General features: G+C 66.8%; 218 protein-coding genes, 3 tRNA genes and 5 pseudogenes (2 of these 226 cut by a window edge). 97 read left to right on the forward strand and 129 right to left on the reverse strand.

Annotated elements, in window-relative coordinates:
- On the reverse strand, positions 1-606 hold the start of the coding sequence (gene recG, locus G6N18_RS08085; RefSeq protein ID WP_082999786.1) for an ATP-dependent DNA helicase RecG. Its footprint begins 1,608 nt before the window's first position; the window shows 606 of its 2,214 coding nt (coding positions 1-606); it begins with the start codon at positions 604-606; its stop codon lies off the left edge, out of view.
- A gap of 2 nt (positions 607-608) precedes the next feature.
- Positions 609-2,222 carry a fatty acid kinase ATP-binding subunit FakA gene (locus G6N18_RS08090; protein WP_067225106.1) on the reverse strand — a complete coding sequence of 538 codons (1,614 nt, stop codon included), beginning with the start codon at positions 2,220-2,222 and terminating at the stop codon, positions 609-611.
- Positions 2,223-2,485: 263 nt separating this feature from the next.
- Here G6N18_RS08090 and rpmB point away from each other — a divergent pair, with 263 nt between their 5' ends.
- Both rpmB and G6N18_RS08100 read left to right on the forward strand, forming a co-directional pair.
- A complete protein-coding gene (rpmB, locus tag G6N18_RS08095) occupies positions 2,486-2,680 on the forward strand; it encodes a 50S ribosomal protein L28 (protein WP_059164376.1) in 195 nt (64 codons plus the stop codon).
- Between the two features lie 61 nt (positions 2,681-2,741).
- On the forward strand, positions 2,742-3,077 hold the full coding sequence (locus G6N18_RS08100) for a hypothetical protein (RefSeq protein ID WP_131805752.1): 336 nt from the start codon (positions 2,742-2,744) through the stop codon (positions 3,075-3,077).
- Between the two features lie 10 nt (positions 3,078-3,087).
- On the opposite strand, the gene G6N18_RS08105 is transcribed toward G6N18_RS08100, so the two are convergent.
- Entirely contained in the window at positions 3,088-3,771 is a 684-nt protein-coding gene (locus G6N18_RS08105; protein ID WP_067225108.1) for a uracil-DNA glycosylase, read from the reverse strand.
- A 38-nt stretch (positions 3,772-3,809) separates the two neighbouring features.
- On the reverse strand, positions 3,810-4,769 hold the full coding sequence (locus G6N18_RS08110) for a thiamine-phosphate kinase (RefSeq protein WP_082999996.1): 960 nt from the start codon (positions 4,767-4,769) through the stop codon (positions 3,810-3,812).
- A gap of 60 nt (positions 4,770-4,829) precedes the next feature.
- Here G6N18_RS08110 and G6N18_RS08115 point away from each other — a divergent pair, with 60 nt between their 5' ends.
- Positions 4,830-5,396, forward strand: coding sequence for a DUF3515 domain-containing protein (locus G6N18_RS08115; protein WP_067225109.1), 567 nt, complete (start codon positions 4,830-4,832; stop codon positions 5,394-5,396).
- 1 nt (position 5,397) lies between these two features.
- Here the strand turns inward: G6N18_RS08115 and G6N18_RS08120 are convergent, their stop codons facing one another.
- The 3 genes from G6N18_RS08120 to G6N18_RS08130 all read right to left on the reverse strand — a co-directional run bounded on the left by G6N18_RS08120 (position 5,398) and on the right by G6N18_RS08130 (position 8,721).
- On the reverse strand, positions 5,398-6,516 hold the full coding sequence (locus G6N18_RS08120) for a D-alanine--D-alanine ligase family protein (protein ID WP_082999785.1): 1,119 nt from the start codon (positions 6,514-6,516) through the stop codon (positions 5,398-5,400).
- A 99-nt stretch (positions 6,517-6,615) separates the two neighbouring features.
- On the reverse strand, positions 6,616-7,719 hold the full coding sequence (locus G6N18_RS08125; RefSeq protein WP_082999784.1) for a cystathionine gamma-lyase: 1,104 nt from the start codon (positions 7,717-7,719) through the stop codon (positions 6,616-6,618).
- Between the two features lie 3 nt (positions 7,720-7,722).
- Positions 7,723-8,721, reverse strand: a complete 999-nt coding sequence (locus tag G6N18_RS08130) for an NAD(P)H-dependent glycerol-3-phosphate dehydrogenase (RefSeq protein WP_082999783.1) — start codon at positions 8,719-8,721, stop codon at positions 7,723-7,725.
- A gap of 43 nt (positions 8,722-8,764) precedes the next feature.
- Here G6N18_RS08130 and cofC point away from each other — a divergent pair, with 43 nt between their 5' ends.
- The 3 genes from cofC to mutT1 all read left to right on the forward strand — a co-directional run bounded on the left by cofC (position 8,765) and on the right by mutT1 (position 12,645).
- Complete coding sequence (gene cofC / locus G6N18_RS08135) at positions 8,765-9,409, forward strand: 2-phospho-L-lactate guanylyltransferase (RefSeq protein ID WP_067225113.1); 645 nt, start codon at positions 8,765-8,767, stop codon at positions 9,407-9,409.
- A 53-nt stretch (positions 9,410-9,462) separates the two neighbouring features.
- The gene (locus tag G6N18_RS08140; RefSeq protein WP_082999782.1) at positions 9,463-11,652 is read left to right on the forward strand and encodes an RNA degradosome polyphosphate kinase; all 2,190 of its coding nucleotides are present in this window, start codon (positions 9,463-9,465) and stop codon (positions 11,650-11,652) included.
- A gap of 69 nt (positions 11,653-11,721) precedes the next feature.
- A complete protein-coding gene (gene mutT1, locus G6N18_RS08145; protein ID WP_082999781.1) occupies positions 11,722-12,645 on the forward strand; it encodes an 8-oxo-(d)GTP phosphatase MutT1 in 924 nt (307 codons plus the stop codon).
- 132 nt (positions 12,646-12,777) lie between these two features.
- Here the strand turns inward: mutT1 and G6N18_RS08150 are convergent, their stop codons facing one another.
- The 3 genes from G6N18_RS08150 to leuC all read right to left on the reverse strand — a co-directional run bounded on the left by G6N18_RS08150 (position 12,778) and on the right by leuC (position 15,626).
- Positions 12,778-13,422, reverse strand: coding sequence for an HU family DNA-binding protein (locus G6N18_RS08150; protein WP_067225116.1), 645 nt, complete (start codon positions 13,420-13,422; stop codon positions 12,778-12,780).
- A 192-nt stretch (positions 13,423-13,614) separates the two neighbouring features.
- Positions 13,615-14,208: a 3-isopropylmalate dehydratase small subunit gene (leuD, locus tag G6N18_RS08155; RefSeq protein ID WP_067225117.1), complete on the reverse strand. Its 594-nt coding sequence runs from the start codon at positions 14,206-14,208 to the stop codon at positions 13,615-13,617.
- Positions 14,209-14,219: 11 nt separating this feature from the next.
- Positions 14,220-15,626: a 3-isopropylmalate dehydratase large subunit gene (leuC, locus tag G6N18_RS08160; protein ID WP_234783733.1), complete on the reverse strand. Its 1,407-nt coding sequence runs from the start codon at positions 15,624-15,626 to the stop codon at positions 14,220-14,222.
- Positions 15,627-15,716: 90 nt separating this feature from the next.
- Here leuC and G6N18_RS08165 point away from each other — a divergent pair, with 90 nt between their 5' ends.
- Entirely contained in the window at positions 15,717-16,418 is a 702-nt protein-coding gene (locus G6N18_RS08165; protein WP_067225119.1) for an IclR family transcriptional regulator, read from the forward strand.
- A 146-nt stretch (positions 16,419-16,564) separates the two neighbouring features.
- The gene (locus tag G6N18_RS08170; RefSeq protein ID WP_244960078.1) at positions 16,565-17,641 is read left to right on the forward strand and encodes an integrase core domain-containing protein; all 1,077 of its coding nucleotides are present in this window, start codon (positions 16,565-16,567) and stop codon (positions 17,639-17,641) included.
- A 189-nt stretch (positions 17,642-17,830) separates the two neighbouring features.
- Here the strand turns inward: G6N18_RS08170 and G6N18_RS08175 are convergent.
- From G6N18_RS08175 to G6N18_RS08190, 4 genes are all read right to left on the reverse strand, one after another.
- Positions 17,831-17,903, reverse strand: a tRNA-Glu gene (locus G6N18_RS08175).
- A 63-nt stretch (positions 17,904-17,966) separates the two neighbouring features.
- A tRNA-Gln gene (locus tag G6N18_RS08180) sits at positions 17,967-18,041 on the reverse strand.
- A 117-nt stretch (positions 18,042-18,158) separates the two neighbouring features.
- Positions 18,159-19,640: a glutamate--tRNA ligase gene (gltX, locus tag G6N18_RS08185; protein ID WP_067216657.1), complete on the reverse strand. Its 1,482-nt coding sequence runs from the start codon at positions 19,638-19,640 to the stop codon at positions 18,159-18,161.
- Positions 19,637-20,452, reverse strand: coding sequence for a fumarylacetoacetate hydrolase family protein (locus G6N18_RS08190; RefSeq protein ID WP_083006192.1), 816 nt, complete (start codon positions 20,450-20,452; stop codon positions 19,637-19,639). The genes gltX and G6N18_RS08190 overlap by 4 nt, the downstream gene beginning before the upstream one ends.
- 116 nt (positions 20,453-20,568) lie before the next feature.
- Between G6N18_RS08190 and G6N18_RS08195 the strand changes: the two genes are divergently transcribed.
- Complete coding sequence (locus G6N18_RS08195) at positions 20,569-21,774, forward strand: MFS transporter (protein WP_083006191.1); 1,206 nt, start codon at positions 20,569-20,571, stop codon at positions 21,772-21,774.
- A gap of 44 nt (positions 21,775-21,818) precedes the next feature.
- Here G6N18_RS08195 and G6N18_RS08200 read toward each other — a convergent pair whose 3' ends face one another.
- The gene (locus G6N18_RS08200; RefSeq protein ID WP_083006189.1) at positions 21,819-22,829 is read right to left on the reverse strand and encodes a 3-isopropylmalate dehydrogenase; all 1,011 of its coding nucleotides are present in this window, start codon (positions 22,827-22,829) and stop codon (positions 21,819-21,821) included.
- Positions 22,826-24,412: a phosphoglycerate dehydrogenase gene (serA, locus tag G6N18_RS08205; RefSeq protein ID WP_083006188.1), complete on the reverse strand. Its 1,587-nt coding sequence runs from the start codon at positions 24,410-24,412 to the stop codon at positions 22,826-22,828. Before serA ends, G6N18_RS08200 begins: the two co-directional genes overlap by 4 nt.
- Before the next feature lie 54 nt (positions 24,413-24,466).
- Here serA and G6N18_RS08210 point away from each other — a divergent pair, with 54 nt between their 5' ends.
- From G6N18_RS08210 to G6N18_RS08250, 9 genes are all read left to right on the forward strand, one after another.
- Entirely contained in the window at positions 24,467-25,897 is a 1,431-nt protein-coding gene (locus G6N18_RS08210; protein ID WP_179962383.1) for a phytoene desaturase family protein, read from the forward strand.
- 148 nt (positions 25,898-26,045) lie between these two features.
- Positions 26,046-27,164 carry a polyprenyl synthetase family protein gene (locus G6N18_RS08215; RefSeq protein ID WP_083006185.1) on the forward strand — a complete coding sequence of 373 codons (1,119 nt, stop codon included), beginning with the start codon at positions 26,046-26,048 and terminating at the stop codon, positions 27,162-27,164.
- Complete coding sequence (gene crtI / locus G6N18_RS08220) at positions 27,164-28,681, forward strand: phytoene desaturase family protein (RefSeq protein ID WP_083006183.1); 1,518 nt, start codon at positions 27,164-27,166, stop codon at positions 28,679-28,681. The genes G6N18_RS08215 and crtI overlap by 1 nt, the downstream gene beginning before the upstream one ends.
- Complete coding sequence (locus G6N18_RS08225; protein WP_083006181.1) at positions 28,678-29,625, forward strand: phytoene/squalene synthase family protein; 948 nt, start codon at positions 28,678-28,680, stop codon at positions 29,623-29,625. The genes crtI and G6N18_RS08225 overlap by 4 nt, the downstream gene beginning before the upstream one ends.
- A 2-nt stretch (positions 29,626-29,627) precedes the next feature.
- The gene (locus G6N18_RS08230) at positions 29,628-29,972 is read left to right on the forward strand and encodes a lycopene cyclase domain-containing protein (protein WP_083006179.1); all 345 of its coding nucleotides are present in this window, start codon (positions 29,628-29,630) and stop codon (positions 29,970-29,972) included.
- Positions 29,969-30,298 carry a lycopene cyclase domain-containing protein gene (locus tag G6N18_RS08235; RefSeq protein ID WP_083006177.1) on the forward strand — a complete coding sequence of 110 codons (330 nt, stop codon included), beginning with the start codon at positions 29,969-29,971 and terminating at the stop codon, positions 30,296-30,298. Before G6N18_RS08230 ends, G6N18_RS08235 begins: the two co-directional genes overlap by 4 nt.
- Positions 30,295-31,026: a class I SAM-dependent methyltransferase gene (locus tag G6N18_RS08240; RefSeq protein WP_234806245.1), complete on the forward strand. Its 732-nt coding sequence runs from the start codon at positions 30,295-30,297 to the stop codon at positions 31,024-31,026. Before G6N18_RS08235 ends, G6N18_RS08240 begins: the two co-directional genes overlap by 4 nt.
- The gene (locus G6N18_RS08245) at positions 31,023-32,540 is read left to right on the forward strand and encodes an FAD-dependent oxidoreductase (RefSeq protein WP_083006173.1); all 1,518 of its coding nucleotides are present in this window, start codon (positions 31,023-31,025) and stop codon (positions 32,538-32,540) included. Before G6N18_RS08240 ends, G6N18_RS08245 begins: the two co-directional genes overlap by 4 nt.
- Complete coding sequence (locus tag G6N18_RS08250) at positions 32,537-33,544, forward strand: Rieske (2Fe-2S) protein (RefSeq protein WP_083006171.1); 1,008 nt, start codon at positions 32,537-32,539, stop codon at positions 33,542-33,544. The genes G6N18_RS08245 and G6N18_RS08250 overlap by 4 nt, the downstream gene beginning before the upstream one ends.
- 7 nt (positions 33,545-33,551) lie before the next feature.
- Here G6N18_RS08250 and idi read toward each other — a convergent pair whose 3' ends face one another.
- Both idi and G6N18_RS08260 read right to left on the reverse strand, forming a co-directional pair.
- Complete coding sequence (gene idi / locus G6N18_RS08255) at positions 33,552-34,124, reverse strand: isopentenyl-diphosphate Delta-isomerase (RefSeq protein WP_083006169.1); 573 nt, start codon at positions 34,122-34,124, stop codon at positions 33,552-33,554.
- Positions 34,125-34,177: 53 nt separating this feature from the next.
- Positions 34,178-35,014, reverse strand: a complete 837-nt coding sequence (locus G6N18_RS08260; RefSeq protein ID WP_083006167.1) for a MerR family transcriptional regulator — start codon at positions 35,012-35,014, stop codon at positions 34,178-34,180.
- Between the two features lie 124 nt (positions 35,015-35,138).
- Here G6N18_RS08260 and G6N18_RS08265 point away from each other — a divergent pair, with 124 nt between their 5' ends.
- Positions 35,139-35,573, forward strand: a complete 435-nt coding sequence (locus G6N18_RS08265; RefSeq protein ID WP_083006165.1) for a hypothetical protein — start codon at positions 35,139-35,141, stop codon at positions 35,571-35,573.
- 51 nt (positions 35,574-35,624) lie between these two features.
- Here the strand turns inward: G6N18_RS08265 and ilvC are convergent, their stop codons facing one another.
- From ilvC to G6N18_RS08280, 3 genes are read right to left on the reverse strand one after another with little or no spacing between them, the layout of a single operon-like run.
- A complete protein-coding gene (ilvC, locus tag G6N18_RS08270) occupies positions 35,625-36,626 on the reverse strand; it encodes a ketol-acid reductoisomerase (RefSeq protein ID WP_083006163.1) in 1,002 nt (333 codons plus the stop codon).
- Between the two features lie 55 nt (positions 36,627-36,681).
- Positions 36,682-37,188, reverse strand: coding sequence for an acetolactate synthase small subunit (gene ilvN / locus G6N18_RS08275; RefSeq protein WP_059164175.1), 507 nt, complete (start codon positions 37,186-37,188; stop codon positions 36,682-36,684).
- Complete coding sequence (locus tag G6N18_RS08280; protein WP_083006161.1) at positions 37,185-39,053, reverse strand: acetolactate synthase large subunit; 1,869 nt, start codon at positions 39,051-39,053, stop codon at positions 37,185-37,187. Before G6N18_RS08280 ends, ilvN begins: the two co-directional genes overlap by 4 nt.
- Before the next feature lie 339 nt (positions 39,054-39,392).
- Here G6N18_RS08280 and G6N18_RS08285 point away from each other — a divergent pair, with 339 nt between their 5' ends.
- Positions 39,393-39,740: a PH domain-containing protein gene (locus G6N18_RS08285; protein ID WP_067216729.1), complete on the forward strand. Its 348-nt coding sequence runs from the start codon at positions 39,393-39,395 to the stop codon at positions 39,738-39,740.
- On the opposite strand, the gene G6N18_RS08290 is transcribed toward G6N18_RS08285, so the two are convergent.
- Positions 39,737-40,567, reverse strand: coding sequence for a DoxX family protein (locus G6N18_RS08290; protein ID WP_067216733.1), 831 nt, complete (start codon positions 40,565-40,567; stop codon positions 39,737-39,739). The genes G6N18_RS08285 and G6N18_RS08290 overlap by 4 nt on opposite strands.
- A 140-nt stretch (positions 40,568-40,707) precedes the next feature.
- Here G6N18_RS08290 and G6N18_RS08295 point away from each other — a divergent pair, with 140 nt between their 5' ends.
- On the forward strand, positions 40,708-41,829 hold the full coding sequence (locus tag G6N18_RS08295) for a PQQ-dependent sugar dehydrogenase (protein ID WP_083006198.1): 1,122 nt from the start codon (positions 40,708-40,710) through the stop codon (positions 41,827-41,829).
- A gap of 45 nt (positions 41,830-41,874) precedes the next feature.
- Here the strand turns inward: G6N18_RS08295 and G6N18_RS08300 are convergent.
- Positions 41,875-42,650 (reverse strand): annotated as a pseudogene (locus G6N18_RS08300) (SDR family NAD(P)-dependent oxidoreductase).
- A 61-nt stretch (positions 42,651-42,711) separates the two neighbouring features.
- Here G6N18_RS08300 and G6N18_RS08305 point away from each other — a divergent pair.
- Positions 42,712-43,320: a TetR/AcrR family transcriptional regulator gene (locus tag G6N18_RS08305; RefSeq protein ID WP_083006159.1), complete on the forward strand. Its 609-nt coding sequence runs from the start codon at positions 42,712-42,714 to the stop codon at positions 43,318-43,320.
- Positions 43,321-43,380: 60 nt separating this feature from the next.
- On the opposite strand, the gene gatB is transcribed toward G6N18_RS08305, so the two are convergent.
- From gatB to gatC, 4 genes are all read right to left on the reverse strand, one after another.
- Positions 43,381-44,883, reverse strand: coding sequence for an Asp-tRNA(Asn)/Glu-tRNA(Gln) amidotransferase subunit GatB (gene gatB, locus G6N18_RS08310; protein ID WP_083006157.1), 1,503 nt, complete (start codon positions 44,881-44,883; stop codon positions 43,381-43,383).
- A gap of 23 nt (positions 44,884-44,906) precedes the next feature.
- On the reverse strand, positions 44,907-45,938 hold the full coding sequence (locus G6N18_RS08315; protein WP_083006155.1) for an ATP-dependent 6-phosphofructokinase: 1,032 nt from the start codon (positions 45,936-45,938) through the stop codon (positions 44,907-44,909).
- Positions 45,939-45,955: 17 nt separating this feature from the next.
- Positions 45,956-47,395: an Asp-tRNA(Asn)/Glu-tRNA(Gln) amidotransferase subunit GatA gene (gatA, locus tag G6N18_RS08320; RefSeq protein ID WP_276060871.1), complete on the reverse strand. Its 1,440-nt coding sequence runs from the start codon at positions 47,393-47,395 to the stop codon at positions 45,956-45,958.
- A gap of 129 nt (positions 47,396-47,524) precedes the next feature.
- Complete coding sequence (gatC, locus tag G6N18_RS08325; protein ID WP_067216746.1) at positions 47,525-47,824, reverse strand: Asp-tRNA(Asn)/Glu-tRNA(Gln) amidotransferase subunit GatC; 300 nt, start codon at positions 47,822-47,824, stop codon at positions 47,525-47,527.
- Positions 47,825-47,921: 97 nt separating this feature from the next.
- Here gatC and G6N18_RS08330 point away from each other — a divergent pair, with 97 nt between their 5' ends.
- The 6 genes from G6N18_RS08330 to G6N18_RS08355 all read left to right on the forward strand — a co-directional run bounded on the left by G6N18_RS08330 (position 47,922) and on the right by G6N18_RS08355 (position 52,282).
- Positions 47,922-48,578, forward strand: a complete 657-nt coding sequence (locus tag G6N18_RS08330; RefSeq protein ID WP_067216828.1) for an ACT domain-containing protein — start codon at positions 47,922-47,924, stop codon at positions 48,576-48,578.
- A gap of 78 nt (positions 48,579-48,656) precedes the next feature.
- The gene (locus G6N18_RS08335; RefSeq protein WP_067216751.1) at positions 48,657-49,268 is read left to right on the forward strand and encodes a DUF4178 domain-containing protein; all 612 of its coding nucleotides are present in this window, start codon (positions 48,657-48,659) and stop codon (positions 49,266-49,268) included.
- Between the two features lie 8 nt (positions 49,269-49,276).
- A complete protein-coding gene (locus G6N18_RS08340) occupies positions 49,277-49,780 on the forward strand; it encodes a DUF2617 family protein (protein WP_083006151.1) in 504 nt (167 codons plus the stop codon).
- The gene (locus G6N18_RS08345; RefSeq protein WP_067216831.1) at positions 49,777-50,211 is read left to right on the forward strand and encodes a DUF4247 domain-containing protein; all 435 of its coding nucleotides are present in this window, start codon (positions 49,777-49,779) and stop codon (positions 50,209-50,211) included. Before G6N18_RS08340 ends, G6N18_RS08345 begins: the two co-directional genes overlap by 4 nt.
- A 35-nt stretch (positions 50,212-50,246) precedes the next feature.
- Positions 50,247-50,702: a DUF350 domain-containing protein gene (locus G6N18_RS08350; protein ID WP_083006149.1), complete on the forward strand. Its 456-nt coding sequence runs from the start codon at positions 50,247-50,249 to the stop codon at positions 50,700-50,702.
- A complete protein-coding gene (locus tag G6N18_RS08355; protein ID WP_083006148.1) occupies positions 50,699-52,282 on the forward strand; it encodes a polyamine aminopropyltransferase in 1,584 nt (527 codons plus the stop codon). Before G6N18_RS08350 ends, G6N18_RS08355 begins: the two co-directional genes overlap by 4 nt.
- A gap of 2 nt (positions 52,283-52,284) precedes the next feature.
- On the opposite strand, the gene G6N18_RS08360 is transcribed toward G6N18_RS08355, so the two are convergent.
- Both G6N18_RS08360 and ligA read right to left on the reverse strand, forming a co-directional pair.
- On the reverse strand, positions 52,285-52,539 hold the full coding sequence (locus tag G6N18_RS08360) for a metallothionein (RefSeq protein ID WP_083006146.1): 255 nt from the start codon (positions 52,537-52,539) through the stop codon (positions 52,285-52,287).
- 65 nt (positions 52,540-52,604) lie between these two features.
- Complete coding sequence (gene ligA / locus G6N18_RS08365; protein ID WP_083006145.1) at positions 52,605-54,716, reverse strand: NAD-dependent DNA ligase LigA; 2,112 nt, start codon at positions 54,714-54,716, stop codon at positions 52,605-52,607.
- Positions 54,717-54,768: 52 nt separating this feature from the next.
- On the opposite strand from ligA, the gene G6N18_RS08370 reads away from it, so the two are divergent.
- Together G6N18_RS08370 and G6N18_RS08375 are read left to right on the forward strand one after the other, a co-directional pair.
- A complete protein-coding gene (locus G6N18_RS08370) occupies positions 54,769-55,173 on the forward strand; it encodes an MmcQ/YjbR family DNA-binding protein (protein ID WP_083006143.1) in 405 nt (134 codons plus the stop codon).
- Positions 55,174-55,211: 38 nt separating this feature from the next.
- Positions 55,212-56,816 (forward strand): 4-coumarate--CoA ligase family protein, encoded by a 1,605-nt coding sequence (locus G6N18_RS08375; protein ID WP_083006141.1) that lies wholly within the window; start codon positions 55,212-55,214, stop codon positions 56,814-56,816.
- Here the strand turns inward: G6N18_RS08375 and G6N18_RS08380 are convergent, their stop codons facing one another.
- From G6N18_RS08380 to G6N18_RS08395, 4 genes are all read right to left on the reverse strand, one after another.
- A complete protein-coding gene (locus tag G6N18_RS08380) occupies positions 56,817-57,638 on the reverse strand; it encodes a hypothetical protein (protein ID WP_083006139.1) in 822 nt (273 codons plus the stop codon).
- Between the two features lie 154 nt (positions 57,639-57,792).
- Positions 57,793-58,113, reverse strand: a complete 321-nt coding sequence (locus G6N18_RS08385) for an ArsR/SmtB family transcription factor (RefSeq protein ID WP_067216780.1) — start codon at positions 58,111-58,113, stop codon at positions 57,793-57,795.
- Positions 58,110-58,604 (reverse strand): SRPBCC family protein, encoded by a 495-nt coding sequence (locus G6N18_RS08390; RefSeq protein WP_083006137.1) that lies wholly within the window; start codon positions 58,602-58,604, stop codon positions 58,110-58,112. The genes G6N18_RS08385 and G6N18_RS08390 overlap by 4 nt, the downstream gene beginning before the upstream one ends.
- Before the next feature lie 158 nt (positions 58,605-58,762).
- Complete coding sequence (locus G6N18_RS08395) at positions 58,763-59,773, reverse strand: uroporphyrinogen decarboxylase/cobalamine-independent methonine synthase family protein (RefSeq protein ID WP_083006135.1); 1,011 nt, start codon at positions 59,771-59,773, stop codon at positions 58,763-58,765.
- 60 nt (positions 59,774-59,833) lie between these two features.
- Here G6N18_RS08395 and G6N18_RS08400 point away from each other — a divergent pair, with 60 nt between their 5' ends.
- Entirely contained in the window at positions 59,834-60,478 is a 645-nt protein-coding gene (locus G6N18_RS08400; RefSeq protein ID WP_083006134.1) for a sensor domain-containing protein, read from the forward strand.
- A gap of 5 nt (positions 60,479-60,483) precedes the next feature.
- Here the strand turns inward: G6N18_RS08400 and mnmA are convergent, their stop codons facing one another.
- The 7 genes from mnmA to G6N18_RS08435 form a co-directional block, all read right to left on the reverse strand.
- Positions 60,484-61,551 carry a tRNA 2-thiouridine(34) synthase MnmA gene (gene mnmA / locus G6N18_RS08405; protein WP_067216794.1) on the reverse strand — a complete coding sequence of 356 codons (1,068 nt, stop codon included), beginning with the start codon at positions 61,549-61,551 and terminating at the stop codon, positions 60,484-60,486.
- The gene (locus G6N18_RS08410) at positions 61,551-62,747 is read right to left on the reverse strand and encodes a cysteine desulfurase family protein (protein ID WP_067216797.1); all 1,197 of its coding nucleotides are present in this window, start codon (positions 62,745-62,747) and stop codon (positions 61,551-61,553) included. The genes mnmA and G6N18_RS08410 overlap by 1 nt, the downstream gene beginning before the upstream one ends.
- A 44-nt stretch (positions 62,748-62,791) precedes the next feature.
- A complete protein-coding gene (locus G6N18_RS08415; RefSeq protein ID WP_083006132.1) occupies positions 62,792-63,622 on the reverse strand; it encodes a lysophospholipid acyltransferase family protein in 831 nt (276 codons plus the stop codon).
- Positions 63,619-64,461 (reverse strand): GNAT family N-acetyltransferase, encoded by an 843-nt coding sequence (locus G6N18_RS08420; RefSeq protein ID WP_083006196.1) that lies wholly within the window; start codon positions 64,459-64,461, stop codon positions 63,619-63,621. The genes G6N18_RS08415 and G6N18_RS08420 overlap by 4 nt, the downstream gene beginning before the upstream one ends.
- 99 nt (positions 64,462-64,560) lie before the next feature.
- Positions 64,561-65,307: an SDR family oxidoreductase gene (locus G6N18_RS08425; RefSeq protein ID WP_067216803.1), complete on the reverse strand. Its 747-nt coding sequence runs from the start codon at positions 65,305-65,307 to the stop codon at positions 64,561-64,563.
- A gap of 118 nt (positions 65,308-65,425) precedes the next feature.
- Positions 65,426-66,382 carry an electron transfer flavoprotein subunit alpha/FixB family protein gene (locus G6N18_RS08430; RefSeq protein WP_067216806.1) on the reverse strand — a complete coding sequence of 319 codons (957 nt, stop codon included), beginning with the start codon at positions 66,380-66,382 and terminating at the stop codon, positions 65,426-65,428.
- Between the two features lie 43 nt (positions 66,383-66,425).
- Positions 66,426-67,217 (reverse strand): electron transfer flavoprotein subunit beta/FixA family protein, encoded by a 792-nt coding sequence (locus G6N18_RS08435; protein WP_067216809.1) that lies wholly within the window; start codon positions 67,215-67,217, stop codon positions 66,426-66,428.
- A gap of 195 nt (positions 67,218-67,412) precedes the next feature.
- Between G6N18_RS08435 and G6N18_RS08440 the strand changes: the two genes are divergently transcribed.
- From G6N18_RS08440 to G6N18_RS08450, 3 genes are all read left to right on the forward strand, one after another.
- Positions 67,413-68,192 carry a class I SAM-dependent methyltransferase gene (locus G6N18_RS08440; protein WP_067216811.1) on the forward strand — a complete coding sequence of 260 codons (780 nt, stop codon included), beginning with the start codon at positions 67,413-67,415 and terminating at the stop codon, positions 68,190-68,192.
- 23 nt (positions 68,193-68,215) lie between these two features.
- Complete coding sequence (locus G6N18_RS08445; protein ID WP_083006130.1) at positions 68,216-69,721, forward strand: 1,4-alpha-glucan branching protein domain-containing protein; 1,506 nt, start codon at positions 68,216-68,218, stop codon at positions 69,719-69,721.
- Positions 69,722-69,815: 94 nt separating this feature from the next.
- Positions 69,816-71,057, forward strand: a complete 1,242-nt coding sequence (locus tag G6N18_RS08450; RefSeq protein ID WP_083006194.1) for a glycosyltransferase family 4 protein — start codon at positions 69,816-69,818, stop codon at positions 71,055-71,057.
- 96 nt (positions 71,058-71,153) lie between these two features.
- On the opposite strand, the gene G6N18_RS24720 is transcribed toward G6N18_RS08450, so the two are convergent.
- Positions 71,154-72,149 (reverse strand): IniB N-terminal domain-containing protein, encoded by a 996-nt coding sequence (locus tag G6N18_RS24720; RefSeq protein ID WP_163689832.1) that lies wholly within the window; start codon positions 72,147-72,149, stop codon positions 71,154-71,156.
- A gap of 282 nt (positions 72,150-72,431) precedes the next feature.
- Positions 72,432-73,169, reverse strand: coding sequence for an acyltransferase (locus G6N18_RS08460; RefSeq protein ID WP_067214237.1), 738 nt, complete (start codon positions 73,167-73,169; stop codon positions 72,432-72,434).
- An 81-nt stretch (positions 73,170-73,250) separates the two neighbouring features.
- Here G6N18_RS08460 and G6N18_RS08465 point away from each other — a divergent pair, with 81 nt between their 5' ends.
- Positions 73,251-74,555 carry a BamB-related PQQ repeat family beta-propellar protein gene (locus G6N18_RS08465; RefSeq protein ID WP_083001915.1) on the forward strand — a complete coding sequence of 435 codons (1,305 nt, stop codon included), beginning with the start codon at positions 73,251-73,253 and terminating at the stop codon, positions 74,553-74,555.
- A gap of 2 nt (positions 74,556-74,557) precedes the next feature.
- Here the strand turns inward: G6N18_RS08465 and G6N18_RS08470 are convergent, their stop codons facing one another.
- The 7 genes from G6N18_RS08470 to G6N18_RS24230 all read right to left on the reverse strand — a co-directional run bounded on the left by G6N18_RS08470 (position 74,558) and on the right by G6N18_RS24230 (position 80,043).
- A complete protein-coding gene (locus tag G6N18_RS08470; protein WP_067214235.1) occupies positions 74,558-75,250 on the reverse strand; it encodes an esterase in 693 nt (230 codons plus the stop codon).
- A gap of 64 nt (positions 75,251-75,314) precedes the next feature.
- A complete protein-coding gene (locus G6N18_RS08475; protein ID WP_407663559.1) occupies positions 75,315-76,484 on the reverse strand; it encodes a class I SAM-dependent methyltransferase in 1,170 nt (389 codons plus the stop codon).
- Complete coding sequence (locus G6N18_RS08480) at positions 76,481-77,455, reverse strand: class I SAM-dependent methyltransferase (protein WP_067214234.1); 975 nt, start codon at positions 77,453-77,455, stop codon at positions 76,481-76,483. The genes G6N18_RS08475 and G6N18_RS08480 overlap by 4 nt, the downstream gene beginning before the upstream one ends.
- A gap of 11 nt (positions 77,456-77,466) precedes the next feature.
- Positions 77,467-78,114, reverse strand: a complete 648-nt coding sequence (locus G6N18_RS08485; RefSeq protein WP_083001917.1) for an enoyl-CoA hydratase — start codon at positions 78,112-78,114, stop codon at positions 77,467-77,469.
- Positions 78,111-78,956 carry an NUDIX hydrolase gene (locus tag G6N18_RS08490; RefSeq protein WP_083001918.1) on the reverse strand — a complete coding sequence of 282 codons (846 nt, stop codon included), beginning with the start codon at positions 78,954-78,956 and terminating at the stop codon, positions 78,111-78,113. Before G6N18_RS08490 ends, G6N18_RS08485 begins: the two co-directional genes overlap by 4 nt.
- Positions 78,953-79,795 (reverse strand): ABC transporter ATP-binding protein, encoded by an 843-nt coding sequence (locus G6N18_RS08495; RefSeq protein WP_083001920.1) that lies wholly within the window; start codon positions 79,793-79,795, stop codon positions 78,953-78,955. The genes G6N18_RS08490 and G6N18_RS08495 overlap by 4 nt, the downstream gene beginning before the upstream one ends.
- Before the next feature lie 92 nt (positions 79,796-79,887).
- On the reverse strand, positions 79,888-80,043 hold the full coding sequence (locus G6N18_RS24230; RefSeq protein WP_165757342.1) for a hypothetical protein: 156 nt from the start codon (positions 80,041-80,043) through the stop codon (positions 79,888-79,890).
- A 63-nt stretch (positions 80,044-80,106) separates the two neighbouring features.
- On the opposite strand from G6N18_RS24230, the gene yczR reads away from it, so the two are divergent.
- A complete protein-coding gene (gene yczR / locus G6N18_RS08500) occupies positions 80,107-81,549 on the forward strand; it encodes a MocR-like transcription factor YczR (RefSeq protein WP_083001921.1) in 1,443 nt (480 codons plus the stop codon).
- 19 nt (positions 81,550-81,568) lie between these two features.
- Here the strand turns inward: yczR and serB are convergent, their stop codons facing one another.
- Both serB and ctaD read right to left on the reverse strand, forming a co-directional pair.
- On the reverse strand, positions 81,569-82,804 hold the full coding sequence (gene serB, locus G6N18_RS08505; protein WP_067214245.1) for a phosphoserine phosphatase SerB: 1,236 nt from the start codon (positions 82,802-82,804) through the stop codon (positions 81,569-81,571).
- A 25-nt stretch (positions 82,805-82,829) separates the two neighbouring features.
- Positions 82,830-84,560 (reverse strand): aa3-type cytochrome oxidase subunit I, encoded by a 1,731-nt coding sequence (ctaD, locus tag G6N18_RS08510; RefSeq protein WP_067214244.1) that lies wholly within the window; start codon positions 84,558-84,560, stop codon positions 82,830-82,832.
- A 161-nt stretch (positions 84,561-84,721) separates the two neighbouring features.
- Between ctaD and G6N18_RS08515 the strand changes: the two genes are divergently transcribed.
- The 3 genes from G6N18_RS08515 to G6N18_RS08525 all read left to right on the forward strand — a co-directional run bounded on the left by G6N18_RS08515 (position 84,722) and on the right by G6N18_RS08525 (position 87,289).
- Positions 84,722-85,837, forward strand: coding sequence for an iron-siderophore ABC transporter substrate-binding protein (locus G6N18_RS08515; RefSeq protein ID WP_083001923.1), 1,116 nt, complete (start codon positions 84,722-84,724; stop codon positions 85,835-85,837).
- Positions 85,838-85,847: 10 nt separating this feature from the next.
- Entirely contained in the window at positions 85,848-86,123 is a 276-nt protein-coding gene (locus tag G6N18_RS08520; RefSeq protein ID WP_083001925.1) for a YciI family protein, read from the forward strand.
- A gap of 119 nt (positions 86,124-86,242) precedes the next feature.
- Entirely contained in the window at positions 86,243-87,289 is a 1,047-nt protein-coding gene (locus G6N18_RS08525; RefSeq protein WP_083001926.1) for an NAD(P)-dependent alcohol dehydrogenase, read from the forward strand.
- Positions 87,290-87,408: 119 nt separating this feature from the next.
- Here the strand turns inward: G6N18_RS08525 and G6N18_RS08530 are convergent, their stop codons facing one another.
- The 5 genes and pseudogenes from G6N18_RS08530 to G6N18_RS08550 form a co-directional block, all read right to left on the reverse strand.
- Positions 87,409-87,900 (reverse strand): hypothetical protein, encoded by a 492-nt coding sequence (locus tag G6N18_RS08530; RefSeq protein WP_234806156.1) that lies wholly within the window; start codon positions 87,898-87,900, stop codon positions 87,409-87,411.
- A 65-nt stretch (positions 87,901-87,965) separates the two neighbouring features.
- Positions 87,966-88,214: a DUF1918 domain-containing protein gene (locus G6N18_RS08535; RefSeq protein WP_067214227.1), complete on the reverse strand. Its 249-nt coding sequence runs from the start codon at positions 88,212-88,214 to the stop codon at positions 87,966-87,968.
- Positions 88,215-89,234: 1,020 nt separating this feature from the next.
- Positions 89,235-89,318 (reverse strand): annotated as a pseudogene (locus tag G6N18_RS24365) (hypothetical protein); the annotation flags it as partial.
- 124 nt (positions 89,319-89,442) lie between these two features.
- The gene (locus G6N18_RS08545; RefSeq protein WP_083001928.1) at positions 89,443-90,156 is read right to left on the reverse strand and encodes a hypothetical protein; all 714 of its coding nucleotides are present in this window, start codon (positions 90,154-90,156) and stop codon (positions 89,443-89,445) included.
- A gap of 16 nt (positions 90,157-90,172) precedes the next feature.
- The gene (locus G6N18_RS08550; protein WP_163689834.1) at positions 90,173-91,057 is read right to left on the reverse strand and encodes a zinc ribbon domain-containing protein; all 885 of its coding nucleotides are present in this window, start codon (positions 91,055-91,057) and stop codon (positions 90,173-90,175) included.
- Positions 91,058-91,361: 304 nt separating this feature from the next.
- On the opposite strand from G6N18_RS08550, the gene ligD reads away from it, so the two are divergent.
- On the forward strand, positions 91,362-92,297 hold the full coding sequence (ligD, locus tag G6N18_RS08555; RefSeq protein ID WP_163689837.1) for a non-homologous end-joining DNA ligase: 936 nt from the start codon (positions 91,362-91,364) through the stop codon (positions 92,295-92,297).
- Positions 92,298-92,375: 78 nt separating this feature from the next.
- Here ligD and G6N18_RS08560 read toward each other — a convergent pair whose 3' ends face one another.
- Together G6N18_RS08560 and G6N18_RS08565 are read right to left on the reverse strand one after the other, a co-directional pair.
- Complete coding sequence (locus tag G6N18_RS08560; RefSeq protein WP_067214225.1) at positions 92,376-92,648, reverse strand: hypothetical protein; 273 nt, start codon at positions 92,646-92,648, stop codon at positions 92,376-92,378.
- A gap of 11 nt (positions 92,649-92,659) precedes the next feature.
- Positions 92,660-92,887 (reverse strand): hypothetical protein, encoded by a 228-nt coding sequence (locus tag G6N18_RS08565; RefSeq protein WP_067214224.1) that lies wholly within the window; start codon positions 92,885-92,887, stop codon positions 92,660-92,662.
- A 395-nt stretch (positions 92,888-93,282) separates the two neighbouring features.
- On the opposite strand from G6N18_RS08565, the pseudogene G6N18_RS24885 reads away from it, so the two are divergent.
- A pseudogene (locus G6N18_RS24885) lies at positions 93,283-93,396 on the forward strand (site-specific integrase); the annotation flags it as partial.
- 114 nt (positions 93,397-93,510) lie between these two features.
- Here the strand turns inward: G6N18_RS24885 and nrdF are convergent.
- The 3 genes from nrdF to G6N18_RS08580 form a co-directional block, all read right to left on the reverse strand.
- A complete protein-coding gene (gene nrdF, locus G6N18_RS08570) occupies positions 93,511-94,473 on the reverse strand; it encodes a class 1b ribonucleoside-diphosphate reductase subunit beta (protein WP_067214223.1) in 963 nt (320 codons plus the stop codon).
- A gap of 200 nt (positions 94,474-94,673) precedes the next feature.
- Positions 94,674-96,221: a flavin-containing monooxygenase gene (locus G6N18_RS08575; RefSeq protein WP_083001933.1), complete on the reverse strand. Its 1,548-nt coding sequence runs from the start codon at positions 96,219-96,221 to the stop codon at positions 94,674-94,676.
- Positions 96,222-96,343: 122 nt separating this feature from the next.
- The gene (locus G6N18_RS08580; protein ID WP_067214221.1) at positions 96,344-97,084 is read right to left on the reverse strand and encodes a TetR/AcrR family transcriptional regulator; all 741 of its coding nucleotides are present in this window, start codon (positions 97,082-97,084) and stop codon (positions 96,344-96,346) included.
- Positions 97,085-97,235: 151 nt separating this feature from the next.
- Between G6N18_RS08580 and G6N18_RS08585 the strand changes: the two genes are divergently transcribed.
- The gene (locus tag G6N18_RS08585) at positions 97,236-98,417 is read left to right on the forward strand and encodes an NAD(P)/FAD-dependent oxidoreductase (protein ID WP_067214241.1); all 1,182 of its coding nucleotides are present in this window, start codon (positions 97,236-97,238) and stop codon (positions 98,415-98,417) included.
- Positions 98,418-98,459: 42 nt separating this feature from the next.
- Here G6N18_RS08585 and G6N18_RS08590 read toward each other — a convergent pair whose 3' ends face one another.
- From G6N18_RS08590 to G6N18_RS08635, 10 genes are all read right to left on the reverse strand, one after another.
- Positions 98,460-98,798 carry a cupin domain-containing protein gene (locus G6N18_RS08590; RefSeq protein ID WP_083001935.1) on the reverse strand — a complete coding sequence of 113 codons (339 nt, stop codon included), beginning with the start codon at positions 98,796-98,798 and terminating at the stop codon, positions 98,460-98,462.
- A 25-nt stretch (positions 98,799-98,823) separates the two neighbouring features.
- A complete protein-coding gene (locus tag G6N18_RS08595) occupies positions 98,824-99,498 on the reverse strand; it encodes a helix-turn-helix transcriptional regulator (protein ID WP_083001937.1) in 675 nt (224 codons plus the stop codon).
- Between the two features lie 12 nt (positions 99,499-99,510).
- Entirely contained in the window at positions 99,511-100,314 is an 804-nt protein-coding gene (locus G6N18_RS08600; RefSeq protein WP_083001938.1) for a class I SAM-dependent methyltransferase, read from the reverse strand.
- Positions 100,311-101,090, reverse strand: a complete 780-nt coding sequence (locus G6N18_RS08605; RefSeq protein ID WP_083001940.1) for an ABC transporter permease — start codon at positions 101,088-101,090, stop codon at positions 100,311-100,313. The genes G6N18_RS08600 and G6N18_RS08605 overlap by 4 nt, the downstream gene beginning before the upstream one ends.
- Positions 101,090-101,815, reverse strand: coding sequence for an ABC transporter ATP-binding protein (locus G6N18_RS08610; RefSeq protein WP_083001942.1), 726 nt, complete (start codon positions 101,813-101,815; stop codon positions 101,090-101,092). Before G6N18_RS08610 ends, G6N18_RS08605 begins: the two co-directional genes overlap by 1 nt.
- 7 nt (positions 101,816-101,822) lie before the next feature.
- Positions 101,823-102,290 (reverse strand): MTB12 C-terminal domain-containing protein, encoded by a 468-nt coding sequence (locus tag G6N18_RS08615; RefSeq protein ID WP_083002170.1) that lies wholly within the window; start codon positions 102,288-102,290, stop codon positions 101,823-101,825.
- Between the two features lie 265 nt (positions 102,291-102,555).
- Positions 102,556-105,885, reverse strand: a complete 3,330-nt coding sequence (nrdE, locus tag G6N18_RS08620) for a class 1b ribonucleoside-diphosphate reductase subunit alpha (protein WP_083001944.1) — start codon at positions 105,883-105,885, stop codon at positions 102,556-102,558.
- Between the two features lie 44 nt (positions 105,886-105,929).
- On the reverse strand, positions 105,930-106,373 hold the full coding sequence (gene nrdI, locus G6N18_RS08625; protein WP_059100835.1) for a class Ib ribonucleoside-diphosphate reductase assembly flavoprotein NrdI: 444 nt from the start codon (positions 106,371-106,373) through the stop codon (positions 105,930-105,932).
- 31 nt (positions 106,374-106,404) lie between these two features.
- Positions 106,405-106,653, reverse strand: a complete 249-nt coding sequence (locus tag G6N18_RS08630; RefSeq protein WP_067214214.1) for a redoxin NrdH — start codon at positions 106,651-106,653, stop codon at positions 106,405-106,407.
- Between the two features lie 473 nt (positions 106,654-107,126).
- Positions 107,127-107,678 carry an NAD(P)H-dependent oxidoreductase gene (locus G6N18_RS08635; RefSeq protein WP_083001946.1) on the reverse strand — a complete coding sequence of 184 codons (552 nt, stop codon included), beginning with the start codon at positions 107,676-107,678 and terminating at the stop codon, positions 107,127-107,129.
- Between the two features lie 89 nt (positions 107,679-107,767).
- On the opposite strand from G6N18_RS08635, the gene G6N18_RS08640 reads away from it, so the two are divergent.
- The 3 genes from G6N18_RS08640 to G6N18_RS08650 are packed head-to-tail and all read left to right on the forward strand — an operon-like array spanning position 107,768 to position 110,633.
- Positions 107,768-108,376: a TetR/AcrR family transcriptional regulator gene (locus G6N18_RS08640; protein ID WP_067214212.1), complete on the forward strand. Its 609-nt coding sequence runs from the start codon at positions 107,768-107,770 to the stop codon at positions 108,374-108,376.
- Positions 108,373-109,449, forward strand: a complete 1,077-nt coding sequence (locus G6N18_RS08645) for a DNA polymerase IV (RefSeq protein WP_083001948.1) — start codon at positions 108,373-108,375, stop codon at positions 109,447-109,449. Before G6N18_RS08640 ends, G6N18_RS08645 begins: the two co-directional genes overlap by 4 nt.
- 5 nt (positions 109,450-109,454) lie before the next feature.
- A complete protein-coding gene (locus G6N18_RS08650) occupies positions 109,455-110,633 on the forward strand; it encodes an AAA family ATPase (RefSeq protein WP_083001950.1) in 1,179 nt (392 codons plus the stop codon).
- Here the strand turns inward: G6N18_RS08650 and G6N18_RS08655 are convergent.
- Both G6N18_RS08655 and G6N18_RS08660 read right to left on the reverse strand, forming a co-directional pair.
- Positions 110,630-111,487: an SDR family oxidoreductase gene (locus tag G6N18_RS08655; protein WP_083001952.1), complete on the reverse strand. Its 858-nt coding sequence runs from the start codon at positions 111,485-111,487 to the stop codon at positions 110,630-110,632. The genes G6N18_RS08650 and G6N18_RS08655 overlap by 4 nt on opposite strands.
- Before the next feature lie 19 nt (positions 111,488-111,506).
- Complete coding sequence (locus tag G6N18_RS08660; protein ID WP_083001954.1) at positions 111,507-112,148, reverse strand: TetR/AcrR family transcriptional regulator; 642 nt, start codon at positions 112,146-112,148, stop codon at positions 111,507-111,509.
- Between the two features lie 119 nt (positions 112,149-112,267).
- On the opposite strand from G6N18_RS08660, the gene G6N18_RS08665 reads away from it, so the two are divergent.
- A complete protein-coding gene (locus G6N18_RS08665) occupies positions 112,268-113,752 on the forward strand; it encodes a cytochrome P450 (RefSeq protein WP_067214207.1) in 1,485 nt (494 codons plus the stop codon).
- 16 nt (positions 113,753-113,768) lie between these two features.
- Here G6N18_RS08665 and G6N18_RS08670 read toward each other — a convergent pair whose 3' ends face one another.
- On the reverse strand, positions 113,769-114,272 hold the full coding sequence (locus G6N18_RS08670; protein WP_179962385.1) for a 2-isopropylmalate synthase: 504 nt from the start codon (positions 114,270-114,272) through the stop codon (positions 113,769-113,771).
- Positions 114,273-114,517: 245 nt separating this feature from the next.
- Between G6N18_RS08670 and G6N18_RS08675 the strand changes: the two genes are divergently transcribed.
- Positions 114,518-115,303: a sulfite exporter TauE/SafE family protein gene (locus tag G6N18_RS08675; RefSeq protein ID WP_407663560.1), complete on the forward strand. Its 786-nt coding sequence runs from the start codon at positions 114,518-114,520 to the stop codon at positions 115,301-115,303.
- An 11-nt stretch (positions 115,304-115,314) separates the two neighbouring features.
- Here the strand turns inward: G6N18_RS08675 and G6N18_RS08680 are convergent, their stop codons facing one another.
- Together G6N18_RS08680 and G6N18_RS08685 are read right to left on the reverse strand one after the other, a co-directional pair.
- Positions 115,315-116,382, reverse strand: a complete 1,068-nt coding sequence (locus G6N18_RS08680) for a phosphotransferase family protein (RefSeq protein WP_083001956.1) — start codon at positions 116,380-116,382, stop codon at positions 115,315-115,317.
- A 103-nt stretch (positions 116,383-116,485) separates the two neighbouring features.
- Positions 116,486-117,253 carry an SDR family NAD(P)-dependent oxidoreductase gene (locus G6N18_RS08685; protein ID WP_067214203.1) on the reverse strand — a complete coding sequence of 256 codons (768 nt, stop codon included), beginning with the start codon at positions 117,251-117,253 and terminating at the stop codon, positions 116,486-116,488.
- A 102-nt stretch (positions 117,254-117,355) separates the two neighbouring features.
- On the opposite strand from G6N18_RS08685, the gene G6N18_RS08690 reads away from it, so the two are divergent.
- The 4 genes from G6N18_RS08690 to G6N18_RS08705 are packed head-to-tail and all read left to right on the forward strand — an operon-like array spanning position 117,356 to position 122,949.
- Positions 117,356-118,894, forward strand: a complete 1,539-nt coding sequence (locus G6N18_RS08690) for a molybdopterin-dependent oxidoreductase (RefSeq protein ID WP_083001958.1) — start codon at positions 117,356-117,358, stop codon at positions 118,892-118,894.
- 17 nt (positions 118,895-118,911) lie between these two features.
- The gene (locus tag G6N18_RS08695; RefSeq protein WP_083001960.1) at positions 118,912-120,459 is read left to right on the forward strand and encodes an ATP-dependent DNA ligase; all 1,548 of its coding nucleotides are present in this window, start codon (positions 118,912-118,914) and stop codon (positions 120,457-120,459) included.
- 49 nt (positions 120,460-120,508) lie between these two features.
- A complete protein-coding gene (locus tag G6N18_RS08700) occupies positions 120,509-122,800 on the forward strand; it encodes a carbon starvation CstA family protein (protein WP_083001962.1) in 2,292 nt (763 codons plus the stop codon).
- Positions 122,746-122,949: a YbdD/YjiX family protein gene (locus tag G6N18_RS08705; protein ID WP_083001963.1), complete on the forward strand. Its 204-nt coding sequence runs from the start codon at positions 122,746-122,748 to the stop codon at positions 122,947-122,949. The genes G6N18_RS08700 and G6N18_RS08705 overlap by 55 nt, the downstream gene beginning before the upstream one ends.
- A gap of 4 nt (positions 122,950-122,953) precedes the next feature.
- Here G6N18_RS08705 and G6N18_RS08710 read toward each other — a convergent pair whose 3' ends face one another.
- Together G6N18_RS08710 and G6N18_RS08715 are read right to left on the reverse strand one after the other, a co-directional pair.
- The gene (locus tag G6N18_RS08710; RefSeq protein ID WP_083001965.1) at positions 122,954-124,177 is read right to left on the reverse strand and encodes a cytochrome P450; all 1,224 of its coding nucleotides are present in this window, start codon (positions 124,175-124,177) and stop codon (positions 122,954-122,956) included.
- Between the two features lie 37 nt (positions 124,178-124,214).
- Positions 124,215-125,243 carry an LLM class F420-dependent oxidoreductase gene (locus G6N18_RS08715; protein ID WP_083001967.1) on the reverse strand — a complete coding sequence of 343 codons (1,029 nt, stop codon included), beginning with the start codon at positions 125,241-125,243 and terminating at the stop codon, positions 124,215-124,217.
- Positions 125,244-125,328: 85 nt separating this feature from the next.
- Between G6N18_RS08715 and G6N18_RS08720 the strand changes: the two genes are divergently transcribed.
- Positions 125,329-126,819 (forward strand): acyl-CoA carboxylase subunit beta, encoded by a 1,491-nt coding sequence (locus G6N18_RS08720; RefSeq protein WP_083001969.1) that lies wholly within the window; start codon positions 125,329-125,331, stop codon positions 126,817-126,819.
- Positions 126,820-126,873: 54 nt separating this feature from the next.
- On the opposite strand, the gene G6N18_RS08725 is transcribed toward G6N18_RS08720, so the two are convergent.
- From G6N18_RS08725 to G6N18_RS08745, 5 genes are all read right to left on the reverse strand, one after another.
- Positions 126,874-127,950, reverse strand: a complete 1,077-nt coding sequence (locus tag G6N18_RS08725) for a TIGR03857 family LLM class F420-dependent oxidoreductase (RefSeq protein WP_407663561.1) — start codon at positions 127,948-127,950, stop codon at positions 126,874-126,876.
- Complete coding sequence (locus tag G6N18_RS08730) at positions 127,914-128,288, reverse strand: nuclear transport factor 2 family protein (RefSeq protein ID WP_083001973.1); 375 nt, start codon at positions 128,286-128,288, stop codon at positions 127,914-127,916. The genes G6N18_RS08725 and G6N18_RS08730 overlap by 37 nt, the downstream gene beginning before the upstream one ends.
- Positions 128,289-128,394: 106 nt before the next feature.
- Positions 128,395-129,504, reverse strand: a complete 1,110-nt coding sequence (locus G6N18_RS08735; protein WP_083001975.1) for an alpha/beta hydrolase — start codon at positions 129,502-129,504, stop codon at positions 128,395-128,397.
- Entirely contained in the window at positions 129,501-131,126 is a 1,626-nt protein-coding gene (locus tag G6N18_RS08740) for a flavin-containing monooxygenase (RefSeq protein WP_067214194.1), read from the reverse strand. Before G6N18_RS08740 ends, G6N18_RS08735 begins: the two co-directional genes overlap by 4 nt.
- A gap of 106 nt (positions 131,127-131,232) precedes the next feature.
- On the reverse strand, positions 131,233-132,162 hold the full coding sequence (locus G6N18_RS08745; protein WP_067214193.1) for an acyl-ACP desaturase: 930 nt from the start codon (positions 132,160-132,162) through the stop codon (positions 131,233-131,235).
- 213 nt (positions 132,163-132,375) lie between these two features.
- Between G6N18_RS08745 and G6N18_RS08750 the strand changes: the two genes are divergently transcribed.
- The 4 genes from G6N18_RS08750 to G6N18_RS08765 are packed head-to-tail and all read left to right on the forward strand — an operon-like array spanning position 132,376 to position 136,319.
- Positions 132,376-133,398: an aromatic ring-hydroxylating oxygenase subunit alpha gene (locus G6N18_RS08750; protein ID WP_067214192.1), complete on the forward strand. Its 1,023-nt coding sequence runs from the start codon at positions 132,376-132,378 to the stop codon at positions 133,396-133,398.
- The gene (locus tag G6N18_RS08755; protein WP_083001977.1) at positions 133,395-134,009 is read left to right on the forward strand and encodes a cysteine hydrolase family protein; all 615 of its coding nucleotides are present in this window, start codon (positions 133,395-133,397) and stop codon (positions 134,007-134,009) included. Before G6N18_RS08750 ends, G6N18_RS08755 begins: the two co-directional genes overlap by 4 nt.
- 4 nt (positions 134,010-134,013) lie before the next feature.
- Positions 134,014-134,628: a PaaI family thioesterase gene (locus G6N18_RS08760; protein WP_067214190.1), complete on the forward strand. Its 615-nt coding sequence runs from the start codon at positions 134,014-134,016 to the stop codon at positions 134,626-134,628.
- Positions 134,629-134,636: 8 nt separating this feature from the next.
- A complete protein-coding gene (locus G6N18_RS08765) occupies positions 134,637-136,319 on the forward strand; it encodes a medium-chain acyl-CoA ligase Mig (RefSeq protein ID WP_083001979.1) in 1,683 nt (560 codons plus the stop codon).
- On the opposite strand, the gene G6N18_RS08770 is transcribed toward G6N18_RS08765, so the two are convergent.
- Complete coding sequence (locus G6N18_RS08770; protein WP_234806160.1) at positions 136,303-137,742, reverse strand: aldehyde dehydrogenase family protein; 1,440 nt, start codon at positions 137,740-137,742, stop codon at positions 136,303-136,305. The two genes, G6N18_RS08765 and G6N18_RS08770, sit on opposite strands and share 17 nt — an antisense overlap.
- 170 nt (positions 137,743-137,912) lie before the next feature.
- Here G6N18_RS08770 and G6N18_RS08775 point away from each other — a divergent pair, with 170 nt between their 5' ends.
- From G6N18_RS08775 to G6N18_RS08785, 3 genes are read left to right on the forward strand one after another with little or no spacing between them, the layout of a single operon-like run.
- Positions 137,913-138,698 (forward strand): coniferyl-alcohol dehydrogenase, encoded by a 786-nt coding sequence (locus G6N18_RS08775; RefSeq protein ID WP_083001983.1) that lies wholly within the window; start codon positions 137,913-137,915, stop codon positions 138,696-138,698.
- A gap of 58 nt (positions 138,699-138,756) precedes the next feature.
- The gene (locus tag G6N18_RS08780) at positions 138,757-139,968 is read left to right on the forward strand and encodes a cytochrome P450 (RefSeq protein ID WP_083001985.1); all 1,212 of its coding nucleotides are present in this window, start codon (positions 138,757-138,759) and stop codon (positions 139,966-139,968) included.
- 3 nt (positions 139,969-139,971) lie between these two features.
- Positions 139,972-140,613, forward strand: a complete 642-nt coding sequence (locus G6N18_RS08785) for a TetR/AcrR family transcriptional regulator (protein WP_083001987.1) — start codon at positions 139,972-139,974, stop codon at positions 140,611-140,613.
- On the opposite strand, the gene G6N18_RS08790 is transcribed toward G6N18_RS08785, so the two are convergent.
- Positions 140,597-142,075: an aldehyde dehydrogenase family protein gene (locus G6N18_RS08790; RefSeq protein WP_109749456.1), complete on the reverse strand. Its 1,479-nt coding sequence runs from the start codon at positions 142,073-142,075 to the stop codon at positions 140,597-140,599. The two genes, G6N18_RS08785 and G6N18_RS08790, sit on opposite strands and share 17 nt — an antisense overlap.
- Before the next feature lie 194 nt (positions 142,076-142,269).
- On the opposite strand from G6N18_RS08790, the gene G6N18_RS08795 reads away from it, so the two are divergent.
- Entirely contained in the window at positions 142,270-143,484 is a 1,215-nt protein-coding gene (locus G6N18_RS08795) for a CaiB/BaiF CoA transferase family protein (RefSeq protein ID WP_067214184.1), read from the forward strand.
- A 182-nt stretch (positions 143,485-143,666) separates the two neighbouring features.
- Here G6N18_RS08795 and G6N18_RS08800 read toward each other — a convergent pair whose 3' ends face one another.
- Positions 143,667-145,790 carry a molybdopterin-containing oxidoreductase family protein gene (locus tag G6N18_RS08800; protein ID WP_407663577.1) on the reverse strand — a complete coding sequence of 708 codons (2,124 nt, stop codon included), beginning with the start codon at positions 145,788-145,790 and terminating at the stop codon, positions 143,667-143,669.
- Positions 145,791-145,911: 121 nt separating this feature from the next.
- On the opposite strand from G6N18_RS08800, the gene G6N18_RS08805 reads away from it, so the two are divergent.
- Positions 145,912-147,057: a thiolase family protein gene (locus G6N18_RS08805; RefSeq protein WP_083002178.1), complete on the forward strand. Its 1,146-nt coding sequence runs from the start codon at positions 145,912-145,914 to the stop codon at positions 147,055-147,057.
- A 73-nt stretch (positions 147,058-147,130) separates the two neighbouring features.
- Positions 147,131-147,955 (forward strand): alpha/beta fold hydrolase, encoded by an 825-nt coding sequence (locus tag G6N18_RS08810; protein WP_083001991.1) that lies wholly within the window; start codon positions 147,131-147,133, stop codon positions 147,953-147,955.
- A 3-nt stretch (positions 147,956-147,958) separates the two neighbouring features.
- Here the strand turns inward: G6N18_RS08810 and G6N18_RS08815 are convergent, their stop codons facing one another.
- The 10 genes from G6N18_RS08815 to G6N18_RS08860 all read right to left on the reverse strand — a co-directional run bounded on the left by G6N18_RS08815 (position 147,959) and on the right by G6N18_RS08860 (position 158,241).
- The gene (locus tag G6N18_RS08815) at positions 147,959-148,447 is read right to left on the reverse strand and encodes a nuclear transport factor 2 family protein (RefSeq protein WP_067216091.1); all 489 of its coding nucleotides are present in this window, start codon (positions 148,445-148,447) and stop codon (positions 147,959-147,961) included.
- Positions 148,444-149,424: an NAD-dependent epimerase/dehydratase family protein gene (locus tag G6N18_RS08820; protein ID WP_083001993.1), complete on the reverse strand. Its 981-nt coding sequence runs from the start codon at positions 149,422-149,424 to the stop codon at positions 148,444-148,446. The genes G6N18_RS08815 and G6N18_RS08820 overlap by 4 nt, the downstream gene beginning before the upstream one ends.
- A 122-nt stretch (positions 149,425-149,546) precedes the next feature.
- Positions 149,547-150,740, reverse strand: a complete 1,194-nt coding sequence (locus G6N18_RS08825; protein ID WP_083001995.1) for an acyl-CoA dehydrogenase family protein — start codon at positions 150,738-150,740, stop codon at positions 149,547-149,549.
- The gene (locus G6N18_RS08830) at positions 150,741-151,787 is read right to left on the reverse strand and encodes an acyl-CoA dehydrogenase family protein (protein WP_067216081.1); all 1,047 of its coding nucleotides are present in this window, start codon (positions 151,785-151,787) and stop codon (positions 150,741-150,743) included.
- Positions 151,787-152,647, reverse strand: a complete 861-nt coding sequence (locus tag G6N18_RS08835) for an amidohydrolase family protein (protein WP_067216078.1) — start codon at positions 152,645-152,647, stop codon at positions 151,787-151,789. The genes G6N18_RS08830 and G6N18_RS08835 overlap by 1 nt, the downstream gene beginning before the upstream one ends.
- Positions 152,644-154,260 (reverse strand): acyl-CoA synthetase, encoded by a 1,617-nt coding sequence (locus tag G6N18_RS08840; protein ID WP_083001997.1) that lies wholly within the window; start codon positions 154,258-154,260, stop codon positions 152,644-152,646. Before G6N18_RS08840 ends, G6N18_RS08835 begins: the two co-directional genes overlap by 4 nt.
- Positions 154,257-155,483 carry an amidohydrolase family protein gene (locus tag G6N18_RS08845; protein ID WP_067216072.1) on the reverse strand — a complete coding sequence of 409 codons (1,227 nt, stop codon included), beginning with the start codon at positions 155,481-155,483 and terminating at the stop codon, positions 154,257-154,259. The genes G6N18_RS08840 and G6N18_RS08845 overlap by 4 nt, the downstream gene beginning before the upstream one ends.
- The gene (locus G6N18_RS08850; RefSeq protein WP_067216068.1) at positions 155,480-156,334 is read right to left on the reverse strand and encodes an enoyl-CoA hydratase; all 855 of its coding nucleotides are present in this window, start codon (positions 156,332-156,334) and stop codon (positions 155,480-155,482) included. Before G6N18_RS08850 ends, G6N18_RS08845 begins: the two co-directional genes overlap by 4 nt.
- A gap of 85 nt (positions 156,335-156,419) precedes the next feature.
- Entirely contained in the window at positions 156,420-157,427 is a 1,008-nt protein-coding gene (locus G6N18_RS08855; RefSeq protein ID WP_083001998.1) for a dihydrodipicolinate synthase family protein, read from the reverse strand.
- 16 nt (positions 157,428-157,443) lie between these two features.
- Entirely contained in the window at positions 157,444-158,241 is a 798-nt protein-coding gene (locus G6N18_RS08860) for an SDR family NAD(P)-dependent oxidoreductase (protein ID WP_083002000.1), read from the reverse strand.
- 155 nt (positions 158,242-158,396) lie between these two features.
- Between G6N18_RS08860 and G6N18_RS08865 the strand changes: the two genes are divergently transcribed.
- Positions 158,397-159,134 (forward strand): TetR/AcrR family transcriptional regulator, encoded by a 738-nt coding sequence (locus G6N18_RS08865; protein ID WP_083002180.1) that lies wholly within the window; start codon positions 158,397-158,399, stop codon positions 159,132-159,134.
- Positions 159,135-159,221: 87 nt separating this feature from the next.
- Here G6N18_RS08865 and G6N18_RS08870 read toward each other — a convergent pair whose 3' ends face one another.
- The 4 genes from G6N18_RS08870 to G6N18_RS08885 form a co-directional block, all read right to left on the reverse strand.
- Positions 159,222-160,397, reverse strand: a complete 1,176-nt coding sequence (locus tag G6N18_RS08870) for a thiolase family protein (RefSeq protein WP_083002002.1) — start codon at positions 160,395-160,397, stop codon at positions 159,222-159,224.
- Positions 160,398-160,461: 64 nt separating this feature from the next.
- Positions 160,462-161,337 carry an enoyl-CoA hydratase/isomerase family protein gene (locus G6N18_RS08875; protein ID WP_083002003.1) on the reverse strand — a complete coding sequence of 292 codons (876 nt, stop codon included), beginning with the start codon at positions 161,335-161,337 and terminating at the stop codon, positions 160,462-160,464.
- A gap of 9 nt (positions 161,338-161,346) precedes the next feature.
- Positions 161,347-162,114, reverse strand: a complete 768-nt coding sequence (locus G6N18_RS08880; RefSeq protein WP_083002005.1) for a FadR/GntR family transcriptional regulator — start codon at positions 162,112-162,114, stop codon at positions 161,347-161,349.
- Positions 162,111-162,761 carry a hotdog family protein gene (locus tag G6N18_RS08885; protein ID WP_083002007.1) on the reverse strand — a complete coding sequence of 217 codons (651 nt, stop codon included), beginning with the start codon at positions 162,759-162,761 and terminating at the stop codon, positions 162,111-162,113. The genes G6N18_RS08880 and G6N18_RS08885 overlap by 4 nt, the downstream gene beginning before the upstream one ends.
- 84 nt (positions 162,762-162,845) lie before the next feature.
- Between G6N18_RS08885 and G6N18_RS08890 the strand changes: the two genes are divergently transcribed.
- Genes G6N18_RS08890 through G6N18_RS08915 form a run of 6 tightly spaced genes read left to right on the forward strand, consistent with a single transcriptional unit; the run spans position 162,846 to position 169,703 of the window.
- Positions 162,846-163,664 (forward strand): enoyl-CoA hydratase/isomerase family protein, encoded by an 819-nt coding sequence (locus G6N18_RS08890; protein ID WP_083002008.1) that lies wholly within the window; start codon positions 162,846-162,848, stop codon positions 163,662-163,664.
- A 15-nt stretch (positions 163,665-163,679) separates the two neighbouring features.
- Positions 163,680-164,489: an enoyl-CoA hydratase/isomerase family protein gene (locus G6N18_RS08895; protein WP_083002010.1), complete on the forward strand. Its 810-nt coding sequence runs from the start codon at positions 163,680-163,682 to the stop codon at positions 164,487-164,489.
- Positions 164,486-165,283, forward strand: a complete 798-nt coding sequence (locus G6N18_RS08900; RefSeq protein WP_407663562.1) for an enoyl-CoA hydratase/isomerase family protein — start codon at positions 164,486-164,488, stop codon at positions 165,281-165,283. The genes G6N18_RS08895 and G6N18_RS08900 overlap by 4 nt, the downstream gene beginning before the upstream one ends.
- Positions 165,283-166,722: a class I adenylate-forming enzyme family protein gene (locus G6N18_RS08905; RefSeq protein ID WP_083002012.1), complete on the forward strand. Its 1,440-nt coding sequence runs from the start codon at positions 165,283-165,285 to the stop codon at positions 166,720-166,722. The genes G6N18_RS08900 and G6N18_RS08905 overlap by 1 nt, the downstream gene beginning before the upstream one ends.
- Positions 166,715-168,223, forward strand: a complete 1,509-nt coding sequence (locus G6N18_RS08910) for a class I adenylate-forming enzyme family protein (RefSeq protein ID WP_083002013.1) — start codon at positions 166,715-166,717, stop codon at positions 168,221-168,223. Before G6N18_RS08905 ends, G6N18_RS08910 begins: the two co-directional genes overlap by 8 nt.
- Positions 168,216-169,703 (forward strand): class I adenylate-forming enzyme family protein, encoded by a 1,488-nt coding sequence (locus G6N18_RS08915; RefSeq protein ID WP_083002015.1) that lies wholly within the window; start codon positions 168,216-168,218, stop codon positions 169,701-169,703. Before G6N18_RS08910 ends, G6N18_RS08915 begins: the two co-directional genes overlap by 8 nt.
- On the opposite strand, the gene G6N18_RS08920 is transcribed toward G6N18_RS08915, so the two are convergent.
- From G6N18_RS08920 to fabG, 4 genes are read right to left on the reverse strand one after another with little or no spacing between them, the layout of a single operon-like run.
- The gene (locus G6N18_RS08920) at positions 169,696-170,364 is read right to left on the reverse strand and encodes a GntR family transcriptional regulator (RefSeq protein WP_083002186.1); all 669 of its coding nucleotides are present in this window, start codon (positions 170,362-170,364) and stop codon (positions 169,696-169,698) included. The two genes, G6N18_RS08915 and G6N18_RS08920, sit on opposite strands and share 8 nt — an antisense overlap.
- Before the next feature lie 2 nt (positions 170,365-170,366).
- Entirely contained in the window at positions 170,367-171,560 is a 1,194-nt protein-coding gene (locus tag G6N18_RS08925; RefSeq protein ID WP_083002017.1) for an acyl-CoA dehydrogenase family protein, read from the reverse strand.
- Complete coding sequence (locus G6N18_RS08930) at positions 171,557-172,771, reverse strand: acetyl-CoA C-acetyltransferase (protein WP_083002018.1); 1,215 nt, start codon at positions 172,769-172,771, stop codon at positions 171,557-171,559. Before G6N18_RS08930 ends, G6N18_RS08925 begins: the two co-directional genes overlap by 4 nt.
- A complete protein-coding gene (fabG, locus tag G6N18_RS08935; RefSeq protein WP_083002020.1) occupies positions 172,771-173,523 on the reverse strand; it encodes a 3-oxoacyl-ACP reductase FabG in 753 nt (250 codons plus the stop codon). The genes G6N18_RS08930 and fabG overlap by 1 nt, the downstream gene beginning before the upstream one ends.
- 165 nt (positions 173,524-173,688) lie before the next feature.
- On the opposite strand from fabG, the gene G6N18_RS08940 reads away from it, so the two are divergent.
- On the forward strand, positions 173,689-174,861 hold the full coding sequence (locus G6N18_RS08940) for an acyl-CoA dehydrogenase family protein (RefSeq protein WP_083002190.1): 1,173 nt from the start codon (positions 173,689-173,691) through the stop codon (positions 174,859-174,861).
- Entirely contained in the window at positions 174,858-175,682 is an 825-nt protein-coding gene (locus G6N18_RS08945) for a mycofactocin-coupled SDR family oxidoreductase (RefSeq protein WP_083002022.1), read from the forward strand. The genes G6N18_RS08940 and G6N18_RS08945 overlap by 4 nt, the downstream gene beginning before the upstream one ends.
- 11 nt (positions 175,683-175,693) lie before the next feature.
- On the opposite strand, the gene G6N18_RS08950 is transcribed toward G6N18_RS08945, so the two are convergent.
- The gene (locus tag G6N18_RS08950; protein WP_083002024.1) at positions 175,694-176,146 is read right to left on the reverse strand and encodes a MaoC family dehydratase; all 453 of its coding nucleotides are present in this window, start codon (positions 176,144-176,146) and stop codon (positions 175,694-175,696) included.
- A gap of 19 nt (positions 176,147-176,165) precedes the next feature.
- On the reverse strand, positions 176,166-177,062 hold the full coding sequence (gene purU / locus G6N18_RS08955; RefSeq protein WP_083002026.1) for a formyltetrahydrofolate deformylase: 897 nt from the start codon (positions 177,060-177,062) through the stop codon (positions 176,166-176,168).
- Between the two features lie 181 nt (positions 177,063-177,243).
- On the opposite strand from purU, the gene G6N18_RS08960 reads away from it, so the two are divergent.
- From G6N18_RS08960 to G6N18_RS08970, 3 genes are all read left to right on the forward strand, one after another.
- Positions 177,244-178,482: an acyl-CoA dehydrogenase family protein gene (locus tag G6N18_RS08960; RefSeq protein ID WP_083002027.1), complete on the forward strand. Its 1,239-nt coding sequence runs from the start codon at positions 177,244-177,246 to the stop codon at positions 178,480-178,482.
- Positions 178,483-178,494: 12 nt separating this feature from the next.
- Positions 178,495-179,619 (forward strand): acyl-CoA dehydrogenase family protein, encoded by a 1,125-nt coding sequence (locus G6N18_RS08965; RefSeq protein WP_083002029.1) that lies wholly within the window; start codon positions 178,495-178,497, stop codon positions 179,617-179,619.
- Positions 179,620-179,712: 93 nt separating this feature from the next.
- Positions 179,713-180,588: a universal stress protein gene (locus tag G6N18_RS08970; RefSeq protein WP_083002031.1), complete on the forward strand. Its 876-nt coding sequence runs from the start codon at positions 179,713-179,715 to the stop codon at positions 180,586-180,588.
- A gap of 23 nt (positions 180,589-180,611) precedes the next feature.
- On the opposite strand, the gene G6N18_RS08975 is transcribed toward G6N18_RS08970, so the two are convergent.
- From G6N18_RS08975 to G6N18_RS08985, 3 genes are read right to left on the reverse strand one after another with little or no spacing between them, the layout of a single operon-like run.
- The gene (locus tag G6N18_RS08975) at positions 180,612-181,244 is read right to left on the reverse strand and encodes a TetR/AcrR family transcriptional regulator (RefSeq protein WP_083002032.1); all 633 of its coding nucleotides are present in this window, start codon (positions 181,242-181,244) and stop codon (positions 180,612-180,614) included.
- Positions 181,245-181,247: 3 nt separating this feature from the next.
- On the reverse strand, positions 181,248-182,339 hold the full coding sequence (locus tag G6N18_RS08980; RefSeq protein ID WP_083002034.1) for an NAD(P)H-dependent amine dehydrogenase family protein: 1,092 nt from the start codon (positions 182,337-182,339) through the stop codon (positions 181,248-181,250).
- Positions 182,336-183,412, reverse strand: a complete 1,077-nt coding sequence (locus tag G6N18_RS08985; RefSeq protein ID WP_083002036.1) for a Rieske 2Fe-2S domain-containing protein — start codon at positions 183,410-183,412, stop codon at positions 182,336-182,338. Before G6N18_RS08985 ends, G6N18_RS08980 begins: the two co-directional genes overlap by 4 nt.
- A 118-nt stretch (positions 183,413-183,530) precedes the next feature.
- Here G6N18_RS08985 and G6N18_RS08990 point away from each other — a divergent pair, with 118 nt between their 5' ends.
- Positions 183,531-184,445 (forward strand): NAD(P)H-dependent flavin oxidoreductase, encoded by a 915-nt coding sequence (locus tag G6N18_RS08990; protein WP_083002037.1) that lies wholly within the window; start codon positions 183,531-183,533, stop codon positions 184,443-184,445.
- 181 nt (positions 184,446-184,626) lie between these two features.
- Here G6N18_RS08990 and G6N18_RS08995 read toward each other — a convergent pair whose 3' ends face one another.
- Entirely contained in the window at positions 184,627-185,973 is a 1,347-nt protein-coding gene (locus G6N18_RS08995; protein ID WP_109749449.1) for a hypothetical protein, read from the reverse strand.
- A gap of 348 nt (positions 185,974-186,321) precedes the next feature.
- On the opposite strand from G6N18_RS08995, the gene G6N18_RS09000 reads away from it, so the two are divergent.
- The 3 genes and pseudogenes from G6N18_RS09000 to G6N18_RS09010 all read left to right on the forward strand — a co-directional run bounded on the left by G6N18_RS09000 (position 186,322) and on the right by G6N18_RS09010 (position 189,899).
- A complete protein-coding gene (locus G6N18_RS09000) occupies positions 186,322-187,293 on the forward strand; it encodes an enoyl-CoA hydratase/isomerase family protein (protein ID WP_083002193.1) in 972 nt (323 codons plus the stop codon).
- Positions 187,294-187,297: 4 nt separating this feature from the next.
- Positions 187,298-188,571 (forward strand): annotated as a pseudogene (locus G6N18_RS09005) (hypothetical protein).
- A 122-nt stretch (positions 188,572-188,693) separates the two neighbouring features.
- The gene (locus tag G6N18_RS09010; protein WP_083002041.1) at positions 188,694-189,899 is read left to right on the forward strand and encodes an NAD(P)/FAD-dependent oxidoreductase; all 1,206 of its coding nucleotides are present in this window, start codon (positions 188,694-188,696) and stop codon (positions 189,897-189,899) included.
- A 3-nt stretch (positions 189,900-189,902) separates the two neighbouring features.
- Here the strand turns inward: G6N18_RS09010 and G6N18_RS09015 are convergent, their stop codons facing one another.
- Complete coding sequence (locus G6N18_RS09015) at positions 189,903-190,169, reverse strand: YdeI/OmpD-associated family protein (protein WP_083002042.1); 267 nt, start codon at positions 190,167-190,169, stop codon at positions 189,903-189,905.
- Between the two features lie 146 nt (positions 190,170-190,315).
- Here G6N18_RS09015 and G6N18_RS09020 point away from each other — a divergent pair, with 146 nt between their 5' ends.
- A complete protein-coding gene (locus tag G6N18_RS09020) occupies positions 190,316-190,621 on the forward strand; it encodes a DUF732 domain-containing protein (protein WP_083002044.1) in 306 nt (101 codons plus the stop codon).
- 19 nt (positions 190,622-190,640) lie between these two features.
- Here G6N18_RS09020 and G6N18_RS09025 read toward each other — a convergent pair.
- The 3 genes from G6N18_RS09025 to pgm all read right to left on the reverse strand — a co-directional run bounded on the left by G6N18_RS09025 (position 190,641) and on the right by pgm (position 193,668).
- A tRNA-Ala gene (locus G6N18_RS09025) sits at positions 190,641-190,713 on the reverse strand.
- A gap of 55 nt (positions 190,714-190,768) precedes the next feature.
- Positions 190,769-192,025 carry an MFS transporter gene (locus G6N18_RS09030; protein WP_083002046.1) on the reverse strand — a complete coding sequence of 419 codons (1,257 nt, stop codon included), beginning with the start codon at positions 192,023-192,025 and terminating at the stop codon, positions 190,769-190,771.
- Positions 192,022-193,668 (reverse strand): phosphoglucomutase (alpha-D-glucose-1,6-bisphosphate-dependent), encoded by a 1,647-nt coding sequence (pgm, locus tag G6N18_RS09035; RefSeq protein ID WP_083002195.1) that lies wholly within the window; start codon positions 193,666-193,668, stop codon positions 192,022-192,024. The genes G6N18_RS09030 and pgm overlap by 4 nt, the downstream gene beginning before the upstream one ends.
- 75 nt (positions 193,669-193,743) lie before the next feature.
- On the opposite strand from pgm, the gene crcB (G6N18_RS09040) reads away from it, so the two are divergent.
- From crcB (G6N18_RS09040) to mbtN, 5 genes are all read left to right on the forward strand, one after another.
- Complete coding sequence (crcB, locus tag G6N18_RS09040) at positions 193,744-194,115, forward strand: fluoride efflux transporter CrcB (RefSeq protein WP_083002198.1); 372 nt, start codon at positions 193,744-193,746, stop codon at positions 194,113-194,115.
- Entirely contained in the window at positions 194,112-194,477 is a 366-nt protein-coding gene (crcB, locus tag G6N18_RS09045) for a fluoride efflux transporter CrcB (protein ID WP_083002200.1), read from the forward strand. The genes crcB (G6N18_RS09040) and crcB (G6N18_RS09045) overlap by 4 nt, the downstream gene beginning before the upstream one ends.
- 65 nt (positions 194,478-194,542) lie before the next feature.
- The gene (locus G6N18_RS09050) at positions 194,543-194,812 is read left to right on the forward strand and encodes a mycobactin biosynthesis acyl carrier protein MbtL (RefSeq protein WP_082683936.1); all 270 of its coding nucleotides are present in this window, start codon (positions 194,543-194,545) and stop codon (positions 194,810-194,812) included.
- A 5-nt stretch (positions 194,813-194,817) separates the two neighbouring features.
- On the forward strand, positions 194,818-196,389 hold the full coding sequence (gene mbtM, locus G6N18_RS09055; RefSeq protein ID WP_179962420.1) for a long-chain-fatty acid--ACP ligase MbtM: 1,572 nt from the start codon (positions 194,818-194,820) through the stop codon (positions 196,387-196,389).
- Entirely contained in the window at positions 196,386-197,561 is a 1,176-nt protein-coding gene (gene mbtN / locus G6N18_RS09060) for a mycobactin biosynthesis acyl-ACP dehydrogenase MbtN (RefSeq protein WP_083002047.1), read from the forward strand. Before mbtM ends, mbtN begins: the two co-directional genes overlap by 4 nt.
- Positions 197,562-197,627: 66 nt before the next feature.
- Here mbtN and G6N18_RS09065 read toward each other — a convergent pair whose 3' ends face one another.
- From G6N18_RS09065 to G6N18_RS09075, 3 genes are all read right to left on the reverse strand, one after another.
- Entirely contained in the window at positions 197,628-198,239 is a 612-nt protein-coding gene (locus G6N18_RS09065) for a GNAT family N-acetyltransferase (RefSeq protein WP_083002049.1), read from the reverse strand.
- 66 nt (positions 198,240-198,305) lie between these two features.
- A complete protein-coding gene (locus G6N18_RS09070; RefSeq protein WP_083002051.1) occupies positions 198,306-199,001 on the reverse strand; it encodes a proteasome protein in 696 nt (231 codons plus the stop codon).
- Between the two features lie 32 nt (positions 199,002-199,033).
- Complete coding sequence (locus tag G6N18_RS09075; protein ID WP_083002053.1) at positions 199,034-199,399, reverse strand: DUF488 domain-containing protein; 366 nt, start codon at positions 199,397-199,399, stop codon at positions 199,034-199,036.
- 19 nt (positions 199,400-199,418) lie between these two features.
- On the opposite strand from G6N18_RS09075, the gene G6N18_RS09080 reads away from it, so the two are divergent.
- Positions 199,419-199,613 (forward strand): hypothetical protein, encoded by a 195-nt coding sequence (locus G6N18_RS09080; RefSeq protein ID WP_083002054.1) that lies wholly within the window; start codon positions 199,419-199,421, stop codon positions 199,611-199,613.
- Positions 199,614-199,615: 2 nt separating this feature from the next.
- Here G6N18_RS09080 and G6N18_RS09085 read toward each other — a convergent pair whose 3' ends face one another.
- The 3 genes from G6N18_RS09085 to G6N18_RS24800 all read right to left on the reverse strand — a co-directional run bounded on the left by G6N18_RS09085 (position 199,616) and on the right by G6N18_RS24800 (position 201,226).
- Positions 199,616-200,155 carry a TetR/AcrR family transcriptional regulator gene (locus G6N18_RS09085; RefSeq protein ID WP_083002057.1) on the reverse strand — a complete coding sequence of 180 codons (540 nt, stop codon included), beginning with the start codon at positions 200,153-200,155 and terminating at the stop codon, positions 199,616-199,618.
- Positions 200,139-200,585, reverse strand: coding sequence for an SRPBCC family protein (locus G6N18_RS09090; protein WP_083002060.1), 447 nt, complete (start codon positions 200,583-200,585; stop codon positions 200,139-200,141). Before G6N18_RS09090 ends, G6N18_RS09085 begins: the two co-directional genes overlap by 17 nt.
- Positions 200,586-200,695: 110 nt before the next feature.
- The gene (locus tag G6N18_RS24800; protein WP_163689842.1) at positions 200,696-201,226 is read right to left on the reverse strand and encodes a hypothetical protein; all 531 of its coding nucleotides are present in this window, start codon (positions 201,224-201,226) and stop codon (positions 200,696-200,698) included.
- On the opposite strand from G6N18_RS24800, the gene G6N18_RS09100 reads away from it, so the two are divergent.
- Positions 201,185-203,092, forward strand: coding sequence for a DUF1214 domain-containing protein (locus tag G6N18_RS09100; protein ID WP_083002066.1), 1,908 nt, complete (start codon positions 201,185-201,187; stop codon positions 203,090-203,092). The two genes, G6N18_RS24800 and G6N18_RS09100, sit on opposite strands and share 42 nt — an antisense overlap.
- Positions 203,093-203,201: 109 nt before the next feature.
- Positions 203,202-203,921 (forward strand): TVP38/TMEM64 family protein, encoded by a 720-nt coding sequence (locus tag G6N18_RS09105; protein WP_083002069.1) that lies wholly within the window; start codon positions 203,202-203,204, stop codon positions 203,919-203,921.
- Here G6N18_RS09105 and G6N18_RS09110 read toward each other — a convergent pair.
- Genes G6N18_RS09110 through G6N18_RS09130 form a run of 5 tightly spaced genes read right to left on the reverse strand, consistent with a single transcriptional unit; the run spans position 203,918 to position 207,838 of the window.
- Positions 203,918-204,535 carry a carboxymuconolactone decarboxylase family protein gene (locus G6N18_RS09110; RefSeq protein ID WP_083002072.1) on the reverse strand — a complete coding sequence of 206 codons (618 nt, stop codon included), beginning with the start codon at positions 204,533-204,535 and terminating at the stop codon, positions 203,918-203,920. The two genes, G6N18_RS09105 and G6N18_RS09110, sit on opposite strands and share 4 nt — an antisense overlap.
- Positions 204,536-204,537: 2 nt before the next feature.
- The gene (locus tag G6N18_RS09115) at positions 204,538-205,398 is read right to left on the reverse strand and encodes an LLM class F420-dependent oxidoreductase (RefSeq protein WP_083002074.1); all 861 of its coding nucleotides are present in this window, start codon (positions 205,396-205,398) and stop codon (positions 204,538-204,540) included.
- A complete protein-coding gene (locus G6N18_RS09120; RefSeq protein WP_083002077.1) occupies positions 205,395-206,225 on the reverse strand; it encodes a TauD/TfdA dioxygenase family protein in 831 nt (276 codons plus the stop codon). Before G6N18_RS09120 ends, G6N18_RS09115 begins: the two co-directional genes overlap by 4 nt.
- Before the next feature lie 6 nt (positions 206,226-206,231).
- On the reverse strand, positions 206,232-206,555 hold the full coding sequence (locus tag G6N18_RS09125; protein WP_083002080.1) for a hypothetical protein: 324 nt from the start codon (positions 206,553-206,555) through the stop codon (positions 206,232-206,234).
- Positions 206,552-207,838: an aromatic ring-hydroxylating oxygenase subunit alpha gene (locus G6N18_RS09130; protein ID WP_083002083.1), complete on the reverse strand. Its 1,287-nt coding sequence runs from the start codon at positions 207,836-207,838 to the stop codon at positions 206,552-206,554. Before G6N18_RS09130 ends, G6N18_RS09125 begins: the two co-directional genes overlap by 4 nt.
- Before the next feature lie 132 nt (positions 207,839-207,970).
- On the opposite strand from G6N18_RS09130, the gene G6N18_RS09135 reads away from it, so the two are divergent.
- The 4 genes and pseudogenes from G6N18_RS09135 (at position 207,971) to G6N18_RS09150 (ending at position 212,446) form a co-directional block, all read left to right on the forward strand.
- Entirely contained in the window at positions 207,971-208,888 is a 918-nt protein-coding gene (locus G6N18_RS09135) for a LysR family transcriptional regulator (protein WP_083002085.1), read from the forward strand.
- 139 nt (positions 208,889-209,027) lie between these two features.
- Positions 209,028-211,238: pseudogene (locus G6N18_RS09140) on the forward strand (MMPL family transporter).
- 70 nt (positions 211,239-211,308) lie between these two features.
- Positions 211,309-211,479 (forward strand): hypothetical protein, encoded by a 171-nt coding sequence (locus tag G6N18_RS09145; protein WP_163689748.1) that lies wholly within the window; start codon positions 211,309-211,311, stop codon positions 211,477-211,479.
- 169 nt (positions 211,480-211,648) lie between these two features.
- Positions 211,649-212,446, forward strand: coding sequence for a SigB/SigF/SigG family RNA polymerase sigma factor (locus G6N18_RS09150; protein ID WP_083002206.1), 798 nt, complete (start codon positions 211,649-211,651; stop codon positions 212,444-212,446).
- Positions 212,447-212,465: 19 nt separating this feature from the next.
- Here G6N18_RS09150 and G6N18_RS09155 read toward each other — a convergent pair whose 3' ends face one another.
- On the reverse strand, positions 212,466-212,828 hold the full coding sequence (locus tag G6N18_RS09155; protein ID WP_083002088.1) for a Zn-ribbon domain-containing OB-fold protein: 363 nt from the start codon (positions 212,826-212,828) through the stop codon (positions 212,466-212,468).
- 89 nt (positions 212,829-212,917) lie between these two features.
- Here G6N18_RS09155 and G6N18_RS09160 point away from each other — a divergent pair, with 89 nt between their 5' ends.
- Positions 212,918-214,111 carry a thiolase family protein gene (locus G6N18_RS09160; RefSeq protein WP_083002091.1) on the forward strand — a complete coding sequence of 398 codons (1,194 nt, stop codon included), beginning with the start codon at positions 212,918-212,920 and terminating at the stop codon, positions 214,109-214,111.
- 15 nt (positions 214,112-214,126) lie between these two features.
- Here the strand turns inward: G6N18_RS09160 and G6N18_RS09165 are convergent, their stop codons facing one another.
- Together G6N18_RS09165 and G6N18_RS09170 are read right to left on the reverse strand one after the other, a co-directional pair.
- Positions 214,127-215,008: an extracellular catalytic domain type 1 short-chain-length polyhydroxyalkanoate depolymerase gene (locus G6N18_RS09165; RefSeq protein WP_083002094.1), complete on the reverse strand. Its 882-nt coding sequence runs from the start codon at positions 215,006-215,008 to the stop codon at positions 214,127-214,129.
- Between the two features lie 68 nt (positions 215,009-215,076).
- On the reverse strand, positions 215,077-216,408 hold the full coding sequence (locus G6N18_RS09170) for an APC family permease (protein WP_083002097.1): 1,332 nt from the start codon (positions 216,406-216,408) through the stop codon (positions 215,077-215,079).
- Between the two features lie 184 nt (positions 216,409-216,592).
- Here G6N18_RS09170 and G6N18_RS09175 point away from each other — a divergent pair, with 184 nt between their 5' ends.
- Both G6N18_RS09175 and G6N18_RS24330 read left to right on the forward strand, forming a co-directional pair.
- Positions 216,593-218,029, forward strand: a complete 1,437-nt coding sequence (locus G6N18_RS09175) for a glycoside hydrolase family 183 protein (RefSeq protein ID WP_109749452.1) — start codon at positions 216,593-216,595, stop codon at positions 218,027-218,029.
- A gap of 508 nt (positions 218,030-218,537) precedes the next feature.
- Entirely contained in the window at positions 218,538-220,091 is a 1,554-nt protein-coding gene (locus tag G6N18_RS24330; RefSeq protein ID WP_179962386.1) for a hypothetical protein, read from the forward strand.
- A 127-nt stretch (positions 220,092-220,218) separates the two neighbouring features.
- Here the strand turns inward: G6N18_RS24330 and G6N18_RS09185 are convergent, their stop codons facing one another.
- Positions 220,219-221,979, reverse strand: coding sequence for an N-acyl-D-amino-acid deacylase family protein (locus tag G6N18_RS09185; RefSeq protein WP_083002103.1), 1,761 nt, complete (start codon positions 221,977-221,979; stop codon positions 220,219-220,221).
- Positions 221,980-222,111: 132 nt separating this feature from the next.
- Between G6N18_RS09185 and G6N18_RS09190 the strand changes: the two genes are divergently transcribed.
- The 3 genes from G6N18_RS09190 to G6N18_RS09200 all read left to right on the forward strand — a co-directional run.
- Complete coding sequence (locus G6N18_RS09190) at positions 222,112-223,419, forward strand: aromatic ring-hydroxylating oxygenase subunit alpha (RefSeq protein WP_083002211.1); 1,308 nt, start codon at positions 222,112-222,114, stop codon at positions 223,417-223,419.
- The gene (locus G6N18_RS09195; protein WP_234806158.1) at positions 223,385-224,035 is read left to right on the forward strand and encodes a TetR/AcrR family transcriptional regulator; all 651 of its coding nucleotides are present in this window, start codon (positions 223,385-223,387) and stop codon (positions 224,033-224,035) included. The genes G6N18_RS09190 and G6N18_RS09195 overlap by 35 nt, the downstream gene beginning before the upstream one ends.
- Before the next feature lie 68 nt (positions 224,036-224,103).
- Positions 224,104-224,208, forward strand: the 5' portion of a protein-coding gene (locus G6N18_RS09200; RefSeq protein ID WP_083002107.1) for an SRPBCC family protein. The gene runs 375 nt beyond the window's last position; 105 of the gene's 480 nt are visible here — the first part of the coding sequence; the start codon lies at positions 224,104-224,106; its stop codon lies beyond the right edge, outside the window.

Raw genomic sequence — 224,208 nt, forward strand, 5'->3', positions numbered from 1 at the left:
CGGTTCGGGAATCGGGTCCAACACGTCGAGCACCTGGCGTACGCAGGCGTAGATCTCCCAGGTCTGCACCTTTTTGCAGGCCGGGTAGATCGGAAAGAAGTCCCGTTCAAAGGCCGCCAGCAATTCATCGCCGGTCGCGCCGGACGCCTCGGCGATGGCCTTGAGCGACTTCGACCCCTTCACGGCGCCGCTCTCGTGCAGGACCAGGAATGCCGGATGGGTCAGCTGCATGGTGCCCTTGAAGTAGCCGACCTCCCCGGACAACATCACCTTCGCGCCTTCGACCAATTGCTTCTTGAGGTACTTGACGTTGAAGAACGTCGCGGTCACCTTCGGCTTGCGGTGGCCGAGTGTGACGACGAGGTACTCGCGCCGAGGTGCCCGATTCGTCATCTTCAGATCGGCTTTCGCGATGACGTCGACGAACGTGACGTGTACGCCTTCCTCGAGCTCCCCGTCGTCGCTGACGGTCGTCATCTCGTCGCTGTACTTGCGGGGGTAGTGGCGCAGCAGATCGTTCACCGTGCGGATGCCGAAGTGCTCCTCGAGCGGATCGGCCGCCTTTTTGCCGAGCACGTAGTCGAGGCGGTCGGTCAGCGTGGCCACGGCTACTCCACCCCGATCAGCAGCGCGTCGCCGCGGTGGCCGGTGTGATACGTGACCAGCTCGGCGCCGAGGTGCCGCTGATGGACGTGGTCCTGCAGCGCCGCAGCGACGCGCTCGTCGACTTCGGCGCCGGTGAGCACCGTGACCAGCTCGCCACCGGCGGCGAGCAGCAGGTCGATCAGGCCAGCCCCGGCCGCGGCCAGGTCATCACCGACGATCAGCACCTCGTCGCCCGAGATGCCGAGGCCGTCGCCGGGCTTGCACATTCCGGCCCAGGTGAGCGCTTCCTCCGTGGCCACCCGCACCGACCCGTGCCGGGCTCCCGCGGCCGCCCTTGCCATCGTGTATCCGTCATCGACGGCCTGGCGTTCGGCGTCGTGAACCGCAAGCGCCGCCAGGCCTTGCACCATCGAAGCGGCGGGCACCGGCACCACGTCGATGCCCCACCCCATCGCCGCCGTGCACCCGGCGACGAGTTCCTCGGCGGCGACATACCCGTTCGGCAGGATCATCGCCTGTCCGGCATCGGCGTTGACCAGCGCGTGCAGCAGCTGCTTGGCGCTGACCGGCGTGTCGTGCTCGATCCGCAGCACCTGGGCGCCCTCGGCCGCGAACAACTCCTCGGCACCGGCCCCGTCGACGACCGCCAGCACCACCCGGCCGCGCGACCACCCGGCCACCGGCCGCGCACCTGCGGTGCCGGTGAGCGCAGTGACCTGAATGCGGCTGGGAGTGCCCACCGCGAAGGCCGCTTCGACCGCCGCGCCGGCGTCGTCTGCGTGCACGTGTACCGAGTACTGCCCGGTGCCACCCGACGAGGCGGCGATCGCCACGGAGTCGCCCAGCGCATCCAGTTCGTTGCGCAGCTTCTCCACCCCGGCCGCATCACACCCGCCGAGCAGGTACATCACTTCGAACTGCGGGGCGGCGACGGCGTGGCCGGCAGCCGCATCGGTGCGTGGCGGCGCCGGCACGTACTCCGCTCTGCGCGGCGCGTGCCCGGTCAGCGCCTTGCTCATCGCGTCGAGCAGGACCAGCAGGCCCCGCCCCCCTGCGTCCACCACGCCGGCCCGGGCCAGCACCTCGAGTTGACCGGTGGTTTGGTCCAGCGACCGCGCTGCAGCGTCGGCCGCCGTGATCACCACATCGGCGAGTGCAACGCCGTCGGCCACGGCACGCGCGGCGCCGTCGGCCGCGTCCGCGAGCACGGTGACGATGGTGCCCGGCACGGCGTGCCCCATCGACTCGACCGTGAGATCCACGGCGTGGCGCAGCGCAGCTGCGAACAGCGTTCCGTCGACGGTGGATGCTGCTGCGGTGACCTCGGCCAACGCGCGCAGGATCTGGGACAGGATCACGCCGGAATTGCCGCGAGCGCCGTTCAGGGCGCCGCGAGCCAGCGCCGCGGCCACCTCGGCGACGTCTTCGATGTCGGTCAGCGCGTCGGCCTGCGCCCATGCCGACCGCATGGTGAACAGCATGTTCGTTCCGGTGTCGGCGTCCGCCACGGGGAACACGTTGAGCCGGTTGATCTCGTCGGCGTGGGTGATCAGGTCACCGACCGCGGTGTGCGCCCATTCCCGCAGCGTGGAGGCATCGAGCAGTCGAGCCGACATGCTTAACCTCCAACAGAATGTGGCGTCCTCCACGCCCCCGCCGTGCGGGTCAGCCTAGCCACTGGTCCCGACAGTGCCGTCATGAAGCCGTGATGACGTCAGCGCCGGTGGACGAGCTTCTGAGGGCCCGCGCGCAGCATGGGGACAGCGTTTTGGCGATCACCGCGCCGGCCGGTATCCTGGTCAGGTTGTCGGGTCGAGCCGCGCCGGTCGCGGCGCAGCGGCCCGGACCCCCACGTACTGATCGACAGGAGTTGGAGCATATGGCTGCCGTGTGCGATATCTGCGGGAAGGGCCCCGGCTTCGGCAAGTCGGTCTCGCACTCCCATCGCCGGACCAGCCGTCGGTGGAATCCCAACATCCAGACCGTGCGCGCCGTGACCCGCCCCGGCGGCAACAAGCAGCGGATGAACGTGTGCACGTCGTGCATCAAGGCCGGCAAGGTCGCGCGCGGCTGAGGCCGCCACAGTGCTCGCACAGCGCGGTTTAGCCTCCGCAGGGTCGGGTTAGACCTGATCCATGACCTCACGCGCAGCTGCAAAACCCACTCTGACCGTCCTGGCGTCCGGCTTGGCGGTGGCGTCTCTGTTGGCCGCCTGCGGTGGCGATGACTCCTCCGGCGAGGAGACGACAACCACCACGACGACCACCACGACTTCGCCGACGACCACTGTGACCGTCGAGACGGAAACCGTGGTGCCGCCCGCGACCACCAGCCCGTACCCGGAGCCGCCGGCCACCACCACCGAAGGCGACGGCACAATCGAGATCCCCGTGCCCGACATCCCGTCGCCGCCGGCGATCCCCTCTCCCCCGCCGATTCCGTCGCCGCCGCCGATCCCCGGCGTCGGATAGCACGGGACTTTTAGGGCAGGCGCCAGTCGACCGGCTCGGCGCCCAACTTCTCGAGCAGTTCGTTGGCCCGGCTGAATGGCCGTGAGCCGAAGAAGCCGCGCGTCGCCGACAGCGGCGACGGGTGCGGCGACTCGATCGCGACGCAGTCGGCGCCGTCGAGCATCGGTTTCAACGTCGAGGCGTCGCGGCCCCACAGCACCGCCACCAACGGCTGTTTGCGCGCCACCAGTGCGCGGATGGCGCACTCGGTCACGGCTTCCCAGCCCTTACCCCGATGCGACGCCGGACTGCCCGGCCGGACGGTGAGCACCCTGTTCAGCAGCATCACCCCGCGCTCGGCCCACGGTGTCAGGTCACCGGTGGTCGGAGCCGGATATTCCAGGTCACTGGTGTACTCCCGAAAGATGTTCTCCAGACTGCGCGGCAGCGGTCGCACGTCGGGCGCCACCGAGAAGCTGAGGCCGACAGCATGACCGGGCGTCGGGTAAGGGTCCTGGCCGACGATCAGGACCCGCACGTCGTCCATCGGGAAGGTGAACGCGCGCAACACGTTTCGACCTGCCGGCAGATACCCGTTGCCCGCGGCGAGTTCGGCGCGCAGGAACTCCCCCATCTGCGCGACCTGGGCGGTCACCGGCTCCAGCGCCCTGGCCCAGCCCTCGTCGACGAGCTCGTGCAGCGGCCGCGCGGTCATGTGAGTCCCTGGATCAGCGTCACGACTGGCCACCCTAACTAGTGGAAGGACTGCCAGCCCGGATTGCCCTTCCACACCGCGCCGTCGACGAGCACCCGATGCGGGCCGTCGTGCACCCGCCCGATCACCCGCCACCCGGAAGGCGGCGCATCGGGGAAGGTCGCGACCAGCGCGTGGTCCTCTCCGCCACCGAGGATCCACTCCCACGGATCGGTCGCGAGCTCATCGGCAGCATCGGCGAGCACGTCCCGGTCAGCGGACAACGCGGCCGTCGACAGGTCGATCCCGACGCCGGACGCCTCGGCGATGTGGCCGAGGTCGGCCAGCAACCCGTCGGACACATCGGTCATCGCGGTGGCGCCCCCGTCGGCGGCGCTGCGGCCCTGTCCGTACGGGGGCTCCGGGGCGACGTGACGCCGACGCAGATCGTCGAACCGCTCAATGCCGTTGCGCCACAACTGAAACCCTGCGGCAGAACGACCGACGTCACCGGCCAGCGCCACGACGTCGCCTGACTTCGCCCCGCTGCGGCGCACCGGCTCACGGCCGTCCAGGTCACCGAGTACCGTCACCGAGATCACCCATTGCGGCGCGCTGACCAGGTCGCCGCCGGCGATACCCGCGCCGATCGATCCCGCCTCCTGCCACATGCCGTCGGCCAGCTCCAGCACCTGCGTCGCCGGCGTGTCCGGGGGCGCGCCGAACGCGACGACGAACGCGCTCGCACGCGCTCCCATCGCCTCGATGTCGGCGGCGTTCTGCGCGATCGACTTGCGTCCCACCTCGTGCGGCGTAGACCAGTCCAGCCGAAAGTGGCGGCCGGCCACCAGCATGTCGGTGGACACCACCGTCCTCCCGTCTCGGGCGAACAACACCGCCGCGTCATCGCCGGGCCCCAACGCGACGACGCCCGGCTGATGGCGACCCGCGACCAACCGCTGGATCACCGCGAACTCACCCACCTGCGCCAGGGTTTCAGCCGCATCGTCGGTCGCCATGTTCACCTCCTGTCGCGGCCGCACCGTGGCCTGGAGTCTATGCATCTTTAGAGTTGAGCCGTGGACTCCGACAGCGGTGACGGCCCGCCGCGGGCGCTGCTGATCGCGGCGACCGTGGTGGCGGTCGCGGCGGTGGTGACGATCCTGGTGGTGGCGGTGCTGCGGCAGGAACCGGCGCAGCAGCAACCCGTTCCGGTGGCCGCGGTGCCCGCACCGCAGGCCTCCACCGCCGAATGCTCCGCACTGGCAGCCGCATTGCCTGAGAAACTCGGCGACGCCTCCCGCGCGGAACTGGCCGACCCCGCACCGCCCGGCGCAGCGGCGTGGCGCGCCGACAGCGCAGGTGAGCCGATCATCCTGCGCTGCGGGCTGGACCGACCCGCCGAGTTCGTCGCGGGGGCGCCGCTGCAGGTCGTGGACGACGTGCAGTGGTTTCGGGTCGGTGAGGCGGGCGCCGAAGATCTGAGCACCGAGCAGCAACGCAGCACGTGGTACGCCGTCGACCGCGGCGTGTACGTGGCGTTGACCCTTCCGCAGGGTTCGGGCCCGACGGCGATCCAGCAGCTTTCCGCGGTCATCGCAAAGACGTTGCCAGCCAAGCCCGTTGATCCGGCACCGGTGCGTTGATTCAGCGCAGGCCGGTACCGCGCTTGAGCGCGGTGTCCACCATGGTGGCCAACAGGGTCGGATAGTCCACGCCGCTGGCCGCCCACATCCGCGGATACATCGAAATCGTGGTGAACCCCGGCATGGTGTTGACTTCGTTGATCACCGGCCCGTCCTCGGTGAGGAAGAAGTCGACGCGGGCCAGGCCCTGACAGTCGATCGCGTCGAAAGCCGCAATCGCCAACCGGCGCACCGCGTCCGCGACGTCGTCATCGACCTTGGCGGGCACGTCCAGTTCGGCGGCGTCCTCGAGATATTTCGTCGCGAAGTCGTAGAACCCGTCCTCGCGCCCGCGCACGCCGGCGACGCGGATCTCGCCGACCGTGCTCGCCTCCACCCGGCCGTCGGGGAACTCGAGCACTCCGCATTCCAGTTCCCGGCCCGGCACCGCGGCTTCGACGATCACCTTCGGGTCGTGGCGGCGGGCCGCCTCGATGGCCGGCGGCAGCTGATCCCATGCCGTGACCCGGCTGACACCGATCGACGATCCGCCGCGCGCGGGCTTGACGAAAACGGGCAGGCCCAGGCGCTCGCGTGCGTCCAGGCTCAGTGTGTCCCGGCCGGGCCGCAGCACCTCCTGGTCTCCGATCGGCAACCCCGCGGCGGCCAGCAGCTTCTTGGTGAACTCCTTGTCCATGGCCGCCGCACTGGCCAATACACCGGCCCCGACATACGGCACGCCGGCGAGCTCGAGCAGACCCTGGATGGTGCCGTCCTCGCCGTACGGGCCGTGCAGCACGGGGAACACCACGTCGACCGCGGCCAGCAGCTCACCGGCGCCCCGACCGAGCGACAGCAACTGTCCACGCCGCCGCGGATCGGCGGCCAACGCCAGCTCGGTGCCCGACGCGGCGGTCACCTCCGGCAACCGGCCATCGTTAATCGCGAGGGTGTCCGGTTCGGCGTTGGTCAGTACCCACGCCCCGTCGGGAGTGATGCCGACCGCGACGACGTCGAACCGCGCCGGATCCAGGTTGCGCAGGATGCTGCCTGCGGATACGCAGGAAATCGCGTGTTCGGAGCTGCGTCCGCCGTAGACGACGGCGACCCGGACGCGCCCCGAGCTCCGGCCCGATGGCACCGGCCGGGCGGTTCCGGGGTCATGGCGGGCAGTCACAAGCTAGAGACGCTACCGTCCGGCCCGGCCACAAGTCGTCCCGGTTTCGGGCGAGCCGCGGTTTCAGCCCAGTGCCTGCTCGATGTCGGCGATCAGGTCGTCGGTGTCCTCGATTCCGAGCGAGATGCGCGCGAAACCGTCACTGACCTCGTCGCCCCAGCGGGCGCGGCGGTCTACCGACGTGTGGATACCGCCGAAACTCGTCGACGCGATCAGCAGCCCGCTGCGCTCGACGAGGGCGTGCACTGCGTCGGCGTCGGCGAGCTCGACTGCGATCAGGCCGCCGAACCTCTTCATCTGCGCACACGCGATGCGATGCGACGGATCGTCGGGCAGGCCGGGATAGCGCACCGCCCGCACCGCGGGATGGGCGTTCAGCGTCACGGCGAGCGCCGCCGCGTTGTGGCACTGGCGTTCGAATCGAAGCCCCGCGGTGCCCAGACTGCGCAACAGCAGCCACGCCTCGAACGCGCCGAGGATGGCGCCCGACAGCAGCCGTTCCCGCGCCACCGCGGTAATCAGCTCGGCGTGGCTGCTCGCGACATAACCGGCCAGCAGATCGCTGTGGCCCGACAGCGCCTTGGTCGCGCTGGCCACGACGACGTCGGCGCCCAGCGAAAGCGGCTGCTGGCCCAGCGGAGTGGCGGTGGTGTTGTCGACGACGAGGATGGCGCCGCGGCGGCGGCACTGCATCGCCAACTGGTGCAGGTCCACCACGTCCAACCCTGGATTGGCCGGGCTCTCGGCGAGTACCACGTCTGCCTCCGCCGAGGCGGCACCCATGTCGCGGGTGGCGGCCGGAATCACGGTCACACCGTGCGCGGCAAGGTATTCCGAAGCGTAGCGGCGTACCTGGTAATAACCGTCGGCGGGCACGACCAGTGTGCTGTCCGGCTTGGCCAGCACCCGTAAGACCGACGAGATGGCAGCCATCCCGGATCCGAATGCCAACGCCGAGGCGGCCCCCTCGAGTTGGGCGAGCGCCGACTCCAGTTGGCGCCATGTCGGATTCGAACTGCGACCGTAGGCGTCCAGCGGGTCGTCCTGCTGCGACGACAGATGGAAGGCGGCCGCGGGAACCGGCGACGGCCCGACCGGCTGCCCTGGAACCGCTTCTGAGGCAATCGCTTTGACGCTGCGAGTGGAATCTCCGTACTGACCGTCCACCGGTTACTCCGGTTTGGTGGTGCGTCCGAGCAACAACGCGACGGCCTCGTCGACCGACAACCCCTTGTGACACACGCGGAAAACAGCGTCGGTGAGCGGCATCTCGACGTCATAGCTGTTGGCCAGCGCCAGCACCGACTCACACGATGCGACACCTTCGGCGACATGACCGCCGGTGGCGAGCATCGCCGACTCCATCGTCCCGCCCCGGCCGAGTCGCTCGCCGAAGCTGCGGTTGCGGGAATGCGCCGATGTGCATGTGGCGATCAAATCGCCGACCCCGGCCAGCCCGGCAAGGGTCGCGGGCTTGGCGCCCAATGCGATTCCGAGCCGCATGATTTCGGCCAACCCACGGGTGATGATGGCGGCCGCGGTGTTCTCCCCCAACCCCACGCCCGCCGCCATGCCGCTCGCCAGCGCGATGACGTTCTTGCATGCGCCGCCCACCTCGGCTCCGATGACGTCGGCGTTGGTGTAGGGCCGGAAGTACGGCGTCGACAGCGCCCTCTGCAGGGCGACCGCGCGCCCGGAGTCGCTGCAGGCGACAACGGTTGCCGCCGGCTGTTCCTCGACGATCTCGCTGGCGAGGTTCGGACCGGTCACCACGGCGACCCGCGCCGGGTCGGCACCGGTGACCTGGACGATGACCTGGCTCATCCTCATCAGGGTGTCGAGTTCGATGCCCTTGGCGACGCTGACCATGGTGACGTCGTCGCCGATCAGACCCGCCCACCGCTCGAGGTTGCCCCGCAACGTCTGGGCGGGCACCGCGAGCAGCACCGTGCAGGCGCCATCCAGCGCTTCGGCCGCGTCGCTGGTGGCCCTGATGGTCTTCGGCAGGTCGATATCCCCGAGATAGGACGAGTTGCGATGGGTGTCGTTGATCTCGTCGGCCAACTCCGGACGCCGGGCCCAGAGCCTCACCTCGGTGCCCGCATCGGCAAGGACCTTGGCCAGTGCGCTACCCCACGCACCGGCGCCCAACACCGCTGCCTCGACCACGCCTCAGCCTAACCCGGGTCGGCGTGCTGGCAGGATGACGGACATGAGCGGGTCACCGGAAGGCGACATCGGGTTGGTGATCGCGGTGAAACGACTCGCCGCCGCCAAGACCAGGCTGGCTCCGGTCTTTCCAGCACCCATCCGCGAGAAGGTGGTGCTGGCGATGCTGATCGACACGATCACGGCCGCCTCGGCGGTCCCGGCGGTGCACGCGATCACCGTTGTCACGCCCGACGACACCGCTGCCGAGGCCGCCGGCCGACTCGGAGCGGGGGTGCTCATCGACCCGACGCCCAAGGGCCATCCCGACCCGCTCAACAACGCGATCGCCGCCGCCGAAGCCGAGGTCCGCCGCAAAACCTCCAATGTCGTTGTGCTGCAAGGTGACTTGCCCGCGCTGCAGCCACACGAGCTGGCCGGGGCCGTGGCAGCCGCTCGTGAACACCGGCGCAGCTTTGTCGGCGACCGGCACGGCACCGGCACATCGGCCCTCTTCTCGTTCAGCGTCGCCCTGAACCCGCAGTTCGGCACGGACTCCTCCCAGCGCCATCGCCGTTCCGGCGCCATCGAGTTGACCGGCGCGTGGCCGGGTCTGCGCTGTGACATCGACACACCCGACGACCTGCTGGTCGCGCGCCGTCTCGGAGTCGGTGCGGCGACGTCGGCGGCCATCGGCGCGGCAGGGTGAGCGGATACGCCTGCGGTAGCACGATCACCGATGTATAGGGAATCATCGCAGGTATGACGGAAGCCGAGACCCAGGTTCGTGACAGCGAAAACGAGTCGGTGTCCGTGGCCGTCCGGCCCGTCACGCCGGGCTCGGCTGATTCGGCGCCCGAGGCGCCGCCCGCGGCCACCTCGCCTGCGATCGAGAACGCGCTTCCCGAAGACCGCTATCTCAACCGTGAACTGAGTTGGCTGGATTTCAACGCCCGGGTGTTGGCGCTCGCCGCCGACCCGTCGTTGCCGCTGCTGGAGCGGGCGAAGTTCCTTGCGATCTTCGCGTCGAATCTCGACGAGTTCTACATGGTCCGAGTCGCGGGGTTGAAGCGGCGCGATGAGATGGGGCTGTCGGTGCGCTCCGCCGACGGACTCTCGCCGCGCGAGCAGTTACGTCGTATCAACGAACGCACCCAGCACCTCGCGGATCGGCACGCGCACGTGTTCCTGGACTCGGTACGTCCCGCGCTGGCCGACGAGGGCATCGTGATCGTCACGTGGGCCGAACTCGACGAACCTGAACGCACGCGACTGTCCACCTACTTCCACGAGCAGGTGTTCCCAGTGCTGACTCCGCTCGCGGTGGATCCGGCGCATCCGTTTCCGTTCGTCAGTGGGCTGAGCCTGAACCTGGCGATCACCGTCAAGCATCCCGACGACGGCGGTCAGCACTTCGCCCGGATCAAGGTCCCCGACAACGTCGACCGCTTCGTCGAACTGTCGCCCCGCGAAGGCGATTCGCGGATCGTGCGGTTCCTGCCGATGGAGGAGTTCATCGCGGCGTTCCTGCCCGTTCTTTTCCCCGGCCTGGAGATCGTCGAGCACCATGCGTTCCGCATCACGCGCAATGCGGATTTCGAGGTGGAAGAGGACCGCGACGAAGACCTGCTGCAGGCGCTCGAACGCGAGTTGGCTCGCCGCCGGTTCGGTTCTCCCGTCCGGTTGGAAGTCTCCGACGACATGACCGAGAGCATGCTCGAGTTGCTGCTGCGCGAACTCGATGTCGCGCCGGGCGACGTCATCGAGGTCCCCGGCCTACTCGACCTGTCCTCGCTGTGGCAGATCTACGATCTCGATCGACCGGCGCTCAAGGACCGGCCGTTCGTGCCCGCCACCCCGCCGGCGTTCGGCGAACGCGAGACGCCGAAGAGCATCTTCTCCACGCTGCGCGACGGGGATGTGCTCGTTCACCACCCGTACGACTCCTTCTCCACCACGGTGCAACGGTTCATCGAGCAGGCCGCCGCCGACCCGAACGTGTTGGCGATCAAGCAGACGCTCTACCGCACCTCGGGTGACTCGCCAATCGTCAACGCGCTCATCGACGCTGCCGCAGCGGGTAAGCAGGTCGTCGCGCTCGTCGAGATCAAAGCCCGGTTCGACGAGCAGGCCAACATCAAGTGGGCCCGTGCGCTGGAGCGCGCGGGTGTGCACGTGGTGTACGGGCTCATCGGCCTCAAGACCCACTGCAAGACGTGTCTGGTGGTCCGCCGGGAGGGCTCGTTGATCCGCCGCTACTGCCATATCGGTACCGGCAACTACAACCCGAAAACCGCACGGTTGTACGAAGACATCGGTCTGCTGACGGCAGCGCCCGACATCGGCGCGGACCTCACTGATCTGTTCAACTCGCTGACGGGTTACTCGCGCAAGGATTCCTACCGCAACCTGCTGGTGGCCCCACAGGGTGTCCGCAGGGGCATCATCGAACGTATCGAACGTGAGATCGCCGCCACCCGCGACGGCGCAGACGGGCGGATCAGGCTGAAGGCCAACGCATTGGTGGACGAGCAGGTCATCGACGCGCTCTACCGCGCCTCGCAGGCCGGCGTGCGAGTCGAGGTCGTGGTGCGAGGCATCTGCGCGCTGCGCCCGCAGGCGGCGGGTTACTCCGACAACATTGTGGTCCGCTCGATTCTCGGCCGGTTCCTCGAACACTCACGGATCATTCACTTCCGCGCCATCGACGAGTTCTGGATCGGCAGCGCCGACATGATGCATCGTAATCTCGACCGACGGGTCGAGGTGATGGCCGAAGTGAAGGATCCGAGGCTGAAAACACAACTGCACGATATTTTCGAGTCGGCGATGGACCCGGCGACCCGGTGTTGGGAGCTGGGCATGGACGGTAAGTGGACGGCGTCACCGCAGGAGGGCCGGACGGTTCGCGACCACCAGCTGTCGTTGATGCAACGCCACCGGCAACCGTGACCGCTATCATCCATCCCGGCATCCGTCGGCGAGGAACGGTGACACTCGGAATGACCTGCAGGAGTTGAGGTGCCGAAGCACACATCCGAGACCGACGATGCGGCGAAGACGATCCTCGCCGCCGGTGCGGTGTTGTGGCGGGCCAACGGAAATCCCGATGCGCCGGAGATCGCGCTCATCCACCGTCCTCGCTACGACGACTGGTCCCTGCCGAAAGGCAAAGTCGATCCGGGCGAGACCGAACCGGTCACCGCGGTTCGCGAGGTGTGCGAGGAGACCGGATACACGGCGCATCTCGGTCGCCGGCTGGCATCGGTGAGCTATTCCGTCGAGCAGGGCAAGAAGAAGGTGCGCTACTGGGCGGCGCGCCAGGTCCACGGCGATTTCCACCCGAACGACGAGGTCGACGAGCTCAAGTGGCTGCCCGTTCCCGCGGCGATCAAGCAGCTGGACTATTTACACGACCGAAAGGTTCTGCGCCGCTTCATGAAGCATCCGGTCGACACCAAGACGGTGCTCATCGTGCGCCACGCGACCGCGGGCAGCAAGTCGCGCTTCAAAGGCGACGACCGCAAACGGCCGTTGGACAAGAACGGCCGGGCGCAGGCGGAGTCGCTCGTGGGAGTACTGCTCGCGTTCGGCGCCGACCACTTGTACGCCGCCGACAGGGTGCGCTGTGTGTCGACACTGGAACCGTTGGCCGACGAACTCGGCGCCACGATCGACAGCGATGAACTGCTGACCGAGGAAGCCTACGCCGAGAACCGCAAGGCGGCCCGACGCCGTTTTCTCGAAATCGCCGACACCGCGGGCACACCGGTGATCTGCACGCAGGGCAAGGTGATCCCCGATCTGGTCGAGTGGTGGTGCGAGCGGGACGGCGTGCGGCCCGACAAGTCCCGCAACCGCAAGGGCAGCACATGGGTGATGTCGCTGTACGACGGGCGGTTGGTGGCGGCGGACCACATCGGCAGCCCGTTGGCGGAGAAGTGAAACCAACCGGGGTGATGAATACAACTTCGGGTCGCGACGCGCCCGAAAAGATTGAGCCGGAGATGTTTTAAGACCGGAACGCGCCCGAAGACGCCGCGGGTCGCAGTGACCCACGGCGCCTCCGGTGTAAAACTACTTGCGGCCGCGCTTCGCAGGCGCCTTGCGGGCCGGCGACTTCTTCGCGGTCTTCTTGGCAGCCGTCCGCTTGGTCGCCGCCTTCTTGGCCGGTGACTTCTTCGCGGCGGACTTCTTCGCGGCGGACTTCTTGGCGGGCGACTTCTTGGCGGCGGTCTTCTTGGCCGTCGTCCGTTTGGTCGCCGCCTTCTTGGCGGGCGACTTCTTGGCAGCGGTCTTCTTGGCCGCTGTCCGTTTGGTCGCCGCCTTCTTGGCCGGCGACTTCTTCGCCGCGCTCTTCCTGGCCGGAGACTTCTTCGCGGCCTTGCGGGCGCTTCCCGCCGTAACACCTCTCTTCACTGCTGGTCCTTCCGCCGGGAGGCGCTGCGCCCCAGAGACAACGGCTTTGAACTGTGCGCCGGGCCGAAATGCCGGCACGGAGGTGGGCTTGACCCTCACGGTCTCGCCGGTGCGCGGGTTGCGCGCGACGCGTGCTGCGCGGCGGCGCTGTTCGAAAACGCCGAAGCCGGTAATGGTGACGCTGTCACCCTTGTGAACCGCACGCACGATGGTGTCAACGACGTTCTCCACCGCAGCGGTTGCCGACCGACGATCCGAGCCCATTTTCTCCGTGAGTACGTCGATGAGCTCTGCTTTGTTCATGCATAACCTCCGGAAACCAGTGGCCCTCTTTGGACCGACTAGAGGACACGGTAAACCCATTCCCCATTGATTTCCAAGAGCCACGCGCAGTTTCAGGCGTAGCTAGCGAACTTTCTTGCCTCCCTTGGCCTCCTGAGAGACCCCCGAAGAACCGGGTTCAGGGGCGGTGAATTCGGCTCACCGCTGACTTTTTCAGGCCGGCAGAGTGCGCGGTTTCCAGCTTGGCCTGGCCCCTTCGTAGGCCTCGATCTCTTCGCATTTTCGCAGCGTAAGACCTATATCGTCGAGTCCCTCGAGAAGTCGCCAGGCCGTGTAGTCGTCAATTCTGAACGGCACCATGACCGTTCCAGCGGTGATGTTCCGATCTTGAAGATTCACAGTGATTTCCAGGCCCGGCTGCTGCTCGATGAGCTTCCATAAAATTTCGACATCATCTTGCGAGATTTCGGCCGCCAGTAGGCCGGCCTTGCCCGCATTGCCCCGAAAGATGTCGGCGAAGCGTGACGAGATGACGACCCGGAACCCGTAATCCATGAGTGCCCAGACGGCATGCTCGCGCGACGAGCCGGTGCCGAAATCGGGGCCGGCGACCAACACCGATCCCTTGTCGAACGGCGGCAGGTTCAGCACGAAGGACGGGTCGTTGCGCCAGGCGGCGAACAAGCCGTCCTCGAAACCCGTTCGCGTGACCCGTTTCAGATAGACCGCCGGGATGATCTGGTCGGTGTCGACATTCGACCGACGAAGTGGGACGCCTACCCCGGTGTGGGTGTGGAAAGCCTGCATCGCTTCTCCTTCTAATTGGTCAGGTCTGCGGGCGAGGACAGCGTTCCGCGGACCGCGGTGGCAGCGGCGACCGCGGGCGACACCAGATGCGTACGGCCGCCCTTGCCTTGCCTGCCCTCGAAATTTCGGTTGGAGGTCGACGCGCAGCGTTGGCCCGGCGAGAGCTGATCGGGGTTCATTCCCAGGCACATCGAGCAGCCCGCCTGACGCCACTCCGCCCCTGCCGCGTCGAAGATCTCGCCGAGGCCTTCGGATTCGGCCTGCGCGCGCACCCGCATGGACCCGGGCACGACCAACATGCGTACGCCGTCGGCGACCTTGCGCCCGCGCAGCACATCGGCGACGACCCGCAGGTCCTCGATCCGGCCGTTGGTGCACGAGCCGACGAACACGGTGTCGACGGTGATGTCACGCATCGCCGTTCCTGGGCGAAGGTCCATGTAGGTCAACGCCTTTTCGGCCGCTTGGCGTTCGCCGTCGTCGAGCATCAGCTCGGGATCGGGCACCGAAGCCGACAACGGCACTCCTTGCCCGGGGTTGGTTCCCCAGGTGACGAACGGACTCAATGTCGAGGCGTCAATGTAGACCTCGGTGTCGAATTCGGCGCCGTCGTCGGTGCGCAGCCGCCGCCATGCGGCGACCGCTTCATCCCACTGCGCACCCTGCGGCGCATGCGGACGTCCGCGCAGGAATTCGAAAGTGGTGTCGTCGGGCGCCACCATTCCGGCCCGCGCACCGGCCTCGATGCTCATGTTGCAGATCGTCATCCGCCCTTCCATCGACAGCGATTCGATGGCGCTGCCGCGGTATTCGATGACATGACCCTGTCCGCCGCCGGTGCCGATCTTGGCGATCACCGCAAGAATGATGTCCTTCGCGCTGACACCGTCGGGCAATTCGCCGTCGACGTTGATCGCCATGGTTCGGAACGGACGCAACGGCAGCGTCTGCGTGGCGAGCACATGCTCGACTTCAGAGGTGCCGATGCCCATGGCCAGCGCGCCGAATGCGCCGTGGGTGGAGGTGTGGCTGTCACCGCAAACGACCGTCATGCCGGGCTGCGTCAGACCGAGCTGCGGTCCGATGATGTGCACGATGCCCTGTTCGGCGTCGCCCATCGGGTGGAGCCGGATGCCGAACTCTTCGCAGTTGCGTCGCAGCGTCTCCACTTGTGTCCGCGACACCGGGTCGGCGATCGGCTTGTCGATGTCGATCGTCGGCACGTTGTGGTCTTCGGTGGCGATGGTCAGATCCGGCCTGCGCACCGGGCGCCCGGCCAGCCGCAGCCCATCGAATGCCTGCGGGCTGGTCACCTCGTGCACCAGATGCAGGTCGATGTAGATCAGGTCGGGTTCTCGCGCTGCACCGTCACCGGCCCCTTCGACGACGACATGGTCCGCCCACACCTTCTCGGCCATGGTCCTGGGCTTGTCGACGGGCACGCGAGGAGCATCGGACACACCGGTGAACATTGGCTATCTCACAATCTGGGACGTTAGTATCTCCTTATGAGACAGGATAGCGGCATCGGCGTGTTGGACAAAGCCGTCGGCGTGCTGCATGCGGTGGCCGAGTCCCCGTGCGGGCTGGCCGAACTGTGTGAGCGCACGGGACTGCCACGTGCCACGGCGCACCGGCTGGCCGCGGGGCTGGAGGTTCACCGCCTGCTCACGCGCAACGGCGATGGGCGCTGGCGGCTCGGTTCCGCGCTGACCGAATTGGCCGGGCAGGTCAGCGACCCTCTCGTGGCCGCGGGCGCAGTGGTGTTGCCCCGGCTGCGCGAGATCACCGGCGAGAGCGTCCAGCTCTACCGTCGGGACGGAACCTCACGAATCTGTGTGGCCGCGCTGGAACCACCTGCCGGACTGCGCGATACCGTGCCGGTCGGCAGCCGGTTGCCGATGACCGCAGGCTCGGGCGCCAAGGTGCTGCTGGCCTACGCCGACGAGGCCACCCAACAGGCCGTGCTGCCGACGGCGAAGTTCACCGATCGCACTCTCGCGGAGGTGCGCAAGCGTGGCTGGGCGCAGAGCGCCGCCGAACGCGAACCCGGTGTGGCGAGCGTGTCGGCGCCGGTACGTGACGGTCGCGGCACGGTCGTCGCCGCGATATCGGTGTCCGGCCCCATCGACAGGATGGGCCGCAGGCCGGGTGCGCGATGGGCCGCGGACCTGCTGGCGGCTGCCGAGGCGTTGACCCGCCGCCTCTGACGGTAATGAGTGATTTCGGTGCGCTACCAGTCGCTCAGCGATCTGTCCTGTTTCGGGACATCGCTGACAGGTGTATGTCTCGGGACATCGCTGACACCTGAGTAAGGGCCTGGCCAGGATGGTTCATGGCCCAGAAGGTGACGGCGATGGACATTCTTGTTGCGACGGCATTTGGACAGATCCGCAACGTGTCGCAGTTCTGCCGCGATCAGCAGATCAGCCGGCAGACGTTCTACAAGTGGCGCCGCCGCTTCGGTGAGGACGGTCTGGACGGGCTCGAGGAGCGCTCGCGCCGGCCCATATCCTCGCCGGGTCAGACCGCGGCCGAGGTCGAAGAAGCGGTGCTGCGCAAACGCAAACAGCTGCTCGAAGCTGGTCTTGATCACGGTCCACAGTCGATCGTGTGGACCCTGCAACGCGAAAAGCACCCACAGGTGCCGTCGCGGGCGACGGTGTGGCGGATTCTGACCCGCCATGGGGTGATCGTCGCTCAGCCCCAGAAGCGGCCCAAATCGGCGACAAAACGGTTTTGCTTCACCCGGCCCAACGACTGCTGGCAGTCCGACTGGACACAATGGATGCTCGCCGATGGCACCGCTGTGGCTATCGCTGGCACCCTGGACGACCATTCCCGGTACCTGCCCGCGCTGGCGGCCGACATCGGGCACGGCACCGCCGAGTTGGTGTGGTCGACGATGTTGGCCGGTATCACCGAATGTGGTGTCCCAGCAATGTCATTGACCGATAACGGGATCGTCTACACCGGCCGACGCAAAGGATATGAGGCGTCGTTCGAGGCTAACCTTCGCGCTCTGGGGACACGCACCATCAACTCAACCCCGTTTCATCCGCAGACCTGCGGCAAGATCGAACGGTTCTGGCAGACGCTGAAGAAATGGCTACGCGCGCGCCCTGCCCCGGCCACCATCGACGAGCTCAACGAGCTGCTCAACCAGTTCCGCGAGTTCTACAACTACCACCGCCCCCACCGCGCCCTGCGCGGGGCCACACCGGCCAAGCGTTCAACGCCACCGCCAAAGCCCACCCCGCCCAACACGCGATGCCAGCACCGGTCTTCGTCAGCCGCCACAGCGTTGATGAACAGTCCGGCAACCTCCACGTCAAGCCTTACCGCATCGGAATCGGTCTGCGCTGGGCCGGACACAGCTGCGACGTCATCCGACAAGGCGATCACATCGCCATCTTCAGCGGCACCACCCTGATCCGAGAACTCACCGCCGACCCCACCCGCTACCACCAGCGGTGCGCACCCAACACACGGACCTACCGCACCCGCGAACCAAAACCGTCATCATGAGTGTCAGCGATGTCCCGAGACATATCTGTCAGCGATGTCCCGAGACACCACAAGTCGCTCAGCGATCAGTAGCGCACCGAATTCTCGCAGGATGTACCCCCGATGGGATTCGAACCCACGCTACCGCCGTGAGAGGGCGGCGTCCTAGGCCGCTAGACGACGGGGGCTAGAACTGGTTTTCCGGATCGCCAGCATATCTCAGCAAGAATTGTCGGCCTAATCACGGTCATTGGCTGGGGTACCAGGACTCGAACCTAGAATGGCTGAACCAGAATCAGCTGTGTTGCCAATTACACCATACCCCATTGGCCCCCATAACCGCAGGTCACGGGACTATTTTGATGCCCCGCGGCGACGAGTGGATCCCGTCTCGCGTGGTATCGGACCGACGTGCAGACTACCAAAGATCTGTGAGCCGCTATTCACGCCTGGACTGCGGCAGCGGCGTGCGCACGGCCGGCGCGCAACCGGGCCAGGCTGCGCTCGCGACCCAGCAGCTCGAGCGATTCGAACAGCGGCGGGCTGACCGACGCCCCGGTGGCGGCGACGCGGATCGGCCCGAACGCCTTGCGTGGCTTGAGCCCCAGACCCTCGAGCAGCGCCTCCTTGAGTGCCGCCTCGATTGCCGCCGTGGTCCAGTCACCGGTGCCTTCGAGCGCGGCCAGTGCGGCGTCGAGGACCGGAACCGCCTCGGCGCGCAACTCCTTGCCCGCGGACTTCTCGTCGAGTGCGAACCCGGCGTCGTTGAGGAACTTCAACAGATCCCACGCATCACCCAGCACAACGATGCGGGTCTGCACCAGCGCGGCGGCTTCGGCGAACCCCTTCTCGTCGAGGCCAGTGTCGTACCCCCGCTCGGCGAAGAAGGCAGCCAACCGAGCCGTGAAATCCTGCCCGCTCAGCATCCGAATGTGCTCCGCGTTCAACGCGTCAGCCTTCTTCTGGTCGAAGCGGGCCGGATTCGAGTTGACGTCGGCGACGTCGAACGCGGTCACCATCTCGTCGAGGCTGAACACGTCGCGATCCTCGGCGATGCCCCACCCCAGCAGCGCCAGGTAGTTCAGCAGGCCCTCGGGGATGAAGCCACGCTCACGGTGCAGGAACAGGTTGGACTGCGGATCGCGTTTGGACAGCTTCTTGTTGCCGTCGCCCAGAACGCTTGGCAGATGCGCGAATTCGGGAACCCGATCGGCCACACCGATGCGGATCAGCGCCTGATACAGCGCTAGCTGACGCGGGGTCGACGACAGCAGGTCCTCGCCGCGCAGCACGTGGCTGATCTTCATCAGCGCATCGTCGACCGGATTCACCAACGTGTACAACGGCTCACCGTTGCCACGGGTCAACGCGAAATCGGGGATCGATCCGGCGGGGAACGTCGTTTCTCCGCGCACCAGGTCGCGCCAGCCGATGTCGTCGTCCGGCATCTTCAACCGCACGACCGCGCGCCTGCCCTCGGCGCGGTAGGCCGAACGCTGCTCCTCGGTCAGGTCGCGGTCGAAGTTGTCATACCCCAGTTTCGGGTTTCGCCCGGCGGCCAGATGGCGCGCCTCGACTTCTTCGGGCGTGGAGAACGACTCGTACGCGTCACCGGTCTCGAGGAGCCGGGAGATCACGTCACCGTAGAGGTCGAGCCGCTCGGACTGGCGGTACGGCCCATACGGTCCACCGACTTCGGGCCCCTCGTCCCAGTCGAGACCGAGCCAGCGCAGCGCATCGAGCAGCGCGTGATAGCTCTCCTCGGAGTCGCGCGCCGAATCGGTGTCCTCGATGCGGAACACGAAGGCCCCGCCGGTATGGCGGGCGTAGGCCCAGTTGAACAATGCGGTGCGGATGAGGCCGACGTGTGGCGTACCCGTCGGTGACGGACAGAACCGCACCCGGACGGTGTTCTGAGCTGTCATGTTTTCCCTTTGCGCACAACTGGATTCGTCAGTGTGCCGATGCCCTCGACGGTGATGCTGACGGTGTCGGAGTCCTCGATCGGGCCGACCCCCTCCGGTGTGCCGGTCAAAATCAGATCGCCCGGCAGCAACGTCATCACCCGCGAGATCCACTCGACGATCGCCCCGACGTCGTGAATCATGTTCGACGTCCGGCTGTTCTGTTTGACCGCACCATTGACCTCGGTGCGGATTTCCAGATCCGCGGGGTCGACGTCGGTGACGATCCACGGACCGATCGGGCAGAACGTGTCATGGCCCTTCGCGCGGGTCCACTGGCCGTCCTTCTGCTGGTGGTCGCGGGCAGAGACATCGTTGCCGATCGTGTATCCGAGGATGTTCTCCGCGGCCCGCGCGGCGGGTACGTCCTTGCACGGCCGGCCGATCACCACGGCCAGTTCACCTTCGAAATGCACGGGATTGGCGTCGGCGGGCAGCTGGATCGGCACGTTGGGGCCGATGATCGCGGTGTTGGGCTTCATGAAGATGACCGGGTCCACGAATGTGGCGCTGTTTCCCCCGCTGCTCTTCGCGTGCGCGGCCATCTCCTCGATGTGGGCGGCATAGTTCTTGCCGACGCAGACCACCTTGCTGGCCAGGATGGGCGCGAGCAGGCGGACATCGGCGAGCGGCCACTGCCTGCCGGTGAACTGGGGATCGCCGAACGGATGCTCCGCGATCTCGCGCGCGACCGCCTGGGCGGGATCGTCGGGCGGGCCCTCGACGCTGACGAAGGCGACTCCGTCGGGACTGGCGATTCGGCCAAGGCGCATGTCGTCAGCCTAGTGGCCGTGGTCATCGCGGCCGCGGACCGCTCCCCCAGCGTTGGTGTCTCACTTCATGAGAAGCGGATTCAGCATCGTGAGATTCCCTGTGCCACCATGGACCGATGCCCGTCGAGTCGATCAGCAGCGCGCGGCGCTGGTCACTGCTGGGGACCGCGCTCGCGGCGACGACGAGCGCCAACGTGTTCATCAACGGCGCGGCGTTTCTCATTCCGACGCTGCACACCGAACGCGGACTCGACCTCGCCGCGGCCGGGCTGTTGTCGTCGATGCCCAGCCTCGGGCTGGTGATCACGTTGATCGCGTGGGGCTATGTGGTCGACCGCGTCGGGGAACGCTTCGTGCTGACGGTCGGCTCGGGCCTGATCGCCGCCGCGGCGTTCGCGGCGGCCTCGGTGGATTCACTGTTCGCTATCGGCGCCTTCCTGCTTCTCGGCGGAATGGCCGCCGCCAGCAGCAATTCGGCCAGCGGCCGGTTGGTGGTCGGCTGGTTTCCGCCGGATCAGCGTGGGCTCGTGATGGGCATCCGCCAGACCGCGACGCCGCTCGGCGTCGGGTTCGGCGCGCTGGTGATTCCGCGGTTGGCCGAAAGCCACGGTGTGTCAGCGGCATTGCTGTTCCCGGCGATCGTATGTGCCGTGTCGGCGGCGGTCTGCGCGGTCGCGGTGATCGACCCACCCCGGCCGCCGCGCTCCGAAGCGCCCGCCGATCATTTGGCCAACCCCTATCGCGGATCGACCGTGCTGTGGCGCATCCATGCCGTGTCGGTGCTGCTCGTCGTGCCACAGGCGGTCCTGTGGACGTTCACGTTGGTGTGGCTGATGACCGACCGCGGTTGGTCGGCGGCCTCGGCGGGCGTCCTCGTCACGGTGGCTCAAATACTCGGTGCCGGTGGCCGGATCGCCGCGGGGCACTGGTCCGACCGACTGGGTCGGCGATTGCGGCCGATCCGGTGGATCGCTGCGTGCGCCGCCCTCTCCATGGGCCTGCTGGCGCTGTCGGACTGGCTCAGCTCACCGGTGAGTGTGGCCCTGATGGTCGTCGCTTCGGTGATCACCGTGTCCGACAACGGGTTGGCGTTCACCGCCATCGCCGAGATCGCCGGCCCGTTCTGGAGCGGACGGGCGTTGGGCGCCCAGAACACCAGTCAGCACCTGGCATCGGCGGCCGCTGCCCCGCTGTTCGGGGCCTTGATAGGCGTGGCGGGGTATCCCGCGGCGTTCGCGGTGAGCGCATTGCTACCGCTTATCGCGATCCCCGTCGTGCCCACCGACGAATCCGCCCTCGCGAGAACTACACCATGGCCGTGATTTCGGGCGACGGCACGGCCCTGGTGTAAGTCTGGCGAAAACGATCAGAGGTTGGCCGCGATCCGATCACCGATCTGGGTGGTGCTCAGCGTGGCGCCGCCGCGGGTGGCCAGATGTTGTTCGACGGCCTTGTCGACGCGGGCGGCCGCGTCGATCTCGCCCACGTGGGACAACAGCAGTGCGACCGACATCACCGCAGCGGTCGGATCGGCGACCCCCTGCCCCGCGATGTCGGGGGCGCTGCCGTGCACCGGTTCGAACATCGACGGATTGGTCCGCGTCGCATCGATATTGCCGCTGGCCGCCAGGCCGATACCCCCGCACACCGCGGCAGCGAGATCGGTGACGATGTCGCCGAACAGGTTGTCGGTGACGATGACGTCGAACCGGCCCGGGTCGGTCACCAGATGGATGGTCGCGGCGTCGACGTGCTGGTAGGCCACCTCGACATCCGGGTAGTCGGCGCCGACCTCTTCAACGATGCGCGACCACAGCGCCCCCGCGAACGTCAGCACGTTGTTCTTGTGCACCAGGGTCAGATGCTTGCGGCGCTGCTGCGCCCGACCGAACGCGTCCGTCACGACCCGGCGCACGCCGAACGCCGTGTTGACGCTCACCTCGGTGGCGATCTCGTGCGGGGTCCCGACGCGGATCGCCCCGCCCGTACCGGTGTACGGACCCTCGGTGCCTTCTCGCACGACGATGAAGTCGATGTCGGGGTCGCCGGCCAACGGAGTGGTCACGCCGGGATAGAGCCGACCCGGCCGCAGGTTGATGTGGTGGTCGAGGGCGAACCGGATGCGCAGGAGCAGACCGCGTTCGAGCACGCCGCTGGGCACCGACGGATCACCGATCGCGCCGAGCAGGATCGCGTCGTGCTCGCGCAGTTCGTCGAGCACCGAGTCCGGCAGCACCTCGCCGGTCTCGTGATAGCGCCGCGCCCCCAGGTCGTAGCGCGTCTTGTCCACCCCGGGCACCACCGCGTCGAGCACCTTGACGGCCTCGCCGACGACCTCCGGGCCGATGCCGTCGCCGGCGATGATCGCCAGTTTCATGACAGGTCAACCACTTCCAGCAGGTTGGCGCCGACCTGTTCGGCGATCGCGGACCGCACATCGTCGGGCACGTCGCGGTCGATGCGCAGCAGGATCGTCGCACCCGGCCCCTCGGCGTCCTCGCTCAGTTGGGCGGCGTGGATGTTGATGCCGGCACCACCGAGGATGGTTCCGATCTTGCCCAGCGTGCCCGGCCGGTCGAAGTAACTGATGATCAGGTAAACGCCTTCGGCGCGCAGATCGAAGTTGCGCTCGTTGATCTGGACGATCTTCTCGACCAGTTGCGGGCCCGTCAGCGTGCCCGCCACGTTGGCGACCGATCCGTCGGCGTAGACCGCTCGCACGTCGACCATGCTGCGGTGGTTGGGGCTCTCGGTCGCAGTGGTGATGTCGGCCTGCACTCCGCGTTCGGCGGCGAGCGCCGGCGCGTTCACGAATGTCACCGGATCCTCGATGACGGCCGAGAACAACCCGCGTAGCGCCGAAAGCCTCAGCACCTCAACGTCTTCGCCCGCGAGCTCGCCGCGCACCTGAACCGACAGCGACACCGGCAGCTCGTCGCACAGCACGCCGACCAGCAAGCCGAGCTTGCGGACCAGATCCAGCCACGGCGCGACCTCTTCACCGACGACTCCGCCGCCGACATTGACTGCGTCGGGTACGAATTCCCCGGCCAGTGCCAGCTTCACGCTGGCCGCGACGTCGGTACCCGCGCGGTCCTGCGCCTCCGCGGTCGATGCGCCCAGGTGGGGGGTCACGACGACCTGAGGCAACTCGAACAGTGGGCTTTCGGTGTTCGGCTCCTTGGCGAACACATCGATGCCCGCCGCCCGGACATGCCCCGAACTGACCGCCTCGGCCAGCGCATCCTCGTCGATCAGCCCACCGCGGGCCGCGTTGACGATGATCACGCCGGGTTTGGTCTTCGCCAGCGCGCCCTTGCCGATCAGCCCCGCCGTCTCCGGCGTCTTGGGCAGGTGCACCGAGATGAAGTCGGCTCGGGTCAACAATTCGTCGAGGGTCAGCAGCTCGATACCGAGTTGCGCCGCGCGGGCCGCCGAGACGTAGGGGTCGTAGGCCACGACGTGGGTACCGAACGCGGCCAGGCGCTGGGCCACCAGCTGGCCGATGCGGCCCAGGCCCACCACGCCGACCGTCTTGCCGAAGATCTCGGTCCCCGAGAACGACGAGCGCTTCCAGGTGCGGGCGCGTAGCGACGCATCGGCGGCGGGGATCTCGCGCGCCGCGGCCAGCATGAGCGCCAGCGCGTGTTCGGCCGCGCTGTGGATGTTGGACGTCGGCGCGTTGACCACCAGCACCCCGCGGGCGGTGGCGGCGTCCACGTCGACGTTGTCGAGGCCGACGCCGGCGCGGGCGACGATCTTGAGTTTGGGCGCCGCGGCGAGCACCTCGGCGTCCACCGTCGTCGCCGAGCGCACCAGCAGCGCGTCGGCTTCGGGCACCGCGGCCAGCAACTTCGGCCGGTCCGGGCCGTCGACCCAGCGGACTTCTACCTGGTCGCCGAGGGCGGCGACCGTCGACTCAGCCAATTTGTCGGCGATCAGTACAACGGGCAGGCTCACGCGGTCAGCCTAATGGGCTTGAATGTTCGGGTGGCGGGTGGGAGAAACGCGAGCGTGGACGTCACCGTCGTCGGAAGTGGACCCAACGGCTTGGCCGCCGCCGTCATCTGCGCTCGGTCCGGCCTGTCGGTGCAGGTGCTGGAGGCGCAACCCACCTTCGGTGGCGGCGCGCGCACGCTGCCCGATCCCGAGTTCCCGGAGATCTCGCACGACATCTGTTCGGCGGTGCATCCGCTGGCGCTGGCATCGCCGTTCCTTTCCGAGTTCGATCTGCCCGCCCGAGGCGTGACCCTGAACGTGCCCGAAGTGTCCTACGCCAATCCGCTTCCGGGCTCGCGTTCTGCGGTCGGTTATCACGACCTCGACCGGACCGCCGCGGAACTCGAACACGGCCAGTCGTGGCGCAGGCTGTTCGGGCCGATGGTCGAACGCGACGCCGCGGTGCTCGACCTGCTGCTCGGCGACAAGCGCTCGATCCCCACGAATCCGGTTGCCGCCGTACAGGTGGCCCGCCGGCTCCTCGAGCAGGGCACGCCGGCGTGGGGTGCGTTGTCTGGCGCGGATGCGCGTGCGTTGTTCAGTGGTGTTGCCGCGCATGTGATCTCACCGATGCCGTCGCTGGTGTCGGCGGGCGGCGGGCTGATGCTCGGCACGCTCGCGCACACTGTCGGCTGGCCGATCCCCGTCGGCGGCAGCCAGGCCATCGCCGACGCGCTGATCGAAGACCTACGCGCACACGGCGGCGTACTCATCGCCGACCGTGAGGTCACCGAACCGCCTACCGGTGTCACGCTTTTCGACACCGCGCCCACCGCGCTGGCCGCCATCTACGGCGACAAGCTGCCTCGCCGGTACGCAAAAGCGTTACAGCGATACCGATTCGGCCCCGGGGTGGCCAAAGTCGACTTCGTGCTGTCCGACGACGTGCCGTTCACCGACGAGCGACTACGCCGTGCACCGACCCTGCACATGGGTGGCACCCGGGAACAGATGGCCCACGCCGAACGCGAGATCGTCGCCGGCCGACACCCCGAGTGGCCGATGGTGCTCGCCGCCCTGCCACACCTGCTGGATCCCGGTCGAATCGACGCCAAGGGCCGGCGGCCGATGTGGACCTACGCGCATGTGCCGTCCGGTTCGACCGTCGACCAGGCCGAGCCGGTCACCAGAATCTTCGAGCGCTTCGCGCCCGGCTTCCGCGACATCGTGGTTGCGGTCCGGTCCGTGCCCGCCGCGCGGCTGGGAGAGCACAATGCCAACCTCGTCGGCGGGGACATCGGCGTCGGCGGCAACACGCTGATGCACGCGCTGGGCGGACCGACCCCACGGCTCAATCCGTGGAGCACACCCATTCCCGGGGTGTACCTGTGTTCTTCGGCCACCCCTCCCGGCGGGGGCGTGCACGGCATGGCGGGATATTTCGCCGCCCGAACCGTGCTGCGCCGCGAGTTCGGCATCAAGACGATGCCCGCAGTGTCCCCCTGAGGCCTGGGCGCATCACTCCCCAACCATCGATGCAAAGTCGATGCGTAGATGCGGCCACTCAGGGGTACCCCCGATTGAGTTGCCCCAAAGCGGGTACTTGTCGTCGCATCGAGTGAAGGGGCACTGCTTGAGCGGTATCAACGGACACATGCGCGCCCCGCTGCTGGCGACGGCGGCCGCTACCGCTCCGCATCCGAGCCTGCTGGCCGCATCCTTTCCGACATGGAGCGGCGCCTTGAGGCATGAGGTGTTGCGGACCCTCGCCGATTTCGTCCGTACCCGCTGCGTCGATGACCTCAGCGCCGCCGGAGTCGATGTCGCGGCCGACATACTGGAGGCCTTCGTCGCCGGCGGCAAGTGTGTGCGCTCGACCTATATGTATCTGGGCTGGCGGTGCGGCGCCGTCGACGATCCGGGCGCGTTGCGGGCTGCGGCCAGTTTCGAGTTGCTCCACGCGTTCGCGCTGCTGCAGGACGACGTGATGGACGGCTCCACGCTGCGGCGTGGACGCCCCGCGGCGCACGTCCGGTTCGCGCAGTGGCACCGCGAGCGAGCGCTGTCGGGTTCACCGGAGCGCTTCGGAGAGGCGGCCGCGGTCCTGCTCGGTGACCTGTGTCTGGTTTGGGCCCAGCAGATGATGCGCGAGAGCGGAGTCGACGACATCGCGCTGGCCCGCGCCTGGCCACGCTACGACGCGATGCGCACCGAACTCGCCGTCGGCCAGTTCGCCGACCTGGTCAACGACGCCGCCGAATTCCCCGAGTGGGAGCGGGTTCTCGACGTGCTACGGCGCAAATCAGGCAACTACACCGTGCGCAGGCCGCTCGAGATCGGGGCCGCCATGGCCGGATGCGAGCCGTCTCTGCTGCGGCTGCTCGGGGAGTACGGCGAAGCGGTTGGCGAGGCGTTCCAGTTGCGCGACGACGTCCTGGGTATCTTCGGCTCGCCCGATATCACCGGTAAGCCCGCAGGCAGCGATCTCTTCGAGCACAAGGCGACGAGTGTCGTGGTGGCGGCCTACCACCTTGCCGACGCGACCCTTCGCCGCGAGCTGACGCAGCTGATGAGCACCTCCGACCTCCGGGACACGGACATCCGGCGGTGGCGGAAGCTGATCGTCGCCACCGGTGCCGTGGAATGGATTGAGCAGCTCATTGATTCGCGCCTCACCCGCGCGCTCGATGTGATTGACACCAGAGCGCTGGATCCGGTGATCCGCACCGCGCTGGCCGACATGGCCGCGGCCTGCACCGAACGGGCTGCGTGATGCGCACCGTCGGGGGCAGCACTGACCACGTTGTGGTGGTCGGCGCCGGGCTCGCCGGACTCTCGGCCGCACTGCAACTCGCCGGCCGTGGCCGCACCGTGACCGTCGTGGAACGCGGACAGCACCCTGGCGGACGGGTCGGCCGGATGGACATCGGCGGCTACCGCCTGGACACCGGCCCGACAGTGCTGACGATGCCCGACATCATCGACGACGCGTTCGCCGCGGTCGGTGAGACCGTTTCGGACCGACTCGACCTGGTCGACGTCGATCCGGCATACCGCGCGTCGTTCGCCGACGGCAGCACGCTGCAGGTGCGCAGCGATCCCGACGCGATGGCCGCCGAGATCGAACGCTTCGCCGGCCGTGCCGAAGCCGACGGCTATGTGCGCCTGCGCAACTGGTTGTCGAAGCTGTACCAGGTCGAGTTCGACGGGTTCATCGCCGCGAACTTCGACTCACCGCTATCGCTGCTCACTCCGCAACTGGCCCGACTGGCCGTCATCGGCGGCTTCCGCCGGTGGGACACGATGGTGCGCCGCTATCTGCGCGACGCGCGACTTCAGCGCGTGTTCACCTTCCAGGCGCTGTATGCGGGCGTGCCGCCCCATCGGGCGCTGGCGGTGTACGCGGTGATCGCCTACATGGACACCATCGCGGGCGTCTACTTCCCGCGCGGCGGGGTGCGCGCGCTTCCCGATGCGCTGGCCGCGGCCGCATCCGACGCGGGCGTCGAATTCCGTTACGGCTCCGCGGTGTCGGCGCTGGAACGCAGGGGCGACCGCGTGGTGGCCGTGTACACCGACGGCGGTCAGCGAATACCCGCCGACGCGGTGGTGCTCACCACCGAGCTGCCCGACACCTATCGGCTGCTCGAAAGGACACCGCGTCGCGTGCTTGCGCTTCGACCCGCGCCGTCGGCGGTCGTCGCCCATGTCGGTTGCCGCGCGGTCGGACCGGATGTCGCCGAAATCGGTCACCACACCATCGTTTTCGGTGACGAGTGGGAGCGGACGTTCACCGACATCATCGATGACGGACGTGTGATGAATGATCCGTCGTTGTTGGTCACCCGGCCCAGCGCGAGCGACCCCTCGCTGGCACCCGTCGGCCGCGAGCTGCTCTACATCCTCGCGCCGGCACCCAATCTCCAAGTAGGACACGTCGACTGGGCGTCGACGCGGGACCGCTATGTGGACCAGATGATGGACGTCGTCACCACCCGGCTACCCCGGCTGGGAGCGGACGCCGAGGTGTTGCACATCGTGGATCCGGCGGATTGGGCGCGTCAAGGCATGGCCGCCGGCACCCCGTTCGCCCTCGCGCACACGTTCAGCCAGACCGGCCCCTTCCGTCCCGCCAACACCGTGCGCGGCATCGCGAATGTGGTGCTCGCCGGGTCGTCGACCGTCCCCGGTGTCGGCGTGCCGACCGCGCTGCTGTCCGGGCGGTTGGCCGCCGACCGAATCACCGGCCTACCGATACGGCGGGCCCGCAGCCAGGTGGTGCAAGCATGATCGGTTCCGAACTCGACGCCGCGGGCGTACATGACCCGGCCCTGCGCGAGGCCTATCGACGTTGCCGCACAATCAACGCCGAGCACGGCCGCACGTTCTTCCTGGCCACCCGGTTGCTTGCCCCCGAACAGCGTCCCGCCGTGCACGCTCTGTACGGTTTCGCCCGCCGCGCCGACGACATCCTCGACGACTTCGACCCCGTAGTCAGCATGAGTGAACGCGCAGAGCAGTTGCAGCGGCTGGCCACCGAGCTTTTCAACTGCCTCGCGCAGGGCAGCTGCGACGACGACGACCCGACGCTCGCCGCGGTCGTGCACTGCGCGCGCCGGTACGACATCCCGTGGGAGTTGTTCGACGACTTCCTCGGCTCGATGCGCATGGACCTGACGGTCACCGACTATCCCGACCGGGCCGCGCTCGACCGCTACATGTACGGCTCGGCGGAGGTCATCGGGCTACAACTGCTGCCCGTGCTCGGCACCGTCGGACCGCCCGAGGAAGCCGCGCCGTATGCCGCTGCGCTCGGAAAGGCCTTCCAGCTCACCAACTTCCTGCGGGACATCGACGAGGACCTCGAGCGCGGCAGGGTCTACCTGCCCGCCGACGAACTGGCCGCGCACGGGGTGGACCGGGACGTGCTGACGTGGTGCCGCGAGAACCGGCGCACCGACGCCAAGGTGCGACGCGCGCTGGTCGAACAACATGCCATCAACCGGCGCGTCTACGACTACGCGCGGCGCGGTATCGCCCAGCTGCGCCCTCGTTCCCGGCCGTGTGTGACGGCGGCCCTGACGCTGTACTCCGAAATTCTCGATCGCATCGAGGAGATCGACTTCGCCGTGTTCAGCCAGCGCGCCTCCGTCGGCGTCGGCCGCCGTATCCGGGTCGGCGGGACCGGACTGGTCAAGGCGTGGGCCGCACGGCATCGGGACCACAGGGTGTGACGATGGACAATTGGCAGTACCTCCTCGTGCTGGCTGCCTGCCTCGCGATCACGGCGCCGCTGGAGCTGCTCGGCGCCGGGGTTTACCGGCAGGCGCCACGGGCCGCCGCCGCAGTGCTCCCCGTCGCGGCGGTGTTCGTCCTCTGGGATGCGATCGCGATCGCCGCCGACGTGTGGACGTACAACCCGCAGTACGTCACCGGTATCGCCGTGCCGGGCGTGATGCCCGTCGAGGAACTCCTGTTCTTCGTGGTGATCCCGCTATGCGGCCTGCTGACCTACAACGCCGTCGACACCATACTGGGCTGGCTGCAACGGATTCGGAACCGAGCGGAGCACGCGAAGTGACCGGACTGGGATACACGGTACCCGCCGTGCTGGCCGTGATCGCCGTCTGCGCAATGGAATTGGTCGTTCTGCACACCGGACTGTTCCGCAGGCCGGCGTACTGGATCTCGATGGTCATCGTGACCGGCTTCCAGATCCCGGTCGACGGCTGGCTCACCAAGCTGAGCGCACCCATCGTCATCTACGACGAGAAACACACCAGCGGAATCCGCTTCCCGTTCGACATCCCCGTCGAAGACTTCCTGTTCGGATGGGCGATGGTCACCGCGGTGCTGCTGCTGTGGGAGCGGCAGCGGCTACGCGCACAGAGAAGGGACGTGTCGTGAAGGTCAGTGCGGGCCGTCACTCCGAAGACCCCTCCGATGTCCCGGCCGCATTCGACGACGGCGCACCGGCGTACGACACGCTGGTCGACTCGAATCCGGGATACCACGCGCACCTGCGGATCTCCGCGCAGCGGATGCAGATCCCCGACTCCGGCCGCGGGCTGCGGCTACTCGACGCCGGGTGTGGCACCGGCGCATCCACCGCCGCACTGCTGTCCGTGGCGCCGCACGCACAGATCGTGGGCGTGGACGGCTCGCAGGGCATGCTTGCCGAGGCGCGCGCCAAGCAGTGGCCGGCGACAGTTCGGTTCGTACACAGCCGCATCGAGGATCTCGGCGACGCCGGCGTCGACGGGCCCTTCGACGGCGTGTTCGCCGCCTACCTGGTGCGCAACCTGCCCGACCCCGACGCGCAGCTGCGCGAGTTCCGTTCACTGCTGCGGCCCGGCGCGACGCTGGCGGTGCACGAGTACTCGGTGCGCGACTCCCGGCTGGCCACCGCGGTGTGGAACGCCGTCTGCGCCGCGATCATCATCCCGAGCGGTCGGCTCCGCAGCGGTGATGCGTCGCTGTACCGGTATCTGCGGCGCAGCGTGAACCGCTTCGACGGCGCCGCCCAGTTCCGTGAACGACTGCGCCGTAACGGGTTCACGGCGGTACGCAGCGAGACGATGCCCGGCTGGCAGCGCAACATCGTGCACACCTTCCTCGCCGAGGCACCGAGATGACCGATCCGCGCCGAGTGACACACGCCGCGCCGACCGGCGCCCCGGTCGCGGCCGCGCTGCCGGACAGACCGCATGTGGTGGTCATCGGCGCGGGCATCGCCGGCCTGGCCGCGGCCACCGGTCTCGCCGAACGTGGGGTGCGCGTCGATGTCCTCGAACGCGAGCCCTACCTCGGTGGCCGCGTCGGAGGCTGGACCGAGTCGCTCGAAGACGGCACTCCGGTCGCCATGAACCGCGGCTTCCACGCATTCTTCCGGCAGTACTACAACCTGCGGAACCTGTTGCGGCGCATCGGTCCTGCCCTGCGGATGCTCAGTCCCGTGCTGGACTACCCGCTGGTCGACGCGCACGGCAGGCGCGACACCTTCCGCGGTCTGCCGCGCACCCCACCGTTGAACGCGCTGGCCTTCGCGCTGCGCAGCCCCACCTTCCGGTTGCGCGACCTGGCGCGGCTCAATGCCCGCGCCGCAGCACCGTTGGCCGCGGTCGCGGTGCCCGGGATCTATCACGAGCTGGACCACCTCGATGCCGACACTTTCCTGCGCGACATCAACTTTCCCGAGCCCGCACGCCACCTGGCCTTCGAGGTGTTCTCGAGAAGCTTCTTCTCCAAGCCGGCCGACCTCTCCGCCGCGGAGTTGGCGACGATGTTCCACATCTACTTCCTCGGCTCCAGCGAAGGCCTGGTCTTCGACGTCGCGAACGCCAACTTCGATGCGGCGCTGTGGAATCCACTGCGGTCATATCTGGATTCGCTGGGAGTGCGCATGCACACCGGAGTGTCGGCGACCGAGGTGCGCAGCGGTGCCCGCTTCGTCGTGCGCTCGGACGGCGGCGACCGCATCGAGGCGGACGGAGTCGTGCTCGCGACCGACGTGGCGGGTCTGCAGCGCATCGTCGACGCCTCGCCTTCCCTCGGCGACGCGGATTGGCGATCCCGGATCGCAGCGATGCGCACCGCGGCACCGTTCGTCGTACAGCGACTGTGGCTGGACCGGCCGGTGAATGCGGACCGCGCCGCGTTTCTCGGGACGGGCGGGCGACCGCCGCTGGACAATGTCAGCGTGCTCCAGAGATACGAGCGTGAGGCCCTGGCCTGGTCGCGTCGCACCGGCGGCTCCGTGGTGGAGTTGCATTCGTACGCGGTCACCGACGGGCCGTCCGACGTGCGTGAGCGGATGCCGGTGCGGATGCGCGAACTGTATCCCGAGACCGCCGGCGCCAACATCCTCGGTGAGCGGGTGCTGTGCCGCCAGGATTGCCCGCGCTTCGCCCCTGGCGACTTCGCGCGCCGCCCGACGGTCGCGACACCGCAGGCCGGTTTGGTGTTGGCCGGCGACGGTATCCGCGTCGACCTGCCGGTCGCACTGATGGAGCGGGCCGCCACCACCGGATGGTCGGCGGCCAATCTGCTCCTCGAGCGCTTCGGTCTCACCGGACACGATCTGCACACCGTGCCGACCCAGGGCCGCTTCGCACCGCTGCGACGGCTGGCCGAAAGGCAGCTCACATGAGCATGCTCGCGGAGCTGAAAGCCCGGTTGGCGAAAACCACACCCTTCGAGGTGCTTCCACGCGCTCCGTGGTCCGGACAGCGGCCCACCTACCGCGACGCCGAACCGGCGGTCATCCATTCCGCGCTGCGACGCTCCCAGCGCAGGCCCAGCGGAAACTGGTATGCGTTCGCCGCCAGCGACACCATCGACAAGCGTCCGGTCGGCGCCACGGTCGGTGGGATCGAACTGGTCGCCTGGCGCACCCGGGACGGCGCGCTCGCGGTCGGGCCCGCGGCCTGCCCACACCTCGGCGCGGACCTTTCGACGGGAACGAACGATTGCGGAACGTTGATCTGCCCGTGGCACGGCTTGCGCTTCGGCGGCGCCCGGACATGGAGTTGGCGACCCTATCCGGCGCATGACGACGGGGTGCTCGCCTGGGTCCGGCTCGACGCCCTCGGCGGTGAAACACCCACGGCGGCACCGATATTGCCGAAGCGGCCGCGTGGGCCGCAGCTGTCCGCTGTGACGCGGTTGGTCGGCACCTGCGAACCCGGCGACGTGATCGCCAACCGGCTCGACCCCTGGCACGGCGCGTGGTTCCACCCGTACTCCTTCACGCGGCTCGAGGTGCTTTCCTCGCCGGCCGCCGACGACGAGCTGGCGGAGGAGGCGGACCGCTTCCTGGTCGCCGTCACATTTCGGATCGGTCGTCTGGGTGTCCCCGTGATCGCGGAGTTCAGCACTCCGGAGCCGCGCACGATCGTGATGCGCATCATCGACGGCGAAGGTGCAGGCAGCGTGGTGGAAACGCACGCGACCCCACTCGGGACCGATGGCGACGGATCACCTCGCACCGCGGTGATCGAAGCGGTCATCGCGCACTCCGACCGTCCCGGTTTCGTCCATGCGCTGCGCGGTGCACCGTTGATCACCCCGGTCATGCGACGGGCGGCCACGCGGCTGTGGCGCGACGACCTCGCCTACGCCGAGCGGCTCTATCGTCTCCGCAACCGGTCCTGAGTCTTCGCTACTCGCTGATGAACTGGGGCCACGATCCGTGCAAGTAGCGCTCGTCGAGTAGCGGTATCTGATCCATGGCCCACGGGCTGATCGACCACGGCAGTCCGACGGCCGAGCGAAGCTGCTTCCAGGAGACCCACATCCATTCCATGACCTCGTCCGGATCGGGTTGAAGCCGGTCGTCGCAGCGGGCGAAGAACACCGGGCAGATCTCGTTCTCGACGGTGCCGTCCGCGGCCACGGCGCGATACCGGAAGTCGGGCAGCACGCATACCAGCGACTCGATCGACACACCCAGTTCCTGTGCGGCACGGCGGCGCACCGCGTTGTCGACCTGCTCCCCCGGTGCCGGATGTCCACAGAACGAGTTCGACCACACCCCCGGCCATGTCGTCTTTCCCAGAGCGCGACGGGTCAGCAGCACGTGACCGTCCGCGTCGAACAGGTAACAGGAAAACCCCAAGTGCAGGGGTGTCGCGGCGTGGTGGACGGTCGTCTTGGACGCGGTGCCGATGTGGCGCCCGTCCTCGTCGAGCAGCACAACGGACTCATCCGTCGTGGCGGTGGTCGATGATGACACCTCAGATACATACCCAGAACGGGGCCAACCGACGCGAAGTCGATGCGCAGGCGTCACGAGCCCGGTACGCAGCACTGCACGGCCTCGCGCAGGCTGTGCACGCGCACGCCCGGCTTCACCTCGGGCAGGGCCTCCCACCCCGGGCCGCCGAGCAGTACCTCGGCACCAGCGGCTGCCGCCCGAACCATTTCCCGGTCGGCGGTCTCGGCGGTCTGCGACCACAACATCACCGTGACAGGCGGTCGCACTCGGGCGATCGCGTCGGTCAGCGCCGGCAGCGGAACGTCCGCGCCCAGTGTCAGCGCGCCGTGCCCACGCTCCCCGAGCGCGGCGCGCAGTGCCTCGAGCGGCAGGGCGTGCGTCTCCCGCGAAGTGCACGCCAAGACCACGGACGTCGACGGATCGAGCGGCGCGAGCGGCGCCCGCTGCAGCGCCCGCGACACCGCCCAAGACAGCGCGTGCTCGACATCGATACACCCGCCGCTCGCATCCTGCCTGGCAACGATGGCCGCGAACGCCGGCCGCACGATCAGGTCCCACGTATCGAGCACGCCGAAGTGCCGCAGATGCGACTCCAGCAGCCGGCCCAGCGCAACGAGGTCGAGTTCGAACGCGGCCGACAACAACGAGTCGACGTCGCCACGCGGGAGCATGACGGAGTCCATCGCCAGTCGCGCCGCGCTGCGCGCGCTGGTGCCCTGGCCGATCAGCTCGTGCATCTGCCGCACGACGACGACGTCGTTCTCGCTGTAGAGCCGGTGCCGGCCGGGGCGGTGGCGCGATGGGCCGACGCCGTAGCGCTGACTCCAACTGCGCAGCGTCGCCGTTGGGACACCGACACGTTCGGCTACGACGCGGACCGTGTACCTGGGCTTGTCAGCGTCGTCCATCGGGCTTTGCGCTGCGGTGTCGACCTCGTCACAGTAAACCCGGCGGCGAAGCCATCAACGCACAACCGATGCAGCGATTCGTCTACTGGATATTGCGGAGCCGCGAAGCGGGTAACTGTAGCTCATGACCGATCAGAAGCAGGACCACAACAGCCGTCCCGAGGGACTCGACGACGCGACGGTCGAAGCCGTCGGCGCCGTGTCCGAGGCGCTGGAGTGGGTGGAACGCGCGCGCGGCGGACTGTATTCGTTCCATCAGTTGATGGGGCGGGCGGACCTTCTGCTCGGCGAGGCCTGCGACAAATTGCGCGACGCCGGTCACGCCGCGGTCGCCGACCGGCTCCAGGACGAACTCGTCGGTCGCAATATCCTCCACGGCCGCTGGACGTTCCAGATCGTCGAGGAGTTCGACGACTGCTACTGGTCGGTGTTCCGCGACCACGAACGCCGGGTGCGCGACGAGCTACAGCAGGGCCGCAGACACGTATACGAGTCCGAGATGAAGGAGCGGCGCCGGACCCACGGCAAGCCGGGTCACGAACGCCGCCCCCACGAGTGATTTGTGGAGTTTTGGCGGCGCTCACCGCCGCTGCGGCTCCACAAACCGCCGCTAAGCCGTCTCGGTGATCGGCCGATCGACCCAGCTCATCAGGTCGCGCAGCTTCTTGCCGGTGACCTCGATCGGATGCTCGGCGTTGCGCTTGCGCAGCCCTTCGAGTTCCTTGTTGCCGCCCTCGACGTTGGCGACCAGCTTCTTGACGAAGGTGCCGTCCTGAATCTCTTTGAGGATGTCGCGCATCCGGTCCTTGGTGTCCGCGTCGATGACTCGCGGCCCTGACAGGTAGCCGCCGAACTCGGCGGTGTCGGACACCGAGTAGTTCATCCGCGCGATACCGCCCTCGTACATCAGGTCGACGATGAGCTTGAGCTCGTGCAGCACCTCGAAATACGCCAGCTCGGGCGCGTACCCGGCCTCGACCATCACGTCGAAGCCCGTCTTGACGAGTTCCTCTGTGCCGCCGCACAACACGGCCTGCTCACCGAACAGGTCGGTCTCGGTCTCGTCCTTGAACGTGGTCTTGATGACGCCGGCGCGGGTGCCGCCGATGCCCTTGGCGTACGACAGCGCCAGCGCCTGGCCCTCGCCCTTGGGGTCCTGGTCGATCGCGATCAGGCATGGCACGCCCTTCCCGTCGACGAACTGGCGACGCACCAGATGGCCGGGGCCCTTCGGGGCGACCATGCCGATGGTGACGTTCGCCGGCGGCTTGATCAGGTCGAAGTGGATATTGAGGCCGTGGCCGAAGAACAGCGCATTGCCGTCCTCGAGGTTGGGCTCGATGTCGCGGGAGAAGATCTCAGCCTGTGCGGTGTCGGGCGCCAGCAGCATGATCACGTCGGCCCACTTGGCCACCTCGGCGGGGGTGTCGACCTCAAGGCCCTGCTCGCTGACCTTCTCGCGCGACTTCGATCCCTCTTTGAGGCCGACCTTCACCTGCACGCCGGAGTCGCGCAGGCTCAGCGAGTGCGCATGGCCCTGGCTCCCGTAGCCGATGACGCCGACCTTGCGGCCCTGGATGATCGACAGGTCCGCGTCGTCGTCATAGAACATCTCTGGGCTTGTTGAAGACACTGATTTTTCCTTATCTCTCACCTGATGTGGGGGCTTACTTGGTGGTGCCGATACCGCGGGGTCCGCGGGACAGCGACACCACTCCGGACTGCACGATCTCGCGGATTCCGTAGGGCTCCAACACCCGTAGCAGCGCCTCGAGCTTCTCGGGCGTGCCGGTCGCCTCGATCGTCAACGATTCCGTCGACACGTCGACGACCTTGGCCCGGAACAGGTTCACCGCCTCGATGACCTGACCGCGGGTCGATGCGTCGGTGCGCACCTTGATCAGTGCAAGCTCACGGGAGACCGAGTTCTCTTCTTCCTGCTCAACGATTTTGATCACGTTCACCAGCTTGTTGAGCTGCTTGGTGATCTGCTCCAGAGGTGCTTCCTCCACGCTGACGACGATCGTCATCCGCGACATGTTCTTCTGCTCGGTCGCTCCGACCGCCAGGGACTGGATGTTGAAGCCGCGCCGTGAGAACAGCGACGCGACCCTGGCCAGCACGCCGGGTTTGTCCTCGACGAGCACCGACAACGTGTGCGTGGTGGTGCTCATGCGTGGCCTTCTTCCGGATCATCGAACAGCGGACGGATACCGCGGGCGGCCTGGATCTCATCGTTGCTGGTGCCCGCCGCGACCATGGGCCACACCTGGGCGTCCGCGCCGACGATGAAGTCGATCACCACCGGGCGGTCGTTGATCTCACGCGCCTGCCTGATCACATCCTCGACGTCTTCGGCTCGCTCACAACGCAACCCGACGCAGCCCAGCGCCTCGGCCAGCTTGACGAAGTCCGGGATGCGACGGCTGTGCGTGGCCAGATCCGTTTGGCTGTACCGCTCTTCGTAGAACAGCGTCTGCCACTGCCGCACCATGCCGAGGTTGCCGTTGTTGATGAGCGCCACCTTGATGGGCGCACCCTCGACGGCGCAGGTGGCCAACTCCTGGTTGGTCATCTGGAAACAACCGTCGCCGTCGATGGCCCACACCTCGGCCTCCGGGCGGCCGAACTTGGCCCCCATCGCCGCGGGCACGGCGAAGCCCATGGTGCCCAGGCCGCCGGAATTGAGCCACGTCTTCGGGTTCTCGTAGGAGATGAACTGCGCGGCCCACATCTGGTGCTGGCCGACGCCCGCGACGTACACCGCCTCCGGCCCGGCCATCTTGCCGAGCGTCTCGATCACGTACTCCGGCGACAGGCTGCCGTCGCTCTGCGGCCCGTAACTCAACGGGTAGGTCGACTGCACGCCGCGCAGGTACTCCAGCCAGTTCTCGATGTGGATCGCGCTGACGGTGCTGTCCCGGCGCAGGGCCGCGATCAGGTCGACGATCACCGCCTTGACGTCACCGACGATCGGGACGTCGGCGTGGCGGTTCTTGCCGATCTCGGCCGGGTCGATGTCGGCGTGGATCACCTTGGCCTCGGGCGCAAAGGAATCCAGCCGCCCGGTCACCCGGTCGTCGAAGCGGGTGCCCAGCGCGATCAACAGGTCGCTGCGCTGCAGCGCGGCCACCGCGGCCACCGTGCCGTGCATGCCCGGCATGCCCATGTTCTGCGGATGGCTGTCGGGGAACGCGCCGCGCGCCATCAGCGTGGTGACGACGGGTATGCCGGTCAGCTCGGCCAGCTCCAGCAGCTCGGCGCTGGCCTCGCCGCGGATCACGCCGCCGCCGACGTAGAGCACCGGCTTGCGGGCCGCCACGATCAGCTTGGCGGCCTCGCGGATCTGACGACTGTGCGGTTTGGTGTTGGGCTTGTAGCCGGGCAGGTCGATGCGCGGCGGCCAGCTGAACGTGCACTGGGCCTGCAGGACGTCCTTGGGGATGTCGACGAGCACCGGACCGGGGCGGCCCGACGACGCGATATGGAACGCCTCGGCGATCGCCTGCGGGATCTCGTCGCCGCTGCGCACCAGGAAGTTGTGCTTGGTGATCGGCATCGTGATGCCGGAGATATCGGCCTCCTGGAACGCGTCGGTGCCGATCAGGCCGCGACCGACCTGGCCGGTGATCGCCACCACGGGGATCGAGTCCATGTGCGCATCGGCCAGCGGCGTGACGAGGTTCGTGGCGCCGGGACCGGAGGTGGCCATCATCACGCCGACCTTGCCGGTCGCGTGCGCGTATCCGCTGGCGGCGTGTCCCGCGCCCTGCTCATGGCGGACCAGCACATGGCGCAGTTTCTGCGAGTCGAACAGCGGGTCGTACACCGGGAGCACCGCGCCGCCGGGGATCCCGAAGATCGTGTCGACGTCGAGTTCCTCGAGCGATCGGATCACCGCCTCGGCGCCGGTCATCTGTTGCGGTGCAAGCCGTTTGGCTGGCGTGGGCGCCGGCTTCGCCGCCGGTTTCGCGGCATGTCCGTCATCGGGCACGGTGGCCGCCGCTTGCTCCAGCGGTCGGGTGGTTGGTGCGCTCACGGTGTTCGTTCTCCTAAATCCTGTTCCGGATCCGTATCTAGGGTCTCAAATCAGTGGTCGGGCAAGAAAAAACCCCCGTCAGCTGGACTGCTGTACGAGGGTCGCGCGTCAGTGCCGGTGGTTATGCCCGAGTAAGGGCAAGCGCGGCATCAACGCGCTTCCCAATTACTACGAGCAACCCCACGGCGTGCATAACCGTCGACGGTAGCCTCCGCACTGGTCACAGGTCAAATTGCGGCGCCGCGGCGGTCGATTTCCGGGCCCGGGGCGCAGCGGTGCGAAGATGGCCAGGTGAGTCCAGACGCCGAACCCGCCCCCGTCGTCATCCGAATCTCGCCGATGGCGCATTTCGCGGTGGGATTTCTGGCGCTGGGCCTGCTTTCGCTGGTCCTGGCGGGGCTGACCTGGGTGGCCGTCCTGTTGATCGTTCCGATCGGACTGTCGATCTATGTCGTGCGCTATCGCACCGTTGCCGACCGCGACACGGTCACCGCGCGATCCTTACTGGGCAGCGAGACGGTGAGATGGGACGACGTCGACGGTCTGCGGTTCGGTAAGGGGTCTTCGGCCTACGCCCATCTCAAGGACGGTCGAGACCTGCGTCTCCCGGCGGTGACGTTCGCGACGCTGCCACTGTTGACCGAGGCCAGCGGCGGCCGCGTGCCGAACCCGTATTCGCAGGGTTAGGCGAAGGGATTGCCGCCGTTGAACAGCACCCAGATCGCGATACCCGCGCCCGCGCCGAGCACCAGTGCACCGAACGACCCGATGAACGGCCGGCGCGCCCACCCGCGGCCCGCGTCGAACCCGTACCGGCCCGGCCCGGTCAGCACCAGAGCGGCCACCGCGCACGCCAGGAACACCTTGTATTCGTGCCCGTCGGTGAGGAAATCCGACAACCGCGCCGCTTCGTGGGCTTCCATTGCATCGGCCAGCACGCCGGTCACCAGGTATGCCAGCGCGCCGGCCGCCGCCACCGGCGTGAAGAGACCCAGGATCAGCAGCACCCCGGCGGCGATCTGACCGCCGGTGGCCACGTAGGTCAGGATGTCGGCGTACCGGAAGCCCATGTCGGACAGTTCCGCTTCCCACCCGTTGAGTCCGGGCCCGCCCCACAGGCCGAAGGCCTTCTGCAGGCCGTGGCCGATGAACAGCGCGCCGATCGCAAGGCGCAACAGGAGAATGCCGAGGTCGAGGGTGCCGCGACGGTCCGTCGCACGACCCACCGACTCCGGTTCGATTTCAGCCGGTTCGGCCGCGAAGCCGGTCATCGAATGCCGGCCGCCGGGCTGCACGTACGGCAGCGGCTCGGGTTCGTTGAGTAACCCGAACCCCGGCGTACCCGAAGCGGAACCATTGGCGTCGTAGTGCGGGATCGCGGTGGTTTCGAAATCGCCCGCGTAGTTGGTGGACGGGAGATCGTCTTCGGGGTCGACCAGGCTCGCCGACACGGGCCGCCCAGCCGCGTCGTCGGGCCGCTGCCAGGCGAGTGGGTCATTGGAATGACTGGTCACACTGCCAGCGTAAATGCTAGTCACCCGCTAGTCGGGTATTGGCGCGGTGCTTTCTCGGACCTTAATTCACGAGCTGACCGCAGCGATGCCAGCCGGGCGTGCGTGGCGCGTCCCGCCGAATGATCCGTAACCTGGCTCGCATGAAACTGCGCCGGTCGATGATGGGCGTGCTCGTCGTGCTGTGCGCGGCGTCGCTCGTCGGGTCGGGGTGTGCGCGCTTCGATGACGCGCAGTCGCAACCGTTCACCACAGAGCCGAAGCTCGCGCCGGGTCCGACGTCGACGCCGCCACCCCCACCTCCGCTGCCTCCGACGCCGTTCCCGAAGGAGTGCCCGGCGCCCGGCGTCATGCAGGGCTGCCTGGAGAGTACGAGCGGACTGATCATGCTGCCCGACAGCCAGTCGGCTCTGGTCGCCGAGCGCAGGACCGGTGTGGTCAAGGAGGTTTCGGTCCGGGCTGAACCGAAGGTCAAGACGACACTGCCGGTCGACGGCTCGGGCGACGGCGGGCTGATGGACATCGTGCTGTCCCCCACGTATCAACAGGACCGGCTGATGTACGCCTACGTCAGCACGCCGACGGACAACCGCGTCATCCGCATCGCCGACGGCGACATTCCCAAGCCGATCCTGACCGGCATTCCGAAGGGCGCCACCGGGAACACGGGCGCATTGATCTTCACCAGCCCCACGACGCTACTGGTGCAGACCGGCGACGCGGGCAACCCCGCCGACGCCGCGAATCCCGGATCGCTGGCCGGCAAGGTGTTGCGCATCGAACAGCCCACCACGGTCGATCAAGCGCCGACGACGACGGCGCTGTCGGGCTTGGGCGCCGCCGGCGGCATGTGCATCGACCAGTCGGACGAGTCGCTCTACGTCACCGACCGCGCGCCGTCCGGTGACCGGTTGCAGCGCATCACCAAGGACTCGCGGACGTCGACGGTGTGGACCTGGCCCGACCGTCCGGGCGTGGCGGGCTGCGCGGCGCTCGACGGCACGGTGCTGGTCAATCTCGTCAACACCAAGCAGACGGTCGCGGTGCGGCTGGCTCCCGATACCGGAGCGGTCACCGGCGACCCCGAGGTCGTGCGGCAGGATCAGCACGGCCACGCGTGGGCGTTGGCGATGTCGCCCGACGGCAACGTCTGGGGCGCGACGGTCAACAAGACGGCAGGCGACGCGCAGCGACTCGACGACGTCGTGTTCCCGTTGTTCCCGCAGGGTGGCGGGTTCCCGCGGCAGAACGCCGACAACACCTGATCTGTTGTGTGACAACCGGTTTCAGCTATCGATGCCATCGCGGCGTCAGGCATTGGTTCCACCGTCGACGGTGAGCACCGCGCCGGTGATGTTGGACGCGCCAGGGCCCGCCAAGAAGGCGACAGAATCCGCGACATCACGGGCCGCGGCGTACCGGCCGAGCGCGCTCATCGTCCGTTGTTCGTCGGCTCCGGCAGCGTCGGCGGGGTTCATGTCGGTATCGGTGGAGCCGGGTTGCACGAGGTTGACGGTGATGTTCCGAGCGCCGACGTCGCGCGCCAGGCCCTTGGTGAACCCGATGAGAGCGGCCTTGCTCATCGAGTACAGCGTGACGCCTGGAAAGGGCACACGTTCGGCCAGATTGCTGCCGATGCTGATGATGCGGCCACCCTCGGGCATGTGCCGCACCGCAGCCTGGCTGGCCCGGTAAACCGCGCGGGCGTGGATGGCGAGCGTGCGGTCGATCTCGTCGACCGAGACGTCGTCGATCGGGCCGTAGGGAAGACGCCCGCGTTGTTGACCAGGATGTCGAGCCGGCCCAACTCGGCGTTCGTCTGTTCGACGGCGGCCACGACGTCGACTGAGGCGCTGTCGGCCTGGATGGCCAGGGCGCGGCGACCCTGCGCGGTAATCCCGTCGATCACTTCGTCGGCACGCTCCTTGGACCGGGCGTAGGTGATGGCGACATCCGCGCCGAGTTCGGCGAGCCGAGCGGCGATGGCAGCCCCGATGCCCCTGCTGCCGCCGGTAACCAGCGCGGTCTTTCCCGACAGATCCGACATTTCGACCTCCCTTTTTTGTGTCGTTCGATACATAATCATCGAGCCTGGTTATACTTGTCAATGATTTCTTTGTCGTTCGATATAGAATGAGGGGGTGCGCATGGCGTCGCGTGGCAGACCCCGCACCTTCGACCGGACGCAGGCGCTGGAGCGGGCCATGGAGGTGTTCTGGCAACACGGCTATGACGGTGCGTCGATGACCGAGCTGACCACGTCGATGGGAATCAACTCGCCGAGCCTGTACGGGGCGTTCGGCTCCAAGGAGGAACTGTTCCGCGAAGCCGTCGCACACTACGACCAGACTTTGGGTGCCACGGCGGCCGCCGATTTGCGCGATCGGCCAACAGCGCGCGAGGCCATCGCGGCGGTACTGAGGCACCACGCCCACGTGTTCTGCGATCCCGACAAACCCCGCGGCTGCATGATCGTGCTCGCCGCCACCACATGCACCGACCGCACCCGCTCAGTGCATGAACACCTTGCGCAGTGGCGGATCGCCACCGAGGACGCCTTCCGCGCGCGGGTCGAGCGCGGCATCGCTGACGGTGACGTACCCGCCGGTGCCGATGCCGCGACGATCGCCGCGTTCTACAACACCGTGAACCATGGGATGGCGATCCAGGCCCGTGACGGTGCAGACCGAACCAAGCTGTCGGCGATCGCCGAAGCCGCGATCGCGGCGTGGGACAGTCTCGTTCGCGCGCAGTAGGCGCGAAATTGCAATCAGGGCTGTGGTGCCGGGCGAACAGCCCTCAGCGCAGTCTCGCGGCTAGGAGCAAGCAGCCAGTACCAGTTCGCGCACCCGGGCCGCGTCGGCCTGTCCCTTGGTCGCCTTCATGACGGCGCCGACGATCGCGCCTGCGGCCTGCACCTTGCCGCCGCGGATCTTCTCGACGATGCCGGGGTTGGCCGCCAACGCCTCGTCGACGGCGGACTGCAGCGCCGAGTCGTCACGCACGACCTCCAGTCCGCGGTCCTTCATCACCTGTTCGGGTTCACCTTCGCCGGCGAGCACACCCTCGACGACCTGGCGGGCCAGCTTGTTCGACAACTTGCCGTCGTCGACGAGCTTGACCACCGCGGCCACCTGCGCAGGCGTGATGGGCAGCGCGTCCAGTTCGACGCCTGACTCGTTGGCCTTCTGCACCAGGAAGTTTCCCCACCATGCCCGGGCCGCCTCGCTGGACGCCCCCTGTGCGACGGTCGCGGCGATCAGATCCAGCGCTCCGATGTTGACGAGGTCGCGCATCACCTCGTCGGAAACACCCCAGTCGTCCTGAATCCGCCTGCGCAGCAACCACGGGAGTTCGGGGATCGTGCGACGCAGACGCTCGACCCACTCGGCGTCAGGCGCCACCGGCTCGAGATCGGGTTCGGGGAAATAGCGGTAGTCCTCGGCGGATTCCTTGCTCCGGCCCGGCGAGGTGTAGCCGTCCTCGTGGAAGTGTCTGGTTTCCTGCGTGACGTGACCACCTGAATCGAGAACCGCTGCCTGGCGGCGCATCTCGTAACGGACGGCGACCTCGACGCTCTTGAGCGAGTTGACGTTCTTGGTCTCGGTGCGGGTCCCGAACTGCTTCTGCCCGGTCGGCTTGAGCGAGACGTTGGAGTCGCAGCGCATCGAACCCTGGTCCATCCGTACGTCGGATACACCCAAGCCGCGCAACAGGTCCCGCAGCGCGGTCACATACGCGCGGGCGATCTCGGGAGCGCGCTCACCGGTCCCTTCGATCGGCTTGGTGACGATCTCGATCAGCGGCACACCGGACCGGTTGTAGTCGATCAGCGAGGTCGTCGCACCCTCGATGCGGCCCGTGTCGCTGCCGAGATGCGTCAGTTTGCCGGTGTCCTCTTCCATGTGGGCCCGCTCGATCTCGACCCGCCAGGTGGACCCGTCGTCGAGCGGCACGTCGAGATAACCATTGATCGCGATCGGCTCGTCGTACTGCGAGATCTGGTAGTTCTTCGGCATGTCCGGATAGAAGTAGTTCTTCCGCGCGAACCGGCACCACGGCACGATCTCGCAGTTCAGCGCGAGCCCGATCCGGATCGCCGACTCGACGGCCTGCTCGTTGAGCACCGGCAGCGACCCCGGCAGCCCCAGGCAGACGGGGCACACCTGCGTGTTCGGTTCTGCGCCGAATTTGTTGGCGCAGCCGCAGAACATCTTGGTGGCGGTGGACAACTCGACGTGCACTTCGAGGCCGAGCACCGGCTCATAACGCGCGACGACGTCGTCGTAGTCGACGAGTTCGGCGGTGGCGACAGTCATGTGAGCGATCCTAGTGAGGCGGCTCAGCCGAAGAATTCCGCGGCGTCGTCGTAGCGGCTCTGCGGGACCAGCTTCAACTGACGGGTTGCATCGGCCAGCGAGACGCGCCCGATCTCCTGCCCGCGCAGCGACACCATCATCCCGTACTCACCGGCGTGCGCGGCGTCGGCGGCGTTGACGCCGAAGCGGGTGGCCAGCACGCGGTCGAACGGCGTCGGGGTGCCGCCGCGTTGCACGTGACCGAGCACCGTCACCCGCACCTCTTTGTTGATCCGCTTCTCCACCTCGAGCGCGAGTTGCTGTGCGACGCCGGTGAAGCGTTCATGGCCGAACTCGTCTACACCGCCCTGCTTCAGTTGCATCGACCCCTCGGCGGGTTTCGCGCCCTCGGCCACCACACAGATGAAGTGCGAATCGCCGCGCACGAAGCGCGCTTTGATCAGCCGGCACACCTCTTCGACGTCGAACGGCTGCTCGGGGATCAGGGTCATGTGGGCGCCGGAGGCCAGCCCGGCGTTCAACGCGATCCATCCGGCGTGGCGGCCCATCACCTCGACGAGCATCACGCGCTGGTGCGATTCCGCGGTGCTGTGCAGCCGATCGATGGCCTCGCTCGCCACGCCGAGCGCGGTGTCGTGACCGAACGTCAGATCCGTGCAATCGATGTCGTTGTCGATCGTCTTGGGCACACCGACCACCGGGACGTTCTCCTCGGACAGCCAACGCGCCGCGGTCAGCGTGCCCTCACCGCCGATCGGGATCAGCACGTCGATGCCGTTGTCGTCGAGCGTCTGCTTGATCTGGTCCAGCCCGGCGCGCAGCTTCTCCGGGTGCACCCGCGCGGTACCCAGCATGGTGCCGCCCTTGGCCAGCAGCCGATCGTTGCGGTCGTCGTTGGCGAGTTGGATGCGCCGGTTCTCCAGCAGACCGCGCCAGCCGTCCTGGAAGCCGACGACCGAGGAGCCGTACCGCACGTCGCACGTGCGCACTACCGCCCGAATGACAGCGTTCAGTCCCGGACAGTCACCGCCGCCGGTCAGCACTCCGATGCGCATGACTACATCCTCCCCCGTTAGACCGCCGTTGGCAGCGGTCCGCGCGCGGCTTCGTAGGCCGCACCGACCCGGTACAGCCGGTCGTCGGCCAGTGCGGGCGCCATGATCTGCAGCCCCACCGGCAGGTTGTCGTCGGGCGACAGGCCCGCGGGCACCGACATTCCGCAGTGGCCCGCCAGGTTCAGCGGCAGAGTGCACAGGTCGAACAGGTACATCGCCAGCGGATCGTCGACCTTCTCGCCCAACGCGAACGCGGTGGTCGGCGTCGCCGGCGAGATCAACACGTCGACCTTCTGATACGCCGCATCGAGATCACGCGCGATCAGCGTGCGCACCTTCTGCGCCTGGTTGTAGTACGCGTCGTAATAGCCCGCCGACAGCGCGTACGTACCAATCATGATGCGGCGCTTGACTTCCGGACCGAATCCCGCGGCTCGGGTCAACGCCATGACTTCTTCGGCGCTGTGCGTGCCGTCATCGCCGACGCGCAGCCCGAATCGCATCGCGTCGAACCGCGCGAGGTTGCTCGACACCTCGGACGGGAGGATCAAGTAGTAGGCCGACAGCGAGTAGTCGAAGTGTGGGCAGTCCACCTCGCTGACCTCGGCCCCCAGCGCGGTCAGCTGTTCGACGGCGGCGTGGAACGACTGCAGTACGCCGGGTTGGTAACCCTCGCCCTGCAACTGCTTGACGACGCCGACCCGCACACCGGCCAGGTCACCGGCCGCGCCCGCCCTGGCCGCACCGACGACGTCGGGCACCGCGGCATCGACCGAGGTCGAGTCTTTTGCGTCGTGACCGGCGATCGCCTGATGCAGCATGGCGGTGTCGACGACGGTGCGCGCGCACGGGCCGCCCTGATCCAGTGACGACGCGCAGGCCACCAGCCCGTAGCGCGACACCGTGCCGTAGGTCGGTTTCACCCCGACCGTCGCGGTCAGCGCGGCCGGTTGACGGATCGAGCCGCCGGTGTCGGTGCCGATGGCCAACGGCGCCTGGAACGCCGCCAGCGCAGCCGCGCTGCCGCCGCCGGAGCCGCCGGGAACGCGGTCGACGTCCCACGGGTTGCGGGTCGGCCCGTATGCGGAGTTCTCGGTGGAGGAACCCATCGCGAACTCGTCCATGTTCGTCTTACCAAGAATCGGTAGGCCCGCCGCACGCAACCGCATCGTGACGGTGGCGTCGTACGGCGCCATCCAACCCTCGAGAATCCTCGAGCCGCAGGTCGTCGGCATGTCGGTGCTGGTGAACACGTCCTTCAGCGCCACCGGAACCCCGGCCAGCGGAGAGGGCAGGTCCTCGCCTGCGGCCACCGCGGCGTCCACACGCGCCGCCGCGGCCAGCGCGCGGTCGTCCGCGACGTGCAGGAACGCGTGGTAACGGTCGTCGCTCGCCGCGATCTGGTCCAGGCATGCCTTGGTGACCTCGGTCGAGGACACCTCCTTGCTGGCGATCATGCGTCCGAGCGTCGCCGCATCCAGCCGGATCAGGTCTGTCACTGGGCCTCTCCCACTCGTCCCCTGCCCTGCGGGCGTGGGCCCACCGGTCCTCGCTTCGCTGCGATCCTCACTCGCGCTCGCCTTCGGTCACTGGGCCTCTCCCAGGATGCGCGGGACCGCGAACCGGCCCTCGGCCGCCTTGGGCGCCTGGTCCAGCGCCTCGTCCTGCGTCAGGCTCGGCTCGACGGCGTCAGGACGGAACACGTTGACGTCGGTGAGCGGATTGCCGGTCGGCTTGACGCCCGCGACGTCGACGGACTGGATCTGGCTGACGTGGCCGAGGATGGCGTCCAACTGCCCGGCATAGCTGTCCAGCTCGTCTTCGGTCAGGGCGAGGCGAGCGAGACGGGCCAGGTGGGCCACCTCATCTCGGGAGATCTGCGACACGACTCGCAAGCCTAGTCACCACCGCAGCGCGGCGACGCGGTCGTCCGGCGCTCTCGCCGGAATGCCCACCCGACAGCGTTGTGCAACAGTGTTGCGCGTGCCTTCGTACCTGCTACGGGTCCAGCTGGAGGACCGACCGGGCAGCCTCGGCTCGCTTGCCGTGGCGCTCGGATCGGTGGGCGCCGACATCCTGTCGCTCGACGTGGTGGAGCGGTCGGCTGGTTATGCCGTCGACGATCTCGTGGTCGAGCTGCCCGCCCGCGCGATGCCGGACATGCTGATCACCGCCGCGGAACAGCTCAACGGTGTCCACGTCGACTCCATCCGCCCACACACCGGGCTGCTCGAGGCGCACCGCGAACTCGAGCTCATCGACCACATCGCCGCCGCGGACCGCCGCAACAAGCTGCAGGTCCTCGCCGACGAGGCACCCCGGGTGCTGCGCGTGGGCTGGACCACCGTGGTTCGGCTGGCGGAATCGGAGCCGGAGCGCATCGTCGGCAGCCCGGGCGCACCCGAGACGCAAGCGGCCCAGACGCCGTGGCTGCCGCTCGACCGAGCCCGCGCCCTGGACGGCGACGCCGATTGGGTGCCCCAGCTGTGGCGCGACATGGCGACCACGCTGGCCGCCGCCCCGCTCGGCGATCCGCTCACCGCAGTGGTGTTGGGCCGCCCCGGCGGGCCCCTCTTCCGACCCTCGGAGATCGCCAGGCTCGGCTATCTCGCCGGCATCGTCGCCACGATTCTGCGCTGACGTGCGCATACGGCACGGCTGTTACGGTGGCAGCAATCCCATCAACCGCACCGCTCAACGCCGATCGGAAGGTTTCGCGTGGACACGCTGCTGATCGTGCTCGCCGTCGTACTGCTCCTCGGGGCGGTCGCCGTGTTGGTGATAGCGCTTCGACGGCCGAAGAAGCCGAAGACCGAGTCCGCGCGTGAGGATCCGCTCAAGTTCGCCGCCACCATGCCTCAGTTCGGCCCGCGCCAGCTAGGACCCGGTGCGATCGTCGCCCACGGCGGAATCGACTACGTGGTCCGTGGCACCGCAACGTTGCGGCAAGGGCCGTTCGTGTGGTGGGAGCATTTGCTCGAAGGTGGTTCCGAACCGTTGTGGTTCAGCGTCGAAGAGGACGAGGGCCGACTCGAACTGGTGATGTGGACGCGGCGCAAGGACGCATCACTGCAACCCGGAGGCGACCTCGTCCTCGACGGAATCAGCTACCGCGAGACCGAACGCGGAGGCGCGTCGTTCACCACCGAGGGCACCACCGGACTGCCCGCAGGCGGCGAGATGGAGTTCGTCGACTACGCCGACGCCGACGAGTCCTCGTTCCTCGGATTCGAGCGGTGGGCACCGGACATGCCGTGGGAGGTGTCGGTCGGGAAACCGGTGCTGCCCGGCGAACTCACGGTGTATCCCGCGCCGCCACCCACCGAGTAGGACACCGGGTGCCCTTTCACCGACTGGTAGTGAATCCGGCCGACGTGTCGGGAACAACGCTGCGGCTGGCGCTGAACGCTCCCCTAGCCCAGCCGCTGGCGACGTTGCCGCTGACCAATTCGGATGGCAGCACACTGGTGCTCGGCGTGCTCGGCGCATCGCATCTCGTCACCGTCGAGCATCCGAAACACAGGTTCTCCGAAGAGGTTTCGTGTACAGCGCGCACGGATGCCGCCTTACCCGGCTGCGCCGTCGCGCCCGGTTACCGTATCGAGTCACGGACCGAAACGTATGACACAGCCGGTTTTCGCAGGCTCGCCCAAATCCTGCAAAGCAGCTGTGAGCGAATGGACGGATGGCTCGGCGGCGCGTTCCCGGGTGACGACGCCGCACTGACCGCGCTGGCCGCCGAACCGGACGGCACCGGATGGCGTTGGCGGACATGGCATCTTTATCCTGACGCAGCCGCAGGTGGCACAGTCGTCTACACCAGCAGCCGGTGGCGACCGTGAGCCGAACCGCGTTGTTCTGGCTGGCCGGTGGGCTCGCCGTGGCGGGCATCGCATGCCTGCTTCTCGGTATCTCGTTGCAGAACCGCGACATTCGCTCGCACGTCGCAGAGAACTACGCCGCGTACTCGCATGGGACCGAGGCCAGCAGCTACGAGTGCACAGGATCGCCCAGCGAAGTGGCCGACCGGCTTGCGGACTACAAGCGTCCCGAGGCGCGGGCCACCGACCGCGGTATCGAGTATCTGCGTTATGACGACGACATCGTGATCGTCGGCCCCGACGGCAACCGTCCGTGCACCATCCGGGTCGAAGACGTTCGCGGCAGCAGATACAGCGGGGGTGCGTTCATCTTTCTCGGACCCGGGTTCTATCCCGGATCGCCCGCCGGCGGGGCGGGCGGCAGCTCGGGTGGACCGGGCGGGACGAAATGACACGCGCCTCAAGGCCAATCGGGTAAGGAGAACCCATGAATCTGGCGATCGAATTCGGCACCATCAGCGGAGAGAGCCTTGCGCAGAACGTGGTCGCCGCGATCTTGTACTTCATCGTCGGCGTCGCCGTTCTCGCGGCCGGTTTCCTCATGGTCGACCTGCTGACACCGGGAAACCTGCGCCGGTTGGTGTTCGTCGAGCGGCGGCCCAACGCGGTTGCGGTCGCGTCGGGAATGTATGCCGCCCTCGCCATCGTGGTGGTCTCGGCGATCGTGGCCAGTTCCAGCCAACTCGGCCAGGGACTCGTCGACGCTGCGGTCTACGGCCTCGTCGGCGTGGTGCTGCAAGGGCTGGCGCTGGTCGTGCTGGAGGCGGTCGTGCCCGGACGTTTCCGCGATCTGATCGCCGAGGAACGGTTGCACCCAGGCGCCGTCGCCACCGCCGTGATGCTGATCGCCGTGGGAGGGGTGAACGCCGCCGCGCTGTCATGACGGTGACCGATCACGACGCTCCTTCCCCGGCACCGCGACTGGCAGGTTCGGTGACGCGCTGGCGCGCGGTGTTACTTTCGGCAGTGGCGGCGTGCGCGGCGTGCGGCATCGTCTACGAACTGGCGCTGCTGACGCTGTCGACCAGCCTGCACGGCGGCGGCATCGTGGCGATGTCGCTGATCGTCGCCGGCTACGTCGCCGCGCTGGGCGTGGGCGCGCTGCTGGTGAAGCCGCTGCTGCACCGCGCCGCCGTCACGTTCATCGCCGTCGAGACGTCGCTGGCGATCGTCGGCGGATTGTCGGCGGCCGCACTGTATGTCGCGTTCGCGTTCGTGGGCGGCTCGCTGTGGGTGCTCGCGATCGGCACCGCGCTGATCGGCTGCCTCGTCGGCGCCGAGGTGCCGTTGCTGATGACGCTGCTGCAGCGCGGACGTACCGCGGGGGCCACCGACACCGGACGGGTGCTGGCCAACCTGAACGCAGCGGACTACCTGGGGGCGCTCATCGGCGGACTGCTGTGGCCGTTCCTCCTGCTGCCGCACCTGGGCATGATCCGCGGTGCGGCCGTCACGGGAATCGTCAACCTCGCCGCGGCGGCCGTGGTTGCGGCGTTCCTGTTGCGGCACATCGTCAGCGCGCGTGAACTGGCCATGTCCCTGGCGGTGCTGGCGACGGCGCTGGCGTTGCTCGTCGTGTTGCTGGTGCGCGCCGAGGGCATCCAGGCCTCGACCCGGCAACGGCTCTACGCCGACCCGATCATCGCCCATGAGCACTCGGCGTACCAGGAGATCGTGGTCACCCGCCGCGGCGACGACATGCGACTGTATCTCGATGGCGGGCTGCAGTTCTCGACACGCGACGAGTACCGCTATACCGAAAGCCTGGTCTACCCGGCACTCGCAGACGATGCCAGGTCGGTGTTGATTCTCGGCGGCGGCGACGGGCTGGTAGCGCGGGAAGTTTTGCGCGACAACGATATCGACACGATCGTGCAGGTGGAGTTGGATCCGGCGGTCATCGAGGTGGCACGCACCACGTTGCGTGAGACGAACGGCGGCGCGCTGGACGATCCGCGGGTTCAGGTGGTGATCGGCGACGCGATGGCGTGGCTGCGGGACGCACCACGCGACGTCGCGCCGGGCGGCTTCGACGCGGTGATCACCGATCTGCCCGACCCCGACACCCCGGTGCTGGGACGGCTGTATTCGGTGGAGTTCTACGCGTTGATCGGCCGCGCCCTGGCGCCGAACGGTCTGTTGTCCGTACAGGCGGGTAGCCCCTTTTCCACCCCGACCGCGTTCTGGCGCACGGTGTCGACGATCCGGGCCGCCGGGTACGCGGCGACGCCTTACCACGTACATGTGCCGACGTTCGGTGACTGGGGCTTCGTGCTGGCCCGCCGGGGGCCGACCGCACCGACGCCGACGGTCCCCACCGATGCCCCGCCGCTGCGCTATCTCGACCAGCAGGCACTCGACGCCGCGACGGTGTTCGGCGGCGATATACAGCCGCAGTCGTTGGAGCCCTCGACGTTGGACCATCCGCGCATCGTCGACGACATCCGGCGCGGATACCGCTGACGTCAGGCGCCGGGAGGTACCGGATAGCGGTCGTTGACGTCGGCGTTGGTGTCCTTGCGTGCGCAGTGCGCGCAACAGAAGATCGCTTCATCGGTCTCGATGCCGTGACCGAGGATTCGGCACCCGCAGTGCGCACACTCCGGGGCGAGTTGCACGGCTGCGCACTCGACGCTGTCGAAAGTCGCGCTGCGGCCGTCGGGCCACGTCACGGTGAACGCCTTGTCGTAGTGGTTGCCACAGGTATCGCAGATCGCCATCACAACTCCTTGTCGCCTCGCCCAGTCGGGTGCCCGGTGAGCGGGGCAGACAAACGCCGGAGCGCTCAGATGCCCTCGGGGCCGTTCTCCAACAGCCGCGCAAACCCTTCTTCGTCGAGAACCGGGACGCCCAGCTCGACGGCCTTGTCGTACTTGGAGCCGGGAGAGTCGCCCGCGACCACATAGGCGGTCTTCTTCGACACCGAGCTGGCCGCCTTGCCGCCGCGCGCGACGATCGCCTCTTTCGCGTCGTCGCGGGAGAACGCGGTCAACGAGCCGGTGACGACGATCGAGAGTCCCTCGAGGGTGCGCGCGATGCTCGCGTCGCGTTCGTCGGCCATCCGCACCCCGGCGGCGCGCCACTTGTCGACGATCGCGCGGTGCCAGTCGACGGTGAACCATTCGGTCACCGCGGCCGCGATCGTCGGGCCCACACCCTCGACGACCGACAACTCCTCCTCCGATGCCGCCATGATCGCGTCCAGGCTGCCGTACTCGGTGGCCAGCGCGCGGGCCGCCGTCGGTCCCACGTGGCGGATCGACAGCGCGACGAGCACCCGCCACAGCGGTTTGGACTTGGCGTCGTGCAGGTTCACCAGCAACCGCTTGCCGTTGGCCGACAGGTTGCCGTCCTTGGTCCGGAACAAGTCGGTGCGCAGCAGGTCCTGGCTGCCGAGCGTGAACAGGTCGCCCTCGTCGGCGATGACGCCGGCCTGCAGCAGCGCGGTCGCCGCTTCGTAGCCCAACCCCTCGATGTCGAACGCGCCGCGGCCCGCGACGTGAAACACGCGTTCCCGCAACTGCGCTGGACACGACCGGGTGTTCGGGCAGCGGATGTCGGCGTCGCCCTCCTTGGCCGGCGCGAGCGAGGTCCCGCACTCGGGACAGTGCGTCGGCATCACGAACTCGCGTTCGGAACCGTCGCGCAGGTCGACGACGGGGCCGAGCACTTCCGGTATCACATCACCGGCCTTGCGGATCATCACCGTGTCACCGATGAGCACGCCTTTGCGCTTGACCTCGGACGCGTTGTGCAACGTGGCCTGGCTGACCGTCGAGCCGGCCACCTTGACCGGCTCCATCCACGCGAACGGGGTCACCCGGCCGGTGCGTCCGACGTTGACCTTGATGTCGAGCAGCTTGGTCTGCGCCTCCTCGGGCGGGTACTTGTAGGCGATCGCCCAGCGCGGCGCCCGCGACGTCGATCCGAGGCGGCGTTGCAGTGCGACGTCATCGACTTTGACCACCACACCGTCGATTTCGTGCTCGACGTCGTGGCGATGCTCACCCCAGTAGGCGATGCGCTCGGTGACCGCGTCCATCCCCTTGACTTGAGCAGTGTGCTCGGAGACCGGCAAGCCCCACGCCTTGAGCGCCCGGTAGGCGTCGTGCAGGGTCTTCGGCCGGAAACCTTCGGCGCGGCCCATGCCGTGACAGATCATCCGGAGCTTGCGCCGCGCCGTGACGGCCGGGTTCTTCTGCCGAAGCGACCCAGCGGCGCTGTTGCGCGGATTGGCGAACGGCGGCTTGCCCTCGGCGACCAGCCCGGCGTTGAGTTCCTCGAAGTCGGCCACCCGGAAGAACACCTCGCCGCGCACCTCGAGAACCTTCGGGACGGGGAATTCTTTTGTGCCGGTGAGTCTTTCGGGGACGTCATCGATGGTGCGGGCGTTCAACGTGACATCCTCACCGGTGCGGCCGTCACCTCTGGTGGCGGCGCGTTCCAGGCGCCCGTCGCGGTACACCAGCGACAGCGCCACGCCGTCGATCTTCAGCTCGCACAAGAAGTGCGCGTCCTGCACCAGTTCGGGGCCGATCTCGCCCTTGATCCGGCCCGCCCACGCGGCCAGTTCCTCCGGCGTGAACGCGTTGTCCAGGCTCAGCATCCGCTCGAGGTGCTCGGCCGGCGTGAAGTCGGTGGCGAAGCCGGCGCCGCCGACCAACTGCGTCGGCGAGTCCGGGGTGCGCAGCTCGGGGTGGTCGTCCTCGAGGGCCTGCAGTTCGCGCAGCAGCTTGTCGAACTCGGCGTCGCTGATGATCGGCGAGTCGCGCACGTAGTAGCGGAACTGGTGCTCACGGACCTCGTCGGCGAGTTCCTGCCAACGGCGACGCACGTCCGCGTCAAGGCCTTCGCCGGCCTGCTCGGCCAGTGCGTCTTCCGCGCCTTTGGAGGTCACTCTCGCAGGCTAACGGAGCCGCCCGACAGGACCGCACGATTACCCTGGCCCCATGCCGCACCCCATCATGTTCCGCGACGACGACCCGGTACTGGCGCGGGTGCGCACAGTCGCGCTGGCGTTCCCGGAGGCCTATGAGAAGGTGTCGCACGGCAGGCCCGCGTTCTTCGCCGCGAAGATGTTCCTCATGTACGGCGGCAGCGTCCGACCCGAGACCGGCGGCGAATACCTGCAGTACCCCCAGGCCATCATCGTCAAGGTCGACGAGAGCGACCGACGGGCCCTGCGGCAGGACGGTCGGTTCTTCTATCCCGCCTATCTGGGCCCGTCGGGCTGGCTGGGTCTGGACCTGACGGCCGCAAAGAGAGTCGACTGGGGTGAGGTACGTGAGCTGATCGACGCCTCGTACCGGCTGACCGCCCCGAAGAAACTCATCAAACAGCTCGACGAAGTTTGACCCGGTGGCCAGCAGGCCATGATTCGATCGGAGGCGCTATGAGTTTCGCGAGCCCGTTCCCCGAAGTCGACATTCCGTCCACCAGCGTCTACGACTACCTGTTCGGTGCTATCGCCGAGGCCGACCTGGATCGCGTCGCGCTCGTCGACGCGAAGTCTGGGCGACAGACCACCTACCGCGAGATGATCGCGCGCGTTGACGCGTTCGCGGGCGCGCTCGCCGGCCGCGGCATCAGCGTCGGTGATGTCGTCGGCCTGCTGTCGCCGAACAGTTCGGGGTTCGCGGTCGCCTTCCACGGCATCCTGCGCGCCGGCGCGACGGCCACCACCATCAACGCGTTGTTCACCGCCAAAGACATCGGCAAGCAGCTGACCGATTCGAACGCCAAGATGCTCGTGACGGTGTCGCCGCTGCTGGCGCAGGCCAAGCAAGCGGCCGCGGCCGCCGGAATTCCCGACGACGGCCTCGTCGTGCTCGACGGCGCCGGCCGCCAAACCGACGGGCATCCCAACGCCGCCGAATTGATGGAGCCCGGGCAGCCGCCGCCGCGGGTGAGCTTCGCGCCGTCGTCGCACTTGGCGGTGCTGCCGTACAGCTCGGGAACGACGGGAAACCCCAAGGGCGTCATGCTCACTCACCGCAATCTGGTGGCCAACGTCGCCCAGATCCGGCCGCTGCACGGGATGGTCGCCGAGGACACGGTTTTGGCCGTTCTGCCGTTCTTCCACATCTACGGGATGACGGTCCTGCTCAACGCCGCCCTGCATGCGCGTGCCCGGTTGGTCATCATGGGTAGCTTCGACCTCGCCGACTTCCTGGCCAACATCGCGAATCACAAGTGCACAATCGTATTCATCGCACCGCCGGTCGCCGTGGCGTTGGCCAAGCATCCGCTGATCGACGAATACGACCTGTCGTCTCTGAACGTCGTGATGTCGGGAGCGGCCCCACTGGACGCGGAACTCGGCCAAGCAGTCGCAAAACGCCTCGATTGCCGCGTCGTGCAGGGTTACGGCATGAGTGAACTCAGCCCGGTCAGCCACATCACGCCGTTCGACGGCGGCCAGCAGGAAATGAAGATGGTCGCGCCGCTCAGCTCGGTCGGCTGGACGGTGTCCAACGCGGCGTCGAAGATCGTCAACCCCGAAACCGGTGCCGAAATCGACCCGCCCGCAGAAGGTCTCAGCGAAACCGGCGAGCTGTGGTTCAAGGGTCCCAACGTGATGGCCGGCTATCTCGGCAACGAGAAGGCCACCCGGGAGACGATCGACGACGCGGGCTGGTTGCACACCGGCGACCTCGCCCAGGTCGACGCGAACGGCTGCGTCTACATCGTCGACCGGCTCAAGGAGTTGATCAAGTACAAGGGCTATCAGGTGCCTCCTGCCGAACTGGAGGCCGTCCTGCTGAACCATCCCGACATCGCCGATGCCGCGGTGGTCGGCGTCAACGACGCCGAGGGCGAAGAGATCCCGAAGGCGTTCGTGGTCAAGCGATCCGGTGCCGAGTTGACCGAAGACGACGTGATCGAGTTCGTCGCCGGCCAGGTGGCGCCCTACAAGAAGGTTCGCGAGGTGGCGTTCATCGATGCGGTGCCGAAGTCGGCGTCCGGCAAGATACTTCGCAAGGACCTGCGTGGTTGATCAGGGCCGGCGTACCCGTTCGGCGGCCTGCGCCGCGCGCGCCTGCCGGTAGCCCAGCACGGCGCCGGCCGCCGGGATGACCAGCAACCCGGCGATACCCCACAGCGGGTCGGTCGACCCGGCGCCGGGCGCGACGACGAACTGGCGCGCGCTCGCCGGTGGCGTGGCCACCCGGTGCACCCACGCAGGCGCTGGCTTCGGAGGTGGTGGCGGCGGCAACGGCGGTGGCGGCGGTGGCGGCGCCGGTGCGGCGGGAACCGGTGCGGGAGCCTGCCGAGGCGGTTCGGATCCGCCGCTCTGGATCCCCGGTGACCGTCCGTTGCCGAACGTCACCTGAGGGGGGTCGAATGCCGACACCCGTGCGCCGGGCGCATCGGATCCGCCGGGCGAACTCGCCACGCCCACGCTGCCCGTCGAGGTTTCGCTGCCTGCGGTCGACTCGCTGACGACCGGCCCGCCACTGGCCGCGACGCGCTCGGCCGACCCACCGCTGACCGACGAGGGTGCTGCCGAATCCGACTTGTCGGCGACCGCCGACCGGTTACTCGAAGACAACTGCGGAAGGTCCTCGCGGCCGGACCCGACCCGCGACGAAGGGCTGCCGCCCGTCTTCTCGGTGCCACCGCCACGGTTGCCGGTGCCGTTGCGGTCGCCGCTGTCATGGTCACGACGGCCGGTGTCGTGGTCGTCGTTGTCTGATCCGCGACCGTGATTGTCACGGCCACGGTCGGAACTGCTTCCCCGGTCGGAGCCGTGCGAATCCCCGGGATGGGCCGATGCGACGGCAGCGCCGGACCCGCCCAGCAGAAGAACGGCGGACACTACTCCGACACCTGCTGCGAGGCGCGGATTCACTCGGGCACATTCCTCTCGGGCAAAGAAGATCGACGACGCGTGCGAAGCATTCTTGCACGCTGGCCAACCCCATACCCCGCGTCTCCACAGAACGCGCGCAACTCGACCAGCAACCGTAGCCTCAGTCCTCGACGTACGCGCGCAGCCGGTCGATTGCGTGGTCCCAGCGCTGCGACAGCTTCGCGAGGTACTCGCTTGCGTCGGCCAGCGGGGCGGGTTGCATCCGCCAGATGCGCTCGCGGCCACTGCGCTCACTGCTCACCAAGCCCACCGATTCCAGCAGCAGCAGGTGTTTGGTCGTCGCCTGCCGACTCACCGGCACCACCGCGGTGACCTCGGTTGTCGAACTCGGCCCGCCCTCGCACAGTCGGGTGACTATGCGCAGGCGGTTGACGTCGCCGAGAGCGTTGAAAATCGGGGCTTCTACCGGTGGGGCGCTCACACCGTCTCGCTGATGGCGAGGTACTTGCGCACGAGTTCGACCTGCGCGGCCCAACCTTCGCTGTTGCCCTCGAACGCCGATGCGCGGCGCTCGGCGGGCAGCGCGTCGAAGCCGGATTCGACGATGCGCAGCAGCACTCCGTCGGCCGTCTCTTCGAGCGTGAACTCCACCAGCGTGGTGGGTTCGTCGGTGACATCGACGCCTTCCTCGACGCCGTAGGGGTGCCAGCGGAACGCCAATCGTCGTTGCGGCTCAACCGCCTCGATGTGCCATGGGTCGGCCGTGCCCGCATACGGCTCCTGAGACTTGGCGACGTCGGCGTCGACCGCCGTCGGGGTCATGACGCCGGTCACCGAGCGGCCCGCCACGAACGGTCCGTCGAAGCGCACCCCGAACCACTGCCCGAACTCGTCGGCGTCGCTGATCGCCCGCCAGACGCGCGCGAGCGGCGCCTTCAACAGAACTTCCTTCTCGATACGATCCGTACTCATATGCAACCTCCTAGTTGCGTCTCACCGTATAGTCTGCGACGGCTACGCGCAACCCATTGGTTGCCTTTTCCTCTGATCCGGCTGGGGTCGTCGCCGGATTCTGCAGGAGGGCAGCGACTTCCGACGAAGCGTAGCCCGTGCAGATCTCGAGAGCGGCGTCAGAACGCGTCGGGATCCTCGGCGAAGGCGTCCGCCGCTTTCTGCGCCAATCCGATCGCGGCGCGTGCCCACTCGGCGGTGGCGCCGGCAAGGCCACACGCCGGCGTGATACCGATCCGCTCGCTCAGCACGGACCGGGCGAACCCGAGCCGATCGGTCACCGAGACCGCGCCCCGGGCGATCTCTTCGACAGACGGTCGGCCGTCCGGAGCAGTCGACGGCACCACGCCGAACAGCACCGTACGTCCCGTGTCGACGAACTCACCGATACCGTCGAGATCGGCGGCAACCAGAGTGGACGTGTCAACCGAGACAGCGGCGATATTGCTGCGCTGCAACGCCTTCCAAGGCACACCAGATGCGCAGCTGTGCAACACCACCGGGGCGCCCACCGCGGCTACGCAGTCCTCGAGCAAGCCGACGGCCACCGGCTCGTCGACCGGATGCACAGGCGTCAAGCTGGTCACCCCCGTCAACCGGCCCTCCAGCGCGGCGGGCAACAGCGGCTCGTCGAATTGCACCACGACGGCCGCATCCAATCTGCGCGCGACCTGCGCCCGGTGCGCGGCCGCGCCCTCGGCCAGCGAGGCGGTCAGGTCGCGCACCGCACCGGAATCGGTGAGCGCGCGGTGGCCGTTGGCAAGCTCCAGTTGCGCAGCAAGCGTGACCGGCCCCGGCGCCTGGACCTTGACGGTGCGGCCACCGCCACGCAAACCCGCCTTCTCCCAGGCCTCCTCGAACGCGTCGAGGTCCTCGTCGAGCAAACTCACCGCCCGCCGTGCCACCGCCGTGCGGCCCGACGCGATCCGATAGCCGCGTGGGACGGTGTCCATGCCGATGTCGACGAGCAACGCCGCGGCCCGCCCGATCATGTCGGCGCCCACGCCGCGGTCCGGGAGTTCGGGCAGATGCGGCAGTGTGTGCAGTTCGCCGATCACGATCTCGGCGGCCTCGCGCGGCGACGTCCCTGGCCACGACCCGATGCCGGTGGCTGCGGCGAAAGCATTCACTCGTTTGACAGTATTCGATCGGGCTAATCTCGGTCCGGAAGGGTTTCGGAAGGACGCGCCATGCCCGCAGTGCCGAGGTCGATCGTGCTCTGGTGCGCGATGGCAGCGCTCACGGCGGCGTGCACGCAGAGCATCAGTGGTCATGCGATGCGCGCCGTCCCCGGCATCGACGACGACTCGCTGTCGCCGATCGACGTCGAAACGATCATGCTCGACCAGTCGCAGATGCGCGCAATCACCGGTGCCGGCGAGGATCTCACGATCATCCCGACCATGGACGCCAAGACTCCGGTCGACATCGAGCCACTGGCCGAGACCACTCCCCCGCAGTGCCAATGGATCTTCGCCGAGACACAGACATTCGGACCCGACGTCGAGGAGTTCCGCAAGACCACCTTCCAGCACCCGCCCGACGGCGGGCTGATCTCCGAGGGCGCGGCAGCGTACCGCGACGCCATGACGGCGCGCCGGGCTTTCGATGGCCTTGCCTCCCTCGTGGAGGGTTGCAGCGCAACGGCTTTGGGTTCGATGTTCGTCGGCGATTGGACGATCGGCGCTGACATCCTGCAGACCCGCCCCGAAGGCGCCTGCGGTCGCGACTACCGGGTGAAGTCGGCCGTGCTGGTGGAGGTGACCGCATGCCGGTTCCCCGACTCCGTGCCCGAGATCGTCATGACGAACATCCTCGCCAATGTGCCCGAATAGCGCGGCTATCGGGTGATCGTCGCGCTGCCCAGCACTTCGTCGCCGGCGGGGTCGGGGCGGTACAGCACCATGGTCTGACCAGGTGCCACACCGCGCAGCGGAGCACGCAGGCTGACGGTCAGCATGCCGTCGCGAAGCTCGGCCACCCCCTCGCCGATGCCGCCGTGCGCACGGACCTGTACCTGGCATTCCACCGGACCGGTGGGCGCCACACCGGAAGTGAAGATCGGCCGCTCACCGGTCAACGTCCACACGTCCAGATCCGCGGCGGCGCCGACTCGCACCGTCGCGCTGTCCGGATCGATATCGGTCACATAGCGCGGCCGCCCGTCGGGACCGGGTCCGGCGATGCCCAGCCCCTTGCGTTGACCGACGGTGAACCCGTGCACACCGTCGTGTTCGGCCAGCACCGTGCCCGCCGCGTCGACGACTGACCCTCGCCGGACCCCGATCCGGGTGCCGAGGAAAGCGCGTGTGTCGCCGGAGGGGATGAAGCAGATGTCGTGGCTGTCCGGCTTGTCGGCGACCGCAAGACCGCGGCGCGCGGCTTCCTCGCGGATCTGCGGCTTGGGAGTATCCCCCACCGGAAAAACGGCGTGGCGCAACTGTTCTGCGGTCAGGACGGCCAGCACGTAGGACTGGTCCTTGTCGGCGTCGACCGCACGCCGCAACCGTCCTTCCGACAGCCGCGCATAGTGACCGGTGGCCACGGCGTCGAAACCCAGCGCCAGCGCGCGGGCTGCCAGCGCGGAGAACTTGATTCGCTCGTTGCACCGGACACACGGGTTCGGAGTCTCCCCGCGCGCATAAGAGGACACGAAGTCGTCGATGACGTCTTCCTTGAAGCGGTCGGCGAAATCCCAGACGTAGAACGGGATGTCGAGGACATCGGCAACCCTGCGCGCGTCGCCGGCGTCTTCTTTCGAGCAACAACCGCGAGACCCGGTGCGCAGAGTGCCCGGCGCGGACGACAACGCGAGATGCACACCGACCACGTCGTGGCCGGCATCGACCATCCGGGCGGCGGCGACCGACGAGTCGACACCACCGCTCATGGCCACGAGTACCTTCACTAGTCGACCACCCCGGAACTGGCCAGCGCGGCTTGCCGCGCCCGGTCCACCGCCGCAGGCAGCACCGCGAGCGCGGCGTCGACGTCGTCCTCGGTGCTGGTGTGGCCCAACGAAAGTCGCAGCGACCCGCGCGCGCTCACCGGGTCGGCGCCCATCGCGATCAGTACGTGTGACGGCTGCGCGACACCGGCCGTACACGCCGATCCCGTCGAGCACTCGATTCCCTTGGCGTCCAACAGCATCAGCAACGAGTCACCTTCACAGCCGCGGAACGTGAAGTGCGAATTGCCCGGCAGTCGCGCGGCTCCCGTCGCGCCGTTGAGGTCGACGTCGTCAATGCTCGCCAACACACCCTCGACCAAGCGGTCACGCAACGCCGAAACCCGCGCGCTGTTGATTTCCAGGCCTTCGACCACAACCTTCGCCGCTGCGGCCATCGCGACGGCGCCGGCCACATACGGTGTGCCGGAACGGACGTCGCGCTCCTGGCCTCCGCCGTGCAGCAGTGGCACGCAGGCGGTGTCGCGCCGCAGTAGCAGCGCGCCGATCCCGGTCGGTCCACCGAACTTGTGCGCGGCGATGCTCATCGCCGACAGTCCGCTCGCCGTGAAGTCGACCGGAATGTGACCGACGGCCTGCACAGCGTCGCTGTGCATCGGTACCTCGAATTCCGCGGCGACGGCCGCGAGTTCGGCGATCGGCATGATCGTGCCGACCTCGTTGTTGGCCCACATCACCGACACCACTGCCACGTCGTCGTGATCCTGCAGAGCCTGCCGCAGTGCCGCCGCCGTCACCGAGCCGTCCTTTTGAACGGGCAGCCAGGTCACCTCGGCGTCCTCGTGTTCGACCAGCCACTCGACGGAGTCGAGCACGGCGTGGTGTTCGACCGGCGTGGTCACGATGCGCCTGCGGCGCGGGTCGGCGTCCCGGCGCGCCCAGTAGATGCCCTTGACGGCCAAGTTGTCGCTCTCGGTGCCGCCCGCGGTGAAGACCACCTCCGACGGGCGGGCGCCGAGCAGTTGGGCCAGCGTCTCGCGCGACTCCTCCATCCGCCGCCGCGCCGTCCGGCCCGTGCCGTGCAGCGATGACGCGTTGCCGACCGTGGCCATCGCAGCCGTCATCGCCTCGATGGCAGCGGGGTGCATCGGTGTGGTGGCGGCGTGATCGAGGTAGACCGGCTTGTCCGAGGTCATAACCAGTCAAGAATAGCCGCCGAGCCGGTAGGTCCCCGATCCGCTCAGGCCACGAGCGCGTGACCGGCCGAGCGTGGCGTCGTGTCGCCGCGCACCGCGCGCTCACAGCGGGTTGCCAGGTCACGACGGTCGGTGCCGGGCAGCTGCAGAGACTCGACCCGTACCCGTGCCACGGTGCGCTTCGCGGTGATCAGTCGGCGGATCGACGCGAGCAGTGTGTCGTCGCCCACATAGGCGGCGACCGTGGACGCCGCGCCGTCGCGGTGGTGGTAGCTCAGCCGCAGCGGTTGGACCGGCCGGCCCGAGTCGACAGCGGCCTGGAACATCGCGGGCCGGAACTGGCCGTAGCCCAGACCGCAATAGGTGGTGCCCTCGGGAAAGGCCACGACGGTCTGGCCCGCACGCAGCCCGCTCGCGATGGTGTCCACCACATCGGGCAGCCGCCGCAGATTGCCCCGCTCGATCGGTATCACCTTCAACAGTCGGGCCAGCAGCCCGAGACCGGGCCAGTTGATGAGCTCCGATTTCGCGACGAACCGCCCCGGCAGTACCGAGCCGATCACGAAGATGTCCACCCAGGACACATGTCCGCTCACCACCAGGACGCCGCTGAGATTGCGAATGGGTCCGCCCGACACCGTGGTTCGCACCCCGAGGCCGCGCAGCAGCAGCCGGCAGTAGCCGCGTTGGAGGCCGGATCGGCCCGGCACGGGGACCGCCAGCAGCGGCGCCAACGCCAGCAGCGCCACCGCGAGGACGAGACGCAGCGCAGCACGGCAGGTGACGACCACCCGCCGACCGGCCTGACCGGCCGCGGCGCTGACACAGCTCGCGTCGCAGGCCGCCCGCGGCACCCAGTAGTTCGCGGTGCTCACGAGGCGATCCCGTCGGCCACGGCGGCGGCCGCCCCGACCGTCCTCAGCCTGCGCAGGTATCTGATGTCGGCGCGCCGTTTGTCGAGGAGCGCCGGGAAGTCGCCCACCCCGAAGTCGGGATCGTATGCGGGCTCGCCGCAGACCTGGGCACCGAGCCGCAGATACCCCCGCATCAGTGCGGGCACGCCGAGCCGCGCGGGTGGATCGATGTCGTCGAGCCGGCTGCCGTCCACGGTCACCGGCCGGTACGGATGCACGGTGTACTGCGCCGGGGCGGCGTGCCGGCGGCGGACGAAGTCACGTACTCCGCGGATCTGCGCTCCGGGCAGCTGGTCGTCGGGGCCCCGGACAGGTACCGACACACATCCGGTCACGTAGTCGTAGCCGCAGCGGTCGAGGTACGCCAGGATCCCGGCCCACATCAGCAGCACCACCCCGCCGTTGCGGTGGTCCGCCCGTACCACCGCCCGGCCCATCTCGACCAGGCCGGGACGCAACGAATCGAGCCCGCGAACGTCGAATTCGGTCGCGCTGTACAACCCTCCGGCGGCGACCGCGCCGGCCGGTGGCAGCATCCGATAGCAGCCGACCAGCTCGCCGGAGCCCTCCTCGCGCACCAGCAGGTGGTCGCAGTGCTCGTCGAACCGGTCGGCGTCCAAGCCGCCGGTGGCACTGCGCAACGCGAATCCGGGTTCGGAGGTGAAGACCTCGTGGCGCAGACGCTGCGCGGCCTCGATGAGCGTGGCGTCGGTCGACAGCAACAGGGTGTAGCGGGGCGCGGACCGAGCCGCGCCGTGGTCGATTACGTCCGGGGCGATGAGTACAGAAGCACTGCTCATGGCTGCACGGTCGCGCAGCCGCATCTCCGGGCGGCATCGACCGCGTGACGTGTCCGTGAGCGCTAGGTGACGAATCGGTCCCGCAGAGCGTGTCGGCGATCAGCGGCTCGCGGAAAGCCAGTCAAGGAAGCGAGCGCTCGACAGGACCCCATCGTCGCCGGTGACCAGGCTCGAGTCGTCGATCCGGGTGCCGAAGTAGGTGGCCTGCGCGTCGATAACTACCGGCGTATCTCCGCCCTTTTCGGCCACCACGGCGTGCGCGAGGTCAGCGAAGCTCATCTTGTCTGGGCCGCCGATGTTGACGACGCCGTTGACCGGTCGGCCTTCGGCCGCCCGCGCGACTTCGGCGGAGACGTCGGCGGCCGCAATCGGCTGGATACGCCCGTCCGGGACCCTCACTTCGCCGTCGACTTCCAGCGAAGCGACGATCGCCCCTGCGAACTCGTGGAACTGCGTTGCGCGAACGATCGTGTACGGCAGCCCAGAGTCGGTGATGACGTTCTCTTGTGCCACCTTGGCGCGCATGTAGCCGCTGTCGGGCAGTCTGTCGCAGCCCACGATGGACAGGGCGACATAATGGCCCACCCCGCCGCGTCGGGCAGCAGCCACCAGGTTCTGCGCCGACGCAGTGAAGAAGTCCACCACCGGCCCGTCCTCGAACGACGGCGAATTCACCACGTCCACAAGCACATCCGCGCCCGAAAGCGCCTCGTCGAGACCCTCGCCGGTGACGACGTTGGCGCCGGTGGACAGCGATGCCGCGGTCACTTGATGTCCGTCGTTGGTGAGCAGGTCGACCACTTTCGAACCGATCTGTCCGGTGGCCCCGATAACCGTAATCTTCATGTGCGAGATTCTGCGCCCTCTGAGCCGTACCGATATGCGAAACCTCGGTGTGCGATGTCGGCGCTCGCCGAAACGCAAAAACCCCCAGACGCGTCTGGGGGCTCTGCGTGAAAACGGATCAGCCCTTGCGGGCCTTGACCGCCTCGGTCAGCTGCGGTGTCACCTTGAACAGGTCTCCGACGATGCCGAGGTCGGCGATCTCGAAGATCGGCGCCTCTTCGTCCTTGTTCACCGCGATGATCGTCTTGGACGTCTGCATGCCTGCGCGGTGCTGGATCGCACCCGAGATGCCCAGTGCGATGTACAGCTGCGGCGAGACCGTCTTACCGGTCTGGCCGACCTGGAACTGGCCGGGGTAGTAGCCGGAGTCGACGGCCGCACGCGAGGCGCCGACGGCGCCACCGAGCGAGTCCGCCAGTTCCTCCACGACGTTGAAGTTCTCGGCGCTGCCGACACCGCGACCGCCCGAGACGACCACGGTGGCCTCGGTCAGTTCCGGGCGGTCGCCCGCGACGGCGGGCTCACGCTTGGTGATCTTCGTCGCATTCTCCGCCTGCGCGGGTACCTCGATGTCGACGACCTCGCCTGCGCCGTCGGCGGGTTCGGCGTCGACGGACCCGGCGCGCAGCGTGATCACCGGGACCTCACCGGTGGACTCCGCCTCAACGGTGAACGCACCACCGAAGATCGAGTGAACGCCCACTCCACCGTCTTTGACGTCGACAACGTCGCTCAGCACACCGGCGCCGATGCGGGCCGCCAGGCGACCGGCGATCTCCTTGCCGTCGGCGCTGGAGGACAGCAGGACGCCCGCCGGCGAGGCCGACTCGACCAGCGCAGCCAGCACGTCGACCTGCGGCGTGATCAGGTAGTTGTCCGCGTCGTCGGACTCGGCGACGTAGATCTTGGCCGCGCCGGCGGCCTTCAGACCGTCGACGAGCGGTTGTGCAGTGCCCGGCGCGCCGACGACGACGGCCGAGGGCTCGCCGAGCTTGCGAGCCGCGGTGATCAACTCCGAGGTGACCTTCTTCAGCGCACCTTCGGCGTGCTCAACGAGCACGAGTACTTCAGCCATGAGTTCTTCTCTCGTCTCTTGTTTTCGGAAGTCTTTTCGCGCCCTAGATGATCTTTTGAGCGACCAGGTACTCGGCGATCTTCGTTCCGCCGTCGCCTTCGTCGGTCACCTTCTCACCCGCGGTCTTCGGCGGCTTCGGTGTCGACGAGAGCACCTTCGAACCGGCGTTGGCGAGACCGACCTCGTCGGCCTCGACACCGATTTCGGCGAGCGTCAGCTTGGTGACTTCCTTCTTCTTGGCGGCCATGATGCCCTTGAAGGACGGGAAGCGAGGCTCGTTGATCTTCTCGTTGACGCTCACCACGGCGGGCAGCGGCGCCTCGACGGTGAACACGCCGTCGTCGGTCTCGCGCTCGCCGGTCACCTTGCCGTCCTCGACGGTGACCTTGCGCAGGTGCGTCAACTGCGGCAGACCCAGGTACTCGGCAATGATCGCGGGGACCGCGCCGCTGGTGCCGTCGGTGGCCTCGTTGCCGGCGATGACCAGTTCGGTGCCCTCGATGGTGCCCAACGCGCGGGCCAGGGCCCAGCCCGTCTGCACCATGTCCGAGCCGTGCATGCCGTCGTCGACGAGGTGCACGGCCTTGTCGGCACCCATCGACAACGCCTTACGGATGGCCTCGGTGGCGCGCTCGGGACCGGCTGTGAGCACCGTCACAGTGCTGTCGCCACCTTCCCGCTCCTTGATGAGCAGCGCTTCCTCGACTGCGCGCTCGTTGATCTCGTCGAGCACCGCGTCGGCGGCCTCCCGATCGAGGGTGAAGTCGCCGTCGGTCAGCTTGCGCTCCGACCAGGTGTCAGGGACCTGTTTGATCAGGACCACGATGTTCGTCATGAGTCTGGTTCGTCCTCCTCGAAGGGACCGATGGTCGGCCCGCAATACCACGCTTTGAGCAACCACCAACATGTTACTCGTCGGTAACTTGCGGTGGTTCGCAGGAACACCATAGCGGGTCGAAGTTCGTGTTCTAGCAGCACGTAGGCGGTGAACCGTTCGTCTGTGGGCCGATTCACGTTAGCCTGCCTTGCAATGAGCGCATTTGTTACCGGCGGTCCGGACCTCCCGCTGACCGGGGAACGCACGGTTCCGGGACTGGCGGAGGAGAACTACTGGTTCCGCCGCCACGAGGTCGTCTATGAGCGGCTGTCCGACCGCTGCGCGCAGCGCGACGTGCTCGAGGCCGGCTGCGGCGAGGGTTACGGCGCAGATCTGATCGCCGATGTGGCCCGGCGCGTGATCGGTCTCGACTACGACGAGTCGGCGGTCGCCCATGTTCGCGCACGGTATCCGCGGGTGGACATGCGCCAGGGAAACCTCGCCCAGCTTCCGCTTGCTGATCGCTCTGTCGATGTCGTCGTCAACTTCCAGGTCATCGAACACCTCTGGGATCAGGGGCAATTCGTCGCCGAATGCGCCCGCGTGCTGCGTCCCGGCGGCACCCTGTTGATGTCGACGCCGAACCGGATCACCTTCTCCCCCGGCCGCGATACGCCGATCAACCCGTTTCACACCCGTGAGCTCAACGCCGCCGAGTTGACCGAACTACTGACCGAGGCCGGTTTCTCGATGGAGGCGATGCTCGGCGTCTTCCACGGCCCGCGCCTCGTCGAACTCGACGCCCGCCACGGCGGATCGCTCATTGACGCCCAGATCGCCCGCGCGCTGGCCGATGCGCCATGGCCCGAAGACCTGCTCGCCGACGTGGCGTCGGTGCGCAGCGCCGACTTCGACCTGGTGGATTCTGGCGGACGCGACAGCCGCGACATCAATGACAGCCTGGACCTGGTGGCGATCGCGGTGTCGCCGTGACTTCTGCGCAACCCGTACCGGGGATGTTCACCTTCGTCCTGCACACGCATCTGCCGTGGCTGGCGCATCACGGCCGCTGGCCCGTCGGCGAGGAATGGCTCTACCAGTCGTGGTCGGCGGCGTACCTGCCGCTCATGCGGGTGCTGCGGACGCTGGCGGCCGAAGACCGCCGGCATCAGCTGACGCTGGGCATGACGCCCGTGGTGACCGCGCAACTCGACGATCCGTACTGCCTCACGGGTATGCACCACTGGTTGGCGAACTGGCAGCTGCGGGCGCTCGAGGCGACCACCCTCGGAAATCCCTTGCAGCAGTTGGGCCTTCGCGAGCACGCCGAAGCCGAGCAGGCGATCGAGGACTTCGCGACGCTGTGGTCCCACGGCGGCAGCCCGCTGCTGCGCGAGCTGATCGACGCCGACACCATCGAGCTGCTCGGCGGACCGCTGTCGCATCCGTTCCAGCCGCTGCTCAACCCGCGGCTGCGGGAGTTCGCCCTTCGCGAGGGACTGGCCGATGCCCGACTGCGGTTCGCCCATACCCCCGTCGGCATCTGGGCCCCCGAATGCGCCTACGCGCCCGGGATGGAGAGCGATTACGCCGCAGCGGGAATCGGCCACTTCATGGTCGACGGGCCGTCGTTGCACGGCGACACCGCACTGGGCCGCCCGGTCGCTGCGTCCGACGTCGTCGCATTCGGCCGCGATCTTCAGGTCAGCTACCGGGTGTGGTCGCCGAAGTCGGGCTATCCGGGGCATGCCGCCTATCGCGACTTCCACACCTACGACCACACCACCGGACTCAAGCCGGCCAGGGTGACGGGTCGCAATGTGCCGTCGGAGGCGAAGGCGCCCTACGACCCCGAGCGTGCCGACCGCGCAATCGACTCCCATGTCGCCGATTTCGTCGAGGTGGTCCGGCAGCGACTGCGCGACGAGAGCGAACGCATCGGACGGCCCGCGCACGTCATCGCCGCGTTCGACACCGAATTGTTCGGCCACTGGTGGTACGAGGGCCCCGTATGGCTCGAGCGGGTGCTGCGCGCACTGCCCGATGCCGGTGTGCGCGTCGGCACGCTGGCCGACGCGAAGAACGACGGTTACATCGGCTCGCCGGTCGAATTGCCGCCCAGCTCTTGGGGTTCCGGTAAGGACTGGCAGGTGTGGGCGGGCGAGCAGGTCGCCGACCTGGTGCAGTTGAACACCGAGGTCGTCGACACCGCGCTGACCACCGTCGACAAGGCGCTGGAGCAGAACGCGTCAGTCGGCGCGCCCACCCCTCGGGATTTCGTCGCCGACCAGATCCTGCGGGAGACGCTGCTCACCGTGTCCAGCGACTGGCCGTTCATGGTCAGCAAGGATTCCGCGGCCGACTATGCGCGCTACCGCGCGCATCTGCACGCCCACGCCACCCGCGAGATCGTCGACGCGCTGGCGTCCGGCCGCGAGGAACAGGCCCAGCGCCTCGCCGCGGGCTGGAACCGCGCCGACGGCCTGTTCGGCGCGCTCGACGCCAGACGGTTACCGAGATGACGGCGGTCCCCGTTTTCGCGAGCGTGCGTGTTCGCACACGACACGCCGCGGAGAATGGGGCAATTTGCGCACGTTCGCGGGCGGTGAGCGCGCGATGAAGATCCTCATGGTGTCGTGGGAGTACCCGCCGGTGGTCGTCGGCGGGCTCGGCCGACATGTCCATCACCTGGCGACCGCGTTGGCCGAGGCGGGCCACGAGGTCGTAGTACTCAGCCGTCGTCCGACGAACACCGACCCCAGCACCCATCCGTCGACCGATGACATCGCCGAGGGGGTGCGCGTCATCGCGGCGGCGCAGGACCCGCACGAGTTCGACTTCGGAAGCGACATGATGGCATGGACCCTGGCGATGGGCCACGCGATGGTCCGCTCGGGCCTGGGCGTCCGGGATCGACGCGGCAGGCCGTGGCGCCCCGACGTGGTACATGCACACGACTGGCTGGTCGCCCATCCGTCGATCGCACTCGCCGAATACTTCGACGTACCACTGGTTTCGACAATTCACGCCACCGAGGCGGGCCGGCATTCGGGATGGGTGTCGGGCCGCATCAGCCGACAGGTGCACGCGGTGGAGTCCTGGATGGTGCACGAATCCGACTCGCTCATCACGTGTTCGAGGTCGATGAGTGACGAAATCACCGAGCTGTTCGGCCCCGGCTTGGCCGAGACCCGTGTCATCCGCAACGGAATAGACGCCGCGCGTTGGCCTTTCGCCGAACGCCAGCCCCGCACCGGATCCGCGCACCTGCTGTACCTGGGCCGCCTCGAGTACGAGAAGGGCATTCACGACGCGATCGCGGCGCTGCCGCGTATCCGGCGTACTCATCCCGGGACGACGCTGACCATCGCAGGCGAAGGCACTCAACAGGACTGGCTCGTCGAACAAGCGCGAAAACACAAGGTGCTCAAGGCGACGTCGTTCGCCGGCCATCTCGATCACGACGCACTGGTGCGAATGCTGCATACCGCCGACGCTGCCGTACTGCCCAGCCACTACGAGCCATTCGGCATCGTGGCCTTGGAGGCCGCGGCGACAGGGATTCCGTTGGTCACCTCGGACGTCGGCGGGTTGGGGGAAGCGGTGATCGACGGCCAGACCGGCGTCTCGTATCCCCCGCGAGATGTGGCCGCGCTCGCCGCGGCGGTGCGCTCGGTGCTCGATGATCCGCAGGCCGCTCAGCAGCGCGCGATCGCCGCCCGCGAAAGGCTGACCTCCGAATTCGAATGGCACACGATCGCAGATGAAACTGCGCAGGTGTACCTGGCGGCCAAACGGCGGGAACGCGAACCGCACCGGCGCCGCGCGATCGTCGAGCACGCGCTGCCGGGTCGCTAGATCCCACGGCGGTGCGGCCGCCAATTCCGTTCGCGGTCATGCCAACTGGCGGGGATCGTGGTTTGATCCCCGCCAGTTGCGCTGTGTGGTTGTGGGTCAGAACAGGCCGGCGTCGACGGTGGTGTCGACATCGACATCGGTGTTGACCTGACCGGAGTTGTCGACCGAGTTGTCCTGCCCGGAGTTGTCGACGGAATTGTCCACCGAGTTGTCCACCGAGTTGTCCTCCACACTCGAGCCCCCGGAGATGCCGCCGGACACCCCGCCGTCGATGTCTCCGACGGTGGTCTGGTTGCCATCGACGTTGGTGGTGCTCGTGTCGCTGTCGTTGATCACGATGCCGCCACCGGCACCACCGGCACCGCCCGCGGCGTTGCCGCCGTCGTTGCCGACCCCGATCAGCCCGCCGCCACCATCGCCACCGACCGCGCCGCCACCGGCACCGCCGCTCATGTCGACGTCGTTGATCACCGGGCCCTCGTTGTCGGAGATGATGTCCCCACCGGCGCTTTGATCGCCGCTGTCGTCGATCTCGTTGTCCTCGCCGATGTTGACGTTGGAATCCTCGATGTCACCGGTGTTGACGTTCTCGTTGTCATCACCGACCACGTTGCCGTCACCCTCGACGTTGGTGGCGTCGATGTCCCCGGCGGTGCCGGTGTTGACCACACCACCGTCGGTGGCGGTGTTGGTGGTCTTGTCACCGAAGGTGATGTCACCGAACTCCAACCCGACATTGCCGATGCCCTGCTGCTGATCCTCACCGGCATGACTGACGGTGGTGGTCTCCGGGCTCAAAAACCGCGTGTCGTTGTGGCTCAGGGTGTCGTTGTTCGACCACAGATCGGTCTGGCGCTGCGGAGCGAACGCGATCCCATGAGTCTGGGCCACCGCCTGCTGCAAACCCAGCACCGGATCACCCCCACCATGCACCACCGCAGCCGGCGCCACGGTGGCCGCCTGCTGCAGTTGCGCCGCAGAGACGTTCGGCACGCCGGCACTACACATTGCCCGAGCCGGGTCATCGAGGAAGGCCTGGGCCGAAACCTCGTCGCGGAACAGGTTCAGAATCCAATCGAGTACGTTCGTCATCTCCGTGGTCCTTTCGAGTGTGTCGCTTGGGAGTTGGTCACCGGGCCGTCCGGTGAACTGGTCGAAACGTTATGGATTCGGAAAACCCGGCGAAACGGGTCGCCGCCCCCTTGCTGCAACGCGCCGTACAGGTTCGACAACCCGTCTCCGTTAGGGGATTAGGGGGTCGCGGGGACAGAACAGTGCGCGCGAGCGTGCGCAAACTGCTGAATTCCGGCGGCGTGTCGTATGCACACACGCACGGTCGCGCAAAAACGCAATACGCAAAATGGCGAAGGACCGCTAGCGCGAGGCCTTCTTGCGTTCGATGTCGGCCAGCGCCGCGGCGAGTTCCGCACGCTGCGCTGCCGATGTCTCCCACGCGAGTTGGCGGTTCTTGACCACCTTCGCCGGAGCGCCGACCGCGATCGCGTAATCGGGGACGTCGCCTCGCACGACCGCGTGCGACCCCAGGACGCATCCACGCCCGATCGTGGTGTTGCGCAGCACCGTCACCTTCACCCCGACCCAGGTGTCGGGCCCGATCCGCACCGGGCCCTTGACGATGCCCTGGTCCTTGATCGGCACGTTGATGTCGTCCATGCGGTGGTCGAAGTCGCAGATGTAGCACCAGTCGGCCATCAACACCGAGTCGCCCAACTCGATGTCGAGGTAAGTGTTGATCACGTTGTCGCGGCCGAGCACGACCTTGTCGCCGAACCGCAGCGAACCCTCATGACAGCGGATGGTGTTCTTGTCGCCGATGTGGACCCAGCGGCCGATCTCCATCGTCGACAACTCCGGCGTCGCCTCGATCTCCACGCCCTTGCCGAGGAACACCATGCCGCGGGTGATGATGTGCGGATTGCGCAGCTTGAACTTCAGCAACCGCCAGTACCGCACCAGATACCACGGCGTGTACGCGCGGTTGGCCACCACCCACTTCAGCGAGGCCAGCGTGAGGAACTTCGCCTGTCTCGGGTCGCGCAACCGCGACCCGCGCCAGCGCTTGTGTAACGGCGCGCCCCACATCGTCGTCATGGCCGGAAAGCCTACGCGAGCGATCACATCCCGAACGGTTACCCTCACGTGGACTCAAGACGAGGAACGGGAAAGGATCGAGTGTTCCGGCGATTGACCGTGCTGGCTGTTTCTTTACTGACAGCGCTGATCACGGCCACATTGGCAGGGTGTCAAAACACCGACTCCTGGGTCGAGGCGAAGGCCGCTGACAGCTGGGCGGCCCAGTACCGCGACGCCGGCAACAGCAGTTACCAACCGCGGGCCGGCGCCGAGACGCTACGCCTGGAGTGGACCCGCTCGGTCAAGGGCGATCTCGCGGCCGCCGTCGCGCTGGCATCGGGCAGCTACCTGGCCGTCAACGCGCAGACATCCGCCGGATGCTCCTTGATGGTGTGGGAGGCCGACAACAACGCGCGGCAGCGGTGGTGCACCCGGCTCGTGCAGGGCGGCGGCTTTTCGAGTCCGCTCTTTGATGGGTTCGACAACCTCTACATCGGACAGCCCGGCGCCATGCTGTCGTTCCCGCCGACGCAGTGGATCCGCTGGCGCCAACCGGTCATCGGGATGCCGACCACCGCCCGCATCCTCAATCCGGGCCACCTGCTGGTCGTGACACATCTGGGTCAGGTACTGGTCTTCGACGCCCACCGGGGCACCGTGGTGGGCAGTCCGGTGGACCTGGTCGCCGGTGTCGACCCCAAGGACCCCGAGCGCGGGCTCGCCGACTGCCGCCCCGCCCGACCCCGGTGCCCGGTGGCCGCCGCGCCGGCCTTCGCGGCCGCGACCCGGACCATCGCGCTCAGCCTCTGGGAGCCCAACGCCGACAAGCCCATCGTCGTCGGGTTGCGGTACCAGCCGGGCCAGACACCGCTGCTCACCCGGGAGTGGACCAGCGACGCCGTCGGCGGCGGTCCCCTGGCCAGCCCGGTCTTCTCGGCCGACGGGTCGACGGTGTACATCAACGGCCGCGACGAGCGGCTGTGGGCGCTGAACGCCGCCGACGGAAAGGCCAAGTGGTCGGTTCCGCTCGACTACCTCGCGCAGACTCCGCCGTCGGTGTCACCCGACGGGCTGATCGTGGCGGGCGGCGGCCCGGGCGCAAAGTTGGTCGGGATCAAAGACGACGGCGACCGCGGCGAGGTGCTCTGGACCCGCGATGACGTCGGGCCGCTGACGACATCGAGCTGGTCCGGCCCGGACGTCGCCTACACCGTCACCCGCGACGGCGCCGGAGACGACGTCGGCCAGGCGCTGCTGGTCTTCGATCCCGCCGACGGCCGCACGCTCAACACCTATCCGCTGCCGAGGGCGACCGGCTGGCCGGTCGGCGTCTCAGTCGGGAACGACGGACGCGTCGTCACCGCCACCAGTGACGGTGTGGTGTACGGCTTCGCGCCCGCCTAGACCTAGAGCGCGAGCAGCGGCGCCACGGCGGCGCGCGGCACGGTCGCCTGAACCGGACCGGCGGATTCGGCGAACAGTTCACCCTGGCTGAAGAAGAAGATCAGCGAATCGTCGGTCAACGCAAAGTTCTGGTAGTTAGCGGGGTCCATGCCGTCGCCGGGCGGCACCGGCTCGATCATGCCCTGCCTCTGCAGGTACTGGTCGATCTCGGGATAGATCACCTCCAACGGCTTGGTGCCCGGCTTGAACAGGGTGTCGAAGGTGATCGGCGCCTTCTTGGCGACGTCCCAGTTGAACGCCTGGTAGAAGGTCTGCGGGCGCACACCCCCGACGTTCTGCCAGACGGTGAAGACCACGCTGCGGGTGCCCGCGGTCGGCGGCCCCGATCGGTAGCCGATGCCCTCGGCGTCGAGTTCGTAGGGCAGGTTGTAGGCGTCGGGATTCTGGGCGACGTTGATGAACCCGTCGCGGATCTTCTTCAGATAGTCCACCAGAGGCGCTTGGTCGGGGTAATCGTTCGGATAGCTCAAATCGACGGTGTACGTCGGGTTCTCGACGTGTACCCGGCATATCTGGTCCGGCCCGACGGTCCCTTGGAGGTCGGCGCACCCGGTTTGCGCGCCCGCACCCGAAGCGGCGATGACACCCACGACAGCGGCGACCGCGAACGGGGCAGTCCACCTGAGAATGCGCATTGTCGACGTCCTTGCAGCCGGCACCGGTCTGGATACCGGCATCACCGCCACAATACGTGTGCGGTCAGCGCGACGAACGGCAAATGAATGCCGTTGCCCTACTTGCGCCCCCGGCTCCGATGCGGGCGATGACCACCGAAGCTTGCTGTGTGCCACGCAGGCGAAGCCGCGGGCGTAGTGGGTCGGGGTCGACATCGACACCACGGACCAGGATCTCGAGCGCGCCGACATCACGTGCCGAAAGCGCCTGGCGCAGCCGTCGTTCGCTGAACGGTATCTCTTCGAGCACCTCGAAGCCCCGTACCCCCTCCGGTAACCGGTTCCCCGACAGGTACGCGATGTCGCGGTCGAGTTGCCACAGACCGTGGCGCGCCGCGAAGTGCCGCACCAGGCCCGCGCGCACGATTGCGCCGTCGGGGTCGATGATCCACCGCCCGGCCGGCGACACCGCGCACTCATCGGGTTCGGCGTCGGTGACCTCTTCGCCGGTGTCCAATATCGTGGCTCGGCGCCGCACGCCCGAGCCCGCCAGTCCGGCCGACCACAAACACGCTTCGCGCACACTGCCGGCCAGCGAGGTCACTTCGATCTCACCGTCGAAGCCCAGTCGTGTCACGGCGTCGAAATCGATTCCCGGAGCGCACTTGACGGCCACGTCGCGACCCCGGTACACCTCGAGAAGCTCGTCGAGGGCGGGTGTGTAGTCCCGCGGGTCGAACCGGCGCCGTCCGCCGCTGCGTCGCGCGGGGTCGAGCACGATGACGGTGCCACGCGTTACCGGTCGGAGCGCATCCGCGCGGCAGACATCCACGCCGGCAACGTTGTTGCGAGCCATCGCGAGTCGGACCGGATCGATGTCGCTGCCGACCAGGAGCGCAGCCGAATCGCGCAGCGCGGCAAGCTCGGTGCCGATCGAGCAGGTCGCGTCATGCACACGCGCACCGGCCAGCCGTCGGGCGCGGTGACGGGCGACCGGTTCGGCGGTGGCCTGCTGCAGCGCCTCGTCGGTGAACAGCCAGTCGTCGGGGCGAGAGAGTTTCGCGGTCGCCTTTCTGCGCAGCAGCGTGGTCTCGACCAGGATCGCGGCGCGCTCACCGAAACGTGCTCGCGCCGAGGCGATGTCGGAGACCAGCGTCGCACTCGTCAGCCGCAGTGCGGCAATCTCCCGCAAAGCGTCGACGCCGGCCTCGCTGCGCAGGTAGTCGACGTCCTCGACGCCGAACGCGACAGTCACTTCGCGGGCGGCTTGACCCCCGTCACCATGACGTTGTAAAACCAGCTCTTCGGCACCACCTGACGCCAGATGTTGTGGTCCACCCAGGACAACGCTATCCAGCTGCTGAACGCGAATTTGGCCCAGCCCCAGCTCAACCGGTCCGGCGGCACCGCTGCCTCGAAGGTACGCAGCGGCCAGCCGAGCATCGCGGCGGTGAACTCGGTGGTGGCGGTGGACACCTCGACGGCGCCTGCGTTGCCTGCCATGCGTTCCAGGTCGGCGGGTGAGAAGGTGTGCAGGTCGACGACCGCCTCCAACGCGGCCGCGCGTGACGACTCGTCGAGTTCGGCCTGCGGCCGGCGCCAACCCGACAACCCCGGCAGCCTCGTCACATTCGTCACCGCCCGCCACGTCAACGTCGACAGCGGACGCGCGTAGTTCTCGCCCGCGTTCGTCGGCTCGCCGGCGAAGATGAATCGCCCGCCCGGCTTGAGCACCCGCACCACTTCCCGCAGCGACAGTTCGACATCGGGGATGTGGTGCAGCACCGCGTGCCCGACCACCAGGTCGAAGCTGTCGTCCTCGTACGGGATGCCCTCGGCGTCGGCGACCCGGCCGTCGACCTCGAGGCCGAGGTTCTCGCCGTTGCGCACGGCCACCTTGACCATGCCCGGCGACAGGTCGGTCACCGAACCGCGCCGCGCGACCCCGGCCTGGATCAGGTTCAGCAGGAAGAACCCGCTGCCGCAGCCCAGCTCCAACGCCCGGTCATAGGGCAGCTTGCGTTGTTCGGAGAACGGCACGGTTGCGTCGAACAGGTCGCGGGCGTAGTCCACGCAGCGTTTGTCGTAGGAGATCGACCACTTGTCGTCGTAGCTCTCGGCCTCCCAGTCGTGATAGAGCACCTGGGCGAGTTTCGAGTCGTGGCGGGCCGCCTCCACCTCCTCCGCGGTGGCATGGGGGTTTGGCGCAGGATCGATACTCGTCATAACAGGGCAGCCTAATTGTCGAAGGTGGCCTTGGCGGCAGCCAGTACCTGCGGCGGATGTTCGACGAACCGCCGCGCCCAGGCGACCGCCGCGTCGTACACGCCGTCGGGCGCCACCATCTGGTCGATCAGACCCAGGGAGAACGCCTCCTTGGCGTCGACGAACCGGCCGCTGAACACCATTTCCTTGGCCTTGCTCAGGCCGACGGTGCGGGCCAGCCGCGACGTACCGCCCGCGGGCACCCGACCGGCCAGGATCTCCGTCAGGCCGAACTTGACGTTGTCACCCGAGATTCGCCAGTCGGCGCCCAGCGCCAGCGTCAGCCCGCCACCCAGGGCGTAGCCCGTGATGGCCGCGACGGTGGGCTTGGGGATAGCCGCCAGCGCGTCGACCGCATCCCGGCAGACCCGTGCGGCCGCGGCGGCTTCGTCGGGGTCCAGCGTGCGCAGTTCGGGTACGTCGTCGCCGGCGGAGAAGATCTCGTGGCCGCCGAAGACGATCACGGCGTGCACGTCGTCGCGGCACCCGACGCTGTGAGCGGCGGCGGCCAGTTCGCGGTACACCTGCCGGGTGAGCGCGTTGGTCGGTGGCCGCGACAGCAACAGCGTGGCGATGCCGGGTTGCTCATCGCTGGTGTGGACGGAGACGAACTCGCTCATGCCTGGCGCGTATCGGATCCGTAGCCCTGCGGCGCACGACGGTTGCGGGCGGCGTTGTACCGGTCGCTGTTGAAGAACTCGATCTCCCAGTTGCCGGTGTCCTTGTTGGCCGCCAAATGAGGTGTCACCGACACGATCTGGCGTTCCACCGCAAGCACTTCGGCGACCGTGCGGCCGTCGAGCGAGTCGAGCTGGGTCCACGTGGGCGGAAGCAGGAAAGTCCGTCCGTCGGCGAAGTCCTCGAGCGCTTCGTGCGGCGTAATCCAGTCGGCCTTGTCGGTCTCGGTGTTCTCGCCGTCGGCGAGTTGGCCTTCCGGCAGCGCCCCGACGAAAAAGTAGGTGTCGTAACGGCGGGTGCGTTCCTCCTTCGGCGTCACCCAGTTCGCCCACGGCCGAAGCAGATCGGCGCGCAGCACCAGGTTCTCGCGGCGCAGGAAGTCGGCGAACGACAGCGACCGATTCACCAGGTCGGCGCGCGCCGCGCGGTAGACCGAGGCGTCGTCGACAAGCACGTCGGGATCGTCGGCCGCACCGGCGAACAACACCCCCGACTCCTCGAACGTCTCGCGCGCCGCGGCGCACACCAGCGCCTGCGCCAGATCGGTCTCGACGCCGAAACGCATTGCCCACCAGGCGGGTTCGGGACCGAACCAGGCGATGTCGGCGTTGCGGTCGCGGTCGTCGACACCGCCGCCGGGAAACACCATCACCCCGGCGACGAAATCCATCGCCGAGTGCCGCCGCATCAGGAACACCTCGAGTCCGGGATGCTTGTCGCGGATCAGCATCACGGTCGCGGCCGGCCGCGGCGTCAGTGGTTCGTCTGCCGGTTGGTCTCTCATGCTCGCCTCCTGTGTGCGGCCCGGCTCCTGGCGCGCCGCGCGAAGTACCGACCGTCCACGACCTCGAGCGTGATCGCCTGGCCGAACGCCTTGGACAGGTTCTCGGCGGTCAGCACGTCAGGTAGCAGGCCCGAGTCGACGACCTTGCCCTCGGACAGGATCAGACCGTGGGAGAAGCCGCGCGGAATCTCCTCGACGTGGTGGGTCACCAGCACCATCGCCGGCGAGTCCGGGTCGGCCGCCAGGTCCTCCATTCGGGCCAGGAGTTCCTCACGCCCGCCGAGGTCCAGGCCGGCGGCGGGTTCGTCGAGCAACAGCAGTTCGGGGTCGGTCATCATCGACCGCGCGATCAGCACCCGCTTGCGCTCGCCTTCGGACAAGGTGCCGTACGTGCGTTCGGCCAGGTGCTCGGCACCGACACTCTCGAGCATGTCGACGGCCTGCTCGTAGTCGGTGTCGTCGTACTGCTCGCGCCACCGGCCCAGCACCGCGTAGCCGGCGGAGACCACCAGATCGCGCACTACCTCGCCGTCGGGCACCCGCTGCGAGAGCGCCGAACTGCTGAGTCCGACGCGGGCCCGCAATTCGGTCATGTCCGTGCGGCCGAGTCGCTCGCCGAGCACGTACGCCGTCCCCGACGACGGATATTCCAGTGCGGCGGCGATGCGCAGCAGCGAGGTCTTACCGGCACCGTTGGGACCGATCACCACCCAGCGTTCGTCGAGTTCGACCGCCCAGGTGATGGGCCCGACCAGGACCTGACCGCCGCGCCGCAGCGACACCTTGGCGAAGTCGATCAGCACATCGGGGTCGGCTGCATCTCCTTCGGTGGCGGGCACCCGCTCATCGTAGTCAGCCGATTTCGGTGCGCTCGTGCTCGCCCGTCGGCTGTTCGCGCACCCGAGCTGCCCGCCCGCGAGGCGAACCCCCGCTACGCATGATGTGGGAAGCGCAACCGAATCAGCTCGAGCTCGCGGGCCATCCGCTCGGCGTCGCGGTCCTGATAGTCGGTGTACGCGATCGGCGGGTGCCAGATGAAGAGCTTGGCAAGCCGCCGACTCATCCGAGAGATCCAGTTGGTGCTCATGGCCTTCATAGTCGCGACGACTGGCTTGCTCTTCAATAGCCAGTTACGCCATACTGGCCTGTAATGACGATCGAAATCCCTGCACGTGCGCTCGATGTGGACCTCCTGGTTCGCGAGCTGGGTAACTGGCGGACGTCCAGTCGCAGCGGTCCGGCCTATCGGGGCTTGGCCGATGCAATCCGGTTGCTCATCGTCGACGGGCGCGTGCCCGTGGGCGCGCGACTGCCCAGCGAACGCGCGCTCGCCGATGTGCTGCGGGTGTCTCGCACGACCGTCACCGCCGCCTACACCCAGCTGCGTGAGGACGGCTACCTCATCGCCCGCCGCGGAGCGCGTAGCACCACCGCGTTACCCACCGCGCCGGCGGCGCGCCCCGAGACCATCCCACCGGCGGTGAGCTTGGCCGCCGCGGCGCTGTCCGCCCCCGCCGCCTCGGTGATGGAGGCATTCGTCGAGGCCACCCACGACGTGACGCCGTATCTGCACGGGCCGGGACACGAACTGGTCGGCGTCACCGCACTGCGCCAGGCCATCGCCAAAAGATACTGTGAGCGCGGCCTTCTGACCGAACCGGATGAGATCATGGTGACGACGGGCGCGCTGCACGCCATCGGGCTGATCCTGACCACCTATGTCCAACCGGGCGATCGCGTGCTCGTCGAGCAGCCCACCTATCACGGTGCGTTGTCGTCGATCACGACTGCCGGAGCGCGTCCGGTCCCGGTCGCGATGACCGACACGGGCTGGGACCTCGACGCGGTGCAGAGCGCAGTGCACCAACTGTCGCCAAGCCTGGCGTATCTGATTCCGGACAACCAGAACCCCACCGGGCTGACCATGCCCGCGGCGGACCGTAAACGGTTGGCGCGCATCATCTCCGAGACCCGGACCCGCACCGTCATCGACGAGACCATCCTCGACATGTGGCTGGACGAACCGGTGCCCGGGCCGATCGCGGCCGAGATGACGTCGCGACGCGATCTGGTGCTCACCGTCGGTTCGATGTCGAAGTCGTTCTGGGGTGGGCTGCGGGTCGGCTGGATCCGCGCGGAACGCGCGACGATCGCCACCATCGCCGCGCTCCGCCCGTCGGTCGACATGGGCACGGCGGTACTCGAACAATGCGCCGCCGCAAGGCTTCTCGCTCGACACGATGATGTGCTGCCGGAGCGACGTGCAATTCTGCGCAGCCGTCGCGCCCACCTCCAGAACCTTCTGAGCCAGCACCTGCACGACTGGCAACCCGGCCCGGGAGTGGGTGGCATGTCGTTGTGGGTGCGGCTCCCCGCACCGATGAGCACCGCGCTGTCTGCCGCCGCCTCCCGACTCGGCCTCGACCTGCCCGCCGGCCCGCGATTCGGCGTGGACGGCACGCTCGAGCGGTTCGTACGAGTGCCGTACGCGCTGCCCGAAGAGCAGTTGAGCGAGGCGGTGGAACTGCTGGCGCGGGCGTGGCACAGCGTCACCGGGCTCTCCGCCCCGGAGCCGACGACCGTCGTGGTCTAGTAAATCTCCCGCGCGGGTTCTAGTCCGGGATGTCGACCCGGCGCACCAGGCCGTCGAGGGCATCGGCGGCCTCGATCTCGCCGCGGGTGATGCCGAGAATGAACAGCACGGTGTCCAGATACGGATGGCTCAGCGAGGTGTCGGCGACCTCCCGCAGCGCCGGCTTGGCGTTGAAGGCCACGCCGAGGCCCGCGGCCGCGAGCATGTCGATGTCGTTGGCGCCGTCGCCGACGGCGACCGTTTGCTCCATCGGCACGCCGGCTTGTTGCGCGAAATCGCGCAGCGCCTTGGCTTTTCCGGCCCGGTCGATGACGGGGCCGATGACCCGCCCGGTCAGCTTGCCGTCGACGATCTCGAGTTCGTTGGCCGCGACGAAATCCATCATCAGCTCGTGTGCGAGCGGTTCGACGACCTGCCGGAAGCCACCCGACACGATGCCGCAGTGATATCCCAACCGCCGCAACGTGCGCACCGTGGTCCGGGCTCCGGGGGTCAACTCGATCTGTTCGGCGACGTCGTCGAGCACCGTCGCAGGAAGGTCCGCCAGCGTCGCCACGCGCCGGTGCAGCGATTCGGCGAAGTCGAGTTCCCCACGCATGGCGGCCTCGGTGACCTCGGCGACGGCGGCCTGCGCACCCACGCGTGCGGCCAGCATCTCGATCACCTCGCCCTGGATCAGAGTCGAGTCGACGTCGAATACGATGAGCCGCTTGGCTCGTCGCGTCAGGCTGTAGTCCTCGAGCGCGATGTCGATTTCCTCGGTGACCGCGACGTGTGCCAGTGCCTTCTGAAGCTGTTCGTAGACCGCTTGGTCGGCCACCGACACGCGCAGCTCCAATCCGGTTACCGGGTAATCGGATACGCCGCGGATGAAGTCGATGTTGACCTTCAGCCTCGCAAGCTCACGGGCGACCACGCCGAACACCTCGGCCGTGATGGGACGGCCGAGCACGACGATGGTGTGTGTGGAGGGCTCACGCAGGACAGGCTCGTCGTCACTGGGCTCGATCGTGACGTCCAACCCGACGTCGTGGATCGCCGCTGTCACCGCGTCGCGCAGCTCGGCACCGCCGGCCACCTCGGCCGGTCCCGCGACCAGCACTCCCAGCGTCAGCCGACCGCGGATCACGACCTGCTCGACGTTGAGCAACTCGACCTGATGCCGCGACAACACCTCGAAAAGCGCCGACGTGACGCCGGGGCGGTCCCGCCCCGTCACCGTGATCAACAGCGACGAGCGCGCGCGCGACGGCATACTCACCCCCGTTCGCGGCCTATCGTCAGCTGGATTGGTCGACGGGCCGCGAGTCCGCGTGAGCGTGACTGCGCCCCACGTGCGCTTCGGCGCGCATCCGTTCCACCATGTGCGGGTAGTGCAATTCGAAAGCGGGCCGCTCCGAACGGATCCGGGGCAGCTCGGTGAAGTTGTGCCGCGGCGGCGGACACGAAGTCGCCCACTCCAGCGAGTTGCCATAACCCCACGGGTCGTCGACGGTGACCGGCTCGCCGTAACGCCAGCTCTTGAAGATGTTCCAGACGAACGGCAGCGTCGAGATGCCGAGGATGAACGCGCCGATGGTCGAGACTACGTTGAGCGTGGTGAACCCGTCCGTCGGCAGGTAGTCCGCGTAGCGCCGCGGCATACCCTCGTCGCCGACCCAGTGCTGCACCAGGAAGGTGGTGTGGAAGCCGATGAACGTCAACCAGAAGTGCAGCTTGCCGAGCCGCTCGTCGAGCAGTCGACCGGTCATCTTCGGGAACCAGAAATAGATGCCCGCGTAGGTGGCGAACACGATGGTGCCGAACAGCACGTAGTGGAAGTGCGCGATGACGAAGTAGCTGTCGGTGACGTGGAAGTCCAGCGGCGGGCTGGCCAACAACACGCCGGAGAGGCCACCGAGCAGGAAGGTCAGCAGGAAGCCGACCGAGAACAGCATCGGCGTCTCGAACGTCAACTGGCCCTTCCACATCGTGCCGATCCAGTTGAAGAACTTGATGCCCGTCGGCACCGCGATCAGGAACGTCATGAACGAGAAGAACGGCAGCAGCACGGCGCCGGTGGCATACATGTGGTGCGCCCACACCGCGATGGACAGTGCGGCAATCGAAATGGTCGCGTAGATCAACGTGGTGTAGCCAAAGATCGGCTTGCGGCTGAACACCGGGAAGATCTCGCTGACAATCCCGAAGAACGGCAACGCGATGATGTACACCTCGGGGTGGCCGAAGTACCAGAACAGGTGCTGATACAGCAGCACGCCACCGTTGGCCGGGTCGTAGATGTGCGCGCCGAGATGGCGGTCGGCGGCCAGTCCGAACAGCGCCGCGGTCAACAGCGGGAAGGCCAGCAGCACCAGGATCGACGTCACCAGGATGTTCCAGGTGAACACCGGCATCCGGAACATCGTCATGCCGGGCGCGCGCATGCACACCACGGTGGTGATCATGTTGACCCCGCCGAGGATGGTGCCCAGACCTGATATGGCCAAGCCCAGGATCCACAGGTCTCCGCCGGCGCCGGGCGAGTGGATGGCATTGCTCAGCGGCGCGTACGCGGTCCAACCGAAGTCCGCCGCGCCGCCCGGGGTGATGAAGCCGGAGATGGCGATCAATGCGCCGAAGACGAACAGCCAGAACGACAGGGCGTTGAGCCGCGGGAACGCCACGTCCGGCGCGCCGATCTGCAGCGGCAGCACCAGGTTGGCGAACCCGAACACGATCGGGGTCGCGTAGAACAGCAGCATCACCGTGCCGTGCATGGTGAACAGCTGGTTGAACTGTTCGTTCGACAGGAACTGCAGGCCCGGCATCGCCAGCTCGGTGCGCATGAACAGCGCCATCAGCCCGCCGATGAAGAAGAAGATGAAGCAGGCGACGCAGTACATGATGCCGATCATCTTGTGATCGGTGGTGGTGATGAGCTTGTAGACCAGGTTGCCCTTGGGACCGAGTCGCTCCGGGAACGGACGCCGTGCCTCGAGTTCTCCGATTGGGGGCGCTTCGGCTACCAACAGGTCCTCCATACATCCAGGTCGGGACATCCCCGCGGTTTTCTCGATGAATCCTAGCTGCCGTCTCACGGGCAGGGCGGGGGCGGTCCTACATAGTGTCGTATTCGAGCCTCCACGTCGCCTCACCGCCCCGGAACTGGCCGGATGTTACCGTCGGCGACGTGCTGATCAGCGGACCGCGAAGGGGTCTTGTGGCGGGGCGGACGCTCAGTCTGGCGGCGATCGCCACGGCAATCGGCGTGACTGTGGTCAGCGGTTGCGGCTCCCCCGGCGGGGACGCCCCCGGCACCGCCGCACCGCAGTCGATCGTGACCAGTACGACGAAAATCGCCGGCGCCGGGGTGCTGGGCAACGAGCGCAGGCCGGACGAGTCCTGCGCACCCGAGCCCACGCCGGTGGATCCGGGGCCGCCGGACCGGATGGTGCGTCATGCGGCGGGCGAGACCCGCGTTCCCGCCGACCCGCAGCGCATCGTTGTCCTCTCCGGTGACCAGCTCGATGCGCTGTGCGCCCTGGGGTTGCAGTCGCGTGTGGTGGCGGCCGCGTTGCCCGACGGGTCGGACAGCCAGCCGTCGTACCTCGGTCAGGTCATTCACGACGTACCCGGCGCCGGCACCCGCAGCGCCCCCGACATGGACGCAATCCGGGCCGCGGCGCCCGAGCTGATCCTCGGTTCGCAGGCGCTGACGCCCGAAGCGTTCGGCGCGCTGTCGGAGATCGCGCCCACGGTGTTCACCGGGCCGCCCGGGCCGGCGTGGCAGGACAATCTGCGCACGGTGGGCGCGGCGACCGGACGCCAGGACGCCGCCAACGGTCTGGTCGAGGAGTTTCACCGAGCCGCCGACAGGACCGGCGCCGACAACGACGCCACCCATTTTCAGGCGTCGGTCGTGCAGTTCACCGACACCACGATGCGGGTGTACGGCGTCGACACGTTCCCGGGCAGCGTGCTTTCCGACGTCGGCGTCGATCGCCCTGCGACGCAACGCTTCACCGACAGGCCCTACGTCGAGGTGGGGATCAGCGACAAGGACCTGGCCGACAATCCCGACCTGTCCATCGCCGACGGTGACATCGTCTACCTGTCGTTCGAGTCGGACGCGGCCCGGGAGCACGCGCCGGAGGTGCTGGAGAGCGACGCGTGGAAAAGGCTCAGCGCCATGCGCGACGGGCGGGTCTTCGCGGTCAACAACGAGGTGTGGCAGACCGGAAAGGGCATTGTCGCCGCCCGGGGGATCCTCGCCGACCTGCGCTGGCTCAACGCCCCGATCAACTAGCGTTCGTGTCGTGTTCCACGTCCTGAAGTCGACCTATCTGCAGCCGCCCGAGGTCGTCAACCAGACCAGGCCAGCCCACCTCGAATGGCTCAAGAACGAGGTCAGCGCGGGCCGAATCGTGCTGGCCGGCCGCCAGGAGGACGAGTCCGGCGCTGTGCTGATCACGGGCGACATCGATGCCGACGCGGCCCAGGACATCATCGACCGCGACCCGTACACGCTGGCCGATGTCGCCAGCTACGAACGACTGTCGTTCAACGGCGCGTTCCGCGCGCCGGGACTGTAGGGCGGATCTCACAGCTCGACCCGGAATGAACGCGGTGCGCTGAACCGTTGTCGTAGCGGGTCCGTCGCACCGATTAGCGGCGGTTTCTCGATAGTCACTCGAAGCAAAGAAGGCCGTTTATGAGCACCGTTACCGCATATGCCGCACCATCGCCGACCGAACCGCTCACCAAAAACACGATCACCCGCCGCGAGGTGGGGCCGCACGACGTGGCGTTCGACATCCATTTCTCGGGCATCTGTCACTCCGACATCCACACCGTTCGCGACGAGTGGGGCCGGGCGACCTATCCGCTGGTGCCCGGGCATGAGATCGCGGGCGTCGTCACCCAGGTCGGTGCCGAGGTAACCAAGTTCAGAGTGGGCGACCGCGTCGGCGTCGGCTGTTTCGTCGACTCCTGCCGCGAATGCGCGCAGTGCCGCGCCGGCGAGGAACAGTACTGCGCGAAGGGCATGATCGGCACCTACAACGCTGTCGGTCGCGACGGTGAGCCGACGCAGGGCGGTTACAGCGGCGCGATCGTGGTGGACGAGAACTATGTGCTACGCATCCCCGACGGCCTGCGGCTGGACGCTGCCGCGCCGCTGCTGTGCGCGGGCATCACGCTGTATTCGCCTCTGCGACATTGGAATGCGGGTCCAGGCACCCGGGTGGCGATCGTCGGGCTCGGCGGGCTGGGACATATGGGCGTCAAGCTTGCGCACGCGATGGGCGCGCACGTGACGGTGCTGAGCCAGTCGCTGAAGAAGATGGAGGACGGGCTGCGTCTCGGCGCCGACGAGTACTACGCCACCTCCGATCCCGAGACCTTCACCAAACTCCGCGGATCGTTCGACCTGATCCTGAACACGGTGTCGGCCAACCTCGATCTGGCCGGCTATCTCGGATTGCTCAAACTCGACGGCACGTTGGTGGAATTAGGGATGCCGGAGAACCCGATGTCGGTACCCGCCGGCGCGCTGATCTTCGGTCGACGCCGCATCGCCGGTTCGTTGATCGGTGGTATCGCCGAAACGCAGGAGATGCTCGATTTCTGCGCCCAGCACGGGGTGCTGCCGGAAATCGAGGTCATCAAGCCGGACTACATCAACGAGGCGTACGAGCGGGTATTGGCCAGCGATGTGCGGTACCGCTTCGTGATCGACACCGAGTCACTGCGGGCTTGATTCGCCCAGCCCTGCGGGCTTTTCGCTGAAACTGCCGGCTTGATTCACCGAAACTGCAGCGAGATCGCGATTTCCGCGAAAGTTGTGATCTCTCTGCAGTTTCGACCGGCAGTCGCGCGTCAGAACCCGCGGATTTCTGCCGCGTTGATGAAGAAGCCGTGGCCCGTGCTGTCGTAGGTGATGCGTGTGCGTAGATCCTCCGGCTGGACAGTCCAGCCGTTGACCTGATACGTCTGCCCGTCCACCGACACAGGTGGGGCCGCTGGGTCGGCGATAAGGCCTCTATCCCAGTAGAACTCGCCGGTCCCCCGCACGACGGCGAGGTTCAGCCGCTCGTTCCACTTGGACGTCTCGTAAGGCGCCATACCCCACGGCTGGCCGTTCGTCAGCGCGCATACCGTCACCGGTCCGCCGCCGAACGTCACTTCATCCGCGCTCAGCAGGCACCGCACCGCGCCGGAGTCGAGTAGCACCTGCTGCCCGGCATCAGCTGCCGCCGGGGGTGCGAAGATCACCGCACCCAAGATGGACGCACCTAAAGCCGTCAATGCCCGCCGGATCATGCCTGTCTCCACGTCACCCGCCTCACCTTCAGCCGGAAATGCTCTCACGGTGGTGATCATGACAGGCCGGTTTCCCGCGATCTGAAGCTCTCAGTGTCTGCCAACCGCAGCGCTTACCCGCCGGCGGCACGGTGCGCGGCCCGTTCCTGTGCCCGCTCGTCCGCAGCTTCCTGCTCCTCTGCCTTCACAACAATCGCGTCAGGACCAGGAACCACCGTCGCCAGATGGCCGGTGGCCACCCAGCGCACGACGTACGGCGGCGAGCCGTCGGCCGAGTGCACCTCCGTAATAAGCCCCCGCTGTTCCGAACGCTCTGTTGTCCTGCCCTTGATCACCAACCAATCGCCTACGTTTGCCTTCATCACCAACTCCTCTTGCGCTCCAGTTCCATTTTGCGCGCCTCCGAGGCATAGACAATCTCGCCTTGTCATCTCGGGACACGGTGCGGGAGCCGTCACATGGCAACTATGCGCGGCGCAACAGCGGGTTCAGAAGTCCCCGACGCCGATGACACCGCCGGTTCAGTGTCGCGAATGTCCAACCGGCTCGCGTCGGCCGGCGACGCGGCGGGTGCCGCGATGGCGACTGACACTCGTCCTTTGACTGAGGTCTCCTGGCGCGTCGTCAGCCGACGCTGCCGGGTGTACCGATCGGAACCTGTACACCTACCCAGTTGCACGGCGTCCAGGTCCGCCACGCGACCAGCGCGCATTGCTGCTGAGGACTGAGTGAGGGCGCACACGGCGGCATCCCTGGCGCCCCACATACGGCAGGGTCAGCCGACGGGGCACCCATACCCACGTAACCGCCGACACTGATCGAGGCCGCGACGGCCCCGATCATCAGCAATCGTCCCAACATGTCAAGCCCTGCCTTCTGTCGTTCATGTCAAGGGCTGCTGTACATGTCGCTGGAGCCGCCCTGAGGGCTGTTGCTGCAATGGCAACGCGGCCACGACTCGAATTCGAATCGTTTGGTGTGCCCCACTTTTGATCTTGAAGGTGAGGCGGTCCGCCCCAGCCGGGGTCCGCCCACAACACCAAGTCTGCGCGCGAGACCGTGGAATGGAATCAGGTGTTTCCCTACATTTTGGGGCTCGCCCCAGCTAACCCGACAAGACTGCTGCATCCCTATCCTCGGGTACTAGCGTCCGTCCACGGGGCGGAGTGCTGACCACGCGGGATGCCACCGGTCGCAGCTACATCGTCGGCGACGACAACGACAACAACAGCGCCACCGCCACCGCCACAAATAGCGGCGAACGCAGCTAGTTCAGCGATGACTTGGAAGCCGTGGCGACGGCGTTGGATGCGGCGCGCTCACGGCACAGTGTGGACAAGATGTGGGCACGCCGCCGGCGAAGCACCGGCGAAGCAGGACGTTTAGAAGTTCCAGTCCTCGTCTTCGGTGACGACGGCCTCGCCGATCACATACGAAGAACCCGAACCGGAGAAGAAGTCGTGGTTCTAAGCAGCTACCTCGTCAGGGGATTAGGAGGGCAGCGACCTGCCAAAACACATCACAGTTGTTCGCGGCAGTTATCTGTAACTGTGGGCAAAGTGTGGGTGCGCCGTGGGCACTCCGAACTGACTACGGTTCCCGTACAACTTCGTTCGGCGAGAATGCACATATGTGGGTTTCACCGGCGAAGAACACGCCGATGGTGAGCCCGTCGCCTTGGTCGTCGACATACTCATGGAAGGTGCCGACCTTGCCGTCATACTCGTCGCCTGCTGCCCTCACTCTCAGTTTCTCGCCGACGACAAATGTGCTCGCTCCATTCGCATCAGCGGGCACCGCTCGCTGCGACGCCGTTTTCGGAGCCGACAGCGCCTTCGTTGGGTTCGGCGTCATCAGAGCCTTCTTCGGCGGCGGTGTCGACGCTTTGGACTGTGATTCATTGCGTCGGAAGAGGTAAATGCCTACGACTTCACCCGTCACCACCACATGTTGGCCGGATGCGAGGAACTTGTCTCGACTGTTCTGTCCAGTCTGGATGTAGACCCAGTCAGCGTGTTCCAGTCGCCACCCGGCCTCCTCGATCTGTCCAAGCAGGTCCGTGCGCGTAAGTTGCCGGCGGATTTTCCCCGCGGTAGCGGAGTTGAATGCGGCGTTCGTGAAGCCAGTCACTGAGGAGTGCGGAATTTCAACCTGGAAGAACTCGTCACCGCGCTTGAATGCGGTGGTAGCTAGGCCTTGTGGCGACGCCCAGAAAGCTTGCTCGGCCCTTTTGGCGGCCGCGGCTGCCTTGCGAGCCGCGTCGGCCGCGCGCTCCTCTTCCGTCTTCTCTTTGAAGAAAGCCATTGTCAGGACCCCTCGGTCATGCCGGTGGCGCAGTCATTGTTTCTCCGCATTTCCCACACGTAAACCGCTGCGCCGTCGCGCGAATCGCTTGCTCCGCGTCGCATATGGAGCACCGCACAAATCGCTTTTGCACAGTCGGCGCTGGCGCCGCCTCTCGTTTGCCGCGAGGTAGTTTCACCGTCGCCCCACAGTTGTCGCAGGAAGTGAGTGTGACGTTGAAGGCTTCTTGCTGCACATGGCTGCAGTTGTGGCAGCGGACTTCGCGTTCGGCGGCTTGTGGATCCGGCGGTGGCGGCTTGGGTTCTAGTTTCGGGATGGCGTCGCCGAAGCGGTATCCGCAATGCTTGCAGACGCGGGCGTCATAGAGCACTCTCTCCGCGCAGTCGGGACATTTCTTTTTCGCGGGCGAGTCCTCTTCGGCCCAACGACGCACCAACTCTTCATCGTCGCCGCCTAGGTCCGACCCAAATCCTGCGAGTGTGAGCGCACCGGCAGCGGCTGCCACCACTCCCGCACCGGCGACATATATAGCGATTCCTAGGGGCGCGACGACGCCGGGTTGGGTGATGTCGGCAGCACCGTCTGGACCGACCGGGTAAAGGGTTCGCGTGTTTTCGTCGCTGCCGGTGTAAATCAGGATTGCCCCGGCGATGGTGCATCCCACTAAGCACCATATCCACTGATACGAGCGTCCTTGGCTCGCACCGACTCCGCTTGCCGCTATCCCGATAGCGAAGAGGAGAAGGATCCAACCGCCGTGCTGGATGAGGGAGTTGTTCTGCACCATCGAGAACACGCCCGTACGTTCGGTTAGCGGAAGAAATACGGAGATGGCTAGCGCGGCGGCACCCACGACGACGAGGCCTAACCCGAGAGCATTTCCAGAATGTGTCTTGCTCACGGCTAATACGGTACGGCCGACCTGCTGGAAAGCGTGGCGGCACTCCCGGATTGTCGGTGCCCGCCGATACGGCCGGCAGCATGAGCAATTCCGCAGGCTGGGCCTCCTCAGCGGGAAACACATTTCGGCAAGCAGCACGAGAATCGACCAACCCCGCAACGGTGCTCCTCGCCGAAGGTTTGACCCACCTCACCGAGGCACTTCGCGAGCTCGATCAGAAGCTCTAACTCATCGATACACGTCTGCGCTCAATAAACGACGTTGCCTAGACTGGCGGTTCTGTATGACCGCCATGATTAGGCCGATGCTGGCCACCCTCGGTAAGCCGCCCACCCAGTTCGACAGCTGGGCGCTCGAGGCGAAATACGACGGGCAGCGCGGCATGGCCGTCGTCGATGGCGGCACGGTGAAGCTATGGAGCCGCAGCGGCGCCGCCTTCACACGAACCTTCGCGGAGATCGCCACGGCACTTTCCACCGGCAACCGCCGCCTGGTTCTCGACGGAGAAATCGTCGCCCTGGACGAAATTGGCGTCCCGTCGTTCAGCCGTTTACAACGACGCTGGCCCCAGAACCGCCGCCCAACCCCCGACCTACTACGCCAGGTCCCGGTCCGCTTCTATGTGTTCGACGTCCTTGAACTCGACGGCCGCGACCTCACCCGTAAGCCGTACACGATGCGACGCCGCGAACTCGAGGATCTGGCCGATCACTATGGGTGCGTCGTTCGAGTGCCTGCGAACTGGACAGAGCCGGACCCGGCATCGGTCCTCGAATCCTCGGCCGAACTCGGACTCGAAGGCATCGTCTGCAAACACCTCGACAGCACCTATACGCTCGGAGTGCGATCTAGGGACTGGATTAAGACGTGCCATCGCCACAGGAGTTCCTTCGTGATCGGCGGATGGCTGCCCGGAACGGGCGTGAATCGCAACACCTTGGGTGCGGTTCTCGTCGGCGCCTACACGCCCGCGGGCCAGCTGAGATTCTGCGGCGTGGTGTCCGCCGGTCTCACCGAAGCGGCCCGCCGGCGACTTACAGAAGCGGTAAAGCCGTTGCAACGCAGCGCATGTCCTTTCCGCGATGTGCCCGCAGACTTCGCCCCGTACGCCGTCTGGGTTCATCCGCAGCTAGTCGGCGACGTCGAGTTCCGCGAATTCCGGGGATCTCTTCGGCACCCTTCATTGAAGGGGCTCAGAGTAGACATGGGAGACCTCGAGGCGGTTGCCATCCCTACCTAAAGGTTCGAGTACCGCGGAACGGCACGTCCTACCCTGTTTTCGGCCCTTCCTCACCCCCTCTCCAGGAGCGGGCCGGATTCACATTCCAGCCTGCTGGGTTCTTCCGCCTCTCTGACCTTTTTCTGCGATCTCCTGCAGCCGAGCGAGAACATCAATCGTCTTGTTGATCTTCTTGTCGAGCTCCTGAATGCTTGTCACCGAGCTCGTCCGCAGGTCAGCAAGTTCTCGCCGAATTTCCGCGAAACCTTTGGCGAGACTGGGCCCGCCGCCCTGTGGGAACACTTCGTCCCAAAGGCGCTGTACGCGATCCTTCAATTCGGCGAGTTCTTTGTCGCGCGCATCAGGGTCCATGCAACCGCCTCCTAGTCAAACCGCACCAGAGCACTAATCGAGAAGAAGTAACTTATGCCGACCGCGATAAACGTCCAGAGCGTCGACTTGTCCAGGCGGTCGCGCTTTTCTTTCGCGGCATCCAGGCGTTCCATGGACTTTATGTCTCGGTCGTACAACCGGGGATTGATCCAAAGGTCGAACGCAGTCTTCGCGAGAACTGCGAGTAGGCCGATGACATTTCCGATCAACGCCGGCATATCAGTGATCAAAGTAATCCCACCCCCCGTAGCCACATTTTGCGCTGTTCGAGCCGCCTCGCAGGGGGATTCAGCAGAATCTTGAAGATGAATCCGCCGAACGATCCGGAAGCCAGCGCCGGGCACCGCTTCGCAGGCCGTACTGGAGATATCTGGGGTGAGGGGGCGAACTCGCCACCAGAGCGCGTGATGCTGCGATCCGGTCTAACCGAGGACCGTCTTGCGCACCGACTCGGAATTCCACGCGCCGAGCTTTCCGATCTCTCGTATCAGTTGTGGCGGAAAACATTTAGCGAAGAGCGCGACCTCCGAGCCGGACCCGACGCCAATCAGCAGAAGAAGGGCCGCATCTCGCGGGAGATGCGCGCGGACTCGAAACGAGAAAGCACGCGCCGATGGCGACGATTAGCAAGTACCAAACCGCCGCTGGTACAACCCTTTACCGTGTTCGATATCGCACCCCAGACCACCGACAAACTGACAAGCGCGGCTTCGACGTCTACGCGGACTTGTTCAGCGACGACTTGGAGTCAGTGGCGACCGCGTTGCATGCCGCTCGTTCACGCGAAAGTGTGGGCAAGATGTGGGCACGCCGCCGGCAAAGCACCGGCGAAGCGGGACGTTTAGAAGTCCCAGTCTTCGTCTTCGGTGACGACGGCCTTGCCGATCACGTAGCTCGAGCCTGAGCCCGAGAAGAAGTCGTGGTTCTCGTCGGCGTTCGGCGCCAGCGCGGACAGGATCGCCGGGTTGACGTCGGTCTCGTCGCGCGGGAACAGCGCCTCGTAGCCCAGGTTCATCAACGCCTTGTTCGCGTTGTAGCGCAGGAACTTCTTGACGTCCTCGGTCAGCCCGACACTGTCGTAGAGGTCCTGGGTGTATTCGACCTCGTTGTCGTAGAGCTCGAACAGCAGCTCATAGGTGTAGTCCTTGAGCTCCTGTTGCCTGGCGGCATCTTCCATGGCCAGGCCGCGCTGGTACTTGTAGCCGATGTAGTAGCCGTGCACGGCCTCGTCGCGGATGATCAGCCGGATCATGTCGGCGGTGTTGGTCAGCTTGGCCCGGCTGCTCCAGTACATCGGCAGGTAGAAGCCGGAGTAGAACAGGAAGCTCTCCAGCAGCGTCGAGGCCACCTTGCGCTTCAGCGGCTCGTCGCCCTTGTAGTACCGCATGACGATCTCGGCCTTGCGCTGAAGATTCGGGTTCTCCTCCGACCAGCGGAACGCATCGTCGATCTCGGCGGTCGAACACAGCGTGGAGAAGATGTTGCTGTAGCTACGTGCGTGCACCGACTCCATGAACGCGATGTTGGTGTAGACCGCTTCCTCGTGCGGGGTCAGCGCGTCGGGAATCAGGCTCACCGCGCCGACCGTGCCCTGGATGGTGTCGAGCAGCGTCAGGCCCGTGAACACCCGCATCGTCAGCTGCTTCTCGTTGTCGTTGAGCGTGTTCCACGACGGGATGTCGTTGGACACCGGAACCTTCTCCGGCAACCAGAAGTTGCCCGTCAACCGGTCCCACACCTCGGCGTCCTTCTCGTCCTGGAGACGGTTCCAGTTGATCGCCGAAACGCGGTCAATCAGCTTCATGCCATCACTCACGACAACCCCGTTTCACCTGGTCTTTAAATGGTCCACAGTGGCCCTGAACGGTTCCCTAGCCCGCTTACGACACTACCCCTAGGGTCCGACATCTCGGGGCAACCCAATATGTTGATTTTCACCGTGTCGTCGGACAGCGTCGGCGAATTCTGCACCAGGGTCGCGGTTCCCGCGCCCGATAACGACCCCTATGCAGAAATGGGCGCCGGAGCAGGCCGCCGAGCCACGCGATTTTCGCCGAAGAACCGGTATTCCGACGGGTCGAACTTGCGGGTGGCCAACCAGTACTGCCACGTCATGCCGCTCCACAACGTCCGGTTCACGCCGTGCTCGTCGAGGTACCAGCTCTGGCAACCTCCGGTGCTCCACACCGTGCCGGCCAGCTCGCCCTGCAACTCCTCGTTGTAGCGATCCTGCGCCTGCCGCGTCGGCGCCAGCGCCTGCACGCCCTTCTCGTCGACCGCCGCGATCGCTTGCGCGGCGTAGCGGATCTGCGACTCGATCATGAACACCACGGAGTTGTGGCCGAGCGCGGTGTTCGGGCCGAGCAGGAAGAACAGGTTCGGCATTTCGGCCACGGTGATGCCGCGCAGGGCCGCGATGCCTTCACGGTTCCACCGGTCCACCAGGTCCTCTCCGCGGGGGCCCTTGATGTGGACATAGGTGTAGGAGTCGGTGACGTGAAAGCCCGTCGCGAACACGACGACGTCGACCTCGCGTTCGGCGCCGTCGGCGGTGACGATTCCGGTCGGCGTGAACCGCGAGATGCCGTCGGTGATGACTTCGGTCTTCGGGTTGGCGACCCCGACGTAGTAAGTGTCGGAGTTCAGGATCCGCTTGCAGCCGGCGCGGTAGTTCGGGGTGAGCTTGCGGCGCAGTTCCTTGTCCTTGACCGACCGGCGGATGTTCCACTTGCCCAGCAGGTCGCCGATTTTCAGCAACCGGGGCTGCTTGGTCATCGCGAAACCGACCGCCTCGTGGAGCCAGTAGATGCCCGCGCGAACCAGCGCCCGGGTGCCCGGCACGGTGGCGAAGAGGTTGCGCATCCACTCCGGGATCGGGTTGTTGGGCCTCGGCATCACCCACGCGGGTGTGCGCTGATACAGGTGCAGCTCGGCGACGTCCTTGACGATCTCGGGGACGATCTGGATCGCGCTGGCGCCGGTGCCGATCACCGCGACGCGCTTGCCGGTGATATCGACGCTGTGGTCCCACTCCGCGGAATGGAAAGCGGCGCCGGTGAATTCGTCGAGCCCGGCGAAGTCCGGCACCAACGGAATGTGCAAACCGCCCGCACCGGAGATCACGAACTGCGCGACGAACTCGCGGCCGTCCTTGGTGAAGACGTGCCAGCGGTTCTCGTCGTCGTCCCAGTGCGCGCGGTCGACGTGTGAACCGAAGCGGATGTAGCGGCGCAGGCCGTACTTGTCGGTGACACCCTTGAGGTAGTCGAAGATCTCCGGCTGGAAAGACCACATGTGTTTCCAGTCCGGCTTCGGTTCGAAGGAGAACGAGTACATGTGCGACGGGATGTCGCAGGCACACCCCGGATAGGTGTTGTCGCGCCACGTGCCGCCGATCTCGTCGGCCTTCTCCAGCATCAGGAAGTCGACGTTCTGGCGCTGCAACGCGATGGCCATACCGAGGCCGGAGAAGCCGGTGCCGATGATCAGCGCGCGGGTGTGCGCAAGGTGTCGGGCGGTGGTGTCATCGGCCGTCTGCTCGGCAACCGTCATGGTGGGTCTCCTCTAATCCCCGAGTGCCGCGTGGGCCCACCGTTGTGGGCCGATCCTGGGAACGCCGGTACCGGGTACTTACGCATAGTGTCCGGGGCGGGGCGAGACGTGTCAACGCGCCGTCAGGCGACTGGCTGCTGCTTGCCGACCGCGGTGTGAATCGGCTGGTCGGGGTCGATCTTGATGCCCAACAGCTCGGCCGTGCCGTTGATGGCGCCCACCATGATCGTCGTCATGTGCGCGACGAACTGGTCGGCGGGCATCCGGCGGGGCCGCTCATCGTCGGCGCCCAACCACCAGTCCGTGGCTGAAGCCGCGGTGCCGAAGATTGCGAACGCGGCCAGCTCGAAGGCGGCGGGTTCGGGCGCCAGGTCCTTCAGTTCCGCGCTGATCATGTCGGCGATCGCCAGGGTGATCTCGCTGCCCTTGTTGACGGTCGTCATCGCTGCCGCCGACTGGTCGGCGAACCGGCCCTGGAGAAGGAACCGCACGACGTTGGGGTGCTGGTCGACGAGGTCGACGTAGTGCGCGACGCCGCGACCGACGATTTGGCGGGCCGAGTCGTTCTCCACGTCGATCGACGGAATGATGGCCGCCCACAGCATGTCCCGCATCCGCTGGCCGATCTCGGCGAACATGTCGGACTTGTCGGTGAAGTGCCGGTAGATCTTGGGTTTGGCGGTGCCGGCCTCTTCGGCGATCTCCCGCACGCTGACGTTGGGGCCGAGGCGGTCGATGGCACGGAAGGCGGCGTCGACGATCTCGGCGCGCACCTTCTTGCGGTGCTCGCGCCAGCGTTCGCTGCGGGCGTCCACCTTGACACCCGGCTCACCACTCGAGCGTGGCCTGGACCCTCGTCGCACCCGGCCACTCTACCGCTCAAGCGCCGCTGACCTGCTCAGACCATGCCATCCCGTGTTTCGCGGGGCGCTGGCCAGGCAACTCTGTGCGACGACGGAGGCGGTCTCGGCGCAGGTAGGATCGCTGCGACAGCCGATCGACGAGATGAGTTCCATGACGCAGCGATACGACCTGGTCATCGCGGGTGGCGGCCCTTCGGGCTCGGCCGCCGCGTGGCAGGCCGCGCAGACCGGCGCCAAGGTGGTGGTCCTGGACAAGGCCGAATTCCCCCGGGCCAAGCCTTGCGGCGATGGGCTTACCGCCCGCGCCGTGAGCTATCTGCAGAAGATGGGGCTGGCCGACGAGGTCGCCACCTACCACCGGGTGAACCGTGTGACGGTCTTCAGCCCGAGCGAATGGGAGCTGTCGTTCCCCAAGCGCCCCGGCATGCCCGACCACGGCCACACCGTCAGCCGCGAGCACCTCGACACGGTGCTGCTCAAGCACGCCGAGTCTGCGGGCGCCGAGGTGCGCCAGGGCGCGGAGGTGACGGGGCCGATTCTGGAGAACGGCCGGGTGGTCGGCGTGACGCTCAAGAGTGGCGAGAAGGTCCACGGCGACGCGGTGATCGCGGCCGATGGCGCCTACTCTCCGATCAAACGGGCGCTGAAGATCGACTCGGAATACAACGGCTACTCGGCGATCGCGATCCGCTCGGAGATGCCCGCCAACCGTCCCGACTCCGACAGCCTCGACATCTACCTGAAGCTCGTTTTCGAAGGCGACCAGCTGCCGGGCTACGGCTGGGTGTTCCCGATGGGCAACGGCGTGTTCAACATCGGGCTGGGCTACGTCAACAGCTACAAGAACTGGCAGTCGATCAACGCGACGCAGTTCCTCGGCGAATTCCTGCGCACGCTGCCGCCCGAGTGGGAACTGCCGCCGATCGAAGAGCTCAAGAAGAACAAGAGCGTGCGGGCGTGGCGGCTGCCGATGGGCTTCACCGCATGGCCGCCGTGGCGTCCGGGTGTGCTGTTCACCGGCGACTCGCTGGGGGCGGGTAAGCCGGCGTCGGGTGCAGGCATTTCGAAGGCGCTGGAGTCCGGCCTGGCCGCGGGTGAATGCGCGATCGCGGCACTGCAGAACGGCGGGCCCGACGACTTCACGAACTACGCGCAGCGGATGGAGGCGGCCTGGGGCCGGGAATACCGGCGCGGCCGCTACTTCCACAAGCTGCTCGGGTATCCGCGCTTCGCCAATGCCGGCATCAAGCTCATCGACAACGCCGCGTTCCGCGACCGGATGCTCAAGGCGCTGTACAAGAAGGCGCAGGGCCCGCAACACACCGTCAGGTGAGGCCGAACGGCCAGTTGTCTCGGGGTACTCGGCGCGGCTCGGCTATTTGGTGACGACCGTCAGCACGACCGCCGAGTCCTCGAGGGCCGAAAGGCTGTGCCGTTCCGCGGGGATCGCGATGTGATCGCCCGCGATGCCGTCGACAGCGCCGCTCACGGCGCTGAGCCGGACCCGGCCACGCAACACCAACAGCGTTGCCTCGCCCGGACTTTCGTGCTCATCGAGCCCGCGCCCCGCGGCCAACGCGAGCAAGGTCTGCCGTAGCGCGTGCCCGCGGCCGCCGTACACGGTGTGAGCGGAACGGCCGGAGGAAGCGGCCTTCGCGGACGCGAGCTGTTCCTCCGCCAACGTCGACAACGACTGGACTGTCTGACTGGTCACCGGTTTTCCCTTCTCGCCCAGGCGTTCACCGCCCGGGACGCAACACCAAGCCGATCTCGCAGGAGCCGCCGCGCGCATCGGGCACCACCGACACCTGGTACCGCGCACCGATCACGTCGGCATTCAAATCGATCACTTCCTGGATGAGCCCCTGCTGCATGCCGCGGACCACCTCGGGCGCCGACGCGGCGACCTGGGCCAGCGGGCAAGTGCAGATCTGTACCGTCATCTCGCCGAACGAGGTCAGCACCGAACGCACCTGAAAACCGAGCTCGTTGAGGGTCAACACGACGAGGTCGCCGACCGAGGCTTCGTCGCGCGGCCGCGCCAGATGCACGCGGTGCGCGAGGTCCGCACCGATGCGTAGGGCGCGCTGCTCGCGTTCCTCGACGGTCCCGCCCAGGTGGGCGGCGAACAGCGACACGATCTCCGCATAGTCCAGCCGGGGTGCGACCTCGTAAGTCAGCCTCGGCCTGCCCGCCCCCCGGTTGCGCACACCGCCGCTGCGCCGGACGAAGCCCTGGCCCTCGAGGGTGCTCAGGTGAAAGCGGGCCGTGGTGACGTGTATCTGCAAGGCGTCCGCGACGTGCTGGACGTCGACCGGTCCGGTCGCGGAACGCAACAGGTTCAGGACGCGCTGGCGCTGTTGGCCTGCCGCCCGGTCGGGCGGCGCATCGATGTCGTGGCGGGGCGCTGACATTCTCTGAGTCTGTCACGATGCCGGTACGACGCCGACGACCGCGACCGCGGTCAAGGCGTGCCGGTACCGATGGAACGTCTTGCGCATCCCGATGACACGTTTGCGGGCCGCGCGGCGCCGCATCAGGTTGCCCACGATGCGCAGCGCTCCGCCCAGACCTTCGTCGGCCAGCACCCGCGCCGGGTTGAGCAGCGCCATCGGCGCGTGGTCGACGGTGACCACCTCGAAGCCGGCATCGGTCAGCAGCGCAGACCATTCCGCCGTCGTCAACGGACGGGCGTTGACCTTGATCGCGCGCGCCATGTCGCGGCGGATCTCGTCTTTGGTGTCCTGCGGGAGGGTGTCCGGCTTCAGGCCCAGTTCGTGGATCGCGTACCGACCGCCTGGCCGCAGCACCCGGAACGCTTCGGCGGCGATCGCCCGTTTGTCGCGGTCGCCCTGCATGGTCAGCATCGCCTCGCCGATCACGACATCGGCGCTGTCCGAGGGCAACCCGGACTCGGCGGCGTTGGCCACCACCACTTGGCCGTCGACGGGCGCGACGATCGTGCGTACGGCCTCCGTCGCAGCGGCGGTGTCGTCGACCCCGACGTAGGAGCGCGGCCGCAGTGCGACGATATCGCTGGCGGTGCGGCCCAACCCGGGCCCGAGTTCGACGACGTCGGCGCCCTGCACACCCGCCGCCGCGAGCAGGCGGGTGGTCAGCTCCAGACCACCGGGGCGCAGTACCCGCTTCCCCAGCCTGGCGAGCAGCCAGTGTCCGGGCAGATCGGCATCGGACCGCTGGGCAAGTGGAAGGTTCTCTCTTCCAGTCATTTTCGTTGTCTCCTTCCGACAAACGAGAGCGCGAAGATCGCGGTGAATATCACACAGGAATAGGCCAACGCGGCGTTCTGACCCCACGGCGGCATCAGCACGATGTCCTGCCCGGTGGCGAACACGGCGTTGAGCACGGGCATGAACCGCTGCAGCGACGCTCCGCTCGGCAGATACCCCGCCGCCGTCTCGATGACGTACGCCCAGAGCAGGATCGCCCCGACGGCGCCCACCCGAGACCGAACGATCGCCCCGAGACCGACGCCGGCGCCCGCGGCGAAGAACGCATACACCGGCACCGTCCACAACAGTCGGCGTGCGGTCGGGTCGGTGAGCGACACCTCGCCGTACACCAGCCCGGAGATCATCGGCAGGACGAGCAGAACGACTGCAGTCGTCGCGGCAGCCAGGGCTGCGCTCAGCGTGCCGTAGAACAGCCACTTCCCCACCAGATCCGACCACCGGTACGGCAGCGCGAGACGGATGTGATCGCGTGTGCGATAGAGGGATTCGGATGACTGTCCATCGGCTGCCGCCGCGGCGGCGACGATCACGGTCACTGTGATCACCCAGTAGGCCGCGTTGGAGGTGGAGACCTGCAAGATCGACACCTGGCCCGGGATGCGGGCGAACATCTCGGCGACGGCGGCGATCACAAACGTGATCACCATGGGCACACCGACAGCCACCGGCACGAACACCGTCCATAGTCGGCTCCGCCCGCCGGTCCGGACGACTTCGGCGCGCACGCTCCTGCGAATCAGGTCCGTGGGCATCACGGGTGCGCCTCTTCGAGGGCAGGACTGTGCGAGAGCAGCGCTTGTTCGAGCCACAGCCGCGGATCGTGGGCGGCGGGCACCAACTCGTCGAGCGTTCCCTCTACTGCGACACGACCGCGGTTCAGGATCAGCAACCGGTCTGCCGTCAATACCACCTCACTCAACAGGTGGGTGGCCAGGACGACGGTCCTTCCGTCCGCGGCCAGCCGACGCAACAGGGTGCGCAGCCACACGATGCCCGGCACGTCGAGGCCGTTGAGCGGTTCGTCGAAGATCACCGCCGCCGGATCCGACAGCAGAGCCGCGGCGATCGCGAGTCGCTGCCGAAAACCCAGCGACAGCTTGACGATTCGCTCGTCGCGGTGGGCGTACAGGCCGGCCTCGCTCATCACCGCATCGACGCGTTCGGAGCCGATGCCGCCGAGCGCCGCCAACCACGCGAGGTGTCGTCCCACCGTGTGCCTGGGATCCATCGCCTCGGGACCGAGATGCGCGCTGAGCAGTCGGGCCGGCTGAGCCTCGTCGCGCGGATTGCGTCCGCACACCGTCACGGTGCCGCGGTCCGGGCGGTCCAGGCCCGCAATGAGGCGCAACAGCGTGGTCTTACCCGCGCCGTTCAGCCCGAGCAGCGCCGTCACCGTCGCCGAAGGAAAGCTCGCCGTGACGTCGGAAACGGCTCGGCACGAACCGAATCGCTTGTCGAGATCGGAGACTTCGATCATCGGTTGATCACTGGAAGTTGCAGGGAATCGGTAGCCCCAACGTCTTGATGCCGTTGCACAGTGACTTGCTCGCCAACTTCCACCGGCCGTCGATGCGGCGCCACTCGGCGGTGATCTGGACCGTCGGCGCGCCCTGCCGGCTGGCGTTGATGACCGCGGTGTGCGTATCGCCGTCATGCGTTTCGGGGCCGGTGACCTGGCTCGAGCCGCGCGGCGGGCGGAAGAAGCCGACGCGGTACACCATCTTCGGGACGACCACCGCGCGACTGCCGCCTTCCAGCTGGGCGGCCTTCACCTCGTCGGGAGCCGGTGTGGCCACCAGCAGCTTGATCTGCGAATCCAGCTGGGCCAGCGTCGGCACCTCTGAGGTGATCGCGAAACCCGGGTCCGGGCCGGGCTGGGCATGCGCCGCCGGAGCGACCGCCACCGTCAGACCGGCACAGCTCAGTGCCACGACCGGCGCCCAGATCCGCATCGCCATGACCGGCTCCTTATTTAGAGGAAACTTTTCCGGTTAATGTAGACGCGGATGCCGAATGAGGCAAGCCTTACCTCTACGGCGTCGACTGGCCACTTATGCCGCGCGAATATGACGAGGTTTGCGTGCGTGCGTGCGACAACTGGCCGCTCGGCGAACCCCCGGATGTCGCCGCGTGCTGATGCTCGACGCCGAATGTCGGGTTAGCCGACGTCAATCCGCAATACGCGTGGCACAACCCGACACTCGGCGTGGCGGTCCGTCACAACATGCAGCTGACGCAGCCATCCACCTCGGTGCCCTCCAAAGCCATTTGGCGCAGCCGGATGTAGTACAGCGTCTTGATTCCCTTGCGCCAGGCGTAGATCTGCGCCTTGTTGACGTCGCGCGTGGTGGCGGTGTCCTTGAAGAACAGCGTCAGGCTCAGCCCCTGGTCCACATGTTGGGTGGCCGCCGCGTAGGTGTCGATGACCTTCTCGTAGCCGATCTCGTAGGCGTCCTGGAAGTACTCCAGGTTCTCGTTGGTCATGTACGGCGCCGGGTAATAGACGCGGCCGATCTTGCCTTCCTTGCGGATCTCGATCTTCGACGCGATGGGGTGGATCGAGCTGGTCGAGTGGTTGATGTAGCTGATCGACCCGGTCGGTGGCACCGCCTGCAGGTTCTGGTTGTAGATGCCGTGCGCCTGCACCGACTCCTTGAGCCGTAGCCAATCCTCTTGGGTCGGGATGCGAATGTCTGCCTCGGCGAACAGCTGGCGGACCTTGTCGGTCTTGGGCTCCCACACCTGTTCGGTGTATTTGTCGAAGAACTCGCCACTCGCGTACTTCGACTTCTCGAATCCCTTGAAATGCGTACCCCGTTCGATCGCAATGCGATTCGACGCACGCAGCGCGTGGTACAGCACGCAGTAGAAGTAGATGTTCGTGAAGTCGACGCCCTCTTCGGACCCGTAGAAGATCCGCTCACGCGCCAGGTAGCCGTGCAGGTTCATCTGCCCCAGCCCGATCGCATGGGAGTCGTTGTTGCCCTGCTCGATCGACGGCACCGACCAGATGTGCGTCTGATCGGACACCGCGGTCAGCGCACGGATCGCCACCTCGATGGACTGGGCGAAATCCGGCGAGTCCATCGTCTTCGCGATGTTCATAGATCCGAGGTTGCACGAAATATCCTTGCCCACCTTGGCATAGGACAGGTCTTCGTTGAACAGCGACGGCGTCGAAACCTGAAGGATCTCCGAGCACAGGTTGCTGTGGGTGATCTTGCCCTCGATCGGGTTGGCCCGGTTCACCGTGTCCTCGTACATGATGTACGGGTAACCCGACTCGAACTGCAGCTCGGCCAGCGTCTGGAAGAACTCGCGCGCCTTGATCTTGGTCTTACGGATGCGCGCGTCGTCGACCATCTCGTAGTACTTCTCGGTGACCGAGATATCGGCGAACGGCAGACCGTAGACGCGTTCGACGTCGTAAGGCGAGAACAGGTACATGTCCTCGTTCTTCTTGGCCAGCTCGAACGTGATGTCGGGGATCACGACGCCGAGGCTCAGCGTCTTGATCCGGATCTTCTCATCGGCGTTCTCCCGCTTGGTGTCCAGGAAGCGGTAGATGTCGGGATGATGCGCATGCAGGTACACCGCGCCGGCGCCTTGGCGGGCGCCTAGCTGATTGGCGTAGGAGAACGAGTCCTCGAGCAGCTTCATGATCGGGATGACGCCCGAAGACTGGTTCTCGATGTTCTTGATCGGCGCGCCGTGCTCACGAATGTTGCTCAGCAACAAGGCAACTCCGCCGCCACGCTTGGACAGCTGCAGCGCCGAGTTGATGGAGCGGCCGATCGACTCCATGTTGTCCTCGATGCGAAGGAGGAAGCAATTGTGCACCACGGTTCCACGAATCGTGTACGTATGCGTGCCCTCGACATGGAGGTTATAGACCTTGTCCGGAACTTCAGACGTTTGCTTCAGATCGCGGATTCCGTACACGTGCCGCCCATGCACAACCTGATATGTGGTGCGCGACGTCCCTTTCGCGCCGACGTAGTTGTGCAGGTTCTTACCGACGTCAAAGATGAAATCTTCGTTGGTGCCGGGTAGCCCGGGGACGAACACCTGCCCCGTGATGTTTCCGGCTTGGTTGGTGTATTGGCGGACCCGGGAAACGATCCCTTGCCTGCGCAGGAGCAACTGGACCTGGTCGATGAGTTCCGGGTTCACGAGGTCGAGCATCATTCCGCCCGTGGTGCAGCAGCCGTCACCACGGAACAGCCCTGCCAGAAGTCCACGCTGGAACTCGTCATCGGCAGTCAATACCTCGTGGGACAACCGCTTCCTGTTGTAACCCGTGCCGGCCATGGACAGGAACAGCGACGCCACGACCTTGCTGTTGCAGATCAATCGCACCGATTGGTCCGAGACGCTCTGATGCACGGCGAGGTCAGTCGCGAACACGCGCTTGAACGCAGCCGCCAACTCCTGCTGATACTCAAGTTCATGAGAACCGAGGGTGAAGTGAATCCCATTGGGAACACTGGTGTCTGTCGACCGTTTGGACACGTGCCCCTCGGACACATACCAACCGAGGATCAGTCCGAGATCGTAGGACTCCTCAACATAGCGATTTACCGATACGAACTTGATCCGATGCCGCTGCTTACTGCGGTGCTTCTTGTCAGCGTTCACCTTGCGGATCAGCCCGTCGACTTCTTCGTATTCGCCTACGCCGACGTACTCCATCAAATCGTGGACCCGGCGCTCGCGTCCCTCCATCGGCGCTGCCGTCACGATGAAGTCGGTCGGATGAACGTCCTTGGCAGCCAGCCACACGAATCCGTTGAACGGATCGGCACCATCTCCGTCGATCAGCGTATCGACCTCGCGTGTGGTCCAGACAAGAATTGGATGCTCCGGAGTGCAACGGATCGGCTCTTTGTGCCCAAAGTGCGAGATCGATACCAGAGCTTGCTCGTTGGGGTTCTCGACAACGGATTCGACTACGGAGAAGGAGCCGTCATGCGACAACACCCGGTCACCGGCCTGCAACGTCTCGATCGCCCGCGGCCCATCTGGGGTGTCGACCGGAGTTCCGGCCGGAAAGCACGAAACCGGCTCACCACGCTGCTTCTTGCCTGAATTGAGGAAAGTCGGTGTGGCAGGCTGGAATCGGCCGTCCATGATTTCGTCGACCAGCTTCTCAGCTAACATCGTGTCGCCGGCGGCCAGCGTGAGCGACACCATCACCACGCGGTCCTCGAAGCGCTCCAGGTAGCGCTTTCCGTCGAATGTCTTCAGCGTGTAGCTGGTGTAGTACTTGAACGCGCCGACGAACGTCGGGAACCGGAACTTCTTGGCGTACGCGCGCTCGAGCAGGCTCTTGACGAAGTTGCGCGAGTACTGGTCAAGCACCTCGCGCTCGTAGTAGTTCTCCTTGATCAGGTAATCGAGCTTCTCGTCGACATCGTGGAAGAAGACCGTGTTCTGGTTGACGTGCTCACGGAAGTACTGGTGCGCGGCCTCGCGGTCCTTCTCGAACTGAATCTTGCCGTCGGCGTCGTACAGATTCAGCATCGCGTTGAGCGCGTGGTAATCCATCTCGCCGGCACCCGAAGCCGAATGCGTGGCCGGCGTGGCGGGCGCTACAGGCTCTGCAGCTGTGACGGTTGGTGACACGTCTGGTCCTTCCAAAACTCTTCCAAGCCCGATCGGACGGCGTCGACGTCGTCCGGGGTTCCCATCAGTTCAAAGCGGTACAGGTACGGAACGCCGCACTTGCGGGACACGACATTGCCCGCGTAGGCGAACTCGGCGCCGAAGTTGTTGTTGCCCGCGGCGATGACGCCGCGGATCAACGACCGGTTGTGTTCATTGTTGAGAAAGGCAATGACCTGCTTGGGCACATAGCCGCCGTCGTTGATGTCCGGTGTGGCGCGTCCACCGCCATAGGTGGGCAGCACCAGCACGTAGGGCTCGTCGACCTCGATGCGCCCGTGCAGAGGGATCCGGGTGGCGGGCAGGCCCAGCTTCTCGACGAAGCGGTGGGTGTTCTCCGAGACGCTGGAGAAGTAGACGAGATTGCTCATCGCTCTCTCCCTTTCTGCCCGTCGAGTACCCCTAAGCCGTCGCCGCGACCGCTCCGAGGGCCTTGATGCGGTCGGGCCGGAATCCGGACCAGTGCTCGTTGCCGACCACCACGACCGGGGCCTGCAGATAGCCGAGTGCCATCACGTAGTCGCGGGCTTCGCTGTCCAGGGTGATGTCGACCGTCTCGTAGGCGACGCCCTGCTTGTCCAGCGCCTTGTAGGTGGCGTTGCACTGCACGCATGCGGGCTTGGTGTACACGGTGATCGAGTGCTGAGTCATCTGCGGTACGGCTCCTCTGCGAACTGGGACTGCGAACTGGGACTGGCAACTGGTCGAATACTTCATCTGGCCGAGATTCATCGAATATCAGCAGCCCGGAGACCCTGAAAATTCCTGTCGCCCGAGGCCACCGTCCGGTGTGCCTTGACGCCGACACGACCCGGGTTCGGGGGCTCCGGCCGACCCTCAGCGAGCTTGGAATCGTGGGGGCCTGTCGGTGCTCGAAACACTACACCTAGTGTCCGACATTGCGAAGGAATACCAGATGTTCTGAATAACAATCTTGGAATTCCCAGGTCGTAAGCTCATCAGGCCCTCCGCGCTCGGCGTGTCGCACGTCACACTCCAGGTGTGTCGTGCGCCTGGGGCAGGTATAGCAGTCGGTACCGACAACTGACGTGCGCCGGACAAGAAGCAGCAAAGCCGCCGGCCGGTCGAGACGGGCCCGGCCGACGGCAGTGCACAGGCGAAAGTCAGCCGACCTCGGCGGCCAGTTTGCCGACGATGTCGCGCAGCTTGGCGACCACTTCCGCGTCCTCCCGCGGATGCCTGCCGTCAAGCGTGGTCGTCGGTATCGACAACCTCAGATCCTCCACGACGCGCGGCCCGGCGATCGCGAAGCTCTTGCGCGTCTCGTCGTGCGCCCACTGGCCGCCATAGCGCCCGAGCGACGCGCCGACGACCGCGAGCGGCTTGTCCATGAGCGCGCTGTTGCCATAGGGCCGCGACAGCCAGTCGATCGCGTTCTTGAGCACGCCCGGGATGCTGCCGTTGTACTCGGGGGTGACCACCAGCGCGGCATCCGCATCGGCGGCAGCCTGGCGCAGCGCCACCACGGGTGCGGCCACACCGTCGTTGTCGATGTCCTCGTTGTAGAAGGGCAACTCGCCCAGCCGGCCGAAAAGCTCCAGATGCACGCCGTTCGCAGCTGTCTCGACCGCAGTCTCTACCAGCTGCCGGTTCACCGATCCTGCCCGCAGGCTGCCCAACAGCACCAGCACCTTGATTCTCGACGTGTCCGACATCTTCGTGTTCTCCTCGGTCGACGGTGAAATCCTCGCAGAGCACAACCGGACTATGGTCCGAATCATTCCGGCTGACCTAAACTGCTGACATGGCCGCGCCTCGTCCCCTCAACGCGCTGCCGGTTTCCACCCGAACTCCTCATGAGCGCGGTGACGCCGCTCGCAACCGCACGCTGATTCTCGACGCTGCGCGCAGCCTGATTGCCGAACGCGGTGCCGACGCCGTCACCACCGACGCCATCGCCACGGCCGCCGGGGTTGGCAAGGGCACCTTGTTCCGCCGATTCGGCAGCCGCGCGGGCTTGATGCTCGTGCTGCTCGACGAGGACGAGAAGGCGCACCAACAGGCGTTCCTGTTCGGGCCCCCGCCGCTGGGCCCGGGCGCCCCGCCGCTCGAGCGGCTGCTGGCCTACGGCCGCGACCGATTGGGGTTCGTGCACAACCACCACGCGTTGCTGTCCGACGCCAACCGAGACCCCCAGATGCGGTTCAGCCCGCCCGCGACGCTGCACCATCACCATGTCCGCGTGCTGCTGCAGTCCGCCGGCACCACCGGCGACCTCGACGCGCAGGCCACCGCCCTGCTCGCCCTGCTCGACGCGGATTACGTACACCATGAACTCAACGAGCGCGGTGCCTCGCTCGAGTCACTCGGCGATGCGTGGGAAACGTTGGCGCGCAAGCTCTGCGGGCAATGAGGCGCTGGATTCTGCACGTCGACCTCGACCAGTTTCAGGCCGCGGTCGAGATCCGTCGCAACCCCGAACTCGCCGGTCTGCCGATCATCGTCGGCGGCAACGGCGATCCCGACGAACCCCGCAAGGTGGTGACGTGCGCGTCGTATCCGGCTCGCGTATACGGGGTGCACGCGGGTATGCCGTTGCGCACCGCGGCTCGCAAGTGCCCCGCCGCGAGGTTCCTGCCGTTGGACACGGACGCCTACGATGCGGCTTCCGAGGAGGTGATGGGCCTGCTGCGCGACTTCGGGCACCCGGTGGAGGTGTGGGGCTGGGACGAGGCGTACATCGGCGCCGGCCTCGACGACTCGGACAGCCCGTTCGGATTGGCCGAGCGGATCCGCGAGGTGATCGCGGCCGAGACCGGGCTGTCGTGCTCGGTGGGCATCAGCGACAACAAACAGCGCGCCAAGGTGGCCACCGGATTCGGCAAGCCGACGCGCATCCAGGGGGCAGACGACGCGCCCGGCATCTACCAACTCACCGATGACAACTGGATGGCGGTGATGGGCGACCGTGGGGTGGACGCCATCTGGGGCATCGGTCCGAAGACCGCGAAAAAGCTTGCGGCGATGGGTATAACCACCGTTGCCGATCTCGCAGCCACCGACGCGTCGCTGCTCACCGCAACCTTCGGCCCGACGACCGGGCTGTGGATCCTGTTGCTGGCCAAGGGCGGCGGCGACACCGACGTCAGCGCCACACCGTGGGTACCGCGCTCGCGCAGCCATGTCGTCACGTTCCCCAGTGACCTCACCGAACGCACCGAGATGGACAGCGCGGTCGTCGATCTCGCCCAACAGACCCTGACCGAAATCGTCGAACAGAACCGGGTCGTCAGCCGGGTGGCCGTGACAGTGCGGACGAAAACCTTCTACACCAGGACGAAGATCCGCAAGCTACCGGTGCCAACGGTCGACGCGGAGATTGTCATCGGGACCGCACTGGATCTCCTCGGCCAGTTCGAGCTCGACCGGCCCGTCCGACTGCTGGGCGTGCGGCTGGAACTGACACCGCCGGAAGGCGGGTACTGAAAACGATGCTGCACACGGTCGCGATCCGCGGATACCGGTCGCTGCGCGACATCGTCCTACCGCTGGCCGAACTGACCGTCGTCACCGGCGCCAACGGGACGGGTAAGTCGTCGCTGTACCGGGCGTTGCGCCTGCTGGCCGACTGCGGCCGCGGCGAGGTGATCGGGTCGCTGGCCCGCGAGGGTGGCCTGGAGTCGGTGCTGTGGGCCGGCCCCGACCAGCCCAGCGGCGCCCGTCGCACCGGACGCGTCGAGGGCACGACGCGGACCGGTCCGGTGTCACTCGAAATGGGTTTCGCATCAGACGATTTCGGTTACCTCGTCGACCTGGGCCTGCCGCAGATGGCCGGCCACGAATCGCTGTTCGGGCGTGATCCGGAAATCAAGCGGGAGGTGGTCTTCGCCGGTCCGGTCATGCGCAACAGTTCGACACTGGTGCGCCGCGCCCGCGACTACGTGGAGGCCAGCGCGGAGTCCGGCCGCGGGTTCGACAAGCTGTCCCAATCGCTACCGCCCTACCGCAGCGTGCTCGCCGAATTCGCCCATCCCGGCGCGCATCCCGAACTCGCCGCGGTGCGGGACCGGTTGCGGAACTGGCGGTTCTACGACGGGTTCCGGGTCGACGCCGCCGCGCCGTCGCGACAGCGCGCGGTCGGAACCAGGACCCCGGTCCTGTCCGACGACGGCAGCGACCTGGCGGCCGCGATCCAGACCATCCTCGAGGCCGGCTTCGACGACCTGCAGCGGGCCGTCGCCGACGCCTTCGACGGCGCCTCGGTGTCGGTTGCCGTGCACGACGGATTATTCGCTCTCCAGCTGCACCAGCGCGGCATGCTGAGGCCGCTGCGCGCGGCCGAATTGTCCGACGGCACACTGCGGTTCCTGCTGTGGGCCGCCGCGCTGCTCAGCCCGCAGCCCCCTTCGCTGATGGTGCTCAACGAACCGGAGACCTCACTGCACCCCGATCTGGTCGGCCCGTTGGCGTCGTTGATCCGCGCGGCGGCAGACGCCACTCAGGTCGTCGTCGTCACCCACAGCAAGGTTCTGCTCGAACACCTCGACACCGCTCCCGTCGGCGACGGCGGCGACGCCGTGGAGATCTGCCTGTACAAGGACCTCGGCGAGACGCGCGTCGACGGGCTGGGCATGCTCACCGCGCCGCCGTGGGACTGGGGTCGGCGTTAGCGGCGCGCCGCGGGCCGCAATGCCTTGGTGAACAACACGTTCGCCTGCCGCATCGCGACGCTGTACGGCCACCACATCGTGCGCTTGAACAGATACAGCGCCCGGATGTCGGGCGAGGTGTAGATCAGAAACCGGTTACGGCGAACGCCTTTGAGGATGCACTCGGCGGCGTGCTCCGGTGACACCGCGTGGCCGCCGAACCGGTCCGTCCACTTCTTCACCCGTGGGTCTTCGCGATCCACCCCGGCGATCTGAACCGTCTGCACCAGCGGCGTCTTCACCGCACCGGGCACCACCACGGAGACCCCGATCCGGTGTCGCGCCAGATCAAAGCGCAACACCTCCGACATGCCGCGCAGTCCGTACTTGCTTGCGCTGTACGCCGCGTGCCACGGCAACGCCACCAGTCCGGCCGCCGAAGACACGTTGACGATGTGACCGCCGGTGCCCGCCGCGACCATCGGCGGCACGAACGCCTCGATGACATGGATCGGGCCCATCAAGTTGATGTCGACCATCGACTTCCAGTGCTGGTGCGTCAGCGTGGACACGGTGCCCCACGCCGATACCCCGGCGATGTTCATCACGATGTCCATCGCCGGGTGGCGGGAGTGGATGTCGGCGGCGAACTCGGCCACCGTGTCGTAGTCGGAGATATCAAGAGCTCTGTGCGCACGGACGACTCCACCGAGCGAGCGCGCATCGGCGACGGTCTTCTCCAGGCCCTCGGCGTCGCGGTCGGTGAGATAGAGTTCGGCGCCGTCGGCGGCCAGTTTCAATGCGGTCGCGCGGCCGATGCCGCTGGCGGCCCCGGTGAGAAGACAACGCTTGTTCGCAAAGCCGGAGTGCGCCATGGCGGTGAGGATACTGTGCTCAGCCCCTCCGGCGGCCGGACGGTTCGGGACTGCCCCAGAACGCCGCAACCCAAAGCCGCTCGAGGGCGTCGACCGCCCGATTCGGGTCAATGCCGCGACCCACGAAAGCGCTGTCGTGGGTCAGCGTCATCGCCGTCGTCGCGGCCAGCGTACGCACGAGTGCGGGCAAGTCCTCGGAGATCGGCTGCACGTCGGCATCTTGTTCGAGCAGCGTGATGAGCTTCTCGATGATGCCGTCGTAGAAGTCGTCCATCATCTCGCGGATCTTCGCGTCGGTGTTGCGGGCCACGGCGCACGCCGACAACACCGGGTCGTCATTGGCATATGCGGCCGCGGCGCTGCCGACCATGCGTTTGGCGAACGCCTCCGGCGTCTCCCCCGGCTCACGCGGGGCGAAGTGGTGGGTCAGGCTGTCGAGCATCTCCCCCGCGTCGGCCAAAATCACCGCGAGCACCGCGTACTTGGAGTCGAAATAGAAGTAGAAGCCGGACCGGGCGACCCCGGCGCGCTCGCTGATCGCGCTGACCGACAGGTCGGCGAACGGGCGTTCCTGGACCAGTTCCCGGACGGCGTTGACGATCGCGTCGCGCTGCCGGTCGCCCCGGCTGCGGCGCATCTGCGGTGCTGGTTGGGCGGTCATCGCCCTAGACCTTCGCACCGCGACGCGCCAGGACAAAACTTGACATGCGTCAAGTGTGCCATCCAGGATGAGGATGAGAGTGACAACGGCCACAGTCTTTTCGTGTCAGGAGCTTGTCGATGACGACGACCATCAACACCAAGGATTACCTGCTCGACCAAGCCAAACGAAGGCTGACCCCGTCGTTCAACAACTTCCCGGGCATGGGTCTGGTCGAGCGCAAGCTACTCGACACCGACTTTCCACAGAAGCCGATGGCGTTGCCGCCCGCGGGTAGCGATCTCAAGCCGGTCATCGGCGACGCCGGCCTGCCGATCATCGGCCACATGATCGAGATGTTCCGCGGCGGCCCGGAGTATCTGCTGCACGTCTACCGCAAATACGGGCCGCTGTACTACGCAGACTCCCCTGCCCTGCCCGCCGTCGCCGCGCTGGGCCCGGACGCCGCGCAGGCCGTTTACTCGAACCGCAACAAGGACTTCTCCCAACAGGGCTGGGTTCCTGTGATCGGGCCGTTCTTCCATCGCGGGTTGATGCTGCTCGACTTCGAGGAGCACATGTTCCACCGGCGGATCATGCAGGAGGCATTCGTCCGCAGCCGACTGGTCGGTTACCAGGAGCAGGTCGACAAGGTGGTGTCGCAGGTCATCGCCAATCAATGGGTGGCCAACGACCCGCGGTTCCTGATGTATCCCGCCATGAAGGAACTGACGCTCGACATCGCGTCGATGGTGTTCATGGGGCACGAGCCCGGCTCCGACAAGGAACTGGTGACCAAGGTGAACCAGGCGTTCACCACCACAACGCGCGCAGGCAACGCGATCATCCGTAAGCCGGTGCGCCCGTTCACCTGGTGGCGCGGCTTGCAGGCCCGCAAGCTGTTGGAGGAGTACTTCGAGGAGCGGGTCGCAGAACGCCGCGGCAAGGACGGCTCCGACCTGCTGACGGTGCTGTGCCACACCGAGGACGAGCACGGCAACAGCTTCACCGACTCCGACATCGTCAACCACATGATCTTCCTGATGATGGCCGCGCACGACACCTCGACGTCCACGGCCACCACGATGATCTACCACCTGGCCAAGCACCCGGAGTGGCAGGACCGCTGCCGCGACGAATCCGACCGACTCGGCGACGGCCCCGTCGACATCGAGGCGCTGGAGAAGCTGGAGTCGCTCGATCTGGTGATGAACGAGTCGATCCGGCTGGTGACGCCGGTGCAGTGGGCGATGCGCCAGACCGTGCGCGACACCGAACTGCTGGGCTACTACCTGCCGAAGGGCACCAACGTCATCGCCTACCCGGGCATGAACCATCGGCTCGAGGAGTTCTACCCCGAGCCGATGAAATTCGACCCGGAGCGCTTCACCGAGCCCCGCAACGAACACAAGCAGCACCGCTACGCGTTCAGCCCGTTCGGCGGCGGTGCACACAAGTGCATCGGCATGACGTTCGGCCAGTTCGAGGTGAAGACGATCCTGCACCGGTTGCTGCGCAAGTACCGGCTCGAGTTGCCGCGCCCGGATTACACGACCGAGTGGGACTACGGCGGCATGCCGGTGCCCAAGGACGGCATGCATATCGTGCTGCGCCCGCTGCGCTGACCTACGATCTCGACGGTCAGGCCGCGCTCAGCATGCGGTTCGCGCAGGCGATGACCGCGCTCAGCGCCGACTGCGTCGGATCGTCGGACAGCCCCATCGCCCATTCGGACCGCATACCGTCGGAGCCGCGGATGAAGGTAGCGGTGCGCTCGCCCGCGTGCATCTGGTGAAAAGCGGTCATCTCCAGCGCGATTCCCCGGTCGTAGAGCATCGCCGTCAGCGCGGCGACAGGGCCCGGCGCAGCCGCCGACGTCGTGCAGATCCGGTCACCGATCGCGAGTGTCGCCTGATATTCGCGCGCCTGAGGCCCCAGCCGGGTGGCGCGGCGGTCACCGTCGATGCACCGCCAGTTGCCCAGCCGCAGCGGGCCCGAGCTGGGCGCATACTCGGCGACAAACGATTCGAAGGACATCGCGTAGGCCTCCTCCCGCAGGCCGCGCGGCATCGGGGCGTCGACGTGGGTCGCGAACATGGGCGGCGCTGCGCTGCTAGCGGATTCGGTTGCGAACGAGGTGGTCATGTGCCGGTCTTTTCTTCGAAAAGGAAAGCGACCGACAGGGAAAGCTACGTAGCGACGACCCACAGCGAGGGGTCGGTCAGGATCAGACCCCGCTGCGGGTTGCTACTACGAGTCGCCTCGGCACGCGTCCGATCGTAGACGCATGCGCACACCGCTGCAAAGGCAATTCCGTTCGCGATCGTGGCTGGTGGGGGCCTTGCCCGTAACGTGTGGCTGATGTCGGCCGGTCATGCGCAGTCATCGGCATGGCTGCAGTGTTGTTCGGGCCGCAGATGAACTGGGCCCTGCTGTTCGCCGCCGGCATTCTCGGCGGGCTCACCGGCAGCATCGCCGGCCTCGCCTCGGTCGCCACCTATCCCGCCCTGCTGCTATTCGGCTTGCCACCGGTGACAGCCAATGTGACCAACACCGTGGCGCTGGTGTTCAACGGCGTCGGTTCGGTGTTGGGCTCACGCCCTGAACTCGAGGGCCAGGGTCGGTGGATCAGGCGCACCCTGCCGGTCGCCGTACTCGGTGGCGCGGCCGGCGCCGCACTGCTGCTCTCAACGCCCGCGGAAGGTTTCGAGAAGGTCGTCCCGATTCTGCTCGGCCTGGCCTCGGTCGCAATCCTGCTGCCGCGCCGGGTATCCGCCGACGCACAGGTCGCCAGTCATCTTCGGCACCGAACCCGAGCGCTGCTCGAGGCGTCGGCGATTTTCGTGATCTGTGTCTACGGCGGCTATTTCGGCGCGGCGGCCGGTGTGCTGTTGCTTGCCCTGCTGCTGCGCGCGGCTACCGCGTCGCTCGCCCACGCCAACGCGGGTAAGAACGTGATCCTCGGCGTGGCGAATTCCGTTGCGGCCGTGATCTTCGCACTGCTGGCGCCGGTGCACTGGTGGGCGGTGTTGGTGTTGGGCCTCGGCTGCCTGATCGGGTCGCGGCTGGGCCCGATCGTCGTGCGGCACGCACCCGCCGGTCCGCTGCGGGTCGTGATCGGTGCGGCGGGCGTGGCGCTGGCGGTCAAGCTCGGGGTCGACGCCTACGGTGGCTAGCTCGCCACGGGTCAGGACAGGTCGAAGGGGCTGTCGCCCTTGGCGACTCGGGTACCCAGGTCGATGAGGTTCTGGGCGTTGGCGTGCAGCCGTTCACCCGCGTCCCGGCTGGCCTGGCCGACCAGGAAGCGCGACCAGGTGCCCTCGATGACGATGCCCAGCTTGAAGCACGCCATCGCGATATACCAATCGAGACTTGATGTTTCGCGGCCACCCGCGCCGAGGTAGGCCGCGAGGAGCTCACCCCGGCTGGCCAGCCCGCCGAGCGCCGCCAGCTGCGCGCCCGCGGTGATCGTGTTGGTTTCCAGCGGCCAGCAGATCAACATCCAGCCCAGATCCAGCAGCGGGTCACCGATCGTGCACATCTCCCAGTCGACGAACGCCGCCAACTCGGGCTTGTCGCGCCGCAGCAGCACGTTGCTCAGATGCGGGTCGCCGTGCATGACGCCCGGCCGCCCGTCCGGCGGCACGTTCGACGCCAACCACTCGGCGAGTTCCGTCACGGCCAGCGACTCGGGGTCGTAGCGGTCGTGTCGATAGCTCTCGAGCAGCCGCAGGAACTGTGGGACCTGACGCTCCAGGAACGAGCCGGGGCGCTTGAGCGCGGCCAGCGGACTGCCTTCCCACTCGACCTGCCCGAGCATCGCCAGACTCCCCGCGTACGACAGCCCCACCTGATGGCGCATGGCCGGATCGTGCACGTAGGCCTCGGCCATGTCGTCGCCCGGGTTGAAGCCGTCGACCTCCTCCATCAGATAGAACACCACCCCGAGAACGCCGAGGTCCTCGCAGCCGGCGATGAAGCCGGGGTGCGGCACCGGCGTGCCCGCCAGTGTGCGCAGCGCCGCGATCTCGCGCAGCATCGTCTTGTCGCTCGTCGGCCGCGGGTGCACCGGCGGTCTGCGCAGCACCATGGGCCTGCCATCGACGCGTAGCCGCACCACGATGTTCTGCGTCCCACCGGTGAGCGGTTCGACGTCGCTGACCGTCGACCCCAGGCCTTGCTGTCGAACCCACTGCTGCAGCGCTGCCTGGTCGTCCTCACTCAGTGTCGGAAGTTGATGCGCGTCGTCGGGCATGCACTCATCGTGTCAGGTCGGGTGCGCGACGGGCGGCCACCCTGGTGCGATTTCGGTGTAATTGGTCGCCGTGCGCGCGACCAACGACACCGAAATCACCGGCTTACTTGGGGGCGAAACGCTGGCCCGCGTCCAGCCGCAGGCATTGGCCGTTGAGCATCGGGTTCTCGACGATTGCCGCGACCAGCTTGGCGTACTCCTCGGGCTTGCCGAGCCGCTTCGGGAACGCCGCATCCTTGGTCAGCGCTTTGGCGAACTCGTCGGGGATGCCCTCGGTCAGGCCGGTGGCGAACAGGCTCGGCGCGATTGCCAGCGCCCGGATGCCCAGGCTGCCCATGTCGCGGGCCATGGTCAGGCACATCCCGGCGATCGCCGCCTTGGACGCGGTGTAGGCGACCTGTCCGATCTGGCCCTCGAACGCGGCGATCGAGGCGGTGTTGATGATGACGCCGCGCTCCTCCTTCTCATCGTCGACCGGGTCCTGCTGGCTCATCTGCCAGCCCGCCAGCCTGCTGATGTTGAAGGTGCCGATGAGGTTCAAGTCCACGCACCTGCGGAAGGTCTCCAGGCTGTGCGGGCCGTCCTTCTTGACGGTGCGTTCCGCGGCGCCACCACCGGCCGTCGTCACGATGATGTGCAGAGCGCCGAGTGACTCGATGGCCTGCTGCAGCACCTTCTCGGTGCCGTCGAAGTCGGTGACGTCCACCTCGAAGAAGGAGCCGCCGATCGCGTCGGCCACTTCCTTGCCCTTCGACTGCGGGCGGTCCAGCACCGCGACGTCCGCACCGCGCTGCGCCAACAACTCGGCCGTAGCCTTGCCGAAGCCTGACGCACCGCCGACGATGATGGCCTTCTTGCCCTGGATTTCCACCTGGGTCTCCCCTTTCCAAAAAATGCTCGAATCGTAAAGCAACCTAGCCGACGTCATGTTTCGGTAAGGCCTTCGGGTCGCCAACGTGAGTACTTTGGCGGCATGACGGCGCGCAGCACCAAGGCGATGGGCGGCATCGCAGCGGCCGCCGTCGCGCTCGGAGTCACCCAACTCCTCGCCGCATTCGTGGGACCGGAGGCCGACGCCCGCACCGCTGTCGGTTCGTCGGTCATCGACCGGACGCCCGGACCGGTCAAGGAATGGGCGATCCAGACCTTCGGAATGGCCGACAAACTCGTGCTCTCGATGCTCGTGCTGGCGGTGATCGCCGTCGTCGCCGCGGCCGCCGCGGCTCTCGAGACCAGGCGTGTCCCCATCGGGAGCATCGCGATCGTCGCGGCCGGTGTCCTTGGTTGTGCGGCCGTGCTGTCGCGCGCGGGGGCGGGCCTGTTCGACGTGGTGCCGACGGTGGTGGGCACCGCGTGCGGCGTCGCGGTGCTGCGCCTGCTCGTCTCGGGCCGGTTCACCGACGCTCCACAACCCACCGACGACGGGCCCGACCCCGGCCGACGACTGTCGTTGGTGACCCTGGGCTTCCTCGGCGTCGGGGCGCTGACCGGCGTCGGCGGCGTGGTGCTCTCCCGCCTGACGACCTCCGTCTCGGGGGATCGCAACGCGTTTGCCTTGCCGCCGATCGACGTCGCCGCTCCGCCCGTCCCACCGACGGTGCAGCCGAAAGGTGTTGCGCTGCCGACGTTCATCACCAACAACGCCGACTTCTACCGGATCGACACGGCGCTGCGTGTGCCGCAATTGAGCCGGGAGGACTGGCAGCTGCGGATCCACGGCATGGTGGACCGCGAGATCACCCTGCGCTTCGGCGATCTCGAGCGCTTCGACGTGGTTGAGGAGCTGGTGACGCTGACGTGTGTGTCGAACCCGATCGGCGGCGACCTCATCGGTAATGCCACCTGGACGGGCTATCGCACGCGGGATCTGTTGGCCGAAGCGGGAATCCATCCGGACGCGGACATGGTGCTGTCGATGTCGATCGACGGGTTCACCGCGGGCACTCCGGTCGAAGCGCTCACCGACGACCGGGGCGCGATGTTGGCGGTCGGCATGAATGGCGAACCGCTGCCGACCAACCACGGTTACCCCGCCCGGCTGGTGGTCCCCGGGTTGTACGGGTACGTCTCGGCGACCAAATGGGTCGTCGACCTGGAAGTGACCCGATTCGACCGGGCGCAGGCGTACTGGACGCGGCTGGGATGGTCGGCGCGCGGGCCGATCAAGACGTCGTCGCGGATCGACGTGCCGCGCGGCGGTCAGGACGTGCCGCGCGGTGCGGTGACGTTCGGCGGCGTGGCGTGGGCGCAGAACCGCGGGGTGCGCAACGTCGAGGTGCGCATCGACGGCCCCGAAGGCCAAGGCGACTGGCAACAGGCCGATCTCGGCGCTGCCTATTCCGACGAAACGTGGCGGCTATGGAGCTTTCCGTGGCGGGCCGAGCGGCAGGGGCGCCACACGATCACCGTGCGGGCCACCGACAACACCGGCGCCGTGCAGACAGCCGAAGTCGCCGATCCGGTGCCCGATGGCGCCACCGGCTGGCACAGCGTCGAGTTCACGGTCACCTGACCTGTCAGGCTGAAGCCGTGCAGTTGCTCGACGTCGCCACCGCGTCCACAGAAGTCGGCGCCTCGTCATCGCGGCTGGCGAAGACCGCCAGGATCGCCGAGCTGCTACGCCGGGTCGGCGACGAGGGCGACGCAGATCAGGTGGCGGTCGTCGTGTCGTGGCTGTCGGGTGAGTTGCCGCAACGGCAGATCGGCGTCGGTTGGGCCGCGCTGCGCTCGTTGCCGTCCCCGGCAACGGCCGAATCGCTGACGGTGCCGGAGGTCCACGCGCGATTCACCGAGATCGGACGGGTCGCGGGTAAGGGCTCGCAGGCCCGACGTGCCGAGTTGCTCGCCGGGCTGTTCGGCGCCGCAACCGACATCGAACAAACGTTTCTACGCAGGCTACTCGGCGGCGAACTGCGCCAGGGCGCGCTCGTCGGCGTGATGGCCGACGCGGTCGCCAAGGCCGCCGGGGTGCCCGCCGCCGCGGTGCGCCGTGCCGCCATGCTCGGTGGTGACCTGCCCGCCGTCGCCGCCGCCGCCCTGACCGAGGGCGAGGCGGCGCTCGAACAGTTCACGCTCACGGTCGGGCGCCCCGTCGGCCCGATGCTGGCGCAGACCGCCACCGGCGTGGCCGAGGCGCTCGAACGTCTCGGCGGCACAGCCGTTTTCGAGGCCAAGCTGGACGGCGCCCGAGTACAGGTGCACCGATCCGGTGACGCGGTGTCGATCTACACCCGCAGCCTCGACGACGTGACCGCCCGCCTGCCGGAGGTCGTCGACGCGGCATTGGCGCTGCCCGTCGCAACCCTGATCGCCGACGCCGAGGCGATCGCGTTGCGCGCTGACGGGCGTCCGCACCGATTCCAGGTCACGGCCTCGCGCTTCGGTCGCTCCGTCGACATCGCAGCCGCGGCGGCGGCGCAGCCGTTGTCGGTCTTCATCTTCGACCTCCTGCACGTCGACGGTGTCGATCTGCTGGACAAGCCGACCAGGGAACGCATCGGGGTGCTGGACTCGCTTGTCCCGGAGGTGAACCGGGTCGACCGTCTCGTCACCGACGACGCCGCGCAGGCCCAAGACTTCCTGGACGTGACGCTGGCGGCGGGCCACGAAGGCGTGATGGCGAAGTCGCTCAGCGCGCCGTACGAGGCGGGCCGCCGCGGCGCCGGATGGCTCAAGGTCAAACCCGTGCACACCCTCGACCTGGTGGTACTGGCGGTCGAGTGGGGATCGGGCCGTCGCACCGGCAAGCTGTCCAACATCCACCTCGGCGCCAGAGATCCCAGCACGGGCGAATTCGTCATGCTCGGAAAGACTTTCAAGGGTATGACCGACGCGATGCTCGAGTGGCAGACCGCGCGGTTCCTCGAGTTGGCCGACGGACCGGCCGACGGCTACGTCGTCAAGGTGCGGCCCGAGCAGGTGGTCGAGATCGCATTCGACGGCGTTCAGACCTCCTCGCGCTACCCCGGCGGAATGACCCTGCGATTCGCCCGCGTACTGCGCTACCGCGACGTCAAGAGCCCAGCTGAAGCCGACACCATCGACACGGTGCGCGCCTTCTACCAGCGCGGAAGCTAAAGCGACCGTTTTGTCACGTGGCCGACGCGGCCGATGAAAAGATCGCCCCATGGCATCTCCAACCGCTGCATCGCAGCGCACAGAGGAAACCGAAGGCGACGTCACCTACGTCCGCACCGACAAGGATTTGCCCCCGGTGGCGATCATCGACCGGTCGCCGATCACAGCCCGACATCGAATCGTCTTCGGGCTCATCGCGGTGCTCGGCGCGCTCGCCTGGGCGGTGATCGCGTTCTTCCGCGGTGAAACCGTCAACGCAGTCTGGTTCGTGATCGCCGCGATCTGCACCTACGTCATCGGGTTCCGGTTCTACGCCCGGCTCATCGAGATGAAGATCGTTCGTCCACGCGACGACAACGCCACGCCCGCCGAGCTATTCGAGAACGGCACGGATTACATGCCGACCGATCGGCGGGTGCTGTTCGGCCACCACTTCGCCGCGATCGCCGGTGCCGGCCCGCTCGTCGGGCCCGTCCTTGCGATGCAGATGGGCTACCTGCCCGGCACCATCTGGATCATCATCGGTGCCGTGCTCGCGGGCTGCGTGCAGGACTATCTGGTGTTGTCGATCTCGACCCGGCGGCGCGGTCGCTCGCTCGGTCAGATGGCCCGCGACGAACTCGGGACGATCGGCGGGGTGGCCGCGATCGTCGGCGTGCTCGTCATCATGGTGATCCTGCTGGCGGTGCTGGCGTTGGTGGTCGTCGGCGCCCTCGCCGAAAGTCCGTGGGGCGTCTTCTCGATCGCGATGACGATTCCGATCGCGATCTTCATGGGGTTGTATCTGAGGTTCTTTCGACCCGGCCGGGTCTCGGAGGTGTCGCTGATCGGTGTCGCGCTGCTGTTGCTCGCGGTCGTCGCCGGCGGATGGGTCGCGGAAACTGCCTGGGGCACTGATTGGTTCACCCTGTCCAAGGTGACCCTGTCGTGGGCCATCATCGTCTATGGCTTCGCCGCCTCGGTCCTGCCCGTATGGTTGCTGCTGGCGCCCCGCGACTACCTGTCGACGTTCATGAAGGTCGGCACCATCGCCCTGCTGGCGGTGGGCATTCTGCTTGCCCGCCCGGTCATGGAGGCACCGGCGGTTTCGGGGTTCGCCGGCCAGGGCACCGGCCCGGTGTTCGCGGGCTCACTGTTCCCCTTCCTGTTCATCACCATCGCCTGCGGCGCCCTGTCGGGCTTTCACGCGCTCATCTCGTCGGGCACCACGCCCAAGCTGTTGGAGAAGGAAGGGCAGATGCGGCTGATCGGTTACGGCGGCATGCTCACCGAGTCGTTCGTCGCGATCATGGCGCTGATCACCGCGGCGATCCTCAATCAGCACCTCTACTTCGCGATCAACGCGCCGGCGGCCGCGACCGGGGGCACCGCGGAGACCGCGGCGGCATACGTCAACGGTCTGCCGATCGACGGCCCGCCGGTCAGCGCCGATGCCATCACAAGAGCCGCCGAAAGCGTCGGCGAAGAATCGATCGTCTCGCGCACCGGTGGCGCGCCGACGCTGGCCTTCGGCATGTCCGAAGTGCTGAGCAAGGTCTTCGGTGGTGACGCGCTCAAGGCGTTCTGGTACCACTTCGCGATCATGTTCGAAGCGCTGTTCATCCTCACCACCGTCGATGCGGGCACGCGGGTCGCCCGGTTCATGCTCTCCGACGGCCTGAGCAACCTGGGCGGCCCGCTGCGCAAGCTCAAGGACCCGAGTTGGCGTGTGGGAGCATGGATCTGCAGCCTGATCGTGGTGGCGGCGTGGGGCAGCATCCTGCTGATGGGTGTCACCGATCCGCTCGGGGGCATCAACACGCTGTTTCCGCTGTTCGGCATCGCCAACCAGTTGCTGGCGGCGATCGCGCTGACGGTCGTGACGGTGGTCATCGTGAAGAAGGGCCTGTTGAAGTGGGCTTGGATACCGGCCATTCCGTTGCTGTGGGACCTCACGGTGACGATGACGGCGTCCTGGCAGAAGATCTTCTCGGGTGATCCGAAGGTCGGCTACTGGACGCAGCACTTCCAGTACCGCAACGCGAAGGAGGCGGGTCAGAACGCGTTCGGCGCGGCCAAGGACGCCGACCAACTCGACGCGGTCATCCGCAACACCTTCATCCAGGGCACGCTGTCGATTGTGTTCGCACTGTTGGTTCTGATCGTGTTCATCGCCGGGGTCATCATGGTGATCCGGGCAGTTCGCGGCACCGCCCTGCCGTCGACCGAGGACGAACCGGTGCCCTCGCGGTTGTTCGGGCCGAGGGGCCTCGTCATGACCAAGCCGGAGAAGGAGGTGGCCAAGCAATGGGACGCGTTGTCGAAATCGCACGCAAGATCGGTTGGCACTGGGGCACGTTGATCGGCGACCTGATGGGTGACACCCACTATCGGCGCTACGTCGAGCACCGATTGCGCACCCATCCGGGCGAACCGGTGCTCTCCGAACGGAACTACTGGCGGATGCGGCACGCCGCAGCGGAGGCGAACCCGGGCGCGCGCTGCTGCTAGCGCGCTATGGGGCCAACGAATAGCGGATCGGCAGGTGCTTGAGTCCGCCGACGAAGGTGGTCGCCACATACTCGGCCCGGCCCGCCGACTCGACCGCCTTCAGCCGCGGCAGCAACTCGGTGAAGAAACTGTTCACCTCCATGCGGGCCAATGCGGCCCCCAGGCAGAAGTGCACGCCGTAGCCGAACGCGATGTGCTTGTTGGGGTCGCGCCCGACGTCGAAGCGGAACGGGTCATCGAAGACGTCCTCGTCGCGATTGCCCGAGACATAAGACAGCAGAACCGATTCCCCAGCCGCGATCGCTACATCGCGGACGGTGGTGTCCTCGGCGGCGGTGCGCATGAAGGCCTTCACCGGCGTGACCCAGCGGATCATCTCTTCGGTCGCCAGCGGCATCAAACCCAGATCAGCGCAGAGCCTCTGCCGTTGCTCGGGATTCTCGATGAACGCCAGCATCCCTCCGGAGATGGTCGCGCTCGTCGTGTCATGGCCTGCCGCGGCGATGATCGCGTAGTACGAGATCGTGTCGATGTCCGACAACGGTTCACCGTCGATCGTCGCGTTGGCGATCGCCGACGCCAGATCATCGGTCGGGTTCTCGCGTCGCGAGGCGGTCAGCGCGGTGAAGTACTCGAACATCTCGAGCAACGCCGACATCTTGTCGGCCGGGTCGGTACCACGCGTGAACTCGTCGTCGTCGCTGCCGAACAACTCCTGGGTCAGCTTGAGCATGAGCGGAAAGTCCGACTCCGGGATGCCGAGCAACGACATGATGACGTAGAGCGGAAAGTTGACGGCGACCTGTTGGACGAAGTCGCACTCGGGCCCGATCGTCATCATCTTGTCGACGTACACTTTCGCGAGCTCGTCGACGCGAACCTTCAACGCGCGCATCGCTTTCGGCCGGAACCAGTCCGCGCCGATCGCTCGCACGACGCGGTGCTGGGGATCGTCCATGTGGATCAGGGTGCGCACGCCGATGGCCGCCTGCTGTTCGTCACCCTCCTCGGTGACGAGCACCGGTCGCGGGTAGTTGGTGAACAGCGTGTTCGCCCGCTCGATGTCCATGATGTCGGCGTGCTTGGTGATCGCCCAGAACGGGCGGTAGTTCGGCACATCGACCCACGAAACGGGGGCATTCGCGCGCAGATGGGCCAGCGACTCGTGCAGTTTCGCCTCATCGGTGTAGGCGCGCGGGGTGGCGAAGACCTTGGCCGCTTCGTCCATCATCGGTGTGCTCACAAGCAACTCCTCGCCAGATCTGTCATATGCCGTGCAACTCCTTCAGCACTTGGGAGACGCTGTCTTCGGCGACCGACGAGGGGAAGCCGATCATCACCCGGTCGATCAACCCGTCACAGCGGTCCCGGATTTTCGCCGCCACCTTGTCGATCGGCGCGACGACTGCGAACGCTTCGAGGATCTCGTCGTCGATCAGGGTGCCCATCGCATCCCACTGCCCCGCAAGGCTCAAGCGGTGCAGTTCGGTGTGCAGATCGCCCCAGCCGTGCAACTCGAGAACCTTGCGATACGCCGGGGTCGACCCGTAGAAGGCGATCTGTTTCCGCGTGGCGACGGCGGCGGCGGTGAGGTCGCGTTCCTGTTCGCCGGTGACGACGAAGATCGGACAGGACACCTGAAAGTCGCTGCGCCGGCGGCCCGATCGGGCCATTCCGCGCTGCAGCGCCGGCGTGGTCACCTCGGCGAAATAGCGCTTGGTCGTGAATGCGTGCGCCAGAATCCCATCGGCCACCTCGCCGGCCAGCTCGGTCATCGCCTCACCGACGGCGGCGAGGAACACCTTGGGAGAACCGTAGTCGTGCGGTTCGGGGGTGAACATCGGCGTCATCAGCTTGTGCGTGTAGAACTCGCCCTCGAACTCGAGGCTGGTGCCGTCGCGCCAGCACGTCCAGATCTCCCGCATCGCGACAACGAATTCGTGCATGCGCCGCACCGGGTGACTCCACGGCATGCTGAACCGCTTCTCGATGTGCGGCTTGATCTGAGAGCCGAGACCCACGATGAGCCGGCCGCGCGAGTAGTCCTGCAAATCCCAGCCGATGTTGGCGATTGTCATCGGATTACGTGCGAATGCGACCGCGATACTGGTGCCCAGTTCGAGGGTGTCGGTGTGCTCGGCGGCGAGCGTCAGGGGCAGGAACGGGTCATGGTTGACCTCGGCCGTCCAGCAACCGTCATAGCCGCGCCGCTGCAGTGTGTTCGCTGCGCCCGCGACGTTGGCGAGCTGGCTGGAAACCGCCCCGTCGACCTTCAGGCCGGCGCCGCTAAGCATGGTCGTAGACGCTACAGTAAGCGATTCAGTATGGTCAACGCGGAGATTTGAATGCGACGATCGCCGTGCGGAGACAGGAGTTGTCATGGCCGAGGTAGAGGGCTGGGAGCACACGCTCGACGAGTTGTCCCGTCGACGCCGGCACGCCCACGGCATGGGCGGCACCGAGCGACTGGCAAAGCACCACGGCAAGGGCAAGCTCGACGCTCGCGCCCGCATCGAGCATCTTGTGGACACGGGCACCTTCCGCGAGTTCGGCACGCTGGTCGGCGGTGACATCGCCGCCGACGGCATCGTCGCGGGCTCCGGTTTCATCGACGGCAGGCCGGTGATGCTCGGCGCCGAGGACTTCACGACGCTGGCGGGCAGCATCGGTCCCGGCGGCAACTCCAAGCGTTACCGGTTGGCCGAGTTGGCGTTGCGCGACAGGGTTCCGCTGGTGATGCTGCTCGAAGGCGCGGGCTTTCGGCCCAGCGGTGAGCATTACGGCCGCTCACCGACCGACCTGCTCGCGCAGGCTCAGTGCTCGGGCAAGGTGCCGATGGTCGCCGGTCTTCTCGGGCCGTCGGCCGGCCACGGCGCACTCGTCGCCCCTGTCTGCGACTGGACGGTGATGAGCAGCCAGGGCGCGATCTTCACTGCTGGGCCGCCGGTGGTGAAAGAGTCGACGGGCGAGGAGATTTCGAAAGAAGACCTCGGAGGGCCCGGCGTCGCGCTCGCCAGCGGCGTCATCCACAACATCGCCGAAGACGACGAAGCCGTGCTCGACGACATCCGCCGCTATCTGTCCTACTTCCCGTCCAGTGCGTGGTCGTATCCGGAAACGCTTTCCGACGACGCCGAGCCGCGGACGACGTCGGAGCTGCTCGACATCGTGCCCCGCGGTAACCGGCGCGTGTACGACATGCGACGGGTGCTCGACGTGGTGTTCGACCGCCCCGACTGGTTCGAGGTTCAGCCGAAGTTCGGCGCTGCGATCATCTGCGCGCTGGCTCATCTCGGCGGCCATCCCGTCGCCGTGGTGGCGAACCAGCCACAGGTCCTCGCCGGTTCGATCGATGCCGATGCCGCCGACAAGGCCGCACACTTCATCACGGTGGCCGACTCATTCCATCTGCCGATCGTGTTCCTGGCCGACAACCCCGGCATGCTGCCCGGCAGCCGGTCCGAGAAGAGCGGTGTGTTGCGCAGCGGCGCGCGGATGTTCGCCGCACAGACCGCCGCGACGACGATCAAGCTGCATGTCACGTTGCGCAAGGCCTACGGTTTCGGCTCGATGGTGATGTCGCTGTTGGGGTTTGACAACCAGAGCGCGACATTCGCCTACCCGGGCGCGACCATGGGCGCGATGAGCGCGGCCGCGCTCAGCAAGGCTTCGCACGCCGCCGAGGACGTCGAGGCACGCCTTCGGAGGATGGAGGTCGAGGCGTCGTTCCGCTCGGCCGGCCACCTCGGCTTCGACGAACTGATCCATCCCGAGGAGACCCGCAACGCGTTGTTGTCGGCGCTGCAGCGGGCGGTCTACAGCCGCCAGGCCGCCGCCGAGCCGGTGTCCCGCACGGTAATCACACCTTAGCCATTGCGATTTCGGTGTAGTTGGTTGCGCTCACCGCAACCGCCGACACCGAAATCACTCTGAAGCGCGGTAGGCGGCGACGATCGGCTCGAGCTCATCGGGGGTGGCGCCGTGCATGATGAGCGCGTCGGCGCCGTAGTCGAACTCCTTGCGGATGCGCTCGACACACTGCTGGGCCGACCCGGTGGCCGACGGCTCCAGCCATTCGTCGGGAATCAGAGTGGCGATGTGCTCGATCTGTTCAGCACTCGCCTTGTGGTCGATACCGCCGGGGATCGACTGCACCACCTGGTCGTCCCGGAAGCGCTGTAGCACACCGGGATCCCAGCCATTGGTGGAGACCAGCAGATCGCCGTAGCCCTGAAGATAGGTGGCCAGCCGGGCGACCGTCTTCTTCAGCCGCAGCTCCTCGGGTAGGTGGTCGCCGACGGTTGCGAAACAGGACCACACCCGCACACTGGCCGGGTCGCGGCCGGCCTGTTCGGCTGCGTCCTTGACGGTCTTGACGGCGCGCTGAAGCGTCTCGGGGGTGAAGTAGGTGTGCAGGATGACGTCGTCGAATGCCCGCCCGCCCAGGGCGAGCGTCTGCGGGCCGAACGCGACGAGGGCCAGCCGGATGTCCTCCTTGAAATCGGGATCGAGGAAGAGCACCTGATACTTGCCGATTGGACCGTCGTGGTTGAAGATCACCTCGCCGTTCCACAGCCGGCGCATGACCTGGGCGAAATCCTCCATCTGCGCCGTGGTCACCGACGGGATGCCGAACGCGGCGTACATCGCCGCTACTCCGCGGCCGATGCCCAACGTGAACCGTCCTGCGGAGAGCCGGTGCATCGTGGTCGCCCACGAGCCGGTGATCAGCGGATGGCGGGTGTTGTGATTCGTTGCCGCCGTGGCGATCTGCATCCGCGTGGTCACCGCGCACGCCGCGCCGACGAGCGACGACGCCTCCTTGACGTTCCAGCGCTCGGAAATGAAGGCCGTGCCGAACCCGAGCTCTTCGCCGCGGCGGGCCTCGTCCATCAGCGTGGCCGGGCCTTCACCCCCGGCGCCGGCCAGCAGGTAGTAGCCCAGTTCGTCGAGCACCCGATCCGTCACGCCCAGACTCCTTGTTTGTAGCCGCAGTTCCACACTTCGACGATCCTGCCGTCGAGCACCCGAAAGATTTCCATACTGCCGATCGTGGTCTCCGTTCCGTCCTTGAGCGTCATCGGCGACTGGTAGACGATCGCGACGTGCTCGCCGTCGTCGCCGGCCACCACCAGGTTCAGGTCGAAGCGCACCGCCTCGAACATCTCCCAGTGGTCGATGATGCGCTGCACGGCCTGGTCGTGGGTCAGCGTGATCGCCTCACCCACCTCGTGACGGACGACCGTGTGGCCCATCAGTTCCTCGGCGAGCGCGAAATCACGTTGATTCCACACCACCAGGTTGTACAGCTCCACCACCTCGCGGGCCGACCGCGTCACGCGAACGCCTCCAGGGCATCGATCGCGTCGATGGCCGCGACCGCCCGGTCGGTGAGCGTCAGGCACAACCGCCTGGACCGGTCGGGCAGCGCCGCCATGCTGGCTGTCATGAAACACTTCCCTGCCGGCTGACCGCCTCGAGGAACCGCTCGGAAGCGGCCTTCACCCCACCGGCGAACAAGTGCCCCACGTGGCTGCCGCGGTGCCAGTACAGCTCACCGCCCCACCGTTCGTGCAGCCGCTCGGCGGGTTCGCGCCGGGCCATCTGGTCGTGCCATGCTCCCACGATCAGCCGCCGTTCGGGCGGCGGTGACGGCTCGAGCGCGTGATAGTCGACGAGCGACATCATCTTCTCGACGGGTGCGCAGCGCAGTAGCTCGATGGTGTCGTGCACCGACGGTCCCCACCTGCCCAGGTGCGCCGCGATCATCGCGTTCAGCCCGAAGATCGGGGTGTACACGGCGACGGCATCCACCTCCTCGAGATGGGCGACGAGGCCCGCCACCGGGCTGCCCATCGAAACACCCGACACCGCAAGGGTACTGGCCTGTGGTCGCAGCCAGCGGACCACCGCCCGCGCTTCGGAGACCGCCCTGATCACGCCCGCGAGATTGTTGAGTGGGTCCATGTTCGGATAGGTCGGCCACCGACGACGCCGGACCCCGCAGCCGGGCTGTACCGGCAGCGCGATGTTGTACCCGAGCCGGTCCTGAAGCCGCCGGGCCCGGGAGAACACGAGATCCATCGGTCGGCCCTGACCTGCGCCGTGCACCCACACCAGCCATGGCCGCTTCTCGTCACTGTGTCGGCACAGGTGCACCACTGCCGTCGCCGGCCCGCCGAATTCGGCCAACGACTCGGGCAAGTGGGGATCGTGTTCGAAGACCAGCTGCTCGTATCGGTCGCGCCCGAAGCGACGGCGCCGGATCGCTTCCGGCAGCAACGGATCCGGTTCGACGTGTACACCTGCAACAGATGAAAGCGAAAGCTGCTGCGCTGCAGTGGCGCAGGCGTCGACCGAGCGCTCCAGCCTCGGCGGCGGCGCGGCCAGCGTCATACCGGTCAGCGCCAACTCGTCGAGCACCACCTCACCCAGCTGTCGAATACCGTTCACCGACGCGGGTTTCCAGTCATCGTCTCGCAGCGCAGCATGGGCACGCGGAACCACCCCGGCGAAGTCGCGGCCGATGCGATAGGCGCGCTCGGCCGATCTCATCCGAGCTTGAATCCGGTGTAACCGGCTTCGGCGACCTCGTCACAGCGCCGCCGGTACTCCGGAATGCCTGCGGTGTAACCCATGTACATCCGCTTCTTACCCGGCACGTTGCCGCCGTTGTACCAGGAGCTGCACGTCGGATGGGCGAGCACCGTCGGCGCCACGAGGGAGGTCGTGTGTTCGACCCACTCGCGCTGCGCGTCCGGCAGCGCCTCGATGGTGCGGTACCCGTTGGCCCGCAGGTAGGCGATGCAATCGCCGATCCACTCCACGTGCTGTTCCAGCGCGGTCACGAAATTGCTTGCCGGCGCGGGGCTTCCGGGCGCCTGCACGATGAACAGGTTCGGAAAGCCGGCCACCGCGATCCCGAGATAGGCGTACGGCCCCTCGCTGGTCCAGAAATCGCCGAGCGACGTGCCGTCGCGGCCGGTGGTGGCGATGCGGGTGAGCGCTCCGGTCATCGCGTCGAAACCCGTGGCGTAGATGATCACGTCCAGCTCGTGACTGCCGTTCTCGGTGCGGATCCCGGTCGGGGTGACCTCGACGATCGGCCCCTTGCGCAGGTCTACGAGCGTCACGTTGTCGCGGTTGAACGTCTGGTAGTAGCCCTGGTCGATGATCGGACGCTTACACCCGAACGGATGCGTCGGCGTCAGCGATGCGGCCGTCTCGGGGTCCTCGACGATGCGCGCCACCGCCTCGCCGTACAGCTTGGCGGCCATCTGGTTGGCCTCGATGTCGAAGAACACATCACCCCAGCTGAGCGCACCGATGACACCACCCTCCTCGATGGCGCTTACCTGCTGTTGGCGTGTCGCCGTCTTCAGCGGGGGTTTGGCCATCATCTCGAACATCACCGAGAACGCACTGAGCCTGGCCGCCCCGACGGCATGCTCGCGCTGCGCCGCGCGGATCGCGGCGTAATTCGCTTTCAATTCGTCGAGTTCGCCGTCGTCGAACGCGCGCACTCGCCACGGCAGGGTGTAGGCGGGCGAGCGCTGGAACACGGTGAGGTGGCGGGCCTTCTGCGCGACGACCGGGATCAGCTGTACGCCGGTGGAGCCGGTGCCGATCACGCCGACCCGCCTGCCCGTGAGATCGACATGCTCTTTCGGCCACCGGTTGGTGAACAGCGACAGCCCATCGAAGGTGTCCATGCCCGCGATGTCCGGTTCCAGGGGCACCGACAGGATGCCGGCCGCCACGACGACGAAGGGCGCGACGAACGACTCCCCCGCCGCGGTCTGCACCAGCCACTCGGCGGCGTCCTCGTCGAAGGTCATCGCGGCGACCTCGGTGTCAAAGTGGATGTCGCGCCGCAGATCGAGGCGGTCGGCGACGAAGTTCAGGTAGGCCTCGATCTCGGGTTGCGCGGGCATGGTCTCCGTCCACACCCACTCCTGCTGGATCTCGTCGGAGAAACTGTAGGAGTATTCGATGCTCTCGATGTCGCAACGAGCGCCCGGGTATCGATTGAACAGCCAAGTGCCGCCGACGTTCTCCGCCTTCTCGAGCACGACGACCCGCAACCCCTGCTCCCGCAGCCTGTGCAACGCGTACAGACCGGAGAATCCGGCGCCGATGACGACGGCGTCGAAACGAGCCGGACTGGAAACACTCACGGATCGTCACCTCACGTTGGCGGAATCAGAGATACTGTAATCATTACAGTATCTAGAGCGAGCCGTGGGTCCGTTTCGACGAAGCGAGACGAATGGACGCCGACCGTCAGCGGGGCGACGCGCCTGCGGCGGCCAGCCGGTGCTGACGGCGCTGCTCGTAGTGCGTGGCCCGCTCGTCGACGAGGTCGAGGAAGGCCGCCAGTTCGTCGCGCGCCTGTGCTCCCTGGCCGTCGAGATCGGCACGCTCGAACACCTTCCAGAACCGCAGCACTGGACGCACGACATCGTCGAGATGCGAACGCAGGTCGTAGATGCCCGCCTTGGCGATCGTCACGGCGTTCTCCGCGAAACCGGGCATGGTGCTTCCGGGCATCTGGAAGTTGATGACTTCGTGAGCGATCGCCACCATGGTCTCATTCGGCGAGATGTCCAGCGCCGCGTCGACCAGGTTCCGGTAGAAGACCATGTGCAGGTTCTCGTCGGTCGCCACCCGGCTCAGAAGTTGTTCGGCCACAGGGCATCCCGAGGCCCGTCCGGTGTTGCGGTGGCTGATCCGCGTCGCCAGTTCCTGAAAGGACACGTAGGCCAGCGCCTCCAGCATCGACTTGTCGCCCGAGTCGTACCCGGCGGCCGTGTGCACCATGCGACCACGCTCGAGTGCGACAGGATCGACGCCGCGGGTGACGATGAGATAGTCGCGGATCGCGATGCTGTGACGCGCCTCTTCGGCCGTCCACTGACCGACCCACTGGCCCCACGGCCCGTCGAGCCCGAACCGCATGGCGATCTCGCGGTGGTAGGACGGGAGGTTGTCCTCGGTCAGCAGGTTCACGACCATGGCGGCCTTCGAAACCTCGTCGAGGGGCGAATCCTCCGGAACCCAGTCCTGCCCACCGAGCAACGCGAAGTCTCGGCCGCGGCTCCATGGGACGTAGTCGTGCGGATTCCAGGGTTTCGCCATCGCGTGGTGCCGGTTCAGATTGGCCTCCACCACCGGCTCCAGCTCCGTGAGCAGCGCTAGTTGGGTCGTCGCCATCGAGACTCTCCCGTCCCCCATCACCTGCGGATGCGGAACCTACGCTAGCGTAGGTCGCCGACAAGCAAGGCGAAAATCGCAACCTGCGCGCAAACGACGGCAAATAGAGCCCCGTTGGGGGCGAACCTTCGCGCGCGACCCTCCCGTGCACTGGTGCTGAAACGTCAACTGTAATATTTTCCGTAACAGATCGTGCCGGGCAGAGGAGGCGACGTGAAAGTGCCGTTCACCTGGAAGGTCACCGGTTGGTTCATGATCGGCTGGTCCGCGGAGTTCCCGCAAGGCGAGGTCCGGCCACTGCGCTATTTCGGCGATGACCTGGTGGCCTACCGCGACGAGGCAGGCGAGCTGCATGTGCTTTCCGCGCACTGCCGCCACCTCGGTGCTCACATCGGCCACGGCGGCAAGGTCGTCGGCGACTGCGTGGAATGCCCTTTCCACGGCTGGCGCTGGGGACCCGACGGCACCAACCGCTACATCCCCTATCAGCCGGACCGGCCCAACAAGGCGCTGCGGCTGCGGGTCTACCCGGTCGTCGAGCAGTACGGGTGCGTGTTCGCCTGGCACCAACCGGACGGCAAGGAACCGCAGTGGGAGATGCCCGACCTGTTTCACAAGTTCCCGCAGTTTCCGACAGACCCCGACGCGTATTACCGGCCGTATCCTGAGTTTTCGAGTCGCGCCGAACGCGAGCCGGTGCACCCGCAGATCGTCGCGGAGAACGGTCCCGACAGCGCGCATTTCCATTACGTCCACGGCGCCACCGTCACCCCCGTGTGCCTCAACTGGGAAGCCGTCGACGAGGAATGGCGCTTCCTGACGGGCTGGCCCGACACACGCAGCGAGGACCCCGACAAAATGGCGCTGTACATCCACAGCCATTTCTCCGGGCTCGGCTTCGCGATCAGCGCGTTCGAGGGATCGTCGAACCACCGGCTGATCTTCGCGTGCACACCGGTCGAGGACGGCTACTCGGACATGTTCTATTCGATCTGGTGGCCCCGGGTACCCGGCGACACCTCCGACGTGCCGCCGGACACCGTGCGCGAGCAGGTGCAGCGGCAGTTCATGGGCACGGTGTGGGACGACCTCAACATCTGGCGCTACCAGGAGTACGTCGAACGCCCCGCACTGTCCAAGGTCGACGCGAAGCCGTATATGGCCATGCGCAAGTGGGCGACCCAGTTTTATGAAGTTCCCGCCACCCCGCCCGGCGAGGTCCCGGCCAAGGTATGAGAGTCGATCTCGCCCAGATCGCGGCGCCCGGCCACACCGCGATCGTCACGCAGGAGTGCCAGGGCGCGATCGTCGGCCCCGACGCCGGGCTCAAAGCCCTGGCCGACGAGGCCCGTCGCGAGGCCGTTCCCAACATCGAACGGCTGCTACCCGCGGCCCGAAGCGCGGGTGTGAGCGTGGTGCACTGCCTCGTTCAGCGCCGCCCAGACGGAAAGGGGGCCAACCACAACGCGAAGATCTTCTCGTTCGGCGGCGCCGTCGCAATCGCCGCCGGCACACCCGGCGCCGAACTGCTGCCCGAACTGGGCCCGGAACCCTCCGACGTCGTGCTGCGCCGGTGGCACGGAATCGGGCCGATGGGCGGGACGGATCTGGACGCGGTGCTGCGCAATCTCGGGGTGACGACGATCGTCGCCGTCGGCGTCTCGGTCAACGTCGCGATCACCAACCTGGTGATGGACGCCGTCAACGCCGCGTACCACGTCGTGGTGCCGCGCGACGCGGTCGCAGGAATCCCCACCGACTACGCGAATGCGGTCATCGACAACACGTTGTCCCTCCTGGCGACGATCACCACCACCGACGAGCTGATCACGACGTGGAAGAAATAGACGCGTGACCGACACCGAGGACGACATCCGCGAATTCGCCCGGGTGCAGCCGACTTTGGGATCTGCTGAGATGGGCCGCTTCATCGGGGCAATGCGACGGCTCCAGGACATCGCGGTCTCAACCAACCCCGACGCCGCGCTGTGGGATCACACCGCCGAACTCCTCGAGAACGTCTGCGCGCAACTGGAGCAGCGCAAGGCGCCCGCCGCAGTCGCGCCTGCCGGTCGAGCGCCGAACCTGCCCGGCAACGGCCATCCGCTGATGCCGCCCTGGCAGGTGGCGGAGTCGGGGCCCGACGAGGTCACCATGCGCGGGCACTTCAGCCGCTTCCACGTCGGCGGCAACGACGCCGTGCACGGCGGGGTTATCCCATTGTTCTACGACTGGCATTTCGGCATGGTGGTTTCGGCTGCCGGCCGCCCGGACAGCCGCACCGCATACCTTCATGTGGACTACCGCCGCGTGACGCCCATCGACGTGCCGTTGGAGTCGCGGGCCTGGATCGACTCGGTGGACGGGCGAAAACTGTTCGTGAGGGCGGTGATGACCGACCTGGACGGCAACGTACTATCCGAGGCCAACGGTCTGATGATCAAGTTGCTACCACACCAGCCCTGAGAGGCACGATGTCTGATTCGCTCTCCACGTCCGCGCCGTCGAGCACCACCGAGTTCACTGTTCCGGCTGCCGCCGACACCGTCGCCGCCGTGATCGGCGACCGAGAGTTCATCATTCAGGGCGACCGTCGCTACACCTACGCGCAGGTTGTCGAACGCGCCAACCGGCTGGCGGCATTCCTGCACAGCCGCGGGCTGGGTTGCCATGTCGAGCGCTCCGAGTTGGCCGGCCACGAGGTGGGCCAGGACCTGCTGGGCATCTACGCCTACAACGGACCGGAGTACGTCGAGGCGATGCTCGGCGCCTGGCGGGCCCGCGTCGCGCCGTTCAACGTCAACTACCGCTACGTCAAGAACGAACTGCAGTACCTGCTCGCCGATTCCGGCGCCACCGCACTGCTGTACCACGCCGCGTTCGCCCCGCGCGTCGCCGAGGTGCTGCCGGACCTGCCTAACCTGCGGGTGCTGATCCAGATCGCTGACCAGTCGGGCAACGATCTGCTCTACGGCGCAGTCGACTACGAGTCGATCGTCGGGTCGGGCGCCGCGGTGCTGCCACCGCTGGAGCCCTCACCCGACGATCTCTACGTGCTCTACACCGGGGGCACGACCGGTATGCCGAAGGGTGTGCTGTGGCGCCAGCACGACATCTTCATGACCTCGTTCGGCGGCCGCAGCCTCTACACCGGCGAACTCGCCAACTCTTACGACGACATCACCAAACGAGTGACCGAGGCGCCGGAGACGCGATTGATGATCCTGCCGCCGCTGATGCACGGCGCCGCACAGTGGGCGGTGATGACGGCGATGACGACAGGCCAGTCGGTCGTGTTCTCCACTGTCACCGAGCGTTTCGACGCCGACGAAGTGGTGGCCACCATCGAACGCGAGAAGGTGATGGCAGTGACGGTCGTGGGTGACGCGATGGCGCGACCACTGGCCGATGCGATCGAACGCACCGACGCCGACCTGTCGTCGCTGGCCGTGGTCGCCAACGGTGGCGCGCTGTTGACGCCGACCGCCAAACAGCGCCTCATCGACGTCAAGCCCGGGTTGATCGTCGTCGACGGGGTCGGTTCCTCCGAGACCGGCGCGCAGATGACGCACATGTCCGCCTCCGGCGCGGTGGCGACCGGCAAGTTCAACGCCGGACCCGACACCTACGTTGCCTCCGAGGATCTCGGCACGCTGCTCGAGCCGGGCCACGAGGGAATGGGATGGTTGGCCCAACGCGGTTACGTGCCACTGGGTTACAAGGGTGACGCGACCAAGACCGCCGCCACCTTCCCGGTGATCGACGGCGTGCGGTACTCCGTGCCCGGCGACCGCGCCCGCCATCTCGCCGACGGGACCGTCGAACTCCTCGGCCGCGATTCGGTCACCATCAACTCCGGCGGCGAGAAGATCTTCGCCGAGGAGGTCGAGACCGCGATCGCCTCGCATCCAGCGGTGGCAGACGTCGTGGTCGCGGGCCGGCCCAGCGAGCGGTGGGGTCAGGAGGTGGTCGCCGTCGTCGCGCTGACCGAGGGCGCCAGCGCTGGGGCCCAGGAACTCATCGACCATGCCGCGAATTCGATTGCGCGCTATAAGCTTCCGAAGGCGATCGTGTTCCGTCCGACGATCGAACGCAGCCCCGCGGGCAAGGCCGACTACCGGTGGGCCCGCGAGCAGGCGATCAGCGGCGACGCCTGAGCCGACGCCGGGTCCGGTTGCGCGCGAAGCGCAGACCCAACGCTGTTGTCGCCCGCGTCGACGGGGTGAACGGTGGTGCCGCACGTCCGGTGATGGTGAACGGCAGATCCGTGCCGACCACCGTGCGGTGGTGGCTGAACGCGTCGAACCCCGCCTTGCCGTGGTAGGCGCCCATTCCGCTGCGCCCGACGCCACCGAACGGCGCCGCCGAAGGAATCATCTGCGCGGCGAAGTCGTTGCGCGCCACCCCGCCACTGCGCGTGTTGCGGACGAAACGCCGGAAGTCGTCGTCGTCCGGTCCGTACCAGTACGCGACAAGCGGTGAGGGCCGCCGGTTGATGTAGTCGATCGCCTCACTCAGTTCGCGGTAGGGCCGCAACTCCAGCACTGGACCGAAGACCTCCTCCGCGGCGATCGCCATTCGGTCATCGACGTCGCACACGATGGTGGGAGCGATCTTTCGGGTGTCGCGGTCCGGCAGGATCTCACCGTCCGGCAAGACGGTCTCGACGCGGGCACCTTTGGCGCGCGCGTCGTCGATGAGGCCGACCACTCGGTCATAGTTCGCCTCGTTCACCGACGAGCAGTAGTCGTCGTTGCCGACAATGGCCGGAAACATCTCGCGCAGTGTGCGTTTCGCCGTGTCAACGAAAGCGTCCACCCGATCGTCGGGCACGAAGACGTAATCGGGACACACGCAGACCTGTCCCCCGTTGATCATTCGCGAGCGGGCGATGCGCGCCGCCGAACGGTTGAGGTCCGCCTCGCGGGAAACCACCACGGGGTTCTTGCCCCCGAGCTCCAGCGTGACGGGTACCAGGTTCTCCGCGGCCGCCCGCTGCACCTGCGCGCCGACGGACGGCGACCCGGTGAAGAACAGGTGATCAAAGGGCAGCGCCGAGAACGCCGCCGCGACGTCGGGTCCGCCGGTCACCACGTCAAGCTCGGCGACGTCAAAGTACTTCGGCGCCAACGACTTCATCAGAGCGGCGGTGCCCGGCGTGATCTCCGACATCTTGATCATGACGCGGTTGCCCGCGGCGAAGGCGGCGGCGGCCGGAAGCACCACAAGGTTGACCGGGAAGTTCCACGGACCGATGATCCCGACGGCCCCCAGCGGTGACGGGTGCACCTCGGCCCGCAGGCCGAACCGCCGAGTGGCGCGCATCAACTTTGTCGCGCGCATCCACTGCGGCACATGCGATCTGGTGTGCTCGATGACGGAGATCATCCCGAGGATTTCGGTGAACAACGATCCCGTTCTCGGGCGGGTGCCGTAGTCGGCGGCCATGGTGTCGACGAACTGGTCGGCGTTGTCCAGCACCAGAGCGAGCAACCGGTCGATACGGTTGCGCCGCACCGCGACGCTCGGCGGGCCGTCGGCCAGGAATTCGCGCCGCTGCCGCTCGAGGGTCGCCTGCATGGCCTCATGCTCAACGGCCACCGCGGCGTTCGCCTCAATTGTGCTCTCGCTCATCGCACCACCATCTGTGGGAGTGATTGTCTGACCGACCAGAATTGTTTACTGTCGTCCTTACAGTCAGCCATTCGATGGTACGCCGGCCAGGCGCGGCGGCGAAGGAAACGGGTGCAATGAGCGGAAAACGCAAGATCGTCGTGGTGGGCGCGGCCTCCGGCATCGGGGCGGCCGTCGCGACCCACTTCCACGAGCGTGGCGATCACGTCCTCGCCGTCGACAGACGCGAGCAGCGAACCGCAGCAAGCGAGTATACCCGCTGCGATCTGCGTGACGGCGACAGCATCCGCGACCTGCTCGCCGGCATCGGATCCGGATGGGACATGCTGGCCCACGTCGCAGGTGTGCCCGGCACCGCACCAGCCGCCGACGTGCTCAAGGTCAACTACCTCGGCATGCGGCTGATGACTGAAGGCATGCTCCCCCTGCTACGCGAGGGCGGTTCGATCGTGGCCGTGGCCTCCACCGCCGCGCTCGGGTGGGAGCAGCGCACCGAGACGCTGTCCGGGCTGCTCGAACTCACCGACGCCGACGCCGTCGAACGCTGGCAGTCTCAGCAGGATCCGGACTATCCCGTGTACAGCACGTCGAAACAGGCGGTGATCCTGTACGCCAAGCGCCTTGCGGGCCAGGCATGGGCGAAGTACGGCGTACGCGTGAACACCGTGAGCCCCGGGCCGGTCGAAACGCCGATCCTCACCGACTTCGAACAGACCATGGGCAAGGAGGTTCTGGACATGTGCCGGGCCACGGTCGGCCGGCATGCGTCGGTCGACGACATCGTGCCGGCCATCTCGTTCCTAGGCTCCCCGGCGGCGCGCTGGATCACGGGCCAGGACCTGCAGGTCGACGCCGGGTTCATCAGCTCGATGACCGCCGGTACGCCGGTCCAGCTGTTATAGTCTACTGTAATAGTTACAGTACCTCTCGCAGGAACTATCCGAGCCCCTGGAGTGACCGGTGGAAAGCCCCGTTCAGGACGTCGCCCCCGACGAAGTGGCCGACCTCCTCCGTGACCCCTATCCCCTGTTCGCACAGCGGCGACGGGAGACCGGTGGCGTCTTTCGCGGCAGCGTCATGGACTGGTCCAAGACACCGGAGTCGATGCGTCCCGAACATCTCTACGCTGCAGTGTCCTTCGATGCGGTCAACCGGGTGTTCCGCGATGGCAAGGTCTTCAACTCCCAGATCTACGACAGCACCATCGGCCTGTTCATCGGCCCGACGATCCTGGCGATGGAAGGCAAGAAACACTGGGAGCACCGCAACCTCGTGTCCGCGGCGTTCAAGTCGAGGTCGCTGGCGCAGTGGGAGCCCCTGATCGTCCGCCCCGTCGTGACCGCGCTGATCGACGAGTTCGTCGACAGCGGCCAGGCGGATCTGGTGCGCGATTTCACCTTGGAGTTCCCCACCCGGGTCATCTCGAAGCTGTTGGGCCTGCCCGAGGACGACCTGCCGTGGTTCCGCAAGCGCGCCGTCGAACTGATCAGCTACACCATCAAGTACAAGCGTGCCTTCGAGGCGTCCGCGGCGCTCAAAGACTATTTCCTGCAACAGATCGAGCAGCGTCGATCCAAGCCGACCGAGGACATCATCGGCGATCTGGTCTCCGCTGAGATCGACGGCGAGAAGCTCAGCGATGAGGCGATCTACTCATTTCTGCGTCTGCTGCTCCCCGCCGGACTGGAGACCACGTTCCGCTCGTCGGGCAATCTGCTGTATCTGTTGCTGACCCATCCCGAGCAGTTTCGAGCCGTACAGGCCGACCGTGACCTGCTACCGGCTGCCATCGAGGAGGGGCTGCGGTACGAGACACCGCTGACCACCGTGCAGCGGTACGCAACCGCGAAGACCGAACTGGAGGGAGTCAAAATCCCCGCGGGATCGGTGATCGACGTGTGCATCGGCTCGGCGAACCGGGACGAGAAGCGCTGGGAACGCTCCGAAGAATTCGACATCTTCCGCAAACGCGTACCGCACATCTCCTTTGCCGCGGGCGAGCACACCTGCATGGGGCTGCATCTCGCCCGCATGGAGACCCGGGTCGCGGTCGAGTGCCTGCTGGACCGCCTGACCAACATCAACCTCGTCACCGATGACAACCCCCAAATCTGGGGCCAGCCCTTCCGGTCACCCACGGCGCTGCCGGTGACATTCGACCCGGCCGACTGACCAGTGCCCGCAACAGGTGCCGGAGAAACCCGCCAACGCCGCGACCGCGGGTCGATCAGCGCCGACGAAATCCTCAACGGCGCACTCGAAGTCGCCGCCGAGGTGTCGATCGACAATCTGAGCATGCCGCAACTGGCCAAACATCTCGGGGTGGGGGTCACCAGCATCTACTGGTACTTCCGCCGCAAGGATGACCTGCTCGACGCGATGACGAACCGGGCGTTGGAGCGCTTCGAATTCACCGTACCGACCATCGCAGCGTCGAACTGGCGAGAGTCGCTGCGCGATCACGCGCTGACGATGCGCCGACGGTTCCGCGCCGACCCGGTTCTCTGCGATCTGGTACTGATCCGCGGGCAGTACGGGCACCGCGCCATGCACGCCGCGCTGCAGAAACTCGGACAGCCGATCGGGGCGCTGATCGAGGCGGGGCTCAGCGCCGAGCAGGCGGTCGAGACGTACGGCGCGATCTCGGTGCACATCCGGGGATCGGTGGTTCTCGAACGGTTGCAGGAGCGGACCGAGGGCTTCCCGTCCCAGCTGGTCGATGGCGGCAGGTACATCGGGTTCGCGGACGACGTCGACTTCGCCTACGTCCTGGACAGCATCCTCGACCACGCCGAAGCGATCATCGCGGCGGCGTAGCTTTCGCCCTCGGTGCGCGATAGGCAACGGTCTTCGATTCCAGATACTGTTCGAAACCCTCGACGCCGCATTGCCGTCCGACACCGCTGTTCTTGAAACCGCCGAACGGCGCGTCGGCCCCGTAGAACATGCCGCCGTTGACCCCGAACGAGCCGGTGCGGATGCGACGGGCGATCGCCATGCCGCGCTCCAGCGATCGTGAGGAAACCGCGCCCGCCAGCCCGAAAGCGCTGTCGTTCGCGATGCGGACCGCTTCGTCGTCGTCGTCGAACGGCAGCACCACCAGCACGGGCCCGAACACCTCCTGCCGGGCGATCGCCGCGCCGTTGTCGACACCGACGATCACCGTCGGCGCCACGTAGTGCCCGCCGGCCAGGTGGTCGGGCAAGTTCGCGACGGCCCCGCCGCCCGTGGTGATCTCGGCACCGTCCGCGCGAGCCTGATCGACCGCGTCGAGGACTCGTCGCTTCTGCGCCGCGCTGATCACGGGGCCGACGAGGGTTTCGGGGATCACCGGATCCCCAATGGGCACAGCCTGATATGCGGCGGTGACGCTGGCGACGGCATCGTCGAACCGCGATCGGTGGACCAGCATGCGCGTGGTGGCGGCACAGGCCTGCCCCGCGTGAACGCACACACCGATCGCCGATCCGACGATCGCCGCCGGCGGTGCGTCTTCGAGCACGATCGACACCGACTTGCCGCCCAGTTCCAGGAACATCCGCTTCATCGTGTCGGCACCCGCGCGCATCAGCAGCTTGCCGACCGCGGTGGATCCGGTGAACGAGATCATGTCGACGCGGGGGTCGGCGCCCAGAAGCGCGGCCACGTCGTTGGACGGCGTCGGCACGACGTTGACGACGCCGGGCGGGATGTCGGTGTGCTCGGCGATGAGCCGGCCGAGGCGCGTCGCATTCCACGGGGTGTTCGGATCGGGTTTGAGCACGACGGTGTTCCCGGTCGCGAGCGCGGGACCGAGCTTGTTGAGGATCACCTCGATCGGGAAGTTGGACGGTGTGATCGCGGCTACGACACCGACCGGCTCCTTGACGACCATGCGCACATTGCGATCACCGAACAGCCCACCGCCGTCGAGCGTGCGCTCCCAGGGGAAGTCGAGCATCAGCCGCGCCGGATAGCGCAGCCCGTCTGCCAACGGCCAATCGAGTTGTGCGGACTGCGTCGTCATCACGGGACAGCCGACCTCGGCGATCAACTCCTCGCGCAGATCGTCCTGCTCGCGTTCGATCGCGGACTGCAACTGATCGAGACAACGCGCGCGCAACCGGCGGTTGGTCCGCCAGTCGGATTCGTCAAAAGCCCGGCGCGCCGCCGCGATCGCGCGGTCCATGTCGTCGGCGTCGGCGGCAGCGGTACTTCCCAGCGGCTGCCCGGTGGCCGGACTCAGGTTGTCGAACTGCTCCCCGGACGCCGATGCCACGAGCTGTCCGTCGATGAGCATCCGCGATTCGGCGCGTCCGCCTGCCCGCCTGCCGATGTCGATGCTGGTCTCGATCCGTTCTTCTGCATTTTTTGCGGAACTCACCCAGCTACCTCGTACAATCGGACTCTGCGGGACGACTAACTGTAAAGCTTACAGTAAGTTATTACAACAGCCGGAGTGACGGATACAAGGGAGCCGAGTTGGTCAAGGTCATGGAGGGCGTGCGCGTCCTCGAGGTCGCACAGTTCACGTTCGTTCCGGCGGCGGGAGCAATCCTCGCCGACTGGGGTGCCGACGTCATCAAGGTCGAACACCCGGTGCGCGGCGATACCCAGCGCGGCTTCATCAACATGGGCGGCTTCCAACTCGACCCCGACCGCCACCCACTGATCGAGCACCCCAACCGCGGCAAGCGCAGTATCGGCATCGACGTGTCGAAACCGGAGGGCCAGGAAGTTCTCTACGAGATCGCCAAGACCGCCGACGTCTTCCTCACGAACTACCTTCCGGCGCAGCGGCAGAAGAACAGGTTCGACGTCGAGCACATTCGCGCCGCAAACCCGGACATCATCTACGCGCGTGGCAGCGCATACGGCGACAAGGGACCCGAGCGTGACGTCGGCGGGTTCGACGGCACCGCGTTCTGGACGCGCAGCGGAGTAGGCCACGCGTTGACGCCGGAAGAGATTGGTGGGGCGCTGTCGCAAGGCATTCCGGCGTTCGGCGACTCGATCGGCGGCATGAACATCGCGGGCGGGATCTCGGCTGCGCTGTTTCATCGAGCGCGCACCGGCGAGGCAGTAGAACTCGACGTGTCGCTGCTGAGCACCGCATGGTGGGCGGCCGGCGCCAGCGTGACACAGGGCATGGAGACCGGGGAGACGATGCGCTCGCTGATGCCGGACGCGACCGGCCCGAGCGTGAACCCGTTCATGGCGAACTATCTGACCTCGGACGGCGGCACCATCAACCTGTGCATCGTCAGCCCGACCGGCTACATCCGCGATGCCTTCGCCCATCTCGGGCTGCCGGAACTGGCCGACGACCCGCGATTCTGCGACGTCATGCCGTTGATCGAAAACGCCTCCGCCGCAGCCGAATTGATCGCCGAGGCGATCCGCAGCAAGCCGTTCGACTACTGGCGCGAACATCTGAAGACGATGAAAGGCCAATGGGCGCCGTTCCAGAGCCTGCTCGACCTCGGCGGCGACGAGCAGGCACTCGCCAACGACATGGTCGTCGAGGTCGAGGCGGCCGACGGCGGTGATCCGTTCAAGGTGGTTCGCGGGCCGGTCCAGTTCAATCACGAGCCGCTGGAGACCACGCGCGCCCCGCAGGCCAGCGAGCACACCGAACTGGTTCTGATGGACATCGGCATGGACTGGGACCGCATCGAGGCGCTCAAGGACAAGGGCGCGATCGCGTAACCCCGTAACCTGGCGAGCGTGCGTGTCTGCTTCGCGCCACGCCGCAAATCGTAAGCGGTTTGCGCACGCTCACGGGATGCCGACCGTGCACAAAGTGCCGCTACTGCGCGGCGTGTCGTGTACAGACACGCACGCTCGCGCATAAGGGTGAGCACGCTCGCTCGCGGCAGTTAGGTACGGGACTAAACGCGCTCCACGCGCACGGGGACTCCGGTCAACCACGCCATCCCCGACAACGCCTCGACGTCGGCGGGGTCGCTCGACGTCAGCTGGTTGACGTTGGCGCCACCGGCGCGGTTCGCCAGTCGCCAGGAGCCCGTGCCCTTGTGGCCCCAGCCGTGCGGCACCGCGACCACCCCGGCGACCAGATCCTTGGTCGTCAGGACCGGAACCGTGATGGCGCCATGGGGCGAGCTGATCCGCACCTCGTCGCCGTCGACGATCTGCTGCTCGGCCGCATCGCCGACATGCATCAACGCATGCTGGCGAGGATCGCCACGCATCAGCAGCGGTGAGTTGTGCATCCACGAGTTCTCCGAGCGTGGCTCGCGCATGCCGATCATCCGCAGCGGGTAGCCGTCGGGGCGCGAACGCCGCGACAGCTTCTCGACCTCGGCGGCGATTCCGGCATGTTCCAAGCGCACACGTCGCGACAGGTACGCGACCGCTCCGCGCAGCACTCCCGTGCGGATGTGCGGTGACAGCACGACGCCGTGCGGATGCTCCTCGGTCAGCCGCCGCAGCGTCAATCCACCGCGACGCAGGCCAAACCGGTTGCCACCCTCTGACATTCGCACCAACACGTCCATCATCAGCCGTGGCGTCAACTCGAAACCGCACGCGTCAAGCAGCCTTCGCACACCATTGAAGACGGCGAAGGCCGGCACACGACGCCCCAGCCGCCCAGCGAGGTCCTCGACGATGTCCCATTCGCCTCGCGCCTCACCGACGGGTTTGACGACGGCTTCGGTGGCCTGTCGAAACGGTGTGGCCTGAAACGCCTGAAATGTGTACGGGAAGTCGTCGCGCTCGTACATCGTGGTGACGGGCAGGATGTAGTCGCACTGCGCGCTCGTCTCGGTGACGTAGAAGTCGAGCGCGACGGACAGCTCCAGTTCCCCGAACGCTGCCTCGAGTTCCTCACCGTTCGGCACCGACAGCACGGGATTGCCGGCCGAGACGAACATCGCCCGGATCCGGCGGTCACCCGGTGTGGTGATCTCCTTGGCCATCAGCGCCGCGGGCTCGGAACCGATCGCGCTCGGGGTTCCGCTGATCCGCGACCGCTTACGCCGATACGACCGCCGCATGACGGCGCCCATCGCGACGTTCTGCCACCTCTGGCCGACGGTGTGCATCGAGCTGAACACCGAACCGCCCGGCACATCGAGGTTGCCCGCCACCAGGTTGACCGCGTCAATGAGATAGGTGGTCAAGGTGCCGTGGCTACCCACGCAGGTGCCGAGCCTGCCGTAGACGGCGGCTCGCGGCGTCCGCACCAGGTCGTACGCCAGCGCGCGCACGCTGTCGGCATCGATACCGGTCTGCGCCGCAGTCGCCTCCGGAGTGAACGACCCGCACAACGAACGCAACCACTCGACGCCGTCGGCCTGCCGTTTCACTGTGACGATGTCGACGAGGCCGTCGGCGAACATCACCTGCAGCAGCGACAACAACAGCAACGAGTCCGTGTCCGGCACGACGCCCAGCCATTCGAACGCCATCGCGGTCTCACTGCGCCGCGGATCGACGATCACCACGCGGCCACCGCGCTTGACGATGTCGTGCATCCGGTCTTTGATCCGTGGTGCGGTGAGAAAACTTCCATGCGACACAACGGGATTGGCGCCCATCATGACCAGCAGGTCGGTGCGGGTCAGGTCCGGGATCGGGACCGACGTCGGCACGCCGTAGAGCAACTGGCTCGCGATCAGCCTGCTGTTGGTGTCCTGCGACGACGCGGTGAAGTAGTGCCCGTGGCGTCCGAGTCCCTTGATGAACAGCAGCGCCGCGAACGTGTGGGCATAGCTGAACGCACCCGGGTTGCCCATGTACCAGCCGACCGCGCCGGACCCGTTTCGGCGCAGGACCTCGCCCAGTCGTGACGCGATGTCGGACATCGCCTCGTCCCAGCCAACCGGCTCGAAACCGTCGGGACCCCGGCGCAGCGGGACGGTGACGCGGTCCGGGTCGTTGACCACCTCGGTGAACGCGATGCCCTTCTGGCAGGCAAAGCCGGCCGACAGCGGGTGCTGCTTGTCGGGCCGCAACGCCACCAGGTGTCCGTCCTCGACAGTGGCGATCATCCCGCACAACGGCTCGCAGATGCGGCAGAACGTCGGCTTGTGCTCGATCACCGGTGCCACGCCGACTACGATACTGTAAGCATTACAGTTAGCACAGGCCCGGCTCAGGAGGAATGCGCAGATGAATGACGTCGCGATCATCGGTGTCGGCCTGCATCCGTTCGGCCGTTTCGAGGGCAAATCGGCCATGGAGATGGGCGTCGACGCGATCTTCGCCGCCGTCGCCGACGCCGGCGTGGAGTGGAAGGACATCCAGTTCGCGACGGGCGGCAGCTGGACCGTCGCCAACCCGGACGCGATCGTCGGCATGGTAGGGTTGTCCGGCATCCCGTTCACCAACGTGTTCAACGCCTGTGCGACGGCGGCCAGCGCCGCCAAGGCTTGCGCCGACGGGATTCGACTGGGCGACTACGACATCGGCATTGCCATCGGCCTGGACAAGCACCCGCGCGGCGCGTTCACCGAAGATCCCGCCCTCGTCGGCATGCCGCGGTGGTACGCCGAAAATGGCCAGTACCTGACCACCCAGTTCTTCGGCATGAAGGCCAACCGCTATCTGCACGAGCACGGCATCAGCCAGCAGACACTGGCGAAGGTCGCGGCGAAGAACTTCCGCAACGGCGCGCTGAATCCGAACGCCTTCCGCCGTAAGCCCATCCCCGAGGACCAGATCCTCAACTCAACGATGCTGAATTATCCGCTCACCCAGTACATGTTCTGCGCCCCCGACGAAGGTGCGGCGGCCGTCGTGATGTGTCGCGCCGACATCGCCGAGCGCTACACCGCCAAGCCGGTGTACCTGCGGGCGGTCGAGGTTCGCACTCGTAAGTACGGCGCCTACGAGGTGAACACCACGTTCGCGCCGGTCGAGGAGGACGTCGCGCCGACCGTCTACGCCGCGAAAGCCGCGTTCGAAAAAGCCGGTATGGCACCGGAAGACGTCGACGTCATTCAGTTGCAGGACACCGACGCCGGAGCGGAGATCATCCACATGGCCGAGTGCGGGTTCTGCGCCGACGGCGAGCAGGAGAAGCTGTTGGCCGACGGGGCAACCGAGATCACCGGCTCCCTGCCGGTCAACACCGACGGGGGCCTGATCGCCAACGGCGAGCCGATCGGCGCGTCGGGTCTTCGGCAGATCCACGAACTGGTGCGCCAACTGCGCGGCGAGGCGGGCGACCGCCAAGTCCCGGGAGAACCGAAAGTCGGCTTCTCTCAACTGTATGGCGCGCCGGGCACCGCCGCCGCGACGATCTTGACCACCTGACCCGCTCTGCTCGCGAGCGGCGGATCAGCGCATAACCGCGAAAACATCGAGCTACGCAGGCATGCTGTAGGCCATGCCCACGATCACCACGAGCGACGGCGTCGACATCTTCTTCAAGGACTGGGGCTCGGGTCAACCGATCGTGTTCAGCCACGGTTGGCCGCTGTCGGCCGACGACTGGGACACCCAGATGCTGTTCTTCCTGAAGCACGGGTACCGCGTTGTCGCGCATGACCGTCGCGGCCACGGCAGGTCGTCGCAGGTTGCCGACGGTCACGACATGGACCATTACGTCGACGATCTTGCCGCGGTCGTCGAACACCTCGACCTGCGCGATGCGATCCATGTCGGACACTCGACGGGCGGCGGCGAGGTCGCGCATTACCTCGCGCGCCACGGTGAGAGTCGAGCGGCCAAGGCGGCGCTCATCAGCGCTGTGCCGCCGCTGATGGTCAAGACCGAGGCCAATCCAGCCGGACTGCCGAAGGATGTGTTCGACGACCTGCAGGCGCAATTGGCCGCCAACCGCTCGGAGTTCTATCGCGCGTTGCCGTCCGGCCCGTTCTACGGATTCAACCGCCCCGGTGTCGAGGCATCGGAAGCGATCATCGCGAATTGGTGGCGCCAGGGCATGATGGGCGGCGCCAAGGCGCACTACGACGGCATCGTCGCGTTCTCGCAGACGGACTTCACCGAGGACCTCAAGAAGATCACCGTTCCGGTTCTGGTGATGCACAGCGAGGACGACCAGATCGTGCCGTACGTCGCCGCGGGTCCGCGGTCCGCCGAACTGCTGCCGAACGGCACGCTGAAGACCTACCGGGGATTCCCGCACGGCATGCCGACCACGCATGCCGACGTCATCAACGCCGACCTGCTGGATTTCCTCCGGTCCTGAGCCCTACTTCAACACCCGACGCGACAGCCGACCGATTGCGCGGCGCATCGGATCCGAGATGAACACGGCGACAAGGCCATTGCCGACGTCTTCGCGTAGACGCGTCAGCTTCGAGCTCTTGATGCGCCACTGCCCGTCGGCTTTCTCGTACGTCTCGGTGTAGTGCCCGTACCCACGCAGGTTGATGCCAGGACCGAATCGCACGACGTCCTCCAGTGCCCACACACCGCGCGCCGTCGTCGGCGAGGTGATCACGATCTCCGGTGCATGCACCTGATGCACGGTCGCCTGGTTGCGCAGACTTTTTCGGGTGAACGCGACGAACTTGTCTGCGCCGTCGATTACCTTGCCGCCCGCTTCGGAGGTGTCGCTGAGAAAGTCGTCGGTGAAGATGGTGCGCCAGGCCGCCCACTGCTTGGTGTCGAGCAGCCTGCAGTAGCGCGCCTTCAACTGTTTGATCGCTTCGATCTCGACAAGATCGGCTTCGGTCACTTGGCCATCTCTTTCGCGCGTTCGACATAGAACCGCGCGGCGCGTCTGATCGACTCGGCGGTCGGCCGTGGCTGCCAGCCCAGTTCTCTGGTCGCCTTACTGTGGTCCGCCGGCGGCATGATGTGCAACAGTCGGACACCGGTCGCGTTGATCGGAACCTCGCGTCGCACCAGCCTGCCGACGACGTTCGCCACGCGCACCGAGGCGTACACCACAGCGAGCGGGACGCCGAATCGCGGTGGCGTCGCCCCCACTTCGGTTGCCGCTGTCTGCAACATGTCTCGCATCGACATGTATGACTCGGAGATGATGTACCGCTCGCCTATCCCGCCGTTCTCCCCGGCGAGCAGAAATGCCTCTGCGACATCCTCGATGCCGACGACCTCGGTGTGCACACCTGTGATGTAGGCGGGAATCTTGCCGAACGCGGCGTACTGCACCATCAACCCCTGATGCGGCTGCCAATCGCCCGGGCCGTACGGGTTCGACACGCACATTGCCACCGCCGGAAGCCCACGTTCGCGCACGTAGCGCAGCACGAGATCTTCTGCCTGCCGGCGTGATTCGATGTACGCACCGCCCTTGTCGCCCCAGTCGAACGGCATGTCCTCGGTGACCGGACCTCGTCCGTCGCCCAGCGCGATCGTGCCGATGGTGCTGCAGAACACGAACCGATGAAGGTCGGCCTCGGCGGCGACGTCGAGCACCCGCTGCAGGCAGTTGACGTTCGTCTCGAACAGCGGCGCCGGGTCGCGCAGGTGGAAGCGGGTGTCCACGATGCAGTAGTAGACGACGTCGCGGTCCGACATCGCCGCTCGCAGTGCCTCGTCGTCGTAGAGATCGCCGTAGCAGCGCTCCACCTCGAGGTCGTCTATGGCCACTGTCGAACTGGTCTTGCGCAGGTACACCCGCACGTCGTCGCCGCGCTCGACGAGTTTGCGGGTGACGTGTGAGCCGACGAAGCCGCTGGGCCCCATCACGAGTGCTCGGCGGTTGGCGGGCGGCAATGTTGTCACCTTCCGTGGGTCACGAACGTGCGCAAGTGTTGCTGGAAGCGCGGCGTGGCGTGCGCAAGCACGCACGCTCGCGCAGTGAAAGCTTAGGACGCTTTCTTGGCGACGGGCGCGTAGGCCGGCTTACCGAGGCCCAGCACGTACTGCGCAATCATGTTGCGGAACACCTCCAGCGTGCCACCGTAGATGCCGACCAGCGGCGCGAAGCGATACACGTACTCCGCAGCGCCGTCGTCGGCGGCACCGTCGGCGCCGAGCGGCAGCGACGACGCGGTGCCGAGGAGGTCCATCAGAACCGGCGAAATGTCCCGCATTGTCTGCGCCAGCGCCACCCGGCCGAAGATGCTGGTGGCCGAGAACGCCGCCTCCATGCGGGCGACGCTGCGTCCCAACCGGTACGCCACCGAGCCGTCGTCGATCAACCTGCGTCCGTTGGGTTCTGGCTCCGTGACCTTCGCCGCGGCCTTGTCGACCGCGGCGGCCATGGTGTTGGCCTGATGCATCATGATCGAGACGTCCTGAAGACCGTCGGCCGCCGCTTCGACCGCGCCGTGCTCGACGTTGAGCGGTTCGCGCACCACCGTCCAGCCGTCGTTCACCTCGCCGAGGCGATACTTGTCGTCCACGCGCACATCGCTGTAGTACACGATGTTCGTCCGATCACCGTCGACGGTGCGGATGCCCTGGATCTCGATGCCCGGCGAGTCCAGCGGTACCAGGAACATGGTGAGGCTCTTGTGCTTCGGTGCGTCGGGATCGGTGTTGGTGATCAAGAAGACGTACTGGCAGTTGTGCGCTCCGGTGGTGAACATCTTCGAGCCATTAATGACCCACCCGTCGCCGTCGCGCACGGCTCTGGTCTTGCACGTCGCGACGTCGGATCCGCCTTCGGGTTCGGTGTAGCCCAGGCAAAGCCGGACCTCGCCGGTGTACACCCGCGGCATCACCTCGGCCTTGAGTTCGGGGGAGCCGAACTTGTCCACCGACCGCGCGATCATTGCGGTGGTGCCGAACGTCACCCACGGCACGTGTGCGCGGCGCTTCTCCAGTTCCCAAATCCGACGCCGGACCCGGTTGAACCCGCCTTCGGATTCGGGCTTCCATTCGCGCGCGAGGTAACCGGCCTTGCCGAGCGCGAGGTGGACGCCTTCGTCGAAGTTGTCGCCGGTCTCACGATCGCGGCGCCGGACGTCCTCGGTGACTATCTCACGCAGGAACGCGCGCGCCTCGTCCTGGAAGGCCTGGTCTTCGTCGGAGAGTTCGACCCGTGAGAAATCCATTTACTCGCCCTCTCCACTTTCCCGCGCCGCGACGATCTCGGCGATGTACTTGGCGCTGGCGGCGGGGTCCCCTCCGGCCAGCGCCCAGCCTCTGGCGCGTAACAGGTATGCGCTGGCGGCGGCCTCGGCCGAAACCCCGAGCCCGCCCTGGACCTGGACCGCCATCGTGGCGGCCTTGGACGCCTCTTCGGCCATGAACACGAATGCCGAGGGGGCCAGTTCGGGCCGCTCGTCGGGCTCGTTGTCGAGGAACCACGCCGCGCGGCGCGCGAGGTTGCGCCCGCCCTGGACCGTGATCGCGATATTGGCCAGCGGATGCGAGATCGCCTGCAATGTCGAGATCGGCACACCGAGGGTGTAGCGGGTCTTGGCGAACTCGGCCGCGATGGTCATCGTCTCTTCGACGAGGCCGACCAGCGCCGCGGCGGTCAAGACGCGCCATTCGTCCAGTGCCCGTTGATATTCCGCCAGCGCCTGGGTCCCGCTCGCCAGGACCGTCCGGCTGTCAGCGGCCGACGGGTCGATCCAGGCCATCGGCAACCGGCCGATGTTGTCGACCTTGACGGGCCGGGTGGCGAAGGTCAGCTTGACGATGTCGTCTCCGGCGCGCACGACGAGATGGTCGGCGACCGCTCCGCTGGGCAGCAGTCGCATCCCGGGGGCGCTGTCCTGCTGTGGGTCGAGGCCGACGATCTGCGTGCCGCTGACGATTTCAGGATCGACGGAGCCGAGTCGGCCGAGCAAGCGCGCAGCGCAGACGTGGTCGATCCACGGCACCGGGGCCAGCGACCGGCCGATCTCCTCGGCCACCAACGTCAGGTCGACCAGCGTCGCGCCGTCGCCGCCCAGGGCTTCGGGCAGCGCCATCGTGGTCGCGCCCGTGGTGCACAGCCGCTCCCACAGGCTCTTGTCGAAGCCGGATGCCTCTGCCGCGCGGACGGTTTCGATCGAACAGTGGGTCTTGAAGAAGTCCTTGTACGCCGCCTGTAGCGCCTGGTGGTCCTCGGACAGGCTGTAGTCGAGCCTGCGCAGTTCGTAGCGGTCCATCACTGCTCCTGGTCGTCGGTCCCGAAGAAGAACTCGTGGGCGTTGTTGTACAGGTAGTTGTCCAGCGCCTCGGCGGGCAGGTCGAGGGCGAGGGCCTCGGGAACGACCCGGCGCATCTTGAGCACCGGCCAGTCCGACGCATAGATCACCTTGTTCGGTCCTCGGGTGCGCATGTAGTGAAGCAGGCTGTCGGGCAACCGCTTCGGCGACCACGCCGACGTCATCAGGCGAAGATTCTGGTACTTGATCAGCAGTCGGATCGCGACGTCCCACCACGGATCGGCACCGTGGATCATGCACAGCTTGAGTTCGGGGAACCGCACGCAGACCCGGTCGAGGTGGATCGGGTTCTGCGCCTCGCCGGGAATCGGCGGTCCCGGCAGGCCGGTGTTGACGCACAGCGGCAACCCGAGTTCGGCGCACTTGGTGTAGAGCGGGTAGTACACGGCGTCGCTGGGCGGATACTGACCGTCGCCCCAGAAGCTCGGTCCCACAGCCGTATACGCCACCGGCAGGTCCTTGACGACGGCCGTCAGCTCCCGCAGTGACGGGATGGGCCGCAACAGGTTGACACCCCCCATCGCCAGCGCGAACCTGTCGGGCCTGGCGTCGACGAACTTGCGCGCCGTCGTCGAGGGTTTGGCGATGCTGTCCATCAGGATCGCCTTGACGACGCCCTGTTCGTCCATCTCGTCGAGCAATTCGCTCAGATCGACGGGCGCGAACATCGACTGCGGGCCCTTGAAATAGTCGTCGCGGACCTTGAGCATCCACGTCGGCTGTTGCTCGGTCTCGCCGAAGTGGACGTTGACCAGGCAGTCAATGGCCCGGTTGGCCTTCGGGGAGGCTTGGGCGCTCATGTCAGCGACGCCTGTTGTGTTGCGGTGCTTTTCGCCCAGCGGTAATCGGGCTTGCCGTTGCCGAGGCGACGAATCTGATCGACAAAGATGAACTCCTTCGGCGACTTGAAACGTGCGAGGCTCGACGTGCAGTGTGTGCGCAGTGCGTCGTGGGTGGCATGCGCGCCGTCCCGCAGTGCGACGAGTGCCACCACTTCCTGGCCCCACCGCTCGCTGGGCCGCCCCACCACCAGCGCGTCGGCGATCCCTGGGTGGCCGCGCAACACTTCCTCGACCTCCTCGACGAACACCTTCTCGCCCCCGGTGTTGACCACCAGTGAGTCGCGGCCGAACAACCGCAGCGTGCCGTCGGCCGCCAGCGATCCCCGGTCGCCGGAGATCACCACGCGGCGGCCGTCGACGACCGGGAACGTCCGTCGTGTCGCCGCTTCGTCGTCGAAGTAGCCCAGCGGAATGCGCCCGCCGCGGGCGACGAAGCCGACCTCGTCTTCGCCGGGGGCCAAGAAGCGGCGGTAGTCCTCGGACAGCACCAGCGCACCTTCACGCAGTTCGAAGGTGTCCTTTTCCTGGCCGCGCTGGCTGCGGCCGAACCCGACGTTGCCGGTTTCGGAGGACCCGTACCCGTTGATCAACGTGATCTGCGGCAGCAGGTCCAATAGCGCGCGTTGGTGTTTCGGATTGGTCGCCGCTCCCCCGGTCCCGATCGCGAACAACGACGACAGGTCATAGGAGCCGCTGCGCAACTCGTCGACCAGCGGCGCGGCGTAGGCGTCCCCGACCATCGTCATCAGGCCGACCTTCTCCCGTTGCGCGGTTTCCAGTACCGCGCGCGGGTCGAACCTCGTCCGGTCATAGAGGATCACCGGCAGGCCGTTGAGCAGAGCGGCGAACGCCGTCCACATCCCAGCGGCGTGCATCAGCGGAGATACCGCGAACCACGGTTGACCCCCGTGTGCGACCTTGGCGTGAATCTCGTCGACGGAGTCGTGATCGGCACCGTTCATCGAGATGACGTAGGTGTCGCTCTGGCGCCACATCACGCCCTTGGGTCGGCCGGTGGTGCCGCCGGTGCACACCATCATCACGTCGTCGGGCGACGGCGCGATGTGGTGGTCGGTATCGCCTTGCCCCAGCGCATCTTCCAACGGAGTCGCACAGGGCAACTGCGGAACCGAACTGTCGTCGTCGACCGAGATCATCAGGTCGGCGCTCGCCGGCGGGAGCACGTCGGCGAACCTCGGCCCGAAGGACCGGTGGTAGATGACCGCGCGGGGGCGTAGGTAGTCGAGGAGTTCGGCGACCTCGCGGGGGGTGTAGTTGTAGTTCACGTTCACCGGCACCGTGCGCGCCTTCAGGCAGCCGATCACCATGTCGGGGTAGAGGTCGTTGTGCATGAGCAGCGCGACGCGGTCCTGCCCGCACTCCCAGTTCTGCAGTTCGGCGCGTTCGCGGTGCGCGCCGAACCCGTGGCCGGCAAGGTAGTTCGCGAGCCGACGGGTGCGGTCGGCCGACTCACCGAACGTGCTGCGGCGGGCGCCGCAGACCGTCATCAGCCGATCCGGCACCGCCTGGGCGATCGCGTCGAGGACCGCCCCGATGGTCCATTCGCTCATCGTTGGGCGCCGGCCCGCACGTTCGCGCCGAGCAGCTCGAGAGCATTGTCGCGCATCACCTTCCGGGTGTCTTCGACACTGAACTCGGGGAACTGCGGGATGTCGGCGGTGAACGCCATGGGGTCGGCGAGGCCTTCACCGTGCGGCCAGTCCGAACCGAACAGGATCTTGTCCACGCCGATGGTCTCGGCCAGCAGTTTGACGTCGTCCTCGTAGTACGGCGCGATCCAGACGTTGTTGCGCAACTGCTCGACCGGGTCCTCCTTGAAGTGGTACGGCGCCGTGTTGGCCGCCTTCTTCAGCCGCTTGATCAACCGATAGACGAAGTAGGAGCCGTTCTCGATGCTGGCCACCTTCAGCTTCGGATGCCGGGTGAACACCTGGTGCACGATCATCGAGGCCATCGTGTCGTGGATGGCGCGGTCGTCGAGCAGAACCTGGTCGAGCGGGTCCTTCTTGCCGAAGCCCTCGAACGTCGACTTGCCGCCCCACAGCGCCGCGATCGCCAGGTATCCGCTGTCGGACAGGTGGAAGATCACCGGAACGCCGGCTTCGGCGAGGCGCGCCCAGACCGGGTCGTGCAGCGGGTCGCCCAGCGACCGCGGTTTCACCACGCCGGGCACCGGTGCGGGTCGCACGCATACCGTCTTGGCGCCCCGACCCAGGACGAACTCGACCTCTTCGACAGCCTTGTCGGGGTCGGCCAGCGAGATGATCGGCGCCGAGATGAACCGGTGGTCGGGCCGGTCAAAGCCCCAATCCTCGTCCAACCACAGGTTGAACGCGTGCACCGACGCCATCGTCGCCTCGATGTCGTGCTTGAGCGCCTCCTCGACGCCGCACGCGAACGTCGGCAGCATGAACACCGTCTCGAGGTTCTGCTTGTCGAGGATCTTCACCCGGGCGTCACGGTTCTGATACTCGGGATGGTCGGCCAACCGGTCGACCTTCATCAGTGACGCCGGGTCGACGCCGTCGGGGATCTCGCCGCGGAACAGCAGGTCCAGGCAGCCCGGTTCGATGATCGGGTCGAACGTCGGGTTCGGAATGAATTGGTTGATGACGCCACCCATGACCGCGAACGTCCGCTTGCCATCGGAAAGCATCTGCACCCCACGGCGTTTGAACTCCTTGGGCAGGTGCCTGGTGAAGGAGTCGATCGGCTCGTAGTAGTGGTTGTCGACGTCGATGGCCATGTAGTCCAGCGGCTTCGGGGAAGTCATCGGGTGTCCTCCTGCTCCGGTGTCAAGGGCGGAAAGTTCGGTGGGCGCTTCTCGAAGAAGCTCGTGATGCCCTCGATGAAGTCGGGCCGCGTCATCGACTCGTGCATCAGCTTCTCGGCGTGGTCGCTGGCTTCGACGACATTGCGCATGGTGTCTGCGTACACCTGTTGTTTGATCACCGCCAGCGAACTGGGCGCGCAGTTGGCGGCGATGTCCTCGGCATAGCCGATTGCGCGGGACAGCAACTCGTCCGTCGGAAGCACCTCGTTGACCACGCCGAGCCGGGCGGCCTCGTCGGCGAAGAACACCCGGCCGGACAGCAGCAGGTCCATCGCCACCCCGGTGCCCACGATCCGCGGCAGGATCCAGGAGATGCCGTATTCGGCGATCAGCCCGCGTCGCGCGAACGAGGTGGTGAACTTGGCGCCGTCGGCCGCGAAGCGCACGTCGCACATCAGCGCCAGCGTCAAACCCATTCCCGCGCAGGCGCCGTTGATCGCGGCGACGACGGGTTTGCGCATGCTCATCACGAAATGTGGATGGCGCGCGCCGACCAGCTTTCCGACGTCGGTGTCGCCGGCGGTGTCGACGGTGGCGGCGCTGATCGTCGTCAGATCCCCCATGTCCGCGCCGGCGCAAAACGCTCGGCCGCTGCCGGTGACCACGATCGCCCGCACGTCGGGATCCGCCTCGGCGCAGTCCAGTCGCTCGTAGAACATGGTGGCGAGCCCGCCGCCCCAACCGTTCATCCGCTCCGGCCGATTCAGCGTGATGAGCGCGACGCCGGTGTCACGCACCTCGTAGCGCACCGGCGTGGCGACCGGTTCGGCGACGTGGTCAGGAGCGCTCACCCGGCAGTCCTCCTCCAGCGGTCCGAGGCTTGTGAATGCTCATACTGTACACCTATCGGTAGCGTCTTCCGCAACTGCCGGCTAGTCACGTGCCGACCAGCCCGAACCGCCGATACGCAGCGTCGATCTGGGCTTTCGCCTCAGCAGGCAGCTCCGCCTGCGGGGGCCGCGAGTGCGGATACGCGCCGATGGGCAGGCCTAGCACCGATGCCGCGTACTTGAACGCGCCACCCCAATGCGTGAAGTAGTCCGGCCGACCCGGATAGCAGGTGAACCACGACCCCATGTCGAGGTCGAATTGGTCCAGCCCCGAATCCCGCGCATGGTCCATGGCCTCGATGAGCTTGTCGGCCAGGATCAGCTCCCAGTACTCCGAGAACGGCCGGTGCGCCGCGGTCTCGAACAGGTATCCGGCGGTGCCGAGTTGCGCAGGGCAGACGACACCGTCGCGCAGCCAACCGGCGCGGTACACGGTCTTGTCGCACTCCCATACGGCGAGTCCGGGTGCCAACTCGTGAAGCAACCGGCTGGCCGCGGGCCGGAACGCGCCCTCCTTCGTCGCGCACACCGCCGCAATCTCATCGAAGATCTCGGCGCTTTCGGCCGGCGTCAACACGTAACCCGACGACGGCGAGTTGAACATTCCGAGCGCGATGTCGGTGCGGTCGGCGATGTACCGGAAAAAGCGCAAGACTCCGACTCCGCCGTGCGCCTCCATCATCGGGGTCTGGATGTAGACGATGTCCGCGCCGGCCTCCTGCGCATGGCGCGTCAGCTCGAGGCAGTCCTTGGCCGCCGTCGCGGCCGTGCATGCCTGCACGACGACGTCGGGATTAGCGGCGCGACCCTCCTCGATCGCGACCTCCAGCAATCGTTTTCGTTCATCGATCGTCAGCGCCCAGAATTCGGCTATGCCGCTCGTGCACCACAGCAGCGGGTGGTTCAGAACACCGACGCAGTGCCGCACCAGCGCCCGATACGCGTCCCAGTCGATGTCGTCGCCGTCGACACCGCAGAACGGCGTGTAGAGCGAGTCGCCGATGCCCCGGAGATGGCTGCGCGCCCACTCCCGAGCGTCTTTCGCCGTCGCCACGATGATCTCCTCAGTCTCAGGTGAAGTCTGAGCCCCCGTCGACGTTGACGTTGGCACCCGTCATGTACGAGTTGCGCCGAGACGCGAGAAACGCGACGACGGGCGCGATTTCGCTGGGTAAGCCGGCCCGCGGAAGGTGAGCCGGATGGCCGAAGTGCTCGCCGATGGCGGCCATCAACGCGTACGGGTCGGTGCCGTCGACGCCGACGGATTCGGCCCAGCCGATCAGTGCTTCCGACGCGATGCTGCCCGGCGAGACCACGTTGACCAGGATCTCGTCCTTGGCCAACAACAGCGACAGATTCTTCGAAACACTGGTCAGCGCCGCCTTGGCCGCGGTGTAAGCGGGCAGGATCACACTCTGCCGTTGTGTCGAATGTGCGGAGAAGTTCACGATGCGCGCCCACTCCGCGCTGCGTAGCAAGGGAAGCGCCGAACGCACACTGTGCACCATTCCCATCACTCCGCCGTCGAACGCGTTGCGCCACTGCTCGTCGGTCAGATCCTCGAAGGTGCCGATGACGTCGGGTCCGACGGCGTTGATGAGAATGTTCAGACCGCCGTTCCAGCGCTTCCCGACCTCCTCGAAGACCCGCTGAACCTGGCCGGCATCGGTGGTGTCGGCGGTCAGCGCCACAGCGTCGGGGCTGCCGAGTTCGGCGAGGGACGTCGCCGCCTCGTCGAGGACGTCCGGTGTGCGGCCGACGACCGCCACCCGCGCACCGTCTTCGGCCAGGCAGCGCGCGGTCGCGAAACCCATTCCGCGTCCGCCGCCGACCACGACGGCCGTGGCGTCCTTCAGCCCGAGATCCATACGGCCTTTCGCTGCCCGATTCGGTAGAGAACCTTACTATAGGACTTACAGTAGAACGGTGAAACCACCGTCGGAAGCGGCTGACGGTACATTCAGGTCGACCAACCCCGTTCGCGGGAGCACAACGCGCAGCTGATTCGATGGAGGTGCCCTACGTGGCAAGGCAACCGACCGCCGAGAAGCGTCAGCGGCGTGAGCGCGGATCCATCAATCCCGACGACATCATCAACGGCGCCTTCGAACTCGCCGAACAGGTGGGCATCGACAACTTGTCCATGCCACTGCTCGGCAAGCACCTCGGCGTCGGCGTCACGAGCATCTACTGGTACTTCCGCAAGAAGGACGACCTGCTCAACGCGATGACCGACCGCGCGCTGCGCCAGTACGTCTTCGCGACGCCGTATGTGGAGGCCAAGGACTGGCGCGAGACGTTGCGCAACCACGCCCGAACGATGCGAAAGACGTTCATGGGCAACCCGATTTTGTGCGACCTGATCCTCATCCGGTCCGCGTTGAGCCCGCGAACGGCCAAGCTCGGCGTGCAGGAGGTCGAGAAGGCGATCGCCGGCCTGGTCGAGGCGGGCCTGTCGGCCGAGGACGCGTTCGACACCTACTCCGCGGTGTCGGTGCACGTTCGCGGATCGGTGGTGCTGCACCGCCTTCGCGAGAAGAACCGCGCGACCGCCGAGGGTCCGAGCGACATCGAAGAGACGATGACCATCGATGCCGAAAACACCCCGCTGCTGGCGTTGGTCACCGAGAAGGGCCATCACATCGGTGCGGCCGACGACAAGAACTTCGAGTTTGGCCTCGAGTGCATTCTCGATCATGCCGGCCGGTTGATCGACGAGGCCACGAACAAGCCCGCGAAAAAGGCCGCCCGTAAGCGTTAGTTGGCCGGTGACTTTGGCTTCGTTTGTGAATCTGACGACGTTTCCCGGCGACAAACGTCGCCAGATGCACAATCGAGCAGTGGTCGGCTAGACCTCGATCACGACTGCGCCGCCCTGGCCGCCGCCGGCGCACATTCCGGCGACGCCGATGCCCCCGCCGCGCCGCTGCAACTCGTAGACCAGGGTGGTGATCATCCGCGCACCGGATGCGGCGATGGGATGGCCCAGGCTGCAACCACTTCCGGAGAAGTTCACCAACTCCTCGTCGATGCCGAACTCACGGCAGGCCGCGATCGGCACGGACGCGAACGCTTCGTTGATCTCCCACAGTGCGACGTCGGAGGGCTTCAGCCCGGCACGATCGAGCACCTTGCCGATGGCCCTCACCGCACCGAGACCGCAATCGCGCGGCGGCACACCCGCCGCGGCCCAGGCCCGCACGGTCGCCATCTTGGTCAAGTTCTCGGCGTCGGCGTACTCACTGTCGACGAGCGCCACCGCGGCGGCGGCGTCGTTGGTGCCGCTGCTGTTGCCCGCGGTGATCGAGAATCCCTCGATCTCCGGATGCAGCGGCTTGAGGCCGGCCAACTTCTCGACGGTGGTGTCGCGGCGCGGATGCTCGTCGACGCTGAACTCGATCACCGAGCCGTCGAACTGCTGAACCTTCAGCGGCACGATCTCGTCGACGAACTTGCCGGCGTCGATCGCGGCGATGGCGCGTTGATGCGACCGCGCCGCCCACGCGTCCATCTCTTCGCGGCTGATGCCGACCGCCTGCGCGGTGTTCCAGCCGACGGTGATCGACATGTCCTTGCACGGGGCGTCGGGCGTCTCGACGTGCGTCGGCGGCATCCACTTCTCTTCGAACTTCAACTCTGGGCCGGGGATGCGCCAGTTGACCAGTGGCGTCATGGACAGCGACTGCACACCGCCGGCGATCAGCGCACGCTCCATGCCGGAGCCGATCTGCGCCGACGCGTTGCCGATCGCGGTGAGGCTGCCGGCGCAGTGCCGGTTCACCGACTGTCCGGGCACATCCTGCAGGCCGATGGCGTCGGCCGCATAGCGAGCGAGATCCCCACCGCCGTAATGCGATTCGGCGAAGATCAGGTCGTCGATCGCCTTCGGGTCGATGCCCGAACGCCGGATCACCTCGGGCAGCACGGTGGTGATCAGCGTTTCAGGTGGAGTGTTGACCAGGGTGCCCTTGAAGGACCGGCCGATCGCCGTCCTGGCGGCACCGACGATGACGGGTGTGCGCATGTTCTTCCACCTCGGGTTCGACGTAAGCGACGTTACAAAACTAGCAGATAGTGTAGCGGACCTGTTATTCGGGCTCGGGCACGTGAAAATGCTCGTCACGCAGCCGGAACGCCTCCTTTGTGCCGTGCTGCGCTCGGGTCTTGACGAAGTTGAACTCACCCTCGGCGAACTGCAGGTTCGTCCCGTAGGCGTGGAACAGATAGCTCGCCACTTCCTCACCCTGGTAGGCCTGGCTCTGCTCGACGAGGCGGAACGCCTCCTTGGCGATCACGACGCCGTCGGCCGGCATCTTGGCCGCCTTCTCCGCCCAGTAGCGCGCCCTGGCCCCGACCTTGTCCGGTTCGCAGGTATCGGTGAAGACGCCGAGATGCTCGACCGCGCCGGCCTCGATGATGTCGCCGGTGAGCAGGAGTCGCCGTGCGAGCACCGGACCCAACCGGTGGAAGAACATGTGCAGGCTGCCCAGCGCGGGGCCGAGGAAGCGGGTGGCGGGCATCCCGATCTCCGTGGTGCGGGCAATCACGGAGATGTCGGTCATCAACGCCATCTCGAAGCCGCCACCCAGCGCGTATCCGCTGATCTCTCCCACCGTGACCTTCGGGAAGCCCATGAAGTTGTGGTAGAAGCCGAACGACCTTCGGTCCACCGCCAGTCGCCTGCGCTGACTGGGCCGCTTCTTGGCTTCTTGCCGTTCCTTGTCGCCGTACCAGCCGTAGGCGTTGTTCATGTCGGCCCCGGTGCTGAACACACCGTCGACGCCCCGCAACAGCACCACCGTGATGTCGTCGTCGTCGGCGACCTCGTCGAGGTGCCGGCCGACGGTGTCCCGCATCGCCGCGTCATAGGAGTTGCGCTGTGCCGGGTTGTTGAAGGTGATCGTCGCGATCCGCTTCTCGCGGTCGACGTCGAACAGCACACGGTCATCGGCGGTGGTGGTCATCAGGTGTCCTCACTGAACGCTGGAAATGAGCTTGGCCTCAATGGTTTTGTCGGTACCGACGGCGAGCGTGTTGCGCCGCGCGGCGGCCAGGTGGTCGGTGGCCAACCGCACGGCACGCGCTTCGTTGCCGTCGCGAATCGCGTCGAGCAGTCGTTGGTGATCGCGTAGCGCCGCCCGCATGGTCTTGTGCTGCATGGGATCCCCCTCGTCACTCCACACCGACGATTCATGGGCGGACCAGATCAACTCCAGGGAACCGATCAACACGATCATCGCCTCGTTGCCGCAACGGGACACCAAGGCTTCGTGGAACCGCCTGGCATTGGGCACATACTGCGACAGACTGTCGAACTGCTCGATCTGCCTTCCGATTTCGGCCTCGAGGTACGGAACGACCTCGGTCATCCGGTCGTCGCGCGCCGCGCACATGCCCGCGCAAATCGGTTCCAGATGCATGAGCGCGCCGCTGACGTCGGCCGGCGTCGCCGAACGCGACTGCAACACCATGCTGATCATGTGTGCGGTCCGGTCGGCCGAGGGCTGGTGGACGACGGCGCCGCCCATGTTCCCCCGCCGCACCGAGATCAGGCCGTCCATCTCGAGGATGTGGATCGCCTCGCGCAGCGCAGGCGGACTGACCCCGAACTCTGCGAGCAAGCCGTCCTGAGACGGCAGCACGTCGCCCTCTTTGAGCCGCCCGGACAGAATGTCGTCACGCAGCCTGGCGGCGACGATCTCGGCCACCCTCGGTTGACGGATGCGCTGCGCCCTGGTCATCTGACGCGGCGTTTCCCGTACTCGAACACCGACAGCCGGTCCGGCGGGGAGGCCGCCGTGTGGAACTCGCCGATGCACAAGACGTCGTCTTCGCGCAGCAAGCGGGCGGTCGAGGTGACCCGCCCGTCGGTCTCCTCGCGAGTCACGTCGAAGTTCAGCTCGGTCAGGATCGGCGTGGGCTTGCGGAATGTGACGCTCAGCGAGCGCGTCTTACCAGTTCGCCCCGTCGCGCAACTGTGATGCTGGGTCACGCAGTCGAAGAAGACCGCCAGGAACCCTCCGTTGACCAGCCCCGGCGGTCCTTCGAACAGCACCGGGAAGCTGACCCGCCCCGTGGCCGTGTCCTCGCCGAGTTCGTCGAAGGTGTACTCGGGAAAGGCCGGGTTGTACGCGCCGATGTCGAATGCGTGATCGAGGTAGATGCGCTGGGAGTCGGTGGCAGCGGGCCCAATCCGTGGTGTGAGGTCCGCCGGTGCCGCGGCGGCCAGTTCGCGTTCCCACTCGTCGATCTGCCGAAGCATTGCATCGACGGTCGGGTGGTCGTGCTCCAGCGACAGAAGCAGGCCGCTGAGCCGACGGATTGCGCCCGCCGCGGCGACGGTCTGCGCCAGCGGTTGCTCACCGAAGCTGGGCGTCGTGTGCGCCATGCCCTGCCTTCCATCTCGGGAGCTGTCCTTGCTAACTTGTACAAGATAGCATTACGGTATGTCTAACCATATAGCTTGAGATGGGTGGATCCCACGGTGACCGGTACGGCCGACGACGGGGCGGTGGCGACATCGCGCGACGGCGCGATCCTGCGCCTCACGCTCGAACGACCGGCGCAGCGTAATTCTTTGAGCCACGCCATGATCGACGAGCTCGTAGCGATCCTGACCTCGGCCGCCAGCGACGACTCCCTGCGCGCGGTGCACATCCGCGGCGGCGGATCGGACTTCTGCGCCGGCGCGGACTGGGTGGCCACCAACGCCGATGGTCGACGCCCACGCACCGGCGATCTCACCCGGCGCATCCCCCACACCGCGAACCGGTTGGTCGAGCTGGTGCACACCATCCAGTTGCCGGTGGTGTGCACGGTGCGCGGCTGGGCGGTCGGCCTCGGCTGCAACCTAGCGCTGGCCGCCGACTTCGCCGTCGCAGCGGACGACGCGGTGCTCTGGGAGCCGTTCATCGGCCGCGGCTTCAGCCCCGACTCGGGTTCGACGTGGCTGCTGCCGCGGCTGGTCGGATTGGCGCGGGCACGACGGATGCTGTTGCTCGGCGAGAAAGTCGACGGCACCGAGGCATTCGCGTGGGGACTGATCCACCGCGCGGTCCCCGAGCCGGACGTCGATGCCGCGAGCGACGAACTCCTCGACCGGCTGGCGTCCGGCCCGACCGTCGCCATCGGCCTGGCGAAGCAGGCAATCCAGTACGGCCAGCACGCAACGCTGCCGCAGGCCATGAACCAGGAGCTGTACGGCGTGGAGTTGTCCTGCCGCACCGCGGATTTCAAAGAAGGCCTGGCGGCGTTCCGTAACAAGCGCCCGCCGGAATTCCAAGGGCGCTGACGATAGGAACCGCAATTGTCCACCAATTTCACTGACATCACCTACGAGGTCGACGGGCGCAAGGCCACCATCACGTTGAATCGGCCCAACGCCCTGAATGCGTTGAGCCCCCACATGATCACCGAGCTGCGCGCCGCCTACGAAGACGCCGAGAACGACGACGACATCTGGATCGTCATCATGACGGGTACCGGCAGGGCGTTCTGCACGGGCGCCGACGTCGGCGAGATCCCTGAGGACGGGCGGGTGATCTATGAGCGCCCGTATCTGTCCACCTACGACCAGTGGGAGGCGCCGCAGGAGGGCACGCCGCCGTTCCGGCGGATGGCCAAGCCGGTCATCACCGCGGTCAACGGATTGTGTTGCGGCGCAGGGCTGGACTGGATCACCACCGGCGACATCGCGATCGCCTCGGATCAGGCCACGTTCTTCGACCCGCACGTGAGCATCGGACTGGTGGCCGCCCGCGAGATGGTGCGGCTGGCCCGGGTGCTGCCCCGCAACATCGCGCTGAGAATGGCGCTGATGGGCAAACACGAACGGATGAGCGCGCAGCGGGCGTACGAACTGGGCATGATCAGCGAAGTGGTGGAGCACGAGCGGCTGCTCGAACGCGCACACGAGATCGCCGACATCGTGAACTCGAACGCCCCGCTGGCCGTTCGCGGCACCCGCCTGACCATCCACAAGACACTCGACCTGCCGCTGCACGAGGCCGAGATCCTCGCCGAGACGTTCCGCGAGCGCGTTGTTCGCACCGAGGACGCGCTCGAGGGACCGAAGGCCTTCATGGAGAAGCGTCCCCCGAACTGGCAGTGCCGATGACGAAGCCGATGACGACGTTCGAAACGCTCCTGCTCGACGTTGATTCCACCGACCGGGTCGCGACCATCACGCTGAACCGACCAGATTCGCTCAACGCGTTCAATCGAACGATGTGCGAGGAGATGTCGCGGGTGTGGGGCCTGGTCAAGGCCGACGAAACCGTCAACGCGGTGGTGCTTCGCGCCGCGGGCGAGCGGGCGTTCAGCGTGGGGCTGGACATCAAGACGCCCTACGGCCAGCCCGACAACGTCTGGAACCACGAGGATCCCGGCGAGCACCTCAGCCCGAAGTGGCAGAAGATGTGGAAGCCGGTGGTATGCGCGGTGCAGGGCATGTGCACCGCCGGCGCGTTCTACTTCGTCAACGAGGCCGATGTGGTGATCTGCTCCGAGGACGCCACCTTCTTCGACTCCCACGTCAGCGCCGGCCTGGTCTGCGCGCTGGAGCCGATCGGGCTGATGCGTCGGGTCGGACTGGCCCAGGCGCTGCGGATCGCGTTGATGGGCAACGACGAGCGGGTGAGCGCGCAGACCGCGCAGCAGATCGGGTTGGTCACCGAAGTCGTACCCGGCGACCGGTTATGGGCGCGTGCGCACGAGATCGCCGCGGCCATCGCCGCCAAACCGCCGTCGGCGACGCAGGGCACGGTCAAGGCGATCTGGGAGTCGCTGGACAAGCCCTACCGCGCCGCGATGGAGCAGAACCTGATCTACACCCGGCTGGGAAACCCGTTGGGCAAAGCCGAACTGGCCGGCCAACCGGCACCGCCTCGATCCGCTCCGAGAATCCGCTGATGCCCGAACACCGGCTCAGCGCACGTATCCGCGACGTCATCGGCATGCGCCCGCAGGCATCGGCGATCGAATACGACGGCGGGTGGATCACGTGGGGTCAGGTGGCCGGTCTCGCCGGTCAGATCGAGGCGGTCGGCGTACGCGGCGCTCAGATCGGGATGTTGCTGCGCAACACTCCCGCCCACGTCGCGAGCTTTCTCGGCGTGCTGCTGGCCGGCGCGACCGTGGTCGTCATCAATCCGTCGCGCGGTGACGACCGTATCAGGGCCGACATCGAGGACTTGAAACTGCCGCTGGTGATCGGCGAACGCGACGACCTGACACGGTTTGTGCCCGCCGACACCGGCACCGTGGCGATCTCCTCGGTCGCCGAACCGATCCGGGTGCCGGACGCCGTCACGCTGCCGGCGGGCCGCTCCGACGTCGCGGTCCGGATGCTCACCAGCGGCACCACCGGGCCTCCGAAGCGGGTCGACCTCACCTACGACATGTTGGCGCACAGCGTGGTCGGCGATTCACCGGCGCCGACCGAACTGCGGCGCGGCGTGGCGATAGTCAATTCGCCCCTGGTGCACATCGGCGGCGTGTTCCGCGTCCTGCAGTGCGTCTGCGAGGGCCGGCCCTTCGCGCTACTCGACCGCTTCGAACTGGACTGCTGGGCCGATGCGGTGCGCCGGCACCGGCCGCGGACGGTGTCCCTGGTGCCTGCGGCGCTGCGCACCGTGCTGCATTCGGGCCTGACCCGCGACGACCTCGCCAGCATCCGCGCGGTCACATCGGGAACCGCGCCGCTGTCCGCCGAGGACGCCGACGCCTTCACAGAGAAGTACGGCATACCGGTCCTGACGTCCTATGCCGCAACGGAGTTCGGTGGCGGCGTGGCCGGCTGGACGTTGCCGGACTACCAGCGCTACTGGCAGGCCAAGCGGGGCAGCGTCGGCCGGGCCAGCGTGGGCGCACAACTGCGGGTGGTCGATGAGCGCGGTACTCCGCTCGGCGAGAATCAGGTTGGCCTGCTGGAGGTCAAACCGGGGCAGTTGGGACCGGACGCGGACTGGATGCGCACCACGGACATGGCGCGCATCGATACGGACGGCTTCCTGTGGATTCTGGGGCGCGCCGACCAGGCGATCATCCGCGGCGGGTTCAAGATCATGCCCGACGACGTGCGTGCCGCGTTGGAGAGCCATCCCGCGGTGCACAGCGCCGCCGTGGTGGGCAGACCCGATGACCGTCTCGGTGAAACGCCGGTGGCGATGGTGGAGTTGCGCGAGCCGGTCGACGCAACGCTGCTCGAGGAGTTCCTGCGGTCTCGCCTGGCGCGCTACGAAATTCCCACCGACATAGCGATCGTCGAGCAGATGCCGCGCACACCGTCGGGCAAGCCCGACCTGAGCGAGGTGCGCCGGTACTTCGCCGATCCCGTCGACCATGCGTGAGCACACCGTCGGGGCGGTGTTGCGCGCGCAGGTGGGTGCGCGCGGCGATCACCCGTTGTTGATCTGTGATGCGGACCGGTTGAGCTATGCCGACGCCGAACGGCGCTCGGCCAGACTGGCTCGCGGGTTGATCGCACTCGGCGCGGGCAAGGGCACACACATCGGCGTGCTGTACCCGAACGGATCGGCTTTCGTCGTCGCGATGCTGGCCGCGGCCCGCATCGGCGCCGTGGTGGTTCCCGTCTCGACGTTGGCCACCGCGACCGAGATGCGCGAGCAGCTCGGCCACGCCGACGTCGAAATCCTCTTGGCCACCTCGGCTTACCGTTCACATGACTACCGGCAGCGGCTCGCCGACGTACGGCTTCCGCTGCTGCGTCAGGTACTCATCGACTGGGAGCCGACGGCGCTGGCCGACGCCGAACTCCTGACCGGTCTCGAGGACGACGTCGAACCCTGCGACGTGTTGGCGATCGTGTACACGTCGGGATCGACCAGCGCGCCGAAGGGCGCGGTTCACACGCACGCCGGTCTGCTCGCCCACCAGGTGGTCCTCAATGAGATCCGCGGTCTGACCGCCGAGGAGAAATTGTTCAGCAACTCGCCGTTCTTCTGGATCGGCGGGTACGCGTTCTCGGTGCTCGCCACGTTGCTGGCCGGCGCAACGCTGTTGTGTTCCAACGCCGTCGACGCGGGCGAGACGCTCGACCTGCTGGAGGCAGAGAGGCCGACGATGACCAACGGCTTCGTCGCGGGCATCGCCCACCTGGCCCGGCACCCGAGCCTGCCGAACCGGGACCTGTCGTCGATGCGGCGTGGCAACCTGTACCCGATCATGGCCCCCGAATCGCGTCCCGCCGACCCCGAGTTGCGTCACAACATGCTCGGCATGACCGAAGCCGGCAGTGTCATCCTCGCCAGCGCGGACGAAGCCGACCAGCCCGAGAATCGGCGCGGGTCCTTTGGCCGGCCGGTTCCGGGCTTCGAGGTCAAGGTTATGGAGCCGGTGACAGGTCGGCCCGTCGGCGTCGGTGAGGTCGGCGAACTCTGCGCCCGTGGACCGTTCATGATGAAGCGGTACTACAAACGCAGCCGCGAGGACTGTTTCGACGTCGATGGTTGGTTTCACACCGGCGATCTTGTCCGCACGGACGCCGACGGCTTCTTCTATTTCGTCGGACGGCGCGGCACGATGATCAAGACGTCGGGCGCCAACGTCGCGCCCGCGGAGGTGGAGCGGGCGATCGCGGAGGTCACCGGCGGCACTGTCGCGCACGTGATCGGTCTGCCCGACGCGGAACGCGGCCAACTGGTGGCCGCCGTCATCGCACTGGAAGATGGTGAAACGTTCGACGAGGCTACCTGTCGTGAGCGGCTGAAGACCGAGTTGTCGGCCTACAAGATTCCCCGGCGGTTCGCCGCCGTTCCGGCGTCACGTATCCCGGTTCTGTCGAGCGGAAAGATCAATCAGTCCAAGCTGATCGAGGTGTTCGATGTGTGAAACCGTCGACGCGCTGGTGCGCCTACGCGCCGCCGAGGACAGCGCAAAGCCGATGGTGATCGATCCGTCGACCCGCATCACCTACTCCGAATTGGAGTCCAGTAGCCGGGAATTGGCGGCCGCGTTCATAGACGCCGGAGTGGGCAAGGGCACCCCGGTCGGCTTGATCATGCCCAACTGTGCGGAGTGGGTGCGGATCGCGATCGCGCTGACCCGTATCGGCGCGGTTCTGGTGCCACTGAGCACGCTGCTACAACCCCCGGAACTCGCTGCGCAGCTTCGCATGGCGTCGGTGCAGTTCCTTCTGACCGTCGAGGAGTTCCGCGGCCACCGCTACCTCGACGGCCTCTCCGCCGAGCGGAGCATTCTTCCTGCACTGCGCGAAGTTTGGCGCGCCGACCGGCTCCCCCCAGGAGGCTCGGCACCGGTCGATGACATTGCCGCCGCCGTCACGCCCAGCGACACACTGGCGATCATGTTCACCTCGGGCAGCAGCGGCCCGCCCAAGGGCGTGATCCACTCGCACGGAAACGCTTTGGGTGCGGTGCGGTCGGGCCTGACGGCGCGCTGCATCCACGCCGACACCCGGCTGTATCTGCCGATGCCGTTCTTCTGGGTAGGCGGCTTCGGCAGCGGAATCCTGTCGGCGCTGCTGGCGGGCGCCACACTGGTCACCGAGGAAATTCCGCGTCCGGATACCACGCTGCGCCTCGTCGAACGCGAACGCGTCACGCTGTTTCGCGGCTGGCCCGACCAGGCAGAGGCGCTGGCACGCCAATCCGCCGCTGTCGGAGCCGATCTGTCGTCGCTGCGACCCGGAAGCTTGGCGGGGCTGCTGCCGCCAGAGCAGCGCGGCGAACCGGGCGCACGGGCGAACCTGTTCGGTATGACCGAGTCGTTCGGCCCGTACTGCGGCTATCCGGCCGACACCGACATGCCCAGGTCCGCCTGGGGCAGTTGCGGGAAACCTTTCGACGGCATGGAGGTTCGCATCGTCGACCCCGACAGCGGTGAGCCGGTGCCGGCCGACACGATCGGGATGATCCAGATCAGGGGGTCTCATGTCATGCGCGGGATCTGCCGGCGCAACAGAGAGGAGGTCTTCACCGCCGACGGTTACTACCCCACGGGCGACCTCGGCCATCTGGACGACGACGGCTTCCTGTTCTACCACGGCCGGTGCGATGACATGTTCAAGGTCAGCGGCGCCACCGTGTACCCCAGCGAGGTCGAACAGGCGCTGCGCACCGTCGACGGCGTGCAGCAGGCGTTCGTCACCGACGTGGCGGGCGCCGTCGGTGCCGTCGTGATCTCTGGGCGTCCAGTCGACGAGTTGCGCGCGGAGGCGCGAAAGCGGTTGAGCGCGTTCAAGGTCCCGACGGTGTGGCTTGTCACCGACTCCGACGACGACATCCCGCGCAAGGCGACCGGAAAGGTCGACGTCCGTCGGCTGCGCGAGATCTTGCGCGCGACTAGCTGACGACGCCCCGCTCGGTGAGATGCTCGATCAACGGCTTCGCGCCGGCGGCCAGGTGTTCCGACATCTCCGCGCGGGCAAGGTCTTCGTCGTGGCAGGCGAGGGCCTTGAGCAGCCGCCGGTGATGCTCGTTCGACTTCTCGGGCCAACCGGAGATCACCGGAAACACCGATTCGGGTGCGTACCGAGTGATTTGGGACATCAGCTGCGCGAGTTTCGGTGAATCGGCGGCGACGTTGATCGCGCGGTGGAACTCGTGGTTGAGTCGGACGGCCTGCTCGTCGTCACCGGCGGCGTACGCCTCCTCGAGATCGGATTGGATCCGCTCGAGGTCGCGCAACTGCTCGTCGCTGATGTTGACGGCGGCCCGCGCGGCGAGCTCACCTCCGATGTGCGCCTGCACATTCGACACATCGGTGAGATCGCGCCCCGTCACCGGCAACACGACGAACCCACGGCGCGGCTGCTGCGCGAGCAGACCTTCGGCCTTCAGCTCGAACAGCGCCTCGCGCACCGGGGTGACGCTGATGCCCAGTTCCGCCGCCAGTTGATCGAGTCGCACATACTCACCGGCAGCATAGGTGCCGTCGAAGATGCGCTTTCGCACGAACCGCGCGACGTCCTCGGCCAGTTGTGGCCGAGACGCGAAATCGGGGGCCGACACCGTCACACCTGGTAGTCCGCGAGCAGCCGCTTGCTGATGATGTTCTTCTGAATCTCGCTGGTGCCTTCGCCGATCAACAGGAACGGCGCATCGCGCATCAACCGCTCGATCTCGTACTCCTTGGAGTAGCCGTAGCCACCGTGGATGCGGAAGCTCTGCTGAGTGACCTCCGAGCAGAACTCGCTCGCCAGGTACTTCGCCATTCCGGCCGCGACGTCGTTGCGTTCACCGGAGTCCTTCAGCCGCGCGGCATTGACCATCATCAGGTGGGCAGCCTCGACTTTGGTTGCCATCTCCGCCAATTGGAACGCGATGGCCTGGTGTTCGGCGATCGGCTTGCCGAACGTCTGCCGCTGTTGGGCATAGCGCACGGCGAGCTCGAAGGCGCGAATGCCCACACCGCAGGCCCGCGCCGACACGTTGACCCGGCCCACCTCGATACCGTCCATCATCTGGAAGAACCCCTGCCCGGGTGCCTCGCCGAGAACGTCGTCGCCTTGGGCCACATAGCCGTCGAAGATCAACTCGGTGGTGTCGATGCCCTTGTAGCCGAGCTTGTCGAGCTTGCCGGGAATCGTCAACCCGGGCACGACTTCCCCGTAGCCGACCGGCTTTTCGACGAGGAAGGCGGTCAGGTTGCGATGCGGCTTGTCGGCACCCTCCTCGGTGCGCACCAGCACCGCGACCAACGTCGACGTGCCGCCGTTGGTCAGCCACATCTTCTGCCCGTCGATCCGGTAGGTGCCGTCGGCGTTGCGGCTCGCCCTCGTGCGGATCGCGGCGACGTCGGATCCCAGTCCCGGTTCCGACATCGAGAACGCCCCGCGGGTCTCCCCGGTCGCCATCCGCGGCAGGTAGCGCTGCTTCTGCCCGTCGGTGCCGTGCTGGCGCAACATGTAGGCGACGATGAAGTGCGTGTTGAGTACCCCGGAGATGCTCATCCAGCCGCGGGCGAGCTCCTCCACACACAGCGCATAGGTCAGCAGCGATTCCCCGAGTCCTCCGTACTCCTCGGGGATCATCAAGCCGAACAGACCCATCTCCCGCATCTGGTCGACGATCGCCTGCGGATAGGTGTCGGTCTTCTCGAACTCCGGTGCGTTCGGGATGATCTCCTTCTCGACGAACTGGCGCACCGTCGCGAGGATCTCGGTCTGCACTTCGGTGAGGCCCACCGTCTGAGCGAGTTTCGTCATGCGCCAACCCTTTCGAACACCGCGGCCAGCCCCTGCCCCCCGCCGATGCACATGGTCTCCAATCCATAGCGGGCGCCGCGCCTGGTCAGCTCGCGCGCCAGCGTCGCCAGCATTCGCCCGCCGGTCGCGCCGACCGGGTGCCCGAGCGAGATGCCCGAGCCGTGGACGTTGGTGCGCTCCCGGTCGGCCGCGCCGAAGTTCCACTCCCGCATCACAGCGAGTGCCTGCGCGGCGAACGCCTCGTTCAACTCGATCAGATCCACGTCGGCGAGCGTCAGACCGGCCTTCGCCAATGCGGCCTCCGTGGCGGGAACCGGCCCGATGCCCATCACGTTCGGAGCCACTCCGGCCGACGCCCAGGAAACCAGCCGGACCAGTGGGGTCAGTCCCAGTTGGTCGGCTTTCTCCCGGGTGGTCACCACGCACATCGATGCGGCGTCGTTTTGGCCGCTCGCATTGCCCGCGGTGACCGTCGCCTCCGGATCATCCTTGCCGAGAACGGGTTTCAGTTTCGCCAGCGACTCGATCGAGGTGTCGGGACGCGGATGCTCGTCGGTGTCGATCAGCTCCTCCCCCTGACGGGTGGGCACCGTGACGGGCACGATCTCCTCGGCAAGGATGCCGTCCTTCTGGGCTGCCACGGCGCGCTGATGAGACGTCACCGCGAGCTCGTCCTGCTCCTGTCGCGAGATGCCGTACTGACGGCGCAGGTTCTCCGCGGTCTCGAGCATGCCGCCGGGCACCGGGTAGTGCCGGCCGCCCGCGGTGGTGCGGCCGCGCGCCAGCGAGTCGTGCAGCATGACGCCGCCGCGTGCCGGACCCCAGCGGATGTCGGTCGAGTAGAACGTCACATTGCTCATGCTCTCGGCGCCGCCCGCGACCACAACGTCGTTGTCGCCGTTGGCAACCTGCAGGCAAGCCTGGATCACGGCCTGCAGCCCCGAGCCGCACCGCCGGTCGACCTGCATGCCGGAAACAGTCACCGGCAGGCCGGCGTCCAGCGCCACCACCCGCCCGATCGCGGGCGCCTCGCTGCTCGGATAGCAATGGCCGAGGATGACGTCTTCGACTGCGGCAGGCTCGATTCCGGTCCGATCGAGCAGACCCTTGAGCGCGGTGACGCCGAGGTCGACGGCGGCCAGCGACTTGAACATGCCGCCGTAGCGGCCGATCGGTGTGCGTACCGGCTCGCAGATGACCGTGTCGCGCATCAGATGTGCCTCCCGCCGGTGACCTCGAGGACGGTGCCGGTCATATACGACGACAAGTCACTGGCCAGGAACAGCGCGACCTTGGCCACCTCGTCCGGCTCGCCCGCGCGGCCCATCGGCACCTCTGCGAGCTTCTGGTCCCAGATGTGTTGCGGCATGGCCTCTGTCATTGCGGACCGGATCAGCCCGGGCTGGATGGCGTTGACCCGTACGCCCAGATGCGCCAGTTCCTTGGCGGCCGCTTTCGTCATGCCGACGATGCCGGCCTTGGCCGCCGAGTAATTGGTCTGCCCGACGAGACCGACCTTGCCCGATATCGACGACATGTTGACGATCGCGCCACGCTTGTTCTCGCGCATGATCGGCGCGGCCGCCTTCAACCCGTTCCACGTGCCCTTCAAGTGCACGGCGATGACCTGGTCGAACTGCTTTTCGGTCATCTTGCGAAGTGTCGCGTCGCGGGTGATTCCGGCGTTGTTCACCATGACGTCGAGACCGCCGAACCGCTCCACCGCCGCGGCGACCAGTGCCGAGACGTCGTCGGCCTTGGTCACGTCACAGCGCACCGCCAGCGCCGCTGGGTCTTTGGAGGGGCCGCCGCCGAGTCGCTTGGCCGCTTCCTCCGTCGCAGCCACGTCGAGATCGCCCAGCACCACGCGGGCGCCCTCGGCGATGAACCGCTCCGCGATCGCATAGCCGAGGCCCTGCGCGCCGCCGGTGACGACGGCCGTCTGTCCCAACAACAACGACACCTAGCTCACCCTTCTCGTCGCGCGGAGCCCGTCGAGGGCCCCATCGGTCGAACATCATATTTCATATATGATCGCGCCAGTCCGGGGTGCCGGATGTTGATCACCGCTCGACTCGGGTCGAGATGAATGTTCGCGGCGAAGAAGCAGCAGAAGGAGCACCAGGCGATGACGACGGCCGAGGTCAGCGACGAGGACTTCCAGGAGATCCTGGCGCAGACTCGTCACGTCATCCGGACCGCGGTGATCCCGCGTGAACAGGAGATCTTGACCAGCGACAGGGTGCCCGACGACCTGCGCGAGCAGGTCAAGAAGATGGGACTGTTCGGCTACGCGATCCCCCAGGAGTGGGGCGGTCTGGGGTTGAACCTGTCGCAGGACGTCGAATTGGCGATGGAACTCGGTTACACCTCGCTGGCCCTGCGGTCCATGTTCGGCACCAACAACGGCATCGCCGGGCAGGTCCTCGTCGGGTTCGGCACCGATGAACAGAAAGCGCGCTGGCTCGAGCCGATGGCGACCGGCGACGTCGTCGCGTCGTTCGCGCTGACCGAACCCGGCGCCGGGTCCAATCCCGCCGGTCTGCGCACCAAAGCCGCCGCGCGAGAAACGGATTGGGTCATTACCGGGCAGAAGCGGTTCATCACCAACGCGCCGACGGCCGACCTGTTTGTCGTCTTCGCGCGCACGCGTCCGGCCGACGCGGACGGCGCCGGCATCGCGGTGTTCCTGGTGCCCGCCGACGCCGCGGGCGTCCACGTCGGCGTCAAGGACGCGAAGATGGGTCAGGAAGGCGCCTGGACGGCCGACGTCAGCTTCGACGACGTGCGCGTGCCGGCCGAGGCCCTCGTCGGCGGTAGCGAGGACATCGGCTACCGGGCCGCGATGATCTCGTTGGCGCGCGGGCGTGTGCACATCGCCGCGCTGGCCGTCGGGGCCGCACAGCGCGCGCTCGACGAGTCGGTGGCCTACGCCGCCACCGCGACACAGGGCGGCGTCCCGATCGGCGACTTCCAACTGGTGCAGGCGATGATCGCCGACCAGCAGACCGGCGTACTGGCCGGCCGCGCCCTTGTCCGCGATACTGCACGGAAGTGGGTCACCGGCGAAGACCGCCGGTTGGCCCCCTCGGCGGCGAAGCTGTTTTGCACCGAAATGGTCGGCGAGGTAGCCGATCTCGCCGTCCAGATCCACGGCGGCAGCGGCTACATGCGCGAAGTTCCCGTCGAGCGGATATACCGCGACGTCCGGCTGCTGCGACTCTACGAGGGGACCAGCGAGATCCAACGGCTCATCATCGGGTCGAACCTCGTCAAGGCTGCACAGCGGGAGAACACATGAGCGCCCAAAGACTCGCCGGCAGAGTCGCTTTCATCACCGGAGCGGCCCGCGGCCAGGGTCGCGCACACGCCGTGCGGATGGCCGGTGAGGGCGCCGACGTCATCGCGGTCGACATCGCCGGGAAGCTGCCGGCCTGTGTGCCCTACGACCCTGCGACGCCGGAGGACCTCGCCGAGACCGCCCGACTGGTCGAGGCCACCGGGCGCCAGATCCTCACCTCGGTCGTCGACGTCCGCGACGTCGACGGTCTGCGCGAGGCGGTCGACAAGGGGGTGGCAGAGTTCGGGCGACTCGATGTCATCGTCGCCAATGCCGGGGTGTCGGCGCCGCAGACGTGGGATTCCATTGCACCCGAAGACTTCCGAGACGTCATGGACATCAACGTGACCGGCACGTGGAACACCGTGATGGCGGGGGCACAGAAGATCATCGACGGCGGTAGAGGCGGATCGATCATCCTGATCAGTTCGGCCGCCGGCATCAAGATGCAGCCGTTCATGGTGCACTACACCGCCAGCAAGCACGCCGTCACGGGAATGGCACGGGCGTTCGCGGCCGAGTTGGGCAGGCACTCGATTCGCGTCAACAGCGTGCACCCCGGCGCGGTCAACACCCTGATGGGCAGTGGCGACATGATCGGCTCGTTGGGTCGGGCCATAGAGACCTATCCGCAACTCGCCCACATGATCACGCCCTTCCTCAATACGTGGGCGGCCGAGCCGGAAGACATCGCCGACGCGGTCTGCTGGCTCGCCAGCGACGAGTCGAAAAATGTGACCGCTGCGGCGATCTCGATCGATCAGGGCATGACGCAGTACTGACCGCCGCCGGATCAGCGGATGAAGCGGACGATCGACTCCGCGACGGCGGCAGGCTTCTCCGACCCGTCGATCTCCACCGTGGTGGTCATGGTCGACTGCACCGCGCCCTCGAGCTGGTCGATCTTCGTCAGCTCCGCCCTGGCGCGGATCTTGGCGCCGACCTTCACCGGCGTGATGAACCGAACCTTGTTGTAGCCGTAGTTGATCGCCATCGCGACGTTGCCGACCGTGTACAGCTGGTGCGAGAAGTGCGGCAGCAGCGACAACGTCAGCAGGCCGTGCGCGATCGTCCCGCCGAACGGCCCGTTCGCCGCCTTCTCCGGGTCGACGTGGATCCACTGATGGTCCTCGGTCGCGTCGGCGAACAGGTTGACGCGATCCTGGGTGACTTCGAGCCACTCCGTGGGGCCGAGCTGGCTGCCCTCGGCCGCGATCAACTCGTCGAGGTCGCTGAACTTCTTCACTAGTTCTCCTTCGTACCGGCTAGAAGACCACCGTCTGGTTGCCGTATCGGATGATCCGGTCCTCACAGTGCCACAGCACCGCTCGGGACAGAACCAGCCGTTCCACATCCGAGCCCAGGCGCACCAGGTCGTCGACGCCGTGCCGGTGGTCCACCCGCACCACGTCCTGTTCGATGATCGGTCCCTCGTCGAGGTCCTCGGTCACGTAGTGCGCCGTCGCGCCGACGAGCTTCACTCCGCGTTCCTTGGCCCGCCGATACGGAGCAGCGCCGATGAAGGCCGGCAGGAACGAGTGGTGGATGTTGATCAGCGGGCACCCGACCTCTGCGATGAACCGCGGGGTGAGGATCTGCATGTACCGCGCCAGCACCACCAGGTCGACGTTGCCGCGCAGCAGGTCGAGTTGGCGGCTCTCGGCCTCCTCGCGGATGTGCTTGGTCGCGGGCACATGAATGAACGGCACCGAGAACGGCCGCACCTGCTCGGCGAGGTCCGGATGGTTCGCGATCACCATCGCCACGGACATGTCGAGTTCGCCGCGCCGGTTGCGCCACAGCAGATCCAACAGACAGTGGTCCTCCTTGGAGGCCATGATCGCCACCCGTTTCGGTTTGGCCGCCTCGGTGAGCCGGAAGTCCATCCCGAACGGTTCGGCCACCTGCGCGGCGAAGTCACGTTCGAGATCGTCGCGGGCGGCGGTCAGGCCGGGCAGGTGAAAGATGGTGCGCTGCATGAAGGTGCCGCCCGATTGCTCGGTCGCGTGCTGGTCGAGCGAGACGATGTTGGCCCCCGCGCCGGCGAGGAACGCGCTCACGGCCGCGACGAGACCGGGTCGGTCCGCGCAGCGCAACAGCAGCCGCCCCACATCCTTGACCGAAACGGCGCCCTCCCCCGGACCCGGATGCTCTCCCGCCACCTGTAACAGGGTGTCATCCGACGGCGCACTACGTGGTCAAACCCCACGTCGGGGTTGCGCGACGACCCCGAGCGCGATGACCGGCGCAGCAGAACGGCCATTCACTTGAGCCACCCCCACTTCCGACGACATAGTCAACTAGGTTTACTGTGTAGAGCGCCAAGCAGACAGGGGATCGACGATGGACCTCAAGTGGTCGGCGGCCGACACGGCGTTTCGTGACGAGGTGCGCAACTTCCTCGACGAGAAGTTGACGCCGGAGCTGCGCCGCGCCGGTCGCCTCATGACCAGCGTGTACGCCGACCACGACGCGAGCATGCAGTGGCAACAGATCCTCCACGAACGCGGCTGGGCCGCCCCGGCCTGGCCCGTCGAGTACGGCGGCTGCGACTGGAGCCTGACCCAGCACTACATCTTCAGCCGGGAGTCCACGCTCGCGGGGGCACCCTCGCTGTCGCCGATGGGCATCCGGATGGTGGCCCACGCCCTGATCAAGTTCGGCACGGACGCCCAGAAGGACTTCTTCCTGCCCCGCATCCTCACCGGTGAGGTGTTCTTCTGCCAAGGCTATTCCGAACCCGAGGCGGGCTCCGATCTGGCGGCGCTGTCGATGGCGGCGGTCAACGATGAATCGGCTGGTGATCTCATCTGCACCGGTAGCAAGATCTGGACGACGCACGCCCGCGAAGCGAACTGGATGTTCGCGCTGGTGCGGACGTCGAGAACGCAGAAGAAGCAGCAGGGCATCACGTTTGTGCTCATCGACATGGCTTCCCCTGGCATCGAGATCCGCCCCCTCGTGATGACGTCCGGTGAGGAAGTGCAGAACCAGGTCTTCTTCGACGAGGTGCGGGTGCCCAAGGCCAACGTCCTCGGCGAGATCGATGACGGGTGGACCGTCGCGAAGTATCTGCTGGAGTTCGAGCGGGGCGGCGGTGCGTCCTCACCGGCACTGCAGGTGATGGCCCACGAGATCGCCACGGTCGCGGCCGGTGAGCCGGGACCGGGCGGCGGTCGACTGATCGACGACCCGGCCTTCGCCCGCAAGCTGGCCGACGCGCGGATACGCACCGAGGTTCTCGAGATCCTCGAGTACCGCGTGCTCGCGGCGGTGGCTCAGGGCAAGAATCCCGGCGCGGCCTCGTCGATGCTCAAGGTGCTGGCAACCGAGTTGAGCCAGGCGATCACCGAACTGGCCATGGAGGCCGCGGGCCCTCGCGGCCGCGTGTACCAGCCGCACGCCACCTGCCCGGGCGGGCCGATCGCCGAGTTCGAGCCGCCGCCGGATGGTTATCTCAGCGGCGAGCCCTGGCAGGCCGTCGCGCCGTTGCGTTACTTCAACGACCGGGCCGGCTCAATCTACGCCGGCAGCAACGAGATTCAGCGCAACATCCTGGCCAAGTCGGCTCTCGGACTGTGATGGGGGCATGAGATGGACTTCAACCTGAGCAAGGAACAGGAACTGCTGCGCGACGGCTTGAGCAAGTTCCTCGCGAGCCGATACGACCTCGAGAGCAGCCGGGCGACGGCCAAGTCCGGTACCGGTTGGCAGCCCGAGATCTGGGCCGGCTTCGCCAACGAGCTCGGCATCCTCGGCGCGGCATTGCCTGAGGACGTCGGCGGAATCGGGGGCGGCCCGGTGGAGGTGATGGTCATCGCCGAAGCCCTGGGGCATGCGCTGGTGGTCGAGCCGTACGTGGACACGGCGGTGGTGGCCGGCGGGCTGCTCCATCGTGCGGGTGGTGAATTGGCCTCGGCATTGCTGGAGCGGATCGTCGACGGGACGGCCATCGTTGCGCTCGCGGCGACCGAGGAAGCCTCCGGGCACAACTGGGCGGAGGTGGCGACCAGCGCGGAACGGGACGGCAACGAATGGGTGCTGCGGGGGTCGAAGATCGTCGTCGCCAGCGCGCCCCTTGCCACCCACCTGTTGATCACGGCGCGCACCACCAACGGAATCTCGCTGTTCGCCGTGGATCTCGGCTCTGTGGGGAGTGCGCTCGAGGCTCACCATTACCGGACGGTCGACGATCGCCGGGCGTCCGACCTCACCTTCGACGGCATGCGGCTTCCGAACAACGCGCTGCTGGGCGAGGAAGGACAGGCGTGGCCGTCGCTGGAGCAGGCACGTGACGAGGGCGCCGCCGCGGTCTGTTCAGAAGCGGTCGGGTGTATGCGAAAAGTGTTGGCCGACACCGTCGAGTACGCCAAGCAACGGCAGCAGTTCGGCCAGCCGATCGGCCGCTTCCAGGCACTGCAGCATCGCATGGTCGACATGTACATGGAGCTCGAGCAGGCAGTGTCGGCCGTCTACCTGGCGGTGCTCAACGTCGACGCCGAGCCCGATGTGCGCGCACGCGCGGTGTCGGCGGCCAAGGCGACCGTCGGGCGGGCCGCACGGTTCATCGGGCAGCAGTCCGTTCAGCTGCACGGCGGGATGGGCATGACCGAGGAACTCGCGATCGGGCACTACTTCAAGCGGCTCACCGCGCTTCAGTTCGAGTTCGGCACCACCGACTATCACGTCACGCGATACGCGGAACTGACCAAGGTCTGACCCAAGAATCGACAGAGGACCAAAGTCTCTGTTGGTGACGGCGGTTCGCGACGTAACGTCGAATCAGTAGCGCGCGTCGCGAAGGAGGCCACCATGACTGACGGTCCGACCGGAATTCTCGTTGGTGTCGACGGCTCGCCCGATTCGGAAGCCGCGATCCGATGGGCCACTCACGAAGCCCTCATGCGCGAGCAGCCAATCAGGCTCTTACATGCGATCGCCCCTGTCGTGGTGACGTGGCCCGTGGCGTATCTGGAAGCGAGTTACCTCGATTCGATGGAAGCGAACGGACGCGACGTTCTGGACCAGGCGCAGAAGATCGTGCAGGCGGCGGCCGGAGACAATGCGCCGCCGGCCATCGAAACGCAAGTGGTGCATGCCGCGGCACCACCGGCACTTGTCGCCGCCTCGCGGAAGGCTTACATGACCGTGTCGGGTAGCCGGGGCCTCGGCGCCATCGGCCGCGCCTTACTCGGATCGGTCAGTAGTGGCCTGTTGCACCACGGACAAGGTCCGGTGGCGATCCTGGGTGCCGGGAACGCCCGGCCCGGCGACGACACCTCCCCCGTTCTGCTCGGAGTCGACGGATCGCCGGCCTCGGAGGAAGCCACGGCGCTGGCCTTCGACGAGGCATCAAGGCGCGGTGTCGGGCTCGTCGCCCTGCACGCGTGGAGCGATGTCGGCTTCGGTTCCATCGGAAGCGACTGGGACCGCTACGAGGGCGAAGGTCACCGGATTCTCGCCGAACGCCTCGCGGGTTGGCAGGAACGGTATCCGGATGTGCAGGTGCAGCGCCGGATTGTCAGTGATGAGCCCGCGCGCCGGCTCGTCGAGCCGTCGGAGCAGGCTCAACTCGTCGTCGTCGGCAGCCGAGGCCGCGGCGGATTCACGAGCCTTGTGCTCGGCTCTGTCGCTGCCAAGGTGGCACAGGCAGCCGCGGGGCCGGTGGTCGTCGTCCGGCCCCGGTAACGCTCTGAGGCGCGGTCTCCGCGTCAAGCCTTGAGCTGGAGGTCGACGTAGGCGGTGACGACGTCGGTCAACGCCCGTAATTCCCGGCCGACATCGACTGGTTCCTCGACCGCCATCTTGGCCACCATCGCACCCATCAATGTGGTCCAGATGAGATTGCCCACCGCGTCGGCGTGCGTCTTGTCGAGCCCCTCGCCGACGAAGCGGCCGAGCCGGGTCAGCGTGGAGAACAACTCGGCCAGATGACGCTGGTCCACGTCGGCGCGACCGGTCCGAGTGGCGATCAAGATCTCCAGCGCCGCAATCGATGTCGAGCTCAAGAACGCATCGGCGACGGCGTTGATCACCAGTTCGGTGCGCGACCGCCCGGAGTGCTCGCCGAGTTTCGCTTGGACCTCGTGCAGACACGACGTGAGTTGGCCGAATCCCTCGTCGACGACGGCCATCAACAAGCCGTCGCGATCACCGAAGTGGTACTGGATCACGCCCCACGTCACCCCTGCGCGTTCGGTGATGTGCTTGGCGCTCGCGGCGCCGAAGCCCTCTTCGAGAATGCAGCGGACTGTCTCGTCGATGACCATCGCGCGCGTTCGGTCCGCCCGTACCTGCTTTCCGTTCGCCGGGCGGCGCGGCGCGACGTTGGCGCCCTGAGGCATGCGCTATCTCTTGAATCGTCCGGCGAACCCGCGCAGCGGCAGGTCCGCGCTGGTGATCAGCCCGGGGGGCGCTGCGACGACAGATCGGATCGCGTGCAGCGCAGGCATTCCCGTGACCGTCATCCCGATGGAGGCGAAGGCCTCGGGGTTGGACAGGTCCACACCGGGCTTCGGGAAGATCATGTGCTTGTTGTACACGCACGGGTCGCCCTTGATCTGGGTGATGTAGCAACCCTTGATGTCCCAGTGCGGATCGGTGTGCGGCGTCATCTGCCATTCGAGATGGGTCTCCACCCTCGGCACCCCGTCGACCATGCCCTGGTACTTGATGTAGTTGCCGCCCAACGACCCCTTAGGCAGCTTGTACCAGCCGAGGTCGACATCCTTTGTGCACGCGCCTAATTCGTAGCTGAAGTTGACCTCGTCGAGGTTCAGGTCGAAGCAGTCGGCCATCATCAGCACACTGTCGGCGAACACGCGGGTGTACTTCTCCAGCTTCCCGGGGATCTCGGGGTCATCCACGGGTTGGCCGTAGCCGACCTCGATCCAGGTGTCCTTCGAATGGTGACATGACACGTCGACTGACTCGATGGTCGTGACGTTCTCGATCTCAGCCACGTCGGCCGAACAGACCACGCCGAGAATCTGATTCAGCCCCGGGTTCATGCCGGTGCCGTAGAAGGTCGAACCGCCTTTGCGGCAAGCCTCGTCGAGAAGCTGGGACACGGGTTTGCCCGACGGATGCGGATGGTTGGTGTCGCGGTGCCAACCGGTGATCCAGTCCGCCGTCGTGACGACGTTAATTCCCGCCTCGAGAACCTTGACGTAGAGGTCCTCGTCGGGGAAGACGCCGTGAAACGTCAGCACATCGGGTTTGGCGGCGATGATTTCCTCGACCGTGCCGGTGGCGATCACGCCGACGGGTCCGATGCCCACGATCTCGCCGGCGTCACGACCGATCTTCTCCGGCGTGTAGCAGTGCAGCCCGACCAGCTCGAGATCCGGATGCTCACCGATCCGCTTGATCATCTCCGTCCCGAGGTTGCCTGTCGCAACTTGAAAGACGCGTGTCGGTCGTGCGGGCTGTACGGTCATTCGGCTCGGCCTTTCTCGGACTTCGTTGTCGGACGGGAGAATTCGAGGTCCACATCTTTCTCGCTCCTCGCGTGCGCAGCGGCGTTGCCACCGCGTCCGTCGGGATAGAACTGGGCGGCCCACTTGCGCAGCGCGGTGAAGCCCTCGTACTCGGCGGTCGCGAGCGCGGGCGGGTCGGAGTAGCGCTGGTGCGACCAGATGTGCACGTCCTGGGTGAACTGGCGGATGACCTCGGCACCGAAGTCGGCGGCCTTCGCCTCGGCCCGCTGATCGTCACGCCCAGGGCTACGGCCGATGTACACCATGAACCGGACGTCGGACGTGCGGTCGTCGACGGGCGTGATCGCCGAGATCGTGCGGTTGTCCACCATGCCCCAACTCTTCGTCACCGCGATGCCGAGCCCGCCGTTGATGGCCTCCACACCGCTTCTCACGTCCTCGATCGACTGGGTGTCGTCACCTTCGAACGTGATCGTGAAATCGACATACGACCAGGGGCCGGTGAAGTCGTGGCGGGTGAACACCGGGACGATCGGCGTCTTGTGCACGAACTTGAAGTGCGCGAAATCGACGCCGTTCTCCAGCACGTACTGCGGATGCAGTTCGAGTCGCTCACGGTGCAGTGTCATCGGCGGGTAGTAGTCAGCGGCACTGCTGCCGTCGCCGAAACCGGCGAAGACGTCCGGCGCGTCGAAGTAGGGCTCCCGGCCGTCGACGTCGTGCCAGATGTAGATCGACTCGTTGCGTTCGGCGACCGGATAGCTGCGGATACGACGGCCCCGGTTCGGGCGGTCCTGATACGGGATGCAGACGTTGCGGCCGTCTTTGTTCCACTGCCAGCCGTGGAACGGGCATTCGATGACCTCGCCCTCCACGTGTCCGCCGTAGCCCAGGTGGGCACCGAGGTGTTCGCAGTACGCGTCCATGACGACCGCTTCACCGGATGCCGTTCGCCAGCCGACCATCTCGCGGTCGAAGTACGTCATCCGCCTAACGTCGCCTGGCTTGATATCGGCCGACCACGCCACTTGGAACCATCCGGTCGGCTTCATCGACAGGGGTGGCTTGGCCATCGACGTCCTCTCGGGCTGCGCTGCCGCTCGGTCCGGTTCGGGACAAATCATAGAGCACTCAATGTAAAAATCGCCAGGGTGATTTCGCCGCGCGTCGGCGTGACCTCAGAATGGCTTCGTGGCCAACCGGATCCAGGCGCTTCTCGGCGTCGACTTTCCCGTCGTGCAGGCGCCGATGACATACATCGCACGCGCCGAGCTCGCTGCGGCGGTCTCGGAGGCCGGTGGCCTCGGCATGATCGAGACGCTGACCGACGGAGGGCGCGCGGATCTGCTCCGGGTGCGCGAACTCACCGACAAACCCGTCGCCGCCAACCTGATGATCCAGGGCTGGAAAGCCGACCCCTCAATCGTCGACACGCTAGCCGCGGCCGGGGTGGTCCACGTCTTCACTTCGGCGGGCGATCCTGCCTTGTTCACCAAACGCCTGCACGACGCGGGGATGACGGTTGTCCATGTCGTCGGTTCACTCAAGGGCGCTCGGAAAGCCGCCGATGCCGGCGTCGACGCGTTGGTGGTCGAGGGTGTGGAAGGCGGCGGATTCAAATCGCTGCTCGGCGCATCGACCATGGTCTTGCTCCCGCTGGTCGCCGAGAACGTCGACCTGCCGATCATCGCTGCCGGCGGGATGTGCGACGCCCGGTCGGCCGCCGCCGCGCTGGTGCTCGGCGCCGAGGGAGTCCAGATGGGCACCCGGATGCTGGCCAGCATCGAATCCGCCGTCCACGCGAATTTCAAGGACGCGATCGTCACGGCCGACGACGCGGGCACCGTGCTGCTCGACATCCCAGGCAATCCGACGATGCGGGTGTTACGCACCGGGTTGGCCGCGCGGGTCGCGGCCAACGACGCGAACGCCCGACTGTTGGGCAAGATCACCGAGTTGTACTTCGACGGCGATATGGACGCCAGCGTGGCCAACACCGGTCAGGTTTCTTCGCGAATCCGCGATCTGCTGCCGGTCGCGGAGATAGTGCGGCGCACGTGGACCGACATCGAGGCCGCGTTGGCGGCCGCAGGCTCGCGGGCGTAGGCGACGGGTTCGAGCGGACGTGCTCGGTGCGCTTAACGGGTTGATCACCCGCACCGGGTGCGTGGGATCAACCCCTTAGGGCTACACCACCGCTATCACCTGCCGCTCAGCGGGGTGTCGAGATCCTCGACGACTTTCTGGGGTGCTCTGTCATCGCGCCCACCGCGGATGCTGCAAAGAACTAGGCGACGGGTTCGAGTACCTGCGCCGACCGCGACGCCTCCGGACACACGGCGCGCTTGGTACGCGGTCCCCGAGCACGCTGGCGCAGAGCGACCAGTGGACCCGAGCGGACGACACCCAGCGGACCGGGCCCGGCGAACCGCGCGATGCCCGAGGCGCGCAGCGCCAGACCCGCTTTCGCTTGCCGGTAGCCCACCCGTACACCCGCCGCGGCGACGACGAGCAAGGCGCCGACGCCCGGCAACGCCACCGCCGCCAGCGCGGTCAGGGACGCGGGAACGAGGACCGCTTCGATGACGTGCTCGAAGATCGACTGCGCACCCGACGGGGCGCCGGTCGTCAGCGGCACAGTTCCCGACACCGACAGCGGTTCGCTGAGGCCGGTGGCGGCCACCGTCCCCAGCGCAGGACGCGGGGCCATGGTGCCGAACAGCGAGGTGCTCTCTGCGGGAGCCACCGCTTGCGGTACCTGCCCGGGACGCGGTCCGAACAGCGGCGCGTCGGCCGGGGTGTGCGCGCGGACGGGGTTGAGCGCCCCGCTGCTTCCGATCAGCGGTCGGTCCGGAAGATTGGATGAGGGGATCCCCAACATGGCCACGAAATCGCTGGGCACCCGAGTGATCGCACCGGCCACCGTCGTCACCATCTGCTGCACAGATGCGATGGCATCCGTGATCGGCGTCTTCGACGTTTGCAGCGCACTGAGCGTTCCGGGCACCGAATTCAGCACATCGGCGAACGTGTTGACCACATTCGTGACCGGCCCGGTCGTCCGGGAAAGGGGTGCCGCCTGGTTAGCCGGCGGGGCCGGGGGCGCCGCCGTCGCCGTCGGGGCCACCGAGGCTTCCGCGGCCGGTGTCGTCGCCGCAGCGGGGACCGAGGACGCGCCATCCGCCGAGGCGTCTGCAGTCACTGTCGGCGCCGGGGCCTCGGTGCTGGGCGCCGTCTCGATGGTCTCCTCTTCGGCGGCGGACGCGGACTCCGGATCGGTCGAGAGTGACTCGACGTCGTCGGACTCGGTGCCCTCTTCCGCATCATCGGCGCCGGCCGACGTGGTGGTCTGATCCTCGGATCCGCTCTGCCGCGTCGCGGACAGCCGCGAGGTGGAGTTTGTGGTCGAGTTGGCGCCGCTGAGCGTTCCGCCCGGATCGGACTTCGCCGCGCTTGCAGTGCTTGCGGCGCTTGCGGCGCTCGACGCGCTTCCACCCGACGCGCCGGTGCTCTGGTTGCTGCTTGCCGATCCTTGGCTGGACCCCGCGCCACCGCCACCCGCGCCGTCACCCGAATCGGAGTCCGCAGCGGCGATCGCGCTGCCGACGCTGAAAAACAGTCCGGCAGCGAGCACGCAGACACCCGCCGTAATGCGCAAAGGTGACGTAGGAATGATCGCCTCCGTCCAAAAAGAACCCTCGTACGGAGGGTCTCGAAGGAGATTGTCGCATAAAACAGGCTCAGCAATACAGAGTTACCGCTGGGCTCGGCGCACGGCTCGGTGCCCGGCTTTGCCCGCCGCGCGAACCGCGCGGGCCTGGTGTTCGTTCTAAGCGGACAGTACAAACAGCCCCACCGCTGTCACGCGCTGACAGACTGTCGAGGAATCGATGACGCGTGGCGTCGTCGCTGTGTCAGGTCCAGGCGTTGCGCTGCCCGGTCATGCGGGCCGCATACTCACGTGAAGATGGAGGAGCCGAGCATGCCCGAGTACGACTACGAAGAGATGAAGCGGGACGCCGAACAGCACATCCGGTTCGAGAAGGACCGAAAGAACCGGATCGCCTACATCACCTTCAATCGCCCCGAAGCTCAGAACTCGACCACGATGGGCATGCGCCAGCTCTACGCCGACATGATCCACAAGTGCAATGTCGACGACGATGTCAAAGTCGTCGTGATCCGCGGCGAGGGCGAGGACTTCGGCAGCGGCGGTGACCTCCCCGAGCAACGTGACATGTTGGAGAACCCCGGCATGCCCCTGCTGCACGAACTCGCGATCAACGACGACGACGTCAAGTACCCGCCAGGCGGCTCCTACCGCTACCTGTCGACGGTGACCGACTTCTACGCCAAGGCGCGCGCGGGCAACCGGCCGCTACAGGAACTCCGCAAGATCAGCATCATCGAGGCGAAGGGGTACTGCTACGGCTGGCACTTCTATCAGGCAGGCGATGCCGACCTGGTGATCTCCTCCGACGACGCGCTCTTCGGCCATCCGGCCTTCCGCTACGTCGGCTGGGGACCACGGCTGTGGTGGTGGGCGGAAACGATGGGCTTGCGGAAATTCTCCGAGATGCTGTTCACCGGCCGGCCGTTCAGCGCGCAGGAGATGTATGAGTGCGGCTTCCTCAACAGTGTCGTGCCCAGGGACAAGCTCGAAGCCGAGACCGAGAAGTACGCGTTGGCTTGCTCGAAGTCCCGCCCGACCGACACCGTCGCGGTGCAGAAGACGTTCCTCGAGCTCTACAAGCAGCACAAGGGCGAGTACTTCGGCAGCCTGCTGACCGGCATGGTCGAAGGGATGTTGCCGCTCATCCAGAATGATCAGCAAAACGACGTCGACCTCACCGAGGGCACCTTCGAGAAGGGGCTCAACAATGTGGTCAAGGACAACGACATGAACTACCCGCCGGAGTGGCGGCTGAGCCGGTCGGGACGCAACAAGCCCTGACCACGTGACCGATGTGGTCCGCGGGGACACCACCGGCCTGACATTTCCGCGCACGCCGAAGCCCTGCGGGAAGCCGGAACTGGATTCCTCACCGAGGCGTTCCGCGCCTACGGCGCACTGGCACCCGACAACGAGGTCGTGGCGATCGACCGGTTGGCGGAGGTCTCCGGCGGCAGCACCGGACGCAAAGCCGTGTTGACGGTCCGCTATGCGAAGCCGGACACCGTCGCTCGCACCGACCTGTTCGTCAAGTTCTCCCGCGACTTCGACGACGCGGTACGTGATGTCGGGCGCAACCAGATGGAGTCCGAGACATATTTCGCGGCGCTTACCCGCGCGCCCGGTTTCCCCATCGCCGTGCCGGCAACGCAGTTCGCCGACTTCCACCGGGAATCGGGCACCGGGCTGATGATCAGCGAGCGAATCGCGTTCGGAGAGGGCAACATCGAGCCGCAATACCATAAGTGCCTGGATTACGAGATGCCCGATCAGGTCGCCCACTATCGGGCGCTGCTGACCGCAGTGGCGCGATTGGCGGGCACCGAACGCTCGGGCCGGTTGCCCGCCGACCTCCTCGCGCGCTTCCCCGTCGACCTGCAAGCCGCGACTGTCGGCCAGCGGCCGACTTTCACGGCCGAACAACTCGACCGCCGGCTGGGTCGGCTCACCGATTTCGTCGCACGCCACCCCGGCTTGTTCGCCGAACACCTGCGATCTGCGCGGTTTCTGGCAAGCCTGACCGTCGAGGCACCCGCGCTGATCCGGCAGGAGGCGGACGTGTGGCGGCAGTTGGCCGACGACGCCGACTATCTCGCGCTGTGCCACTGGAACGCCAACGTCGACAACGCGTGGTTCTGGCGCGACGACGGCGGGGAGTTGCGGTGCGGTTTGATGGACTGGGGATGCGTCAGCCGGATGAACGTCGCGATGGCCATCTGGGGCTCACTGTCGGCGGCTGAAACCTCGCTCTGGGATACCTATTTCGATGAGTTGCTCGAAATGTTCTGCCGAGAGGTTTCGGCCAGCGGCGGGCCGGTGCTCTCGCGCGAGACGGTGGAACGTCACCTGGTGCTGTACGCGATGCTGATGGGTGTCACCTGGCTTCTCGACGTTCCGGCCTTGATCCGCAAGCGGGTGCCGGCTGCCGGGCCTCACACCACACGGACAGATCCGCGCATCAAGGACGACGAAGCGGTGCGCGCGCCGCTGCAGATGCTGACCAACGTGCTCAACCTGTGGGAGACGCGCAGCATCGCGGCCAACCTGGTCGATCTCTAGTCGGTTATCGGTTGTCTCGGCCGTCGAGTGTCGGGTTGACGCACGGTTCTGACGCTCGGAGCGTCACACAAGCCAACACTCGGCCCCTTGTTCTGGGCGCCGCGGGGCGTGACGATGGTGCGATGCCCGGCGCGCGTGTCCTCGTCCTGGGTTCGGGCTTTGCAGGTCTGTGGGCGGCGCTGGGAGCGGCGCGACGGCTCGACGAACTCGGAGCCGACGGCGCGGTCGACGTCACCGTCGTCAGCCCGCAGCCGTATCACGACATCCGGGTGCGCAACTACGAGGCGGACCTGAGCGAGTGCCGTCTCCCGCTATCCGATTTGTTGGGCCCAGTGGGGGTCGGGCACCTCGCGGCCGAGGTGGTTGCAATCGACGCAGCGGCCGCGAAGGTGCGGACGGCAGACGGTGCGACCCTGAGTTATGACCGCCTGGTGTTGGCGACGGGCAGCCGCGTCGTCAAGCCCGACATTCCCGGTCTGGCCCGGTTCGGGTTCGACGTCGACACCTACGACGCGGCGATGCGGCTGCAGAGTCACATCCGCGGTCTACGACCGGACGATGCGGCATCCGCGACCGCTGTCGTCGTCGGCGCCGGACTCACCGGGATCGAAACCGCCAGCGAGTTGCCCGCGATGCTGGCGGATGTCCTCGGCTCCGGGGGGAGGCCGCGGGTGGTCCTCGTCGATCACAACCCGCACGTCGGGTCGGACATGGGCGACTCAGCCCGACCGGTGATCGAAAAAGCGTTAGCGGACAACAGGGTTGAAGTGCGAACCGGCGTTGGCGTCACTGCGGTCGGAGAGCGAAGCGTCACGCTGTCGACGGGTGAAGTCCTCGCGGCAGCCACGGTGGTGTGGTGTGCCGGGATGCGGGCCAATCCGCTGACCGGGCAGTTTGGGGTGGCATGCGACCGGCTGGGACGACTGCCGGTAGACGATTATCTGCGGGTCGAGGGCGTCGGCGGTGTGTTCGCTGCAGGCGACGTCGCGGCAGCGCGAATGGACGACGAGCACATGTCGGTGATGTCGTGTCAGCACGGCAGGCCGATGGGCCGCTATGCGGGATACAACGTGATCAGCGATCTGTTGGGCGAACCGATGCTGGCACTTCGGATCCCGTGGTACGTCACAGTTCTCGACCTAGGGCGCGCTGGTGCGGTGTACACGGAGGGCTGGGAGCGCCAAGTGGTCAGCACCGGCGCGGCGGCCAAGGCGACGAAGCGAATCATCAACGGCGAGCGCATATATCCCCCGCTGACCGGCGACCGTGCGGCGTTGCTGGCAGCTGCCGCGCCGGAGTTGCAGTCAGCGCCTGCCTACGAGCAGTAGGCGCTACTTGCCGGTGCGCTCGCGGTGCTTGCAACCGGGCCAACAGCACGGCCGGCGCTTACCCTCTTCGAGTTCTTCCTGGGTGCGACGGATGCGACGCTCACGGGTCTTCTCCTGTTTGGCGTCCTCGACCCAACAGATGAACTCGTTGCGCGCCAGCGGTGTGATGTCGTTCCATGCGGCAAGTGCGGTGTCGTTGGCGAGCAACGCCTGACGCAGATCCGCCGGCATTTCGTGCACCACGCCACCGGAAACTCGCGAGCTACCCATGGCCGCCACGATAAACCAGCCGCTTGAGAGCGTCCGCTCAAGGCGCTCGGCTATGAGCGCGGACAGTCACGGCCGTATCTCGAAATGCGCGGCTTCCTGCGTGCCGCTGCGCGCAAGCGGATAATCGGCGATAGAACGGACTGACTATGGCCATGCTTGCGCGAATCACCTTTCTGTCGGCGGCAATCGTCGGCGCACTCATCGGCGCGCCCAACGCGTCCGCGTCGCCCGAGAGCGATTTCTGCCGAAGTATGGCCGGCGCGGGGTTCACCGCTGACTGCGCGACCATCACCGCCCTCGCCCGAGACGTATGCACGCAGTACGACCGTGGCGCCGATTTGACGACAGTCCTGCAGAAGTTGGATGTCTCGACCAAGAACGAGAACTTGTCGAACTACATCATTGCCGGCGCTCGGCTGTACTTCTGTCCGGAGCGCGCCGCCACCTCTTGACTGGAATGTCCTCAGAAAGTGGAGCTAAGGGGACTCGAACCCCTGACCCCCACACTGCCAGTGTGGTGCGCTACCAGCTGCGCCATAGCCCCTGAAGTCGTGCCCATCGAAGTTACACCACCTGCGGGAAGCGCTCAAAATCGCTGGTTACGGCACTTCTCCGCCCGCCTCAGGCCCCAGCGCGCGGGCGGGTGTGTGCACAGCAGGCCGGCCCCGCGTTTCCGGCGCGAACATCCATCCCACCGCCGCGACCATCAGGATCGCCCCGCTGACCACGAACGCCCACCCGAACGACGCGTGCTCGGCGATCTGGCCCACCACCAGCGATCCGATGATCGAACCCAAGTCGGCCATCATCTGGAACGTCGCGACCGCGGTCCCGCCGCGCGCCTTGTTCCCGACGATGTCGGCCACCGCGGCCTGCTGCGGGGAGACGAAGATGCCCGTCGCCGCACCCGTGACGTACGCCGCGACCAGGAAGATCGGCAGTGACGACGTGAAGCCCACCAGGATCGTCGACACCGCGGAGACGGTCAGCCCGACGATCAGCAGCTTGCGGCGGCCGATCCGGTCCGACAGATACCCGCTGGGGATGACCACCGAGACGTTGCCGATCGCGAACGTCGCCAGCGCCAAACCTGCAGCACCCGCGCCGTAGCCGAGTCCCTCGACCACGAACAGCGGCACCAGCGCGATGCGCAACCCGAACGCCGCCCAGCCCGTGCTGAAGTTCGAGAACAATGCGGCCCGATAGGCGCGGTGGCGCAGCACCTGCCGTACCGATACTGCTGGGTCCGTCGGCTCCTCGGGCGCCACGATCGTGCTCCCCCGCAGGCTGACGAACACCACGCCCGCCGCGACCAGCAGCGCCGCCCCGTAGATCACGAACGGGGCGGCCAGGCCGAAACCGGCGGTGAGGCTGCCGAGCACCGGCCCGCCGACCGAGCCGACGAGAAACCCGCTGGAGAACAGTCCGGCGACCCGGCCCCGCGCGTCCGGCGGGGAGATGCGGATCATCAAGCCCAGCGACGACACCGTGAACATCGCCGAGCCCAGGCCGCCGATCGAGCGGAACGCCAGCAGCTGCCAATACGTCTGCGCGAACGCGCACGCCGCGGTGGACAGCGCGACGATCAGCAGACCGCTGATGTACACCCGGCGCTCCCCCAGGCGCTGCACCAGCATTCCGGCCGGCGGCGCGGCGATCAACCGCATCAGCGCGAACGCCGTGATGACGAATGTCGCGGCGCTGATGCTCACCCCGAAGTGGCGGGCGTACTGCGGCAGCACGGGCGCCACCACGCCGTAGCCCAGCGCGACCACCACGTTCGCCCCGACCAGCAGCCAGACCTCTCGCGGGAGCTTCGGCTTGGCCGCCGTCGAACAGTCGCTCTCCGAGGTCACCCAATGACCTTATTGACCACCTCGCGCGCCGCTTCCTGCACCTCCGCCAGGTGCTCGGGACCCTTGAACGACTCGGCGTAGATCTTGTACACGTCCTCGGTGCCCGACGGGCGCGCCGCGAACCACGCGTTCTCCGTCGTCACCTTCAGCCCGCCCAGCGGCGCGCCGTTGCCCGGTGCCGAGGTCAGCTTCGCGGTGATCGGCTCGCCCGCAAGTTCGGTGGCCGAAACCTGCTCCGCCGACAGTTTGGCCAGCCGCGCCTTCTGTTCACGGTCGGCGGGCGCATCGACGCGAGCATATGTTGGGGCGCCGTACTTTTCGGCCAGCGCGCCGTAGCGCTGCGACGGCGTCTCACCCGTCACGGCCAGAATCTCCGAGGCCAGCAACGCCAGGATGATGCCGTCCTTGTCGGTCGTCCACACCGAGCCGTCGTGCCGCAGGAACGACGCGCCCGCGCTCTCCTCACCGCCGAAACCGATTGTGCCGTCGAGTAATCCGTCGACGAACCACTTGAACCCGACCGGCACCTCGACGAGTTTGCGCCCCAGCCCGGCGACCACCCGATCGATGATCGACGAGCTGACCGCGGTCTTGCCGACCGCGGTCGACGCCGGCCACGACGGCCGGTGCGCGTAGAGGTAGTCGATCGCCACCGCCAGATAGTGGTTCGGGTTGAGCAGGCCGCCGTCGGGGGTGACGATGCCGTGCCGGTCGGAGTCCGCATCGTTTCCGGTCGCGATCTGGTAGCTGTCGGGGTTGTCGCTCATCGTCCGGAGCAGACCGGCCATCGCGTTCGGTGAGCTGCAGTCCATCCGGATCTTGCCGTCGGTGTCCAGCGTCATGAACCGCCACGTCGCGTCGACGAGCGGGTTGACCACCGTCAGTTCGAGCTTGTGGCGTTCGGCGATTGCGCCCCAGTAGTCGACGCTGGCGCCGCCCAGCGGATCCGCGCCGATGTGGATGCCCTCGGCGCTGATCGCGTGCATGTCGACGACGTTGGGCAGGTCGGCGACGTAGGCGTCGAGATAGTCGTGGCGCTGCGCGGTCTGTAGCGCGCGGCCCAGCGGCATCCGCTTGACGTCTTTGAGCCCGTCCCGCAGCAGCTCGTTGGCCCGTCGGGCGATCGCGCCGGTGGCATCGGTGTCGGCGGGTCCGCCGTGGGGCGGGTTGTACTTGAAGCCACCGTCCCGCGGAGGGTTGTGCGAAGGCGTGACGACGATCCCGTCGGCATGATCGCCGTCGCGGCCCCGGTTGAACGTCAGGATCGCGTGGCTGACCGCCGGAGTCGGCGTGTAACGGTCTGCCGAATCGATCATGGCCACAACGTCATTGGCGGCCAGCACCTCCAACGCGGAAGCCCAGGCGGGTTCCGAGAGGGCATGGGTGTCGCGGCCGATGAACAGCGGCCCGGTGGTGCCCTGCGCGGCGCGGTACTCGACGATGGCCTGCGTGGTGGCCACGATGTGCGCCTCGTTGAACGCTGCATCGAGGCTGGACCCGCGGTGCCCGGACGTGCCGAACGCGACCTGCTGATCGACATTGTCGGGATCGGGTTCTCGGGTGTAGTACGCGGTCACCACCTGGGCGACGTCGATGAGGTCCTCGGGCTGTGCCGGCTGACCGGCTCGGGGATTGGCCGCCATGCAGCCGATTCTGCTCCACGCGGCCACGCGGTGTGCGTCGATACCGCCATACTTCGCCTTGTGCTTGGTCACGACGTGCTTGGCTACGACGGCCGCGAACTGCTCGCGGTGTTCGTCGGCGGCGCGCTGGGCACCGCCGCCCGCGCAGCGGCGGAGACGCTCGCCGCGCCGGAACCCGGCCACTGGCCATGGGCCACGTTCGCGGTCAACATCGTCGGCGCTTTCGTGTTGGGATATGTGGCCACCCGACTGCCCGGCACGAGCTATCGCCGCCCGCTGCTGGGCACCGGGCTGTGCGGTGGGTTGACCACCTTCTCCACGATGCAGGTCGAAATCTTGAAGATGCTCGAGCGGGAGCATTTCGGATTGGCGGTCGGCTACGCCGCGGCCAGCGTCGCCGCGGGGCTGGGCGTGGCCTGGTTGGGTTCGAGGTGGGCACGGCGATGACGGTCGCGGTGTGGGCGGGCGTAGTGGCGCTCGGCGGCGTCGGTGCCGTGTTGCGGTTTCTCGTGGACCGCGCGGTGGCGCGCCGCCTGACCGGGGCTTTTCCGTCGGGGATCCTGGTCGTGAACGTCTCCGGCGCGCTGCTGCTCGGGCTGCTCAGCGGGCTGAGCGTCGGCCCGACGACCGCGCTTCTGGGCGGAGTCGCGTTCGTCGGCTCCTACACCACGTTCTCGACCTGGATGCTGCAGACCCTCGAGCTCGGCGCGGACCGCCGGACGGTCCTCGCGGTGGCCAATATTCTCGTGAGCCTCGCGCTGGGCCTGGCGGCGGCCGCTGTGGGCTGGTGGATCGGCGCGCAGCTGTGAAAACGCCCACGTGACCGCAGGGTAAGCCTAGCCTTACCTGAGTCGACGTAGTACCGTCGCTGGCCGTGAACCCGTCTACTCCAGAAGCCGTCAGCGTTGCGCTCGCCGAGATCCTGCGCGACGACATGAACGTCGATGTTCGACGCGTCACGCGTGACTCCCGACTGATCGACGACGTCGGTCTCGACTCGGTCGCGTTCGCGGTCGGAATGGTGGCCATCGAGGATCGACTGGGGGTGGCGCTGAGTGAAGAGGACCTGCTCAGCTGCGACACCGTCGGCGATCTGGAAGCGGCCATCCTGGCCAAAGCGGTTGCCGCACCGACAAACTCGTGACCGAGCTGGCAGCGGCTCTCTCGGCGGCGATGTCGGGGGCGCCGACCAGCCTCTCTCTGCTCGACGCCGAAACCGGCCAGTGGGCGCAGCATCCCTGGCCAGAGGTGCACGCGCGGGCTGAGAACATCGCGGAACGGATCACCACCGACGAAGCCACGGCGGTCGGGTTGATCGGCGAACCGACCGTGGAGTTCGTCGCGGCCATCCCGGGCGTGTCCTTCGCCGGTGCCGGGTTGTCAATTCTCCCCGGGCCCATCCGGCGCGCTGACCCCGAGCAGTGGGCTCAGACCACGCTGGACCGGTTCCACTCCATCGGCGTGACGACGGTGTTCAGCCACGGCGCCGAGTTGCGGTTGTTGCGCACGCACGCCGACTCAATCGCCGTTCACGATCTCGCCGAGGCCGGCCACCCACGCCGCTCGACGATGTTTCGCGGCCCGGACAGTGCGGACGTCGCGATCCTGCAAGGCACCGCCGGGTCGACGGGAACGCCTCGCACGGCGATGATTTCGCCGGCCGCGTCGCTGGCCAACCTGCGTGGGCTGATCGCCCGGGTCAACGTCGACGACCGATGCCGTCTGCACAGTTGGTTGCCGATCTACCACGACATGGGGCTGGCGTTCCTCCTGACGGCAACGCTGGGTCAGGCGGACCTGTGGCAGGCGCCCACCTCCGCCTTCGCCGCGTCACCGTTCAACTGGCTCCAATGGCTCACCGAGAGTCGAGCCACGATGACCGCTGCTCCGAACATGGCCTTCAACCTGATCGGTAAGTACGCGGGCAGCCTCAAGGGTTTCGATCTCAGCAACCTCGGCTTCACGCTCAACGGTGGCGAGCCTGTCGACTGCGTCGGCTATCAGCGCTTCGCCGACGAGATGACCCGGTTCGGGTTCAATCCGTCTTCTTTGGCGCCGTCGTACGGTCTGGCCGAATCCACCTGTGCGGTCAGCATTCCCGAGCCGTTCTCTGGACTGCGAGTCGATGACGTCACGGTCAGCACCGAGGCGGGTGAGTCCACTCGTCGCTTCGCGGTGCTCGGTCACGCGATTCCCGGCATGGAAATCCGCATCAACACCGACGCGACGCACACCACCGAGGTGACCGGCCGCGAGGTCGGTGAGATCGAGGTTCGTGGCACGTCGCTGATGACGGGGTACGTCGGTGAAGCCCCGCTCGACCGGCACGCGTGGCTACCGACCGGCGATCTCGGCTACCTCACCGACGACGGGCTGGTCGTCTGCGGCCGCGCCAAGGAGCTCATCACGGTCGCGGGACGCAACGTGTTCCCCACCGAGATCGAGCGCATCGCCGGCGAGATCGACGGGGTCCGTGATGGTTGCGTCGTGGCCGTGGGCACCGGTGAGACATCGGCGCGGCCCGGTCTGGTGATCGCCGCGGAGTTCAAGGGTGACGACGAGCCCGCCGCACGCAGCGCGGTCGTGGCGCGGGTCGCGTCGCACTGCGGCGTGGTTCCCGCCGACGTGGTGTTCCTCAAACCCGGTTCACTGCCCCGCACCTCGTCGGGCAAGCTGCGCCGGCTCGAAGTCAAACGCACGCTGGAGGGAGCAAGCCGATGACGGCCACCGCCGAAGCGCCCGGCGCACCGCCGGCCGAGGACTATCGCGAGCTGCTCGAGCGGGTCTTCGACGACCGGGTCACCGCATGGACGGCGGAAGCCGAAGAGACGGAACGCTTTCCGCGCAAGCTCATCGAATACCTCGGCGAGTCCGGGGTGTTTTCCGCCAAGTGGCCGCCGGGTCAGCAGCAGTCCGACGTCGCGAAGGTCATCGAACTGGCCAGAAGGCTGGGCCTGTTGGGCTCGGCCGGTATCGGCGTCGGGGTGGGCCTGCACGACTCGGCGATCGCGATCCTGCGCCGCTTCGGCAAGTCCGACTACCTGAAGGACATCGCCGAGCAGGCCATTCGCGGCGAGGCGGTGCTGTGCATCGGCGCCTCCGAGCAGTCCGGCGGATCCGACCTGCAGATCGTCGGCACCGAAGTGCGCTCGGTGCGTGGCGGTTTCGAGGTCAAGGGCATCAAGAAGTTCGTCTCGCTGTCCCCCATCGCCGACCACGTCGTGTGCGTGGCACGCAGCGTCGATCACGACCCGGACAGCAAGCACGGCAGCGTGGTCGTAATCGCAGTTCCCGTGGCGCAGTGCGAGGTTCAAACCCCGTACCGCAAAGTCGGCGCCGGCCCACTCGATACCGCAGCGGTGCACATCGACACCTGGGTGCCGGCCGACGCCCTGGTGGCCCGCGCGGGGATCGGGCTGGCCGCGATCTCCTGGGGTCTCGCGCAGGAGCGGATGTCGGTGGCCGGCCTGATCTCGACCTCCGCCCAGCGCGTCATCGGAATCACGTTGGCGCGCATGATGGCTCGGCGGCAGTTCGGCCACTCGCTGTACGAACACCAGGCCCTCCGGATGCGGATGGCCGACCTGCAGGCGCGCGTCGACATGCTGCGCTACGCCCTCGACGGAATCGCCGCGACCGGCAAGCTGGACCTGCGCACCGCCGCCGCCATGAAGGTCAACGCCGCCCGCCTCGGCGAAGAAGTGATGAACGAGTGCATGCACATCTTCGGCGGCTCCGGCTATCTCGTCGACGAAACCCCGTTGGGCAGATGGTGGCGCGACATGAAACTGGCCCGCGTCGGCGGCGGCACTGACGAGGTGCTGTGGGAGTTGGTGGCCGCCGGCATGAAGCCCGATCATGAGGGCTACGCCGAATTCAACCAACTACCCTAACCTGCGCGCGAAGACGGAAACTGCCCAACTTTCAAGGCATTTCGGGAAACTTCGCGCCTTCTCGCGCTAAGAACTGCGCGGCAGCGCGTACAGCGCCATGCGCCGGTTCGACATGTCGTGTTCGCCGAGGAACTCGCAGCCGGCGTACTCGCACACATCACGGGCGCCCTTGTTCCGGTGGTCGGGATCGAACATGATGCGCCGGCACTGCGGATCGAGCTCGAAGATGTTGGCGGTCAACCGCGGTAACAGGATCGGCGCGATGCCGCGGTTGACGAACCGCATCTCCGCGATCGCCGCGTGCAGCCCGATGTCGTGCGCGTCGGCGGCATAGCGCGGCGCGATCGAATCCTTGGCGGCGCGGTACAGCTCGATGTAGACGAACGGCTGGCCGCGGAAGCTGCCGATCATCGGCCTGGAGTACTCGCCGGCCAGCTGTGCGCTCAAATACCGGTGCCAACGCTCGGGCGGCCAGTCGTACTCCCACGCCTCCACCAGATGTGGGCGGTTCATCCACTCCGAGACCATCTCCGCGTCCGCGTCCGCATCGGCGAGCCTGATGAAGTAGGGCTCGGCGAGGGTCGGTGTCGGCGGCGCCGCAACCTCACGGACCGCGTCGGAAATGTCGGTCAGTTCCCGCGGAAGTACAGGCGAGGGTGCGTCGTCAATCTCGGTCATCGCCCGTCGAGCTTACCGGACCGAGTAAGGCAAGACTTACCTTCCACATGGGGTTGTCGGCGGCCGTCACCCGAACAAGTCGTCGAGGGCCTTCTGTTCGAGCTCGGTCCAGCGGTGCACCTGCCGGCGGACCTCGGAGACGGCGTCCTCGTCGAGGTGCTCGGCCGCCTCCGGCGTGATACGGCAGATATCCATCGGTCCGCCGACGCTGGGCGAGGACGCGTCGAGGGCGTCGAGCACCCGTAACGCGGCCACCACGCCGTAGTTGACATCGCGGTCGGCCATGCCGAAGTGCGCCAGCAGCGCATGGGCCTGCTGGGCCATCGGAGAGCCGCTGCCCACGGCGTGGAAGCCGAGCTCTTCGTAGTGCCCGATCAAACCGTGCGGATCGATGTCGATGATGAACGGCTCGCCGCCCGCGTAGCCCGCCGCGAGGACGTAGGTCGCCGGAGTGGCGCCGGGTTTACCCGCCGGCACGTCGGCGATGAAGTTCTTGTAGTGGTGCTCGAGCACGGGCAGGACCCGGCCTTGGAGGGCACGGCCGACGTCGGGCGCTTCCATGATCGCGTCCGGTTCGTTGTCGAAGATCTGCTCGAGGTCGTAGAGCACGGCGCGTGATCCGCTACCGCCCCACGCGGCGCGTTCGCCGAGCGGATGCAGCTTCTGGGCCGGATAGCTCAGGCCCCGCTCGGGGTCGGTGATCTGCGAGTCGGAGGCCATCACCAGCCCGTCTGCGCAGCGCAGCGCGAGAACGACGGTCATCGCGACATTTTCGGACGCATGGTCCGATCGTCTCACGCTGCCCGAGACAGCAGGGTGCGCAGGACGGCGGCTTGGCTTTCCTCGACGTTGCGAGTGGCGGTCACCAGCACCACCGGTCCTTCGCGGAGCAGCGCGCGCAGCTCGGCCAGCGCCGCAGCGCCCTCCTCGGTGTCCAGTTCGGCGGCGTAGCGGGCGGCGAACTCCTCGAACCTTTCCGGCTGATGCGAATACCAGCGCCGCAGTTCGGTCGACGGGGCGACCGCCGGCAGCCATCGGCCGATCCGCGCATCGTCTTTGCGAAATCCCCGCGGCCACAACCGGTCCACGAGCACCCGGGTGCCTTCACCGCTGGGCTCGTCGTAGACCCGCGCGATCTCGATGCTTGGGTGTCCACCCATACGGTGGGATGGTAGGGCCATGCCGGTGGACCGAATTGCGGATTTGCAGCGTTGGCAGGACTCCGGGGCCATCTGGGAGGTGCGCGCCCGGCGGGGAAACAGCGTGACGGTCGCACTGCTGCGCTGCGACGGTGGCGAAGAGGTCGACGTCTTCACCTCCGATGACCCCCGCCTGCTCGACTTCATCGGCCAGCGCCGCAGCAGCGAGGACTGAACTCATGAGAGGCGCTCGGCGGCGCGCAGGAGATCGGCGAAGGCGGTGATTGCGGCGTCGATGCCCTCGAGATCTTCGGTCGCGACCAAGTCCAGCAGCAGGCCGCGTACGACGGCCAGGCCGAGGCGCTTCATTGCGGGCTCGGCGTGCGGCTGCTCTGAGAGCCAGTCGTCGACCGCACCCGGCAGCATCCGGGCGAACGGTAGCTCGCCCTGCACACCGCGGGCATAGCACTCGAAGAAGAGCCGCTCGAACGAGCGCAGGTCCGGCCTCCGCAGGTTCGCCCACATCGCCTTGATCGCATCAGCGGGAGCCGCCGGCAGCTCCCGCATCAGCTCCCGCTGGCGGCGCTCGACCTCACCGACGATCGCCACAAGCAGATCGTCACGCGAGCCGAAATGGTGCAGCAGCATGCGGTGGCTGGTGCCGACCGCTGCGGCGAGATCGCGAAGCGACCGACCGCCGATTCCATGGGCCGCAACCTCGGACACCAGCGCGTCGAGTAGTTCCCGTCGACGCTCGAGGTCAGCAGGCCGGGCCATCGAGCCGATACAGGTGCTCGCAGTGCGCCTTGAGGCCCGCGCCCTCGAGGTCGAGGTAGCGCCTCGTCATCGAGCGCATCAACAGCCCGACCAACGCCCCGATCGGCCCGCGTTGTTCGAGCCGTTGTTCGACACGGGTACCGGCACCCGAATCGGGAATCACCTCGTGGCGTGCCACGGTCAGCCCGCCGGGTGAGCGTTGCACCCACGTCCACGAGGCGCCGGGCGAAACCTCGGTTACCGCCCAGACCAGCTTCGGCATACGCGGTTGTTTGATCTCGAACCGGTTGCCCACGAGCAACTTTGGACTGTCAAGCGCCACCAGTCGGGTCACTGAGGCGGTCCACTCCGGCCAGCGCTCGACGTCACTGAACACCTTCCAGACGACGTCGGCCGGCGCGTCGATCGCAACCGTGGCATCGGTAATCATGTACCAAATGGTACATGCCAATGGACGCGGTGAGGGCAATTTGACGGCATTGAAGAAACCCTTGCCGGAGCAGCAACCACCTGGCTACGGTACCCGCAAAGGAGTTGCGGTCAACCGATCCGCACTCCGCGCGGTATTCGCGGAAGGACTCCCGCCGTGGCAACGACGCCGAACACATACGGTCGGTTCATCGGGAGGGTCGGCGCGCTGGCGGTCGCGCTGGGTGTCGGGGTCGCAATCGCCAACAGCCCCGGACTCGCCGCCGCGGATGACGGCGCCTCGAGTTCGTCCGACAGCTCGACGGGCGCGTCGGGCGCGTCAGGCGCATCGGGTTCGGCAGGCACGACAGGCGCGTCGGGCGCGTCGGGTTCGGCAACCAAGACAGGCGCGGCAGATCCGGATGACAAGCGCTCGACGACGACCAAGGGGACAACGGCATCGAGGGGCTCTCCGCCGACGTCGACCCAGATGAGGATGATCCGGCGGACGACGAAGGTTCCGTCGAGAACACCGATGGCGTTGGCGCAGAAGATGGGGACGAAACCAAGGAAGACGCGACCGATACGGACAACACGGCCGAAACCGACGACGTTGACGACATGGCCGAAATCGACGACGACGCAGACGCAGACGCGTCCCACAGCGATGATCCGCCGCTGTCATCACCGCTGCAGTCGTCGGGTCTATCCGACGACAAAGGGCGTGATTTGAAGCGGAACACGGTATTCGGTGACAACACCGAACCACGTCCGGTGCAGCGCACCCTGCGGGTGGTCGACAGGACGGCCGACGAGACCATCACCGAAGAATCCCGCAACACATCTACCGCCGAACCCGAAATGCCACCGGCCGCCCCGGCCAAGACCTCGACGCTGCCACTGACCAGCCCACCGCAGACGACCGCCACAACCGTCACCACCGGTGTGCAGAAGCTGGCCGGCACCCTGCTCTCCGCACTCGGCTTCGGTCCTCAGGCCGCCAACGGCCCGACGGCGCCGCCGCAGCCGCCCATGCTGTGGGCCATGCTGGGCTTTGCGCGCCGCGAGATCGGCCGCATCGTGGCGCCGTTCACCTCCGCGGCGGGCGCACCCGTGGCCGCTCTGGTAGCCGAGGACGTCGAAGCCGAAGCGGTCAGCCCACTAGCCACGCCAGAGCAGCTCGAAGCAGAGCGGATCGCTGCGCAGACCGCGAACACGCTGCCGGTCGCGGTGATGAAGCTCGTTCTGCGCCAACAATTCCTGTCCGCTGCACAGCAGCTCTACCCCAACGGCATTGACGCGGAGAACATGGCGGCGCTGGACCGTGCCGTCGACGAGTACGCGATGGCCGCGGCATTCCAACAGCAGTTGCTCGACTCGATGAATCCCAAGGTCGTCACTCAGGTCGCCCCACCGCACACGTGGTTCGGACAGGCCGTCGAGGGCTCCCGGATCCTCTACGACAACCCCGACACCGTCTACCGCTTCATGGGGGTCAATGGGGCGTCGGAGTATGTGATCACCGGTCGGTTCAACAACATGACCGCAGAGGGCAGGCCCGCCGACACCACGTTCAGCGTCCTGGAAGGCCTCGCCGGCACCACGTCGTCGATCCTGAGCGCCGACGACATGGAGATCAACGAGGACGGCACGTTCACGATCACCGTGAGCACGCAACCGGCCAACGGGCGCAAGAACCACCTGCAGCTGACTTCGTCGTCGACGATCATCGCGGCGCGAGATACGTTGGGCGACTGGAACTCCGAAGAGCCGCCGAGCCTGTCGATCGAACGGGTGGCCGGGCCGCCCGACAGCCTGTTCGCCCAAATCGGCGGGTTCGCTTTCCTCGGCCAGTTCGTCAGCGGCAACCCTCTGCTCACCACGCTGGTCTCACTGGTGCCGCCGCTGCCCTACATGCCGCCGACGCTGCGTGGCGTGTTCGCCGCGGTGATCCTGGCGGTGCGTGGTGGATCCGAGCAGGCCAAGTACATGGCGCTGGCGACCAACGATCCCGAGACCGGCGAGCCACGGCCGGTCAACGAGGTGAGTCAGCCGACCAGCAACGCGGAATTCCTGGCCAACCAGCTGCAGAGCAACGGCCACTTCCAACTCGGCGACAAGGAAGCGTTGGTGCTGACCATCGATCCGGGCGACGCCGGTTACTTCATCGTCCCCACGTACAACGTGTGGACGATCACGGGCGACTACTGGAACGAGCCCGCGAGCTTGAACAACGAGCAGGCCGTTCGCAATGCGGACGGCACCTACACAATCGTGATCTCCCCGACCGATCCGGGTGCCGCCAATTGGGTGTCCACGTCCGGACTGAATCAGGGCACCATTGCGATCCGCTTCCAAGACTTGGGCGACGACGCCCCCCACATCGTCAACCAGCGGGTGGTATCGCACGCCGCGCTGCCCGGCTATCTGCCGGCGGACGCATTCGTCACCGAGACGCAGCGCAGAGACCAGCTTGCCCTGCGTAAGGCCGGTTTCAACAAGCGCTGGGCGCCCTACCCACAGCCGTAGCCGCGGCCGCCGAAATAGCGGCCACGGCTGTTAACCGACCGTCGCCACGGGCGTGGCTTCTCACTCGCGAACGCCTTTCCATTTCCCGATGCGGCAGGATTGCCTGGACATGACGATCAGCGACGGCCCCGCCACGCGTCGGCGGCACATCCTTCGACTTGTGCTGTTCGCGGCGTTCCTGCTGGGGTTGTTCTATCTGGTCGCGGTCACGGGTGTCGTCGACGTCGACCACGTCCGCAGCACGGTGGCGGCCACCGGACCCGTGGCGCCGCTCGCGTACGTCGTGATCTCGGCACTGCTGGGCGCGGTGTTCGTGCCTGGCCCGATCCTGGCCGCCGCCAGCGGTGTGCTGTTCGGTCCAGTGCTGGGCACCTTCGTCACGCTTGGCGCCACGGTCGGCACCGCGGTCGTCACCAGCCTCCTCGGCAGGCGCGCCGGACGCGACAGCGCCCGTGCGCTTCTCGGCGACGAGCGGGCCACCCGTCTCGACGATCTGATCGCGCGTCGGGGACTGTGGGCCGTCGTCGGGCAGCGCTTCGTGCCGGGCATCTCCGATGCGCTCGCCTCCTACGCATTCGGCGCGTTCGGAGTTCCGTTGTGGCAGATGGCCGTCGGGGCGTTCATCGGTTCGGTACCCCGGGCGTTCGTCTACACCGCGCTGGGCGCGTCGATCTCGGATCTGAACTCGCCGCTGACCTACGTCGCGATCGCGGTGTGGTGTGCCACCGGGGTCGTCGGCGCGTTCGCCGCCCACCGGGGCGTGCGGAGCTGGCGGCGACGGGCCCGGCGCGACGACAGCGAACCGGCCCCGGAGACGGACAGTACCTAGTCCGGTAGGGCCGCGCCCCCCGGCGGCGCGGTGAGCTGCCAGGTGTCGCACGCCATCGCCAGCATCCCGTAGGTGCCGACGACGAAGATCAGCTCCATCGCCTGGTGGGTGCCGAGTTCGTCGACCATGCGCCGCCACGTCGTGGGCGTCGCTCGGCCTCGATCGAGCAGTTCGTCGGTCGCCTCGAGGACCAGCCGGTCGACTCCGTCGAACTCAGCGTTGCCCCGAGTGAGCCGGAAGATGTCGGTGTCCGACAGGCCGCCGGCTTTGGCGATCTTCTCGTGCTCGCCCCAGAAGAACGATGAGCGCCGGGCATAGGCCAGCCGTAGGACCGCGAGTTCCCGCAGGCGCAGCGGTAGTTCGCCCTGCTGCAACAGAAACGCGTTGTAGCCGAGGAACTTCCGCGCCATCTTCGGGTGGCGCGCCAGAACGCCGATGATGTCGAAGTTCAGCGGGTCCCTGGCATCCCCAGAGCCGGCCCGCGGGACGTCCTCGCCCGGTATCCCCATCAGCGCGCCGACGGCGGCGTATTCATCATCACCCCACTCCTCGGCCGTCAGCGGCGTCAGCAGCGGGTAGCCGGCGTCCTCGGGGTCTTCGGGGTCTGAGGCCATGGTCACCCTTCGTCTTCGCGATGGAGTTCGGCGAGCGCGTGGATCTGCTCGAGATAGTGCTCGACCGAGTGATGGACGAACCGCGCGGACACCACGGTCGTGCCCGCGGCCGCCATCGCGCGTAACGCTTTCCTGGTCGAGTCGGGTTCGCCGACCGGGTCAAGTGGGTGGTCGGCGGGCAGCACGACCTCGAAGCCGGACGGCACCTCGCGCGCACGCAGCCATTCACCCGCGGTGGCGACCGAGATGCCGAACGGGCACCACCCGTCGGCGAGCGTGAGTGCGCGTCGCAGTGAGCGTTTGGTCCGCCCACCGACCCAGATCGGCATGTGGCGCTGCAGCGCGCAGGGGTCGACGATGAGGCCGCCGAACGAGTAGTACTCGCCGTCGTAGGACGGCTCGTTGCTCGACAGCGCCGCCCGCAATGCTCGCAGCGCATCGTCGGCCCGGGGACCGCGGTCGTCGAACGGCGCACCGAGAAGGTCGAACTCTTCCTTCAACGAGCCGACCCCAACGCCGAGGGTGACGCGTCCGTTGCTGACGTGATCCAATGTGCCGTAACGCTTTACGATCGCCAGCGGATGGTGGTACCCCAACACCAGCGTCATTGTGACCAGCCGGATGCGTTCGGTGCGGGCCGCCACGTACCCGAGCGTGGCCAGCGGGTCCCAGTACCGTGCGCCGCGTCGCCCGGCCTCGGACGCCGGAATGCCGATGTGCTCGCTGCAGGTCAGGTGGTGGTAGCCGAGCCTGTCCGCCGTTTCGGCGATGCGGCCGATGTGGGCGACGGAGGCGTCCTTCTCCCAGGTGAGTGCCGCACCGGCGACATTGGTGACGACGGGTGTCGCGATGCCGAGTTTCAATTCAGCGGCTCTTCGCCCGCCAGGATCGTCCGGTGCATGAGGCGGCCGCTGTCGACGGCATAGGGCAGCGCTCGATGCATGGTCCCGGTGTTGTCCCAGATGAGCAGGTCGCCGACCTGCCACTCGTGCCGGTAGACATACTGCGGTTGGGTGGCCCAATCACGAAGCCGCGCAAGCAGTGCCCTGCTCTCCTCGGCCGGCATCCCGACCACATAGTCGGCGGTCGCCCCGAGCAGCAGGGACTTGCGTCCGGACCGATGTGTCCACACGATGGGGCACGCCTTGGTCGGAGACTTCTGCCAGAAGGCGATCTCTTCGTAGCTCATCTCGGGTGTCACGTAGTACTGCGACCGCTCGGCGCTGTGCACGACGCGAAGCCCGGCAATGAGGTCCTTGTCGGACTGCGGCAGATCGTCGTAGGCGGCGTAGGTGTTACAGAACTCGGTTTCGCCGCCGGTGTCCGAGAGTTGCACCGCCCGCAGCAGCGTCGCCAGGTTCGGATAGGGCTGCAGCGATCCGTCGAAGTGCCAGAACAACGAGCCCTTGAGGTATCTCGCGCGCTGGTTGACGTTCTCGTCGAGAGAGATCTTGTAGATGCCGTCTTCGCCCTCATTGCCGACGACGGTGCCCAGCGTTCTGGCGATCGCGACCTGCTGTTCGTCGCTGATCTGCATCCCGCGGAAAAACACCACACCGCGTTGTTCCAAGGTGGCGCGAATGTTTTCGGCCTCACGGCCACTCAGTAGCGTGTCGAGATCGGTTCTGATCTCACTGCCAATGCTGGGCGTCAAGTCGACGATGTCCAGTTGCGCGGAGGTCAGGCTCACGGCGGCTCAGCTTACTCTCGTCAGAATCGTGTTGGCCGAGTGTTTGACTCGCGGCTGGTTCCACAACTCGACCGCGAGCGCGACGGTGATCAGCGAGTAGAGGAGGTTGCGCAGGTTCGCGACGTCCTCGGGCAGCGGCTCGGAGTAGTCGAACTTGTCGATGTAGGCCAGTGCTTCATCGGCGGATGGGAAGATCTCGTCATAGAAGGCGCGGATCTGCGCCATGGAGCTGTTGACACGTTTCACATAGCGCTCGTGGCCATCCTCGATGGCCCATTCGGGCACCAGATGTTCGAGATGCGAGAACTCCGGTGGCAGAGCGGCGTTCATACGCGTGACCTCTCCCCCATCACTCCAGTTTTCACGTAGTCGCCGACGACCTTGTGGAAGTGACGTAGCAAGATTTCCTCGTCGTTCATCGTGAAGTGGGTCAGCGCCCCGCTGTTCAGCATGGCCTGAAGGCCCTCGGACGGGCTGGCGTCCTCGAGGATGATGTCGTTGAGGAAGGTGACCGTCAGCTCCTGGCCGAGGCGCTCCTTGTGCGTCGTCGGCGGCTGGTAGTACGCCTCCGTTTCGAAGATGTGCGAGTGCGGCCCGGTCGGCCAGTGTGTGTGGACGGTGAAACCCGACGCCCCGAAGATCAACACGAAGTTCGGGAAGAACTGGAACGAGTCAAAGCCGTACTTCTCCGACCGGGTCGGGTTGATACCCGGCGGCATCGGGCCACGGTCGGCCTTCTTGTTCCACGGCCCGGCCGCACTGGCTTCGCAGACGCACTCGATCGGCTTGGAGTACGGCGTCTTTCGCGATGGCTCACCTGAGAAGGAGAACATCCGGTGCGGACCCTTGAGCTGGTACGCCAGGGCGTCAGTGAACGGATTCGGTTGGTCGAACGCGTCTCTGGCCTCCGCGGTGAGCGCGCCGAACGATGACGCGTGCAGATAGGGGCCGTGATAACTCTCAGCGAAGCCGTCGACGAAAATCTTCCAGTTGCACTGCAATTCGACCTTGAACTTGTAGACCTGGTGCGGACCGGCGAACGGATACCCCTCGATTCCGTGCGCCAACTCACCGAGGAACGAGCGAAGCGGTTCGGTGTTGTCGGGGTTGAGGTTGATGAAGATGAAGCCCTCCCACACGTCGCACTGGATGGCGGGCACGCGGCAACTGTCGGGATCGAAGTCGAGCAAAAGGTCCTTGCGGGTCGCCGAATGTAGCGAGCCGTCCAGCTTGTAGCGCCATCCGTGGAAGCGGCAGTAGAGCAGCGGCGCGCGGCCCTCGACCTCCTCGAAGGGGTCGTCCTCCCACAACATCTTGTTGCCCCGGTGCGGGCAGATGTTGTGGAACGCCCGGATCACGCCATCCTTGCCCCGCACGACGATCACCGAGGTGTTCAGGAACGTCAGCTCTCGCGTGAAGTAGCTGCCCGACTTCGGCACTCGCTCGACGCGCCCGACGTAGAGCCAGGTCTTTCGGAAGACGTGCTCACGTTCTTTCTCGTAGAACTCCTCCGAAACGCAGTCCTCGAGCGACACCGGACCACGACCGAGTTCGGGGTAGGCGTCGGTCCAGTGCCCGCTCGCGGGCTTCGTCACCAGGCTGTCGTGGCTCACGGGCCTCTCCTCCGTCGGGCTGAAGACGGTAGGCCGAAGGTACCGCCGCCGAAATAGCCAAAACAGACCCGTAAACGCAACACCCTGTTGCATATTTGGAACGGCTTGAGACCGAGAGGATGCGTATCCGCTGTGGAACAGAACCTGCCTTTCGATGTGGATGCCCTGCTGATTTTCGGCAAGGTGGTCGAGAACCGAAGCCTGTCGAAAGCTGCGGCCCTGCTCGGAATGCCGAAGTCGACGGTCAGCCGCAGGCTGGCCAAGTTGGAGTCCGACCTGGGCATCAAGCTGCTGCGCAAGAACACCCATCAGCTCACCGTGACCGATCTCGGCGAGAAGGTGTACGGCCACGCGGTGAACATCTTGGCCGAGGCCAACGGCGTCCGCGCGCTGGTGGAGGGCAGCAGGCGGGAACCGCGCGGGGAGTTGCGGGTGGCGATCCCGGTCTTCGTCGGCATCGATTACGCGTCGCGGGTCGGTGCGGCGTTTCTGCGGCACTATCCGAATTCGCGGTTGGACATCCGGTTGGTCGACAACATGGTCGACCCGATCCGCGATGGGTTCGACGTGGTGTTCAGCACCGGCCCGCTGCAGGACTCCACGCTGATCGCCCGCAAGGTATTCAGCCTCGAGCTCTTCCTCTGCGCGTCAAGGCAATTCGTCGCGGGATTATCCGAGCCGATCACCGAACCGGCGCAGTTGAACACCCTTCCGTTCATCGACTTCGGATTCGGCGGTCCCCGTCGGCTCGCGGTCACCGGACGCCATGGGCGACGCGAACTGACTCCACCAGTCCGCGCGCGTGCGAACAACTTTCAGGTGTGCAAGCAGTACATCTTGCAGGGGCTCGGTATCGGTGCGATGCCCACCCAGATCATCTGCACCGAGGAGTTGCGCGACGGCAGCATCGTGCCGGTACTGCCCGACTGGGACCTCGATTCGCTCGACGTGCACATGATCTACCCCTTCGAGTTGTCGTTTTCCACTCTCATCAGTGCGTTCTACGAAACCGCCTGCGAGATCATCGTCGAGAACATCGCGCGAACGTGACCTCGCCGCGCAGCAGGCAACTCCGCTCACCGGAAGGCGGCAGCTGCGCTGCGCGTCACAGTTCGCCGTTCGCATGCATAACCGGGATCGGAAGGGGAATACGTCCTGCGATTTTTGCACCGACGAGCCAGGAGACTGGATGTCGAAGTACTTGTATGCGATTGGGGCTTTCAGTTTCCGTCGGCGGTGGCTGGTGCTGGGCGTGTGGCTCGCGGTACTCGTCGGTGTCGCGGCGGCGGGTCTCGGCCTGCGAGGCGAACCCAGTGACGACTTCAGCATTCCGGGCACCGAGTCTCAGCGGGCTGTGGAACAACTTCGGCAGAACCTGCCCGCGTTCAGCGGCGCCCAGACCCAGATCACGTTCGCGACACCGGGCGACGGCCGGCTGACCGACCCGGCGATCGCGGGCGCCATCGACCGCTCTCTGCAGAACTTGCAAGCGATCCCCGAAATCGCGGTCGCAGCGGGCCCTGCCCAGACGCGGCTGATGTCCCCCGACGCGAATGTCGGACTGGGCACGCTGCAGTGGAAGGCGCCACCGGGAGAGGTCGACGACGCCGCGCTCAGCGCTGTGCAAGCCGCCATGGAACCCGCGCAATCCGCGGGCGTGCAGGTCGAGTACTCGGGAAGCGTGTACCCGGGCTACAAGGTCAAGATCTCCGAGCTGCCGGAAATCATCGGAATTGTCGTCGCCTTCTTCATCCTTCTGGTCACCTTCGGCGCGGTCGTCACCGCGGGACTTCCGATCATCACCGCATGCGTCGGGGTGGGCATCGGCGCGGCAGGCATTTTCGCTACTGCAGCGCTGGTCGAAATGCCAACTGCGGCTTTCTCACTCGCATTGATGCTGGGTTTGTCCTGCGGTATCGACTACGCGCTGTTCATCTTGAACCGCTATCGAAACAACGTGCTGCTGCTCAAGCCGATGGAGGAATCGGTCGCGCTGGCGGTCGGCACGGCAGGCGGTGCCGTGGTGTTCGCCGCGCTCACGGTGATCATCGCACTGTGCGGGCTGTCGATCGTCGGCATCCCGTTCCTCACCTACATGGGCCTGGCCGCCGCCGCCTCGGTACTGATCGCCCTGCTGATCGCGATCACGCTGCTGCCGGCGCTGCTGGGCTTCGCGGGCAGGCGGGTCGCCAGGTTCATCAAGACGCCACTGCAACCCGGCCGCGCCAAGGAGGTCGCACAGGTCGCGGCCTACACCCCGCACCGCACCATGGGCGCCCGCTGGGGCCGGTTCGTCGTCGCGTTCCGCAAGCCGCTGCTGGTGGTCGGCACTGCGGCGCTGATCCTCATCGGCCTGCCGACCCTCGGGATGCACCTCGGCCTGCCCAGCGGGTCCTCGCAGCCCGAATCGAACACCTCGCGCAGGGCCTACGACCTGACCGCGCAGCATCTGGGACCCGGGTTCAACGGGCCGCTCTTGGTCGTCGCCGACCTTTCTTCGGCGCGTGATGCCCGCGCGGCCGACACCATTGCCGCCAATCTGCGCCGCGAAGAGGGCGTGGCCCAAGCGGCCCCGGGAGTGAGCCAGAACGACACCGCCATCATTCAGGTCATCCCGGCGACGGGCCCCAACGACCCCGCCACCGCTGACCTGGTCAAGCGCATCCGCGCTGACCGACAGGCGATCGAAGGCGAAACCGGCGCAACGATTCTCGTCGGCGGCACCACGGCGTCGAACATCGACACCTCCGACAAGCTGGCCGCCGCGCTGCCGATGTTCCTCCTTGTTGTCGTCGGCTTGGCGTTCGTGCTGTTGACGGTCGCCTTCCGCGCCGCGCTGGTGCCGATCACCTCGATTGTGGGATTTTTGCTCTCGGTGTTCGCCGCTTTGGGCGTCCAGGTCGCGGTGTTCCAATAGGGTTGGGGGGCAAGCCTTTTAGGTATAACGCCCGGCGAAACGATCAGCTTCCTTCCGATCATCGTGTTGGCGATCATCTTCGGACTGTCCAGCGACTACCAGGTGTTTGTGGTTTCTCGGATGAAGGAGGAGCTCAGCCGAACCGAGGACGCGCTCGATGCGGTGCGCAACGGAGTCGGCCTTTCCGCGCGGGTGGTCACCGCGGCCGCCTTGATCATGTTCGGCGTGTTCATCGCGTTCCTTGCCGGCGGCGACCCGATCATCAAGTCCGTCGGTTTGACCTTGGCCGTCGGCGTATTCCTCGACGCCTTTGTCGTCCGGCTCACGCTGATCCCGGCGATCATGAGCATCCTGGGCCGCAGGATGTGGACCCACTCCCGGTGGTTCGAGAAGTACGTGCCGGACGTGGACATCGAGGGCACCGCGTTGGAGACCGATAAGGACCCGGTGACGGCCGCCGGCGGCGCGCGGTCCGGCGCTTAACCTTCACCGCTCCCGACATGATTCGGCGAGTCGCGTTCCTATTCGGCCGTCGGTGGGTATGCCTGGAGCCATGGACGCCGACACGTTGATCGCGATGGCCGGGCTGACGGCCCTGGGCGCCGCAGTGTTGACGGGTGCGGTCTGGGACAGCCCGCTGGTCAGCGCGCCCGCGCGGCTGGGACGGCAACAGCGCCCGTACGGCCGGCACGCGATGCCCGCCACTGCACCGAGCAAGCAGTGAGTACTCGCAGCTTGACGGCGCGAGGCGCCATCGAGGCGTACGCATAGCCAGGACGGGCCCGCCGACGATGTTTCGGCACGCCGCCCGAATGGGTAAACCGCTTCAACCGCAGGTTCAGATCCGAGCCCTGTGACCGGTACGGCAGGGTCGCAAGTAAGGAGCCTGTGTGTTGTCAGAGCCGAGATCCGAATACGCGGACGTGACGGGCATGTTCCATCGCCTCAAGACGCTCGACCCCGAGTCGGTCGCCTACCGCCGGCAACGGGAGGCGATCGTGGAACGAACGCTGCCGCTTGCCGATCACATAGCACGCCGATATCGCAACCGCGGTGAGCCGATCGACGACTTGGTGCAGGCGGCTCGCGTCGGATTGGTGAACGCGGTCAACCGATTCGATCCCGAGAACGGTGCCGATTTCCTGTCGTTCGCGATCCCCACCATCATGGGCGAGGTGCGCCGCCATTTCCGTGACTTCGGCTGGGCGGTCAAGGTGCCGCGTCGCCTCAAGGATCTGCAAGGGCAACTGGTCAAGGTGCGAGCCGAGTTGTCACAGCAGATCGGTCGCGCGCCGACCCCGTCGGAAGTCGCCAGACATCTCGGTATCGAACGCGAAGCAGTGATGGAAGCGACGATCGCCAGCAGCAACTACTCGACCCTGTCGACCGACATCCAGACCTCCGCCGACGACGAGTACCGGTCGGTCGGTGACACCCTGGGCGACATCGATCCCAACATCGACAAAGTGGTCGACCTCGAAACCGTACGACCACTGATCGCGGCGCTACCCGAGCGTGAGCAGACGGTATTGGTCCTGCGGTTCTTCGAGAGCATGACGCAGACGCAGATCGCCGAACGCATGGGTTACTCGCAGATGCATGTCTCGCGATTGCTCGCGCAGGCCCTTCGCCGACTCCGCGAGCAGGTGCGTGAACCCGCGGCGATGCCCCATCTCAAGCGCGGCGCGTAAGCCACCGTCACGGGCGAACTCACTCCTGCGGTGCGAAGACGGCACCGAAACCTTCGCCGTCAAAGCGTTGTTCGAACCGCACCTCGACTGGAAGACCAACGCGGACCGAATCCGGTTCGCAGTCCACGATGTTCGCCGCAATGCGCAGATCAGGCTGCTCGTCGAGTTCCACGATCGCGACGACATAGGGCACGGGCACAGCGGGATTGAACGGCTGGTGGTTGACCGTATAGGTGAACACCGTGCCGCGCCCCGACACCGGATGCGCGGTGAGCTCTGCCCCGCAGTCGGGGCAGTCCGCGGCCGACGGCGACACCCACCGCTCGCAGCGCACGCATCGAGTGATCAGCAGTTGCCCCCCGGGAGGCGCCTCATCAGGCATGGTTGAAAAGTACAGTCTGCACTGATTGAAGTCACAGACCGATTTCCGCGCCGCGGAAGTCGAAGCGGCGACCAGCAGGCGGTGACCGGTTGAGCACCTTCGAAAAAGATGCGATCTTCAGCGGAGTCGGCATCTCCCGCATCGGAAGGCGCACCGGAATCCCCGGGCTGGACCTGACGATGGAGGCGGTCCGCGCGGCCGTCGCCGATGCCGGCCTGACACCGGACGATATCGACGGAGTCGTCACCTTCGGCGACACCCCCTTGGCCGAAGTCGTTGCGGCGCTTGGCAACCGTGCTGTCGATCAAGGGTATGGGTTTCCCACCGGTGGGGTGCTCACCCCTGTGATGTCGGCGATGATGGCGGTATCCGAGCGGCGCGCACGGCACGTGCTGGTTTACCGGACCGTGCAGATGCTCGGCGGGACGATGACGCAATCGCCGCCCACGTCCGAGCCCAACCCGCTTGCTAACCCACCCGTCGAGCCCCACATACCCGGGACCCGGCGGAAGCTCGGGCCGTTCGACGACATCGATGAGCTGTTGGCCGCCCACGCCTACTCGGCGGCGAACTGGCTGGCACTGCACTGCAGGCGGCACATGGAGCTGTACGGGACGACGAAGGAACAGCTGGGCTGGCTGGCGATCAACAGCAGACGCAATGCCGGACTCAACCCGCTTGCCGTTTACCGAGATCCGATGACAATGGACGACTATCTGGCGTCGCGGCCGGTGTCCACACCGTTCGGGCTGTTCGACTGCGACGTGCCCGTCGACGGCTCGATCGCGTTCGCGATCTCCCATGTCGACTACGCGCCGGACTGCCCGCACCCTGCAGTGCGCGTGCAAGCCGTTGGCGGAGCCTATGGTTCAGGTGGGTGGTTTCACCGCGAGGACTTTCCGAAGATGGCGTCCACCGAAGCCGCGGACGAGATGTGGTCACGCACCGACTTGACACCGTCGGACGTCGAGGTGGCCGAACTCTACGACGGTTTCACGTTTCTCACGTTCGCCTGGTTGGAGGCGCTGCGGCTCTGCGGGGAGGGCGAGGCGGGCCCGTTCGTCGAAGGAGCGTCCCGGATCGCGCTCGACGGGGCGCTGCCCCTCAACACCTACGGAGGTCAACTGTCGGCGGGCCGCATGCACGGTTACTGGCTGCTGCATGAGGCGTGTCTGCAGCTTCGCGGGCAGGCCGGCGACCGGCAACTGGCGCGTCGCCCCGAGGTGGCCGTCGCCGCGGCCGGTGGCGGGCCGATCGCCGGGTGTCTGCTGCTGACCTGCTGACGGCTAGGTGTTCGGTCACCTGCCGTGGGTAGCGAAGAACTGGCCGGTGGACTGCGACGCGTCGAACGGTGCGAACGGACCGCTCGGCCAGACATGAGCACCGCCGTCGATCTGCACGAAGACCACCTCGGTTCCACCCGCGCAGCCCGCGGCCGTGAACCGGTGAACGCTTCCCCGCACCTCGTCGACCGGAGGTGGGCAACCATTCAGCTCACGCCACCGCTGCGCCATCGCCGGCGCCGCCACGATCTCGCTGGGTCCCCCGCGGCCGACCATCGGTCCGCCGCCGAACGGCACGACGGGGTCCGCCGTTCCGTGCACCTCGAGCACTGAAACCGGTTGCGACGGCGCACACGGGAATCCCGCTGGCAGCGTGCCCGCGACCGGTGCCACGGCGGCGAAGACGTCGGCACGTTCGCATGCCAGCCGCGACGCCATGAAGGCGCCCGCCGACGTCCCGGTGGCGAACACGCGGCCGGGTTCGACGCCGTACTCCTGACGCAGTCGGTCCACAAGTGCGACAAGGAAACCCACGTCATCGACGCCCTGGCGGTCCGGAATCGAGGCGCCGCGCCCGTCGGCCCAGCTGAGATCGACGCCCTCGGGATACGCCACGACGAAGCCGTACTGATCGGCGATCGCGTTGTAGTTGGTCGCCGCAGCCTGCGCGGGTCCGGTCATCCCGGCGCCGTGCAAGTTGAGCACGAGACCGGCAGGACGATCGAGGCCGGCCGGGGCGTGCACCTGATACGTGCGGTTCATCCCGCCGATCATCAGCGCGCCAGCAGCATCGCCGCCGGGGAACGCCGACGCTCGTCCACCGCCGAAGCCGAAAAGACAGACCAGAACTGTCAGGACGGCCGCCATCCGGATGATCACCTCGTCCACCCCCTCCATGAGCTGTTGACCGCGAACGTAATGCACCGGTGTAACCCAATGCGCGCGAACGCAGTCCTTCGGTGTTGTCAGCGTCGCGTCGCGGCGCGGGCCACCAGATGAAGCACCGCGCCCACCGCCACCAGGATCGCGCCGTAGAGCCACACCGTCGCGGTCTGTTGGGTCAGCAGCAGCACGCAGGACGCCACGCCGAGCACCGGCACCGCCGTCCACACCTGGAAGTGCGGATGTTCGACCTGGTCCCGGCGCAGCACCAGCACCGCGACGTTTGTCGAGATGAACACAACCAACAACAGCAGCACCACCGTCTCGGCGAGCGTGGATAGATCCCCGAGCAGACTGAGCAACATCGCGACCGCGGTCGTCGCGACGATCGCCGCCCACGGGGTGCGCCGGCGCGGCAGCACGCGACCGAGCACGCTGGGCAGCAGGCCGTGCTCTGCCATGCCGTAGGTGAGCCGGCTCGCCATGATCATCGTGAGCAGCGCGCCGTTGGCCACCGCGACCAGCGCAACCGCGCTGAAGAACCAGTCCGGCACGCCCACACCTGAGGCCCGCACCACTTCGAGCAACGGCCCGGAGGACTTCGAGAGCTCATCGGCGGGCAACGCAGTCGCGCTCGCCAGCCCGACCAGCGCATAGAGAACGCCCGCGGTGATGAGCGCGCTGAACAGCGCGGCGGGGTACACCTTGCTTGGGTTGCGGATCTCCTCGGCGACGTTGGCCGAGGTCTCGAAGCCGACGAACGAGTAGTACGCGACGATCGCTGCGCTGAGGATCGCCAGCGCCGGCGTCGCGCCGTCGGGGAACTGGGTGATCCGGCCGAGGTCGCCGCGGCCGGCGCCGACCATGACCGAGACCGCGATGACGACGATCAGCAGACCGGTCAACTCGACCACCGTCATGACCATGTTGCTCTTGACCGATTCGCTGATGCCCCGCGCGTTGAGGCAGGCGACCAACGCCAGGAACGCGATCGCCGCAGGCACGACCGGGATGTCGACGAACGTCGCGAGATAGTCACCGGCGAAGGCCAACGCCAAGCCGGCCGCGCTGGTCACCCCCGCGGCGAGCATGCAGAATCCCACCAGGAACGACACCGCGGGTCGGCCGAACGCGCGCTCCGCGAACACCGCCGCGCCACCGGCCTTGGGATACTTGGTCACGAGTTCGGCGTAGGAGCCGGCCGTGAGGAGCGCGAGCAACAGCGCCACAAGCAGCGGCGCCCACAGCACCCCGCCGACATCCTCGGCCAGCACGCCCATCAGCGCGTAGATGCCGGCTCCGAGCACGTCGCCGAGGATGAACAGAAACAGCAGTGGCCCGGTGATGCGACGTTTGAGCTTGCCTCCGGTCGGCTCGTCGGAATCGCTGGTGTGCGCCTTCGCCGCGGAGGTCATGCGGCTGTTGATACCCCGCGCGACCGGTGAGCACACCGGGCACACGTGCGCCGAAGCAGGTTGCGACACGGTCACGGATGGATACCCATCCGCGCACGAAGATCACAACCGTCTCTTTGTTCACTAACGTCACATCCGCCCATCGCTGACGTCAGCCCGACGTCCGCCTTCGGAAAGGTGTGACATGTCGCCGCGTCCGCGAATCGCCCCGATGTCGGTGGCATCGGCAGCCGTGATCGGGTTGAGCTTCGTGCTCGGCGTGGCCCCGCCAGCGACGGCCGAACCCTGCACCGGTGCCGCGGCGGCCGCACAACCACCCGCCGCGCCGAACACCGAAGCAACGCCTGCGCTGCCGGGCGGGCCACCGGTGGGCCACCGGCCGCGCGGCACCAACGAGGAGGCGCCCTCACCGCGCCTCGGGCGACTGCCCGCAGAGATCCTCAACTCGCTGTCGCCCCGTTCGGCGACCGTGGAGCAGCAGGCCGACGTGCGGCCGAGCCCGCCCCCGCCATCCGCCGATCAACCTGCGGCTCAACAGCTTCCGGCCGCCGCGGCTCCCACGCCGCCCCCGCCACCCGCTCCGCCGGGGACGACACTCGTCGGCTGGGTGACCGGGCCGGAGAGCCCGAACAACACCGTCGGGCGGTTCGCGATCACCGGCACCGACCTCGGGATCATGTGGGACAACGGCGATCCCGGCAACCGCCAGGTGCTGATGGCCTTCGGCGACACCTACGGCTACTGCAGCGTGCGCGGTCAGCAGTGGCGGTACAACACGCTGTTCCGTACCCAGGACGGCGCGCTTTCCAAGACGATCGCAATACCCGACGGCGTGCTCGCCAACCGATACTCCGGTTCACCGCTGTGGGCGCCGGGTCTCTCCAAGCAGATCATCAACAGCACCAAGTGGGCGGCGAGCGAGAAGGGCATCATCCCGACCGCCGGCATCGCCGTCGGCGGCAAGCAGTACGTGAATTTCATGTCCATCAAGAGCTGGGACAGCGACGGGCGGTGGACGACGAACTTCTCGGCGATCGCGGTGTCCCCCGACAACGGCGAGCGTTGGGGTGTCTACCCGGGCAGCGTGCGGACGCCACGCGAGGGCGGCGTCGAAGGCGCGAGGTATGTCCGCGGCAACGAGAACTTCCAGCAGGCCGCGTTTCTTTGGCCCGGTCCTAGTGACCCCTACCTGTACATGTTCGGGACGCCGGCCGGCCGCGGCGGTGCGGCGTACGTGGCGCGCGTTCCGCAGGGAGCGGTACCCGACCCCAATCGATACGAGTATTGGAACGCCACGCAGAACGCCTGGGTGCCAAGGGATCCCGGTGCGGCCACCTCGGTGATCCCCGGGCCGGTGGGCGAAATGTCTGCCCAGTTCAACAGTTATCTCAAGCAGTACCTGGTGGTGTACTGCAACGGCGCCAACGATGTCGTCGCGCGGATGGCGCCCGCCCCGCAGGGGCCGTGGGGGCCCGAGCAGTTGCTGGTGCGCTCCGCAGAGATCCCCGGCGGCATCTACGCGCCGTACCTGCACCCGTGGTCGACCGGCAAGGAACTGTATTTCAACCTGTCGTTGTGGTCGGCCTACAACGTGATGTTGATGCGCACCGTGCTGCCGTGACCGCGACGATCGCTCAGTTCTGCTCTGCCGCTTCGACTGTGGCGACCACGGCTGTCCTGCCCTCGAGACAGCCGGGCGGGGCGAAGACAATAGAGCGTTGCCGATCACTTTGCCCGACGTGGGTACCCAGATGCGACTGTTGGGCGCAGGGCTAATTCTGTTCCCTGGCTCCGTAAATCCTCGCCGAGACGTCGAACATCACCGCAGCAACTCCATGCCACCTCGTGCAGCAGATGGTCAGCCACGACGTGGCGAAGGTCACGCCGTGCGGATGAAGGTAGCTCCCCACCGCGAGTGACTCTGGTGTAAATTACGCCCCAGTCGCTTCGTGACTTGGCAATTACCATGTTTCAGCTGCGATATCCCTGCTTCTAGGGGTTCTGCGCCATGGCCGGGTCGCCCCGCAAGTCACGTTCTGATTAGTTTGGCGAAGCACTTGTGCGTTAGGTTAGCCTCAGCTAATCTTCAGCAGCCATCTGGCAAATTTACAGGCACAACAGGAGACAAGGTGCAACTCGCAGTTCATGCCGACTCGCCGGTTTACGATCTCTCGCCTGGTTACTCACCTTCGACTCGACGCAGCTCCAAGTTGTTGGTTGCTGGCGTCGCGATGGCAAGTGCCGGCGTGATCGCGGTCAGCCCAGTAGCCCCCCCGATGCCCAATATTCAGGACATCCAGGAGCGCGTGGCACAGGCCGCGGTCCAACTCACGGCGGCCACCAATCCGCTCGTCGTGTGGCAGCAGACCATCGCCAACACCTTCGCAAGCCTGGAGACCCTGACCGAGGGCTCCACGGAGGCGAGCTCCAATCTGGTGAAGGCGCTGAGCACTGGCTATATCTTCCACGAAGTCGCGAACGTCCTGATTCAGAACACCCTCAACCCGGGTCCTTTGCTGGAACAGTTCGTGAATTTCAATACGAACTTCGGTTCCACGATCAATCCAGCCCTCTCGGACACCGTCGAGAACCTGACAGCAGCTGCTGAGCAGTTCCCGATCGTTGTGACCGAGTCGCTGACCTACCTGTCGCAGGGGCAGTTCGTGGAGGCGTTCTCGGAGATCAACGGCTGGTTTGTGCTCAGGGTGTTGGGCGGGGTACGCCCGCTGATTCCGATCCTCTCCATCCCCGCTCAGTTCGTGGACGCCCTCCCCGGCACGGAGAAACTGCCCGACCTGCTCGATGTCGTGTCCGAGTTCGGCCTCACCAAGGCGATTTTCGAACCGGTGCTCGGCGGGATCCTCCAGTCAGCGGAGCTTCTTGATGCCACGCGGGAGGCATTGACCGCAGGGAACTTCGAGGACGCCGCCGCCAACCTGGTGAACCTGCCGGTGCTGGCGATCAGCGCTCTAGTCAACGGATTCACGCCGGCCACCTCCCCCTCAGAGTGGCAGGGTCTGCTCGACCGTGGTCTTATTTCCTACCTAACGGTCACGCTGCCCAACCAGATTGCCGAGGCGATAAAGCCCCCTGCCGCCCCGGAGCCCCTTGCCGCGAAAGACACTGTGGTACAAGGGGCCCCGACCGATTACAGCTTCGACGGTGACACCCTCACGATCAGCACCGGCGACCAGGGCGCCGGCACTGGCGCAGGCGAGGGCTCCGGAGAAGGTGCGGTTGTCGGCTCCGGTGAAGGCGAAGGCTCCGGCTCGGTCGAGGGCGAAGGTTCGGGCTCAGTCGAAGGCGAGGGCACCGGCTCGGTCGAGGGCGAGGGCTCCGTCGAGGGCGAGGGCTCCGGCTCCGCCGACGGCGAAGGCTCCGTCGACGGCGAAGGCTCCGTCGAGGGCGAGGGCGAGGGCGACGACAACGGCTCGGGCAGTGGCACCAGCACCGGGTCGGGCAGCGGTTCGGGCACCAGCAACGGTTCCGGCAGCAGCACTGGCAGCGGTTCGGGCACCAGCACCGGCTCGGGTAGTGGCACCGGCTCGAGCAGCGGCTCCGGCTCGGGCAGCGGCTCCAGCTCTGGCAGCGGTTCGGCCAGCGGTTCGGGCAGCGGCTCCGGCTCGGGCAGCGGTTCGGGCTCGGGCAGCGGCTCCGGCTCGGGCAGCGGTTCCAGCAACTAAGTAGGTCAAAAAGCGGCGGCCCCCTCGGCAACGAGGGGGCCGTCTCTTTTACATGGGTGAATCCGGGACCGCTACAGCTGCATCGCTTTTCGCGTTTAGCGAGGCATAGCCGGCAAAGCGGGCTCGGTCAGCGGGCGCCGCGTACCAATCGACCGGGACGCGCGCCGGTGTCCACATTGTCGCGACGGGTGACGACGCCACTGACGATCGTGGCGCTGTAGCCGCTGGCGCCCTGCACGAGGCGCTGGCCGCCGGCGGGCAGGTCGTACGCCATTTTCGCCGGATGCAGGGTCAGCGCCTCCAGGTCGATGACGTTGATGTCGGCCTTCTTGCCGGTTTGAATGACGCCACGGTCGGTCAGCCCGAACAGGTGCGCGGTGTCATGGGACTGTTTGCGAACCACATACTCCAGCGGCAGCTTCTGCCCGCGGTGACGATCACGCGCCCAGTGCGTCAGCAGGAATGTCGGATACGACGCGTCGCAGATCATGCCACAGTGCGCGCCGCCGTCGGACAATCCGACCACGCCGGCCGGATGCAGCAACATCTCCCGGATAGCGTCGTGGTTACCGTAGAAGTAGTTGTAGAACGGCAGCATCAGCATGGCCGTCGCGTTGTCCTCGAGCATCAGGTCGTAGAGCGTGGACAGCGGGTCTTCCCCACGATCACTGGCGATTTTCTCGACGGTGCGTTCGACGGTCGGCTCGTAGTCGGGCGGATCGCCCAGCGCATAGATGCGACCGAGCGAATACTGCACGAGCGCGAACATGTTGTCGAACAACATGTTCGGGTCGGGCGGCAGGTCGTCTTCGGAGAGAATCGCGGCCTTGACCGCCGGATCGGCCAGGCGCTGCGCCAACTCCTCGCGGCTGCATTCGGCCTTCAGCCGGCGAAAGGTCGGGCGGTGGGTGAACGCGTGGTGACCCGGGAAGCCGAACAGCATCCCGAAGGGGCGCGCCGCGATTTGGGGGTACAGCTGGCTGCCCGCCGCATGCGCTTCGGCCGAGATGTCCAGTTGTTCGCGCCACAGGTCGGGCGCCGCGTCGACCTGGATCATCCCGAACGAGATGGGCCGGTCGATCTCCGCGGCGAGGCGCTTCATCCATTCCAATTCTTTCTTCGGCGCGATGATGTCCTCGCCCGCGACGCCCTGCGGCGCCAACTCGAAAACCGCCCGCCCGCCCGCGGCCATCGCGCGGCCGAGTCCGAACAGTTCGTCCTCGGCGGCGAAGGTTCCCGGCACCGGCTCACCGTCGATGGCGCGGTGGCCCAGGGTGCGCGACGTCGAGAACCCCATGGCGCCAGCCTCGATCCCTTCCTGCACCAGGCGGGCCATGGCGGCGATGTCCTCGGGTGTGGCGGGCTCGTTGCGGGCGCCGCGCTCACCCATCGCGTACGCCCGAACCGAGCCGTGGGCGATCTGACTGCCGACGTCGATCGCGAATTCCTGCTTGCCGACGACGTCGAGGTACTCGGGGTAGCTCTCCCATCCCCACGAAATGCCCTCGGTGAGCGCGGCGCCGGGAATGTCCTCGACGCCCTCCATCAAGCCGATCAGCCATTCCTCCTGGCCCGGCCGCACCGGGGCGAACCCGACACCGCAGTTGCCGGTGACGACGGTGGTGACCCCGTGGCTGCTGGAGGGTTCGAGCGTGCTGTCCCAGCTGACCTGACCGTCGTAGTGGGTGTGGATGTCGACGAAGCCGGGCGCGACGATCTTCCCGGTCGCGTCGATGATCTCGGCGGCCTCACCGTCCAGCGGCGGATCACCAGGGCCGCGGCGACGGAGCTCGACGATCTTGCCGTCCTTGACCGCGACATCGGCGTCGAAGCGATCGCCGCCCGTGCCGTCAACGACGGTTCCTCCGGTGATCTTGAGGTCGAACACGATTGCTCCTCCAAATGCGAGTGCGGGCCGTTAGGATTCGCACTGTAACACCGTTACAGAGTGGCGGCGCCGAGTTCGGAGGGACATTTTGTGACGCACACGCAGAGCGTTCGGCGCGAGGATGCGATCGGCATGCCGCCGGCGCGGCCGACCCTGGTGCCCGCCGAGCGGTACTACTCGCCGGCGTTCGCGCAACTCGAGGCGGAGCGGATGTGGCCGCGGGTCTGGCAGCTGGCCTGCACTGTCGACCATGTCGCCGAGCCCGGCGACTATTTCGAATACCGGTGCGGGGCCTACTCTATGCTCGTCGTGCGCGGCGACGACGGGAAGCTGCGCGCCTTCCAGAACGTGTGTCGCCACCGCGGCAACTCAGTGTGCGCGGGCTCCGGTTCGGGCTTGCGCGAACTGCGGTGCGGATACCACGGTTGGACGTGGGATCTCGCCGGTGCGCTGCGGCGGGTGCCAAACCGCAAGGGCTTCGGCACGTTGCGCATGGCCGACTTCCCGCTCGTGCCTGCCGCTGTCGACACGTGGGAGCGGCTGGTCTTCGTCAACCTCGACGTCGACGCGATGCCGCTGCTCGACTATCTGGAAGAGATGCCGCGGGACGTCGAGTGGTGCGGACTCGGCGACTTTCGTTGCTACGCCACGATGACGATCGATGTCGACGCTAACTGGAAGACGATCGCCGACGGGTACAGCGAGACCTACCACATCCAGACCCTGCACCCGGAACTGCACCGGTGCATGGACGATGTGTATGCGCCGCAGACAATTTGGGGGCACACCGGCAAATCGGAACAACTCTACGGCGTTTCGAGCCCGCAGCTCAACGAGCAGCTGACCGACCGCGAGGTGTGGGACGCCTACGTCAGTACCCAAGGTGCGTTGATGGGCGTCGAAGAGGGCGCTCCGATGCCCGACGAGCGCGAACCCGGCGCGTCGGTGACCGATGTGATCGCCGCGCGAACCCGCGCCTTCGCCGCCTCGCGCGGCGTGGATCTCAGCTGGGCGGGCACCGACGAGGTGATGCGGCTGCACCAGTACAACGTGTTCCCGAACATGACGCTGCTGATGTACGCCGACCATCTGACGGTGATGACGTCGCATCCCGGCCCCGACCCGGACCACGGAGAGCTGGTGATGCTGTTGTGGATGCGGATGCCGCCGGGCGCCCCGCGCGCCGAGCCCGTCGACGTGCGCATGACCGCGGCCGAGGCGCACCCCGGACTTGTTCTCACCCAGGACATCTCGGTGCTGGCCGGGCTGCAGCGAGGTCTGCACCAGCCCGGCTTCACGCACCTGACACTGTCCAACGAGGAGCGCCGGGTGATCAACATGCACCGTAACCTGGAGCGCTACCTCGACCTGCCGCAGTCCGACCGGATGACCGGGGGTGAGCCCAGTGACCTCCCCGACGCCGCCGCGGCGCAGCGCTAAGAGACCGGCGGCCGACACGGTCAGCGCGGAGGCCATCCTCGACACCGCGGCCAGAATGATCGAGCTGCACGGAGTGGACGGCTTCACCATGCGCGGGTTGGCGCAGCAACTCGGGGTGGCGGTGACGTCGATCTACTGGCATGTCGGCGGCCGCGACAAGCTCTTCGACAGCCTGGTGGACCGGTTGGTCGACGAGATGGCGCGTCTCCCGGCCGAGGGCGACACCGCCGTCGACCGCATCGCCTCGCTTGCGCACGCTCAGCGGCGGGTACTGATCGACCGGCAACATCTGCTTGCGATCGCGCACGAGCGGGACAAGACGCCGCGATTGTTCCTGCCGGTTCAGCAGGCGTTGGCGACGCACCTCGCCGAGCTCGGCGTCACGGGAACCGACGCCGCGCTGGTGTTGCGCTCGGTGGAGGTGCACGTCATATCGTCTGCGGTGATGCAGTTCTCGGCCGTGCGCGGGGAAAAGCACGATGAGGAGGACCCGTCGCTGTGGACCGACGACTGGCCCGACCGGGCGCTGGTGGAGGCACTGCAGTCGCCGACCGACTACGACGCGGTGTTCGACCACGGGCTGGAGGCGCTGCTGGCACCGCTGCGCCGGACGTAGTGCCCCGGGCTGACCTGCCGGTTGGCTTGTGGCGATGAGTTTTTTGGCCGCCGTTGGTCGGTACGGGCATGACTGACGAAACCATCAAGTCCACCTGCACCATCGACGCGCCCGCCGAAACCGTGTTCGCGGTGCTGGCCGACCCGACCAACCATCAGGCGATCGACGGTACC

Source organism: Mycolicibacterium celeriflavum (assembly GCF_010731795.1).
GTDB classification, from domain to species: Bacteria; Actinomycetota; Actinomycetes; order Mycobacteriales; family Mycobacteriaceae; genus Mycobacterium; species Mycobacterium celeriflavum.

What these genes read in the sequence shown, in the direction of transcription:
- pgm (WP_083002195.1), bottom strand. Translation starts at nt 193,668, where the DNA reads ATGGCGGCCAATCCCCGAGCCGGTCAGCCGGCACAGCCCGAGGACCTC.
- yczR (WP_083001921.1), top strand. Translation starts at nt 80,107, where the DNA reads ATGACGATCGAAATCCCTGCACGTGCGCTCGATGTGGACCTCCTGGTT.
- crcB (WP_083002200.1), top strand. Translation starts at nt 194,112, where the DNA reads ATGACGGTCGCGGTGTGGGCGGGCGTAGTGGCGCTCGGCGGCGTCGGT.
- G6N18_RS09075 (WP_083002053.1), bottom strand. Translation starts at nt 199,399, where the DNA reads ATGGGTGGACACCCAAGCATCGAGATCGCGCGGGTCTACGACGAGCCC.
- G6N18_RS08430 (WP_067216806.1), bottom strand. Translation starts at nt 66,382, where the DNA reads ATGGCTGAAGTACTCGTGCTCGTTGAGCACGCCGAAGGTGCGCTGAAG.
- rpmB (WP_059164376.1), top strand. Translation starts at nt 2,486, where the DNA reads ATGGCTGCCGTGTGCGATATCTGCGGGAAGGGCCCCGGCTTCGGCAAG.
- G6N18_RS08970 (WP_083002031.1), top strand. Translation starts at nt 179,713, where the DNA reads ATGACTGACGGTCCGACCGGAATTCTCGTTGGTGTCGACGGCTCGCCC.
- G6N18_RS08140 (WP_082999782.1), top strand. Translation starts at nt 9,463, where the DNA reads ATGACGGAAGCCGAGACCCAGGTTCGTGACAGCGAAAACGAGTCGGTG.
- G6N18_RS08250 (WP_083006171.1), top strand. Translation starts at nt 32,537, where the DNA reads ATGAGCATGCTCGCGGAGCTGAAAGCCCGGTTGGCGAAAACCACACCC.
- G6N18_RS08585 (WP_067214241.1), top strand. Translation starts at nt 97,236, where the DNA reads ATGACGCAGCGATACGACCTGGTCATCGCGGGTGGCGGCCCTTCGGGC.
- mbtN (WP_083002047.1), top strand. Translation starts at nt 196,386, where the DNA reads ATGACGGCCACCGCCGAAGCGCCCGGCGCACCGCCGGCCGAGGACTAT.
- G6N18_RS08905 (WP_083002012.1), top strand. Translation starts at nt 165,283, where the DNA reads ATGCCCGAACACCGGCTCAGCGCACGTATCCGCGACGTCATCGGCATG.
- G6N18_RS08230 (WP_083006179.1), top strand. Translation starts at nt 29,628, where the DNA reads ATGGACAATTGGCAGTACCTCCTCGTGCTGGCTGCCTGCCTCGCGATC.
- G6N18_RS08165 (WP_067225119.1), top strand. Translation starts at nt 15,717, where the DNA reads ATGAGACAGGATAGCGGCATCGGCGTGTTGGACAAAGCCGTCGGCGTG.
- G6N18_RS08410 (WP_067216797.1), bottom strand. Translation starts at nt 62,747, where the DNA reads ATGACCTCGGACAAGCCGGTCTACCTCGATCACGCCGCCACCACACCG.
- G6N18_RS09065 (WP_083002049.1), bottom strand. Translation starts at nt 198,239, where the DNA reads ATGACCGAGATTGACGACGCACCCTCGCCTGTACTTCCGCGGGAACTG.
- G6N18_RS08660 (WP_083001954.1), bottom strand. Translation starts at nt 112,148, where the DNA reads ATGACCGCCCAACCAGCACCGCAGATGCGCCGCAGCCGGGGCGACCGG.
- G6N18_RS08110 (WP_082999996.1), bottom strand. Translation starts at nt 4,769, where the DNA reads ATGGCGACCGACGATGCGGCTGAAACCCTGGCGCAGGTGGGTGAGTTC.
- G6N18_RS08885 (WP_083002007.1), bottom strand. Translation starts at nt 162,761, where the DNA reads ATGGCGCACACGACGCCCAGCTTCGGTGAGCAACCGCTGGCGCAGACC.
- G6N18_RS08775 (WP_083001983.1), top strand. Translation starts at nt 137,913, where the DNA reads ATGAGCGGAAAACGCAAGATCGTCGTGGTGGGCGCGGCCTCCGGCATC.
- G6N18_RS08100 (WP_131805752.1), top strand. Translation starts at nt 2,742, where the DNA reads ATGACCTCACGCGCAGCTGCAAAACCCACTCTGACCGTCCTGGCGTCC.
- G6N18_RS08985 (WP_083002036.1), bottom strand. Translation starts at nt 183,412, where the DNA reads ATGGCCAAGCCACCCCTGTCGATGAAGCCGACCGGATGGTTCCAAGTG.
- G6N18_RS08265 (WP_083006165.1), top strand. Translation starts at nt 35,139, where the DNA reads ATGACCGATCAGAAGCAGGACCACAACAGCCGTCCCGAGGGACTCGAC.
- G6N18_RS08670 (WP_179962385.1), bottom strand. Translation starts at nt 114,272, where the DNA reads ATGACCACCTCGTTCGCAACCGAATCCGCTAGCAGCGCAGCGCCGCCC.
- G6N18_RS08535 (WP_067214227.1), bottom strand. Translation starts at nt 88,214, where the DNA reads ATGAAGGCAAACGTAGGCGATTGGTTGGTGATCAAGGGCAGGACAACA.
- G6N18_RS09110 (WP_083002072.1), bottom strand. Translation starts at nt 204,535, where the DNA reads ATGGCCTCAGACCCCGAAGACCCCGAGGACGCCGGCTACCCGCTGCTG.
- G6N18_RS08460 (WP_067214237.1), bottom strand. Translation starts at nt 73,169, where the DNA reads ATGACGACGATGTGGGGCGCGCCGTTACACAAGCGCTGGCGCGGGTCG.
- G6N18_RS08690 (WP_083001958.1), top strand. Translation starts at nt 117,356, where the DNA reads ATGACGGCGCGCAGCACCAAGGCGATGGGCGGCATCGCAGCGGCCGCC.
- G6N18_RS09125 (WP_083002080.1), bottom strand. Translation starts at nt 206,555, where the DNA reads ATGAACGCCGCTCTGCCACCGGAGTTCTCGCATCTCGAACATCTGGTG.
- G6N18_RS08830 (WP_067216081.1), bottom strand. Translation starts at nt 151,787, where the DNA reads ATGGACCGCTACGAACTGCGCAGGCTCGACTACAGCCTGTCCGAGGAC.
- G6N18_RS09010 (WP_083002041.1), top strand. Translation starts at nt 188,694, where the DNA reads ATGCCCGGCGCGCGTGTCCTCGTCCTGGGTTCGGGCTTTGCAGGTCTG.
- G6N18_RS08835 (WP_067216078.1), bottom strand. Translation starts at nt 152,647, where the DNA reads ATGAGCGCCCAAGCCTCCCCGAAGGCCAACCGGGCCATTGACTGCCTG.
- G6N18_RS08370 (WP_083006143.1), top strand. Translation starts at nt 54,769, where the DNA reads ATGCCGCACCCCATCATGTTCCGCGACGACGACCCGGTACTGGCGCGG.
- G6N18_RS08560 (WP_067214225.1), bottom strand. Translation starts at nt 92,648, where the DNA reads ATGGACCCTGATGCGCGCGACAAAGAACTCGCCGAATTGAAGGATCGC.
- G6N18_RS08825 (WP_083001995.1), bottom strand. Translation starts at nt 150,740, where the DNA reads ATGGATTTCTCACGGGTCGAACTCTCCGACGAAGACCAGGCCTTCCAG.
- G6N18_RS09145 (WP_163689748.1), top strand. Translation starts at nt 211,309, where the DNA reads ATGGACGCCGACACGTTGATCGCGATGGCCGGGCTGACGGCCCTGGGC.
- gatB (WP_083006157.1), bottom strand. Translation starts at nt 44,883, where the DNA reads ATGACTGTCGCCACCGCCGAACTCGTCGACTACGACGACGTCGTCGCG.
- G6N18_RS08565 (WP_067214224.1), bottom strand. Translation starts at nt 92,887, where the DNA reads ATGCCGGCGTTGATCGGAAATGTCATCGGCCTACTCGCAGTTCTCGCG.
- G6N18_RS08635 (WP_083001946.1), bottom strand. Translation starts at nt 107,678, where the DNA reads ATGTCGGACACGTCGAGAATCAAGGTGCTGGTGCTGTTGGGCAGCCTG.
- G6N18_RS08215 (WP_083006185.1), top strand. Translation starts at nt 26,046, where the DNA reads ATGCGCGCCCCGCTGCTGGCGACGGCGGCCGCTACCGCTCCGCATCCG.
- G6N18_RS08755 (WP_083001977.1), top strand. Translation starts at nt 133,395, where the DNA reads ATGAGAGTCGATCTCGCCCAGATCGCGGCGCCCGGCCACACCGCGATC.
- G6N18_RS08490 (WP_083001918.1), bottom strand. Translation starts at nt 78,956, where the DNA reads ATGAGAGACCAACCGGCAGACGAACCACTGACGCCGCGGCCGGCCGCG.
- G6N18_RS08765 (WP_083001979.1), top strand. Translation starts at nt 134,637, where the DNA reads ATGTCTGATTCGCTCTCCACGTCCGCGCCGTCGAGCACCACCGAGTTC.
- G6N18_RS08980 (WP_083002034.1), bottom strand. Translation starts at nt 182,339, where the DNA reads ATGACCGTACAGCCCGCACGACCGACACGCGTCTTTCAAGTTGCGACA.
- cofC (WP_067225113.1), top strand. Translation starts at nt 8,765, where the DNA reads ATGAGCGGGTCACCGGAAGGCGACATCGGGTTGGTGATCGCGGTGAAA.
- G6N18_RS08630 (WP_067214214.1), bottom strand. Translation starts at nt 106,653, where the DNA reads ATGACTCAGCACTCGATCACCGTGTACACCAAGCCCGCATGCGTGCAG.
- G6N18_RS08375 (WP_083006141.1), top strand. Translation starts at nt 55,212, where the DNA reads ATGAGTTTCGCGAGCCCGTTCCCCGAAGTCGACATTCCGTCCACCAGC.
- nrdI (WP_059100835.1), bottom strand. Translation starts at nt 106,373, where the DNA reads ATGAGCAATCTCGTCTACTTCTCCAGCGTCTCGGAGAACACCCACCGC.
- G6N18_RS08595 (WP_083001937.1), bottom strand. Translation starts at nt 99,498, where the DNA reads ATGTCAGCGCCCCGCCACGACATCGATGCGCCGCCCGACCGGGCGGCA.
- G6N18_RS08170 (WP_244960078.1), top strand. Translation starts at nt 16,565, where the DNA reads ATGGACATTCTTGTTGCGACGGCATTTGGACAGATCCGCAACGTGTCG.
- G6N18_RS08705 (WP_083001963.1), top strand. Translation starts at nt 122,746, where the DNA reads ATGGGACGCGTTGTCGAAATCGCACGCAAGATCGGTTGGCACTGGGGC.
- G6N18_RS08600 (WP_083001938.1), bottom strand. Translation starts at nt 100,314, where the DNA reads ATGACTGGAAGAGAGAACCTTCCACTTGCCCAGCGGTCCGATGCCGAT.
- G6N18_RS08225 (WP_083006181.1), top strand. Translation starts at nt 28,678, where the DNA reads ATGATCGGTTCCGAACTCGACGCCGCGGGCGTACATGACCCGGCCCTG.
- G6N18_RS08350 (WP_083006149.1), top strand. Translation starts at nt 50,247, where the DNA reads ATGAATCTGGCGATCGAATTCGGCACCATCAGCGGAGAGAGCCTTGCG.
- G6N18_RS08965 (WP_083002029.1), top strand. Translation starts at nt 178,495, where the DNA reads ATGGACTTCAACCTGAGCAAGGAACAGGAACTGCTGCGCGACGGCTTG.
- G6N18_RS09085 (WP_083002057.1), bottom strand. Translation starts at nt 200,155, where the DNA reads ATGGCCCGGCCTGCTGACCTCGAGCGTCGACGGGAACTACTCGACGCG.
- G6N18_RS24230 (WP_165757342.1), bottom strand. Translation starts at nt 80,043, where the DNA reads ATGAGCACCAACTGGATCTCTCGGATGAGTCGGCGGCTTGCCAAGCTC.
- G6N18_RS08195 (WP_083006191.1), top strand. Translation starts at nt 20,569, where the DNA reads ATGCCCGTCGAGTCGATCAGCAGCGCGCGGCGCTGGTCACTGCTGGGG.
- G6N18_RS08875 (WP_083002003.1), bottom strand. Translation starts at nt 161,337, where the DNA reads ATGACCACCACCGCCGATGACCGTGTGCTGTTCGACGTCGACCGCGAG.
- leuD (WP_067225117.1), bottom strand. Translation starts at nt 14,208, where the DNA reads ATGCAGGCTTTCCACACCCACACCGGGGTAGGCGTCCCACTTCGTCGG.
- gatA (WP_276060871.1), bottom strand. Translation starts at nt 47,395, where the DNA reads ATGATCGCCAGCAAGGAGGTGTCCTCGACCGAGGTCACCAAGGCATGC.
- G6N18_RS09000 (WP_083002193.1), top strand. Translation starts at nt 186,322, where the DNA reads ATGCCCGAGTACGACTACGAAGAGATGAAGCGGGACGCCGAACAGCAC.
- G6N18_RS08915 (WP_083002015.1), top strand. Translation starts at nt 168,216, where the DNA reads ATGTGTGAAACCGTCGACGCGCTGGTGCGCCTACGCGCCGCCGAGGAC.
- G6N18_RS08925 (WP_083002017.1), bottom strand. Translation starts at nt 171,560, where the DNA reads ATGACGAAACTCGCTCAGACGGTGGGCCTCACCGAAGTGCAGACCGAG.
- G6N18_RS08355 (WP_083006148.1), top strand. Translation starts at nt 50,699, where the DNA reads ATGACGGTGACCGATCACGACGCTCCTTCCCCGGCACCGCGACTGGCA.
- G6N18_RS09170 (WP_083002097.1), bottom strand. Translation starts at nt 216,408, where the DNA reads ATGACCTCCGCGGCGAAGGCGCACACCAGCGATTCCGACGAGCCGACC.
- G6N18_RS08795 (WP_067214184.1), top strand. Translation starts at nt 142,270, where the DNA reads ATGGAGGGCGTGCGCGTCCTCGAGGTCGCACAGTTCACGTTCGTTCCG.
- G6N18_RS08975 (WP_083002032.1), bottom strand. Translation starts at nt 181,244, where the DNA reads ATGCCTCAGGGCGCCAACGTCGCGCCGCGCCGCCCGGCGAACGGAAAG.
- G6N18_RS08840 (WP_083001997.1), bottom strand. Translation starts at nt 154,260, where the DNA reads ATGAGCGAATGGACCATCGGGGCGGTCCTCGACGCGATCGCCCAGGCG.
- G6N18_RS09155 (WP_083002088.1), bottom strand. Translation starts at nt 212,828, where the DNA reads ATGCCTGATGAGGCGCCTCCCGGGGGGCAACTGCTGATCACTCGATGC.
- G6N18_RS08425 (WP_067216803.1), bottom strand. Translation starts at nt 65,307, where the DNA reads ATGAAGATTACGGTTATCGGGGCCACCGGACAGATCGGTTCGAAAGTG.
- G6N18_RS08640 (WP_067214212.1), top strand. Translation starts at nt 107,768, where the DNA reads ATGGCCGCGCCTCGTCCCCTCAACGCGCTGCCGGTTTCCACCCGAACT.
- G6N18_RS08190 (WP_083006192.1), bottom strand. Translation starts at nt 20,452, where the DNA reads ATGCGCCTTGGCCGAATCGCCAGTCCCGACGGAGTCGCCTTCGTCAGC.
- ilvN (WP_059164175.1), bottom strand. Translation starts at nt 37,188, where the DNA reads ATGAGCACCACCACGCACACGTTGTCGGTGCTCGTCGAGGACAAACCC.
- G6N18_RS08650 (WP_083001950.1), top strand. Translation starts at nt 109,455, where the DNA reads ATGCTGCACACGGTCGCGATCCGCGGATACCGGTCGCTGCGCGACATC.
- G6N18_RS08360 (WP_083006146.1), bottom strand. Translation starts at nt 52,539, where the DNA reads ATGGCGATCTGCGATACCTGTGGCAACCACTACGACAAGGCGTTCACC.
- G6N18_RS08960 (WP_083002027.1), top strand. Translation starts at nt 177,244, where the DNA reads ATGGACCTCAAGTGGTCGGCGGCCGACACGGCGTTTCGTGACGAGGTG.
- crtI (WP_083006183.1), top strand. Translation starts at nt 27,164, where the DNA reads ATGCGCACCGTCGGGGGCAGCACTGACCACGTTGTGGTGGTCGGCGCC.
- G6N18_RS08805 (WP_083002178.1), top strand. Translation starts at nt 145,912, where the DNA reads ATGAATGACGTCGCGATCATCGGTGTCGGCCTGCATCCGTTCGGCCGT.
- G6N18_RS08715 (WP_083001967.1), bottom strand. Translation starts at nt 125,243, where the DNA reads ATGCTTAGCGGCGCCGGCCTGAAGGTCGACGGGGCGGTTTCCAGCCAG.
- G6N18_RS08470 (WP_067214235.1), bottom strand. Translation starts at nt 75,250, where the DNA reads ATGCGCATTCTCAGGTGGACTGCCCCGTTCGCGGTCGCCGCTGTCGTG.
- nrdE (WP_083001944.1), bottom strand. Translation starts at nt 105,885, where the DNA reads ATGGATTACCACGCGCTCAACGCGATGCTGAATCTGTACGACGCCGAC.
- ligD (WP_163689837.1), top strand. Translation starts at nt 91,362, where the DNA reads ATGCTGGCCACCCTCGGTAAGCCGCCCACCCAGTTCGACAGCTGGGCG.
- G6N18_RS08710 (WP_083001965.1), bottom strand. Translation starts at nt 124,177, where the DNA reads ATGGACGAAGCGGCCAAGGTCTTCGCCACCCCGCGCGCCTACACCGAT.
- G6N18_RS08880 (WP_083002005.1), bottom strand. Translation starts at nt 162,114, where the DNA reads ATGACCAGGGCGCAGCGCATCCGTCAACCGAGGGTGGCCGAGATCGTC.
- G6N18_RS08390 (WP_083006137.1), bottom strand. Translation starts at nt 58,604, where the DNA reads ATGAGTACGGATCGTATCGAGAAGGAAGTTCTGTTGAAGGCGCCGCTC.
- G6N18_RS08105 (WP_067225108.1), bottom strand. Translation starts at nt 3,771, where the DNA reads ATGACCGCGCGGCCGCTGCACGAGCTCGTCGACGAGGGCTGGGCCAGG.
- G6N18_RS24720 (WP_163689832.1), bottom strand. Translation starts at nt 72,149, where the DNA reads ATGACGAACGTACTCGATTGGATTCTGAACCTGTTCCGCGACGAGGTT.
- G6N18_RS08260 (WP_083006167.1), bottom strand. Translation starts at nt 35,014, where the DNA reads ATGGACGACGCTGACAAGCCCAGGTACACGGTCCGCGTCGTAGCCGAA.
- G6N18_RS09190 (WP_083002211.1), top strand. Translation starts at nt 222,112, where the DNA reads ATGCCGCCGGCGCGGCCGACCCTGGTGCCCGCCGAGCGGTACTACTCG.
- G6N18_RS08615 (WP_083002170.1), bottom strand. Translation starts at nt 102,290, where the DNA reads ATGCGGATCTGGGCGCCGGTCGTGGCACTGAGCTGTGCCGGTCTGACG.
- G6N18_RS08800 (WP_407663577.1), bottom strand. Translation starts at nt 145,790, where the DNA reads ATGATCGCCACTGTCGAGGACGGACACCTGGTGGCGTTGCGGCCCGAC.
- G6N18_RS08860 (WP_083002000.1), bottom strand. Translation starts at nt 158,241, where the DNA reads ATGGATCTCGGGCTGAAGGACGCCACGGCCGTCGTGGTCGGCGGCGGA.
- G6N18_RS08435 (WP_067216809.1), bottom strand. Translation starts at nt 67,217, where the DNA reads ATGACGAACATCGTGGTCCTGATCAAACAGGTCCCTGACACCTGGTCG.
- G6N18_RS08735 (WP_083001975.1), bottom strand. Translation starts at nt 129,504, where the DNA reads ATGAGATCGGCCGAGCGCGCCTATCGCATCGGCCGCGACTTCGCCGGG.
- G6N18_RS08810 (WP_083001991.1), top strand. Translation starts at nt 147,131, where the DNA reads ATGCCCACGATCACCACGAGCGACGGCGTCGACATCTTCTTCAAGGAC.
- G6N18_RS08675 (WP_407663560.1), top strand. Translation starts at nt 114,518, where the DNA reads ATGGCTGCAGTGTTGTTCGGGCCGCAGATGAACTGGGCCCTGCTGTTC.
- G6N18_RS08870 (WP_083002002.1), bottom strand. Translation starts at nt 160,397, where the DNA reads ATGCGCACACCCGTCATCGTCGGTGCCGCCAGGACGGCGATCGGCCGG.
- G6N18_RS08700 (WP_083001962.1), top strand. Translation starts at nt 120,509, where the DNA reads ATGGCATCTCCAACCGCTGCATCGCAGCGCACAGAGGAAACCGAAGGC.
- G6N18_RS08910 (WP_083002013.1), top strand. Translation starts at nt 166,715, where the DNA reads ATGCGTGAGCACACCGTCGGGGCGGTGTTGCGCGCGCAGGTGGGTGCG.
- G6N18_RS09175 (WP_109749452.1), top strand. Translation starts at nt 216,593, where the DNA reads ATGTCGCCGCGTCCGCGAATCGCCCCGATGTCGGTGGCATCGGCAGCC.
- G6N18_RS09070 (WP_083002051.1), bottom strand. Translation starts at nt 199,001, where the DNA reads ATGACCGTCGTTCTCGCGCTGCGCTGCGCAGACGGGCTGGTGATGGCC.
- G6N18_RS08445 (WP_083006130.1), top strand. Translation starts at nt 68,216, where the DNA reads ATGTTCACCTTCGTCCTGCACACGCATCTGCCGTGGCTGGCGCATCAC.
- ilvC (WP_083006163.1), bottom strand. Translation starts at nt 36,626, where the DNA reads ATGTTCTATGACGACGACGCGGACCTGTCGATCATCCAGGGCCGCAAG.
- G6N18_RS08245 (WP_083006173.1), top strand. Translation starts at nt 31,023, where the DNA reads ATGACCGATCCGCGCCGAGTGACACACGCCGCGCCGACCGGCGCCCCG.
- leuC (WP_234783733.1), bottom strand. Translation starts at nt 15,626, where the DNA reads ATGGCCGAGAAGGTGTGGGCGGACCATGTCGTCGTCGAAGGGGCCGGT.
- G6N18_RS09100 (WP_083002066.1), top strand. Translation starts at nt 201,185, where the DNA reads ATGGCCGAAATCGACGACGACGCAGACGCAGACGCGTCCCACAGCGAT.
- G6N18_RS08285 (WP_067216729.1), top strand. Translation starts at nt 39,393, where the DNA reads ATGGCGCATTTCGCGGTGGGATTTCTGGCGCTGGGCCTGCTTTCGCTG.
- G6N18_RS08940 (WP_083002190.1), top strand. Translation starts at nt 173,689, where the DNA reads ATGACGACGGCCGAGGTCAGCGACGAGGACTTCCAGGAGATCCTGGCG.
- G6N18_RS08485 (WP_083001917.1), bottom strand. Translation starts at nt 78,114, where the DNA reads ATGAGCGAGTTCGTCTCCGTCCACACCAGCGATGAGCAACCCGGCATC.
- G6N18_RS08665 (WP_067214207.1), top strand. Translation starts at nt 112,268, where the DNA reads ATGACGACGACCATCAACACCAAGGATTACCTGCTCGACCAAGCCAAA.
- G6N18_RS08440 (WP_067216811.1), top strand. Translation starts at nt 67,413, where the DNA reads ATGAGCGCATTTGTTACCGGCGGTCCGGACCTCCCGCTGACCGGGGAA.
- G6N18_RS08295 (WP_083006198.1), top strand. Translation starts at nt 40,708, where the DNA reads ATGAAACTGCGCCGGTCGATGATGGGCGTGCTCGTCGTGCTGTGCGCG.
- G6N18_RS08610 (WP_083001942.1), bottom strand. Translation starts at nt 101,815, where the DNA reads ATGATCGAAGTCTCCGATCTCGACAAGCGATTCGGTTCGTGCCGAGCC.
- G6N18_RS08480 (WP_067214234.1), bottom strand. Translation starts at nt 77,455, where the DNA reads ATGACGAGTATCGATCCTGCGCCAAACCCCCATGCCACCGCGGAGGAG.
- G6N18_RS08400 (WP_083006134.1), top strand. Translation starts at nt 59,834, where the DNA reads ATGCCCGCAGTGCCGAGGTCGATCGTGCTCTGGTGCGCGATGGCAGCG.
- G6N18_RS08655 (WP_083001952.1), bottom strand. Translation starts at nt 111,487, where the DNA reads ATGGCGCACTCCGGCTTTGCGAACAAGCGTTGTCTTCTCACCGGGGCC.
- G6N18_RS08305 (WP_083006159.1), top strand. Translation starts at nt 42,712, where the DNA reads ATGGCGTCGCGTGGCAGACCCCGCACCTTCGACCGGACGCAGGCGCTG.
- G6N18_RS08150 (WP_067225116.1), bottom strand. Translation starts at nt 13,422, where the DNA reads ATGAACAAAGCAGAGCTCATCGACGTACTCACGGAGAAAATGGGCTCG.
- G6N18_RS08420 (WP_083006196.1), bottom strand. Translation starts at nt 64,461, where the DNA reads ATGAGCAGTGCTTCTGTACTCATCGCCCCGGACGTAATCGACCACGGC.
- G6N18_RS08945 (WP_083002022.1), top strand. Translation starts at nt 174,858, where the DNA reads ATGAGCGCCCAAAGACTCGCCGGCAGAGTCGCTTTCATCACCGGAGCG.
- G6N18_RS08200 (WP_083006189.1), bottom strand. Translation starts at nt 22,829, where the DNA reads ATGAAACTGGCGATCATCGCCGGCGACGGCATCGGCCCGGAGGTCGTC.
- G6N18_RS08820 (WP_083001993.1), bottom strand. Translation starts at nt 149,424, where the DNA reads ATGGGGCCCAGCGGCTTCGTCGGCTCACACGTCACCCGCAAACTCGTC.
- G6N18_RS08680 (WP_083001956.1), bottom strand. Translation starts at nt 116,382, where the DNA reads ATGCCCGACGACGCGCATCAACTTCCGACACTGAGTGAGGACGACCAG.
- G6N18_RS08450 (WP_083006194.1), top strand. Translation starts at nt 69,816, where the DNA reads ATGAAGATCCTCATGGTGTCGTGGGAGTACCCGCCGGTGGTCGTCGGC.
- G6N18_RS09080 (WP_083002054.1), top strand. Translation starts at nt 199,419, where the DNA reads ATGCCGGTGGACCGAATTGCGGATTTGCAGCGTTGGCAGGACTCCGGG.
- G6N18_RS08845 (WP_067216072.1), bottom strand. Translation starts at nt 155,483, where the DNA reads ATGACTTCCCCGAAGCCGCTGGACTACATGGCCATCGACGTCGACAAC.
- G6N18_RS09015 (WP_083002042.1), bottom strand. Translation starts at nt 190,169, where the DNA reads ATGGGTAGCTCGCGAGTTTCCGGTGGCGTGGTGCACGAAATGCCGGCG.
- gltX (WP_067216657.1), bottom strand. Translation starts at nt 19,640, where the DNA reads ATGACAGCTCAGAACACCGTCCGGGTGCGGTTCTGTCCGTCACCGACG.
- G6N18_RS08720 (WP_083001969.1), top strand. Translation starts at nt 125,329, where the DNA reads ATGGCCGAGGTAGAGGGCTGGGAGCACACGCTCGACGAGTTGTCCCGT.
- nrdF (WP_067214223.1), bottom strand. Translation starts at nt 94,473, where the DNA reads ATGAAGCTGATTGACCGCGTTTCGGCGATCAACTGGAACCGTCTCCAG.
- serB (WP_067214245.1), bottom strand. Translation starts at nt 82,804, where the DNA reads ATGCCGTCGCGCGCGCGCTCGTCGCTGTTGATCACGGTGACGGGGCGG.
- G6N18_RS08770 (WP_234806160.1), bottom strand. Translation starts at nt 137,742, where the DNA reads ATGCAGGCGACCCTCGAGCGGCAGCGGCGCGAATTCCTGGCCGACGGC.
- G6N18_RS08525 (WP_083001926.1), top strand. Translation starts at nt 86,243, where the DNA reads ATGAGCACCGTTACCGCATATGCCGCACCATCGCCGACCGAACCGCTC.
- G6N18_RS08315 (WP_083006155.1), bottom strand. Translation starts at nt 45,938, where the DNA reads ATGCGCATCGGAGTGCTGACCGGCGGCGGTGACTGTCCGGGACTGAAC.
- G6N18_RS08545 (WP_083001928.1), bottom strand. Translation starts at nt 90,156, where the DNA reads ATGGCTTTCTTCAAAGAGAAGACGGAAGAGGAGCGCGCGGCCGACGCG.
- G6N18_RS08745 (WP_067214193.1), bottom strand. Translation starts at nt 132,162, where the DNA reads ATGGCGACGACCCAACTAGCGCTGCTCACGGAGCTGGAGCCGGTGGTG.
- G6N18_RS09020 (WP_083002044.1), top strand. Translation starts at nt 190,316, where the DNA reads ATGGCCATGCTTGCGCGAATCACCTTTCTGTCGGCGGCAATCGTCGGC.
- G6N18_RS08605 (WP_083001940.1), bottom strand. Translation starts at nt 101,090, where the DNA reads ATGCCCACGGACCTGATTCGCAGGAGCGTGCGCGCCGAAGTCGTCCGG.
- G6N18_RS09090 (WP_083002060.1), bottom strand. Translation starts at nt 200,585, where the DNA reads ATGATTACCGATGCCACGGTTGCGATCGACGCGCCGGCCGACGTCGTC.
- G6N18_RS09105 (WP_083002069.1), top strand. Translation starts at nt 203,202, where the DNA reads ATGACGATCAGCGACGGCCCCGCCACGCGTCGGCGGCACATCCTTCGA.
- G6N18_RS09165 (WP_083002094.1), bottom strand. Translation starts at nt 215,008, where the DNA reads ATGGAGGGGGTGGACGAGGTGATCATCCGGATGGCGGCCGTCCTGACA.
- G6N18_RS08930 (WP_083002018.1), bottom strand. Translation starts at nt 172,771, where the DNA reads ATGCGCGACACGGTCATCTGCGAGCCGGTACGCACACCGATCGGCCGC.
- G6N18_RS08645 (WP_083001948.1), top strand. Translation starts at nt 108,373, where the DNA reads ATGAGGCGCTGGATTCTGCACGTCGACCTCGACCAGTTTCAGGCCGCG.
- G6N18_RS08900 (WP_407663562.1), top strand. Translation starts at nt 164,486, where the DNA reads ATGACGAAGCCGATGACGACGTTCGAAACGCTCCTGCTCGACGTTGAT.
- G6N18_RS08575 (WP_083001933.1), bottom strand. Translation starts at nt 96,221, where the DNA reads ATGACGGTTGCCGAGCAGACGGCCGATGACACCACCGCCCGACACCTT.
- G6N18_RS08090 (WP_067225106.1), bottom strand. Translation starts at nt 2,222, where the DNA reads ATGTCGGCTCGACTGCTCGATGCCTCCACGCTGCGGGAATGGGCGCAC.
- G6N18_RS08790 (WP_109749456.1), bottom strand. Translation starts at nt 142,075, where the DNA reads ATGCTCATCGACGGACAGCTCGTGGCATCGGCGTCCGGGGAGCAGTTC.